This window comes from Geobacillus sp. CAMR5420 (assembly GCF_000691465.1).
Taxonomy (GTDB): domain Bacteria; phylum Bacillota; class Bacilli; order Bacillales; family Anoxybacillaceae; genus Geobacillus; species Geobacillus thermoleovorans.
In genome coordinates this window covers 1-177358 of sequence record NZ_JHUS01000039.1, presented here as the reverse complement: position 1 = coordinate 177358, position 177358 = coordinate 1, and the positions used below count along the sequence as shown (strand labels likewise).

The following is a 177358-nucleotide window of genomic DNA, read 5'->3' as shown; positions in this document are numbered from 1 at the left end:
CATAGCCATCAAGTTAAGAAAACAGGAATAAATATATGCCTGATTTGACCATCCTTTTGAAGACCTCATAATGTCTTAGAAAGGGTGGTTTTTTTGAAGACGTCCTTATCTCTCCGAGAAGAATGGCATTGTTTTTTAGACGGATTAAGAAGCGTGTTATCGTGCGAAGAACTTGAACATATGGCCCGAGATCATCAATTTATTCAACGAAAGGGGAAATTACGCGCCCATGATTTTGTGGCACTTTGCACATTTCTCCAGGAAGGAGGCGGTCAAAAATCATTGGTGCAGCTTTGCAGTGCTCTAGCTCTCAAGCAAAACACCTTTCTGAGTGCGGAAGGGCTCAATCAACGGTTTAATGAAAAAGCGGTGAGTTTCCTCAAAGCGGTGTTTGAAAAACTGCTCATTCATCAGACTCAGGAAGCCCGTCACTTATGTCAAAGACATTCGCTGTTTCGCCGGATTCGCATTCTCGATTCCACGTCGTTTCAACTGCCTCCTGAAATCCGGGGGATTTACGAGGGATGTACGGGGCCTGGGGTGAAAATTCAGCTAGAATATGAATGGCTAGAAGGGAAGTTTCTCCATGCGGATGTCGAAGATGCCCGTCATCACGACGCCGCCTACGGAGCGTCCCTTCTATCGACCATCCAAGAGGGAGACCTTTGTTTGAAAGACTTAGGCTATTTTTCGCTTGAGGGATTGCAAGCCATTCATGACGCCGGAGCCTTTTATATTTCCCGGCTCAAACACAATGTAGGGATTTACCAAAAAGAAGGAGACCGATTTCGAAAATGGGAACCAGAGGATTTCCTTGCGGTGTTACAACCCGGAGAAACCATGGAACTGGAACATGCGTATGTCAGTGGAAAGAAAGTTCATCAACCGCGGCTCATTGTGTATCGGCTGACCGAAGAACAGGAGCGACAGAAGGAAGGACAATGGAAACAGAAGGCGAAAACGAAAAGGGGCCGCGTACGTGACGCGACGCCCCCACTCAATATATGTATATATCACCAATATTCCAGCGATTTATACCTCTTTGCACGAAATTCATACGCTGTATTCTCTTCGCTGGCAAATTGAAGTGGTATTTAAGACATGGAAATCCCTGTTTCACATTCATCGATTCAAACCGATGAAAGGGGCTCGCTTTCAGTGCCACCTGTATGGAACGTTGATTGCCTTATTGATCAGCTCCACTGTCATGTTTAAAATGCGGGAATGGCTCTATCGAAAACAGAAAAAGGAATTGAGCGAATATAAGGCGATGAGTATGATCAAGGAGTTCGGTATGGATTTCTTTCAAGCCTTATGGTGTTCTGAGGCGTTAGTTGTCCAACTCCTTTTAAAACTGTGTGACATCATCGCTCAACACGGAAAAAAATCAAGGCGTTATACAAAAAAGAGCGCTTTAGACATTATCGAGAGTTTGGTCATCATGCCGGTGTCGTAAGAAATTCCCGCCTCATACCATGAAAAAAACCTTCTATTAGGGAAGGTGTATTTGGCATGCCTATCTTTATATATTCTCACGGTCACAGCCTCCAAAGATGAAAAGTGAAGCCTTGGAGCGAGTAGCTCCAAGGCTTCACTTGATGGCTATGGAGGATGCCTCGTTGTTGTTGAGACATCCTCTTCTTTGCTGGAGACACCTATGTGCTTTTGGCTGTCTATTTGTGGTCGATAATAGCCCAATATGCGGGTTTGACTTTGTAATCCGGTCCAAAAACGAACGGCGCATCTTTTCCTTTCCCTTTTTCCACTTTTGCGTACGGAGCGTTCGGGTCAACCACAACATTCCCGTTGGCGTCATAGTACACATCCGCACGGCTGTCGAGCCACGTATGATTGTCGGCGATGCCCCAGAAGGTGACGTTGCTAATTTTATCGCTCAACTTTTCATACAGTTTGAACAAACGATCATAGCGCGCTGCCTGATCCAAAAACTTTTGTTTTGGAATGGCGTCATACGACGGGTAGGCGCGCGGCGGCCAGCCGTACATGCTCACATCCAGCTCCGTAATTTGATTGTCTAACCCTAGATCGGCAAACATGTTGATCGTTTTTTCGATTTCTTCTTCAGAAGGCCAGCCAATTTGGATGTGGGACTGGTGGCCAATCCCGTCAATGGGAACGCCTTCTTCTTTTAATTGTTTCACTAAGTTATAAAGAGCGCTTCGCTTCGGTTCCACTTCGGTATTGTAATCGTTGATGTACAGTTTAATCTTGTTGCCGCCATATGTTCTCGCCGTTTGGAATGCTACCTTGATATAATCGATGCCGGCGATTTGATACCACGGGGAATTGCGCAACTTTCCATCATCCCCGACTACCTCGTTCACGACGTCCCAATATTTGATGTCATCTTTATACCGCTCGACAATCGTTTTAATATGGGTTTCGAGCCGTTTCAGTAACAGCTGTTTATTTTGTTCACGCTTTGCAGGATCGGTTTCATTGACCATCGGCTTGCCTTCCTTGTCAAGAAAGAACCATTGCGGTACTTGGCTATGCCAAACGAGGGTATGGAAGCGGATATCCATATGATGTTTTTTAGCAAATCGAACGATTTGATCCGCCTCAGCAAAATTGAATTTTCCTTCTTCGGGTTGGATGTTGATCGGTTTCATAACGTTCTCGGCGACAATGCTGTTAAAATGGCGTTTCAGCATTTGGACGTCTTTTTCGTTTTGCAGCTGATAAGGTTCAACAGCTGCCCCAATAGTGAATGAATGTTTGTAGCGCTGGTCGAGTTGCGGGGCGTGCAATGCGCTGATTCGCGGCTTTTTAGCGTACGATGGTTCCGTTTTTGCCAATGCATTCGTCATCCCTAAAGGAAGCAGCAGCATAAACGAGAATCCAACGATCATCGCTTTCCGTGATTGTTTCCACACGATTGGGTCTCCTCCTTACTATTAGTGATTATTCATCGCAAAATGACATGAACAACAGAAAGCGCTTACCACTCCCTTTCTTTGTTAGTAGTCAACTTAGCGAGACAGATGCCGGATTGCGCGAGAAGACCGATAGTTGTCGAGAGGTTGACCTGATTTTATTTTAACAACACCAACTTGGTTTATCAATTAAATATACTAAGTTTTTTTATTATTAGAAAAACGGAAGCGGTCATTTTCATGTCTGGGTAAATCCGCTCTGTTGATTCACCGCTTCACGCCAGGGAGGAAGAGCAGGACCTACTAGGAAGGTTTTTCAGAAAGAAATCAAGACGGTGGGGCTCGCTTATTCAACCATCAACCTTTGAAGGAAGAGGAATATGAACCATGACGTCGATGGTGTGGAAGCCTAGATTCTGACAGGAATAAGGATTGATGTTCCTCCTGTAGCAGAAAGACGCTTGAAAGTTTGAAAAATTCTTTATAAAATTAGTTTATAGGGTAAACATACTTAGCGAACCCAAGCGATTGAAGGAATTCAAATTTCAGAAAGGAATAGAGCGATGACTGTTACGGTTCAAACGGTGATAGAACGATTGACAGCCGGTGCAGAGCGCCTTTCCTCTACAGTAGATACGCTTAAATATGGGGATCCGGGCACGGAGGTGAGAGGGATCGCCGTCAGTTTCATGCCTACGTATCGCGTCATTGAGCAAGCTGTCCGAATGGGAGCCAATCTTCTCATTACTCATGAAGGGTTGTTTTATAGTCACGTTGACCATGATGAAACGGTAAAAAACGACCCGGTGTATCAAGAAAAAGTTCGCCTAGTCCGTGAGTCAGGCATTGCCATTTATCGTTTTCACGACTACTGGCATCGCTACCAGCCTGACGGGATTGTGGATGGTTTAGTCCGGGCTTTGGGGTGGGAGTCGTATGTTTCTAAATACGAACCGACCGCTGCAATTTTGACAATCCCTAGGATGTCGGCTACGGAGATGGTCAGTAAAATAAAGGAAAGACTAGGCATTTCATTCATAAGGGTTGCGGGGGACATCTCGGCCTTATGTACACGTGTCGCACTGCTGACCGGATATCGTGGCCACGGATCTTTGGCGATTCCGTTGTTTGAAAAAGAGAAGCTTGATGCAATCATTTATGGTGAAGGACCTGAATGGGAAACGCCGGAATACGTTCGAGACGCCGTACAGCAAGGGAGGCAAAACGTATTGGTAGTGTTAGGGCATGCAGAAAGTGAGGAACCCGGTATGAGATACTTGGCTGAGAAGCTAAGAGCCATGTTTCCGGCCATTCCTGTGTATTTTATCTCGGAAAAACCGCTTTTTCATTTCTTGTAATCGTTGAAGGAGGAAAGAAAAATGATACTTGGCAAAGGGCAGAAGCTGTTGTTTATTGGCGACTCGATAACGGACTGCGATCGCGCCAAGCCAGAGGGGGAAGGATTATTCGGCGCGTTAGGCACAGGATATGTATCTTATGTCGACGGTCTTTTGCAAGCCGTTTATCCGGAACTTGGGATTCGGGTTGTCAATAAAGGAATCAGCGGCAATACGGTTCGGGATTTGAAAGCAAGATGGCAGGAGGATGTGATTGCTCAAAAGCCGGACTGGGTATCAATCATGATTGGGATTAACGATGTTTGGCGGCAGTACGATTTGCCATTCATTAAAGAAAAGCATGTGTACGTGGATGAGTACGAAGAAACGCTCCGCAGCCTTGTGATGGGGACAAAGCCGCACGTTACAGGAATCATCCTTATGACTCCGTTTTATATCGAAGGGAATGAACACGATCCGATGCGTCGGACCATGGACGAGTATGGTCTCGTTGTCAAACAAATTGCCGAAGAAACAAACAGTATATTCGTTGATACCCAGGCTGCGTTTCACGAGGTATTAAAAACTCTTTATCCGGCGGCATTGGCTTGGGATCGCGTTCATCCGTCTGTGGCCGGACATATGATTCTAGCAAGAGCGTTTTTGAAGGCGATTGACTTTGATTGGGGGAAATGAAATAACACCCAGCTGCTTGAAGGAACAGACATGTTTCTAAAAAAGCAAGGACTATCGTTTGGGAGAAAAAAGGGGGATCGGGATGCATAAAGTCATGTTAGTCGATGATGAAATGTTTGTGCGGGAAGGCATGAAAACGTTGATTGATTGGGAAGGATGCGGATATCGAATTTGTGGGGAGGCGGATAATGGAGAGCAGGCGCTCCGTGAGGCAGCCAGGTTGCGTCCCGACCTTATCGTGACAGATATTCGGATGCCAGGAATTGATGGGCTTGAATTGATTCAGAGGGTATCCCGAAGCGGACAAACAGGAACGAAGTTTATTGTAGTCAGCGGATACAATGACTTTTTCTACGCGCAACAATCGATTAAATATGGGGTTTGCGACTTTTTATTAAAACCGATTGATAAAAGAGAGTTTGAACAGTCGTTATCAAGAATGGCGGAAGTATTGAATCAGGAGAAGGAAACGAGAAAGAAGCAGCAAGCTGAGTTTTTGTTTTATGAATGGGTTACAGGAAAAAAGGGGACAAGTCTCAGGGAAATGGGAGATTGGGGAGTCTCTTCATCTATACTTTCGGGTTATGCGATCATCGAGATCAACGGCAAGGCCGATATGGTTCATCTAGCTGCCGATGCCGCCTACAAAACTAAAATTAAGGAGATTTATCATCGCGTTGTCAAACAGCCGATTCATTTCCCAATCTATGAGCACGGAAGGCAGCGATATGGGCTGTTATTTATTGGGGAGGGCGAAGAGGAGATACGTCATAATCTATACCGGTTCTCTGAGCAACTCGTGAACGTTCCTCTTGATGTGACGATTTATGTTAGCGCTTTTTCGTCGCCTGCTGATTGTCTTCAAGAACGGATTCGGGAAGCAGGTGAAGCGTTGCGTTATAAATACGTCAACGACGAGAGAATCGTTTTTTATGAACAGGTAAAAGAAATCACGCTTTCTTATCCCAGCGTTGATGATGGACAATGCCAAACATTGGTGGAGTATATAGAAGAGGCGCGGCTGGAGCAGCTGATGACCGCCATGAAAGATCTGTTCGCCCAGTTTCGCGCCCGTCGCTTGTCTGCTGAGGCTGTGCAGACGTTTGTTCTTTATTTCGTACAGAAAGCGCTTCAGCTCGTCAAACGAGCAGGAGCGTGTGAGGAACAACTGACGACTTTGCCCCGAGTGCTAGAATGTCAAGACTATCCTTTCCGTTTGGAAGAATTGAAGAAAAGGATGATGGATTTTGCGGTGGAATGTTGCTGGGTAGTGGAAGAACAAAGGAAGCCGCCTTCACTATGTGAAATTCATAAAATAAAGAGATATATTGAGGAGCATTATGCTGAAAACCTCAGCCTAAAAAGCATCGCTAAACAATTTTATATGAACCCCGTTTATTTAGGCCAACTGTTCAAAAAAACATATGGTCTCTATTTTAAAGAGTTTTTGTTGCAGCTGCGCATTGGTGAGGCAAAGAAGCTTCTGCGGACGACGAATTTACGCATCTATGAAGTGGCGGAGAAAGTAGGTTTTGGGAGCGTGGATTACTTTGTTACACAATTTGAAAAAATGGAAGGGCTTACACCTTCGGAATACCGAAAGAAGTCAACGCGTTCCATATTATAGAAAATGGCTTGAGTCATTCCATCATATGGGGTTGAAAAATAAATTGACTTTTCTCTATTTGTTTGCTGTGTTGATTCCCACTACCGTCACGAACGGATTGTTTTATTATGTGGTGACGAATCAAGTAAGAACACAGAAATTGCACGATGCCTCATTAGTAATAGAACAATTGGCAAAAGATTTTGAGCAAGGCATCGATCAAGTTGTTGGCATTTCCTCTCTGTTATATACGGACAGCCGAATTAACGAAATGCTCGATCGCCAGTATACTTCGGATGCGGAATACGTCCAGCATTATCATGATGTATTTCCCGAATTTAACAAGTATCGTTATATGCATCCTTTTATTCATTCCATCGTTTTTTTTACCGACAATTCGACTGTTATCTTTTCCGGTTCCGTTCAGCCCATTACTCCTCAGCTCCAACAAGCTGATTGGTACAGGGACATACGTTCATTTCCTGTCCTAGTCCGCACGGGACGTTCGCTTAGTATTGTCCGAAAGTTGGATTATTTCTCCTTTTATAATAAGACAAACAGGATGGTTCGAATTGAATTAGAACCGATGGCTATCGATCATCTGCTTCGCACTAGGGCGTTTCCTGGAGAGATTTATGTTGTTGATCGTCAAGGAAACATTCAATATTCGACTCGTGTGCAAAACAACGTTCATAATAAGGGGAAGCCACCTGCCCGGACCGAGAAGGGACGCATAGTTATATCCCACCGTTATAAGACGGCTCATTACCTCCATGGCTGGAGCATTGTTGGCGTCGTTTCCGAGGAAAAACTGGTGAACAACACTCGTTATTTCATGGCTTTTATCTTTTCGATCGCTTTTGTGAATTTCGTTGTTCCTACCATCATTCTTTTTCTTGTCTCTAAACCATTGCACGCAAGAATCGTCAATATTTTGAGTTACATGAAAAAGGTGGAGAGGGGGAAATTTGAAACGATCCATTCGGAACTTTATGATGATGAAATCGGGCAATTGGCTAAGGCGTTTAACCGTATGTCATTAACGATCAAGCGGCTCATTCAAGATGTTTATATGGCTAACATCCAAAAGAAAGAAATGGAACTGCAAAAAAAGCAGGCTCAATTAAATGCCTTGCAAAGTCAAATGAATCCTCACTTCCTTTTCAATGTGCTCGAAACGATTCGAATGAGAAGCCTCATGAAACATGAAGATGAAACTGCTGAAATGATCGAACATATGGCAAGAATTTTGCGGAAATCCATTTCATGGGGAAGTGACTGGGTCAAAGTGCGGGAGGAAATGGATATTGTTTCCCGGCTGCTTTCCATCCAGCGCTATCGATTTGGGGATAAGCTTCAGTATAGGATCGATATCGATGAGTCTGTCTTAGAACATACGATTCCGAATATGATCATCCTCCCGTTTGTTGAAAATGCATGTAAACATGGGGTGGAGTCCAAAGCAGGAAAAGGAAACATTGATATACAAGTGCGTGCAGAAGGACCGTGGTTGACGTTTACGATTCGCGATAACGGCCCGGGCATGAATGAGCAGCAATTGCTGCAACTCTGGCGTTCTCTCAATGAAGAGGAGGGGATTACTGAGCACGTAGGTGTTAGAAACGTCTACTATCGCCTTAAAATGTATTACGGTGAGCATTTTACGTTCCAAATGTACAATGACCGCGGATTCGTTGTTTTTTTCTCTCTCCCGATCGATCAGGCTTCGTCAAGCAACTATGTGAAGTAGGTGTCTCGAAAACAAAACGGGGCACCTTTTTGTTCATATGAGGGACACTAGAAAATTTATCCTGTTAAAGAACCGTGTCCATCTGTCATGCTCGTTCGAAAGCGGCTCTTTGCCATCTTTGGCAACGAACTGCCCCTGAGGGTTCAAGGCCCAGAGGATGGATCTTTAGAAAGACGGTGATGAAGGAGCAAGTTGCTTCGCCGTTTTGGCATCGGCTGCTCGTCTCATATCATACGACGTGAGTGAGGGGCTTGCTATTGTTCACCAGCCTTTTCAGGGAAGTATGGCAGCGTTTAGATTTGCCAGGAATTCATTGGTTGCCCTTCTTGTCACCACCACAGCTGCTAGGTGACAACGATGGAACAGGGGAGATCGGAACTTGTTGATTACAACTGCCATCGTTCCATATCTTAACTTTTTTAAATATCGCCTTAAGTTTGTTAGGTTAAGAAAAAAGAAAAGCGATGTTACAATGGAAGCGATTACAAGAAAGGGGGCGAGATAATGGGCAATGGACAACTGATGATTAAAGGGGGGAGAGGAGTGAAAACAGCGCGAAAAAAAACGTGGGGAATCGTCTTTCTTTGCCTAATGATGATCGTAGCATTAGTGGGCTGTAAAGAAAGCGCAAGTGTGGACAATAAGGGAAATCCCTCATCAGCTGATGATAAGAAGCCATTTACTTTCACGTATTTTAACGCTGGAACATCAAAGAAGAACATCGAAGCCAATCAAACTAAAATCGGGAAAATATTTGAAGAGCAAACTGGGGTTAACGTCAAAATGGAATTTTTGGTGGGGGATATTAACACGAAAATTGGTACTATGATTGCCAGCGGGCAATATCCTGACGTATTGGTTCCGGATATTGCAATCGACAAGGTTCTCGATGCTAAGGCATTTATTCCTTTGAACGATCTGATTGATAAGTACGCTCCTAACTTAAAGAAATTATATGGTCCTTATTTGGAACAATTAAAGGCTGAAGACGGCAAGATTTATTTCCTGCCGTTTGGAGTTAATCACGGATATATTCCGAATCCTGACATTGATCAAGGAGCGTTTTGGATTCAACGCCGGGTGCTTAAAGAATTTGGCTATCCGAAGATTAAAACATTGGACGAATACTTTGACTTGATTGCCAAGTATAAGGAGAAGCATCCGGAAACAGATGGGAAACCAACGATTGGCTTTACTGCTTTAACTTATGACTGGCGGTTTTTCGTCATTTCTAACCCTCCTGCTCATTTGGCTGGATATCCGAATGACGGTGAAGTTATTGTCGACATGAAAACGCATGAGGCTAAGGTATATGGAAATGGGGAATATACGAAACGGTGGCTGAAAAAGCTCAATGAGATCAATGCGGCTGGGTTGTTCGATAAGGAAGCGTTTGTTTCAAATTATGATGAATATTTGGCAAAAATTGCCTCTGGCCGTGTGTTAGGATTTTTTGATTACGGATGGCAAGTCAACCAAGCACTGAACTCATTGCTGCAGGCAGGAAATGATGACTTGCGTTACATGCCGTTGCCAATCGTTTTTGACAAAAATATCAAGGATCAATATATTGATCCGCCGTCTTTCGCATCGAATCGCGGTATCGGGATTACAGTCAGCGCCAAAGATCCTGTTCGCATCATCAAATATTTCGATAATATGGCGAAAGAAGAAAATCAGAAGCTGATGACATGGGGAATCAAAGGGGAAACGTATGAAGTGGATGAGAAAGGGCGTTTCTATCGAACACCAGAACAAATCAAGAAGACGTCCGATGAACAGTTCCGTGAACAGTTTGGCTTCTCGTATTTTGAGTGGTATTGGCCGCGCGGCAACGGGGTGTTCTCGGATGGAAATGCGTGGGAGCCGCGCCGGCAGCCGGAAGTTGCCCAAGCTAGCTATACAGAAGGGGATAAGAAAATCTTAGCGGCCTATGGGGCAAAAGTATTTTCTGATTTATTTGCCAAACCGGATGAGCGGCCTTGGTATCCGGCGTGGAGTGCGCCCATCAAACAAGGTTCTCCGGCTCAAATTTATCAGCAAAAGAAACAAGATTTACAGAGAAAGTATTTCCCAAAATTGGTGCTTGATCCGCCAAGCAAGTTCGAGAAAAACTGGAAAGAATATGTGAAGGAATACAATAAATTAGATATTAAAGCATTTGAAGATGAAATCACAAAATATGTAAAAATGAAAGTTGAACAGAGCCAGAAATGAGAGAAAAACGGATCAGTCTGGGCCGGTCGGCTGTGAATATATAGTTGGCCGTGCCCTTCTTTTCTGAAAAAGGAGGATGTAAGGGATTTTGTCGAAAAATATTTTTTGGACACCCCTGAGAGGCCGCAAAGCCTTGATACATCAACATTTCTAGAGGGAGGAAGGAAAAGTGGAGATTGAAAAGCATATAAAAACTATCACACCGGCCCCCGCTGCAGTGGAATCCCACTTATCTAAACGGAAAAACATCTGGAAAAAAATAGTGCAGCAAAAAACATTGATTTTGATGAGCTTTCCGTTTTTGATTTGGTTATTTATTTTTAAATATTTGCCGCTGTGGGGGTGGACCATCGCTTTCCAAGATTATCGCCCCGGCTTGCCGTTCAGTGAACAAGAATGGGTCGGATGGAAGCACTTTCTTTTTCTTTTTCAAGATGAGGCCTTTTTTCGAGTGTTGCGGAATACGTTAGCGATGAGCATCATCAACCTCGTTCTCGGATTTGTGACGGCTATTACGTTAGCGATTTTATTAAATGAGTTGCGCAATGGAAAATTTAAGCGAATTGTTCAAACGATTAGCTATATGCCGCACTTTTTATCGTGGGTCGTTGCGGCGAGCATCATTTCCTACGCTTTGTCATTAGAAAATGGCATTGTCAACATTGTTTTGCAAAAATTGCATGTTATTGACGAACCGATTTTATGGCTAGGGGTTGGAGAGTATTTCTGGGGAATCATTGGCGCCTCAGAAGTGTGGAAAAACCTAGGGTGGAACACCATTATTTATTTAGCGGCGATCGCCATGATTGATCCAGAACAGTATGAGGCGGCGGAAATCGACGGAGCTTCTCGCTTGCAACGCATTTTTTATATTACACTTCCTTCTTTAAAGCCTACGATTGTCATTTTGTTGATTATGAATTTAGGGAATATTTTGGAGACCGGGTTTGAACCCCAATATTTGTTAGGGAATCCGATGAACCTCGATTATTCAGAAAATATCGACATTTTTGTGCTGAAGTATGGTATCGCTATGGGGAATTTTGCTTTGGCTACTGCTGCTGGGATTTTTAAAACCGTTGTCAGTTTTATCTTTCTGTTTAGCGCAAATTATATTGCTAAACGTTTGGGACAGGCTAGATTGTTTTAAGAAGATGATTTTGTTAGGGGGAAAGGAGATTGAAGCAGATAGTGAAAAGGTGGAGGATGCGTTATGCGTCATGGGGAGATATGGTTTTTGATGTTTGCAACTATAGTTTAATGCTCGTTCTTTGTGTCGTTATGCTTTATCCGATGTTGAATACATTGGCCATTTCTTTAAACGATGCCAATGACGCGATTCGAGGGGGGATTTATCTTTGGCCTCGGGAGTTTACACTTTATAACTACAAATATGTGTTAAAGGAAAATACGCTACTTAATGCGTTGCTCATTTCGGTTTTAAGGACCGTTTTAGGCACCGCCATCTCTGTTTTCTGTACAGCGATGGTGGCTTATGTCATCAGCCGGCCGGAATTTGTTTTTCGTAAGTTTGTCACGATTGCTTTTATCTTGACCATGTATTTTAATGGGGGGTTAATTCCTACCTATTTGCTGATGAGGGATCTCCATCTGATCGGGACGTTTTGGGTATATATTATTCCAGGCATTATTGGGGTCTTTAATTTGATTGTGATCCGTTCATTTATTGAAGGCTTGCCGAACAGCCTGATCGAATCGGCACGGATTGACGGAGCAGGGGAATTTCGGATATTTCTTCAGATTGTATTGCCCCTTTCCTTGCCTGTGCTGGCCACAGTTTCCTTGTTTGTGGCCGTGTATCAATGGAACTCTTGGTTCGATGTTTTTCTCTATAATTCTTCCAACCCCAATTTAAGCACCTTGCAATATGAATTAATGAAGATTTTGCAAAACACGAATGCAACGATGTCTGGAAAAACAGCGGCTGATGCATTTGCGAATGCTCATGCGGATGCCAACACTGTCACTCCATCATCCATTCGGGCCACAATGACCATTATCGCCAGTGTTCCGATCATCCTTGTCTATCCGTTTTTGCAAAAATACTTTATTAAAGGATTGACACTGGGAGGAGTGAAGGGGGAATAAATCTAATCAGTCAATGTTTCGGCGAGAAGGGCGATGAAAAACAACAGATTTACTCAACTTGTTGGAAATCAAAAGGAATAAACGGATGGTGTGACAAGGTTTTTCCATTTCGGAAACCATGCTGGACAGACGTGTTTTCCTTTAAATCATCGGTCTCCTAGAAGGCTGCGGAACACAGCGCTAGTTCGCTGAACAGCAGGATTCGCCAAAACGTCGATTCTTCGTTTAGGCTGAAAATGATTGCTCCCAGCCAAATGATTTTCACAAACGGAAAGCGGTACCAGGTTCTCTCATTGAAAGCAGAAATGGCAGGAAAAGAGAGGGGAGAGAAAATGTTGAAAATCAAAAACCCTATCTTAACCGGCTTCCATCCCGATCCATCCATTTGCCGGGTGGGAGATGACTATTACATTGCCGTTTCAACGTTCGAATGGTTCCCGGGGGTGAGAATTTATCATTCGAAAGATTTAAAGAATTGGCGTTTGGTGGCGCGGCCATTGAATCGGTTAAGCCAATTGAATATGATCGGAAACCCGGATTCCGGGGGCGTTTGGGCGCCGCATTTGTCGTACAGCGACGGGAAGTTTTGGCTCATTTATACCGATGTGAAAGTTGTCGAAGGCCAGTGGAAGGATGGTCATAACTATCTTGTGACGTGCGACACGATCGATGGCGAGTGGTCGGACCCGATTTATTTAAACAGCTCTGGATTTGATCCATCTCTTTTTCACGATGAGGACGGAAGAAAATACTTGGTGAATATGTATTGGGATCACCGGGTCGGCCATCATCCGTTTTACGGGATTGTGCTTCAAGAATACAGTGTGGAACAGAAAAAATTGGTTGGCGAGCCGAAGATCATCTTCAAAGGAACGGACTTAAGAATTACAGAAGGGCCGCATTTGTATAAAATCAATGGTTATTATTATTTATTGACGGCGGAAGGGGGAACGCGGTACAACCATGCGGCGACGATTGCCCGGTCGCTCTCTCTCTATGGTCCGTATGAGGTGCATCCGGATAATCCGCTGATTACGTCTTGGCTTTACCCGCGCAATCCGCTGCAAAAGGCCGGCCATGCGTCGATTGTCCATACTCATACGGACGAATGGTTTCTTGTTCATTTAACTGGTCGGCCGTTGCCAAGAGAAGGGCAGCCGCTGCTCGAACACCGTGGCTATTGTCCGCTCGGACGTGAAACGGCGATTCAGCGGCTTGAATGGAAAGATGGATGGCCTTATGTGATCGGAGGAAACGAGCCTTCGTTAGAAATCGACGGGCCGAACGTTGAGGAAGTTCCGTGGGAAAAAGACTACGATGAAAAAGATGATTTTGATGGTGATACATTAAACCACCATTTTCAAACATTACGAATTCCTTTAGGGGAAGACATCGCTACCTTAAAGGCTCGTCCGGGACATTTGCGGCTGTACGGAAGAGAGTCGCTTACTTCCCGGTTTACACAGGCGTTTGTCGCCAGACGATGGCAGCACTTTCATTTTGTTGCCGAGACGAAAGTGTCCTTTCGCCCCACAACCTTTCAGCAATCGGCTGGTCTAGTAAACTATTACAATACGCAAAACTGGACGACGCTTCAAATCACATGGCATGAGGAAAAAGGACGGATTCTTGAATTGATGTCATGCGATCATCTCGTGGTTGATCAACCGTTGCGGGGACGGGAGATTGTCGTTCCTGATGACATCGAGTATGTGTATTTACGGGTAACCGTGCAAGCGACAACGTACAAATACTCTTATTCTTTCGATGGAATGAATTGGATTGATCTTCCTGTCACGTTTGAATCATATAAACTGTCGGATGACTATATCAAAAGCCGGGCTGCGTTTACCGGAGCGTTTGTGGGCATGCATTGTCGGGACGGTTCGGGGCAAAACAACTATGCGGATTTTGACTATTTTTTGTACAAAGAATTATAGAATACTTTGTTTATATGATAGACAAACAATCATGAAAGCGTTATAATAAAACTGAAACAAATCATTCTCGCTTATTTAAGGAGGACTTGAAATGGCGTACTTCCCGAATATCGGCACCATTCCATATGAAGGACCGGAGTCGCGCAATCCGTTGGCGTTTAAGTTTTATAATCCGGAAGAAAAAGTCGGCGACAAAACAATGGAGGAGCATTTGCGCTTTTCGGTCGCCTATTGGCATACGTTCACGGGGGATGGATCGGATCCGTTTGGCGTCGGCAATATGATTCGCCCGTGGGACAAATACAGCGGGATGGATTTGGCGAAGGCGCGCGTCGAGGCGGCGTTTGAGCTGTTTGAAAAGCTGAACGTTCCGTTTTTCTGCTTCCATGACGTCGACATTGCGCCAGAAGGGGAAACGCTCAGCGAGACGTATAAAAACTTGGATGAAATCGTTGATATGATTGAAGAGTACATGAAAACAAGCAAAACGAAGCTGCTGTGGAATACGGCGAACTTGTTCAGCCATCCACGCTTCGTTCACGGGGCGGCGACATCGTGCAATGCTGATGTATTCGCCTATGCGGCGGCGAAAGTGAAAAAAGGGCTCGAGATCGCCAAACGGCTCGGAGCGGAAAACTACGTGTTTTGGGGCGGCCGGGAAGGTTATGAGACGCTCTTGAATACGGACATGAAACTGGAGCTTGACAACTTAGCCCGCTTCTTGCACATGGCGGTCGACTATGCGAAAGAAATCGGCTTTGACGGCCAGTTTTTGATCGAGCCGAAGCCGAAAGAGCCGACGAAGCATCAATACGATTTTGATGTGGCGACGGCGTTGGCGTTCTTGCAAACGTACGGGCTGAAAGATCATTTCAAATTCAATATTGAAGCGAACCATGCGACATTGGCCGGGCATACGTTTGAACATGAACTGCGCGTCGCCCGCATCCACGGCATGCTCGGTTCGGTCGATGCGAACCAAGGCGATACGCTGCTTGGCTGGGATACGGACGAATTCCCGACGGATTTATACGCTACGACGTTGGCGATGTATGAAATTTTGCAAAACGGCGGCCTTGGGCGCGGCGGCTTGAACTTTGACGCGAAAGTGCGGAGAGGCTCATTCGAACCGGAAGATTTGTTCTACGCTCATATCGCCGGGATGGACAGCTTTGCGATCGGTTTAAAAGTCGCCCATCGCTTGCTGGAAGACCGCGTGTTTGAACAGTTCATCGAAGAGCGGTACAAAAGCTATACGGAAGGCATTGGCCGCGAGATCGTCGAAGGAACGGCGGACTTCCACAAGCTGGAGCAATACGCGTTGCAGCTTGGCGAGATTCGCAATACGTCCGGCCGTCTCGAACGCTTGAAAACGCTGCTGAACCAATATTTGTTGGAAGTCAGCGTTCCGGGCGGATCTCGTTCGTGAAAGAGGGATGAGCGTGGAATATGTCATTGGCGTCGATTTAGGAACAAGTGCGGTGAAAGTGTTGCTTGTCGACCGCAATGGGCAAGTCAGAGGGGAATGGACCGAGTCCTATCCTCTCTACCAGCCGCATTCCGGCTATAGCGAGCAGCGCCCCGACGATTGGGTGGAAAAAACGATCGTCGCACTGCGCCGCGTCTGGGAGACGGCAGGCGTTTCTCCGGAGTCGATCGTGGGGCTTAGTTTTTCCGGACAGATGCACGGGCTTGTGCTGCTTGATGACGATGGGAATGTGGTGCGCAATGCGATTTTGTGGAATGATACGAGAACGACAGCACAGTGTCGGGACATTGAAGAAAAGGTCGGCCAAGACGCGCTGCTGGCAATCGCCAAAAACCAGGCGCTTGAAGGATTCACCTTGCCGAAGCTCCTTTGGGTGAAACAACACGAACCCGAGCTGTACGAGCGGGCGCGGGTGTTTTTGTTGCCGAAAGATTATGTCCGCTTCCGCTTGACCGGGCACATCGCGATGGATGTATCGGATGCGGCGGGGGCGTTGCTGTTGGATATCAAAACGAAAACGTGGAGCGAGGCGATCGCCCGGGCGGTCGGCGTCGATCTTTCGCTTTGCCCGCCGCTTGTTGAAGCGACGGCGTTCGTCGGGACGCTGCGCCCGGAGATTGCCGAGCAGACCGGGCTGCCGTCATCGGTGAAAGTGTTCGCCGGTGGGGCGGACAATGCGTGCGGCGCGGTTGGCGCGGGCATTTTGGCAGAAGGCCGCATGATGTCAAGCATCGGCACATCGGGTGTTGTGCTTGCCTATGAACAAAGCGGGGAAAAAGACTTCGCTGGACGAGTGCATTATTTCAACCATGCCGAGCCAAATGCTTACTATATCATGGGCGTGACGCTGGCGGCGGGCTACAGCTTTGACTGGTGGAAGCGGACGTTTGCGGAAGACGTGCCGTTTGCCGAGATCGTCCAGCGCGCTGCCGAGTCGCCGATCGGTGCGAACGGGTTGTTGTTTACGCCGTATTTGGTCGGCGAGCGGACGCCTTATGCGGACGCCGATATTCGCGGGTCGTTTATCGGCATCGACTCGCGGCAGACGAAATGGGATTTCGCCCGCGCGGTCATGGAAGGGATTACGTTCTCGCTCAACGAGTCGGTGGAGATCATCAAAGCGAGCGGCAAAACGATCGACTCGGTCGTCTCGATCGGCGGCGGGGCGAAAAGCGCCGAGTGGTTGCAAATCCAAGCCGATATTTTCGGCCTACCGGTGGAGAAGTTGAAAAGCGAACAAGGGCCGGGGCTCGGCGCCGCGGTGGTCGCAGCCTGCGGCGTCGGTTGGTTCGATTCGCTCAAGCAATGCGCGGATGCGTTCAAACAAGTCGAATCCGTCGTCGAACCGCGGCCGGATGCGGTCGCCCGGTACAAAGAGCTGTTTTCCATTTATCGAGAGATGTATCCGCACACAAAAGAGCTGGCCAAACGGTTAAAAGCGTTTCGGCCGTGACGACAAACTCCCTAAACCAGTGGATGGTTTGGGGAGTTTTTTGTTTGATCAAGCAATAAGGCAGGATGACCCGCCACGTTTGTCGAAAGGAGAACTTGAAAGGTGGAGATGAAACATGGACATTCGAAAAGAATTCGAACATCTTCAATATTTCTTTGACTCGTATTACAATCAGACGTTTTACAATGCTCAATTAGAAGAACAGTTTTTGCGATTTCTAGCGGATGAACCGGAGTGGGTGGTTCGTGCCTTGAAGTTGGAAGTAGAGAAACTCGAACGCATCCATCATCGCAGCGATACGGAGACATGGGCAAAAATCGAAGAACTTGTCCATGAAAACAGCATGCGCTATTTTTCGTTTGAGGATGGCAAAACGTTTATCAAAGTGGCCAGCCGTTTGTTAAAGGATATTGAGTAAAGGGACAAATCATGAACAAACAGCCTGTTTATTGGACGTCAGGTGACAGCGATTAGGCATGGATCGTATTGTTCGCTTTATGTTTCGATCGATTGATTGAACAACGGATAACACCTGTTCTTACCATATGTATGTGAGATGTTGAAAACGCGCCGCGTTGGCCGGACAGCTGTCGTTCATGGAGCGTGCAAAAGACATAGTCGGCGTAAAGATTGATTCGACAAAGGGGGAGGAAATCCGAGCACGAAGCGCGAAAAAATAGGAGAGGGGCAAAACGGTTTTAGCCGAAAGAAGGGAGATACGTATGTTCTCTACACTTCCCATCCCGATCATCCAAGCCCCGATGGCTGGCGGAGTGTCGACGCCTAAACTGGCGGCGGCGGTGTCGAACGCCGGAGGGCTTGGTTTTTTGGCCGGCGGGTACAAGACAGCGGAGGCCATGAGGAAGGAAATTCACAAGCTGCGGACGTTGACGGACCGGCCGTTTGGGGTGAATGTGTTTGTGCCGGGGGATAAAACAGTGGATGAAAAGGCGCTCGAACGCTACCGCGCCGTGCTCGAATCCGAGGCGGAGCGGCTTGGGGCGTCAGTCGGCGAGCCGAAATGGGATGACGACGACTGGGAGGCGAAGTTTGATGTGCTTCTTGAGGAGCGAGTGCCGGTTGTGAGCTTTACATTTGGTTGCCCGGACAAAGAAGTGATCGCTGCCTTGCAAAAGGCGGGATCGTTTGTGATCGTGACGGTCACGGCGGTGGAGGAAGCTGAAATGGCAGCCGAAGCTGGGGCGAATGCGCTTTGTGTGCAAGGGGAGGAAGCGGGCGGGCATCGGGCGTCGTTTGGCAACGATCCGGAACAGGATGAGGCGCTTGAGTTGTTTCCGCTGCTGGCCCGAGTGCGGGCGGCGGTTCGGATTCCGCTTGTGGCGGCGGGCGGGATCATGGATGGGCGCGGCATCGCGGCGGCGCTCAAAGCCGGGGCGAGCGTGGTGCAGCTCGGGACGGCGTTTTTGCGCTGCCCGGAAAGCGGGGCGCACCCGCTTCATAAACAGGCGCTTGCCGATCCGCGGTTTGTGGAGACGGCCGTGACGAGGGCGTTTACCGGCCGGCCGGCGCGCGGGCTTGTGAACCGGTTTATGGCGGAGTATCGCGCCTTGGCGCCGGCGGCGTATCCGCATGTGCACCATATGACGAAGCCGCTGCGCGCCGCATCCGCCAAGGCGGGCGACCCGGAGGGAATGTCGCTTTGGGCCGGGACGGGATATCGGCTGGCGCGGGAGCTTCCGGCCGCGGAGCTTGTCGAAGAGCTGAAGAGGGAGCTCGAGGAAGCTTGGCGGAAATGAGTGAAACGTCCGCGCTTGTCGGTTACGGCCGCGGACGTTTCGCTATTCCCCAACGCTGCAATTTTTTCACTAATGTCGAATGATCGATGCCGAGCTGTTCAGCCGCTTTGCGGAGCGATGGGGCAGCTTCGAGCGTTTCGAACACGAGCTGTTTTTCGTACTGTTCCACTTTTTCTTTCAGCGTCGATGCTGACGGTGACTCCATTTGACGGCGGATGTGGGACGGCAAGTCATCGGGTTCGATGCATCGGGACGGAACGGAGACGACTAAATTTTCCATTAGGTTTTTTAATTCGCGGACATTGCCGGGCCAATGGTATCGCTCCAGTACCGCTTTGGCTGCTGGCGACAGCTTCTTTGGAATGCGGTATTGTTCGCAGAAAAAGCTGAAATAATGGTCAAGGAGCGGCTCGATGTCCTGCGGGCGCTCGGACAGCGGTGGAACGTACAGTTCAACGACGTGAAGCCGGTAGTACAAGTCGGCGCGAAACAGGCCGGCTTCCATTTGCTTTTGAAGGTCTTGGTTGGTGGCGGCAATGACGCGGACATCGAGCGCTTTCGCTTTACGGCCGCCGATGCGCTGTATTCTTTTTTCCTGAAGAACGCGCAACAGCTTCACTTGCAAGGAAAGCGGCATTTCTCCAATTTCATCAAGCAAAATCGTGCCGCCATCGGCAAGTTCAAACAAACCGATTTTGCCGCCGGCTTGGGCGCCGGTGAACGCCCCTTTTTCATAGCCGAACAGCTCTGACTCAAGCAACGATTCAGGAATCGCCGCGCAGTTGACTTTAATGAAGGGAGCGTCTTTGCGTGGGCTGAGATAATGGATCAAATTAGCGATCACTTCTTTGCCGACGCCGGACGGGCCGGTCAATAACACCGTTGTTGGGTAGGCTGCGATTTGCATTACTTTGTCGATGAGTGTTTTCATGGCCGGGCTGCGGCAAATCATGGCCTCCTCACGGTTGTCGACGGAGAACGTATAACGATGCTGGTTGAGCTGTGAAAAACTTTTGGCTTTTTCCAACTCAAGCTTCAGCTTGTTCAGTTCCGAGATGTCGCGGACGCTCGTGACCACCATCTCGATGTCTCCTTGTTCGTTGAATACTGGATTTCCAGTGACGATGACATCTTTTTTTCCGCCAATGGTCTGCAACATGGAAATACGTTGCTTTTGCTTTAAAACGAGCAAAGATACGGATTGATCGAAATAGCCTTCACGAACGAGTTCCTCCATATGCCGGCCAATCAGCTCCTCACGCCGAAATCCAGTGATTTGTTCATAAGCGGAGTTGACCATAAGCGTTATGCCGTTGCCGTCAACGACATAGATGCCATCTGTTGAGAATTCGATAATTGTTTCCATTTGTTTGGAAAGTTGACGGTAATGTTCGATTTCATTGAAATCTTGCAAAACAGCAACTGCACCGGCTAATTCACCGTTTTCATAAAAAGGAGTGCGATTGACAAGAAAGGTGCGTCCGTGAATGATCGCTTCTGTCCCGATCATTCGTTCCCCTGTTTTGGCTACATGTGGGAGCTTTGTTTCGGGCAACAGGGCAAAGATGTCTTTGCCTTTCCACTCTTCTCCTTCGAGGTGAAGCAGTTGTTTTGCTGCGTCATTGAGAAAGACAATCTGGTTATATCGATCAATGACGATGACGCCGTTATGAAACGAGGAAAGAAGAGATTGCATCCATTCCTGATTCATCGTGGTATTCAATAAGAATCCCCCTTTTTTTCGATTGGTGAAAATAATCACCGACTGGTGAAAACGGTAACAATATGCTTATTTCAACAGAGTTGTCATCTTTTCCTTCTCTGCAATGGTGATTTTTTTCGTTGAAATATGAATGTAGGGTCATAAAACATTTGAGTCGACTGCTTTTTGGTTATGTTCTTTTTATTAGACATGCCTTAGCTCGTTTTTCGGATGAAAGACTGCCAAATGGCCGATGGTGTCCGCGTTCCACCAGTCCTGTGGAGGGAGAGAGAAGGATTGTTATAACTTGTGTATGTCGTCAGCTATGGGGGTTGGCATACTGCTTGCGTAAATGAAAAAACAGGGGAAGGTGACAAGACCCCCTAATCAAATAATGATAGAGGAGGAAAAGATGATGACAAACATAGTTAAACCTCGCCCAAAGTTGTATGTCATGGATAATGGACGAATGAGGATGGACAAGAACTGGATGATTGCGATGCACAATCCGGCGACGATTCACAATCCGAATGCACAGACGGAGTTTGTGGAGTTTCCTATTTATACGGTTCTTATTGATCATCCGGAAGGAAAAATTTTGTTCGATACAGCCTGTAACCCGAATTCTATGGGTCCTCAAGGTAGATGGGCGGAAGCGACCCAGCAAATGTTCCCATGGAATGCCAGTGAAGAATGTTATTTGCACAATCGGTTAGAACAGTTAAGAGTCCGTCCAGAGGATATTCGTTATGTTGTTGCTTCTCATTTGCATTTAGACCATGCTGGATGTTTGGAAATGTTTACGAATGCGACGATTGTTGTCCATGAAGACGAGTTTAACGGTGCATTGCAATGTTATGCGAGAAACCAAAAAGAAGGAGCTTATATTTGGGCTGATATCGATGCATGGATTAAAAACAACTTGCAGTGGCGGACAGTAAAACGGCATGAGGATCAGATTTTGCTGGCAGAAGGGGTAAGAGTGTTAAACTTTGGAAGTGGTCATGCTTGGGGAATGTTGGGCCTTCATGTTGAACTGGCGGAAACGGGGAAAATAATCCTTGCCTCCGACGCGATTTACACAGCGGAAAATTATGGTCCTCCTGTTAAGCCGCCCGGTATTATTTACGATTCGCTCGGCTATGTGAATACCGTCGAACGAATTCGCCGCATTGCTCAAGAAACTAATTCTGAAATTTGGTTTGGTCATGATGCAGAACAATTTAGCCAATTTCGCAAATCCACAGAAGGATACTACGAATGAAAGAAAGGGGCAGTATTGATGACCGCATCCCGCATCGTCTTTCCGCCGCTCAGCTATGTCGGCTGGGGGGCGCTTGGCCAGTTAGTTCCAGAAGTAAAAAGGCTTGGGGCAAAACACGTGTTGGTGATCACCGATCCAGCGCTTGAAAAACTCGGTCTCGTCGAGCAAGTGGCATCTCCGCTCCGGCAAGCAGGGTGCAGCGTGCATGTATATACGGATGTTGTGCCGGAGCCGCCGCTTGAAACGGGGGAGAAGGCGGTGGCGTTTGTCCGCGACGGAGAGTTTGACCTTGTCATCGGCGTCGGCGGCGGCAGCGCGATGGATTTGGCGAAACTGGCCGCTGTTTTGGCCGTGCATGAAGGTTCGGTCGCCGATTATTTAAACTTGACGGGAACGAGAACACTTGAGAAAAAAGGATTGCCGAAAATATTGATTCCGACGACATCAGGCACCGGGTCGGAGGTGACGAACATCTCCGTATTGTCCTTAGAAACGACGAAAGACGTCGTGACGCATGACTATTTGTTGGCCGATGTGGCGATCGTCGACCCGCAACTCACTGTTTCTGTCCCGCCGCGGGTGACGGCGGCGACTGGGATCGATGCGCTCACCCATGCGGTCGAGGCGTACGTGTCGGTCAATGCGAGCCCGACGTCGGACGGCTTGGCGCTTCAGGCGATGCGCCTCATTGCCCGCTCATTGCGCAAGGCGGTGGAACATGGAGCGGACCAACAGGCGCGCACCGATATGGCGAACGGCAGCTACCTGGCTGGGTTGGCGTTTTTCAACGCCGGGGTGGCCGGCGTGCATGCGCTCGCTTATCCGCTTGGCGGACAGTTTCATATCGCCCATGGTGAATCGAACGCCGTGCTCTTGCCGTATGTGATGGGCTACATTCGCCAAAGCTGCACGAAACGAATGGCGGACATGTTAAACGCCCTTGGCGGCAACTCAAGCTTTTTATCAGAGGAGGAGGCGTCGCGCCGCTGCGTCGAGGAGCTTGAGCGCCTCGTCACCGATGTCGGCATCCCGAAGACGCTCGGCGGTTTTAGCATTCCGGAAAGCGCGTTAGAAAGTCTGACGAAAGACGCCGTCCAGCAAAAACGGCTGCTCGCCCGCAGCCCGATGCCGCTTTCGGAAGCCGACATCCGCGCGATTTATCAAGCAGCGTTTACAGGGACAATCGTCGAACCGGATAAAGGGTGAGGAGAAACAAACAGGGGCTGGTTCAGGCTCCTGTTTTTTCTTTGGCTGTTGGAAATAGGGTCTCACTTCTCAAGTTGGATCCCCCTTCCGCTCAAGGGGCGACGTTTTTCATGTTTTCTTGATGGTGAAGCAGGAATTTCCACATCGTGGAGCGAACACATATACATCAGCCGCCGAAATTCGACAAAAGACGATTCCAGTTCTTGTGGAGGAGGGGCGTTCGTGTTTACGACTGTCATTACGCCGCGCGTGTCAGAGACGGACGGCGTCGGCCATATTAACAATACGACCGTGCCCGTTTGGTTTGAAGCGGGGCGGCATGAAATTTTCAAGCTGTTTACACCTGACTTGTCATTCAAACGTTGGCGGATGGTGATCATCCGTATGGAAGTCGATTATGTCAACCAAATGTATTATGGGCAAGATGTGACCGTGTATACCGGCATTGAACGCATCGGCAACACAAGCCTCACGATTTATGAAGAAATCCACCAAAACGGTGTGGTCTGCGCGAAAGGGCGGTCGGTGTATGTCAATTTCAATTTTGACACCGGGCGGCCTGAACCGATTCCGGATGACATTCGGGCGAAATTGCGCGAACATGTATGGCAGCCAGGCGAGTAGACGAAAGGGGGTGAGTGTGTGAAGGAGCACCATCTTTGGGAACAAGTGAAAACGAAGCTTGCGCAAAAGCTGTCTGGGCCGTCGTTTGACACGTGGTTTGCCTCGACGTCGGCGACGGTGGATGACGATTGGCTCATCATCGAATGCCTCAACGACATTCAATGTGAATGGCTGCAAACAAGATACGGCGAACTCATCAGTGAAACCGTCCGCGAAGTGTTCGGCCGCGAGATGCGCATCTTCGTCTCTGTCCACGGCGAGCGGCAGAAAATCGAAGAGCGGCTCGAACAGCGATTCGGCGCTCCGATGACCTTCCGTCAATACGTCACCCGCCTTGAGCGGCAGATGGAGGAGCTGGAGCGGCGAATTGACCACTACGCGCGCATCATCGATGAACTGCTGGAATCCCGTCCGATTCACTGATGATCCCCTAATGAGCAACCTCCAATAAGAAGCGGCCTCCGCGCCATCAGCCGGGAGGCCGCTTTTTGTGCATCTTTTATGTTATAAAAAGTTACGCAATTGTAGTGAAACCGTATATTCCCTCTGATTTTTATGCGATCGTTCATATTTTTTGTTAAAATCATGTTATATAATCTAACATAAAAAATGCACACTTCGTTTTTGACGTGATATGATGGGCACAACCAAGGCAAAGGGGGAATGTGAGGGTGATGCGAACAAAAACAGTCGGATTATGGGAGATGCTGGTGATGACGATCCGGCTTTGGCTGCATCGATGACAAGAAGTATGGAGGGATGACGATATGAAACGAAAACTCGTGTTAATCGGCAACGGCATGGCGGGGGTTCGCTGCATCGAGGAGATTTTGAAACTTGACCGCGAGGCGTTTGAGATCACGATTTTTGGTAGCGAACCGCATCCGAACTATAACCGCATTTTGTTGTCGAAGGTGCTGCAAGGAGATACGCGCCTTGATGACATTACGTTGAACAGTTGGGAATGGTACGAACGAAACGGCATTCGGCTGTTTGTCGGCGAAACGGTGACGGAAGTCGACAGCGAGCGGCGGCTTGTCCGGACCGACCGTGGGCGGGTAGTCGAATACGATGAATTGATTTTCGCGACAGGGTCGAATCCGTTTATCTTGCCGGTGCCGGGGGCGGATTTGCCCGGGGTGACGGCGTTTCGTGACATCCAAGATTGCGAGCGGATGATCGAATATGCGAAGACATACAAAAAAGCGGCGGTCATCGGCGGCGGCCTGCTTGGCTTGGAGGCGGCGCGCGGGTTGCTTCACTTAGGGATGGATGTCGATGTCATCCATATTTTCGACTATTTGATGGAACGCCAGCTTGATCCGACCGCTTCGAAGCTGCTGCAGCGGGAGCTGGAGAAACAAGGAATGAACTTTTTGCTTCGCAAAGAGACGGCTGAATTGTTCGGCAACGGCCGTGTGGAAGGAGTGCGGTTTAAGGACGGTACGTCCATTGCCGCCGACTTGGTGGTGATGGCGGTCGGCATTCGTCCGAATGTTGATTTAGCGCGGAGAAGCGGCATTGAGGTGAATCGAGGAATCGTTGTCAATGACTACTTGGAAACGAGCGTGCCGCACATTTACGCGGTCGGTGAATGCGCGGAACATCGCGGTGTTGTGTATGGGCTCGTCGCTCCGCTTTATGAGCAGGGGAAAGTGCTGGCACAAGCGATTTGCGGCCGAAAAGGAAAGCCGTATGAAGGATCGGTCGTTGCGACTCAGCTGAAAGTGTCCGGTGTCGACGTGTTCTCGGCTGGTGAATTTATGGATGGCGAAGGGACGGAGTCGATCAAACTGTATGACGAAGCGCGCTCGGTGTACAAGAAAGTCGTCGTTCGCCAAGGGAAAATCGTTGGGGCGGTGCTGTTTGGCGACACGAGCGAAGGTCGAAAGCTGTTCGATATGATCCAGCGCGGCGATTCGGTTGAGGCGCTCTCGCTGTCGCTGTTTGCCCCAGCCGCTTTAGGCGGGAAGGGAAGCCTTGCGGCGGCGATGGCCGACACCGATGTGGTTTGCGGTTGCAACGGGGTGACAAAAGGCGCGATTTGTCAGGCGATTGCCGAACACGGGCTTAAGACGGTCGCCGAGGTGCGCGACTATACGAATGCGTCTCGCTCGTGCGGCGGATGCAAAGGGCTTGTCGCCGAGCTGCTTGAGCATATGCTTGGTGAGGAAGCGAATCGGTATGCGGTGAAAGAAACGATCTGCGGCTGCACGGACTTAAGCCGTGAGGAAGTGCTCGAGGCCATCGAACAAAGACGGTTGATGACGGTCAAAGAAGTCATGAGCGTATTGGGATGGAAAAACGAGGAAGGGTGTTCGAAATGCCGTCCGGCGCTCAATTATTACCTGGGCATGTTGTATCCGGGCGAGTACGATGAAGAAGCGGAATCGTTGTTTGTCAATGAGCGGCTGCACGCCAACATCCAGGCCGACGGCACGTACTCCGTTGTCCCGCGCATATATGGCGGGGTGACGACAGCCGAACAGCTGCGGAACATCGCTGATGTCGCGGAAAAATACAACGTGCCGATGATTAAGATCACCGGCGGGCAGCGCATTGACTTGCTTGGGGTGAAAAAAGAAGATTTGCCGCGCATTTGGGCCGATCTCGGCATGCCGTCAGGCTACGCCTACGCCAAGGCGCTGCGGACGGTGAAAACGTGCGTCGGCAAACAGTTTTGCCGCTTTGGCACGCAAGATTCAACCGGGCTTGGCATTCGGATGGAACAAACATTTGAGCGGCTGAAAACGCCGCATAAAGTGAAAATGGCCGTCTCCGCCTGCCCGCGCAACTGTGCGGAATCGGGCATTAAAGATGTCGGCGTCGTCGGCGTCGAGGGCGGATGGGAGATTTATGTCGGCGGCAACGGCGGCACCCATTTGCGTGCAGCTGACTTGCTTTGCACGGTCAAGACGGAAGACGAAGTGATCGAGATGACTGGTGCTTTTTTGCAATATTACCGCGAGTCCGCGCATTATTTGGAACGGACGTCCAAATGGGTCGAGCGCGTCGGGCTTGAGCATATCCGCGAAGTGTTGTTCGATGTGGAAACGCGCCGCGCGCTGCTTGAGCGGCTTCATAAAGCTCTTTCCGCGACAACAGATCCGTGGCGGGACATCGTCGAAAACGAGAGACTGCAGCAACTGTTGTTCCGCGATATCGGCGACAAAGAGCCGGTGCCGGTGGAATGAAGGGGGATGACGGCGGGCGGAAAAAGTTGATGTTCCGCCGCCTGGATTGATCATGGGTTAGGATCAATGCTGGAACGAAGAGAGGGAAATGATGGCCATCGTCCAGCCGGAAACGAGGTTTTCGTTTGCGAAACGACGATTTTACGTTGTTGTTCATGAAAGTTTGTAAAGGAATGGCCAAACAGGATCAGACATCGATGCAGGGGGAGGACGAAGAGAGGATGAAGGTGGAAGTGGGAACATTGGAACAGCTGCCGAAGCGGCTCGGAAAATGCGTGCGGGTCGGGAATCGTGAGCTGGCGTTGTTCCGGACGGGTGACGATCAAGTATTTGCCGTTGAAAACCGCTGTCCGCATCGAGGAGGCGATTTGTCACAAGGTATTGTGAGCGGCGAGTTTGTGTTTTGTCCGCTCCATGATTGGAAAATTTGCCTGAAAGACGGCCGGGTGCAGGCGCCGGATGAAGGGTGTGTCAAAACGTACCGCGCGGCGGTGAAAGACGGCTTGGTATATGTCGAGCTGTAGGAAGCGGGGGAATGGCGATGACGAACGAATTGCTGCGCTACTTTCGCGCCAAGGAAAAAGAACGGGCGTCAGAAACGGCTGCCGCGACGCAATGTCCGTTTTGCAGCGTCCAGTGCACGCTTCAGCTGGTGGAGGAGCGGATTGTAGAGCGGCGCCGCTACAAGGCGGTCCCGACCGACAACCCGACGTCCAACGGCCGCCTTTGTTTAAAGGGGATGAACGCCCACCAGCACGCTTTGCATCCCGAACGGCTGTTGGTTCCGCTTGCGAAAGTGGACGGCCGGTTTGTGCGGGTCCGTTGGGAGGAGGCGCTTTCGCTGATCGCGGAACGAATCATCTCCATTCAGAAGGAAGATGGAGTCGATGCGTTTGCTGTTTACGGCGGCGGATCCTTGACGAACGAGGAGGCGTATTTGCTCGGGAAATTTGCCCGCGTGGCGCTCAAGACGCGGCACATCGACTACAACGGCCGTTTTTGCATGTCGGCGGCCGCGGCCGCGATGAACGACGCGTTTGGTCTTGACCGCGGGTTGACGAATCCGCTCTCCGACATTCCACTCGCCCAGACGATCATTTTGGCTGGGACCAATGTCGCCGAATGCCAGCCGACGTTGATGCCGTATTTTTATGAAGCGAAGAAGAACGGCGCTTTTATCATCGTGGTGGATCCGCGGGAAACGAAAACGGCGGCGTTGGCGGATCTGCACCTGCCGCTCAAGCCCGGAACGGATGCGGCGCTGGCCGTCGGCATCGGGAAAGTGCTGCTTGACGAAGGATATATCGATGAAGCGTTTGTGCGCGAGCGGACGGTTGGGTTTGCCGAATGGAAACAGCACATAGAAGCAGTGGAGATGGATGAGATCGTCCGGCTGACTGACGTGCCGGAAGAGAAGATTCGCTTGGCGGCGCGAAAGTACGGGGAGGCGGCCGATGCGATCGTGCTCACGGCGCGCGGCTTGGAGCAGCAAGCGGACGGCTATGCAGCGGTCAGACAATGGATTAACGCCGTATTGGCGACAGGCAAAATCGGCCGGCCCGGTTCGGGTTTTGGATCGATCACTGGGCAAGGAAACGGACATGGCGGCCGCGAACATGGACAAAAAGCCGATCAGCTGCCGGGTTATCGAAGCATTGAGCATCTGGAACACCGCCGGTATATTGCGGGCATATGGGGCATTTCGCCAGATGAGCTGCCGCGAAAGGGGGTGTCAGCGTATGAAATGATGCAAAAAATCGATGCGGGTGAGATTACCGGGCTGTTGGTCATGGGATCGAATCCCGTCGTCTCCAGCCCGAACGCGGCGTTTGTGGCCAAAGCGATGCAAAAACTGAAGTTTCTTGTCGTTGCCGATATGTTTTTGTCCGAAACAGCCGAGCTGGCCGATCTCGTGCTGCCTGTTTCGTCGTATTTGGAAGACGAAGGCACGGTGACGAACGTCGAAGGACGGGTGTGCTTTCGGCCGGCGGCGCGAAAACGGCCGGGAGAGGTGAAGCACGATTGGGAAATTTTATGTGATATCGCTCGCAAGCTCGGCAAAGGCCGCTGCTTTTCCTTCACGTCAGCCGAAGAGATTTTCAACGAACTGCGGCTGGCGAGCCGCGGCGGCAAAGCGGATTATTACGGTGTGACGTATGATCGGCTGCGCCGTGAACGCATCTACTGGCCGTGTCCGGAGGTCTCGCATCTCGGCACCCCAAGGTTATTCACGGATCGATTTGCTCACCTAGATGGCAAGGCGAGGTTTACGGTTTTGTCGTTTCGGACGGACAAAGAAGAGACGGATGAATGGTATCCGCTTTACTTAACGACAGGTCGGGTGCTCGTTCATTATTTGAGCGGAACGCAGACGCGGCGCAGTCCAGCACTGGCGGCGCGGCAGCCGGAGGCGACCGTCGAGATCCACCCGAGGACGGCCAAACGATACGGGATCGGCCCAGGGATGCTTGTGCGCATTGAAACGCGGCGCGGTGCGGCGGTCGTCCGCAGCCGTTACAATGATCAAATTCGCGAGGATACCATTTTTGTCCCATTCCACTGGAGCGGCCTCGGGCAAATCAACAACGTTACGTCCGATGAGTTGGATCCGCATTGCCGGATGCCGGCGTTTAAGCGGTGCGCAGCTCGGGTGCGGCCGGTGGTCGATTTAGGGAGAAATTAGCCATCAAGATTCAAACATCGTTCTGCCTCTCATCAGCAGTTGGAAACCGCACTCATCAAGGTTCGCGAGCGGGGAACGCTATGGTGATGGGTCTAGTCAATCGCCGAATTTTTCAATGAATCACGAATGCAGAAAAAAAACTTCCCAGCAATACGGCGGGAAGTAGGTGGAGAAATCGCTTTCATTTCCATTTTAGCATAACGAACATTCTGTGCCAAGGGGGAGTTGGGGGAAGATGGCGAGGAAATCGTTTTGGCGCGTCGGGCATGCGCCGACGCTTTTATCGTCGTTTTTGTATTTTGATATCAGCTTTATGATTTGGAACTTGCTTGGCGCGCTTGGTGTATTTGTCGCTGAGTCGTTTGCGCTCACGCCGGCGGAAAAAGGGATGATGGTCGCCATTCCCGTGTTGGGCGGGGCGCTGCTTCGCATTCCGATGGGGATGCTCGCCGACCGCTGGGGCGGGAAGCGGGCTGGTCTGCTTGGCATGGCGGTGACAGCTGTGCCGCTTGTGTGGGGGTGGCAGTTCGCTGACCGGATGTCGGATGTGTATGCGCTCGGATTTTTATTAGGGGTGGGCGGAGCCAGCTTTGCCGTTGCGTTGCCGCTTGCGAGCCGCTGGTATCCGAAAGAATATCAAGGGCTGGCCATGGGGATCGCTGGGGCCGGAAACAGCGGGACGGTGCTGGCAACGCTGTTTGGCCCGCGGCTGGCGGAGGCGTATGGGTGGAACGCGGTGTTCGGATTGGCGCTCGTCCCGCTAGTTGTTGTCTTTTTTCTATTCGCTTGGCTGGCGCGTGAATGTCCAACAGCGGTGAAACCCGTTTCGTTGCGTGAATACGGAGCCGTTCTCCGTCGAAAAGAAGCATGGCTGTTTTGTTTCTTCTACAGCTTGTCATTCGGCGGATTTGTCGGGCTGACGGGTTACTTGGGCATTTTCTTCTTTGATGAATACGGCGTCAGCAAAGTCACGGCCGGCGATTTCGTCACCGCCGTCGTGTTTGCGGGCAGTTTCATCCGGCCGATTGGCGGCTATATCGCCGACCGGATCGGGGGAATGCGGCTTCTTTCCTTGATGTTTGCCGCTGGGACTTTGTTGCTGGCTTGCATCGGTACATTGCCGTCTCTTTTCGTCCTGTTCGGATTGATGGTTGCTCTTTTCCTTTGTTTTGGCGCGGCGAACGGTGCGTTGTTCCAAGTTGTTCCGACGTGGTTTCCGAAAGAGGTTGGCTTGTTGACGGGCATCATTGGCGCCGCTGGCGGACTGGGAGGGTTTTTGCTGCCGAACGTGCTCGGGGTGATGAAGCAGTGGACCGGTTCTTCGGCGTATGGATTTTGGCTGTTTGCCATTGTTCTGGGGGGTGCTATGTTGACGGCGCGCCGCTTACAAACACGGGCGGCAGAGGCTGTTCCTCTTGGAAAAGATACGGTTGAGCGTTCTGGATAATAGGAGCGGTTGCTAGAGAGGAGAAAAGAGGAAGTGTGTGTGCTAGGTGTTGATCGCACAACGGCTGAGTAGCTGGTGCATGCTGCCCATCAAATCTACCCGTATTCGAAAACGGTCCGCGGCAATATTGACGTAACGCTTTCCGTCAACGAATAACGAGCATCAGAGAAGGTGTCCCCTAACGATGTGGTGTTGGGGCACCTTCTGCTTGTGGGGTGCTCGTTCGTTTGCCAGCGGCTTAATCAGCAGAATCGTTTCTCCTGTGACATCATCCGTTATCTGTTGGCGTAAGCGTGCAGATGAAGGAGTGGGCGCTTCGTTGCAAACAGTAAACGATCTTTTGGGCGGGTGGCCGAGGAGTCGGGCAATTGTCTTCTCTGTTGCTTGGTGAGGGCAGCGGACGTGAACTACTCACCATTTAGCTAATGCTTGAGGTGGGAGACTTCTTTCCGAAATTACGTTAAAGTCGGTTTTGGAAAAAACGGAGCAGCTCCTCAGCCCGGTTTCCAACAAGTTGGATCAGCTGTTCAAACATGGCATCGCGTTGCAGATCGAGCTCAATGATGCGTTTCGCCAGCTCGAGCGCTTTTTCGTTCATGGAACTGGCCTCCTTTCATGGTCCAGATTGGTCTGAATCGTTCGTATTCGCGGCGCAATTCCGCTATCGTCCAGTGTTCCAGCTGTGCTGGATCATCGGTCAAACCCACTCGCAGCAGTTGGTTAATATAAAACTGTTTTTGTTGTTTTACTGCCTGTTGCATCCATTTCCCCATGTCGCTCCCTCCCTGTTTTTACCTTTACGATACCACCTTTTTCTTTAGTGTACAGCGAATGTGTTAAGCTCATTTACAGGAAATTTAAAAAATATGTTAATTTTATTTACAAAAGTTAACGAGGTGCCATGATTTTTTGTATAATTGTGTTAGAAAATGTAACGTATAGAGGTGAGGAAAATGACTGCTCATCCACAAGAGGATCATTACAAATATAAAAAAGTTATTTCGATCGGTGTCGTCAGCGAACTGACCGGGCTGTCGCAGCGGCAAATTCGTTATTATGAGGAACGGAAATTGGTGTTCCCTGACCGTTCGAAAGGCATCCGCAAATATTCATTCGCCGATGTGGAGCAGTTGATGAAAATTGCCAATCAACGCGAGGAAGGTGTATCGACTTGGGAAATCCGTCAAGAGATGACGAAAGAGCTGCGCGAGCGGATGTTAAAAGGGCAAATGAACGCGCATTTTCGGAGGCGTTCCTAGGGGTGCGGACAGATTCGAATTTTGGACGCATCCCCTGCTTGGAAGCAGAGCATGCGGAAAACCGCCTGGCCGTGTGCCAACAGGATGTAAACACAGTGGCGTTTGTCCAATCATAAGAGCATGGTTGTTTGGCGCGCACAGAGATTCGTGCGCGCTTTTTTTGTTGCAGGATCAAAAGGTTGGTTTAAAAATATTAATCTTTTTTGTTAAATGACTAGACAAATAAAATTAAATGTATATAATTTAAATTGAAAACGATATCATTTGTTTTACTCAATGCAAAGAGGAGGAATGAACCATGAAACGGATTTTATTGGCGTGCAGTTCTGGAATGTCGACAAGCTTGCTAGTGACGAAAATGCAGGAGTATGCCAAATCCGTCGGTGAGGAGGCAGAGATTTGGGCGGTCGGTCAAGATCAGGCGAAAAAAGAGATGGCCAAAGCCGATGTCGTCCTTATTGGTCCACAAATGAGCTTTTTGAAAGGGGAATTGCAAAAAGAAGCGCAAAAATACGGCATTCCAGTCGATGTCATTGACATGGTGGCTTATGGGATGGCGGATGGCAAAAAAGTGTATGAGCAGGCATTAAAATTGATGGGGGACAAGTAAGATGGAAAAAATCGATGTCAATCAACTCACCAATGAACAAGTCGCTTTCCAGTTGATTTTGCATAGCGGCAATGCCCGCAGCAAAATCGTCCAAGCCATCCGTGAATACCGGAACGGACAGGTCGGAGAAGCGGAGCGGCTGATTCAAGAAGCAGAGCAAGACTTAAGCATCGCCCATGATGTTCATTTTCAGCTCATTCAAAAAGAAGCGGGTGGAGAAGAAACAAATCTTACGTTGCTTCTTATGCATGCGGAAGACCATGTCATGTCAACGCTGGCAATGAAAGAAATTGTAAAAGAAATGCTTGCGCTGTTGAAGGAACGAAACGTGTAAAGGGAGGATGGCGACATGAACCAAGCATTATTCGAAAAACTAAGCAAAGTTCTCGTTCCGATCGCAGGAAAGTTAAACAATAGCCGTTATTTGCAAGTGTTGCGCGATGCGTTTATGTTAGCATTTCCGCTGACGATTTTCGGTTCGATCGCGGTCGTCATCGCCAACTTGCCGTTTTTGGACAAGGTGATGAGTGAAAACAGCCTCAATACATTCAAGGGGATGCTCGGCGTTGCTCCAAATGCAACGATGGGCGTGATGACGATTTTTGTTGTATTCGGCATTGGTTACTATTTATCGAAAAGTTATGAAGTCGAAGGGGTTTTTGGCGGTGCGATCGCGTTAGCTTCTTTTCTCTTGTTGACGCCATTCGTTTTGCAGGTTGAGGGGAAAGAGGCTGTGCAAGGAGTCATCCCGCTCGACCGCCTAGGAGCGAAAGGGATGTTTCTTGGCATGATTACCGCATTTACTGCTGGTGAAATTTACCGGAAGGTTGTGCAAAAAAATATTACAATCAAAATGCCGGCCGGGGTGCCGCCGGCGGTTGCGAAGTCGTTTGCGGCGTTGATTCCGGCGGTGGTCACCCTGACCTTCTTCCTCGTCGTTAATATCATTGTAACACAAATTTTTAAGACAAACATGCATGATGTCATTTACAATGCAGTGCAAGCACCGCTTGTCGGGCTGGGAAGCGGCATTATTCCAACGCTGATCGCGATTTTTGTCACGCAAATTTTGTGGTTTTTCGGATTGCATGGGCAAATCATCATTAACTCGGTGATGGATCCGATTTGGAACACACTGTCGCTCGAAAACTTAAATGCGTATACAAAAACGGGGGAAGTTCCGCATGTCGTCAGCAAACAGTTTATTGAAATTTACACGGTCGGCATGGGCGGAACGGGAATGACGCTCGCTGTCATTTTCGCCATCTTGCTCTTTATGAAGAGCAAGCAAATGAAGCAGGTGGCTAAGCTCGGGCTCGGACCCGGAATCTTTAACGTCAATGAACCGATTATTTTCGGTTTGCCGGTCGTGATGAATCCGCTCGTCATCGTCCCGTGGATTTTGGCACCGATGGTCGTCACGTTGGTGACCTATTTGGCGATGTCCTCAGGCCTTGTACCGCCGCCTAACGGCGTAGCGGTGCCGTGGACGGTGCCGATTTTCATCAACGGCATTATGGCGACGAACTCGCTGGCCGGCGGATTGCTGCAAGTGGTCAATTTCCTGATTGTGCTTGTCATTTGGTTTCCATTCTTAAAGTTCATTGACCGGATGAACTTGCAAAAAGAGCGGGAAGAGGGGCAAGACGCTGCGAAAAGTGCATCATAACGATACAGCAAATGAGGTGAATCACGATGGAACAACGATCAAAGCAACCAATCACGTATCGCTTTCCTGCCGGATTTTGGTGGGGAAGTGCGACATCCGCGACGCAAATCGAAGGAGCGGCAAACGAAGGGGGGAAAGGGAAGAACATTTGGGATCATTGGTATGAGAAGGAGCCACATCGCTTTTTTAACGGTGTCGGTCCGTCAACCACATCAGATTTTTATCACCGCTACAAAGAGGATATTGCTTTGATGAAGGAGATCGGGCATAATTCATTCCGGTTTTCGATTTCGTGGTCACGCTTGATTCCAGATGGAGTCGGTGAGGTCAATCCGGAAGCCGTGCGGTTTTACAATGCAGTCATTGATGAACTATTGGCGAGTGGGATCGAGCCATTTGTGAATTTGTATCATTTTGATATGCCGTTAGCAATGCAAAATATCGGAGGTTGGGAAAGCCGCGAAGTCGTGGATGCATATACCCGCTACGCCAGCATTTGTTTTGATTTGTTCGGGGATCGGGTAAAAAAATGGTTTACCCACAATGAACCGATCGTTCCGGTGGAAGGCGGGTATTTATATGATTTTCATTACCCCAACATCGTAGACTTCCGCCGCGCTGTACAAGTGGCTTACCATACGATGATTGCTCATGCCAAAGCGGTTGCCGCCTTCCGCAGGGCGGCGATACCGGATGGAAAGATCGGCATTATTTTGAATTTAACGCCGTCTTATCCGCGCAGCCAGCACCCTGCTGATGTGAAAGCGGCGCATATTGCCGATTTGTTGTTTAACAGGAGCTTCCTAGATCCTGCGGTGAAAGGAGAATACCCGCAAGATTTGATTGAACTGTTGGATGAACATGGATTTTTGCCTGTAACGGAAGCCGGTGATCGCGAGCTGATCAAAGAAAACACGATTGATTTGCTCGGCATCAACTACTATCAACCGCGCCGCGTCAAGGCAAAAGAAAATATGCCAAATCCGGACGCCCCGTTTTTGCCTGAACGGTTTTTCGATTACTATGCCATGCCGGGGCGGAAAATGAATCCGTATCGCGGTTGGGAAATTTATGAAAAAGGTATTTATGATATTTTAATTAATATAAAAGAAAAATATGGAAACATTGAGTGCTTTATTTCTGAAAACGGGATGGGTGTTGAAGGAGAAGAACGGTTCCGTGATGAAAGCGGCATGATTCACGATGACTACCGGATTGAATTCATTCAAGAGCATTTAAAATGGGTGCATCGCGCGATTGAAGAAGGAGCAAATGTTAAAGGTTACCATATTTGGACGTTTATGGACAATTGGTCGTGGACCAATGCCTATAAAAATCGGTATGGGCTCGTGGCAGTCGACTTGGAGAACGGTTTGAAACGAACCATTAAAAAAAGTGGTTATTGGTTTAAATCGTTGGCAGAAAACAACGGATTTTAAACGGAAAGCAAGGCGTCCCGGGCAGCGGGGCGCTTTTTGTCGGTTGGGAGGACGGAGCGGCAACGCAAAAGCAGTGAAGGAGAAAGCCGCATTGGCTATTGTGCAAACAGATGATTGTTCGTACAATGAAAATAGGACAATGACGAGGGATGAAAACGATGCCAAAATATGAGCAAATTTCTAACGAAATACGCAGACGAATTAAAGAGGGAGTGTATTCCCTAGACGAGCCGATTCCTGATGAAATCTCGCTCGCTGAGGAGTTTGGCTGCAGCCGGATGACCGTGAAACGGGCGCTTGATCTGCTTGTGTCCGAAGGGCTGTTGTATCGAAAGCGCGGCCATGGCACGTTTATTGTAAAATCCGCCATGCTTGATGGATTGGTGAACGTCGTCAGCAACGAAACGCTCGGCTTGACGAGTTTATTGAAAGGTCGAAAGGTGACAAGCCATATTATCACGTTTGAAGTGCTGTTTCCATCTGATGAGGTGGCTGCTCATTTGTGCATCGACGCGAACACACCGGTGTACCACTTAATCCGGCTGCGCAATGTGGATGGCGAACCGTACGTCATTGAACGGACGTATATGCCCGTCCATTTGATCCCGGGGCTCAACGAAACGGTGCTTCATGGCTCGATTTATCGTTACATCACTCACGAACTCGGCTTAACGATTGCAGGGTCGCACCGAAAGATCCGCGCGGATAAACCGAATGAGCTCGATCAGCAGTACTTGCAGTGCGCACCCGACGATCCGGTATTGGAATTGGAACAGGTTGGTTTTTTGAACAATGGAGAGCCCTTTGAATACTCCTTTTCCCGTCATCGGTACGACAAATTCGTATTCGTCACCGTCAGCACCCGCCGCTAAACGGCGCCTGCTTTCGCGATCCGGGAAGGCAGGCGCGTTTTGTTTGCCGTTCAGGGTTGTTCTTTCCGTCTTTCTTCTAGAGAGTTGGTGGTTTATTGAACGCTCTCCCACCTACGCTAACGCTTAGAGGTGGGAGATTCTTGGGAACACCCGCCCAACGGCAGGCTATGAATCAAGCCATCCCCGTGCGTCCCACGGTTCGACTGCCCTACAACGACAGCAAACGAAGCCCTTCCTGCAAAAACCCGATCGTTTGGTTGATCAGCTCCGCTTGTGTTCGGGTGGGATACAGCCTGGGGCAGGGGGTGAAATGGAACTGGACCTCAGTACGCGCGTCTCCCGACTGGTTATGCAGCGATTTTTTCTCCTTTTTTCTCCATTTATAATGGCGCTCGATCGATTCCATAATGTAAATGGATAGAACGAGCAGGGGAAGGATGCCGCCAATGAGAAGCAAAGCGACGCAGTGGCTGTTGTCTGTATGGGGACTGATGGATCCGCTCTATTATGCATGTTCCCGCCTCGAATATGTTGGTGGGAAAGAGAACGGCTGTCGTTCCATTTTCCGCGTCCGTTTGCTTCGATACAAGGGTGAAACCATTCACCTTTCGGACGGAACGACGATCGCGGCCAATGACTGGCTGTTGAAAATTCACCTTCATAATGTTCGTCTGCTTCGCGAACTGATGCAGTATCGAAGCGATATTCAAAAAGGACGTTATATTTTCGAACAAGTGAAAGCCGGTTTGCCGTATGTTGCCCATCATCTTTACCATCACAAACAGTCCTCCCGCATAAAAGGGATCATCGGCGTGACGATGTTAAACAAAGGTTGTGAGAGACTCGGATTTGATGCCATTGACATTGGCAATTCATTTTATCGTTGGTTTAAAATGGCATCCCATTGGCCGATGATGACAGTGGCCCAACACCGTCTCATGCCGCTTGTCCGCCCGCCGAAATATTTGGTGATGTCAAAGGAAAAATTGTTTTCGTTGTACGGCTGCCATCTCATCCACTAACTCCCTCTTTCTTCTCTCCTCCGTTTCACTATAATGGGTATCGAGGGAGGAGAGAAGACGATGACATTCTTTTTTGTTTTTCTTGCAATCTTGTTATTGCTTGCTTTGGCCATTCGCAAAGCCCACCGCAACACGTATGAAGCGGTTTTGCATAAAGTCCAAGTCGGCCGTTCAGAGGATGGAGACGGAGCCCTTCGGATTTTGCAGCTATCGGATTTGCATCTTGAAAAACTGTCGATCACCCCGGACGATTTATACGGAAAGCTGAAAGAGGAAGCGATCGATTTGATCGCGTTGACGGGCGACTTTTTGGACCGTGAGGAAAGCATCGCCAAGCTCAGTCCGTATTTGGCCGCGCTGAATGCATTGAAACCGACGTACGGCATGTATGCGGTGTTTGGCAACCACGATTACGTGCTTCAAGGCGAACCGTTTGCGCGCTTGAAAGCGACGCTTGAGGCGCACGGCTGCGTCGTCTTGCAAAACGAGACGAAAACGATCACCGTCAACGGTCAAACCGTCAATATCATCGGCATCGATGACTTTTACACGGGGCGCAGCGACATCAAAAAGGCATACGCGGGCGTGAAAGACGGCATCAACCTCGTGTTGACGCACGATCCGGACATCGTGCCGCATATGAAAGACTATCATTTTGACTACTTGTTGTCCGGCCATTTCCACGGCGGACAAATTCATTGGCCAAAGCCATACCATTTGGCGAAAATGAGCAAAACGCTCACCGAGCGGAACATGATCAAAGGTTATCATGAATGGGAGGGAAAACCGTTTTATATCAACGAAGGGCTTGGGCAAACCGGGGTGAACATTCGAATCGGCTCGAAGCCGGAAGTGACGCTCCACTTGTTGGCGCTGCCGTCCCGAAGAGAAGCAGTGAAAGCTGTCTAATTGGCAGCTTTTTATTTTTTTAGGTAGGAAAGCGGTTTCGCTTGCGCGTGCCACCATGCGGCGCGCTTTTTGTGTGGACTCGTCTCCCCGTTGTTGGGGGAAAATCAATGACAGTTTGCATAGACAAGGGAAACCATCGCCATACTTTTTAAAGAAAGGAGTGAATGGCCAATGGAACCGTCGTGGAAAGCTCTCTTGCCATTTTTAGTTGTCATCCCGATTTCGATTTGGACGAAGCAAGTCATCCCGGGGCTGTTTGTCGGGCTGTTGGTTGGCAGTTATTTGATGACCCCGTCCTTGCTTGGCGGGCTGCGGACGATGCTTCATTACGTCGTCGATAACTTGATGCAGACGAACAACATCCGCATCATCATGTTCTTGTATGTGTTCGCCGGCCTTGTCAGCATGATCAAATACACCGGCGGAATCAAAGGATTCGTCCATCTCGTCAGCAAAAAAGTGAAGTCGGCGAAAACCGCCATGTTCTTGACGTGGATATCGACGATGGTGACATTCAGCGACCCCGATTTTCGCATCGTCACCGTCGCGCCGATCATGAAGGCGCTGCGCAAACGGCTCGGGCTGTCGTCCCAGCAAATCGGCTTTGCCATTGAGGTGACTTCCAACCCGGTCGTTGCCTTGATTCCGATCGCCACTGCCTTTGTCGGCTATATGGTGTCGGTCATCGACAAGGCGCTTGATACGGCCGGCATCGGTGCGGAGCCGTACATCGTGTACGTCCGAAGCATTCCGTTTAACTTTTTCTCGTATGCCATTATTGCGGTTGGGCTCTACTACAGTTTTTTTGTCTATTCGCGCAAAAAACAAGCGGCAGTAAGCGAAAAGCGGAAAGAGGCGCCGATTCGAAGCTGGAACGAGCGGTTGGCGCTCGAAATGGCGGAAGAACAGCGGCCGGCTGACAATGAGCCCAATGAAGCGCAAGGGGAAGAAGGAGACGCGATGCAGACATGCCCGCGCGCCTATCAGAAAGAAACGCCGGTGAAACCGTGGAATTTGATCGTTCCACTTTCAGTCGTTCTTGTTTTGACGCTGTTTTTAAGCTGGTGGGACGGCCATCGCGGAGCGCGGACGTTTTGGGATGCTTTTTTGCGGAGCGATGCGCTCGGCGCGATGTTGGAGGCGCTGTTGTTTACTGTAATTATCGCTGTCGCCTTTTTCCTTTGGCAACGATTTAAATTGAACGATTTGTTGACGCATTTTGTCAAAGGCGGCAATGAGCTGATTTCCGTCATTTTAATGCTGGCGCTCATTTGGGCGCTGTCGGCGGTGGCGGAAGACTTAGGGTTTTCCCAATACATTACGAGCCATGTGCAACAATGGATTCCGCCGTTTTTTGTCGCCCCGATTTTGTTTTTGCTTGGCGCCGTCATTTCCTACTTCATCGGCTCGTCATGGGGGACGTGGGGGATGTTGATGCCGCTTGGTGTGACGCTCGCGAGCCAGTCGGGAACGAACATTTTGCCGGTCATCGGCGCGGTGTTTGCGAGTGGGACGTTCGGGGCGTTTGCGTCGCCGCTTAGCGACAATACGGTGACGCTTTGCACTATTTTGGATTTGCCGGTGATGGAATACGCGCGAACGAAGCTGATTCCGTCGTTGATCGCCGCCGGCATCGCCGCCGTTTTGTTCGGCGCGACATCGTTTCTTTTGCATTAACGCCGTTATCGTCCTCTTTCGCCTTCCGTGATACACTAAAAGAAAAAAGAAAGGGGAACGCTGATGGGAGAGGCGGAACGGCGGCTTGAGGAGCTCGGCCAATGGCGGGAGGAAGATCCGAAAGAACGGCTCGAGCAGCTGAATGAGCGGCTCGCGGTGGAGGACGCGTATTATCGTGCGGATGAAGACCAACGGGCGCGCGAACGGTATTACCGCCATCTGACGCTTGAAGGGGATGGATTGATGTTGTTTGTCCGCTATCACGAACTGGTGGCGCGCACCCATAAGCGGCGGCTGCCGTATTTTTTCAGCAAGGATGAGTATTTGTACACATGGGTCGACTTGCACCCGGACGGAACGGTGCGCAGCTTGTATTCCGGCGAGCGGAAAGATCCACGAACACTGATCGTTCAAGATGTGGAAACGATGAAGCGGCGTTATGAAGAGTTTCGTCAACTGTTGAGAAGGACGAAAAATGGATGGGGCGATGTGCACGAGCGGGTGAACACGATCGAGCAGCAATGGAAATTCAATGCGGAACATGTCGTGCCTCAGTCGTGGTTTGGTGCCCGCGAGCCGATGAAAGGCGATTTGCATCATTTGTTCGTCTGCCAGCCGGAGTGCAATACGATGCGGTCGAATTTTCCGTACGCGGATTTCCCGTTTTACAATCCGGAAGATCCCGACGAACAAATCCAAAACCGCTGCGGCGTCGTCCATAACGGCTATTTCGAGCCGGAATACGGCAAAGGGACGGCGGCAAGGGCGATGCTTTACTTTCTGCTTCGCTACCCGAAGGCGATCGCGAAATCATTCCGGCGCAAAATCGATATTCCGCTCCTTGTCCGTTGGCACGAACAATTTCCGCCAACGGTGTATGAGCATCATCGCAACAGCGCGATTTTCTTCATCCAAGGCAACCGCAATCCGTTCATTGATTTCCCGGAACTAGCGGGAAGGATGGTGTTTCCGTTTGAGGGGGCGCTGTGAAATGAGATTGAGGGCGGATGTCCGCTTTTTGTTTCCAAAGAGCGCCTAATCGTCCGAGAGCGGAAAAACAGCGTGATAATAGGCAGAAAAGCTGTCTCCGAAAAACGGTCGTTTCATTTCGGGAGACAGCTTTTTTGCGGCTAAACAAAGCGTGAGAGAGGTCAAGCGGAAATCGTTTGTTCATCCGTTGCCTGGCGGTCTGCTTGTTTGCGGAAGTACGTTGCGACAATCGGACCGGAAATATTGTGCCAGACGCTGAAAATAGCGCTTGGAACGGCGGCGAGCGGCGAAAAATGGGCGGTCGCTAAGGCCGCACCAAGCCCAGAGTTTTGCATGCCCACTTCAATGGAAATCGCCTTTTGTTTTGGCGGCGACAGGCGAAACAGTTTGGCAAACCAATATCCAAGCAGCAGCCCCAATCCGTTGTGAGCGACTACAATCAGAAAAATAAGAAGCCCGCTTTTGGCAATGGCGGCTTGGTTTTGCCCGACGACGGCGGCGACGATGGCTACAATGGCGATGACCGAAACGAGCGGCAGCGCCGGGATGCACGCTTTTACTTGCTTTTGGAACAGCGCCTGGGCGATGAGCCCTAAAACAATCGGAATCAGCACGACTTTGACGATTGACCAAAACAACGCGGCAGCGGATACGGACAGCCATTTTCCAGCTAAAAGCAAGATGAGCGAAGGCGTCAAAATCGGCGCCAAAATCGTCGAAACCGAGGTGACGGCGACCGACAGCGCCGTGTCCCCTTTCGCCAAATACGTCATGACGTTGGACGCCGTTCCGCCCGGGCAGCAGCCGACTAAAATAATGCCAAGCGCCACTTCACGCGAAACCGGCAAGAAATAAGCGAGCAAAAACGCGACAAGCGGCATGATGAGAAACTGGGCAACGACGCCGATTAACACATCAAGCGGACGCTTGAACACCTCTTTAAAATCGTTCGCTGACAGCGTCAATCCCATGCCAAACATCACGATGCCTAGAAGCGGCACGATATACGGAGCGATCCACGTAAATGCGCTGGGAGCGAAAAAGGCGAGCGCTCCAAACAGAAGCACCCAGATGGCAAAGGTGTTGCCGACAAAGTTGCTGATTTTTCCTAGTGTGTTCATTGAGCTTCCTCCTTGAGCAAAGATGGGAAAGATATACAAAAAATTATATATACTTTTCAGAAAAATTCAACTGATGAGGTGGCGAATTTTGAAGAAATGGTGACAATGAGGAATGATTGTGAAAAATGTCACTCCTTTTTTCTTAGCTTATGGTATGATTGAAATTGAGAAGAAGAATCATTATTGAACCACAGGAGAGCGGATAGAAAAACAGGGGGAAATGATCATGGTGCTGACTGATTTGTATAAAGGGGAAACAGCGGTCGTCGTCCGTCTGGCCATTGAGCAGGAGGCACTGAAACAGCGTCTTCTTCATCTAGGGGTGAAAGAAGGAAAAATGGTGCGGTTGAAAGCGGCGATGCCGTTTGGCGGACCGGTGATGGTCGAAGTCGATGGGCAAGCAATCGGCTTGCGGCGCAAAGAGGCGGCGTCGATTGAGGTGAGATAAATGTATGTCGCTCTATTTGGCAATCCGAACACCGGCAAAACGTCATTGTTTAACTGCTTAACTGGGTCTTATGAATATGTGGGCAACTGGAGCGGGGTGACGGTCGAGAAAAAGGTGGGGGTGCTTCGCCAGCACGGGGTGCCGGTCGTCGATTTGCCCGGCGTGTATTCGCTTCAGCCACTGTCTCGCGATGAAGGAGTGGCGACCGATTTTTTATTGACCGAGCCGTGCTCAGCGATTGTCAATATCGTTGACGCGTCGCAGTTGCGCCGCAATTTGCATTTGACCGTTCAGCTGCTGGAATTTGGCTGTCCCGTTGTCATCGCGCTAAACATGGTCGATGTGGCGGAAAAACGAGGCGTGAAAGTGGACGCCGCTAAACTGTCGAAGTATCTTGGCGTTCCTGTTATCCCGGTCATCGCCCGAACCGGAAAAGGAACGAACGAATTGGTTCACGCCGTTTTGGCGGCAAAAGATAAGCCGCACCCGGCAATCGCGATCGATTACGGCGCCGAGGTGGAGGACGCCATCAGGCGCATTGCCGAGCAGCTGCCGGACGATGTGCCGGGGGACAAACGGTGGGTGGCGCTGCAGTTTCTTGAGGGAAATGAACGCATGGCTGCGTATTTGCATAATAGCATGGACCTTTCGCCGCTCGCGGCGATTCGCGCGGAGACGGAGCGGGCGCTTGGCGGCGCGCTCGCCAAGCATATTTACGAGGCGCGCGACCGTTGGATCGCTGAGGTGATCGCTGCTTCAGCCATTGAGTTCAAACATAAGCCGTTGACATGGACGGAAAAAATCGATGCGGTGGTGACGAACCGCTACGTTGGGCTGCCGATTTTTTTGGCGCTGATGTATGTGGTGTTTATGCTGACGTTTAACTGGCTGGGGACGCCGCTTGCCGATCGGCTTGATGCGTTTTTCTCCGGTCCGCTGGCAGATGGGTTGTCCCGTTTTCTCGACTGGGCAGGGGCATCGCCGTTTATCAAGGCGCTCGTCTTGGACGGCGTTGTTGCTGGGGTCGGCGGGGTGTTGGTGTTTGTGCCGCAAATTTTCATTTTGTTCTTTTTCATTTCTTTGCTTGAAGACTCCGGATATATGGCGCGCGTGGCGATGGTGATGGACCGGATGATGGAAGCGATCGGGTTAAACGGCAAGGCGTTTATCCCGATGATCATTGGCTTTGGCTGCAACGTTCCTGGAGTGATGGCGGCGCGGACGATTGAGCAGCCGAAAGAGCGGCTCATGACGATCTTGGCGCTGCCGTTCATGTCATGTTCCGCCCGCTTGCCGGTGTACGCCTTGTTTGCCGGCACGTTTTTCGCCCGCGAGCAGGCGCTTGTCGTGTTTTCGCTTTACGTGCTTGGCATTGTAGTGGCTTTGGGGCTTGCCAAGTTGTTCTCATCGACGCTCTTGAAAAACGAAAATTCGCTGTTTGTCATTGAATTGCCGCCATACCGCGTGCCGCAGGCGCTCACACTATGGCGAAGCACATGGGAAAAAGGGAAAGGATTCATCCGCAAAGCAGGAACCTTTATTTTCGGCGGTTCGGTCGCCATTTGGCTGCTGACGTATGTCGGGCCGCGTGGGGTTGGCGTTCCAATGGATGACAGTTTGCTGGCTGCGATCGGCGGGTTGATCGCACCGTTGTTGTCGCCGCTTGGCTTTGGCGCCTGGCAGGCAGGCGCCGCGTTGATCACCGGTTTTTTGGCGAAAGAAGTTGTGGTGTCGACGATGAATATTATTTACCACGTTCATGAAGCAAGCGGGCTGAAGAAAGTGATTGCTGCCCAGTTTACGCCGCTGTCGGCGTTCAGCTTTATGGTGTTCGTTTTGCTTTACACTCCGTGTCTGGCAACCGTGGCGGCGATCCGCAAAGAAACCGGATCGTGGAAATGGACGCTGTTGTCGATTGGCATCGCCTTAACGGTTGCTTATATGATTTCACTTCTTGTCTACCAAGCTGGAAAGATAGTAGGTTTTCCATGAAAGGAGAGAATATGATGATGGCGAATATCATCATTGGCGGAGCGATTTTTGCCTACGCCGGCTGGACGCTGGTCCGACACGTGAAAAAAAGCGCCAAAGGGGCGTGCGCGTCATGCCATGCAGCGGACCATTGCCGAGGCAGCTGCGGGACGGAGAGATAATCCGTTCAAGACAAACGGATTCCTGACGATGATCGGAATCCGTTTTTTCATTTTCCGACGAAAGACTTTCGCTTCCATGGTTGTAGGATAGCCAAAAATAAGCGGGGATGCAATGGGTAAGCTGCTTCAACGGACCATCCGTTTCAACGGGCTCTGGAGGAAAAAAATCAGGCCGCCCTTTGTTTTGGCTGTTGGGTGTTGTTGCCTCAATGATGGCCGAAACACCGGGGGTAGAAAGCTTTTTTCGTTCAACCGTTGAAACTCAAGGGAAGACCGTGAGTGTGGAGGATAAACTTTTGACAATACTCAATACCTGCCGCAAGGTAAAAGTATGAAAAGCTGCGAATAGCGAAAAGGCGTCTTTGGATCAAGGTTCGCACAGTTGTGTAAAAACAAAGCAGCAAAAAACGATGTTGTTGTCCTGTCATCCAAGTTTACTGTGTTGGCGATGGAATTTCACGCAATAATTGAACTTGACCCGGCTTTGGCCCGCTCTTTTCCTCACTCTTTTCCTCATTCTTTTCGTTTTTGGATGGGACGGATGTAACTCTCTAATTCGTGGGCAAGATGCTGGATGCAATCATTTCCCCGGAACTTGGCATCCTCGACAAGGTACACCGTGAAATCTTCCGCTTCTTTATTGGTCATAGTGAACTCATATCCATTCAAATCAAGGAACGTGACGAATACGGTTAAAGCCGTCCGCTTATTGCCGTTGTGGAAAATATGACCTGTCGCGATGGAATGGTAATAGCAGCAAGCCTTTTCAATAATCGAAGGGAACTGTTCCTCCCCGAACAATTTCGTTTTCGGTCTTTCCAACATCCACGCGAATTTATCGGGGAATTGGATCCCCGCTTGTTCTGCGTCGTCGTACATTTCCATGACCGTGTAATGGATAAATATGATTTCTTCCGCTGTCAAATAATAAACCATGTTTTCCTCCGGTTGCTCCTTTATCTATATTTCAAGTTGCGCAGCGCTTCGTCATATTTGGAGATCGCGCGGTTCATCGCCATCACGACTTCAGGACGGACTTCTTTTGGAATTCGGTTTGCGCGTTTCATCACGATTTCCCCTCGTTCCTTGTCGTAATATATTTCGATTTCATCGCCTTTATTTAGGTTTAGCATCGTGGCTAAATCTTTCGGGATGCTAACGGACAAACTATTCCCGACTTGGCTAATCCGACGTGTATACGTTTTGTCATTCTTGCTTCCCAACATTTCCGCGTCCATTTCTTTTTCATCTCCTTTCCATATAATGGGCAAAAAGGACGTTTTTATCCATAAAATTATTACTGTATAAACAATTATAACAATAATCTTCCGAAAAGCAATACGGAATAATAAAAAAGGGCTTTTTGTCTTTCAACGAGAAAAACGCATGCCGCATTTGCAGTCGGGGGATCATTCCATTGAGGGTAGGTTCTTTGTCACTATTCAATGGATATACATGACGCTGTTTTTGTCGTTTCTTGTTTCGAAGAATGGCGAAAATGAAAAGAAGGAAACGATATTCATCAAAATTTGTTTGCAGTTAGGACGAACGGACTATTTACATGGAATGAAAAAAACGGTAAAAATAGAAGTGAGGATAGCAGTTTAGAAAAAAGAGAAAATTCTGTTTATCAAGGGGACAGCATTATGGTTTACGATGGAATCATTTTGTCGTTGTTGATCGGCTGGTTTCGCGGCGGAAGCCTGAAAGGGTTGGCCAACATGAAATTGCGCTTCGGTTGGCTGTTCCCGATCTTATTGGCGGTGCAGTTTGTGGTCTTTTTCCTGCAAGAGCGGGTCGCATGGATCTCGAGCATGAGCAACGGCATTTTTCTCCTCGTCTACATCACCGGGCTCGCGTTTTTATGGCTCAACCGCCATCAGCCAGGGTTTCCGGTCATCTTCGCCGGCGTCTTGCTCAACTTTATCGTCATGGCCGTAAACGGCGGACGGATGCCGGTCTCGATCGAAGCCGCCCAATTTCTCGGCCGCGAATACATCGAAGCGTTAAAAGCCGGTCTGTACGGCAAGCACCAGGCGATCACATCGGATACGCTTCTGCCGTTTCTCGGCGACATCATTCCGCTGTCTCCACCGTATCCGCGCCAGCAAATCATCAGCATCGGCGACGTTGTGATGAACGTAGGGGCGTTCTTGTTCATCCAGCATCTGATGCTCAGCGCACCGCGCCATGGGGCAGACGATGCTGAGAAAGAAACAACGACCGCTCCTGCGAATCAATAAATTAAGGGGAGGAGTTTATTTATGAAATGGAAACAAACTCTTATTAACCTGTTGATTATTGGGTCTGTGATTGTTGCATTGACATCGGGTATGAAGCTTGTGTAATAATGATTGTGTAATAACGATTGAAATGACGAGGGGCTGAAAACTGCCTCTCTTAGCTTTTTTATAAATTTTGAATTACTGAGAGTGATTTTGAATGGGAAATCGTATATCGTCTATCGGTGTCAAACTCTATATTTTAGGGATTTCTTTACTGGGTCTCTTTGTTTATTTTTTTCATTTGACCGTCTCATTTTTTTCTTTGAGTGATTGGGTTTTGATTTATGTATTAACAGCTTCTGTTCTTATAGTGAATCGTTTTTTGATTTACCTTCCCCCAAAAGGGAACTCTATTTCTATGGATTCATCGATTTATTTGGCTTGTTTATTTGTTTTTAATTTACATATTACGTTACTTGTGTTGGGAATATTTAGTTTTATATATGCCCTATATAAAAGAAGCATTGAATTATGGAAGCATTTATTTAATTTTTCTATGTATTGTTTGATGATTATAAGTGCACATTATGTTTTTCATTTATCTGGAGGAACGGTCGGCACGATAAATATTACCAATATCTTTCCTTATATAATTTCTTTGTTTGTTTATTTTTTAGTAAATATACTGGTGCTATCTTGTTATTTTATTATTTCTTCACAACGTTTATTTAATGGTGTTCTCAATTTCGGATTATTAAAAGAAGTGGGAATGACCTATTGCATTACTCTAATTCTTTCGCTTGTTTTGTTATTTTTGTTGCAAGAGGCCAAATATTTTGGTGTTTTCTTGTTTACCATTTTAATCACATTTTTATCCATTGCCTTCCGGAAGCTTCTTTATTTATATCAGGAAAAAGCAAATCAAGTCAATCGCGACCACCTCACCGGCCTATACAACCACGGTTTTTTCAAAGAAACGCTCAAGGAGCAGTTTTCCGACTGCAAGCTGTTGAAACAGCCGTTGACCTTGGCATTTCTGGATTTGGACGATTTTAAAAAATACAATGACCGGAACGGGCATTTGCAAGGAGATCGTTTGTTGGCTTTTTTTGGGAAGCTGCTGCAAAAAGCGGTGGAAGGGACGAACTTCACGGTCGCCCGCTATGGCGGCGAAGAGTTTGCCATTTTAATGCCCAACACGACGAAAGAAGACGCGTACGCGTTTTTAAACCGGTTGCGCAAAGAAGTGAACGATACATATTTTGACGGCGTCGAGCATATTCCGTATCGTTGCCTGTCGTTTTCGTGCGGCATCGCCGAGATGGAAAAAGATATGCATGAAAGCGATGAGCTCATCCACCGCGCCGATCAGGCGCTTTATTACGCGAAGGCGCAAGGGAAAAACAACGTTCAGTTGTATGATAAACATAATATGTGCTTGGATGAAATTAAGTTTAAACAAGACTTGGAAGCGCTCGAGCAACAAGTGAAATTCTTTCTTTCGAAAGATGTCTATACATACCGCCATAGCAAACGGGTGTTTAAATATGCACTTGAATTTGGCAGCCGCCTTGACGAATTGACGGTCCATGAACGGCAGACGCTTGCCCTGGGAGCGATCATTCATGACATTGGAAAAATCGAAGTGCCCCGGGATATTTTAAATAAGTCCGGAAAATTGGAAAAGCATGAATGGGAGATCATCCAAAAGCACGTGGCGTGGGGGCGCGAGATTGTAGCGGCGGAGAAGCGATTCGATGAGTTGCTTCCGCTTGTCGAGCTGCATCACGAACGATATGATGGGAAAGGGTATCCGTACGGGCTGAAGGGGGAAGAAATCCCGAAATTGGCCCGCATTTTGTGTATTATCGACTCATTTGACGCCATGACGACCGAGCGGCCGTACCAGCCGACGAAAACGTTTGAAGAGGCGCTTGAGGAAATCGAGCGTTGCGCTGGGACGCAGTTTGATCCTGTGTATGCGGCGAAGTTTGTCGCGTTTGTGCGCGAGCGTTATTTGCCGCTTGCCGAGATGGAGCAACTGAATTAAGCGACAGAAGGCACTTGCCGATGGCAAGTGTTTTTATTTTGGTTTTGAATGTTTTTGAATGGTTTTTCTTATTTATTGAATGATATTGATAGAAAATGAATGTTTTTGATTGATTTTTTCGTTGTCTTGGGATATGATAGAGTTGTAAGCGATATCCCCGGTGATCGGAGGTGGGAGTGTGCTAACCGAAGAACGCCACCGCTTCATTTTGGAGCTGTTGGCGCAAAAAGGGGTTGTCAAGCTGCAAGAGCTCGTTGACGCGACCGGGGCGTCAGAGTCGACGATTCGCCGCGATTTGACGCAGCTTGAAAAAGAAAAACAGCTGCGCCGCGTGCACGGCGGAGCGGCGTTGTTGCAGCAAAAACGCGAAGAGTTAAGCGTGTTGGAAAAGTCGCTGAAATATATAGAGGAAAAGCGGCGGATCGCCGCCTATGCGGCCAGCTTGGTGCAAAAAGGAAACTGCATCTATTTGGATGCGGGAACGACCACGTGGGAAATGATTCCGCATTTGGCTGGCAAAGAGGTCATTGTGGTGACGAACGGCGTGATGCATGTCGAGCGGCTGCTTGAGCATAACGTCACGACGTATTTGGTCGGCGGCATGATCAAGCCGAAGACGAAAGCGTTGATCGGGCGCGGCGCCATCGAGTCGCTGCGGCAGTACCGCTTCGACCAATGTTTCATCGGCGCGAACGGTGTTCATTACGACTATGGCTATACGACGCCGGACCCGGAAGAGGCGCTGGTGAAATATACGGCGATGCAGTTGGCGCAGCGCGCGTATGTGCTCGCAGACCATTCGAAATTAAATGAAAGCTCGTTCGCGAAAATTGCGGATTTGCATGAAGCGGTGTTGATCACCGATGAATTGGATGAAGATTGGAACGATTTGTATCGAACAAAAACGACGGTAGAGGTTGTGGCTCCATGATTTACACATGTACGTTAAATCCATCTGTGGATTATATTGTTCACCTCGATGAGCTTCATGTTGGCGAACTGAATCGTTCGGTGAAAACGTTCACATTTCCGGGCGGGAAAGGGATCAACGTGTCGCGTGTGTTGAAGCGTTTGGGTGTGGACAGCACGGCGCTTGGATTCGTGGGCGGATTCACCGGCGGGTTCATTGAAAGCGAACTTCGGAAAGAAGGCATTGCCTGCGATTTTGTTCATGTCCCAGGGCAAACGCGCATTAACGTCAAACTGAAAGCGGGGCGGGAGACGGAAATTAACGGCGAAGGCCCGGCGGTTGCCGATGACGATGCAACGCAATTGATAGCGAAAATCGGAGCGCTTTCGGCCGGTGATGTGCTTGTGCTCGCCGGAAGCGCGCCGATGTCGCTGTCGGCGGACATGTACGAGCGATTGGCGGCTCGAGCGGTGAAACGGCGTGTTCGTCTTGTTGTCGATACGAGCGGTCCGGCGCTCGAGGCGCTGCTCGCCTGCCGGCCGTTTCTTGCCAAGCCGAACCACCATGAGCTGGCCGAACTGTTTGGCGCCGCTGTGCTGACGAAAGAAGACATCATCCTCTATGGCCGCCGGTTGGTTGAAAGAGGAGTAGAGCATCTCATCGTCTCGATGGGCGGCGCGGGGGCGTTTTACTTCGGCCGGGAAGCAACGCTGTTTGCCGAAGCGCCAAAAGGAACGGTGAAAAATTCGGTCGGGGCGGGTGATTCGATGGTCGCTGGGTTTTTAGCCGCCCATACGAGCGGAAAACCGATCGAGGAAGCGTTCGCTTACAGTGTCGCCGCCGGAAGCGCGACCGCGTTTTCGGAAGATTTATGCACGAAAGAGGAAGTCGAAGCGCTCGTCGACCGCGTCCGCGTCGTGCGTTTATAGGAGGAAATCAAGGGGGGGCGTACAGATGAACGTCACGGATTTGTTAACAAAGGAAACGATGATTCTTGAACTTCGGGCAAAGACAAAAGAGGAAGTGATTGATGAATTGGCCGCGAAACTCGCCGAGGCGGGGGCGGTCAGCGATGTGGAGGCGTTCAAACGAGCGATTTGGGCGCGCGAACAACAAAGCACGACCGGCGTTGGAGATGGCGTTGCCATTCCGCACGCCAAAACGGCGGCGGTCAAGCGCCCGGCGGTGGCGTTTGGCCGTTCGACCGCCGGGATTGATTACGAGTCGCTGGACGGCCAGCCAAGCCATTTGTTTTTCATGATTGCGGCCCCGGAAGGCGGGGAACAGACGCATTTGCAGGCGTTGGCGAAACTATCGTCGCTGTTGATGGATGTCTCGTTCCGCACCCGGTTGGAGCGTGCTTCGGATGAAGAGGAGATCCTCCGTTTGTTCAAAGAGAAAGAGAACAAAAGGGAAGAACCGTCTCTGCAAGGCGCCCCATCTGGCGGCCGACGGAAAGTGCTGGCGGTGACCGCTTGTCCGACAGGAATCGCTCATACGTATATGGCCGCTGATGCACTGAAAGCGAAAGCGGCGGAAATGGGGGTGGCGATCAAAGTCGAGACAAACGGCTCCGATGGAGTGAAAAACGCTCTGACGGCGCAGGAGATTGAAGAGGCAACGGCGATCATTGTCGCAGCCGATAAACAAGTCGAAATGGACCGCTTCAATGGCAAACACGTCATTCAAGTGCCAGTCGCCCAGGCGATTCGTCAGCCGGAGAAGCTGATCGAGCAGGCGTTGCGCCAAGATGCACCGATTTATCGGGCGAGCAGCACGGCGCGAGGCAGCGCGGGAGCGGCGAAGCCGCGCACCGGTTTTTACAAGCATTTGATGAACGGTGTATCGAATATGCTTCCGTTTGTCGTCGGCGGCGGGATTTTGATTGCGCTTTCCTTCACCTTCGGCATTAAAGCGTTTGATCCGAAAGATCCGTCGTATCATCCGTTTGCCAAACTGTTAATGGACATTGGCGGCGGCAATGCGTTTGCGTTAATGGTTCCTGTGCTGGCTGCATTCATCGCCATGAGCATTGCCGACCGGCCGGGGTTTGCGCCGGGGATGGTCGGCGGTTTTCTGGCGGCGAACGGCGGGGCGGGTTTCTTGGGCGGATTGATCGCTGGCTTTCTGGCCGGGTATTTGGTCGTCGGGCTGCGCAAACTGTTCAGCCGCTTGCCGCAGTCGCTTGAGGGGATTAAACCGGTGCTGCTCTATCCGGTATTCGGCATTTTCCTCACCGGCGTCATTATGATGTATGTGGTCATCGATCCTGTCAAGGCGTTGAATGAAGGACTGAAACATTGGCTTTCCGGCATGGGAACAGCCAACTTAGTGCTGCTTGGTGCGGTGTTGGGAGGTATGATGGCGGTCGATATGGGCGGACCGATCAACAAAGCGGCGTATACGTTTGGGCTGGCGATGATTGAAGCTGGCAACTTTGCGCCGCATGCGGCGATTATGGCTGGCGGGATGGTGCCACCGCTCGGATTGGCGCTGGCGACAACGTTCTTTAAAAAGAAATTCACGAAAGCCGAGCGGGAAGCCGGAAAAACGTGCTATATCATGGGCGCTTCGTTCATTACCGAAGGGGCGATTCCGTTTGCCGCGGCTGACCCGGTGCGGGTCATTCCATCGATTATCGTCGGATCGGCTGTTGCGGGAGCGTTGACGATGTGGTTCCATATCGGGCTGCCGGCGCCGCACGGAGGGATTTTCGTCATCCCGATCGTCAAAGGCAGTGCATGGCTTTATATCTTGGCTATTTTGATTGGTTCCATCGTAACCGCATTGATGGTCGGGTTGTGGAAAAAAGAAGTGGAAGAATAATAGAAGAAGAGGCGTTTCGCCAAAGGCGGAGCGCCTTTTTTGTTATGGAGTTTGCTATTTTTCTTACCAAATTTTCATGACAATGGTCATTTATCATGATAAAATGAACGGTTGTAAATGAGAGGAGAACCCATGATGAACACGTTTTTGCAGCTGAATACGATTTTTATCAGCATATTGATTGAATCGTTGCCGTTCGTCGTGCTCGGGGTGTTTGTTTCCGGAGTCATTCAAATGTTTGTCAGTGAAGAGGCCGTACAACGGTGGGTGCCGAAAAACCGCCTTTTGGCCATTGTTTATGCCACATTGCTTGGAGTGTTTTTCCCTTCATGCGAATGCAGCATCGTGCCGATCACCCGCCGTCTCGTCGCCAAGGGGGTGCCGCTTTACGCGGCCGTGCCGTTTATGTTAACGGCGCCCGTCATCAATCCGGTTGTGCTGTTTTCGACGTATATCGCCTTCGGAAGCAGTTGGACGATGGTATTGTGCCGGGCGCTGTTCGCTTGCGCCGTCGCCGTCACTGTCGGCGCCGTGATGGCGATTCGGCATGAAGGCAGCGAGTTGCGCCATGAACGGCGCGAGATGCCGATGATGCCCCGTACTTGGAAAGAGAAAATCGTTGGCACCCTGCGCCATACGATCGATGAATTTTTTGCGACCGGGAAGTATTTGATCATTGGGGCGTTCATTGCTTCGGCGATGCAAACGTATGTGAAAACGTCGGCGCTTGTGTCGATCGGCAATGGGAAAGTGGCGGCCTCTTTGGTCATGATGGCGCTCGCCTTCGTGCTGTCGCTCTGTTCCGAGGCGGACGCATTTATCGCCTCGTCGTTTCAAAGCACATTTCCGTTTCACGCGCTGGCAGCGTTTCTCGTTTACGGGCCGATGCTCGATGTGAAAAATACGCTCATGTTGTTTCAGTCATTCCGCGCCCGGTTTGTGTGGAAACTGATTTCCTATATCACGTTGTTTGTGTTTGCCGGATCGCTATTGATCTAGCAAGGAGGTGGCGGCATGATTCGCATGTATATTTTGCTTGGGTTTGCGTTTTTGTTTTTTCATTTATATATTACTGGAGAGTTGAGCAAATACATTAATATGCGGTATTCGTATATTTCGTTTAGTGCGATGTTTGTGTTTGCTTTTTTAACGATCGTGCAATTTGTGCTGGCAAGCCGCAACGAGGAACCGCACGATCATGGGGAAGAATGCTGCGGCCATCATCATCATGAGCCGTCCGCGCGCTGGAAGCGGGCGGTGAATTACCTTATTTTTGTTTTTCCGCTTGTTTCCGCCTTCTTGTTTCCCGTTGCGACGCTGGATTCTGAAGTCGTAAAGGCGAAAGGGATTCATGTTCCTGGGATGGCGGCTGACGGCAGCGATCCGTTTGCCCAGCGGCAGTTTTTGCGTCCGGATACGAGCATGTATTATGGGCGGGACGATTATCAAAATGCCATGGAAAAAGAGCTGAAAAAATACGGTCGTCTTGCTCGCTTGGAGTTGAATGATCAAAACTATTTAAATGCCATGGAAACGATTTATCAGTTTCCCGGGGCATTCGCCGCCCGCGACATTGAATTCACCGGGTTTGTTTACCGTGAGGAAACGACGCGCGCCAATGAGGCGTTTCTCCTTCGCTTTGGAATCATTCATTGTGTTGCGGATTCAGGGGTGTACGGGCTGCTCCTTCAGTTTCCAAAGACGGTGCCGCTTCAAAATGATGAATGGATTCATGTGAAAGGTACGCTATCCACCATGTATTACCAGCCGTTTCATATGACGCTTCCGTATGTAAAAGTGACGTCATGGGAGAGGGTGGCCAAACCGAAGGAGCCGTACGTATACCGCCAATTCAATGAATAAGAGCGAGCCGCGGACTGGCTCGCTCTTTTGGATAAAGTTGCGCTCATTCCTTTTGCCGCGCTTGTTTCACCGTGGTGATTGCGCTTGTTTGGCTGAACGAATTGTCGAATTGGGAAAGGGCCGTCAACGCTTGGGCGGCATCGATCACCTCGCCGAGCTTCAAGCAAAGCAAGCGCTCCTCTTCCAACCCGCGCCGCCGCCACTCGGTCCATAGACGGTCGAGCGCTTCTTTCGGCGTATCATCGGCGAGGCGGAACGCGCCGTAATGCATCGGCACAAACAGGCGGGCCCGGCAGTCCAAAAACGCCTGCACTGCTTCTTCCGGTGTGGTGTGCTGCGGCCCCATAAACCATTCCGGTTCGTACGCGCCGATCGGCAAGAGCGCATAGTCGATGGAAAAGCGTTCACCGATGTCGCGAAAGCCGCGGAAGTAGCCGCTGTCGCCAGCAAAATAAACCGTCGGTGCGTCGTCCGCTTCAATGACCCACCCGCCCCAGTGCGACGTATTCGTATCCCAAAGCGTTCGCCGCGTCCAATGTTGGGCGGGAACAAATGTGAGCGTCACGCCGCGGAATTCAGCCGTGCGCCACCACGACAGCTCAGTGACATGGCGGAAGCCGCGGCGGCGGAACAAGCGGCCGAGCCCCTCGGGCACGAATATGTGCGGGTCACCGTGCAAACGGCGGAGGCTGCCGAAATGCAAATGGTCATAGTGGCCGTGGGAAATGAGCACAACGTCCACGGGCGGCATCTTGTCAAGCGGAACACCAGGAGCCGTCAAGCGTTTGGCCGCGCCCATCCAATTCGCCCAGACGGGATCGGTGACGATGGTGATGCCATGAAGTTGAACGACAAAGGTCGAATGGCCGACCCAGCAGAGCTGCGGCCGTCCGTTCGGCTTCTGAAGCCGCTCGTATTGAGGCGGTGAAACATGCGGCACGACGTAGGACAAATCTTTTTGTTTTTGTTTCCGCTCCCGCTGCCAGCGGCGGAAATCGGCCCATGTTTTGTGCGTCGAGACGCCGTCTAAGTTTTCATAGCGCTTGGCCAATGATTTCTCACTCCATTTTTTGTATTATATTATTTAGAGTAGCAAACCTTTTTTGCGAAGTACAAAATGTTTGCCCAGGTGGTGGAATGTATGCTTCGTTCGTTTACAATCCGCACGGCAAAGCGGGATGACATGATCGACATTACTTCATTCGTCGAGGAGACGGTGCGCCAGGCTAACGTGACGGAAGGGATCGCTGTCGTTTATTGTCCGCATACAACGGCTGGCATCACCATTAACGAAAACGCGGATCCAGATGTCAAGCACGACATGATGCGCCGTTTTGATGAAACGTATCCGTGGGAGCATCCGCTTGACCGCCATATGGAAGGAAACACGGTCGCTCATATGAAAGCGAGCACGGTTGGCGCGTCGCAGCACGTCATTATTCACGAAGGCCGGCTGCTGCTTGGACGCTGGCAAGGTGTGTATTTTTGTGAATACGATGGGCCGCGCCAGCGGACGTTGTATGTGAAGGTGATCGAAGGTTAGCAACCATAATTTTATTATGTAAACAAAAGAAAAAGAATAAGGCGGAGAGACGATAGATAGGTTAGCAAGAAGTTTGGGCGAATTATGGATAACCCCCGGACAAAGTGTTTTGTCCGGGGGTTACCGTTACGCCGGCGTCGTTAAAATGAGCGGCCCGTTTTTTGTAATGGCGATCGTATGTTCATATTGCGCTGAATACGAGCCGTCGATCGTTCGCGCCGTCCAGCCGTTCGGATCCATTTTGCTTTGCCATGCCCCCATGTTGACCATCGGTTCGATCGTGATGACCATCCCCTCCTTTAAACGCATCCCTTTTCCTTTTTCGCCGAAGTGGGGGACATACGGCTCTTCGTGAATCGTCGGGCCGATGCCGTGTCCGGTGAAATCGCGTACGACGGAAAAGCCGTGCGCTTCGACGTACGTTTGAATGGCGTGGCCGATGTCGCCGATCCGATTGCCGAGAACGGCTTGCTCGATTCCTTTATAGAGCGACTGCTCGGTGACGTTAAGCAGTTTTTGCACGTCTTCACCGACGTCGCCGATGGCGTACGTCCAGGCGGAATCGGCGAGCGCTCCGCGCAAATTGACGACAAAATCGATCGTGACGATATCGCCTTCTTTCAGCGGCTCATTGCGCGGAAACCCGTGGCAAATTTCATCGTTAATGGAAGCGCATGTCGCATACGGATAGCCGCGGTATCCTTTTTGTTCCGGTTTGGCGCCGTATTTGGCCAAAAACGTTTCAACGAACCGGTCGATTTCCATCGTTGTGACGCCCGGTCCGATGCGTTTGGCGATCTCTTGATGACAGGCGGCCAAGAGTTTCCCCGCCTCGCGCATCAATTGAATTTCCCGTTCCGTTTTGACGTGAATCATGCAACTGTCTCCTTTTCCCTCGATGTGTTTCGCTTCGATAGTATTGTAGCAGAAACCGCTGTGATGTTAAACCAGGGCGATCCGTTCGCAACTGGGGATCTATTCCTGAATTTTACCCAAAAATAGTTTACTCATCCGTGCGAAGGCGGCTAAAGGAAAAGATGCCCAGACCAAAAGAAAGGGCCCTTTGATGGCTGGGCATACAGGATATCGATATGTTGACCTTTGTTCACAAGAGCCCTTGCGGCTGGTCTTCGCTATATCATAAGGCGGCAAACAGCTGTTTTTCTTTATCAGAAATCGTTGAGGAAGAAGGAGACGGTGCGAGCGGCAAATAAATCGACACCGTCGTTCCTTTATGTATTTCGCTTTCGATGCGAATCGTTCCGTTCATCGATTCAATGATGCGGTAGACGACCATCATTCCGAGCCCCGTGCCTTTGACGCCTTTCGTCGTAAAATACGGTTCGCCAAGCCGTTCGAGCTGTTCTTTCGTCATGCCAACGCCGGTATCAGCGATGCGGATGAGCACACGTCCGTTGTCAATGGAGACGTATACTTGCAACGTCCCGCCGTTAGGCATCGCTTCGATGGCGTTTTTCATTACGTTGAGCAAACATTGACGGAATTTTTCGCGCTCACCGATGATGGAAAATGGGGCAAGCGTCGCTTGAATATCGACGCAGCTCATATTGGCGAGCGGGCGGAGGATGTCAATGACTCGCTCGATCTCGAGCTTCACGTTCAGCTTTTCCGGCGTCTCGGGCGCCGGCTTGGCAAACGTCAAGTAATCGGTGATGATCGCTTCAGCTCGGTCAAGCTCCTCAATGGCGATGCGCGCATACTGGCGTCGTTTGTCGGCAGCGAGCGGCTGCTCTTCGATCAGTTGGATAAACCCACGCGCCGCGGTGAGTGGGTTGCGAATTTCATGAGAGATGGAAGCAGCTAAATGGGTGACGGCTTCCATTTTCTCGGCGCGAATCACTCGTTTGCGCAGCGCGATGTTATGGTGCACCATTTCCTGAAACGAACAAACGATGAGCATGCTGATGGGCTGTACAAACAAAAAGATAAGCGCAACGGAAGGCGGAGGAGAAACCGCAGCAGCCATCCACTCCGCTATGGCGACGGTCAATAGGCCAGAGCCGAAGCTGAGCGATGCAGCGAACAGCGTGCGCTGTTTGGTTGGCAGCTCGACAAACCGTTTTGTCAATAAACTGCTTGTTGCAGCGATGGCGATGGAAACGACGACGGTGACGAAGACGCCAGCTCCGCCGAACAGCGAGCGGTAGGCGATCGCCGTAAACGCTAAAACCGTCGCCGCCCCCGCTCCGCCGTACAAACCGCCAAGCCACAGAGGAATTTGCAGCAAGTCGAAGATGAAATCGCTCTCTGTTCCGACCGGGAGGGTGATGCATAACATGATCACGACGGCGTAACAAATGGTCGGCAAATAAAGGCGGAATCGTTTTGGCCTCTTCTCCTGCTCCGTACAGAGGGGAACGAGGAACACCGGCAGAAGGATGAAAAACAAGTTGAGCAAAAAGTCTTTGAAAATATTCAGCATCGCGGCACCTTCTTTCCCATCGTCAAGCTGCATAACCAGAATTTCTACAAAAACTGCGAATATATTACATTGTAACTGGAAAACTGTCTGGATGTTAAGGTGAAATCGATAGCCTTTTTTTGCTATAAATCTCGTTTTTTCGACAAATATAGGTAAAAAGAACTATTTTGTTCTTGATAAAAAATACCCTTTATTTTTTTATATTATTCTATAATATTTTAATTGTATATATTTTCTATCAACCTTTTATTTGATATGGAGGGATATTTTTGAAAAAACGGTCGATTCCATCACTTGTTGCGGCGCTGTCGCTCGGCATCGGGCTGTGGGCATCTCCGGCGGAAGCGCCGAAAGCGGCTAACGCCCCCGGCATTCCGGCTGTGAAGCAAGGGGGACCGGTCGATTTTGCGATTGCCAATGAGGAAAAGCTGGCGGAAATGTTGAAACGGAGCGGAAAGCTTCGCGCTGATGCGACTCCTGCTGAGGTGGAACAAGCAGTGCGCGACTATTTGCGGCAAAAGGCGATTCATATGCCGCGGGGAAAAGGAGAATTATACGATAAAGAGGCAAAGCGCGCCGAGGCGATGCAGGACGGACAGCAGACAAATGGCGTGCTGAACGGGAAAGGGAAAAAGCTCGGACAATCGAAAACGGCTTCCGTGCCATCCGTCAAGCCGGAGCCATGGAACGGCGGCAAGCGGGTCGACCGTGTACTCGTTTTGCTCATCGAGTATCCGGACTTTCCGCATAACAACATTCAGCCAACTGAAACGGATATGTATTATAAAGATTATACACGCGAACATTATGAAGATATGATTTTCGGCGGCGATGACGGCTATTACGATGGACCGAATGGCGAGAAGCTTATCTCAGTAAAAAAATATTATGAAGAGCAATCAGGCGGCAGCTATTCCATTGAAGGAAAAGTGGCAGGCTGGTATCAGGCGAAGTATCCGGCTAAATACTATGGCGGAAATGTACCGGCGCCGGATGGCAATGACGTCAATCCACGGGCGCTTGTGCGCGAAGCGCTGGCGGCAGCCGCCCAGGATCCGACCATTGATTTGCGTGAGTTTGACCAAGAGGATCGCTACGATTTAGACGGCGACGGCAATTATCGCGAACCGGACGGTTTGATTGACCATTTAATGATCATTCACTCCAGCGTCGGAGAAGAATTGGGCGGCGGTTCGCTCGGCGGCGATGCCATTTGGTCGCACCGCTGGAACTTAGGATCGGTGTACCGCATTCCGAATACGACGACGGATGTGCCGTATTGGCGCGGCCAACTGGCGGCTTACGATTATACGATTGAGCCGGCTGACGGGGCGGCAGGAGTGTTTGCTCACGAATACGGCCACGATTTAGGGCTGCCGGATGAATACGATACGATTTACTCCGGTCTGGGCGAGCCAGTTGCCTATTGGTCGATTATGTCAAGCGGAAGTTGGGCGGGACGCATTCCGGGCACCGAGCCGACCGGCTTCAGCGCCTGGGCGAAACAGTTTTTGCAGTCGACCATGCCGGGCAGCAACTGGCTGAGCGGAACGACCGTTGAGTGGAACGAAGTAACGCCAAACGGTGTTGAAGTCGTGCTCGATGAAGCGAACACGAAAGGGACGAACAACGATGCCGTGTGCATCAACTTGCCGGACAAAGAAACGGTCATCACGACCCCGCCAAGCGGTGCGTATGCCTATTTCTCCGGCAGTGGAAACAACTTAGATCATACGATGTCAACGACGATCGATTTGACGAGAGCGTCCAAGGCGACGCTGGCATTTGATACATGGTATGCGATTGAGAAAGACTGGGATTATGGGGCGGTAGAAGTAAAACCGCATGGCAGCAACGAATGGACAACAATTCAAGGAAACATTACGACGCCCGACAATCCGTACGGGCAAAACCCGGGCAACGGCATTACCGGTACGTCAAACGGCTGGGTGAAGGCGGAATTTGACTTGTCGGCCTATGCAGGACAAACGATTGACCTTCGCTTCCATTACATCACCGATGTGGCGGTGTCGGAAGCTGGCTGGTATGTTGACAACATTCAAGTGACGGCAGATGGAACAATCGCGCTCACAGACGATGCAGAGGGCGACAGCGCTTTCGCGTTGGACGGTTTTGCGAAAAGCGACGGCATCGCGCGCTCGAAGCATTATTATTTGCTTGAATGGCGCAACCACCGCGGCGTCGATGAAGGGCTCGCCCATATTTTGCGCGGCGACCGGCTTCTTTCGTACGATCCAGGGCTTGTCGTCTGGTATGTGGATGAAGGCTATGACAACAACTGGACGGGCGTCCATCCGGGCGAAGGGTTTCTTGGCGTTGTGGATGCCGACCAGCATACGTTAAAATGGTCGGGCAATACGACAGCGTCGACTCGCTATCAAGTGCACGATGCGGCGTTCAGCCTGCAAAAAGGAGCCCCATTCCGCGTGGCAATCAATGGCTCACAGCTGATCGACAACGATACATCGCCGACGCCGGTGTTTGACGACAGCCGGTCGTATGACAATAAAGGGGCCGTCGACGCCGGCCGGAACGTGCCCAACTATGGCCTAAAAATCCGCGTCATCGGTGAAAGCGTTGACCGCACGGCAGCGCGTGTGTTGATCCACCGCTGACCACCTCCAAAGGCGCACGGAACATTTCCGTGCGCTGAACATTTATCGACACGGTTTGTCATCCCTTCGTCGAATTTGTTGATTTTTCTTTCCCCCTTTTTTCCGCTTTTTCCGTTTATAATCATAAGTAGGATCGGATGAGAAGGGGGAACAATCAGAATGGAATGGTATGAACAGCTGTCGGCGTGGATTGCCGAGAAGCAGCCGGTGCGTGTAAAAACCTATCAAGGGGAAGCGGTCGTGCTGCCGGTCAAGCTGTATCAGGACACGCGCAAACTGTTTGTTTACAACCGGCAAATGCGTCTAATGAACATTCCGTTGGACCGGATCATTTCCGTCGAGCCGACGCGCATCATCGGTTCCTTTGACCGTCGGGGAGAAGAGGCCATGGTACATACTCGTTGAACGGAGGGCACGCGTCTTTGGGCGCGTGTTTTTTGATGGTGGTCGGCTGTTTCTGCCTGCGGTCTGTTCTGTTGCGCTGGGCGCTATACCCAATGAAGGCGGCATTCGCGTTGCGATGTGCCAGGGAGCGGAATGGTTTTTGTTGCATAGGCAAAGACCATCTTTTAGAATGGAAAGGACGAACGACTGACCATAAGGGGGAAGGGACATGCATGGCAAACGGATTGCCTTGTGCGCCTCACGCAAACTGGACGAAATGACAACGCTTATTGAAAAGCAAGGAGGAACGGCCATCATTCGTCCAGCGCAAGGGACCGTCTTTTCAAAGGGAAGCGAACTGGGAGAGGAAATGCGAACCGTCATCGCCATGCGGCCGGACTGGATCGTATTTACGACGGGAATCGGCTTTGAGGCGCTGTTGGAAGCGGCCGACCGGGAGGGAATGGCTGCCCAATGGCATCGAACGATCAAGGAAGCGAACGTGGCTGCCCGCGGCTATAAAACGGTGACGGCGTTGAAACAAATCGGCGTCACCCCGGTGGCCGCAAGCGAGGACGGGACGACGAAAGGGTTGATTGCTGCTCTTTATGGGCACGACTTTGCGGAAAAAAACGTTGTTGTACAGCTGTACGGCGATACCGCGCCAGCCTTGAAGCAGTTTTTTCTTGAACAAGGCGCTTTGTATACGGAATTGTTGCCATACCGGCATATCGCTCCGGATGAGGAGACACTGGCGACATTGTATAAAGAAATCGTCGGGCGCGAAGTCGATGCCGTCTGTTTTACATCGGCGATGCAAGTCCGCTTTTTCTTTTCGTTCGCCCGCGAGAAAAAAGAGATCGCACCGCTGCTTGACGCGTTTCGCACCGATGTCGTGGCCTGCGCCGTTGGCAAAGTGACAAAAGAAGCATTGGAAGAAGAGGGAGTCGATCGCGTCATCGCCCCGGAACATGAGCGGATGGGAGCGATGATCGTGACGCTTGCCCGTTATTTTCAACAATAAGCCCTGTTGAGGGTTGTTTTATATCAATTGTCCAACCTGCTATATAAGAGATCATCTTTTTGTTAAATGTTTTATATTATGTGTTTCATCAAAAATGCTAAACTGTTTATTTTTTGTCACAGTTTTTCGAACATTTTCCGCTTATAATAAAACTGGGGATGTATTTTTCATATGAAAGGGCGGGGCGAGCATGAAACGAAGCTCATTCCAGCAGATGGCGAGCACGGTTCGGCGGGGATTTGCTACGGCGCGTCGCTCATGGGGGCGCGCGTGCTGTTTTTTTGCGCTTGCCTGTCGGCGGTGTGATATGACTCACAACGATGGAGATGCTGCACACAGTATAATGGAAACAACGGACGGATCATAAAAAGGAGGAATTGATGATGCATTCATTTTGCCATATGGGCGGCCCTGAAGGGGTGAAATTATGCGCCGGTCTGGCGCAATTAAAACAAGAACACGGCCCGCTGCGCGCCCAAATGGAGCAGCTGCTTGCCGCAGCGGAGGCGATCGGCCGCGGGGAAAATGACCGCAACTGGCGTGAGCCGCTCGCTGATTTGAGAGAAAAAGTTGAATCGTTCGGCGCCGCCTTAGATCCGCATTCGGAGCGGGAAGAAGGCGTATTGTTCCCAATGATGGCTCGGTACATCGGGCGGACGACCGGCCCTATCGCCGTTATGGAATACGAACACGAACAGGCGAAAACGCGCCTTTCCATGTTTTTAGAAAAGACCGCCCAGCTGCCGGAGAACATCGACAGCAGACAGGCGTTGACGCTTGCCGGCGCGGTGATTGAGGCGTATCATATTTTGGATGAGCACTTCATGAAAGAGGAGAACGTGCTCTTCCCGATGGCCGAGCGGTTGTTGTCCGATGCGGAGAAAGAGGAGCTGTTTGCGCGCATTAACTAAGTAACAAATGGAAAACAGGATGCCCCAAACGACGGGCATCCTGTTTTTTATTATTGGTTCATTTGTTGGCCGGTTGTTATGCATGATCGTTAGGGTATGCGGAAGCGCACGTTGTTTCGTTCCCGCCGCCGTTAAAGTTGACAGGCCGGCTGTTAGGCAATCGGTTTGCCCCCTCCGCCTGTTCAGTTTAGGGTTCCTGATGTGACGCCCGCCGCTCGCTTACTTGGCGCGGTTGACCGGCTCTGCTTGTTTTGGCATTCGCTTTCGATAGACGACGTAGCTGCGCTGCAAGTAGCGGAGCGGGAAGCTGAATACGTGAACGAGACGGGTGAACGGCCAGACGGCGAACAAACCGAATGCAGCGAGAATATGAATCTGAAACCAAAGCGGCACCGCTTCCATATAAGCTGGGTTCGGACGGAACGTAAGAAGGCCGCGAAACCACGGGCTGATTGTCGTCCGGTAATCAAACCCGTGCGAATCGATGTTCAGAAACGTCGACGACAACCCGCTGGCGATCACGACAAGCAAAAATCCGAGCGCGACCCAGTCGCCGGTGCTGCTTGTCGTCCGTACGCGCTTGACCGTCAAGCGGCGGCGAAAAAGGATCACGAAACCAACGAAGGCCGCCAAGCCGGCCGGAATGCCGCCTGCCAAGGCGAGGGCGTGGTACATCTCTTCTGTCACGCCAAGCGCCTCGTAAAACGGCTCGGGAATGAGAATGCCCATCACGTGGCCGACAAACACGAACAAAATGCCCCAGTGAAAGAGAAGGCTTCCAAGGCGCAACTGCCGTTTTTCGAGCAGTTCGCTTGATTTGGATGTCCAGCCAAACTGGTCGCGCTGGTAGCGCCAAATATGGCCGGCGACAAATAGGACAAGCGCCAAATACGGAACAATCACCCAGAGAAATTGGCTGGCCATGCCGTTGCACCTCCTTTCGGGAGCGGCGTCACGCCGAGTTGAGTGAATGTGTGATTGAGCGCGTCAAACAGCTGTGCATACGGGCTGCCTGCCGCTGCCAGCCGGTCGCCGATTTCGCGGATATGGCCGGCATAATCGGCGAGCAAGGCGGTCGTATGCTCTTGATCTGCATAGGCCATCCATTCAAGCATGAGCGGCAAGTAGTCGGGCAGCTCGTGATCGGAGACGGCGAATCCGGCCGCCTCGTAGCGCGCTTTTAAGGCGACGAGTTCGATTCCGCGCTCCCGCTGCTCGCCGTTTGTCATATACGTCAAGTACAAATTCGTTTTTTTGCCGAAATCAAATGTTTCGACATATTGCTCCATCCGCTCTCGAGCCGGGGTGACCGCGAGCTGTTCGGCCACTGCCAAAAGCGGCGCGCGGACGGTTTCATCGTCAAGCGAGCGGATGGCGTCTAGGCAGTCAGGAAGCGATTCGGCCCACTGTTCGTCCGGGTAAGACAACAAATACGATACACATAGAAAGACCGTTTGTTGTTGTTCGCTGTTCATCGTAAATCCTCCATTTCATTATTGAAGGGGGCGGGGCTCGCCTTCTTTCTCCTTTTACAGCGTGCCGCAAGCGCCCGGGCCGCCGGCAAATGCAAGCCCGCAGCTGCCTTGTTCGGCGTAGAGGTCAGCGACTTCTTCGCGGTGCGATGCTGGAATGACGAAGCGGTCTTCGTATTTGGCAATCGCGAGCAAACGGTACATCTCTTCAATGTCTTCACGGCTTAAGCCGAGCGATTCAATGAGGCGGATGTCCGGCTGTTTGTTCGTTTGTTTCGCCCGCATGTATGAGCGCATGGCCGCCATTTTTTTCAATGTCGTGCGGATGTGCGCCGTATCGCCCGCCGTCAGCAAATTCGCCAAATATTCGATCGGAATGCGCATTTCATCAATGGCCGGGAAGATGTCATCGGCGCTCGCTTGGCTTCCTTTTCCTTCGATCGTATTCATGATCGGGCTCAGCGGCGGAATGTACCATACCATTGGCAGCGTCCGGTATTCCGGATGCAGCGGCAAAGCGATTTTCCAGTCGACGATCATTTTGTAAATCGGCGAGCGCTGTGCGGCGGCGATCCATTCGTCTGGGATGCCCGCTTCTTTCGCGGCGGCGGCGACGGCTGGATTGTTTGGATCAAGGAAAATATCAAGCTGGGCGTGGTACAGCTGTTTCTCATCTGTGACGCTCGCCGCTTCTTTCACTTTGTCAGCGTCATACAGAATCACACCGATGTAACGGATGCGGCCGACGCACGTTTCCGAACAAATCGTCGGCATGCCGGCTTCGATGCGCGGGAAGCAGAGCGTGCATTTTTCCGCTTTGTTCGTTTGCCAGTTGAAATACACTTTTTTGTACGGGCAGCTTGTGACGCAATACCGCCAAGCGCGGCAGGCGTTTTGGTCGACGAGGACGATGCCGTCCTCGTCGCGTTTGTACATGGCGCCTGACGGGCAGCTCGATACGCATGACGGATTGAGGCAATGCTCGCAAATGCGCGGCAAGTACATCATAAAGACATTCTCAAATTCCGCTTGGATCGCCTGCTCCATTTTGACAACGTTCGGATCACGCAAACCGGTGATATGGACGCCGGCCAGATCGTCTTCCCAGTTCGGCCCCCATGACAGCTCCATCCATTCGCCGGTGATGCTTGATTTCGGCCGCGCCACTGGCTGGTATTGTTTTAGCGGGCTGTTCGTCAACGTTTCATAGTCGTAATTCCACGGTTCGTAGTAATCGTCGATCGTAGGCTGGTACGGATTGTAGAACAAGTTGACGAGCCGCATCGCTTTCGAGCCGGATTTGAGCCGCAGTTCGCCGTTTTTCAACTCCCAGCCGCCTCTATACTTCTCTTGGTTTTCCCATTGTTTCGGATAGCCGATTCCGGGTTTCGTTTCAACGTTGTTAAAGTACATGTATTCAGCGCCGGGGCGGTTCGTCCATGTGTTTTTGCACGTGACGCTGCACGTATGGCAGCCGATGCATTTGTCCAAATTCATCACCATGCCGACTTGCGCTTTAATCTTCAAGCCAATCAACCTCCTCGAGTTTGCGGATGACGACGTACAGGTCGCGTTGGTTGCCCGTCGGTCCGTAATAGTTGAATCCGTAGCTTAACTGTGCATATCCGCCGATCATATGCGTCGGCTTTACGTGGATGCGCGTCGGGCTGTTGTGTGTGCCGCCGCGGTTGTTTGTCAGCTTCGTGCCCGGCACGTTAATATGGCGGTCTTGCGCGTGGTGCATAAACGCCATGCCGCGCGGCAGCCGGTGGGAGACGACGGCGCGGGCGACGACGACGCCGTTTTCGTTGAAACATTCGATCCAGTCGTTGTCGTTGATGCCGGCTTCGGCCGCATCATCTTTGTTCATCCACACGGTCGGCCCGCCGCGGAAAAGCGTCAACATCGGCAAGGAGTCGAAATACATGCTGTGGATCGACCATTTGTTATGCGGCGTCAAATAGTTCAAGATGACTTCCTTTCCGTTTTCTTTCGGGCGTTTGTTTGAAAACGGACGGTGCGGCAACACCGGCTTGAACGTCGCCATCGTTTCGCCAAACTCGTGCATCAGTTCATGATCGATGTAAAACGACTGCCGGCCGGTCAACGTCCGCCACGGGATGAGCCGTTCGACGTTCGTCGTAAACGGCGAGTAGCGCCGCCCGCCTTTTTCCGAGCCGCTGAACGCCGGCGAGGTGATGACCGTTTTCGGCTGGGCGGTGATTTGTTCAAACGTAAAGCATTCTTCCTCGCGTTCTTTCGCTAAATCGGCCAATTTCAAATCCGTCTTTTTCTCAAGCGCCTCCCACGCTTTCACCGCCATTTTGCCGTTTGTAGTTGATGACAGCGTCAAAATCGCTTCAGCCGCTTTTTTCGCTTCGCTGATATCCGGGCAGCCGTCGGCGATGGAAGCGCGCCGGACAGTGCCGAGCCGGCGTTTCAACTGTTCATACTCGTCTTTCGCTGACCAGGCAATCCCTTTTGTGCCGATCGGCTGGCGGGCGACATTTGGACCTAAGGCGGTCATTTGGTCGTAAAGAAGGGTATAGTCGCGTTCAATGACGTGAATGTTCGGCATCGTTTTGCCCGGAATCGGTTCGGTTTCGCCTTTGCTCCAGTCTTTCACTTCACCGAACGGCTGCGCCAGCTCTTGCGCCGTATCGTGCAACAGCGGAGTGGCGACGACTTCTTTCATCGGCTTTAAGCCGGCTTGTTTGGCGACATCAGATACGGCTTTCGCGAGTGATTTGAAAATATCCCAGTCCGAGCGCGCTTCCCAGAGCGGAGGCACGGCTGGATTGAACGGATGGACGAACGGATGCATATCCGTGCTGCTTAAGTCATGTTTTTCATACCATGTCGCTGCCGGCAGGACGACATCGGAGTAGAGCGCTGTGCCGGCCATGCGGAAGTCCAAGTTGACAAGCAGATCGAGCTTGCCTTCCGGCGCTTCATCGCGCCAGCGGATTTCTTCCGGGCGCAGGCTGTCTCGGTCATCGTTTAACAAGCCGTTCGTCGTGCCAAGCAAATGTTTTAAGAAATATTCGTGCCCTTTGCCGGAGCTTGAAATTAAGTTGGCGCGCCAGACGATCAAGTTGCGCGGGAAGTTGGCCTCATCGTCCGGGTCTTCAATGGCAAACTGCAGCTTTTTCTCTTTCAGCTGTTTCGCGACATAGGCGCCGATTTCTTCCGGTGTGCGGGCGCCGGCGTGAACGGCTTCGTTGTACAGCTCGATGCCGTTTTTGTTAAATGTCGGGTACGACGGCAGCCAGCCGAGCCGCGCGGCCAAGACGTTGTAATCGCCAGGATGCAAGTAGCGCGCTTTTTTGGCCAGCGGCGAGACGAGTTCGTCGACCGGCCGCTCTTCATAGCGCCATTGATCGGTAGCAAAGTAAAAGAACGACGTGCCGTTTTGCAATTTCGCCGGTCCGACCCAGTCGCGTGCCATGGCGATTGTCTGCCATCCTTCCGCTGGGCGCAGTTTTTCTTGCCCGACGTAATGCGCCCAGCCGCCGCCATTCACCCCTTGGGCGCCGACGAACAAGACAAGGTTCAAGACGGCGCGGTAAATCGTATCGGAGTTGAACCAATGGTTGATCCCGGCGCCGACGATGATCATGGACCGGCCGTTTGTGTCGATCGCGTTGTCGGCAAACTCGCGGGCGATTTTGACGACGAGATCCCGCTTGACACCGGTGATCGCTTCTTGCCATGCTGGCGTGAACGGCACCTCGTCGTCGTACGAGCGGGCGACTGTGCCGCCGATGCCGCGGTCAATGCCGTAGTTGGCCAAAACCAAGTCATAGACGGTCGTGACATACACGTCGCCCGCTTCGGTGTGCACTTTTTTCACCGGCACAGCACGCTCGATTGTTTTTCCACCGTCATCCGTGAAATATGGCAACTGAATCGGGAAGATTCCATCTTCGCTCCCTAAAAACGACAGGCGTGGCTCAAGCGGCTGTTCTGTTTCCTCATCAACAAGACGCAAGTTCCATTTTCCTTTGTCTTCCCAGCGAGCGCCGATCGTTCCATTCGGCACGACAAACGAGTCGGTGTTTTCATCATAGATGACCGGCTTCCATTCGGCATTGTTCGTTTGTTTGCCAAGGTCTTTCGCCAACAAGAAGCGGCCGGCCGTCCATGCGCCGCCGTTTTGTTTTAAGGTGACGACAAACGGAAAATCGGTGTACGTTTTGGCATATCGTTCAAAATATGGAACGGTCCGTTTGACGTAATATTCGTTTAAAATAACATGCCCCATCGCCATCGCCAAGGCGCCGTCCGTCCCTTGCTTCACCGACAGCCAGTCGTCGGCGAATTTTGTCGACTCGGCGTAATCCGGGCTGACGGAGACGACTTTCGTGCCGCGGTAGCGCACTTCGGCTAAAAAGTGAGCGTCCGGAGTCCGGGTGAGCGGGACGTTCGAGCCCCAGGTGATGATGTAGCCGGCGTTGTACCAGTCGCTTGACTCCGGCACGTCCGTTTGGTCGCCCCAAATTTGCGGCGACGCCGGCGGCAAGTCGGCGTACCAATCATAGAAGCTTAACATCGGCCCGCCCATCAGCTGCATGAAGCGCGATCCGGCGGCATGGCTGACCATCGACATCGCCGGAATCGGCGAGAAGCCGACGTTGCGGTCCGGGCCGTATTTGACGACCGTATACAATAAAGAAGCGGCGACAAGCGTCAATGCTTCATCCCAGCTGACGCGCACGAATCCGCCCTTCCCGCGCGCCTGTTTGTAGCGCTTCGCTTTTTCGCGGTCTTCAACGATGCTTTTCCACGCCTCAAGCGGGTTGTTTGGATGATGGGAGAGCGCCTCGCGCCACATGTCAAGCAAGATGCCGCGGACATACGGGTATTTGACGCGCAGCGGGCTGTACATATACCATGAGAAGCTCGCGCCGCGCGGGCAGCCGCGCGGTTCAAAGTCCGGCATATCCGGCCCGGTTGACGGGTAGTCAAGCTGCTGCCCTTCCCACGTGACGATGCCGTTTTTGACGTAAATGTTCCAGCTGCACGACCCCGTGCAGTTGACGCCATGGGTCGAGCGGACGACTTTGTCGTGCTGCCAGCGGCGACGGTACGCATCTTCCCAGGCGCGGTCGCCGTAAGTTGTTTCACTGTGGCCGTCGGCTTGGCGCTCGATCGGCCGAATATATTTGAAACGGTTGGTGAGCGGAGATCGTTTTCGTTTCATTTGCTTCACTCCTTATTAGCGTTGTGTACTTTTAACTATAGCCATGATGTCAATAACGCGATGTTAACTTTGTCACACTTGGCATCATTGTCACAAATCCGTCAAAGAAACGAACAAATATTCTTTTCTGTGGTATAATGGGGAAAACGATAAAAGTTTGAGGGGATTTCGTTGCGATACTCCAGCCATGTCATTGCCACATTATGCCTCGGCGCGGCGGCGGCCGCGCATACAAAGCTGCCGTTTACCGCCGCCTATACGGCGGGGCTTGTCATCGGCAGCCTTCTTCCTGACATTGACGAGCCGTCGTCATACGTCGGCCGCCGTTCGTTCGGCGTCGCGGGGAAAGTAAAAGAAGCGTTCGGCCATCGCGGCATGACGCATTCGCTCATCGTCTGGGGGGTGCTTGCCGCCCTCGTCTGGCGCGACTCGGCGTCGCCGTTTACCGCTGGGCTCGTGCTCGGCTACTTGTTTCACATTGTGGAAGACTTTTTTTCTGTTCAAGGGGTGCCGCTGTTTTGGCCGTTTTCGTCCAAGCGGTGGAAAGTGCCGCTCTATCGGACGGGAAAAGGGATGGAGAAAGCATTGGTTGGCATCGCTTGGATCGCATTCGTCTATTTTGGCGTCAACGGCTTGTTTCACGAATGGTGGCGGTCATGGTTGTCGATGTGGTAACGGCGTCCGATCAAAAAAGGAAAAAAGAGGTGCGGCGGCGAATATAGTGAGAGGAACGGATTTGACTAGATAAGGGGGAGAGGAAGATGAGCGAACAATATCCGGTGCTCTCGGGCGCCGAGCCGTTTTACGCCGAAAACGGGCCGGTCGGGGTGCTGCTCGTGCACGGATTCACCGGCACGCCCCACAGCATGCGCCCGCTCGCTGAGGCGTATGCGAAAGCCGGCTACACGGTCTGCCTGCCGCGCTTAAAAGGGCACGGAACGCATTATGAAGACATGGAGCGGACGACGTTCCACGACTGGATCGCCTCGGTCGAAGAAGGATATGAATGGCTGAAAAAACGATGCCAAACCATTTTTGTCACCGGTCTGTCCATGGGTGGGACGCTGACGCTTTATATGGCGGAACGTTACCCGTCCATCCGCGGCATCGTCTTGATCAATGCGGCGATTGACATTCCGGCCATTCGCGCTGGGATGGCGGCCGGGGGTGAGCTGCCGAGGTATCTGGATTCGATCGGTTCGGATTTGAAAAATCCGGATGTGAAAGAGCTGGCGTACGAGAAAACGCCGACGGCTTCGCTTCTTCAGCTGGCTAGGCTGATGGGGCAAGTGAAAGGCGAACTGGAACGTGTGACATGCCCGATTTTAATTTTCGTCTCGAACGAAGACCATGTCGTGCCGCCTGAGAACGCGGACATCATTTTTCGCGGCGTCCACTCGTCAGACAAAGAGATCGTTCGGCTGAAAAACAGCTATCATGTTGCGACACTTGATTACGACCAAACGACGATTATCGAACGATCGCTGGAATTTTTCGCTAAGCATGCGGATTGAGTGCGTCTGTTCTGAGCCTTGTCCTGTCAAAACAGGGCAGGGCAATTTTTGTTGTCGTTATTTTTCTAAAAAAATAGGTGGCTGTTTTCGACGGCTTGTTCTAAACTAATGATAGTGAAAATGATAAAGGAGCTTTCAGTTGCATGATGATGGAACAAATTTCGTTGCTTATTCAAGAAAAGAGAATAATAGAGGCTCTAAACAAAGTAAAACCGTATTTGGAAAACGTAGGATTATTCGAGTGGCGGCCGCTCATGGCTTCGTGGGACGAGATCGAACCGTTTCGGACGCTCATCCGCCTGTTCGATTACGCGCTTATGTACCGGCATAGCGGGCTTGTCGCTCGGTACGCCCATCGGAAGTTCAACACGCTGCAGACGCTCGCTTGGGTGTGCGATGAGTGGCTCGAGAACCGCCGGCCGCTCGATGTGGAAGAGGCGCTCACCCCGCGTCTTACAGAAGCGCTCGAAGGCCGGGTGGAGGAGCCGAGGGAAGCGATCGCCCGGGCGGCGTTTGCGTTGGTGCGCGCTTTATTGGATATGCAGCGGGTCGAGGAGGCGCGGGAATGGATGGATGTGGTTGCCCGCTATGAGACGGCGCCGATGCATGACAAATGGGGCTACTTTTATATCGAGACCGGCGACCGGAAAAACGCGGAACAGGCGATTCGCGCCGGTCTCGACGACTCGGAGCGCGGCGATATGTGCTATTTGCTTCTTGCCGATTTGTATGCGCTCGATGGCCGCCACCGCGAGGCGCTTGCCGTTTTGGAAGAAGGAAAGCAGCGTTTTCCGCAAGTGTTAGCGTTTTACGCTGAGCGCGTGCGCCGCCTGCGCGATGTGCGCGCCTACCGCGAGGCGCTCGCGGCGATGGAGGAGCTTGACCGTTTGAATCCGCTTCATATGCATCGCCGTTATTTTGCCCATTTGCGCGCCGAATTGTATTACCAGCTTGACGAATGGGAGAAGCTTGAATCGCTTGTGAAAGCGGAGCCGCAGCTTGAAAAAACGCCGTACGCCCGCGCGCTTGGGCAGCAAAGGAAACGGTCGGTGGTGCTGCCGCTTGTGCCGGTCGTGCAAAAGCATAACTATTGCGTGCCGGCAAGTTTGGAAATGATGCTTCGATTGCTTGGCTCCCCCCGTACGCAGGATGAAGTGGCCGAACATATTTTTGATGTGCGCGGATCGAAGCTGTCCACGACCGTACATTATTTGGAAGATCTTGGATTTGTTTGCCGCTTTTTCATCGGCACGCTGCCGCGCTGGAAGCGGCTCATTGATGAGGGCGTTCCGGTGCTGTTGAGCGTCGATTACGAACAGTCATCACACGTCCAAGTGCTGTTTGGCTATGACGAACGGCTTGGGGCGTTGTACGTGCAAGACCCGAATCTATTTGATCCGTTTGTCGTTTCCGAGGACGAGCTTGCCAAATGGTATGCAGGGACGCATTATTTGTCGATTGTGGCGCTTCCCCGGGAAAAAGCGGCGCTCGCCGCCGAGCTCCCCGAAGAGGAAGACCGCTATTTCCGCGAATTGCATGCGTTGGCCGAAAAGATGGATGAGGACGAGCAGGCGCATTTCGCCGTGTTTGTCGCCTTTTTGCACAAGCATGAGCACATCCCGTACACATGGCTGTATGTCATGAAGCATTTTAGCAGCGATGAGGCGAAGCCGCTTGTGTTGGATTACACCAGGCGCGTCTTGAGCGAGTATCCCGAACATAACGACTTGCTGCTGATGGCGGCGAAAGCGTACGTCTACACGCAAGAAATGGAGAAGGCCGAAGACGTTCTCAAACGGGTGAAAGGAAAGGCGCAAAGCCCGCTCTACCATTATTTGCGCGGCCGCATTGCCTTTTTTGCCAGCCGCTACGAAGAGGCGGCACGCTATTTTCGCACCTCGCTCCAGTTGGACCCAGATCAGCCGGAAGTGTGGAGCTATTTCGGGCTCGCCTCGGCGTACGCCGGTCATATCGAAAAAGGGCTCATCTCTTCGCGCGTGGCAGTCAGCCTGTATCCGGGGGATTTGTTTATCGAAACAAACCACGGTGTGCTGTTGTTCCACGCGAAGCGGTTCGCCGAAGCGCGCGCCTGGTTTGACCGCCTTGTGCGCCGCGAACGGCGGGATGCCCAGCTTTGGTATGAGCGGGCCCGCTGCGACATGGAGCTCGGCCGCCGGCGCAAGGCGGAACGCGGCTTTTGCGTCGCGAAAGCGCTCGACCCGCAGGAACCGCACCCGTATTTGATGTTGGCTGACTTGTATGATGACGACGGCGATCGAGAAAAAGCGAAAATGGTGCTGGAAGAGGGATTGGCGGCCGCCTGGCGGTTGGCGCCGCTTTACGTCCGCCTTGGCGATCTCTATATGGAGGAAGGAGAGGCGGAACAAGCGGTTTCGTGCTACGAAGAGGCGGTCCGTCATGACCGCGATGACGTGTTCGCCCATCTCGGCTTGGCGGCCGCCCTTGCAGAACGCGGGGATATGGATGAAGCGCGTCGATATGTGATCGAGCAGCGCGCCCGTTTTGCCAACAACAGCGAATATTGGCTCAATGCAGGCAAATGGCTCATCGCCCACGGTTTCGCTGATGAGGGGGAAGGACGCGAGACGGCGCTGTCGTGGTTGGAAGAAGGGTTGCGTCTGGCTGAGTTTGAGGCGGAAGAAGCGTACGAGTTTTACCTTGATCAGCTGGCAACGCCGTCTTTAGAGGAACGCGGCCGGGCGTTTTTAGAGCAGCTTGTCTCAGCTCGCCCGACACTCGTTTCGGCCCATTCCGCTCTCGGCGCCCTTTATGAACGGCAAGGACGGCCGTCGAAGGCTATGGATTTGTACCGCGAAGCTGCCGCCATGGGCCATGCGCTTTCCCGCTTTCGGCTCGCGGAGCTGTGCGCCTCACTTGGACGCCACGAAGAGGCGAAACAACAGTATGAGACGTGTCTCAAAGCCGATCCATCGTTTGTCCTTTGCCATTTTCGCTTAGCTGTGCTCTATGAGGCAGAAGGAAACGAAGAGCGGCAGCATACGCATTTGCTTCAGGCGGTCCGCCTTGCCCCGAAGCGTGTCGATATGGAGCAGCTTGCCGCGATTGCGGAGCCTTCAGCGCTTCTCCGCGCTTTGGCTGATGCCCGTCCGCATGCAGGGGAGGCGTGGTATTACGACAGTCTTGGATATGTCTATGGAGCGCTCGGACGCCGCGATCAAGAAAAGGCGGCGGTCGAGAAGGCGCTTGCTCTTGACCCGGATCACAGTGAAGTGCTTCGTCATTACGCGAATGTGCTTAGCCGGGAAGGACGCACAAAAGAGGCAATCAAGCTGCTCGAGCGGTTGATGGTGCGCCATCCCGACGATGAATCGTTGTATTCGGCATATGTCGCCTTATTCCCGAAAACGATGCGCGGCTTAGGGAAGCTGCGCCATCGACTCGAGCGGCTGAAGGCAAGCCGCGAGGCGAAAAGCGTGATGTATCGGAACACCGCCTCGGCTCTTTTCCCGTATTTTGGCGAGGAGCAGGGGGAGCATGACGAACCGGTGCGATGGTGGACAAAAGCGAAAGAATGGGTCGGCACCGTTGTCTTGTTTTCGATTGTGACCGATTTCTACGACGAAGCGATTCGCCTCAACCGCAGCGATGCGGAAGCCTACAGGCGGCTCGCCCGCTTATATGCCGCGCTCGAATTGGACAGCGATGCCGTGAAAACGTGGCGCAAAGCGCTCGCCCGCGTTTGGGATCCGTCTTTGGCGCAAGAATTTGTGGAATATTTATTGGCCGCCGATGAGGAAAGAAAACGCGAGGAAGCGAAGCGCTGGCTGGAGCGGCTGCTGGCTGATGACCCGGATGATGTCGACCTGCGCGTGTTGCAGGCGGTCGTTTGGCTTCAAGAAGGACAGCGCGAGAAAGCCGAGCGGCAGCTCGAGGAGATTGTGGCGGAAGAACCGCTCGCCCGTGAGGCGCTCATGTTGCTTGGCGAGCATTATATGGAAACGGGCCGCTATCAAGAAGCGGCGGCGCTTTGGGAGCGCTATGCTGATTGGTATCCTGAGGATGAAGAGTTCCATATGCAGCTTGCGGCTGTTTATGAAGAAGCGGGGCGCATCGATCAGGCGCTCGCGGCCATCGAGCGGTGCGTCCATATGGCCAACGATGCCCGGCTTCGCTACGAACGAGCCCGCTATCTCGCGCTGCTTGGACGCTTCGATGAGGCGAAAGAAGAGCTTCGGGCGGCGCTGGCGGCCGATGAAAGCGGGGAGCTGGCCGTCTTGGCAGCCGACGAGCCGGCATTTCACCGCTTGGAGCGGATGTGATCAATTGTTGCTTTTCTTTCGGTTGAAAGTTTGCTATTGTATGGAAAGAGAACAATCGACAGGCGAAAGGGAGGTGGACGCATGGAAGCGCCTATTGATTTGCTTGTGTATATGTCGCTTGTCGGCGCGCTATGGATCATCATGAAAGGACATACGAGCGCGCGCCGGATGGCAGGTTCGCTGTTTTATGAACCGGCGTTGGCCGCGGTTCGCGAGCATGAAGCAGAGGGAGGCGCCGAACGGGCGGCGCTTCCATGGCGCCCGCTGTTTTTGCCGCAACGGCGGAAAATTCCCGTTCGGGAACGGACAAGCCGAACGGATGAGGATGGAAGGCCCTTTCCTTTATGTTGAAACGGCATGATTTTGCAACATGATATTGAAGGAGGGCTTTTCATGAAAAAATGGGTATTGGTGCTGCTTGGCGCCGTTTTGCTTCTTGCCGGCTGCAACCGCAACGAACCGATCGACGAACATAGCCAAGGCATTTGGAACCATTATTTTGTCTATCCAATGTCGAAGCTTCTTTTGACGCTTGGGCACTGGTTTGGCGACAATTACGGCATCGCCATTATCGTGCTGACGCTCATCGTCCGCTTTTGCTTGCTGCCGCTCATTTTGAAGCAGTTCCGCGCATCGATCGCCATGCAAAAACTGCGCCCGGAGCTTATGAAGCTGCAAGAAAAATATAAAAGCAAAGACCCGGAAACGCAGCGCAAGCTCCAGCAAGAAATGATGCAGCTGTATCAAAAGCACGGCGTCAACCCGGCGAGCGGCTGCCTGCCGGTGCTCATTCAAATGCCGATTTTTATGGCGCTGTATTACGCGATTTCGCGGACGCAAGAAATTAAAACGCATTCGTTCTTATGGGTCGAGCTCGGCCATCGCGATCCGTATTTCATTTTGCCCGTTTTAGCGGCGTTGACGACGTTCATCTCGCTCCGCCTGTCGCCGTCGATGGCTGAAGAACAAATGCCGCAAATGGCGATGATGTCGTACATCATGCCGGTCATGATTTTTATCGGCGCCAGCTCCGTTCCATCGGCGCTGTCGCTCTATTGGGTCGTCGGCGGCTGCTTCTCGATCATCCAGTCGCTCATTTTGCGTGCTCAAATGAAAGCGGCCAAAGCGGCGGAAAACAGCTAAAACGACTTCGACAATCCCCTGTCTGCTTCAAAGCAGGCAGGGGATTTGTTGTCTTGTCTGCTGTCCATATTGCTATGGTATAATGGTAGAAAAGCCCAACAAGATGTAGGCGGGATGAAAAAACAGCAACCCGACCATGCAGGAAGAGGAAAAGGAGTGAACGGGAATGAACAAAGCGCTTATTAACATCGACTACACCGTCGATTTCATCGCCGATCATGGCGCGCTTACATGCGGGAAACCGGGGCAGGCGATTGAAAAAGAGCTCGTGCGGGTGACGAAACAGTTTATTGACAACGGTGATTTTGTCGTCTTTGCCATTGACAAGCATGTGGCAGGAGACGACTATCATCCGGAAACGAAGTTGTTTCCGCCGCATAACATTGAAGGGACGGAGGGGCGAAAGCTGTACGGGGAGCTCGAGGCGGTGTATCAGGGGAACAAGCATAAAAACAATGTGTATTGGATGGACAAAACGCGCTACAGCGCGTTCGCCGGGACCGATTTGGAGCTGAAATTGCGCGAGAGAGGCATCACGGAAGTGCATTTGGTCGGCTGCTGCACCGATATTTGCGTCCTCCATACGGCGGTCGATGCATACAATAAAGGCTTTCGCATCGTCGTCCACCGGCGGGCGGTCGCGAGCTTCGACGCGGCGGGACACGAATGGGCGCTCCGCCATTTTCGCCATACGCTAGGCGCAGAAATAGTGGAATAATGGAGAAAACATGATAGAATAGACGATGAACATTGTTTTATTCGGCGGCGCAGTCATTCGTATGTTGGAGGTTGCACATTCATGAAAAAATATGCCGATGACAGTTTGATGCTTCATACGGACTTATATCAAATCAACATGGTCGAGACGTATTGGGAAGATCGTATGCATGAGCGCCGCGCTGTGTTTGAAGTGTTTTTCCGCAAGCTGCCGTTTGGCAACGGCTATGCGGTGTTCGCTGGGTTGGAGCGTGTCATTCAGTTTTTGCAACAGTTCCGATTTTCTGACAGCGACATCGACTATTTGCGCCAAGAACTTGGTTACCGCGACGACTTTTTAGACTATTTGCGGACGCTTCGCTTCACCGGCACGGTCCGTTCGATGCGCGAAGGGGAAATCGTGTTCGCCAACGAACCGATTATGCGCATCGAGGCGCCGCTCGCCGAGGCGCAGCTCATCGAAACGGCTATTTTAAACATTATCAATTTCCAGACGCTCATCGCCACGAAAGCGTCGCGCATTAAGCATATTCTCGGGGATGAGCCGGCCTTGGAGTTCGGCAGCCGGCGGGCGCAGGAGATGGATGCGGCGCTTTGGGGCGCGCGCGCAGCGTATATCGGCGGGATTGAGGCGACATCAAACGTGCGTGCCGGGAAGCTGTTTGGCATTCCGGTCGCCGGAACGCACGCCCATTCAATGATTCAAGCGTATCAGGATGAATACACGGCCTTTTTGAAGTATGCACGCCGCCATAAAGACTGTGTCTTTCTTGTCGATACGTACGATACGTTGAAGTCGGGGGTGCCAAACGCCATTCGCGTCGCGAAGGAGCTGGGCGACCAAATCAACTTTATCGGCATCCGCATCGACAGCGGCGATTTGGCCTATTTGTCGAAAGAAGCGCGGAAAATGCTCGATGAAGCCGGATTTCCGAACGCGAAAATTTTCGCCTCGAACGATTTGGATGAAGATACGATTTTAAACTTGAAGTCGCAAGGGGCGAAAATCGATGTGTGGGGGATCGGCACAAAGCTCATTACGGCGTACGATCAGCCAGCGCTCGGCGCCGTGTACAAAATGGTGGCGATTGAAAACGAACGCGGTGAGATGGTCGATACAATCAAAATCAGCGGCAATCCAGAGAAAGTGACGACGCCGGGGCTGAAGCGGGTGTACCGCATCGTCAACAAAATCAACCATAAAGCGGAAGGCGACTACATCGCCTTAGAGAGCGAAAACCCGCAGCAAGAAGAGCGGCTGAAAATGTTCCATCCGGTGTACACGTTCATCAGCAAATTCGTCACCAATTTCGAAGCGCGTGACTTGCATGTGACGATCTTCGACAACGGCCGGCTGGTGTATACGTCGCCGCCGCTTCCGGACATTCAAGCGTACGCAAAAGAAAGCTTGCGCTTGTTTTGGGAGGAGTACAAACGGACGCTCAATCCCGAGCAATATCCCGTCGATTTGAGCCAAGCGTGTTGGGACAATAAGATGGAAAACATCCGCAAGGTGAAAGAAAAAATTGCCGGCGCATCTTTAAGTGAATAACCGTCTTGGCTGCGGGGCAAGCGCATGGTGTCGCTTTGTGCGCGATCGACCGCCTTAACCGGTCCCGCGCGTTGCAACGCAAAGCGATATTCTTTTTTCCGCCGCAATAACAAAGGTGTCCCGAACGGCGCGGGACACCTCTTTCATGTAGACCGCTGACGGTTTTGGCTTGGCAGCTGTCGATCGAGTTCGTCAACGAGTTCGGCGAAATGACCTAAGACCCGCTCGATCGGTTCGGGGCTTGTCATATCCACTCCGGCTCGCTTGAGCAGACGGATCGGATCATCGGATGCGCCGGAGCGCAAAAATTGTTTGTACCGCTTCACCGCCTTGCCGCTTGTATCGGTTTGGATGTCGCTCACAATGGTGTACGACGCCGCGAGCGAAGTGGCATATTTGTATACATAAAAGGCGTCATAAAAATGCGGAATGCGCAGCCAGCCGCGCGCGGCGCCGGGATCGGCGGCGTACGCCGGGCCGTAATACGTTTTGAGCAAGCCAAGCCAAAGCTGGTTCAGTTCGTCCGCTGTCAGACTGCCGCCTTGGCGCACTTTGTCATGAATCATCCGTTCAAATTCGGAATACATCACTTGCGTGTACAACGTGCCGCGGATTTGCTCGATTTGTTCGACGAGCAGGCGGAGTTTTTCTTCTTTTGTTTTCGCCTGTTTGTATAAATAATCGAGCATGAGCCATTCGTTTGCGGTCGAGGCGACTTCGGCGGTGAAAATCGAATGGCCGGCATAATGGTACGGCTGCGCGCGGTTCGTGTAGACGGAATGCATGGCGTGCCCAAGCTCGTGGGCCATCGTCAATACGCCATCAAGCGAACCGTTGTAATTGAGCAAGATGAACGGATGGGTGTCATACGCTCCCGTGTTGTAGCCGCCGGTATATTTTTTCGGGCGCGGGAAGACATCAAGCCATCGCTCTTGAAACGCTCGGTGCACCTGTTTGATATAGTCGGCGCCGAGCGGCTTGAGCCCTTCGACAATGAACGTTTTCGCTGTTTCAACTGGGATCGATTTCGCCGTTTCGCCGACAAGCGGCACGTACAAATCATAGCTGTGAACGCGGTCAAGCCCGAGCGCGCGCCGCCGCAATTCGATATAGCGGTGCAGCGCCGGCAAATGGCGGCGGATGGCGGCGATTAAGTTGTCGAACACTTCCTTCGGGACATCGTCGGCGGCCAGCGCGGCGGCCAGGCCGGATGGATAGCGGCGCACGTTCGCATACAATTCATCCGCTTTGACCGAGGCGTACAGCGTCGCGGCTGCGGTTTGTTCCATGGCTTCATAACTTTTGGCTTTCGCTTCAAACGCCGCCTTTCGATAGCGGCGGTCTGGGTGCTCGAGCATGGCGGCGTATTGGTCGTCGGTCAATGTCACTGTCTTTCCGTTCGGCATCGTGACAGATGGCGGCTCGTAATCGCCGCGGGCGGCGTGGTCATAAATGTTCTCTGCTTCGCCGAGCGCCGGCGATAGTTTCGCGAGCAGCTGTTCTTCGCGTTTCGTGAGCGTATGCGGCTTTTGCTCACGCAACTCATGGAAGTAATAGCGGTACGCTTTCAGCGGTTTGCTTTTTTGGAGCTTCCTGAGCGTCCGCTCTGGGAGGGCGAGCAGTTCCGGCTCGATAAACGCTGTTTTCGCCGCATATTGGGCGGCGAGCGCTTCCACTTTTGCCCCGAGCCGGGCCGCCGTTTCATCTTCAATGTTGATATCGCGTTTTAAATGGGCGTAAAGCGACAGTTTTTCGAGCTTGCGGGCCGTTTGTTCGTTTAGGGCGAACAGTTTGGCGATCGTCTTCGCATCGTCAAGCTTCCCTTCAAACGCCGCCAGTTTCGGCAAGGCGTTTTTCACCGCCTTGTAGTCGCGCATCCATTCGTGTTCGGATGGGTAAATGTCGGCCACATTCCATTCGTATGCAGTTTCGGCGGCTGATGTCGGCCATGGGGAGGCCAAAAGAAGCACGGCGGCGAGCCCAAGAAGCCAGCGCTTCATATCATCACGTCCTTTCCGTTTTTTCCTCTTGTTGGTAGTATGCGCAAGCGGAACGATTTTAGCCAAAACCAAAAAAAGAAAGGGAGACGATCAATGGAACGAATCCGTTTAGCGGACGATTTGACTTTTTCCCGCCTCATTCACGGCTGTTGGCGGCTTGCGGACTGGGGCTATTCGCGCGAGCAGCTGCTCGGGCTCATTGAATTTTGTCTTGAGCGCGGCATTACGACGTTTGACCATGCTGATATTTACGGCGACTACACGTGTGAATCGCGCTTTGGCGAAGCGCTGGCGTTAAAGCCAAGCTTGCGCGGTCAGATCGAGATTGTGACGAAATGCGGCATCAAGCTGCCGTCAAAATACGGGATGAAATTATATGATACAAGCAAAACCCATATCATCGCCTCGGTCGAGCAGTCGCTCGCCAATTTCCGCACGGATTATATCGATGTCTTGCTCATTCATCGTCCGGATCCGTTCATGAATCCAGAAGAGGTGGCCGAGGCGTTTTGCCAGCTGAAACAGGACGGAAAAGTGCGCTATTTCGGCGTCTCGAACTTTAAACGTTCGCAGTGGGAAATGCTTCAGTCGTATTTGCCGTTTCCGCTCGTGACCAACCAAATCGAAGTATCGGCGTATCGGTTGGAAAATCTTGAAGACGGCACAGTTGACCTTTGCCTTGAGAAGCGCGTTCCGCCAATGGTATGGTCGCCGCTCGCCGGTGGAGCGATTTTTTCCGCTGACGATGACCGGGCGGTGCGGCTGCGCGGGACGCTTGAACAAGTGCGAGGCGAAGTGGGCGCTGAGACGATCGACGAAGTGCTGTACGCGTGGCTCCTCGTTCATCCAGCGCGGATGATGCCGATTGTCGGCTCGGGGAAACAAGAACGCATCGAGCGGGCGGTGCGGGCGCTGTCTTTGTCGCTTTCCCGCGAGCAATGGTTCGCCATTTTGCAAAGCTCCATGGGGCATGATGTGCCGTAAGGGGAAAGGACGATGAAAGTCATTATCGCGGAAAAGCCGGACCAAGGGGCGACGCTCGCCTCGATTTTTCGGACAAAAAAACGGCAAGGCTATATCGAAATTTTGCCGAATGACTTGTTTCCCAACGGGGCGTATATGACATGGGCGATCGGGCATTTGTTCCAGCTCGCAGCTCCTGAGCGGTACCGCCCCGAGTGGAAACGGTGGACGCTCAACACGTTGCCGATCATCCCGGAACGGTTCGAGTATGAGATCGAAAAAGCGAAGGCGAAACAGTTTCAAGTGGTCAAGGAACTGTTGCGAAAGCCGGAAGTGACGGAAATCATCCATGCCGGCGACGCGGGGCGCGAAGGGGAGCTCATTGTGCGCAACCTCATCCGCCTAAGCGGCGTGAACAAGCCGATGAAGCGGCTTTGGCTGTCGTCCTTGACCCCGAAGGCGATCGAGGAAGGGTTCCGCCGCCTGCTTGATGAACGGACGACGCGCCCGCTCTATGAGGAAGCGTACGCCCGCGCCTGCGCTGATTGGCTCGTCGGCATGAACGCCTCGCGCGTGTACAGCCTCTTGCTGAAAGAGCGCGGGATGAATGATGTGTTTTCCGTCGGACGCGTGCAGACGCCGACATTGGCGCTGATCGTCCGGCGTGAGCGGGAAATTGAGCAGTTCCGCCCTGAACCGTTTTGGGAAGTCGTCGCCTCGTTTGTCATTGGCGACAAGCGTTATGAAGGAAAATGGACGGATAAAAACGGCCAAACGCGCCTCAAGGACGAGGAGATGGCGAAAAAGATCGCTGCCTTTTGCCAAGGAAAACGAGCGGAAGTCGCCGACGTCCGCACGGAGCGGAAAACGTATCAGCCGCCCCTGTTGTTCAACTTATCGACGCTGCAGGCGACAGCGAACAAGTTGTACCGCTTCTCGCCGAAAAAGACGCTTGATGTGCTGCAGTCGCTCTACCAAAAAGGGATCGTTTCGTATCCTCGTTCCGATTCGATGCATGTGACGAAAGGGGAAGCGGAAACGTTTCCCGCCATTTTGCAAAAGCTGTCCTCGTTTCCGGCGTACGCTTCGTATTTTCCGCTGCCGCAGCCGTCGATTTTACAGAATAAACGTTATGTAAACGAGAAAAAGGTGACGGACCATTACGCCATTATCCCGACCGAGCAAGTGGTGGATCCCGAGAAGCTGTCAGCCGACGAACGGAAGGTGTACGATTTGGTCGTCCGCCGCCTAATTGCCGCCCACCACCAGGCGGCGGTCATCGATTATACGACCGTCACGACGCTCGTTGACGGTCGGGCTCGCTTCGTTTCGAAAGGAAGGCAGGTCGTCGAGGAAGGATGGCGCGCGGTCATCCGCCCGCATGAGGAGGAGAAAGATGCTGCGCTGCCTCCCCTTGAGCGAGGGGAGGCGGGGAAAGCGGCCGCTGTAAAGGTGAAAGAAGGGAAGACCGAGCCGCCGAAACGGTATACAGAAGGCGAACTCATCACCTTGATGAAAACGGCGGGAAAATTTTTGGACGATGAGGAACTGGAAAAAGTGCTCGCCAAAACGGAAGGGCTTGGCACGGAAGCAACAAGGGCGGCGATCATTACCATGCTGAAAGAGCGGAAGTATATTGAAGTGAAAAAGAACCTCGTGTACGCGACCGACAAGGCGAAAGTGTTGATCGAGGCGCTTGGCGGCACGATCCTCGCCTCGCCGGAAATGACGGCGAAATGGGAGCAGCGCTTAAGCGAAATCGGCGAAGGGAGCGCCTCGCCCGCCGCCTTTATGGAACAGGTGAAAAAGTTGGCGCAAAAAGTGGTCGCTGACGCCATCGCCGCCGCGCCGAATTGGAATTTCAGAGGGGTTGACACCGCCTCAATCCAGCGGACAAGGAAGAAAAAAACGATGGGCGAGAAGCTTGGGCCGTGCCCGCTTTGCGGCGGGACCGTCATCGACAAAGGAACGTTGTACGGTTGCGACCAGTACGCGAAAACAAAATGCTCGTTTACGATCTCCAAACGCATTCTCGGCAAATCGATTTCGGCGGCGAATGTGAAAAAGCTGCTGGCGCAAGGGAAAACAAATGTCATAAAAGGGTTTAAAAAAGGCGGGAAAACGTTTGACGCCATACTCGTTTGGGATGAAAACGAGAAGAAATTGTCGTTTCAGTTTCCGAAGCGGTGACGAAGGCAACAGGCGTTGGGGGACGGGAGGTTTGGCGAAAAGGCGGACCGATGGCGGCCCGCCTTTTTTTGCCCTTTACTCCGTTCGCGGCTCTTGAATCCGCTCCATCAACCGCTCCGGCTCGCTCGGCGCGGCAAAGCCGAACTGCCTGTACAGCCCGTGCGCGTCTTTGGTCGCGAGCATCACCTTGCGGACAGCGGCGACATCAGGATGGGCGAGCACGCATGATAACAGCCATTTCCCGAGACCTTGCCCACGGTATGCTTCATCGATGAACACGTCGCACAGATAGGCGAACGTCGCCCGGTCGGTGATGACGCGCGCCATGCCAATTTGCCTGTCGCCGTGAAAAAGGGAAAAGCAGAGCGAATGGTCAAGCGATTTGAGGATCGTTTCGCGGCTGCGCTCATTCGCCCAATACGAGCGGGCAAGGAAGTCAAACACGCGCTCAAGCTGGACGCGGCGGCGGTCCGTCGTCACGGTAAATGGGCCGTTTTCGTAATCGATGATCGTCCACATGATCTGGCCTCCTTTTTCTCAAATGATACACCGAATCGGGTCAAATGGGAACGATTTTCGTTTTTATTAACCGTAATAACATTATGTAAAGAATGAGTTCCCCCTGGCTCCCTGAAGGCGGGTCAATGACGGGGCAAACGACGGCAGGCGGCAATGCGGCCAGGGCGGTCTGGATAATCGGTGAACACACCGTCCACGCCCATGGCGCATAGGCGAGCGAGATCGTGTGGTTCATTGACGGTATAGACGTGAACCATGAGCCCGCGGCCATGGGCGGCGCGCACCCACTCTTCGGTGACGGCTGAGAGCGGCAAGCCGATGCCATCGGCATAGACGGCGATTTGTTGCAGCAGCTCGTCGCGGCCGCTGTGCGCTTCCTTCTCGCCGACCAATTGAATGAGCCGAATGCCGTGCGGGATGAGCGGCCGGAGCGCTTGCAAGCTTTCCGGGTGGAACGATTGAAACATGACGCGGCGCTGTTGCAGGAAACCGTGTTTTTTCAATAGATGGACGACCGCCTCTTCGATGCCGGGCTGTTTCGTTTCGATGTACAACGGGGCTTCCACACGCTCCGCTTTCAGCATCTGAATCACCTCATCAAGCGTCGGGATGCGCTCGCCGGCAAAGCGTGGATGAAACCACGACCCGGCATCCAGCCGCCTCAGTTCAGCGAACGAAAAATCATTTACCCGCCACGGAGCACGGCGCGGATAGACCGTTTCGGCATTTGTCGTCCGGGCGAGCGTCGCATCATGCAGGGCAACGAGCTTCCCGTCTTTCGTTGACCGCACATCGACTTCGATATAATCGGCATTCATGCGGGCGGCGAGGCGGTAGGATGAGAGCGTATGCTCCGGCGCGTATCCGGACGCGCCGCGGTGGGCGATGACGGCGGTTTTCGGCTGGCTGGATGGCTGCCAGGCAGCCGCGGCCGCTAAGACGATCGGCAACGATAACAAAAACAATGTGCAAAGATAGAAGCGAAAAACCGTGATCCGGCGCATATACATCTCTCCCCTTCCAGTTATCATATCGGGAAAACAAGTGCGAGGGAAAAACGAGGTGATATAGTGGGGAAAGGATGCTTGTACCGATAGTTTCGCACATCAAGCAAAGGGATATTCAGTTTGATGCATAAAGTGCGTTATCATGCCGCATACTGTAAACGACAACAAAACGTTGGGCTATAGCCAAGCGGTAAGGCAACGGACTTTGACTCCGTGATGCGCTGGTTCGAATCCAGCTAGCCCAGCTGAACGTCTGGTCAAACCGGAGGGGCTTTGAGCCGGTGAAAACGGTCTCCGCTATATATCGGCGCGGGGCCGTTTTTTATGGTTTCAATGCGATCGGTGGAATACATCGAAGCGATTGACGGCCACACAATGGTTTGGTTCACATCGCCGCGTTCGTGTCAGTCGTTCGAATGAAAGATCGTCGACAAAAAACTGCTGAGGCAGAAGGATTTTGGCGAATGACGGCGAATGCAAAACATGAAAGGGGAGAGCGACAATGAAAACAGCCGATTTATGCGATCAATTTTTAGACGAGTTGCAAGTATGCGAGTTGCCGTTCCAATCGTACGGCGGAAAGCGGGCGTTTTCCGGGCCGATTGCGACGGTCGATGTGTTTGAAGACAACGTCCTTGTCCGAGAAGCGCTGGAGACGGTGCCGCCGGGGACGGTGCTCGTGGTCGATGGAAAAGGCTCGCGCCGCGTCGCGCTATTAGGCGACCGGCTGGCGCAAATCGCTTGCGAGAGGGGGCTTGCTGGCGTCATCATCCACGGCTGCATCCGCGATTCAGCGGAAATTGGCGCCATGCCGATTGGCGTGATGGCGATCGGCACATGCCCGGTGAAAAGCAAAAAAGAGGGAAAAGGCTCACGCGACGTTGCGCTCGAGTTTGGCGGCGTCCGCTGGGAGCCAGGGGCGTACGTGTACGCTGATGCGGACGGCGTTGTCGTCGCCAACAAAGATTTGTTGGCGAAAAATGGTTGACGGCTGCGGTCGAGTCTCGTTCAATACAACGAACAGGTTGAGGCGATGGAGATGGAATGGCAGGAAGTGCGTTCATTGTATCCAAATCAATTTGTGAAATTACAAGTATTAAAGTCCCATTTAGAGGGAGATCAAGAAATCATTGAAGAGGTGGCTGTTATCGGAACGGTTTCGGACAAGGATGCAACTCGTGAGTTGCTGCAATCGAAAGGGAATCAGCTTGTTTATCATACTAGCCACAAGGAGATTGTTTTAAAAGTTCGGGGAGCGATTGGCCTGAGAGGGAAATTTCATTATGCAGATTGAATATCGTGAAGGCTTGCTGTTTGCATCGATCGAAATCGTTTATCAAGGAAGGTCTAAGTTGATTCATAATATGGTGATTGATACTGGTGCGGCGAAAACAGTGATTTCTCAAAATGCAGTAGAAGATATTCATTTGCGGGTAGAGCCGGGCGATCGTATTGTGGCTTATTACGGAATCGGTGGGAAAGAGTACGCGTTTACAAAAAAATTAGACTGTATTCAGCTAGATTCTTTCCAGCTAAGAGAGTATGAAATTGATTTTAGCGGGATGGACTATGAGGGGATTAACGGTTTGTTAGGATTGGATATATTGCTGGGCGCTGGATTTGTCTTAGACCTGGACAAGTTGGAGATGTATCGTTCTGGTTGAAATGGAACGCCCGCTCGAAATGCCAAAAAGAAGGAAAAGGCGCCCGCGACGTTGCGCTCGAGTTTGGCGGCGTCCGCTGGGAGCCAGGGGCGTACGTGTACGCTGATGCGGACGGCGTTGTCGTCGCCAACAAAGATTTGTCGGCAAAAAACGGTTGACGGCAACGCATTGGTTGTACTACGATGAAAACGGATGCTTGTTCCATGACAGCGCATATATGGCGGTAAGACAAACAAGGTGCCTAAGCCTGCTTAAGGGCTTGGGTGAAAAGGGAAGCCCGGTGAAAATCCGGCACGGTGCCCGCCACTGTGATGGAGAGCTTTGCGGCAACAAGTCACTGAAGGATGCTTCGGGAAGACGCCGCCAAGCGATGATCCTAAGTCAGGAGACCTGCCTTGTTTGGATCGGACGGATGCCTACGGGACTATAGGCAGACGTGCGGGAGAATGACGGCTTTAGGGGCCCTGTTTGGGCCGTTTACGGCTTTCGTATACATTTTTCTGCACCTCTGCTGTAGAGGTGCTTTTTCTTTTGTCGAAAAACCGTCCGTCTGCCGCATTTCATTCTACCATTCTAGCAAAAGGGGGGATTTGGTGGCGACGTGGGATTTGCGGGGAATGAAGCATCATGTGCTCATTTGCAACGGAGGGACGTGCCTCCGCCATGGCGGAGATGACGTGACAACCGCGGTGCGCGAGGAGATCGCCCGCCTCGGGCTTGACGATGCTGTCCATACAACAAGGACGCGCTGCAACGGACGATGCCAAGACGCGTGCGTGATGATCGTCTATCCACAAGGCGTTTGGTATCGACAGATGACGCCGGAGCGGGCAAAGGAGGTTGTGCGCGCCCATTTGGATGAGGGGCTGCCTCTTTTGGAATGGGCGACGTATGAATACGAAGGCGAATTGGTGTTGACGCCGGCCGGCCTGCGGGAGGCGCCAAGCGGAAAACGAAAAACCGAACATAGCGTGAAAGGAGTGAAGGGATAAATGAAGAGAGCGGTTCGATGGAGCGGAATGGCGGCTTTATTCACTGCTTATTTTTGGTTGACGAATGAAAATGAAGCGTATGCCATGCACATTATGGAAGGATTTTTGCCTGTCAAATGGGCGCTGTTTTGGTGGCTGCTGTTTTTGCCGTTCTTTGTGTTCGGATTGCGGCGGCTTGTGCATACGCTGAAGCAGCACCCCGAACATAAGCTTCTGATGGCGTTAGCTGGTGCGTTTACGTTTGTATTGTCGGCGCTGAAAATTCCATCCGTCACCGGCAGCAGCTCGCATCCGACCGGGATCGGCTTCGGCTCGGTTTTGTTTGGACCATGGGTGATGGTGGTGATCGGCACAGTCGTTCTTCTCTTTCAAGCGCTGCTTCTTGCCCACGGAGGAGTGACGACGCTTGGGGCCAATGCGATGTCGATGGCGATCGTCGGCCCGTTCGTCGCGTACGGAGTGTATCAACTGTGCCGAAAAGGGGCGGTATCCAATCGAGCGGCTTTGTTTCTTGCCGCTTGTTTGTCTGATTTGGCTACATATGTCATGACGTCCCTGCAGCTTGCCTTGGCGTTTCCGTCTCCTGATGGGGGAGTCACCGCCTCGTTTTTGAAATTCGCCGGCATTTTTGCCATTACTCAAGTGCCGTTGGCGGTGACGGAAGGCATCATAACGGTAATCGTCTGGAACTGGCTTTCCTCCTATCAAGCTTCTCCGCTGTTCCAAAAGGAAAAGGGGGCGTAATGCGATGAAGAAAAATGGCTTGCTCGTGTTGCTGGCTGCTTTGCTTGTCATCATTCCGCTTTGGTGGGCGCGCGGATCGGAATTCGGTGGAACGGACGATCAGGCGGAAAAAGCCATTCAAACGCTCAACCCGCATTACCGGCCGTGGTTTGAGTCGATCTTCACCCCTCCAGGCGGCGAAGTCGAAACGCTTCTGTTCTCGCTGCAAGCCGCGCTTGGCGCCGGCGTGATCGGCTACGTCGTCGGGTTGTACAAAGGGCGTTCGGAGCGGAAAAACAACCATGATTCGCGAGTTTGACCGTTGGGCGTATGACAACCGGCTGCGGGCATGGCGGGCGGAGTGGAAGCTGATCGTGGCGTTTGTTATGCTTGCCGTTGTCATGATGGGCGGCTGGCGCGAACAATGGCTTGTGCTCATCGGAATGGCGTATTGGATTGTCGCTCGCGCACGAGTGCCGTTTTCCGTGTATGGAAAAGCGATGCTCGCCGCCTCCGTTTTTTTAGGGCTCAGCCTGCTGACGCTCGTTGTGTCCGTGTCGGTTCCTTTTCAAATAACTTTCATCGACAGCCAGCTGCAGCCGGCTGCAAAGCTCGCCGTTCGCTCCCTTGCCGCCTGGTCGTGCTTGTTTTTCCTTCTCATTACGACGCCGGCGCCGGACTTGATTGCGGTGCTGAGGCGAATGCGGCTGCCGGCGGCGCTCGTGGAACTTTGTTTTCTTATGTATCGCTTTATCTTTTTGCTCGAGCAGGCGGCCGCAGAGCTGATGCTGGCATTGCGGGCCCGCAGCGGAGGAACGCATTGGCGGCATGGCGGGATGCTGATGTACCAACTGTGGGTGAAAACGTGGCAGTCGTATGAAGCGTTCAGCCGTTCGCTTGCGGCGCGTGGAGGCGTCGCGTCGGCCGGGCATACGCATCAGCGGGAAAAAGCGCATGTGCCTCTTGTCGATGTTGCGGCCGGCATCATCATGGCTTTGCTGCTTGGGTGGACATGGTGGAAAGGGTGAAAACGTTGCTGCTGCGGATGGAACGAGTGAAATACGCTTATCAAGCAGAACGGTATGTGCTGAATGGGATTGATTGGGAAATTCCAGAGCGAAAAAAATGCGCCTTGATCGGGCCAAACGGCTGCGGCAAAACGACGTTGTTTCTTCATTTGAACGGGCTGCTGCGGGCGCAGGAAGGAGCGGTGTATTGGAAAGGGCGCAACATGTACGAACGCGGCGCCGATTGGGCGCAATGGCGGCGTGAAGTCGGCATCGTCTTCCAAAACCCGGAGCACCAAATCCTCGCCCCGCTAGTGCGTGATGAATTGGCGATCAGCTTAGTCCATGCCGGAATCGATCGAGAAAAAATGGGGGAGGCGCTTGCCGCGATTACGGCGGAATACCATCTTCAATCTTGGCTGGACCGTCCGACCCATCAATTCAGTCTGGGACAGAAAAAATGGCTGACGCTCTGCTGTGCGATGGCGGCCAAACCGGACTTGCTCGTATTGGACGAACCGACCGCCTATTTGGATCAGCATCAGACAAAGCAGTTTCTCAAACAAATTGATGCCATTCACCGAGCGGGGACGACCGTGTTGATCGCCACCCATGACATGGATTTCGTCTGGCAGTGGGCGGATGTCGTCGCGGTCATGCACGAAGGGCGGATCGTGATGCAGGGGGCGCCCGAGGACGTATTCGCCGACCGCCAGCGGCTGCTGGACATTCGCTTGGATGTTCCGCTGTTTGTGCGGCTTTGGCAAGCGTGGCGGCCAGAGGAAAAGATCGTCCCCCGATGTGTTGCGCCGTGAAAGGGACATGAGCGGCGAATGTGGTGTGAAAAATGGGGGCTAGGCGGCAAAAGGAGGGATCATGATGAGCGGCAAATTGCTCATTGTCGGCTTTGGCCCGGGAAGCGTCGACCATATGACGAAACGGGCTCGGGAAGCGATTGAAGAAAGCGACGTCATCATCGGCTACAAAACGTACATCGAACTTGTGCGCGATCTGATTGTCGGAAAGGAAATCATCAGCACCGGCATGACGGAAGAGGTGAGCCGCGCCCAAGCGGCGGTGAAGTGGGCGGAGCGCGGCAAAACGGTCGCCGTCATCTCCAGCGGCGACGCCGGGTTGTACGGCATGGCCGGGCTCGTGTATGAAGTGTTGATTGAAAAAGGGTGGACGAAAGACAGCTCGATTGAAGTCGAGGTCATCCCCGGCATTTCCGCGATCCATTCGTGCGCCGCTTTGCTTGGAGCGCCGATTATGCACGATGCCTGTACGATCAGCTTGAGCGACCATTTGACGCCGTGGGAGCTGATTGAAAAGCGGATTGACGCCGCGGCGGCGGCCGATTTTGTCATTGCGTTGTACAATCCGAAAAGCGGGCGGCGCACTCGGCAGATTGTGGAGGCGCAACGCATCCTGCTCCGCCATCGTGCGCCGACAACGCCCGTTGGACTCGTGAAAAGTGCGTACCGCGAACGGCAGCATATCGTCCTCACCGACTTGGCGCATATGCTGGACCATGAAATCGGCATGTTGACGACGGTCATTATCGGCAACTCGACGACTTTTGTTCACGATGGGCTCATGATCACGCCGCGCGGCTACCAGCGCAAATACCAGTTGACCGCCGCCGTCCAGCCGCTCAAGCCGCATGAGCGGCTGCGCAAAGAGGCGGAGCCATGGGCGCTCGACCAGACGAAGCCGCTGAGAGAGCCGGATGAAGGGAACGGAGGAGCGCTTCAGCCGTTTGCTACAGCTGCCTCCGCTTTCGACGACGAGAAAGACCGTGGTTTTGCCGCCGTTGCGGTTTTGCCGCCAGCTGTGGACGCGGCGGCGAAGGAAGCTGGATTGGCACCGGCAGCTTCCGCTTTTCCGCTGCCGGAGGAGCCATTCGCCCAAATGGAAAACCGGCCGTCATCCACTCTGTTGCATCGGGTGAGAGAAACAGCGGAGGACGCGCTTGCAGCATTGGAAAGAAGAACGACAAAGAAGGCGTCCGCCGTGCTGTTCGAAGCGGCAGTGAGCCCAGGGGTGGCCAACAAGCAGTTCACCCCGGAACAGCTCATCGCGCTCGCCGAAGCGGTCGGACCGAACGGGAAAATGACGTACACGCCGGATCATTATATCAAAATCGAGCGGGTGACAGAGAATCCAAAAGGGCTTGTCGATCGGCTCGCTGCTGTCGGACTGATGGTGATGCCGGTCGGTGATGTGCTGACGGTGAAGGCATGCGACTTTTGCGATGGAGAGAAAAAAGACGCGATTCCATATGCCGAGGAATTGGCGCGGCGATTTGGCGGCATGGCGCTGCCGAAAGAGTTGAAGCTTGGCATCAACGGCTGCGGCATGGCATGCTACGGCGCGGTGCGCGAAGACATCGGGCTTGTGTACCGGAAAGGGAAATTTGACTTGTTTTTAGGCGGAAAAACGGTCGGCCGCAACGCCCATCCTGGCCAGCTCGTTGCGGAAGGCATCCCGCCGGAAGAGATGGTGGCCATTGTGGCGGACATCATTGAACAGTACAAAGAACATGCTCATCCGAACGAACGATTTCATAAATTTTTTGCCCGTGTGAAACAAATCGGCCGCTTTTCGTATGAGGAGGCCAAGACAGCGGCGAAGATCGAAACGCCGGCATGCGGTGAGTAACCTCGGATGGAGCGATATAAGAGAGGAGAACGAACATGAGAGCCATTTTGTTTGTCGGCCATGGAAGCCGCGACCCGGAAGGAAATGAGCAAGTACAGCAGTTTGTCGACCGCCTGCGGCCGCGTCTTTCTGCTTCTTTCCATGTTGAAACGAGTTTTCTAGAGTTTGGCCGCCCATCGATCAGCGAAGGAATCGCGCGGTGCGTTGAGGCCGGAGCGGCGGAAGTGGCGGTCATTCCGCTCATTTTATTGCCGGCTGGGCATTCGAAGCTGCACATCCCGGCGGAAATCGATGAGGCGAAAAAACGCTATCCGCACATCATGTTTCGATATGGACGGCCGATCGGCGTTCATGAGCAGACGTTCGCGATTTTGCGCGAGCGTCTGCAAGAAATCGGCGAGCGGCCGGAAGAGCCAGACGACGGCACAGCGGTCATTTTGCTCGGCCGCGGCGGGAGCGACCCGGACGCGAACAGCGACTTGTATAAAATCGCCCGCTTGTTTTGGGAACAAACGGGCTATGCGCTCATCGAGCCGGCGTTTATGGGGGTGACGACGCCGTCGCTTGATGACGCCGTCCGCCGCTGTCTCATGCTCGGAGCTAGGCGGATCATTGTTCTTCCGTATTTTTTATTCACCGGCATCCTGATTAAGCGGCTTGAGCAGCAAGTGGCGCAATACCAAGCTGAGCACTCGCATATCTCGTTTGCGCTTGCCGGCTATTTTGGATTTCATCCGAAGCTTGAGGAGATCGTGCTTGACCGCCTGCAAGAAGTGCTCGATCAAACGGTGGCGATGAACTGCGATGTCTGTCAATACCGGCTGCACGTTTCTCACCATCATCATCACCATCACCATCATCACTAAAAAACAAAAAGGGGGAGCGCTGATGATTTTGATGTTGGCAGGGACGAGCGATGCCCGCGAATTGGCGGTGATGATCCAACAAGCCGGCTATAACGTAACCGCGACGGTCGTCACCGATCACGCGGCCGAACAGCTTCGGTCATCCGGCATTCGCGCCTATGTCGGCCGCTTGGATGCGTCCCAGCTTGCTGATCTGGCCAAAGCCGAGGGAGCCAAAGCGATTGTCGATGCGAGCCATCCATTTGCGGAGGAGGCGTCGAAAAACGCCATGCAAGCGGCAGCAGACGCCGGGTTGCCCTACATTCGCTACGAGCGGCAGGCGTCTTCGCTTTCATCCGAGAAGGTGACGTTTGTCGATAGCTATGAAGAAGCCGCCGAGCTGGCGGCGGAAAAAGGCGGCGTCGTGATGCTGACGACCGGCAGCAAAACGCTTGACATTTTCGCCGCGAGGCTCATCGGTCGCCCGGACGTCAAGGTGATTGCACGGATGCTCCCGAGAAAAGACAATTTGGACAAATGCGAGCGTCTTGGGTTTTCCCAAGAGCAGATCGTCATGATGCAAGGGCCGTTTACGAAAGAGCTCGATCGGGCGCTATACCGCCATTTCGGCGTCACGGTCGTCGTCACGAAAGAAAGCGGCAAAGTCGGGTTTGTCGATGAGAAAATCGCTGCCGCCGAGGAGCTCGGCATCGAGGTCATCGTCATCCGCCGCCCACGGTTGTCATACGGCATCGTGCATCACGATTTTGCCGGCGTGCTCGATGCGTTGAAGCAACATGCGCCGCTTCCAACCGTGTAAAACGTGTTTTCTGAAAAAACAGCAAAACGTTTTTCGCGCCAATGGCGTCCCATGCGTCTGAGCTTGTTGCCTTCATGCGGGAAGCGAAGCGCACGGATGGAAGGAATGGGCTTCTAGCGGCCGCTCATGCAAGCGATCATGAAGAAAGGAGAATTGTCATGGACTTCCATACAACATTTCGTCCGGCGACGGTGCAGCCGGGACAAATTGAAGCGCGCAGCTTTCAAATCATTGATGAAGAGATCGGCGAGCATTCATTTACGGAAGAACAATACCGAATCGTTCAGCGCGTCATCCATGCATCGGCTGATTTTGAGCTGGGCAAAAGCCTCATTTTCCACCCGGATGCGATCCGCTCAGGCATTGACGCCATTCGCAGCGGCAAGCTCGTCGTCGCCGATGTGCAAATGGTGCAAGCCGGCGTCAATCAAGCGCGGCTTGCGAAGTTCGGCAGCGCAGTGCGCGTCTATATTTCTGATGAAGACGTGATCGCGGAAGCGAAACGGTTGAATACGACGAGGGCGATTGTGGCGATGCGCAAAGCGGTGAAAGAAGCGGAAGGCGGCATTTTTGCCATCGGCAACGCTCCGACTGCGCTGTTGGAGCTCATTCGCCTCATCAAAGAAGGAGAGGCGCGGCCGGGATTGGTGATCGGCTTGCCGGTCGGATTCGTCTCGGCGGCGGAATCGAAAGAAGAATTGGCGAAGCTCGATGTGCCGTTCATCACCAACCGCGGCCGCAAAGGAGGAAGCACCGTGACTGTCGCCGCCTTGAATGCGTTATCGCTGCTTGCCGAGCGGGCGTGACGAACGATGGAAACGAAAAAAACGCTGCGTGAAGGGTATACGACCGGATCGTGCGCGACAGCGGCCACGAAAGCCGCGCTCACGGCGCTCATCACTGGCCAAGTGCAGGCGGAGGCGACGATCCGGCTTCCGATCGGGCGGGTGGTGACCTTTTCGCTCGCCTCTTGTTCGTTCGATGGCGAAACGGCGACGGCCTCGGTCGTGAAGGATGGCGGCGATGACCCAGATGCGACGCACGGCGCGCTCATCGTTTCCACTGTCTCATGGACCTCGTCGCCGGGCGTTCATATCGATGGCGGTGAAGGGGTCGGACGCGTCACGAAACCGGGGCTGCCGGTGCCGGTCGGGGAAGCGGCGATCAATCCAGTGCCGCGGCAAATGATCCGCGAAGCAGTCAACGAAGTGCTGACGCAATACGGTCTACATCGCGGGGTGAAGGTCGTCATTTCTGTGCCCGGCGGCGAGGAAATCGCCAAAAAAACGTTGAACCCGAGACTAGGCATCATTGGCGGCATTTCGATTTTGGGGACGCGCGGCATCGTCGTTCCGTTCTCCACCGCCGCCTACCGGGCGAGCATCGTGCAGGCGCTTCAAGTGGCGAAAGCGAACGGCTGCCGCCATGTTGTCATCACGACCGGGGGACGGAGCGAGAAATACGCCATGCAAGAATATCCACATTTGCCGGAAGAAGCGTTTATCGAAATGGGCGATTTTGTCGGCTTTACGCTGAAACAATGCAAACGGCTTGGCATCAAGATAGTGTCGATGGTCGGGATGATGGGGAAATTTTCGAAAGTCGCTCAAGGAGTGATGATGGTGCACTCGAAAAGCGCCCCGGTCGACTTTGGCTTTTTGGCTGCCATCGCCGAGCAGGCAGGTGCTGGTCCAGAACTGGTGGCTGCGGTGCGCGGCGCGAACACGGCGGCGCAAGTGGGCGACATGATGCAAGAGGCTGGTTGCACGAAGTTTTTCGAGCTTTTGTGCGAAGCGTGCTGCCAGGCGGCGCTTCACGAAGTGGGAGGCGGCCTGACGGTGGCGACGTCCATTTACACCATGAACGGACAACGATTAGGAAAGGCGGTGCAGACCGATGGGGACGATGAAGTTGATCGGTGTCGGTGCTGATGGGCAAGCAAGTCTTCCTGAGCTGTATCGACGCTGGATTGATGAAAGCGAGCTGCTTGTCGGCGGCGAACGGCAGCTGGCGATGTTTCCTGAATACAAAGGAGAAACGATCGTCATCCGCCGCGGACTGGCGGAGCTGGTGGAGCGGCTCCGCCATGAGACGCGCAACACGGTCGTGCTTGCTTCCGGCGATCCGCTCTTTTACGGCATCGGCAGCTATTTGGCCGGCAAATTGCCGATCGACGTGTATCCGGCCGTCAGCTCGGTGCAATGGGCGTTTGCGAAAATGGGCGAGTCTTGGCAAGACGCGGCGTTTGTCAGCGTCCATGGCCGGCCGCTCACCGGCTTGGCTCAGCGGATCGACGGGCGGCGCAAAGTCGCCATCTTAACCGATGAGACGAACTCGCCGGCCGCCATCGCCCGCTATTTGCTCGAGTACGGCATGACGGAATATGAGGCGTTTGTCGGCGAGGAGCTCGGCGGGCCGAACGAGCGATGCCGGTTTTTCAAGCTAGAAGAAATGGCAGAAACCGAGTTTCTTCCATTAAATATAGTCATTTTGCGGCAAACCGCTCCCGGTCCGGTTTGGCCGCTCGGCATTGACGATGATGAATTTTTCCAACGCAAGCCGGACAAAGGGCTGATTACAAAGAAAGAAATTCGCGTCTTAAGCGTAAGCGCCTTGCGCTTGCGCCCGGACAGCGTCGTCTGGGACATTGGGACGTGCACCGGTTCGGTGGCGATTGAAGCGGCGAAAATCGCCCGCGACGGGGCGGTGTTTGCGATTGAAAAAAATGAATACGACCTTGAGATCTGCCGGCAAAACTTGCGCAAATTCCGCGTTGACATCACGCTTGTGCACGGCAGGGCGCCCGATCGGCTCGATGAGTTTGCCGACCCGGATGCCATCTTTATCGGCGGCACGTCAGGCGCGATGTCGCCGTTGTTGGACGTCTGTGCGAAACGGCTGAAGAAAAATGGACGCATCGTCATCAACGCGGCAACGGTTGAGACGCTTGCTGAGGCGGCTCGGGAGTTGCGCAGCCGTGGTTTTCATGTTGACATCACGCTCGCGCAAGTGTCGCGAAGCAAGCCCATTTTAGAGTTGACGCGCTTTGAGGCGCTCAATCCGGTGTATATCATGACAGCCAAGCGGGAGGGAGACGAATGACCGGCACGTTGTACGGCATCGGTGTTGGCCCGGGCGATCCGGAGCTCATGACGGTGAAAGCATACCGCCGCCTAAAAGAAGCGGATGTCATCGCCTATCCAAAAAAAGGGCGGCAAAGCAAAAGCTATGCGGAACAAATTATTGATGCGTATTTTGCGCCAGAGGAAAAACGGCGGCTTGGCCTGCATTTTCCGATGACAAAAGACCGAGCCGTGCTGGAGCCGAAGTGGAACGAGGCGGCGGACGCCATTTGGGCGGAGCTGTCGGCCGGGCGCGATGTCGCGTTTGTGACCGAAGGCGATCCGCTGTTGTACAGCACGTTCATTCATTTGATGCACGTGATGGAGCGCCGCTATCCGGAAGCGCCGATTGAAGTCGTCCCCGGCGTCAGTTCGGCCAACGCTGCTGCCGCTAGGCTTCGTCTGCCGCTGGCGGATGGTGATGAAACTGTGGCGATCGTGCCCGCCCGCGACGATGTTGAGGCGATGAAAGCAGTGCTTCTTCGTCACGATTGCGTTGTCTTTTTTAAAGTGGCGAAAGTGATCGATTTGCTGGTTCGTCTGTTGCGGGAACTCGATTTGCTTCATCGCGCCGCTGTTGTGACGAAAGTGACGTCCGGCGAGGAAGTCGTGTGGAAGGTCGAGGAGCTCGACGGAGCGGAGCTCGAATATTTGACATTGATGGTGGTGAGAAAGTGAAGCTGTATATCGTAGGAGCGGGGCCGGGAGCGCCGGATTTGATCACGGTTCGCGGCGCCGAGCTTCTCGCTGCTGCCGACGCCATTTTTTACACAGACTCGCTAGTGAGCGCGGAATTGATCGAGCGCTACCGGAAGCCGGAAGCGGAGGTGTTTCATACGGCCGGCATGCATTTGGAGCAAATGGTGGCGATGATGGCCGACAAGGTGAGACAAGGCCGGCTCGTCGTGCGCGTCCATACCGGTGATCCATCGATTTACGGGGCGACGCTCGAGCAAATCGCCTTGTTGAAAGAAGAAGGAATTGAAGTGGAAATCGTCCCCGGCGTCAGTTCGGCGTTTGCCGCCGCGGCCGCCGTGCAGGCGGAGCTCACCGTTCCGGAATTGACGCAGACGGTCATTTTCACCCGCGCCGAGGGGCGGACGCCGATGCCGCCGCGTGAGAAATTGCAGGAGCTGGCGCAGCATCATTGCACGCTCGTTCTTTTTTTAAGCGCGACGCTTGCCAAAAAAGTAAGCGCGGCGCTCCTTGAAGCGGGCTGGAGCGGTGATACGCCTGTCGCGATCGTCTATAAGGCGACATGGCCGGATGAAGTTGTGATTCGTTCCACCGTTGCCACAATGGCTGACGATATGCGGCGCCATGGTGTGACGAAACACGCGATCATGTTGGCCGGTTGGGCGCTCGATCCCCATATTCATGAGCGCGGCTACCGTTCGAAGCTGTACGACCGCACGTTTACGCACGGATATCGAAAGGGGGAGAAGTAAGGTGGGGGCTACTGCCGCGAACAACGAAAGACACGGCGCCTATGCTGTCGTGGCCATTACGAAACACGGGGTCGAGATCGCCCGACGCCTTGGAGGCGCTCTTGCGGGAGCGGACGTTTATTATACGGATAAATTCGCCCGCGGCGATGAAGCCAAGCACGGGATCCGCTTGTTTTCCGGCAACGTCAGGGCCTTGTTGCCGGAGTTGTTCGCCCGCTATGACGGACTCATTTGCATCATTTCGCTCGGCGCTGTCGTGCGGATGATCGCTCCGCTGTTAAAAGACAAAAAGACCGATCCTGCGGTCGTGGTGATCGATGATAAGGCTGAACATGTGATCAGTGTTCTTTCCGGCCATTTGGGCGGAGCGAACGAACTGACGCGGCGCGTTGCTGCCATTTTAAGCGCCCGCCCGGTCATTACGACCGCTTCTGACGTGCAGCAGACAATCGCCGTCGATCTGTTCGGTCGCCAGTTCGGCTGGGAATGGGAATCGGCCGACAAGCTGACACCGGTGAGCGCCGCGGTCGTGAACGAAGAGCCGGTGGCGATCGTGCAAGAGTCGGGGGAAGCCGGCTGGTGGCCGGAGGGCCGGACGCTGCCGAAAAACATCACCGTGTACGGCTCAATCGCGGAAGCGCTCGCTGCCCGCCCGGCGGCCGCGCTTGTGGTCACTCATCGCCTGCTTGCGCCGGAAGAAGAGGCCATTTTGCAAAACGGCGTCTTGTATCGCCCGAAAGTGATCGCCCTTGGCATCGGCTGCAACCGCGGCACATCGGCTGACGAAATCGAAGCGGTCATCCATGAGACGCTCAATGAGCTGCGCTTTTCGATGAAAAGCGTCAAAGCGGTGTGCACCATTGATTTGAAAAAGGATGAACAAGGCCTTTTGGAGGTAGTCAACAAATATAGATGGGAATTGGTTGCGTATACGCCAGAAGAGCTGAACACGGTGCCGATCGAAGCGCCGTCGGAAACGGTGTACCGCTACACCGGCGCATATGGGGTGAGCGAGCCCGCGGCGAAATTGTACAGCGGGGCCGATCGGCTGGCGCTGGTGAAAAAGAAGTCCGGCAATGTGACGATTTCCGTGGCGCTCATCGATCATCAAAAGAAAGCGACCATGCAGGGAAAGGGGAAAGAGGCATGCGACGGCTTGTCATCGCCGCACCGGGAAGCGGCGCCGGCAAAACGACCGTGACGCTTGGGTTGATGGCGGCCATGAGGCAGCAAGGATATACGGTGCAAGGGTTTAAATGCGGTCCGGACTACATCGACCCGACTTACCATACGGCTGTGACCGGCCGGCCGGCGCGCAACTTGGACAGTTGGATGATGGGAAGCGAAGCGGTCAAAACGGTGCTCGCCAACGGTTGTCAAGGGGCTGATATCGCCATCATCGAGGGGGTGATGGGGCTGTTTGACGGGAAACAGCCGCTTTCTGACGAGGGGTCGACGGCTGAAATCACCGTGTTGACCGAAAGCCCGGTGCTGCTTGTCATTGACGCCGCTGGCATGGCCCGCAGCGCCGCCGCCATCGTCCGCGGATTTCAAACGTTTCACCCGGATGTCCGCATCGCCGGCGTATTTGCCAACCGCGTCGGCAGCGAAGGGCATTTCCGGCTGATTGAGGCGGCCATCGAGCAAATGTGCGGCATCCCGGCGGTCGGTTATTTGCCAAAAGACGAGGCTCTGACGTTGCCCGAGCGGCATTTAGGGCTCGTACCGTCGGTGGAGCGCGGCGAATTGGATGCTTTTTTTGCCGCCCTTGGGGAAAAAGTAGCGGAAACAGTCGATTGGGAGGCGCTGCTTCAAATCGCCGAGTCCGCTCCGCCTCTGGAGGCGCCTGCGCCGCTTGTCCAGCCAAGCCGGACGTATCCGGTTCGCATCGCGGTGGCGAAGGATGCCGCCTTCCACTTTTACTATCCAGAAAACTTGGAGATATTGGCCGCCTATGGCGCGGAACTTGTTTATTTCTCCCCGCTCGCCGGCGAGCCGCTTCCGGATGGGGTGAACGGATTGTATATCGGCGGCGGGTTTCCGGAAGAGTTTGCCGCCGAGCTCGCCAGGCAAGCCGCGGTCAAACAGTCGATCCGCGCCGCCATCGAACACGGGTTGCCGACGTTGGCCGAATGCGGCGGGTTTATGTTTCTCACCGAACAGCTTGTTGCGACGGACGGTGCGGCCTATGAGATGGCGGGCGTCATCCCGGGGAAGGTCGTGATGAAGACGAAGCTCGCGGCGCTTGGGTATCGCGAAGTGCGCGGGCGGAAAGGGAATTTTCTATTGCCGGAAGGAGAAACAGCGCGCGGGCATGAATTTCACTATTCCGTGTACGAACCGCGGGGCGAGGTGCCGTTTGCCTACGAAACGAGCGGCCGGAAAGGAACGAAGCCTGACGGTTATTTGGCGCACCGGCTTGTCGCCGGCTATGTCCATTTTCATTTCGCGTCCGCCCCGGCGATGGTTGAGCGGTGGCTCGCCGAATGCGAGAAGGTGACCATCAATGGCTAAGGCGCTGCCGATTATGTTTCAAGGCACCCATTCTGATGCCGGCAAAAGCGTCATCGCCACCGCGTTTTGCCGCATGTTCGCCCAAGACGGCTGGAAGACGGCGCCGTTCAAGTCGCAAAACATGTCGTTAAACTCCTACGTGACGCCGGACGGAAACGAAATCGGGCGGGCGCAAGGAATTCAGGCCGAAGCGGCCGGAGTGGCGGCGCGCGCCGAGATGAATCCGATTTTGATTAAGCCAAGCCGCGAGCATGAATCGCAAATCGTTGTGCTTGGCAAACCGTACGGCAATATGCAGGCGTTCGCTTACCGGAACGAGTTTTTCCACCAAGGGCTGGCCGTCATCCGTCAGTCGCTCGAAACGTTGATGAACGAGTATGACCGGATTGTCATTGAAGGAGCGGGAAGCCCGGCGGAAGTAAACTTAAACGACCGCGAGTTGGTCAACATGCGCATCGCCCGTCTCGCCAACGCCCCGGTCGTGTTGATCGGCGATATTGAGCGGGGCGGGGTGTTCGCGAGCCTCGTTGGAACGCTGTCGCTGCTTGAGCCTGAGGACCGAAAGCGGGTCATTGGGGTCATCATTAACAAGTTTCGCGGCGATGTGGCGCTGCTTAAGCCGGGGCTCGATTGGTTTGAGCAGCACACCGGCGTGCCGGTGCTTGGCGTCGTTCCATATTTGCCTGATTTGGCGATCGATGCTGAAGATTCGCTGTCGCTTGAGCGGTTTGCTTCATCTGTCGGGGGAGAGGAAGCGATTGATGTCGCTGTCATCCGCTGTCCGAAAATCGCCAATTTCACCGACATCGACCCGCTGCTGGCAGAACCGGACTGCCGCGTCCGGTTGGTGACGCACGTCGACGAGCTTGGAGCGCCGGATGTGATCGTGCTTCCCGGCAGCAAAAACACGATCGAAGACTTGATTTATATGAAGAAAAGAGGACTCGCTTCCCGCATTGTGTCGCTTGTCAATGAAGGAAAAGCGAGAGTCGTCGGCTTATGCGGCGGCTACCAAATGCTTGGCGCTGTCATCCGCGATCCGTATGGAGTCGAGACGCCGCTCCCCGAAGTAAAAGGACTTGGTTTGCTGCCGATTGAAACGACGCTTGAGCGGACGAAAATCACGATCCGTACGGAAGGGATGCTTACGTGGGCGGGCGAGCGGTTTTCGGTGCAAGGATACGAGATTCATATGGGCCGCTCGGCGCCGCTTCCTGGCTATGCGCCGCTTATTGAGGCGGACGGCCGCCATGAAGGGGCGAAGCACAGTGATGAGCGGGTGCTGGGCACGTACATGCACGATTTGTTTCATAACGATGCGTTCCGCACCGCGTTTTTCAACAACATTCGCCGCCAAAAAGGAATCGCTCCTTCTGGCGTCCGACTCTTTCGCTCGCTCAAAGAAAAGGCGTTCGACCGGCTTGCCGCTCATGTCCGCCAGCACGTGGCGGTCGAGCGGATCGAACAGATGATGCGTCAATTTGGCTGTCGCGATCACAGTTGAAGTCCAACAACGGGAAGACACCAAGGCAATGGGCGTTGATTTGGGACTTCGTTATATCGCCGTTGCCAGCATTGGAACGAAATCGTTGTTTTTCAAGGACAGCCAATGCGCTTTCATTCGCCGACGATATGCGGCTTTGCGGCGAACGTTGGGCAAAGCGAAGAAGCTCCATATGATTCGCACAATCGGCCGTAAAGAGTCCTGCTGGATGAAGGTTATAAACCATAAAATCAGCCGTCAAATCGTCCGTTTTGCCCTCGCCAACGGTGTTGGCATGATTCGGATGGAAAAGTTGACGCGTTCCCTCAATCATAGACGAGAAAGGAGGAAGCGCATATTCCCGCTTGATGGGGGATATTGTGCGCCCATGATGAATGTTTCCATCCCACCGATCCACCGTGAAATGGTTGAACAAGCGCGTGCCTATATCGATCAATTGACCAAACCGCCCGGCAGCCTCGGCCGTCTTGAAGAAGTGGCGGCAACGCTTGCCGGCATGACCGGGGAGCTGCTTCCACGCGTCACTCCGCCCGGAGTGCTCGTGTTTGCGGCCGATCATGGCGTCACGGAAGAAGGGGTGTCTGCCTATCCGGCCGAAGTGACGGCGCAAATGGTGTACAACTTTGCCAACGGCGGAGCGGCGATCAACGCCTTCAGCCGGCAAATCGGCGCGTTGCTTCAGGTGATTGATGTCGGTGTCGCCGTGCCGATTGCTGATGAGCGCGTCATTCAGAAAAAGGTGCGCCCGGGAACGAACAATTTCGCGGAAACGGAAGCGATGACGCCGTCCGAGGCCGAACAGGCGCTTCATGTCGGTTACGAACAGGCGGCGTCCATCATTGAACAAGGCGTCCGCACGCTCATTGTCGGCGAAATGGGCATCGGCAATACGACCGCCGCGAGCGCCTTATTGGCCACGTTGACCGATGAACCGCTTGAGCGCATCGTTGGCAAAGGAAGCGGCATTAAGGAGGAAATGCTTGCCCATAAACAGGACGTGATCCGACGGGCGCTCTTGCTTCATCGGCCGGATCCGGCGAAGCCGCTTGAATGGCTTTCGAAAATCGGCGGGTTGGAGATCGCTGCTATGGCCGGGGCGATGCTGGCAGCCGCCGAACGACGCATCCCGATTTTGCTTGACGGTTTTATTTGCACGGTGGCTGCCCTTGTGGCCCGCCAGTTTGCCGTGAACGTCACAGACTATATGATTGCCGGCCATCGTTCGCAAGAGCCGGGGCACAGTATAGCCCTTCGTTTGCTAGAGAAGGAGCCGCTTTTGGATCTCGGCATGCGCCTTGGCGAAGGAAGCGGCGCGGCGGTAGCGTTTCCGCTCTTGATTTCAGCAATGGCGATGGTGAACGAAATGGCGACGTTCGCCTCGGCGGGCATTTCCACGGCCAATGCGAAAGGGGAGAAGGGGCGATGACCGTCGGCAAAGTGTATTTAGTCGGCGCTGGGCCGGGTGATGAAAAGCTCATCACGGTTTACGGCCGCGAATGCCTAGAACGGGCGGATGTCATTATTTACGACCGGCTCATCAACCGTAAGCTGCTGCGCTACGCGAAGCCCGGCGCCGAGCTTCTTTACTGCGGCAAAGAGCCGGGAAAACATGACACGGTTCAAGAACAAATTCATGAGCTGCTCGTTTGGCATGCGCAACAAGGAAAGACGGTCGTCCGTTTAAAAGGCGGCGATCCGTGCGTCTTTGGCCGCGCTGGTGAAGAGGCGGAAGTGTTGGTGAAAGCCGGAATTCCGTTTGAAATCGTTCCAGGGGTGACATCCGGCATCGCTGTGCCGGCGTACGCCGGCATTCCGGTCACCCACCGTGATTACGCCGCCTCAGTGGCGATGGTCAGCGGGCATCGGAGTGAGCGGATCGATTGGGAGGCGCTGACTCGAGGATGCGATACGATCATTGTCTACATGGGGGCGGCCAACTTGTCGGATATTTGCGGCCGTTTGATGGCGGCCGGAAAGCCGTCGGATACGCCGGCGGCCATCATTGAATGGGGGACGACCGAGCGGCAGCGCACGGTGGCGGCGACGCTTTCGACGCTGTCAGATGAGGCGGAACAGGCGGGCATTTCCCATCCAGCCATCATCATCATCGGCGATGTCGTTCGTCTGCGTGAGACGCTCCAATGGTTTCCGGAGCGGCAAGGGGGCATGGTCGATGCCGACGCCTCGTCGTAGCGGGCGTGTCATCGTTTATACGGGCGACGGAAAAGGAAAAACGACGGCCGCATTGGGGCTTGCCCTGCGTGCCGTCGGCCGAGGAATGAACGTCGCGGTTTTGCAGTTTTTGAAATCGCCGGAACGAACATACGGCGAGCAGTTGGCCCTAGAGCGCCTTGGCGTCGACGTCCGTCAGCTCGGCGCCGGCTTCACATGGACGAAAACGCCGGACATCCACCGGGAAGCATTGAAGCGTGCCTGGGCGGTGGCCAAAGAATATGTGTATTCCGGACGGTATGATATGATTGTGCTCGATGAACTGAACAATGTGTTGGCCATTGACCGCTTTCCCGTTGAAGATATCGTATCAGTCAGCGAGGTGCTCGAGCTGATCCGCACGCGCCCGCCGTCGCTCCATCTTGTCATCACGGGGCGCGCGGCGCGCCCTGAGCTGATGGCGGCTGCCGATATCGTTACGGAAATGAAGCTCATCAAGTATGACTATGAACAAGGAAGGACCGCGATGAAAGGGATTGAATTTTAGAAGCAAAAAAGCGGCTAAAAAACGGCCGCTTTTTTGCAGGTTAGGCATTTTCATCGGTTTTGTCATTTTGGATTTTGTTTTGCCGACGTCCTTTGCTGTTATCGCCGGAAACCGGGCCGCGAAGCAAGGCCATCGGATCTTGCGTTGGCGCGTTTTGATTGCGGCTGCCGTTGTTTGGGCGTTTCGTCATGAGCTCCACCTCCTTTGGCTGCCGTTGTCATACGTTTAGCATGGACGATGCCTTCATTCCTATGCATGGTTGTCTACAGCCCAGCATAAAAAAAGCGGGAAGCGTTCGTGTTCCCGCTTTCCCGCTGCAAGCCGGCCGGATGCTGGCAAACACGGCGGCCGGATGAAGGCAATCAGTGATTTCGGTTAGTAGGCATATCCGCCCAAGCAGGCACATCCAACAATAATCAACAAAATAAACAGAACGACAATCAACGCAAAGCTGTTTCCATGCCAAGCGCCCATCATGTTCACCTCCTGGTGGAATCTATCGTATTGTATGTCAAAAAAAACTAAAAGAACAGGGCGATTGTCGAAACACGAAAACAATCGGCCAAAATGAGAAAAACGCCTTGCATATGTTTCAGCAAGGCGTTTTTTCGGGATGGTTCAAGTGAAATGATTGCATATATTGATTTCATTCCCATTCATAAGGCGTTTCTTGATACACGTAATAGTTCAGCCAGTTGACAAACAGTAAATTGGCATGCGAGCGCCATGTGTTCAGCGGCGGCTGGCTTGGGTCATCATTGGGAAAGTATGATTCTGGGATGTGAATCGGCAGCCCTTTCGCCAAGTCGCGTTCATATTCTTCTTTGAGCGTTGTCGCATCATATTCTGGATGACCCGTTAAGAAAATGCGGCGCCCGTCGTTCGATGCAACGAGGCAAACGCCGGCTTTGTCGGACATGGACAAAATGGTGAGATCTGGCACTTTTTCGATGTCTTCGCGCTTGACGTCGGTATGGCGGGAGTGCGGCATGCGGAACACATCGTCAAAACCGCGCAATAGTTTCACGTTTTTCGCTTCCACCGTATGGTTGAACACACCGAAGCATTTTTCCGGCAATGGGTATTTCGGAATGCCGTAGTGATAGTATAAGCCAGCTTGTGCTCCCCAACAAATGTGCAACGTTGACGTGACGTTCGTTTTCGTCCATTCCATGATATCGGTCAGCTCATCCCAATACGTAACTTCTTCGAACGGCAATTGCTCGACCGGGGCTCCGGTGATGATCATTCCGTCGAACTTGCGATGGCGGATGTGCGGGAAAATCGTGTAAAATTGTTCTAAATGATGTTTGCTTGTCGTTTTCGGCTCATGGGTCGCCGGGCGCAAAAAGGTGACGTTCACTTGCAGCGGCGAGTTGCCAAGCAGCCGCAGCAACTGTGTCTCTGCTTTTTCTTTTTCGGGCATCAAGTTTAAAATGATGATGTTGAGCGGCCGGATGTCTTGGGAGTAAGCCCGTTCTTCGTCCATCACGAAAATGTTTTCCTGTTCGAGTATTTCTTTCGCCGGCAAGTCTTTTGGAATGTTGATTGGCAATGGTGTCCCCTCCGTTTCTGTCTCGTTACTAAATACCTTAATTATAAAAACTTTGTCAACATTCTTCAATTGATTTTTTTGACCTTAAACAGCTGGTGAACAAAAAGGGGGAATTCCGATTGGATCCGACAGCCTTTGACAATTTAAAAACGGTGTTGGAAGGGGCGGTATATGACGCGGATTTGCAAGGGCGCATTGCCGTGGTCGAGCGCCGCGACCTTGTCGATTTGGCCCGTTTGTTTCGGGAGTACGCCATTTCATTTCGGCTGAATGATGCGCCCGATCCGCTCGTCGTCTGCACCGCGCGGCTTTCGCTTGATTTTGCTGAGCTGGTCAATGAGCGGCTCTATCACGGCCGGGCCGGCTGTCGGCTCGCTCTTCTGTTTACCCTTCCGGTTCGCCGCTCGTCCGTTTGTGCGCTCATTGAAGGAACGCTGCGGACGATTTGGGGGGAGGAGAGAATCATCCGGCAAACGCTCCGCTTTCCATTTCCACATGAACGCGGCCCGTATGAAAATGAAGCCGTGGTCGAATTTGCACGCCTCATTTATGAGGAAAACGCCGCCGATTTGCCGGAGATGGTGCCGTATATGGTTTCATCACTTGAACAATTGCAGCTGTTCGCCGGGCAGTAACGATGCAAAAAGTAGAAACAAACCATGAAATCCGCTATGATGGAGATGAGGTGAAAAATCATGAGTGTATATGAATTCAGCGCCAAAACCATTCGCGGAGAGGAACAACCGCTTTCCGTCTATCGAGGCAACGTGCTGTTGATTGTCAACACGGCGAGCCGTTGCGGCTTCACCCCGCAGTATAAAGAACTGCAGGAGCTGTATGACGAATATCGCGATCGCGGGTTTGTTGTGCTAGGCTTTCCGTGCAACCAGTTCGGCGGCCAAGAGCCGGGGACGGAAGAGGAAATCGAGCAATTTTGCCAGTTGAATTATGGTGTGACGTTCCCGCTGTTTGCGAAAGTGGATGTGAATGGCGATCACGCCCATCCGCTGTTTCAATATTTGAAAGAAGAGGCGCCGGGGGCATTGGGAACAAAGGCGATCAAATGGAATTTCACGAAGTTTTTGGTCGACCGCAACGGCAAGGTTGTAGCTCGTTTCGCACCGCAAACAAAGCCAAGCGAGCTGAGAAAGGAAATTGAAAAGCTGCTGTAAGGCAAGGAGGGGTAACGCTTGCGCATTCAAGCGATTGAGCCGACGCCAAGCCCGAACACGATGAAAATATTGCTTGATGAAGAATTGCCTTCCGGCACGCGCCATAACTACAAACCGGACAACATCAGCGAAGCGCCGCCGCTTATTCAAGCATTGATGCGCATTGACGGAGTGAAAGGCATTTACCATGTCGCTGATTTTTTGGCTATTGAACGCCATCCGAAATACGACTGGCGCGACATTTTGGCGAAAGTGCGCGAAGTGTTCGGCGAGAAAGTGGATGACGGCGCCGAGACAAAGCCGAAAGGAAACGAACATTTCGGCGAAGTGAAAGTGTTCGTGCAAATGCTGTACGGTCTGCCGATGCAAGTGAAGCTTGTCGATGGGGAGCGCGAACACCGCGTCGGGCTGCCGAAACCGTTTATGGACGCGGTCATTGAGGCGCAAAAATACGCAGGAAATGTTGTGCTTGAGCGCAAATGGGTCGAAAAAGGAGTGCGCTACGGCACGTTTGAGGAAATCGGCCGCGAAATAGTCGATGAGCTGTCGGCAGCCTATCCGCCCGAGCGGCTGGAGCGGATCGTCAACATGTTCCGCCGCGGCGAGCAGGAAAAAACGGTGCAAAAGCGTCCAAGCCTCAAAGTGACGAGCGAGATGCTCGATGACCCGGATTGGCGCAAACGGTATGCCGCGCTCGAACAGATGGCCGAGCCGACCGAGGACGATATCCCGGTGTTGGCCAAGGCGCTCAAGGATGAAAAAATGGCGATTCGCCGCCTGGCGACGGCGTATCTCGGCATGATCGGCGGCAAAAAGGTGCTTCCGTATTTGTATGAAGCGTTAAAAGATCCTGCTGTCGCTGTCCGCCGCACCGCCGGCGACTGTTTGTCCGACATCGGCGATCCGGAGGCCATTCCGGCCATGATCGAAGCGCTAAAGGACGAAAGCAAGCTCGTCCGTTGGCGCGCGGCCATGTTTTTGTACGAAGTCGGCGACGAATCGGCGCTGCCAGCGTTGAAAGCGGCGGAAAACGATCCGGAGTTTGAAGTGAGCTTGCAAGTGAAAATGGCCATTGAACGGATCGAAGGCGGCGAAGAAGCGAAAGGGTCTGTGTGGAAGCAAATGACGGAGAGCCGGAAGAAAGAAAACGAAACAGAACAGTAAACCAGGCGCGCCCATCGGTGCGCCTGTTTTTATGATCGAAAAGAGTACGGCTGTTACGTCGTCACAGTAGTGTTGGAGCTTGGAGCGAATTGAACAATTTCGAGCACAACCGGGGTGTTAGCTGGAATCGAGCCGCTTCCGGTCGGGACGGTAATGGACAGTGACCCGACGCCGGTAGCTCCTGGGGTGTACGTCGATATCCCTTCCATTTGCAAAACGCCGTTAATGTACACGTTAAAGTAGCTATTGTTAGTTGCCAATGCTGGCAGCTGTGTCGCTTGGCTGCCGTCGTCTTGCAAAAAGCTGGCTGCGTCGATCGTTAAGGTTGCTCCTTCTGCTGTTTCAGCTGTTGTGATGTAAAAAAATCTTGCGACGTCTGGTGCAACCTCTGTCGTGGTAGTAGCGGCGACAAACAATTTAATTAATTGCAAAGCCATACAATCTCCCCTTCTCCATTTTGTGTTTAACATGCTGTGGCCCCGAAGCTGAGCCAATTATCATCCGTTCTTTTTAGTATCTGGAACTCTGTTGGCAATCAGCCGGTGCCATAGGTTCATTTTATTGTATGGATTAATTACAGAGGATGGCTCGGCGATTGCCGTAATGGGAGAAAAATGATGTTTTTGCCCTGCTATACCAGCCTGTTTTACCAGTGAATTTGAATTATGAAACAAACATTTTAAACGAATTTGGTCGTTTTATGATCCTGTTATAATAGACGGAATTAAGTGGAATATAGTGATTTTTTACTACCGTTCATTAACCTGCCATTTTGTTTGCTATTCACTTTGAAGATGGGAGGTGAATATACTAATGCAAAATATCTTGCGGAGTGAAATGATCACGAAACAATATGGTGTGTTTGGGTGAGCAAACGAATGAAACGGACATCTTCAACAGCAAAACATGTGATTGCTGCTTCCAAAGTATACGATTGGACCCATGCTGTACTGACCATTCCCCTCCGTGTGGCGCTCCACTTCCCTCCGCGTGTCTTGCAGGCGGAAACGTACCAGTATAACACCATATCAGACGGAGTGAAAACCGTCTATACAGACGGCGATGAACTGAGAGAGTACGGCGACCGCGGTATTTTAGATCCGAAACATGTATCATGGATCAACTTGTTTATTAATGGGGTGCTGCAACCGGAAAAACTGTATGAGGTGGAAAAGGGGAAACTGACGTTGAAAACAGCCGAGCCGCCGCCAAAAGGTGCGCCGATTATTCTTCAATTTATTACCATTAAAATGGGCTTCTAAATTTTTTTGCCCCTCCAGCTGCGGATTTGGTTCTTAGAAAAGAGTGTTTTCAACAATGGTGAAGCCTTGGAGAGAGCTCCAAGGCTTGGCTCGTCATCCCCTGAAATATTGTTCGATAAAATCTTTAACAAGAGGAGAGAGTTCGTTTGGCAATTCATGAAAAGGGAAGAATTTCACTTCCAGCGATTCTTCCCCGTCTTCTTTCAGTTCTCCACCGCGGATATCACGGGTGAGATAAACAACAGTGACTGGGTAATATTGATCTCCATTAGGCAGCCGAACAAAATATTTTTTTCCAGAAAACACATCGACTAGTTCCAGTTTGCCGATTTCCAGCCCTGTTTCTTCCCACACTTCCCGCCGGGCTGCTTCTTCTGCGGACTCCCCCAACTCCAACAAACCGCCGGGCAGTCCCCATAAGCCGTCGCGGCGTTTCTGCAATAAAATCCGCCCGCATTCATCGGTGACAGCGACCCCGGCTCCCGCCAAGATGATCGGCCGGGTTCCAATGATTTTTCGCAGTTCTTCAATGTATCCCATGTGCACGCTCCTTTCATGGCCATCGATGGCATAGTATATGTTTGGTCGCTGACAATGGCCGCGGCGGTTGATAGAAAGCGAAACGAAATCGCTCGTTTGATGGCGGCCAAACGGGTGCGTTTAGCCCCGTTTGTTCTGAATGATGCCGTTTAGAGACATGCGGCCGTGGACGGTTCTCTTCATTGATTTTTCAAACGAAAATATAGTATGCTGATAGCGCAGCGATGATGAATGTGGAGGGATGAGGGCAATGTCAATGGCTTACGAAGACTATATGCGCCAACTCGTGCAGCCGATGCGCGATGAACTTGTCCGCGCCGGTTTCCGCGAATTGCGCACAAGCGAAGAAGTCGAGCAGTTTATGAAACAAGTGGAAGGAACGACGTTTGTTTTTGTCAACTCAGTGTGCGGCTGCGCCGCTGGATTGGCGCGCCCCGCGGCGACGCAGGCGGTGTTGCGGAGCGAGAAAAAGCCGGACCATTTGGTGACGGTGTTCGCTGGCCAGGATAAGGAAGCGACAGCGAAAATGCGCGAGTACTTTGTCGGTTATCCGCCGTCTTCGCCGTCGATGGCGCTCTTAAAGGGGAAAGAAGTCGTTCACTTCATTCCGCGCGAAGACATCGAGTTTCACTCGATGGAGGACGTGATGGAAAATATTTTGGCTGCGTTTGACAAATATTGCGGCTGATGCGGTGCGAGCGAGGAGCGAACCGCTTGCGTTGATTCGCTTTCGTTCCGCATACAACGGCGCGTTGGCGGGAACGATAAGGGCGGAGGTGATCGGGCGTGCCGAAGCGGAAAAAAGATCGTTCGAAAACGGGCGTCAGCGCCCCAGATGTTCGAGGGCAAGGCACGACGGAGACGGAGACAGGCGCGTTCGAGCTTGACTCTGCCCGCAAAAAAACAAAAATCGATTAAAAAGGAGCTCCCGATGCGGGGCTCCTTTTGTCGTTTTCATGCGCAAACTCCCTTCGCATCCAACAGAATGCCAAGGGAGCTGGATGGATCGCCAAGAGCGTTTAGGCGTTGGCGATACAACTATAAATAAAGTAAAGCAATGTAATGAGGCTGGCCGCAAAAAAGATCGTGTTCATGTTTCATTTTTCCCGCCTTTCTGTCTATATTTTCGCTGAGAATCTATGATACACTATTCATGTGAACTACCCCCACTTCGCTTTGCTTGAAGTGGGAGCTTCTCAGTTCCACGACGAAAGCATTCTTTCGTCTCCCTGAGCGTGACTTCGGGTCGTCCCAACCCTAGGCATCCGACGATTCGGAGTTCTTTCGCGCCTTGGATATTTTACGCATGGAAGGCTTTGCTTGGTTTTCGCATTGGATATTCTCCATGCAACCCCCTATATCCAGTTCACAAAGAACATGATATACCTTGATTTTATCATGTGTTTTGGCTGACGCCAACCGACATCCATTTGTCGCTGATCGCTGGGCTGCAACCTTCACGCGGTTGAAGCGGGTGTCTTCTTTCGGAACTATGATAAAAGTATATACCAACAAAAGCAAAAAGAAAATGCAGTTTTTGTCTTGTCAAGGGAGAGGAAGACGAAATGAAAAAAGCGAAACGAATGAACGCGTTTTCGGCATCGATTTTCGCCGAGTTGACGGCGTATCGTCAAAAGCAGCGCCACCTTCATGACGAGTGGATCGACTTGAGCGTTGGCAGCCCGGATTTGCCCCCGGCGCCGTTTGTGCGTGAGGCGATCGCCCGCTACGCCAACGAGCCGAATGCGTACGGCTACACATTAAAGGGCATTCGCGAGTTTCATGAAGCGGTCGCCGATTATTATCGGACGGCGCATGGCGTTGTGCTCGATCCAGAGACGGAAGTGACGTACGTGATCGGGTCACAAGACGGGCTCGTTCATTTGCCGATGGTGTTCGCTGACCCGGGGGATGTCATTCTATTGCCGGATCCCGGGTACCCGGCGTATGCGGCGGGGGTGGCGATGGCGGAAGCGATGCCGTATTTTCTGCCGCTGAGGGAGGAAAACAGCTTTTTGCCGGATTTGCGTGCGATCCCGGAGGACATCGCCAAACGGGCGGCGATCATGTTTCTTAACTTTCCAGGGAATCCGGTGCCCGCCGTAGCGACAGAATCATTTTATCGCGAAGTGGTTGAGTTTGCGAAGCGGTACGATATCCTCGTTGTTTCCGATTTTGCTTACGGCGAGCTGTATTATGACGGAAACAAACCGGTGAGTTTTCTTTCTGTTCCAGGCGCAAAGGACGTTGGCGTGGAGATCAATTCGTTGTCAAAAAGCTACAACATGGCCGGCTGCCGGGTCGGCTACTTATGCGGAAATGCCGAGGTGATTCGTGCGTTTGCCGAGTTCAAGTCCAATTTGGATTACGGCATTTTTTGGCCGCTGCAAAAAGCGGCCGCGGAAGTGCTCCGCCATGGCGCCGGCTTTTGCGCCCAGAGCCGCATGATGTATCAAGCGCGCCGCGATGTGCTCGTGGATGGACTCGCTGACATCGGTTGGACGGTTGACCGTCCGCAAGCCGGCATGTTCGTGTGGGCGAAAATTCCGGACGGATGGACGTCGCTTTCGTTTGCGAAGGCGCTCATCGACCAAGCCGGCGTCGTTGTGACGCCTGGGCACGCGTTTGGGCCGAGCGGCGAAGGGTATGTGCGCATCGCCCTTGTCCAGCCGGAAGAAGTGTTGCGCCGGGCGGTCGCAAAATTAAAAGCGACCGGCTTGTTCGCGTCTCCGGCCGCTGATCGGCGGTAGCGGGAGGTGAAGGCGATGAAGCTGCCGTCTTGGCTTCGAAAAACGCTTGTTGCCGCCATTACCGTCTGCACGTTTGGACTCGTCACACCGCCCGCTTCGCTGCTCGCGGCCAAAGATCCGCCGTCAGATGATGCATCGTCTTCCGACTGGCAGCACAGTCCAACAAGTCGTGCCGAGGAAGCGGTTTCGTTGACGCGAGCTCAATTCATTGAGCGGACGATGGAAAAGGCCGTTGCCCAGTCCCATGAAAAATTCGGCCGCAAAATCGCTCCGGTCATTGAAGATGAGTTTCGCGCCGTCATTTTGCCGCGCATGGAAGAAGTGATCGCCGAGCTTGCCGATCGTTATCCGGAAGAGGAGCTCCGCTATTTGGCTGTTTCGGAAAATCCGTCTGGCAGGCAAGGAGAACGCATTTTCCATATTTACCGCGCCGATACGGGAGAAGATGTCATTCGCTTCCACGTCCGCCGCGAACATCCGCCGCAAGACGGATATTGGTTTCAGTTTCACTATCATACATGCGATGATGGGTTTCAAGCCCATCATGAACTCGGGAAAATCTACTGGTCAAAAAATACGCCGCCGAACTGGCGGACGTAGCAGGCCGCGGTTCTTTCCTTATTTTGCGCGTTTTTTCCCGCTTCGTTCTATGATATGATTTTCATAGATTGAAAGAAGCGGGGGAACCACGATGAAACGGCTGTTCACTAGTTTGTTGGCGGCGCTGTTCGCCGTTCCGCTTCTATCGTTCTCACCGTATCCGGCTGCCCATGGCGTGCTGCTTGAAGAAAGCAGCCTTGGTCTTAGGGGTGTTCCGTCTCATGATGTGCTTGGCCGCATCATCATCGTGCCGGAGACGGAGTTTTCCGCCTCTGAAGCGAATGAAATGATCCGGACGCTCGCCCGCATTGATCGCACGATTTTAGAGCAGGCGGCGGACCACCATATTTACATCCAACTGTTGACCGGCCCGATCACCGATGAGCCGACGGCCCGCCATTTGCGCGGAAAAACGCCGCGCGGTTATATGCCGGGTTCGAAAACATGGGATGACGTGCCGGGCATCGGTGGGTCGCATTTAGTGCTTGTCCGCCTCGGCCATAGCGAAAAAGGAAAAGGGCATGGCTCGGTCAATTTGGAGCTGCATGAGTTTGCTCATTCGCTCGATTACATCGTATTTGACCGCATTCATGAAACGGACGAATTTCAAGCGATTTGGCGGGAGGAGGCGCCGCGGCTCTTTCCTGGCGAATATTATTTTTTGACTTATCCGGAAGAGTATTTTGCCGAGTCGTTTGCCTATTATTATGCAAGCGACAAGACGCGGCAAACGTTGCGGGCGGCAGCGCCGAGAACATATGCGTTGATCCGCGGATTGGCGGAACGGGCCTCGTAAAAGGCTCGTTTTTTTATGGACAAGTGGTTCACCATGCGTTGCTTTATGGTATGATAGAGCGTGAGGTGAGAACATTGCGGCAATATTTGCAGCTTTTGGAGGATATTTTGGAAAACGGCGTCGAAAAAGAAGACCGCACGGGCGTCGGCACGCTGTCGGTGTTCGGCCGCCAGCTCCGCTTCAACTTGCAAGATGGATTTCCGCTCGTGACAACGAAAAAATTGCATATCCGCTCCATCATTTATGAACTGCTTTGGTTTTTAAAAGGCGATACGAACGTCCGCTATTTGCAGGAGAATGGCGTGACGATTTGGGACGAGTGGGCGGACGAAAACGGCGATCTCGGCCCGATTTACGGCGCGCAATGGCGCTCATGGAAAGGGGCGGACGGGAAAACAATCGACCAGATCGCGTGGGTCGTCGAGGAGATCAAACGAAATCCGAATTCACGCCGGTTGCTTGTGAGCGCTTGGAACGTAGCGGAATTAGACGAGATGAAGCTGCCGCCGTGCCATTATGCCTTTCAGTTTTATGTCGCGAACGGTCGGTTGTCGTGCATGTGGCAGCAGCGCTCCGTTGATACGTTTTTAGGGCTGCCGTTTAACATTGCCAGCTACGCGCTGTTGACGCATATGATCGCCCAGCAATGCGATCTCGATGTCGGCGAACTCATTTTCACCGGCGGTGATGTCCATTTGTACAAAAACCATCTCGAACAGGCGAAACTGCAGCTGACGCGCGAGCCGCGCCCGCTGCCGAAGCTCGTGATCAAACGGAAGCCGCCGTCCATTTTCGATTACGAATACGACGATTTTGAAATTGTCGGCTACAACCCGCATCCGACGATTAAAGCACCGGTGGCTGTGTAAAGGAGAGGACGCGATGATTTCGCACATTGTGGCAATGGATGAAAACCGGGTGATCGGCAAAGACAACCGCTTGCCTTGGCATTTGCCGGCCGATTTGGCGTATTTTAAACGGGTGACAATGGGCCATGCCATCGTGATGGGGCGCAAGACGTTTGAAGCGATCGGCCGGCCGCTTCCCGGCCGCGATAACGTCGTTGTCACGCGCAACCGCTCGTTTCGTCCGGAAGGCTGCCTTGTGCTTCATTCGCTCGAGGAAGTCAAGCAATGGATCGCATCGCGCGCTGATGAAGTGTTTATCATCGGCGGGGCCGAACTGTTTCGGGCGACGATGCCGATTGTCGACCGGCTGTATGTGACAAAAATTTTTGCTTCCTTCCCCGGCGATACGTTTTATCCGCCCATTTCTGACGATGAATGGGAAATCGTTTCCTATACGCCAGGAGGGAAAGATGAAAAGAATCCGTATGAACACGCCTTTATCATTTATGAGCGGAAAAAGGCGAAATAGATGGGACACGGGCATGGATATGCGTTTGTCGTTGGCGTACGAAACGTTTGCGAGACGCCCCCAAAAACGGGGCGTCTTTTTGTTTGAGATCGGAACATTTTGAAAACGTGTTTCTGCATAGAAGCGGGGCGAAAAAGGAACGATAATCAATAGAACCACAATGGAAATGGAGGAAGACGATGAAACATATCGTTCCGTTTGTCGTCAAGCTCGCTGCTTGGAGCGTCGTCTTGTTTTCGATGTTTACGATCTTCGATGCCCCGCTTTCCTTGATTTCACTCATGACGATCGTGACGGCGCTTGTTTCTTATATGATCGGCGATCTGTTCGTGTTGCCGCGCGTCGGCCATTTTGTCGCTGCCGCTCTTGACGTGCCGCTTTCCTTTTTGCTTATTTGGCCGGTCAGCTTTGCCCTCATTGCCCCGTCCGTCAACATGGCATACGGCGCGTTTTTCAGCGCCTTGGCGATCGGGGCGGTTGAAGCGTTTTTCCATTTGTATATGGAAAACCATGTGCACGAAGAAGCAAGACGGGAAGAAGCGCACCGCTGGTATGATGAAGGAAGATGGGCGACGGAATTTGCCGAGGAAGAAGAGTTCAAAAAAGAGGACGACCGGGCATAGCGCCGGTCGTTTTTTCTGTCCGCTTGCGCATGAAGAAGTAGTTCGCCGTACATATGCTGCACAATTCGCCGCGTTGCCGTCTGGCAGGACGGCTAGAGAGAGGTTTCGAGCAGGAAGGACGGCGCTCATCGGATGGCGTCAGTCCAAAAGCGTGAATCCGGTCGGCGGAAGCGTCCGGTAAAGCGGGATAATCGCGATGATCGCGAGCCAGCCCATCTTCACTCAAAAACTTTTCGAAAATTCCCTTTTCTTTTTGCGGATTTGTGATATAATCTACAAATCAAAGACAACTTAGAAAAGAAAGGGAACGAGAGCATGGAACAACAGCTGAAACGGAAGCAAGGGGCGGTATACGTCGAGGACATTTTGATCGCGTATCATACGCTGAAGGATGTTGTTTTCCATACGCCGCTGCAAAAAAATCCGCTGTTATCCGAGCGCTACGAGTGCAATGTCTACTTAAAGCGCGAGGATTTGCAAGTCGTGCGTTCGTTTAAGTTGCGCGGGGCGTACAACCGGATGAAGCATTTAACCGATGAGGAGCGGAGAAACGGGGTGGTATGCGCCAGCGCCGGCAACCATGCCCAAGGGGTGGCCTATTCATGCCGGGCGCTTGGCGTGCACGGGAAAATTTATATGCCGGCGACGACGCCTCGGCAAAAAGTGTCGCAAGTGCAGCTGTTTGGCAAAGACATGGTCGAGATCGTGCTTGTCGGCGACACGTTTGACGATTCATACAACGAAGCGGTGAAGTGCGCCGAGGCGGAAGGGCGGACGTTCATCCATCCGTTTGATGATGAATACGTCATTGCCGGACAGGGGACGATTGGCGTCGAGGTGTTAAACGACTGTGATGAACCGATCGACTTTTTGTTCGCCAGCATCGGCGGCGGGGGATTGATGGCCGGACTAGGGACGTATGTGAAAAGCATTTCTCCGTCCACCAAAGTCATCGGGGTCGAGCCGGCTGGCGCCCCATCGATGAAAGCGGCGCTCGAGCGCGGACATGTGGTGACGCTCGATGAAATCGACAAGTTCGTTGACGGCGCTGCCGTCAAGACGGTCGGGGAAAAGACATTCGCCTTATGCCGCGGGGTGCTTGATGACATCGTCGTCGTTCCGGAAGGAAAAGTATGCACGACGATTTTGGAGCTGTACAACGAAAACGCCATTGTCGCTGAACCGGCAGGGGCGCTGCCGATCGCCGCGCTTGATTTTTACAAGGAACAAATCCGAGGCAAAACAGTCGTCTGCGTCATAAGCGGCGGCAACAACGACATCGACCGGATGCAGGAAATCAAAGAGCGTTCGATGATTTACGAAGGACTGCAGCACTATTTCATCGTCAACTTCCCGCAGCGGGCTGGGGCGTTGCGTGAGTTTTTGGATGAAGTGCTTGGGCCGACCGATGACATCACCCGGTTTGAATACACGAAGAAAAACAACAAAGAAAGCGGACCGGCGCTTGTGGGCATCGAGCTGAAACGGCGCGAAGACTACGCGCCGCTCATCGAGCGGATGAAGAAAAAAGGCTTCCCGTTCCAAGAAGTGAACAAAGACCCGAACTTGTTCCATTTATTGATCTAACGAAAAAAGACGAAAAAAGTCGGAACAAATTCGCCGCATTCCGACATACTTTTTCACCGGATTGGTGTATAATAAAAGTAAATCGGTGAAAAAGAGGATTGATATTTTGCTATTCAAAAGCCTCGAGTTTCAAAACGCGTATGGGCAGAAGGTCAAGATTATCGAAATTCCAGTATTGGAGGAAGAGAATACGTACCGATTCATGGTCCAACTGCGCTTGGAGGCGTTTATTGCAAAAGTGTATCGGTCGAGAACAAACCGTTCCGTTTACTCGTTCCGCGAACATTTGAAGAAAGTGCTGAAATGGCCGGTATATGAACAGATCTTTAAAGAAACGGCGTTAAAGCATAATGCATGACTGTTGTTGTTTTGCCCTTGGCGGCAAAACAACTTTTTTTCTGCCGGTATCGTTCATAATGGGCGATGTTCCTGCTTGGGGATGAGCCAAGCTTGCTCATGGACGTTTTTAGGTAGGATTTTTGCCGGTTTCATTATATAATGGAAACGAGATCATCAGTATTAGGAGTGAGCGAATGAAACCAATCAAAATTGTAACCGACTCAACGGTCGATGTGCCGTTTTCGGTGCTTGCCGAGCACGGCGTTGAAGTCGTTCCGCTTCATTTGACATAAGCCGATCGCCGCTCTGGTTGACGGGCTGTATACGCCGGTTGCCCAGGTTCGCAGCTTTTCGCAAGCGGTGTCCCATTTGGCGGGCCGTCTTGTCGAGGAACAAGGGGCCAAACGGGTAGAGAAAATCGCCATCGCCCATGCCGATGCTCCTCGGTGGGCGGAGCGGCTCAAGGAAGCGGTGACAGACATCATCGGCTATTCACCGATTGACATCGTTGAAACAACGACGGTCATTTCCATTCACACCGATCCTGGGGCGTTGGCGCTCATGTACTACACGGAGGAAGCGGCGCTTGATGAATAAACGCCGTTGTTGTGCGGCATCAACATATTTTTGTCGAAAAGGAAGGATCCATCGATGTGGAAACGAATCGCGCTTTTTCTCGTTGTTCTTTTGCTGGCGGCGTGCGGAAAAACGATTCCGGACGCCAAAAACTGGCCGGTGGAGGACTTTACGTTTGTCGATCAGACGGGCAAGCCGTTTGGGCTTCGCGACTTAAAAGGAAAAGTGTGGGTCGCCGATTTTATTTTTACAAATTGCGAAACGGTTTGTCCGCCGATGACGGCCCATATGGCGAAATTAAAACAAATGGCAAAGAAAGAAGGACTGGATGTCGAGTTTGTCTCCTTCAGCGTTGATCCGGAAGTCGACACGCCCGAAAAACTGGCGGCGTATGCGAAACAATTTACAGACGACCTATCAAACTGGCATTTGCTTACCGGATACAGCCCGGCCGAAATTAGCGAGCTGGCGCAAAAAAGCTTTAAAACGATCGTGCAAAAGCCAGCCAATGACGATCAAGTCGTGCATGGCACCAGCTTTTATTTGGTCGGGCCGGACGGAAAAGTGGTTCAGACGTACAGCGGCGTGCAAGATGTGCCGTACGAAACGATTTTAGAGCATATCAAAATCGTGCAGTCGTCGCAATGAGGCAAAAACGGCTACCGCCTTTTTGCCTTCTTTTCGTCTTTCCCCTTGTTGCGGCAAAAGGCAGGTGTCAAACAATGAGACGGTGGGGATGGTTGTTGTGCTGCTGGCTGCTCGCCGGATGCGTGTCGCTTTCGGCGGGCGGAAAGCCGGAGCGCCCGCATGAAGCCGCCGTCAAGCAGACGGAAGCAAAGCCGCTTCCGAAAGATATACATTTGGTCGCTTTGGGCGATTCGTTGACGGAAGGAGTCGGGGATGGCGAAGGGAAAGGGGGCTATGTTGGCCGCCTTGTCCCGCTCCTTTCGGCAGAAGACGGAGTGCGGACGGTCACCGTGACGAATTTAGGAAAACGCGGCCGGCGCATTGTGGAGCTCAAGCCAGTCATCAAGGCGCATGAAAGGGAAATCAGCCAAGCGGATCTCGTCCTTGTCACGATCGGCGGCAATGATGTGATGAATGTCGTCCGTTCACATTTTTTTGATTTGTCGCACGAACGGTTTTTGAAAGAGGCAAAGGCATTTGCCTCTCGATTGGACCATCTCATTCTATCATTGCGCACGGTGAACCCCGATGCCGTCGTTGTGCTCGTCGGCTTATACAACCCGTTTTCGAGCACGTTGCCGAACATTCCGGAAATCGATGATGTCATCGCTGAGTGGAACAGCGCCAGCCTGGCAGTGCTTTCACGGTATGAGCGAACGATTTTTGTCGATATCCAAGACATTTTTGCTGACCGCGATGATTTGCTCTACCGCGATGAGTTTCATCCGAATGCCGCAGGATACGAACAGATGGCCATACGGGTGTATGAAGCGTTAAAGGAACGAAAAGAATGGTGGATAGGGAGATTGCTGCAATGAATTGGAAACGAGCGTTTTGGATGTTGGCGACTGTCAACGCGGCGGTCATTGTTTTAGCCGCCGCCTGGTTGTTTAAGCCGTCTCCGCCGGTGAAACGGCCGGCGCACCCGGATGTCGAAGGAGCCTCATTTACTGTTTACTCGAAGAAAGCGCATTTGAACGCCGTCATTAACGATTATTTGGTGAAAAAAACGAAAGGCCATCCGCTGCAATACCGCGTTTGGCTCGCCGATCGCGTCTATGTTTCAAGCGAAATCCCCATTTTAGGCCGCTCGGTCGAACTTGTCGTCTCGTTTGTGCCCAAAGTAATCAAAGGAGGGAATGTCGAGCTCACGGAGCCGACGATTTCGCTCGGCGACTGGAAGCTGCCAGTGACGTATGTGCTTCGCTACTTACAAAAGCACGCCCCGCTGCCGGATGAAGTGGCGATTGACCCGGAGCACACCCGCGTCTACGTCGCGCTCACGGACATTCGCTTTGGCAACGGTTATCAGGTGGCGGCAAAAAAAATCGATTTGGCCGCCGATGAGATCGTGTTTACCTTAACAATTCCGACGAAGCAGCACCAGTAAAAAAGACTGTCCGCGTGTGCAGGACAGTCTTTTTTGCGGTTAGGAGCTTCTTTGTCACCCGCTTTTCCGATGCTTCAGATGAGACGGAGCCCTTTTGGATAAAAGTTTTTCACCGTTCCTTTCACTTCTTTCCCCCAGGCGAACGGAAATCCATCCACGGCCACAAGCAGCCAACCGCGGTCGCCGCCGGTGGAAAGCGTCTCGCCGCGCCAATATTGGACGATTTCGCGGCTCGCGCTCGATAGGTCAAGCACATGTTTCGCTTCCTCTGTCCGCAACGCCAAGGCAAGGGCATGGTTCGGCTCAAACCGCTCTTTTTTCACATCCCCTAAGTGCAACCCGGCGCGGACGATTTTCAAACCGGACAAATCCGGGCAACGCTCGGGCAACACAGTCAAATGGGCGCCAAATGACACGAACGTGCCGTCTCGCTCTGTCCGCAATGCCTCTTGTTCAAACTGGCGATACAGGCGGATAGCGGCTTTTGGCGCGCTCGATTTCGCCCACCGCCCTCGCCAAGGTGAGGTGGGCCGCTGTTTTTGCAGTTTGGCGACAAAATGCCCTTCCCCTTTCAGACGGTGCGGCCAAAGGCGGGCGGTGTGTACGAGATCGGATCGATTGGTTTTCGTCCATTCCGGCCGCCCTGGCTCGATGCCGCCGATTTTCGCAATGGGTAACAACTGCAAATCCTCGTACGTCTCAAGCAGCCATTCAATCGTTTGTTCGTTTTCCTCCGGAGAGAACGTGCACGTGGAATAGACGAGAATGCCGCCTTCTTTCAGCATCGCATAGGCGCTTTCCAAAATGCGCCGCTGTCTGGCCGCACATTCTTCCACATAAGCCGGGCTCCAAAACGAAGCGGCCTCTTCATCCTTGCGAAACATGCCTTCGCCGGAACAGGGGGCGTCGACTAAAATTTTGTCAAAAAAGCCCGGAAACTGCTCGGCAAGCGCCTCGGGAGTTTCATTGACGACAACGGTGTTCGTCAAGCCGAACCGTTCGACGTTCTCTGCGAGCGCTTTGACCCGTTTCGGGTGGATTTCGTTGGCGACAAGCAGCCCTTTGTTTTCCATCATCGCTCCAAGCTGGGTCGTTTTCCCGCCAGGGGCGGCGCACAAGTCAAGCACCCTCTCCCCAGGGGCGGGACGCAGCGCTTCGGCGACCGCCATCGCGCTCGGTTCTTGAATGTAATACAGGCCGGCCGTATGGTACGGATGCTTTCCCGGCTGTTCGTCCGGCTCATAATAAAACCCGGTCGGGCAAAACGGCACCGGGGAAAGGGAAAAGGGCGCCGTTTTTGCCCATGCGCCCGGGTCGGTTTTCAACGGATTGACGCGCAAGCCGTTGATTTTTTCGTTTTCATAAACAGCGAAAAACTCGTCTGCTTCTTCATCAAGCAGCTTCTTCATTTTCGCGACAAATGCTTCCGGCAATCTCAACGCAGCAAACTCCTTTCTCCGTCCGTCGTCATGAGCGTTTGCCTGGCCATTTCACTTTTGGCTCCGTTTTGTTCAAGATGCGTTGAATGTTGGCGCGATGACGATAAAAGATAAACGAAGCCAGCAACAACACCGCCACCGTCAATGGAATGTCGTCCGTGAAAAAGACGGTGTACACGACCGCATACAGCGCCGCGGCCATCGATGACAGGGAGACGTAGCGTGAAACAGCCAAGACGACAAGAAACACGGCGATGAGCGACAAAAAGAACAACGGCGAATAAAACAGCATCACCCCGCCCGATGTCGCCACCGCCTTGCCGCCGCGGAATTTGGCGAACACCGGATACATATGGCCGACTACGGCGATCGCCCCGGCCAAAAGCGGATGCACGGGGACGGAAAAAAGCATCGGCAAGCTCGCCGCCAGCGTCCCTTTTAGCATATCGCCGACAATGACGATCGTTCCCGCTTTCGCCCCAAGCACGCGGAACGTGTTTGTTCCCCCAAGATTGCCGCTCCCGTGTTCGCGGATGTCGATCCCGTAGCCGATTTTCCCGACAAGAAGGCCAAACGGAATCGAGCCGAGAAGATAAGCAAGAAGCAAAATGAGTGCGGTCATCGAATCAAACACCCTTTACTCAACAAGTTTGTGCATGTTTCTATTTTAACATGCATGAGCGAAAACGGTAGACAGGAATTTTGCATTTCAAGGACATAGCCGCTAAACTGAAAAGAAGAAACGGGCTGTCGGAAAGTCCGTCCGACCCCGGACAGATGAGAAAGGAGCGACCATGATGAAAACGACGGTTGTATGGAACGGAAACATGTCATTCAGCGGCCAAAGCGCTTCCGGTGTGGTGATTCCGATCGACGCCGCGAAAGACGTCGGCGGCAACGATTCAGGCGCTCGGCCGATGGAGCTTTTGCTTCACGCCTTAGCCGGCTGCACCGGCATTGACATCGTTTTGATCTTGCGGAAAATGCGGCTTGATGTCCGCGCGTTTTCGATGGAAGTCGAAGGAACGCGCGCCGATGACCACCCAAAGCGGTTTACAGAGATTCATATTCATTACGCGCTCGAAGGCGATTTGCCGGAAGACAAGGTCGTCCGCGCCATTCGGTTGTCAAAAGAAAAATATTGTTCCGTTTCCCATTCGTTAAATGCCGCCATTACAGCGAGCTATTCGATCAACGGCGTGCGCGGGAAGGAGACGATCTAACAAGGAGAAGGGCTTGACGTTCATGGCCGTTTCGCGTGGCATAGCGTCGAATGACAATACGATGAAAAAGGTGTTCCGATCGTTTGCGGAACACCTTTTTTGTGTTAGAACGGATAACGGCGATCAGTCGTTTGGATGGACACCCTGCCGATCCGCTTTCCTTCGAGTTATGCCCGATAGGCGGCGCGCAAAAAAACTTTGTCCTCATACTTGACACATCTCTTTTAATTGTTATAATTTTTAACATAAATACGTTATATTTTATTACACAAGAAACGGTTGAGGGGGGCGGCGGGAAACATGAAAAAAATTGAAGCGATCATCCGGCCGGAAAACGACCGGTCATGCGTCGTTGTTCATCACCCAACTGCTTGGCGCGTTGACAGTCATCGTTTGGGGCTTCGTCAGCGGTGCGCTCATCGCGAATGTGTGCGACAGCACGGTCGGGCTCCGGGCGACAGAGCGTGAGGAAGAAGAAGGTCTCGATATGGCGTACCACGGCATTCCGGCTTACAATGAACTCGAGCGGTTTGCCGATCTCCCGGGCGGGTTGTACGATTTTGAGGAGACGACCGGCATTCGCGTTGCTCCGTTAAACAAGAAAAACGCGGTCGGTTGAACGCTCTCCCACCTACGCTTGTGCTTCGAGGTGGGAGATTCTTGGGAACACCCGCCCCACGGCAGGCTGTCCACCGAGCTAAAAGGGAAAGGCTGTCCGATCAACAGACTCTATCGGGCGGTCTTTTTTGTTTCTGTTGTTCTCAACAGTCAGTTGTGAATTTACAAAATATTTACGAGAAATCATCCTTTCTGCTCTATCATTGTACTGACTCGCAAGGATATAATGGGAGTGAACGAGAAGGCGAGAGAAAGGGGAACCGGGAATGAAGAATTCCAAACGATGGGGAAGACGGGTGCTATCCGCATTGGCTGCTGCAGCGGTGCTGGCCGCGGCTCCAGTTGGGGCGGCAGGGAACGGGAAAAGCAAGGGGAAGCCGCCTGCTTCTTCGCACCGTTATATTGAGGTGCAGCTGTTAGGCATTAACGACTTCCACGGCCAGTTGAATGTGACGAGAAAAGTCGGCGGGCGGGAAGTTGGACGGGCTGATTATTTAGCCGCTTATTTGAAACAGCGGGAGGCGGAAAACAAAAATACGCTGCTCGTCCATGCCGGCGATGCGGTTGGCGCCAGCCCGCCGGTATCGGCGCTGCTAGAGGACGAGCCGACGATCGAAGTGCTCAATAAGCTCGGCTTTGACGTCGGCACCCTTGGCAACCATGAGTTTGATGAAGGAGTAGCGGAAATGCTCCGCTTGATCCATGGCGGATATCACCCGGCGACCGGCGATTTCGCCGGAGCAGATTTTCCGTACGTGAGCGCCAACGTCGTTGATGCGCAAACGGGAAAGCCGATTCTCCCGCCATATGTGATTAAGCGGGTCAACGGCATGCCGATCGGATTGATCGGCGTCACGCTCACGGAAACACCAACGATTGTGACGCCAAGCGGCGTCGCGGGAGTCAAGTTCATCGATGAAGCAACAGCGATTAACAAAGCGGTCCGGGAACTGAAGAAAAAAGGGGTGCAAACGATCGTCGTTCTCGCCCATAACCCAGGCGTATCCAATCCGGATGGGACAAACGCAAGCGGGGAAATTGTCGATATCGCCAAAAATGTCGATGATGAAGTCGATGTGATTTTCGCCGGTCATAACCATGCCTATTTAAATGCGGTTGTGGACGGCAAGCTGCTCGTTCAGTCGTATTCGTACGGCACGGCGTTTTCTGATGTCGATTTGAAAATCGACCCGCGTACGAAAGACGTCGTCGCCAAAAAAGCGGAGATCGTGACGACCTATCATGACGGCATCACTCCGGACCCGGAAATCCGTGCCCTCGTCGAAAAATATGAAGCGAAAGTGGCGCCGCTTGTCAATCAAGTCGTCGGCACAGCAGCCGAAACGATCACCGATGAACAAAACGAAAGCGGCGAGTCCGCCTTGGGCAATTTGATCGCCGATGCCCAGCGGGCGGCGATGAAAACCGATTTTGCCTTTATGAACCCGGGCGGCATTCGCGCCGATATTGAACAAGGCGAAGTGACGTGGGGCGAATTGTACAACGTTCAGCCGTTCAACAACCAGCTCGTGAAAATGACGCTCACCGGCGCGCAAATCCGCCAGCTTTTGAATCAACAATGGCAGCCAACCCAAACGCGCATGCTGCAAATCTCCGGCCTCCGCTATACATGGAGCGCCAGCAAGCCGGTCGGAGAAAAAGTCATTGACATTCAGCTTCCTGACGGCACACCGCTAAAACCGGACGCCGAGTACACGGTGACAGTCAACAGCTTCCTCGCCGACGGCGGCGATGGGTTCACGGTGTTGACGCATGGGACAAACCGCGAGGTCGGCCCGGTCGATTTGGATGCCCTTGTCTCGTATATTCGCGGTCTTGAGCAACCGTTCTCAGCACGGATCGAGGGGCGGATCAACCGGCTTCCGTAACAGGTGTTGACCGAGGAAAAAGGATGGAAGGGCGAACGGTCGCTTATCTAATGAAGAAGGTGTCCCCAAAAGACTCGGGACACCTTTTCTTTACTCCTAATGGGCGGGCTTGCAGCCGCTTGTGCTTGGACGATCGAAAAAAGATCGTTCAAGAGAGTTTTTCCGCAGATCAAGATGCTTTTTGCTCGAACAGCTTGATGATCTCCACGATCACTTCGGCCGCTTTCACCATATTGTCGGCGGAAATGTATTCGTAGCGGCCGTGGAAGTTTTCGCCGCCGGCGAAAAGGTTCGGCGTCGGCAGCCCCATGTAGGAGAGCTGCGACCCGTCTGTACCGCCGCGGATCGGTTTCACCTTTGGTTCAATGCCCAAGTTCGTCATCGCTTCGTGGGCGATGTCAACAATGTGGCGCACCGGCTCGATTTTTTCGCGCATGTTGTAATATTGGTCGTTGATTTCGAGAGTGATTCGGTCGTTTCCATATTTTTGCGCAAGCGAAGCCGCGATCTCTTTCATTTTCGCTTTGCGAGCCTCAAACTGTTCGCGGTCAAAGTCGCGGATGATGTAATGAAGCTTCGTTTCCTCTACACTGCCTTGGAACGAAAGCAAATGGTAAAACCCTTCATATCCTTCCGTATGCTCAGGCGCCTCATGGGCTGGCAACTGCTGCTCGAACTCCATGGCGATTTTGATCGAGTTGATCATTTTTCCTTTCGCTGTGCCCGGATGGACGTTTTTGCCTTTGATCGTGATTTTCGCTTCGGCAGCGTTAAAGCTTTCATACTCCAATTCGCCAAGCGGCCCGCCGTCGACCGTGTAGGCAAATTGGGCGCCGAATTTGGCAACGTCAAATTTATGCGGCCCGCGGCCAATTTCCTCATCCGGCGTAAAGGCGACGCGCACTTTGCCGTGCTTGATTTCCGGGTGTTGAATGAGATAGTTCATCGCGGTCATAATTTCGGCGATTCCGGCTTTATCGTCAGCACCAAGCAGCGTCGTCCCATCGGTCGTGATGAGCGTATGCCCTTTGTAGTGAGCGAGCTCCGGGAAATCGTTTGGCGACAAGATGATGCCTTGTTCTTTGTTTAACACGATGTCCCCGCCGTCGTACGAGTCAATCAATTGCGGGTTGACGTTGGCTCCGGTAAATTCCGGCGCGGTGTCCATATGAGCCAAAAAGCCGATCACTGGCACGTTTTTGTCCGTATTGGCCGGCAACGTCGCCATCACGTAGCCGTTGTCATCGATCGTCACATCTTCCATCCCGATCGCCTTCAGCTCTTCGACGAGCATTCTCGCCAGCTCCCACTGTCCCGAAGTCGATGGGCACGTATGGCTGTTTGGATCGGATTGAGTGTTGACTTTCGCGTAGCGGATGAAGCGTTCGATGAGTTCCTGTTTCATTGGTTCATCTCCTTATGTATAAGTTTTTCTGGATCAGCGAATCATTCCGCCGATGCAGTGAGAAAAAAGAGGCGGTTTCCGTTTTATTTTACCATATGCGGCTTCAAACGGTAAAAAAGAGGGGACCATTTCCTACTTGGCGCTATGATGCCCCAAAGTTGGCGTACGGACGCTGCCATTACAGGCGCCGGCGGCAGAGGACGGTTATGGTATAATGAAAAGGCCAGTGTCTCGTCAGAAACGCGAAAGTAGGTGCTTCCTGCCTCGTGCGGATGAAACAAATGGAAAGGAGAAGCCAAACCATGTCATTCAGCTACGTGTCTCATCTGTATTGTCCGAAGTGTGAACGTACATACGATGTCGACCAAATCCATCAACTTTGCGAATGCGGTTCGCCGCTTCTTGTCGCTTACGACTTGGAGGCGATGCGCCAAAAAGTCAAGAGGGATGTGCTGAGGGAACGTGAAGCGAATTTATGGCGTTATCATGAGTTGCTGCCGGTAAAGCATCCTGAACATATCGTGTCGCTCGGCGAAGGGATGACGCCGCTTGTGCCGATGCCGCGCTTAGGACGGGAAATCGGCATTGAAGCGCTCTACATGAAAGACGAAGGGGTTATTCCAACAGGGACGTTTAAAGCCCGCGGCGCGGCGGTTGGGATTTCTAAAGCAAAGGAATTGGGCGTCAAACAGCTCGCGATGCCGACAAACGGCAACGCGGGAGCGGCGTGGTCGCTGTACGCGGCGCGGGCGGGCATTCAGGCGACAGTCGTCATGCCGGTTGAGGCGCCGGAACTGACGCGAAAGGAATGCGCCATCGCTGGGGCGGAATTGTATTTCGTCAACGGCCTCATTAGCGATGCCGGGCAAATCGTCGCCAAAGCGATCCGCGAATACGGCTGGTACGATGCGTCGACGTTGAAAGAACCGTACCGGATTGAAGGGAAGAAAACGATGGGGCTGGAGATCGCCGAACAATTCTCGTGGCAGCTCCCGGATGTCATTTTGTATCCGACCGGCGGCGGCGTCGGGTTGATCGGCATTTACAAGGCGATCAAAGAACTGCAGGCGCTCGGCTGGGTGGACGGCCGCATGCCGCGGCTGGTCGCTGTGCAGGCCGAGCATTGCGCGCCGATCGTCAAGGCGTGGAAGGAGAAAAAACGTGAATCGGAGTTTTGGCCGAACGCCCATACAGTGGCGTTTGGCATCAATGTGCCGAAAGCGCTTGGCGACTTTCTTGTTCTTGAGGCGGTGTATGAGACGGACGGTTGCGCTATTGCGATCAGCGATGAAGCGATTTTGGCTGAACAGCGGACGGCAGCCGAACTCGAAGGGGCGTTCATTTGCCCGGAAGGAGCGGCGGCGTTTGCGGCGGCCCAAAAGCTGCGCGAGAGCGGTTGGATTCGTGATGGGGAGACGGTCGTCGTGCTCAACACGGGGACGGGATTGAAATACGCCGATTTGGTTCAAGTCGCCCCACCGGTGCTCGAACCGGAAGATTCGCTTCCGATGCGGGAATAATCAAGCCGCAAGCAAAAAATCGTAGACAAATCCAAAAAGGAATTGTATACTAAATTCATCGGAATAATGAAAAAACGGATAAGCGATTCATCTTCGGGGCAGGGTGAAATTCCCGACCGGCGGTGATGAGGCGCTTGGCCTCTCAGCCCGCGAGCCGCAAGGCAGGATCCGGTGCGAGTCCGGAGCCGACAGTATAGTCTGGATGGGAGAAGATGAAGGTTTGCCGGCGTTCGTTTTGGCGCATGCGAACGTCTAGTTGCGCACACCCTTTTTCTCCCTTAAGCCTCGTTCGGTTTAAGGGAGTTTTTGTTGGCGCTCGCGGCGGCAGCCTTCTTCTTGTGAGGATGAATCACGAGAAGGGGAGGAGAACAAACATGAAACGCATTTCCATCCGCGCCTTTGTCGGCATCGGAGTGTTGGGCGCCATGGCGCATGTGCTCATGATGCTCAACTTTCCGCTGCCGCCGTTTCCGAACTTTTTGCTTGTCGACTTCAGCGACATCCCGGCGCTTGTCGCCGCGCTGTTGTACGGCCCGCTCGCCGGCGTGGCGGTCGAACTCTTGAAAAACGTGTTGAACTATGTTTTTGTCGGCAGTGCGACCGGCGTTCCGATCGGCCAAATCGCCAACTTTACCGCTGGGGCGGCGTTTATTTTGCCGGTTTCCTATATTTATGGGAAAGCCGCATCGAAAAAAGGCTTGCTGCTGGGGTTGGCGGCGGGAACAGTGACAATGGCGCTCGTCATGAGCGTGCTCAACTACTACGTCTTTATGCCGGCGTACACCCTTTTCCTTGGCGCTCCGCAGATGAGCGCGCCGGAAGCGAAGGCGTTGGTGGTATCGGCGATTTTGCCGTTTAACGCCGTCAAAGGAGCGATGGCGGCCATCGTATTTCAGCTTCTCTTTTGGCGTCTTCGTGCTTGGCTTGAGAAACAAGCGGCATCCCGCCAAGCCGCTTGATGATCAAAAAGCGAGGGATTTCCGACCCCTCGCTTTTTGCTTTGTCAAAAGCGAATCCGCGGCACCCACTCGGCAAACCGCTCCTCTTTAAACGGATTGGCGGTCATCGAATAACCGCGCTCTTCCCAGTAGCCCGGCTCGTCCTTTTTCATAAAGCGGATGCCGGACGCCCATTTCGCCCCTTTCCATAAGTAAAACGTCGCTGGCGGAATGAAACGGAGCGGATAGCCGTGCTTCGGCGAGATGTCCTGCCAGTCGTGATGCTTGTCTTTCCATCGATAGACAAACAAGGCATCGTTGCCCATGAGCGCGTCAAGCGGCAAGTTCGCCGAATAACCGAACCGGTCGCCGTTTAAATATCCGTAAATTTTCACGTATTTCACATCAGGATCTAGCTCCACAAAGCGCAAAAACTCGCGGAAGGCGATGCCTTCAAACGTCGTGTCGAATTTTGACCATGTTGTGACACAATGCATATCGATGGTTGAAACCGTCTTCGGCAGCTGCATCACTTCTTGATACGAAAGCGACACTTCCTCTTTCACATCGCCGAACAATCGGAAATTCCACGTCGCTTCATCGAATTGGTACACATCGCCCTCATGCAAAATCGGCCATTTTTCCGTTTCGAATTGGCCGGGAGGGAGTTGTTTGGTCATGGTCGGCACCTCCTTTTTCTGCTAAATTTCTCTTAATTATTCATGATACAAAATAGGGGCAAGGGATGCAACGAAGAGGGGGCTTGATGTATCATGACGGGTTCGGTCAAGTTGATGTTTTATTTTGTAAAGTAAATTTTCGGTAAGTATTTATTGATTTTTAATTTTTCTCAATTATATAATGATAATAACAAATTTGAAACTATTGTTCCGAAATGTGGAACGACAGATGGAGGAGAGGGGGATGCCGACTAAGAAATAGAGTGGGGTGAACGACGTAACGATTTGTATTAACATTTGCCGTAAAATGTGCTGGAGAGGAGAAGAGAAACATGGTGCTCATTGGCGTGTTGATCGTCATCATCGGCTTCATTGTTCGCATTAATCCGCTTCTTGTCGTGACAGCGGCTGGATTGGCGACAGGATTGCTCGCCCATCAATCGCTGTATGACATTATTGAACAATTTGGAACAGCGTTTACGACCAACCGGTATATGGCGGTGTTCATCGCCACATTGCCCGTCATCGGCATTTTGGAACGTTTTGGATTGCGTGAACAGGCAGAAAGTGTCGTGGCGAAAATCAAAGCCGCGACAACAGGACGAATCTTGACCGCTTATTTGATCATCCGGGAAGCGGCTGCAGCGGCTGGGCTTACTTCCATCGGCGGCCATGCTCAAATGGTTCGTCCGCTCGTCGCTCCTATGGCAGAAGGAGCGGCGGAAGCGAAATACGGAAAACTGCCGGATCATGTCCGGGATGACATTCGCGCTCATTCCGCAGCGGTGGACAATATCGGGTTGTTTTTTGGCGAGGATGTGTTCATCGCCATCGGAGCGATTTTGTTGATGAAAGGATTTTTTGATCAAAACGGCATTCCTTCTGATCCGCTGCATATGGCGTTATGGGCGATCCCAACGGCCGTGGCCGCGCTGATCGTTCACAGCATCCGCCTGCATCGGCTGGACCGCTCGCTTCACAAGCTCTTTCATCGGGAGAATGGAAAGGGGAGAGAGTGAATGTGGTTGTCCATTGAAGCGGTGTACATATTTTTAGGCATTGTGGTTGTGTTGGGAAGCTTGTGGACCTTTGCCGATCGTCAAAACCCGAAGCGCTTCACATCAGGGTTGTTTTATTTCCTTTATGGTGTGACACTGCTGTTCGGCAGCATCATTCCCCCGTTTTACACCGGAGTGCTTGTGCTTATCATGGTGGCCATTGTCGGAACCGGGGGATTGAAGCTCGGAAGCTACCAAGAGGCGACGCCGGAAGAGAGAAGACAACATCGCGATCGATTGAAACATCGCCTGTTCATTCCGGCCTTGTTGATTCCGGTTTTGACTGTCATCGGTGTGACATGGCTGAAAAATGTCAAGGTTGGAAACGCTTTTCTTTTCGATCCGAAAAACGTGACTCTTGTGTCTCTCGGGCTAGCGACGTTCGTTGCTTTGCTCGTCAGCATGGCGATGACTCGGACCACTCCGTTTATGGCAGTTAAAGAATCGCGCAGGCTGCTTGAATCAATCGGCTGGGCCGCCCTCTTGCCGCAGATGCTGGCAACGCTAGGGACGATTTTTACGACTGCTGGGGTAGGCACCGCTGTGTCCAATTTGGTAGGAAACATCATTCCGACTCATTCATTGTTTTGGATTGTGGTGGCCTATTGTATTGGCATGGCTTTGTTTACGATGATCATGGGCAATGCTTTTGCCGCGTTTCCGGTCATGACAGCGGGGATCGCTGTTCCACTGCTGATCAAACAATTTGGCGTCGATGCGAATCATGTGGCCGCCCTCGGGATGTTTTCCGGCTACTGCGGCACCTTGATGACGCCGATGGCGGCGAATTTCAACATCGTGCCCGCCGCCTTGCTTGATTTGAAAGACAAAAACCACGTGATTCGCGTGCAAGTGCCGACAGCGTTGATTCTGTTGGCGTTCAACATCGCTGCAATGTATGTGGTCACTCTCATGGATTTATAATCCGATAACGGGAAAGGACTGAAGATACGATGAAAAAAGTGCTCGTGACCGGATTTGATCCGTTTGGAGGAGAAACGGTGAATCCATCGCTGGAGGCGGCCAAGCAAGCAGCCGGATGGAAAAACGATCGGTATATCGTTGAAGTTCGGGAGATTCCAACCGTATTTGGCCAATCATTAGAAATCTTGCATGATGCAATGAAGCAAGTGGATCCCGATATTGTGATTTGCGTCGGACAGGCGGGAGGGAGAGCCGATATTTCCGTTGAAAGGATAGCGGTGAACATCAATGATGCCCGCATTCCCGACAACGAAGGTCATCAGCCGATTGACGAACCCGTTGTTCCAGGCGGGCCTGTTGGCTATTGGTCAACTTTGCCGGTCAAAGCGATTGTCCATGAGTTGAGGCGTCACGGCATACCAGCCTCTGTCTCTTATACAGCGGGAACGTTTGTCTGCAACCATGTGTTTTACGGATTGATGCATTATATTGCCCAAGTGAAGATGCCCATTCGGGCCGGATTTATCCATATTCCGTATCTGCCGGAACAAGCAGCCCGGCATCCAGGACAGCCTAGCATGGCGTTAGAAACGATTGTGAAAGGACTGCGGATTGCCATTGACGTGACGGTCGAACGTGAAGAAGATATCCAAGCGGTTGGCGGGCAAATTTGTTAAGGGGGATTCGTCCAGTTGCCTTTGACTTCAGCCTGCCCCTTCTGCTCGGCATGGATTTGGCTAAACAAAAAGCGGTCGCCATGGAGGTAGGAATGCAAAACTCCGGATTGAGCGTGGCAATTGCCACAGCGAATTTTTCACCCTTGGCGGCTGTTCCAAGTGCGATTTTCAGCGTGTGGCACAACAATATATATATATCCGAAGCGATCCTCGCGGCGATTTTCAGCCGGAGGGAAGAGAAGGACCATCTGATAGGATTAAAGGAAAAGTCAAGGGTGTAGAAGCAGGTGTAAACAGCGGTTTTGTAAGAGAGAGGCCGCTGTTTTCTATTGTGTATTGTAGTGGGGAAGCTATCTACCATAAGTTGTCCTTAATATTTTAAGATAGGTGTGCATAGAGAAAATAGAAGGGGCAAAAAATGCGAATGAAGAGGAGACTGAGAAGAACGCGCAGCCCCCCTTTTCATAAATCACCACCCTCTTCGACCGTCCTTAGGAATAATTTTCTTCTCATTGCACACCGTATCCAATAGAAACTTGGAAACGGGAGCGTGATGCCGATGGCCGAACAAAGAGAACGATGGCTCTTCCTTTTGGCACTTTGCCTCATCGCCCTTTACGTGTCCCCGCTCTTTCTCCTTGGCGAGAACGCCCATATTCGCGTCCACGATAATTTGGATTCCAATATCGCTTGGTATAAGGTGCTCTCCGAAAGCGGAAAAATCACCGGGCCGCTTGACGCGAAGATTCCGCAAATCGCCAACGGCAAGTTGTCAAGAAATGCCCTCGGTTCGGAGTTGACCGGCATCGTCTGGCTGCACGCGTTATTTCCCACGATGACTGCTTATGCGCTCAGCCAAACGATCACAAGGGTGGTGGCATTTTTGGGCATGTATTTGTTGTTGAAAACGCATTTCCTGCCCGAGCCGCGTTGGATGGCTGTTCGCATCGGCGTGGCGCTCGCATTTGCGCTGACGCTGTTTTGGCCGTCGGGGATGTTAAGCACGCTCGGCATGCCGCTTGCGCTCTGGGCGTTTTTGAGCATCCGGAAAGGCGAGGGGGAGTGGAAACATTACGTCGCGCTCACGCTTCTCCCGTTTTATTCCAGCTTTGTGCTCGGGTTCTTTTTCTTTCTTGCCGCCATGGGCACTCTTTGGCTTTTGGATGTGCTGCGCGGGAAGGGGTGGAACATCCGCTTTTTGACTTCCATCGCTTACATGACGCTGTTGTATTTGCTTGTCGAGTACCGGCTTGTGTACTCGTTTTTATGGGAAGACGAGCCGACAAGCCGGGATGAGTACTTCCATGCCCGGTTGTCGTTTTGGCATTGCGTCCGCTTGACGTGGAAAAACTTTATCCTCGGCCACCATCACGTCATGACCGAGCATACCTTTTTTATTTTGCCGGCCTGGTTGATGGCCTTGTATCTCGTTTTCATGAAAAAACGATGGAAGCAAGAACGGTTATTTCTTTTCCTATTCGGACTGAATTTCGCCCTGTCGGCGTGGTACGCCTTTTGGTTTTATAAAGGGTGGCTGCCGCTTACCGAGCGGTTTCATTTTTTGGACACGTTTAACTTTGCCCGCTTTCATTTTTTGCGCCCGCTTGTCATTTATGTGCAGTTTGTGCTGGCGCTGAAAATCGTATGGCAATACAGCGAAAAAGGAGAAAAGTGGGCGAAGCGGCTGCTAGCGGCCCAAGTGATCTTGGTGTTTTTGATTAACGAAGAAATCGTCTTCCGCTACGAGCCGACGGTGAAGCAATTTTACGCGGAAAAACAGTTCCAAGAAATCAAGCAATACATCGGGCTCCCGGTGTCCGACTACCGCGTCGTCAGCATCGGCATTCACCCCGCCATCGCCCAATACAACGGGTTTTACACGCTCGATACGTACAACAACTTTTATCCGCTGTCATACAAATACGAGTTCCGCAAAATCATTGAACGTGAACTGGAAAAAAGCAAAACGATCCGCACATATTTTGACGAATGGGGCGGGCGTTGCTATATTTTTACAGCAGAACTTGGAAAACGGTATATGTTTACAAAACAGTCGAAAAAACGGCTGAAGAACTTGCAGCTGAATACAGAACAGTTGAAAAAAATGGGCGGCCGCTATATTTTCTCGGCGGTTCCGATTGACAATGCGGCGGAAAATGGACTCGTGTTGGACCGTGTATTCACGTCCGATGAGTCGGCGTGGACGATTTATTTGTATAAGGTGAATTGAAAACAGCGGCTTCTCTTGAAAAGAGAAGCCGCTGTTTTACGAGCCTAGCTACGGGGCTGATCCAACCGCGCAAGTTGCCGGTCGTGCCACCTTGAGAGCAGCCATAGGGCAATCAGTGTCCCAATCAATGTGCATACCATATCCCATTGGGTGTCCCAAATATCGCCTTGTGTGCCCAAAAAGTCTTTCGATGCCTTTCCTCCTTTGGAGATGATGGAGACGAGCCATTCGATGATTTCATACAGGGCGGCGATGGCGAGCGACATGCTTGTGACGATCGTGAAAAGCCAAGGGCCGCGCGACAGCGGCGTTTTCCGCAGCGCAATCTCCCTTAGGACGAGGGCGAACGTCCCTTTGAGGAAATGGCCAAACCGGTCGTAATGGTTGCGTTCGAAATGGAACGCATCTTTGATCCAGTTAAAAAAAGGAACTTTGGAGTAAATATAATGGCCGCCGATCAACATGAGGACCGCCAGCATGGCGATGATGACATACGACATCGTTGTCAGCCGGAAACGTTGATACAGGGCCATCACGATCACAAGCCCCACAAGCGCTGGGGCGACCTCAAGCGCCCACACCGCATAGCTGGTTGGACGAATGGCCGACCAAACGAACACAGCAGCGACGATCAGCAACAACAGCCCATGAATGCGGGTTTGCCTTGCTTGTTCCACCTTTTTTTCTCCTTGGAACAGCGAGATTCGTCTATGATCATTATTCGGAAAAACGCGGATTTTATGCGCTTGATGAAAACGTCGGAGTTTCAGCGGGCTATAAGAACCAGAGAGGAAGGGGCCGTGAAGATGCGGCGCGAAGTAACAGGCAAGGTGGGGGGATACCTCGGGTAGGGAAACATTCCTAATTTTCAACGAGGACGCGAATGTATATTCGCATTTGTTTGATTTGATGGTATAATGAAACATGCACAGCCATATGCAGGGTGGGCAGTGGCCACTCCCTGAACGAAAGGGGGTGGTGCTGATGATGTCGATTGCCGACGCGCTGACGCTTATGATTGCGTTTGCGTCACTCATCGTCGCGGTGATCGCCGTATCCAAAGACAAAAAGTAACCCACCCTGCTAGGCCGAGGCGAGGGTAGGTTACGATGCCCGAGGCTTGGGCCACTGCGCTTCTTGCAGCGGCTGTGTATGGACAGGGCATTGGTGGCCGCCAATGCCCTGCTTTATTGTACGTTCCTTCTTCTTTATTATACGCGTATAAAGAAGGGGATGACAAGAACTTTAGAGAAAGGGACAGTGAAGATCGAAAAAAATGAAAAAGAGGGTTGACTCTTTCATTTTTTTATAGTAAATTTTACATTGTCGTTCCGATTCTGAAGGAACTGAAATATAAAGATACAAAAAAACTTGACAAACTTTTGGATTGCTTTATAATAGAAATCGTCGCCATTGCCTAGTGGTGATAGCGGAGGGGAAACACCCGTTCCCATCCCGAACACGGAAGTTAAGCCCTCCAGCGCCGATGGTAGTTGGGGCCAGCGCCCCTGCAAGAGTAGGTCGCTGCTAGGCAAACAACGTGGAGTATTAGCTCAGCGGGAGAGCACCACGTTGACAGCGTGGGGGTCACTGGTTCGATCCCAGTATACTCCACCATCATGGGGCGTTAGTTCAGGGGGAGAACGCTTCGCTGGCAGCGAAGAGGTCAGGGGTTCAAATCCCCTACGCTCCATTGTATGCGGTCGTGGCGGAATGGCAGACGCGCTAGGTTGAGGGCCTAGTGGGGGCAACCCCGTGGAGGTTCAAGTCCTCTCGACCGCATCGCTCCAAACAGCTATGGAGGAGTACCCAAGTCTGGCTGAAGGGGTCGGTTTCGAAAACCGATAGGGGTGTCACAGCCCGCGGGGGTTCGAATCCCTCCTCCTCCGCCATAAATATTGACTTAGCTCAATTGGTAGAGACGAGCACCTGCTTCGTCGAGTCGGCTTCGAGTTGCCTCGACGCATCCTGCTTCCTCGAAACAGCTTGTAGAGGAAGAGGCACAGAGCACAACAATGAGCCACCTTCTTGCATTTATTTTATGCCGACTTAGCTCAATTGGTAGAGACGAGCATCTGCATCGTCGAATTTGCTTCGAGTTGTCCCGACGCACCCAGCTTCTTCGAATTGGCTGGTAGAGGAAGGGACACAACAAATGAACAATGAGCCACGATTTATATCATAATTATGCCGACTTAGCTCAATTGGTAGAGCAACTGAATCGTAATCAGTAGGTTGCGGGTTCGAGTCCTGCAGTCGGCATCACGATTACGGAGGGGTAGCGAAGTGGCTAAACGCGGCGGACTGTAAATCCGCTCCCTTTGGGTTCGGCGGTTCGAATCCGTCCCCCTCCATTTTTATTTCTTATAAGCGGGCCTATAGCTCAGCTGGTTAGAGCGCACGCCTGATAAGCGTGAGGTCGGTGGTTCAAGTCCACTTAGGCCCATCACTTATGATGGACGACAAGAATGATTCTTGTCGTCTTTTTTGCGTTGTCGCTAAAGGCATAATGTGCTCTACCATCTCCATGGAGAATCCTCTGACTTTCACATGTCAACGGAAGGGTGCCCCCGTTCAGACACCCTCCCTTGGTTTTTACTTGAAAGTGGTTTTAGCAGAGAAACTTCCGCTTCAAACAAAACTAGAAGCCGTTCACGGAACGATAGTCCGTTTGCCTAATGGACGTACTTCCCATAATCAGGGGTAGCGATACGGTCAAAATCACGGGCGAGTTTTGTCAACCCTTCACGCAGCTCTTTGCCGGCGACAGGAGCACCGTGTCCGGTGATGGCGACTGACGGAAAGAGTGCGGCTAACTTGCGCACCGACTCGCGGGCGGCGCGCCAATCGATGGTATAATAGCGCGGCGGGCCGCTGATTTCGATTTGTTGGGTCAACACTTTATACAGTGAATCTTGGCGGACGGTGACGAACGCGTCGCCGGCGATTAAAGCGGCGTCGCGCGGCCGAAATAACGAAATGTGGCCTGGCGTGTGCCCCGGTGTGTGGATCCAGCGAAATTCCGGCAAGTGCGGAACGGTGCCGTCCGCAGGGAGCGGCTGGACGCGGTTGCCTAATTGAATCGGCTCGTTCGGAAAAAACGGCGAGATTTTGGCGATGAAGCCGCCCTCGACGGAAGCGTCAGGTTCAGGATAGCTCGCCTTTCCAGTCAAATACGGCAGTTCAGCCGGATGGGCATACACCGGGACATTCCAATGCTTGACAAGCTCAACAATCGCTCCAACGTGGTCAAAATGGCCGTGGGTTAAAACAATGGCTTGCGGGCGGCTGCCGCTGCCAAAGCGGTCTTCCACGACTGAAACAATGTCATCGGCTGATCCCGGCATGCCAGCGTCGACCAATACAAACGCGTGGTCGTCCGGGCGGCCGACAAGACAAATGTTCACGATTTGGATCGTATGGCAGTACAAATCGGGCAGCACGCTGACGCCGAGGCCGCTTGCTGCCGATGTCGCGTGAATAAAATGATAGTCTTCTCCGTAATGCAATGGTTCGTCGGCCATCAAACCCCTCCTTTGAATCGTTGTCCAACGATAGCATGCCGCATCGACCTGTCTCCTATACAAAAGAGCTGCCGTCTAGCTCGACATGGATCGCCAAAGAATGGTACAATAAGGAAAACACAATGGCACAAGGAGGCTACAAACGAATGAGCATTTTGAAGAAAGGATTGGCATTCGGGCTGGGATTGGCGATTGCAAGCAAAGAACAAGTGGAAAAAATCATTGACGAGTTAGTCAAAAAAGGGGAATTGTCGCTTGACGAATCGAAGGAAGTGATCGATCAATGGAAACAGCAGACCGAAGCGCGGAAAACGGAAGTGCAGCGGCTTGTACGCGAGCAAATCAAGCAGGTGATCGATAAACTCGACTTGGCGACGAAAGAAGACGTGCGGCAGCTCGAGGAGCGAATCCGCCGTCTTGAAGAAAAGGAACAAAGCGGGCAGTAAACCGATGCGGCCTGTCCGCTCGCTTTTTGCCGCCTTAGGAGAGATGTCTCGATGATCGGAAAACGGATGCGCCATATCGGAAGGTATCACGAAATCGCCGCCTCCTTGCTTCGGCACGGATTCGGGATGATCGTCGATGAGCTCGGCTTTTCGTCGTTTCTTTCGTTGCCGCCGCGATGGAGAGCGGAGCAAGGGAAAAAGGAAGGAAAAACGGTTGGGGAGCGGCTCCGCCTTGTGCTCGAGGAGCTCGGCCCGACGTTCGTGAAGCTCGGGCAAATTGCTAGCACACGGCCGGATTTGATTCCCGCTCCGATCATCAGTGAGCTCGAAAAGCTGCAAGACCAAGTTCCGCCGTTTCCGTTTGCCGATGTCCGCCGGATTGTCGAAGCGGAGTTTGGAAGTTCGCTGGAAACACTCTTTCGTTCATTTGAGGAAATGCCGCTCGCTGCCGCTTCGCTTGGACAAGTGCACCGGGCGGTTCTTCCTTCCGGACAGGCCGTGGCGGTGAAAGTGCAGCGCCCGCACATCGCTGCGCGGGTGGAGACGGATCTGGAAATTTTGCAAGATTTGGCCGTGCTGGCGGAACGCCGTCTCGATTGGGCGGCAACCTACCAATTGTCTGAGATCATCGATGAATTGGTGCGCTCATTGCGGCAGGAGCTGGATTATACAGTCGAGGCGCGCCATGCGGAACGGTTTGCACGGCAGTTTACCGGCGATTCGTCGGTGTATGTCCCGAGGGTGTTTTGGGATTATACGACGAAAACAGTGCTCACGATGGAATATGTCGAAGGGATCAAACTCGGGGAGATCGAGCGGTTGAAAGCGAACGGCCACTCCTTAAAAACGATCGCCGAGCGTTTGGCTGAAGCAACCTTTAAACAAATGTTTGAGCATGGATTTTTTCATGGCGACCCTCATCCTGGCAATGTATTTGTTCTTGACGATGGAACGCTTTCCTTCATTGACTTTGGCTTGATGGGCCGCCTTCGACCTCATGTCAAACATCATCTTTCTTCACTCATCATCGCCTTAATGCGGCAAAACACGGATGGGGTGTTGGGTGCGATTTACGGTTTAGGAATTGTTCCTGACGGAGTCGATGAAGGAAAATTGCGCGATGATATTGACGAGTTGCGGGAGAAATACTACCGCGTCCCGCTCGGTGAGATCAGTCTTGGGGAAGCCGTCGAGGATTTGCTTTCGGTGGCATTTCGCCATGGCATTCGCATCCCAAGCGATTTGACGCTGTTAGGGAAAGCGCTGTTGACGGTCGAAGGGGTCGTGGAGACGCTTGATCCGCAGTTTCGCATCATGGATGTGGCCGAACCGTTTGGGAGAAAGCTGATGAAAGAGCGTCTTCGGCCTGACCGTGTAGCGGAAACGGCGTGGAAACGGATTTTCGACTACGGTGAATGGCTGCTTCGCTTGCCGGACAGCGTAAAGGAATGGACGAAAATGATGCGGCATGGCAAGCTTCGGCTGGAAATCACGGCGCCTGATTTGGAAACGCTGCTAAAGAAGCTCGATCAGATTACGAACCGGCTGTCGTTTAGCATCGTTCTTCTTTCGCTGAGCATCGTCCTTGCCGGGCTGATGATCGCTTCCTCGCTCGGGCGGCCGTCGACGCTGCTGTGGAAGATTCCTGCTGTTGAAATCGGATTAGGCGCGTCCGCTTTTCTGTTCGGTTGGCTGCTTTACTCGATTTTTCGTTCGGGAAAATTTTAGCGTTTGTTGCGCAATGATTTCTTTTTTCGGAGATTCTTGAAAGTTTGATGCAGTCCGATCCATGAAAGGGGCTGACCCAAAAGGCGATCTCTCCTCAAGAAAGACACAATATATAGTGTGACAGAGAAGCGGCTGGTGCTTATATATAGCGATGAGAGAGGGTGTCCCAGTCCTTTTGGGACACCCCCTTTTTTCATCAATAATAATAAATTTGCACGAAGCACATTTGTTAAGCCATGCTAGACAGCTTGATGGGGTGGAAAGCCGGTGAGGGCGCCGGAATAAATTCCACACTTTGGATTATACTAACAGTGCTGTCTGAGACAGCGTTTAGGGAGTGGGAAATGGGTTAGGGAGGATCGATGATGACGTTTTCTCTTCCTGTTGTTTGGACGGTGGAACTGGCAGCGGTCATGTTGAGTATAGCGGGAAGTTTTTGGATCGCCAAACGGCATATACGGAGATATGCGGTTTTGTATGCATTCAGTGCGGTGACAGGCATCGTTCTTTGCCTTGCGTTTGTCTATGCAGGCTTTTACTCCTTCCCTGTTAAGCTCGTTCCTTATACACCGATTCCGCTCGTTGAAATGGCAACCGTCATTCCGTTTTTCGTTTTGTTTGGAGTCAAGTACAGTCCGGAAAGCTGGGCATGGAAGTTGCCGTTTTACTTTGCGATGGTGCAGTTGATTATGTTGTTCGAGTTGGTTGCTCTTGTATCGCCGCTCCCTCTGATTGATTATAAGGAACAGTGGGATGTGTGGGATTCATACACCGCCTGGTGGCTGTATTTGCTTTTCTTTGAGTGGATGGGCGGAAAAATCGTCCCCCAAAAAGCGCGCTCCCCGCTTGCGGCTTCCTCTTTCCGCTACGGCCGGTGGGGATGGATGATCGTCCATGCGATTGCCATGACTACCGTTTTTTTAGCTGGAGTGTACGCCGGGTGGAACATAAAATAACTGGCAGCAGGCCATCCATGTTCGGACAGCCAGCAAACAGAATGTCTGGATGCGGACGAGAAAGCGGATCGATGCGTAGGCGATGAATATGATGTTCAAGTTTGCGTCTGTTGTGGCCGGCCTAGGGTGTGTGGGCGCTGTGCAAAAAAGATCGATGATTTTTTCCTTTTTCTATTGGCTGGGCAGGATTTTGATCTGGCTGGAGCGAAACTATATAGATGCAACGAAATCGTTTCACATATCCTTGACGGAAAAGTGGCTCATCCATTTTTGACTGTCGAAGGCAAGCCATAGGCTTGCCTCCGTCACGCTAAGGCGTGACGGAAGACCGAACAACGACTCGCTTAAAGACCCATTCATGGGTCTTTAAGCGGTGTTGTTCGGTCACTCGACAGTCGGATGAAATGATCGGTAAAAACGAAAAATGTTAAAGCTTTAAATTGCATCTATATAGTACAGCAAAAAGGAGAATAAAGGAGGGAGAGACCTCGATGTCCATTGTCAACCCAAGCCGGGAAGAAATCGGTGAAATTTTGCGCAAGGCGAAACGGATTGCCGTCGTTGGGTTGTCCAACAATCCGGAGCGCGAGTCGTATATGGTGGCGAAAGCGATGAAAGACGCTGGATACGAAATCATTCCGGTCAATCCGATGATCGATGAGTGGGAAGGCATTCCGGCGGTTGATCAACTAACCGATATCGAAGGCCATGTCGACATCGTCGATGTGTTCCGCCGCTCTGAGCATTTGCCCGAGCTGGCCCGCGAGTTTGTGCAAATCGATGCGGACGTATTTTGGGCGCAGCTTGGCGTCGTCAATGAAGAAGCATACGCGTTTTTAAAGGAAAAAGGCTATACGGTGATTATGGATCGCTGCATTAAAGTAGAACACGCGCTCACGAAACGCCCGTAACAGGCGAAGCGCGCCATTGACGAAACGGCCATCTTCTCTAAGATGGTCCTTTCGTTTTTCAGGCGCCGTTGTCCGATTTTGTCAAGCGGTGTCAAAAGACAATGGACAGCTGGTCATTTTATGATACAATAAAACAGAAACAGATGTTCTTGTTTTGGCAGAAAGGGGTGGGCTTGTGGCAAAGCAAGCGATACATGACTATAACGAAGATGCCATTCAAGTGTTGGAAGGGCTCGAGGCAGTCAGGAAGCGGCCGGGGATGTACATCGGCAGCACCGACAGCCGCGGGTTGCATCATCTTGTTTATGAAATCGTCGACAACTCGGTCGATGAGGCGTTGGCCGGATACGGAAACTACATTTTCGTGCAAATACATAAAGACAACAGCATCACGGTTTTGGATGAGGGGCGCGGCATGCCGGTCGGGATGCATAAGCTCGGCAAGCCGACGCCGGAAGTCATTTTGACCGTGCTTCATGCCGGCGGCAAATTCGGCCAAGGCGGCTATAAAACGAGCGGCGGCCTGCACGGAGTCGGGGCGTCGGTTGTCAACGCCTTATCAGAATGGCTGGTCGTCACGATTCATCGCGACGGCTTCATTTACCGGCAGCGGTTTGAGCATGGAGGCAAACCGGTGACGACGCTAGAGAAAATCGGCACAACGAACAAAACCGGAACCATCATTCAATTTAAGCCGGACCCAACGATTTTCAGCACGACAGTCTTCGATTATGAAACATTGAGTGAACGGCTGCGCGAATCGGCGTTTTTGTTAAAAGGGCTGAAAATCGAACTCGTTGACGAACGGACCGGCATGCGCGAGGTGTTCCACTATGAAAACGGAATTGAAGCGTTTGTCGCCTATTTGAATGAGGAGAAAGATGTGCTCCACCCGGTCGTTTATTTTGCTGGCGAGCAAAACGGCATTGAAGTCGAGTTTGCGTTCCAGTTTCATGACGGTTATTCGGAAAACGTGCTGTCGTTTGTCAACAACGTGCGCACAAAAGACGGCGGCACGCATGAGGCGGGTGCGAAAACGGCGATGACGCGCGTTTTTAACGAATACGCCCGCCGTGTCGGTTTGCTCAAGGAAAAAGATAAAAATTTGGAAGGAACCGATATTCGCGAAGGGTTGTCCGCGGTCGTTTCGGTGCGCATCCCAGAGCACTTGCTGCAGTTTGAAGGGCAGACGAAAGGAAAGCTCGGAACGAGCGAAGCGCGTTCGGCCGTCGATGCGGTGGTGTCCGAGCAGCTCATGTACTTTCTGCAAGAAAACCCGGACGTAAGCGCGATGCTCATTAAGAAAGCGATCCGGGCCTATCAGGCGCGTGAAGCGGCCCGCAAAGCGCGCGAAGAGGCGAGAAGCGGCAAAAAGCGGAAAGGGAAAGAGGCGCTCTTAAGCGGCAAGCTGACGCCGGCGCAAGGGCGCAATCCGCAAAAAAATGAGCTCTATCTCGTTGAAGGCGATTCGGCGGGCGGTTCGGCGAAACAAGGGCGCGACCGTCGATTCCAGGCGGTGCTTCCGCTGCGCGGAAAAGTCATCAACACGGAAAAGGCGAAACTTGGCGATATTTTGAAAAACGAGGAAATCAATACGATCATCCACGCCATCGGCGGCGGCGTCGGGGCTGACTTTTCGCTCGATGATGTCAACTACGACAAAGTGATCATTATGACCGATGCCGACACGGACGGCGCCCATATTCAAGTGCTGCTTTTGACGTTTTTTTACCGCTACATGCGTCCGCTGATTGAAGCGGGAAAAGTGTACATCGCCTTGCCGCCGCTTTACAAAATCAGCAAAAAAAGCGGCAAAAACGAAATCGTCGAATATGCGTGGACGGACGAGCAGCTGAAAGAAATTACGAAAAAAATGGGCCGCGGCTATACGATTCAGCGCTATAAAGGGCTCGGCGAAATGAACGCCGATCAATTATGGGAAACGACGATGAACCCACAGACGCGTACGCTCATCCGCGTGCGCATTGAAGATGCGGCCCGCGCCGAACGGAGGGTGACGACGCTCATGGGCGACAAAGTCGAGCCGCGCCGCAAATGGATCGAAACGCACGTCGCCTTCGGGCTCGAAGAGGAACCGGGATGGATCGGCTGATGGCGGCGTGAAAAGGCGCCGCCTTTTTGGTGCTGATGTGTTAGGAAAGGAGAATGACGATGGCAGAACGATTGCTGGAAATGCCGTTAGAGGACGTGCTTGGCGACCGCTTTGGCCGCTACAGCAAATACATCATCCAAGACCGGGCGCTGCCCGATGCGCGCGACGGGCTGAAGCCCGTGCAGCGCCGCATTTTGTATGCGATGTACATGGATGGCAACACGGCTGATAAACCGTTTCGCAAGGCGGCGAAAACGGTTGGAAACGTGATCGGCAACTTTCATCCGCACGGCGACTCATCGGTGTATGAAGCGATGGTGCGGATGAGCCAAGAGTGGAAGCTGCGCAACGTGCTGGTGGAGATGCACGGCAACAACGGCAGCATCGACGGCGACCCGCCGGCGGCGATGCGCTACACGGAAGCGCGCCTGTCGGCGATTGCCGCCGAGTTGCTTCGCGATATTGACAAAGAAACGGTTCCGTTTGTGCCGAACTTTGACGATACGACCGATGAGCCGACCGTCTTGCCGGCGATGTTTCCGAATTTGTTGGTGAACGGCTCGACCGGGATTTCGGCCGGCTATGCGACCGATATTCCGCCGCATGCGCTTGGCGAGGTGATCGACGCCGTCTTGATGCGGATCGACCGGCCGGATTGCACTGTTGACGAGCTGATGACGGTTCTTCCTGGCCCCGATTTTCCGACCGGCGGCATCATCCAAGGGAAAGACGGCATCCGCAAGGCGTATGAGACCGGCCGCGGGAAAATCATCATCCGCGCCAAAGCCGCCATCGAGCAGGGAAAAGGCGGGAAAAAGCACATTGTCATCACGGAACTGCCGTATGAAGTGAACAAAGCGAATTTAGTGAAAAAAATTGACGAGCTTCGCCTCGACAAAAAGCTCGACGGCATCGCCGATGTGCGCGATGAAACGGACCGGAACGGGCTGTCGATCGTCATCGAATTGAAAAAAGACGCCGATGCGGAAGCGATTCTCAACTACTTGTACAAAAATACGGATTTGCAAGTGCCGTACAGCTTCAACATGGTGGCGATCCATGAGCGCCGGCCGAAGCTGATGAGTTTGCCGGAGCTGTTGGATGCCTACATCGCCCACCGGAAAGAGGTCGTCACCAACCGCTCGCATTTTGAGCTGAAAAAAGCGAATGAGCGGAAGCACATCGTCGACGGCTTGATTCGGGCGCTTTCCATTTTGGATGAGGTGATTGCGACGATTCGGGCGTCGAGTGACAAGCGCGACGCCAAAGAACGGCTGATGGCTCATTACGGATTCACCGAAGCGCAGGCCGAGGCGATCGTGACGCTCCAGCTGTATCGGTTGACGAACACCGACATCACGGCGCTGCGTCAAGAAGCGGAAGAACTGGATCAAGCGATTGCGGAACTTACGGGGATTCTCGCAGATGAAAAGAAGCTGCTTGGCGTCATCAAAAAAGAGCTGAAGGCGATGAAAAAGCAATATGCCGATGAGCGGCGGACGGTGATTGAAGAGGAGATTGAAGAGCTGAAAGTGAAGGTGGAGGCGCTCATTCCGGCGGAAGACGTGATCGTCACCGTGACAAAAGAAGGATATGTGAAGAGGACGAGCTATCGTTCATACAGCGCCTCAAACGGTCAAGACATGGGCATGAAGGAAACGGATCGGCTGCTCGCCCAGCTCGAGATGAATACGACCGATGTGCTCTTGCTTTTCACCCGCCGCGGTTATTATTTATACTGCCCGGTGCATACGCTCCCTGATATCCGTTGGAAAGAGGTCGGCCAGCACATTTCCCATCTCATTCCGCTTGAACGCGACGATGAACTCGTCGCCGCTGTTCCAGTCTCTTCCTTTGACGCCGGGGAGCAGCTCATCTTTGTGACGAAACAAGGGCTCGTAAAGCGAACGGAGCTCGCTCAATACCAAGTGCAGCGCTACACCCGCCCGCTTGTGGCCGTCAATGTGAAAGAGGATGATGACGTCATCGCCGTCTACGCGACGGATGGATGCGGCCATCTTTGGCTTGCGACGCATGATGGACATGCGCTCTTGTTTGCCGAGGAGGAGATCAGCCTTGTTGGCGTGCGCGCGGCTGGCGTGAAAGGGATTCAATTGAAGGAAGGGGACTTTGTCGCCGCTGCGTGCCCCGTTCGCCTAGAAAAGGGGGGCTCGTTCGTCGTCGTGACGCAGCGCGGAGCGGTGAAAAAAGTGGCGATGAGCGAGTTTGAGCCGTCCTCACGAGCGAAGCGCGGCGTTGTGATCGTACGTGAAGTGAAATCCAACCCGCACCGAGTTGTCGGCGCCGTCTTTGTCAGCAACGATGAGGAAATGGTCGGATTGCGGACGGAAAAAGGGGTGGTCGAGACGATCGAAGCCGCTTCCCTTCGTCTCTCCGACCGCTACAGCACGGGTTCGTTTGTCGTTGACACTGACGAAGCCGGGATGGTGGTGGATGTCTGGAAAGAACCGACGAAGCTGCTTGGAAAAGGGGAGGAAGGATGAGGTTTAAGCGTCAAGAACCGTTCCGGTATCAGTTTGGCCGGCCGCTCCCGGCTGAACTGCGCACAGCCGATGGTGAGCGCAGCGTCTACATTCACGATCTAAGTCCGCACGGGATGAAAATCGAAACGGAAGGCCGCCTTCCCTTTTCAACAGGGGGAACGCTGGTTGACATCTCGTTTTGGCTAAACGCTGCCCCCTTTACGCTGCGGGGGCAGCTTGTCTGGGAAAGACCGTTTGTCCACGCCTACTATTATGGCGTCCGCCTCCATGTCACCAAACAAGAAGAAGCGCACTTGATCGAAGCCATCAAACGACATGCGGCCGAGAGCCGCCGAATATGACGCAAAAAGGGGCCCGAGTTTTGGCGGGGCCCTTTTTTGATTTTTGACGGAGGTATGGCGCATCCAAAACGGGTGCCCTTGTCACATGGATGCCAAAATCGTCTTCACCAAAACTTCCACCATTTATTTGCCCGTGTTCGAGCAGCGCTGGTGCTGGCAGCGGTTTGCCGAAACGACAACACGAGCTCGCGAAACGCTTTTTCCCGTTCTAAAATGCGCAGTTCGAGCTGTTTTCGCTCCTCTTCCTGCCTTGCCTTTTCCTCGTGACAGAACGCGACGACCGTTTCCAAATGTTCATGCAGCTGTTCCGTTTTTTGCTGCCATGCGTCCTCGTAATCGCGGAGTGAACGGCGCACCGTTTCGGCAGCTGCCGTCGTTTGCTCCTCGATGTAGTCAAGGCGGCCTTTCACCTCATCCATCGCTTGCCGGACCGTGGCTGTCGTTTCCTGTTTCAAGGCGTCGACGATATCGTCTTTTAAGCGGGCCGCCAACTGCTCGGCTATGTATGGCATCCCTTGATGCAGCAGGCGGGGCACATCGATGATTTCCCCTTCCATGACGGCTGTTTCCACTTGAGCGGCTGTCTCGTTGGCTCGCTCTGCCGGTTGTCCGTCCATTTGCCTGATCATTTCAGCCACTTCACGCGGATGGCGGCCGTCCTCAAGCCAAGTGCGGATATGGCGAAACCGGTCGATCAGCTCGTCGGTGTACATGCGTGCCCCCTCGGTTGTGCGTGGGACGGCAATCGATCCGGCGAACTGCTTTTCCCATTGTTTCAAATCGCGGGCGGTGACCCCGATTTTTTTCGCTGCTTCGCGGAGTGTATAGGTTTTCATCGCATTTCCTCATCCTTTCTCGTCTTTTGGCATTGATTTGCATTATGTTTTATTTTCCTACTCGGTCGTTGATTTTCCTGCCGCTTGACAAAACATAACAAAAGAAGTGGAAGTTAGCAAAAAAACAACAACTATTGTCGAAAAATGAAGAAGGTCATCGAAAGATGTTGACAAACTTGTATATACAAGATAAAATGAATTCAGGTTGTATATACAAGTTTGTTTGCAACCGGTTGCTGAAAGCGATTTAACGCTATAGCGGTCGTTGTTAAGGAAAGAAAAGGGAGGCGTTCATCATGGGGGCATACCAACAAGCAGCCGCGCAAATCGTTGAAGCCATCGGCGGCAAAGAAAACATCGTCGCCGCCACGCATTGTGTGACGCGGCTTCGGTTTGCGCTCAAAGAGGAAGGAAAAGTCAATAAGGAAGCGCTTGAGCGCATCGATGTCGTCAAAGGGTCGTTTTCGGCAAACGGCCAGTTTCAAGTCGTCATCGGCCAAGGGCTTGTCGATAAAGTGTATGACGACCTCATCGAGCTGACGGGCATCGGCCGGGCGACAAAGCAGGAGATTAAAGACGCTGCGGAAGCGAAGCTCAATCCGCTGCAACGCGCGATTAAGACGCTGGCTGATATTTTCATTCCAATCTTGCCGGCAATCGTGACGGCCGGTTTGTTAATGGGGATTAACAACGTCTTGACAGGCCCAGGCATTTTTTACGAAGGGAAATCGTTTGTCGAGGTGCACAAAGAATGGGCCGATTTGGCGAACATGATCAACTTGATCGCCAATACGGCGTTCGTCTTCCTGCCCGGTTTGATCGGCTGGTCGGCGGTGACGAAATTCGGCGGCAGCCCGCTCTTAGGGATTGTCCTTGGTTTGATGCTCGTCCACCCAGATTTGCTCAACGCTTGGGGCTGGGGAGCGGCGAAAGAAAAAGGAGAGATTCCGGTTTGGAACTTGTTCGGCTTTGAAGTGCAAAAAGTCGGCTACCAAGGACAAGTGCTGCCGGTGCTGGTGGCTTCCTACGTGCTGGCGAAGCTGGAGCTGTTTTTGCGCAAGCGCATTCCGGATGCGTTTCAGCTGTTGCTTGTCGCGCCGCTTGCGTTGCTCATTACGGGCTTTTTGGCGTTCATCGCCATTGGGCCGATCACATTTGCGATCGGCAATGCCATTACCCACTTGTTTGTCACGATTTTTGACACGGTTCCGGCTCTTGGAGGATTGTTGTATGGAGCGTTGTATGCGCCGCTTGTCGTCACCGGGATGCACCATACGTTCTTGCCGGTTGACTTGCAGCTGATTGCCAATACCGGTGGCACGTTCCTTTGGCCGATTTTGGTCATGTCAAACATCGCCCAAGGTTCGGCAGCGTTGGCGATGATGTTTGTCGCGAAGGAGGAAAAGCTGCGCGGTTTGTCGTTTACGTCGGCTGTTTCCGCGTATTTAGGCATCACGGAACCGGCGATGTTCGGGGTCAACTTGCGCTTTCGCTTCCCGTTTATCGCAGCGATGACAGGGGCGGCAATCGCCGGCATGTTTATTACGCTCAATAAAGTCATCGCTCCGTCGATCGGCGTCGGCGGCCTGCCGGGTTTCTTGTCGATCGTGCCGCAAAAGTGGACGCCGTTCTTTATCGGCATGGCGATCGCGATTGCGGTGCCGTTTGCGCTGACGTTTGTCTTTGGGAAAGTGCGTAAAGCCGCCCGCTCATGATTGCCGTGTGTGGAAGCAAGAGAACGATGTGCGAAATCATTTATTTCCCGCCCGTACCATTGGCCGCCGATGCCAATGGTATGTTTTTTATCCCGACGAACGAGGTGAAGAGAGATGTCAACAACCCCTTGGTGGAAAAAAGCGGTCGTTTATCAAATTTATCCGAAAAGCTTCTACGATACGAATGGAGACGGCATTGGCGATTTGCCGGGCGTGATCGAGAAGCTCGATTATTTACAAAAATTGGGTGTCGATGTCATTTGGCTGACGCCGATCTACGCGTCGCCGCAGCGCGACAACGGTTATGACATCAGCGATTATTTCCGCATCCATCACGAATACGGAACGATGGACGATTTTGACCGTCTGCTTCACGAAGTGCATGCGCGCGGCATGAAGCTGGTGATGGACATGGTCGTCAACCATACCTCAACCGACCATGAATGGTTTCAGCAGGCGCGCTCCTCGAAAACGAACCCATACCGCTCGTTTTACATTTGGCGCGACCCGAAGCCGGACGGCGGAGCGCCGAACAACTGGCAATCGAAATTCGGCGGCTCGGCGTGGGAATACGACGAACAAACCGGCCAATATTACTTGCATTTGTTCGATGTGACACAAGCGGACTTGAACTGGGAAAACGAAGAGCTGCGCCGCCGCATTTATGACATGATGCATTTTTGGCTCAAAAAAGGAGTGGACGGCTTTCGGCTTGACGTCATCAACTTGTTGTCAAAAGACCAGCGCTTCCCGGATGATGACGGTTCGGTGCCGCCGGGGGACGGGCGCCGCTTTTATACGGACGGACCGCGCATTCATGAGTTTTTGCAAGAGATGAACCGCGAAGTGTTTTCGAAATATGACGTCATGACGGTCGGGGAAATGTCGTCGACGACGATCGATCATTGCATCCGCTACACGAACCCGGAAAACCACGAGCTCAATATGACGTTTAACTTTCACCACTTGAAGGTCGATTACCCGAACGGAGAAAAATGGGCAGTCGCCCCATTTGATTTCCTTGCCTTAAAACGCATTTTGTCCGAATGGCAAGTCCGGATGTATGAAGGCGGCGGCTGGAATGCGCTCTTTTGGTGCAACCACGATCAGCCGCGCATCGTGTCGCGCTATGGCGATGACGGGACGTATTGGAAAGAGTCAGCGAAAATGCTGGCGACGACGATCCATTTAATGCAAGGGACGCCCTATATTTACCAAGGCGAAGAAATCGGCATGACCGATCCGAAATTCACCGATATTCGCGACTACCGCGACGTTGAGTCGCTCAACATGTACCGGATTTTGCGAGAACAAGGCAAAAGCGAGCAAGAAGTGATGGAAATTTTGCAGCGAAAATCGCGCGACAACTCACGCACGCCGATGCAATGGGACGACAGCCCGCATGCTGGTTTCACGTCCGGGACGCCGTGGATTCGCGTCGCCGACAACTACCGACGCATTAACGTGAAACAGGCGCTCGCCGACCGCGACTCGATTTTCTACCACTATAAGCGGCTGATTGAGCTGCGCAAACAGTATGATCTCATTACGACCGGGCGCTATGAGCTGCTGCTTGCGGACGATCCGCATATTTTCGCCTATATGCGTCATGGCGATGGAGAAAAGCTGCTTGTTGTCAACAATTTTTATCCAATCGAAACGACGTTCACGCTGCCGAAAGAAGCAGGAGCCGATGGCTATACGGGAGAACTGCTGCTTGCCAATTATTCGGACGCGCCGGCCGATTTTCGCCGCATGCAGCTGCGCCCATACGAATCGGTTGTTTATCTTTTGCGCCGGTCGTGATACAATACAAGCGGTGATTCTTATGCATGAAAACAAATATTTAACCATTTACCATGACCTCATTTCCCGCATCCGCCGCGGAGAATGGAAGGCGTACGACAAGCTGCCATCGGAACACGAGCTGGCCGCCCGGTATGAGACATCGCGCGAGACGATTCGCAAAGCGCTCCATTTGTTGTCCGAGCACGGCTATATCCAAAAAATGAAAGGAAAAGGATCTATCGTCCTTGACGTCGGCAAATATGACTTTCCCGTATCCGGATTGGTCAGCTTTAAAGAACTGGCGCAGACGATGAAGCAGCCGGTGCGGACGATCGTGCATGAACTGGCGATCATCAAGCCGGATCGCGAGCTCAGGCAGCATCTGCGCGCCTCAGGCAAAGACGAAGTGTGGAAAGTCGTGCGCGTCCGGGAAATCGGCGGAGAGCGGATTATTTTGGATAAAGACTTTTTTCTGAAAAAGCATGTGCCGCTATTGACCAAAGAAATTTGCGAAGACTCGATTTATGAATATTTGGAAACGAAGCTGCATTTGCCGATCAGCTTTGCGAAAAAAGAAATATCGGTCGACGAAGCGACGGACGAAGACCGGCGCTATTTGGATTTGCATGGCGATGACCGCGTCGTTGTCGTCAAAAACTATGTGTATTTAAGCAATGCTGTATTGTTTCAATATACGGAATCGCGTCACCGGCTCGACAAGTTCCGATTTGTCGATTTTGCGCGCCGGAAATGACAACGCCTTCTGTGCCCCAGGTTGTTTGGGAGTCAGCCCGGGGCGGATGGAAGTGTGGGCCACGCTGCAAACTGCAGCGCGGCTTTTTTTGTTTGCGTGGGCAACATAAATTTTATAAATAAAACTATGTTCTAAATCTTCAATGAAAATCATAAAAAAACTGCATTATGGCTATCCTTCTTGGTAACAACATCATCGCAAAGGAGGCGCCGACGTGGAAGGAACATGGTGGTCGCTGTTGCCTTTTCTGCTCATCATTCCGTTGGCGGTATGGCTGAAAGAAATTTTGCCCGGCCTCGTGGCCGGATTGCTCGTCGGAGCGTTTTGCCTTGAGTGGTCGGCTGTCGGCGCGATTGAGCGCGCTGTTTCCGCTGTTCTTCACGCCCTGACCGATCCGGAGCATATGAAGGTGGCCGCGTTTTTGTATTTGTTCGGTTCGCTTGTCGGCATGATGCAAATTACCGGCGGGATCAAAGGGTTTGTCGAGAGACTTTCCGGCCGCATCCGCTCGAAGCGGGGGATTTTGTTGTTCGTTTGGCTGACGGTGCCGGTGACGTTTTTTATGCCGATGTTTCGCATTATGCTCCTTGGACCAGTGATGAAAGCGGTCCTTCGCCAGTTTCGCATCGACCGCCGCCGCATGGCGTACATGATCGACGTCTCGACCGAGCCGATCATCGTGCTTTTGCCAGCGGCGACAGCGTTCGTCGGCTTTATGACTTCTGTTGTCGCCGCGGCGCTTGAGCAAAACGACATTCACGAATCGCCGTATGACGTGTTTTTGCGCAGCCTGCCGTACAACTTGTTTGCGATTGTCGCTCTGGCCGTCGGGGTGTTGACGACGATGTTGAACATCCGGATCGGCAAACCGCGGGCGAAAAAAGGAGAAGGGGAAACGAATACACTGCACGGGCTCGGATTGCGCAAGGAGCTGGCGCTGATCAACGGGGAGCCGTTGCACTTGTTTGTCCCGCTGGCGCTGTTAATCGCGCTGACGTTTGCCTTTTTCGTGTACGACGGGAGGAAACGCGGGGCAGAGAATTGGTGGGAGGCGTTTTCCGCGGCCGATGCGACATGGGCGATGCTGTTGGCGTTGTTTGTGACCATCCTTTTGTCGATGGCGTTTTATTTATGGCGCCGACAATCACTTTCAGAGCTGACGTACCATTTTTTTGCTGGGGGTAACGAAATGATGGCGCCGATCGGCATGCTCGTTCTCGTATGGGCGGTCTCGGCGGTGGCGGGGGAACTCGGATTTGCGGAGTACGTGTCGTCGACGTTCGGCACATGGCTGCCGGGGGCATTCGTGCCAGCGGCCGTGTTTTTGGTCGGATCGTTTTTATCATACTTTATCGGTTCTTCATGGGGAACGTGGGGCATTTTGATGCCGCTTGGCGTCACGCTTTCCCATGCGACCGGGGCGCCGCTCGAGGTGACAGTCGGCGCTGTGTTTGCGAGCGGGACGTTTGGCGCCTTTGCTTCGCCGCTTGGCGATACGACGATTACAACCGCAGCCATTATGGATATGGACTTGATGAGCTATGCGAAATATAAACTGCGCATCTCTCTCCTTTGCGCCGGCGTGTCGCTCGTTGGATACGTTCTTTTGCCGCTTTGGGCCGGTTGACCGCAGACGCCCCGTCTGCCCTCGCCGGGCTTTTTTTATCTACCCTGAAAATGTCAAAACTATATAGGTTCCAATAAAGAATTTCCAATTTGTTCGTTACCATTTGCACTTCGATACATGCGGATGCAATCTAATGTGTTAGGCAATCGGCGAAGTGTAAACCAAAAATTCAACTTAATTGAAGGAGATTTTCATCCTTTCGCGGCGACGTACTGGATTCGTCACAACATTTTATATCACAAACAATGTTCTAAATAATCAATAATCCAAAACAAAACAATTGCATATCTAAATCAACCGGAGTATGATAAAAACAACATACTGACTAGTTGGTAGCTACAAATCGAACTCAGTCACGCCCCATGCTCACCCAAACGAATATTGTGGGCGAAAGGGGCAAAAAAAAGGCAAGAAAGGAAGAGGGAGAAATGAAGACGCACATCATTACCGTCAACCCACGCTTTTGTGAAACTGATGCGCTCGGACATTTAAGCAACATTAGCTATTTTATTTATTTAGAAGAAGCGCGCACCCGCCTGTTTGATGAATTGCGTTACGTCGGGCGAACGGAGGACTGGCATTTTATTTTAGCTTCCACCAAGTGCGATTTTATCAACCAAGGATTCTTCGGACGACGATTGCGCGTGGAAACCAATGTCTCCCGGATCGGCAATAAAAGCTTTCAATGCATTCATCGCATCATGGAAGAGGAAACAGGAAGACTGATCGCCATCGGAGAGGCAGCGGTCGTCCATTTCAATTTCCAAACCCAAACGAGCGAACCGTTGCCTGATGACTTGCGGACCATGCTTGCCGAATACCTTGTGCCGTCCGTGGGGGAAACGATTTCGCCGTTATCGTGCAAAAAAAGGGAGTGAATACCATCCGCCTGTACGGCGGATTTTTCATTTTCAACTTTCCCACGTTTTTTGGACCGAACCACCGAAGGCGACATACTTTGTAAATAGACGAAATGGCGGAAAGGGGGAATCAACATGGCCATTCACGCTGTGATCGGCAATGCGGTGTATACATGCCGCGGGGAGCTTGAGACGTATTTTCAGCCGTTTCGCGATGGAACGATCGGCCGCTTTCATCCGTTTTCTACGCCGTTTGGCAAACAGCGGCTTATTTACGCCGACTGGACAGCAAGCGGGCGGCTGTACCGGCCGATTGAAGAGAAGCTAACGCATGAGCTCGGTCCATTTGTCGGCAACACGCATACGGAATCGAATGTGACCGGAACGAAAACGACGCTTGCCTATCGCTATGCAAAAGAAATCATCAAACAGCACGTTCATGCCGGGAAAAACGATGTCTTGATTATGCAAGGCGCCGGGACCACAAGCGCCGTCAACAAGCTGCAGCGTCTGCTTGGCTTGCGCGTACCGGAACGGTGGAAGCGCCGCTTGTCCCTTCATGATGAGGAGCGGCCAGTCGTTTTTGTCACCCATATGGAGCACCATTCAAATTTATTGCCATGGGTGGAAACCATCGCGGAAGTCGTGGCGGTCCGTCCGACAGAAAACGGGGATGTCGATCTTGACCATTTGCGCGAGCTGCTGGAGCGCTACCGAGATCGACCGCAAAAAATCGGTGCCTTTACTGCTTGCTCGAACGTCACGGGGTTGGAAACCCCATATCATAAGCTGGCGAAAATCATGCACGAGCATGGCGGCCTTTGCTTTGTTGATTTTGCTGCTTCCGCTCCGTACGTCCGCATCGATATGCATCCGGACGACCCAATGGAGCAGCTTGATGCCATTTATTTCTCCCCCCATAAGTTTCTCGGGGGGCCGGGAAGCGCCGGCGTGCTCATCTTTGACAGCCGGCTTTATCATCAGCACGCTCCGGATCACCCCGGCGGCGGGACGGTGTACTGGACTGACCCGTGGGGGAACTATGAATACATCCAAGCCATTGAGGAACGCGAAGATGGCGGAACACCGCCGTTTTGGCAAACCATCAAGGCAGCGTTGGCCATCCAGCTGAAAGAGCAAATGAACGTAAAACAGATGCGCGCCCGCGAAAAGGAACTTGTTTCCCTTCTTTTGCCGGCGCTAAAAAGCACTCCCGGCGTTCGCGTGCTTGAAGGACATCGGGACGACCGTCTTGGCATCATCTCATTTGTCATAGATGGATTGCATTACAACCTTGTTGTCAAACTGCTGAATGATCGCTTCGGCATTCAAGCGCGCGGCGGCTGTTCCTGCGCCGGACCATACGGCCACTATTTGCTTGGCATCGACAAGGAACAATCCGCTGCGCTGCTTCAAGAAGTCAAAAACGGCAATCCTCTCGCCAAACCAGGATGGGTGCGTCTGTCGCTCCATCCTACGATGACGAACGAAGAAGTGTATGCGATCATCCGCGCCGTCCGTCAAATCGCCCGCTATGGCCGCCGCTGGCAGGAGGAATACGAGTACGATGCTGGGAAAAATGAGTTCGTCCACCGTGACGATGATCGGTACATTCGGCATTTCTTTCTCTTTTAAGCTTCCGAGAGCAAGGACGGTCATTTTCCCGTGCGTTTTTGTTTTCAGTCCTAGCCAGAACTCGGTACAATAAAGGCATCTTGACCAAAAGAAGGTGAGAACCGATGAACGAATTGTACCATTTGCTTGTGCGGACCGATCGGGAGCAACAATTGTACAACCAAGCGCGTCGCCTTGCGGAACGGTTTGCGGAAAGGGCGGCGCATGATGACGAACAGGCAACGTTTCCATTTGCCGATTTTGCCGATTTAAAAGAGGCTGGATTCCTTTCCTTGACCGTCCCGACTGAATACGGCGGCCAAGGGGCGTCGCTTTATGAGCTCGTGCTCGTGCAAGAGACGATTGCCCAAGGTTCTGGGGCAACGGCATTGTCGTTTGGTTGGCACGCCAGCATTCTCATGCGGCTGTTTTTGCTTCGCCGCTGGCCGGAGCCCGTTCTCACCCGTTTGGCGAATGAAGTCGTTTGCCGCCACGTGCTCATCAACAGCGCCCACTCTGAACGGACAACTGGCAGCCCGGCGCGCGGCGGTAAACCGGAAACGACGGCCGTCTTTCGCCATGGCCGCTTTGTGCTTCGGGGGCGAAAGACATTTGCATCGTTAGCCCCTGCGCTCGATTACGTCTTAATTTCCGCCACGATGGAAGACGGTCGGGTCGGTGAATTTCTCGTGCCGATGTCTGCTTCAGGCATTCGCATCGAACCGACGTGGAACACGCTTGGCATGCGGGCGACGCGCAGCGATGATCTTGTTCTTGAAGAAGTCGAAGTCGACCAAGAGGCGCTCGTAGAGACGCTTGGAGAAGCGAACGAAGCTGCTCCGGCGCAAGGATGGCTGTTGCACGTGCCGGCTTGTTACTTAGGCATCGCCATTGCGGCGCGCAATGAGGCGCTTCGCTTTGCCAAGACGTACCAGCCTAATACCCTGCCTCACCCAATCGCCTCGACGCCCGAAGTACAGCGGAAAATCGCTGAAATGGAATGGCGCCTCACCCATGCGCGCCATTTCCTGTACGCGGTCGCCGATTTATGGGATCGCTATCCGGAAAAACGGATGGAAATGAAAGAGGAGTTGGCAACAGCCAAATTGGTCGCCACCAATACCGCGCTTGAAGTCGTCGATTGGGCGATGCGCATTGTCGGCGGACAAAGCTTGTTTACTGACAATCCGCTTCAGCGGCATTACCGTGACGTCCGCGCTGGGCTCTACAACCCGCCTGCTGACGACTTGACGCTTCAATGGCTTGCTAAGCGGGCATTGTCTCACAACCCACCTGCTCCATAAAACAGAACGGATTCAAGCAACACGAAAAAGCTGTCCCTGCTTTGTGGGGGACAGCTTTTTTGATGCCAAGCGGTTATTCCACCTCAAGCGCCGAACGCAAAAATGCCGGCAACGCGAAACATTGGCGAAAGATCCCATCGTTCACATATTTCGTGTCATTTGGAATGGTAGTCTGCACCGGAAAATCGAGCGGCCGTTTCGAGCCGATCGTAAAGCTCCACAACCCTCCTGGATACGTCGGCACCACGGCGGTGTACACAAGCACATGCGGGAACAGTTCGCGAATATTGCGGTACGTCCGCTTCAAAATATCCAGATGGAAAATCGGCGACTGGCTTTGGCAGACCATCAGCCCATCCGCTTTCAACGCGCGATGGACGTTGGCGTAAAACTCCGGTGAAAACAAGGCTTCCGCCGGGCCGACTGGGTCGGACGAGTCGATCATAATGACGTCGTAGACGCTTTCCTTCCCTTGCACAAACTTGACGCCATCATCATAAACAAACCGCACGCGCGGATCCGATAAGTTGCCGGAGACGGCTGGCAAATGCTCTTTGCACGCCCGGACGACTTTTTCGTCGATTTCCACCATGTCGATGGCTTCAAGATGAGCGTATTTCGCCGTCTCACGAGCTGCGCCGCAGTCGCCGCCGCCGATGATGAGCACCCGCTTCGCTTCCGGATGAAACTGCAGCGGCACGTGCGAAATCATTTCGTTATAAATATGGCCGTCAATCGAGGTCGTTTGCACGACGCCATCGAGTACGAGCATGCGGCCAAAATCGTACGAATCCAAAATCATCACATGCTGGTACTCGGACGGCTCGGCAAAAATCACCTCTTTGATTCGATAGCTGATTTTTAAGTTGTCGCGATCATCTTCGGTGAGCCAAAGCTCTCCATTGTCCATATGCAAGTAAGGTGGCAAAGCGTTTCCTTCGTGTTTCATTGTGACCTCCTTTAGTCATGCAGATGTTTTCACACCTTTCTAATCTTAATATATTCTTCGTCTTGTGGCAAACAAAGGGGATGTGATCGGCCGGTGCCGGACGTATTCATCCCGCCGCCCATGTTTGACGACTGGTTTCGTTTTTCCAACTGATGATCGTTCTTGCCGCCACATCCCGCGCAAAGGCCGAGCGCCAAGGTGCCAATCGCCGCAAAGGCCGCCATCGGTTTCGCATCATCCCGCGTCTTCCTTCCGTAGAGCGATGCTTAGTGATCGTGTGCCTGCCAAACACCAAAAAACTCTCCAGCTTATAGCCAGAAAGTTTCCTCAACCGCGCCGCTCTTTCAATAAAGAACGAAGCGACGCTCGGTCTTCAAGCAAGTCGGCGAGCGTATACGCATCCAGCACACGCAAAAACGCCTCTAACGCCTCGTGAAGTGCGAAGCGAAGCCGACATACCGGCGTTAAGACGCACTCATTGCCGTGGGCGGCAAAACACTCGACAAGCGACAAGTTTTCCTCCGTTTCGCGAACAACCGCGCCGATGACAATCTCCGCGGGGCGTTTCGCAAGGCGGATTCCACCGTTGCGCCCACGGATCGTTTCAATGTAGCCGAGTTTGCCAAGCTCATAGACGATTTTGCTTAAATGATGCTCTGAAATGGAAAAGGCAGCGGCAATGTCTTTGATGTTCGTTTTTTCTTCTTCATCAAGCGCGCCTAAAAACAAGAGGACGCGCAAGGCGTATTCCGTATAGTTCGTCAACTGCATCGTGATTCACAACCTTTAAGCGACATTCTTGATCCCATTGTACCACACCTGATTCGAACGGAGAATTGTGAACAATTTATTAAAGATGTATTTGAAATATTGTTTTTTCGCAATGCTCATGGTTGAATAAAAGATGTATTAAAAATACATGTTTTACAAGGGGATGAAATCATGACAACGACAACGAAATTGCATCCAAAAACGATTGAAATTGTGAAATCAACGGTGCCTGTCTTGGAAACACATGGCGAACAAATTACGAAGCGGTTTTATGAACTCATGTTTTCCAATCATCCGGAACTGCTCCATATTTTCAACCACGCCAACCAAAAGCAAGGGCGGCAGCAACGCGCCTTGGCCGCAGCCGTGTATGCGGCAGCGCGCTATATCGACCAGCTTGATGCTATTTTGCCGGTTGTGCGGCAAATCGGCCATAAACACCGCAGCTTAGGAATCAAACCAGAACAATACCCGATCGTCGGAAAGCATTTGTTGCTGGCGATCAAAGACGTGCTCGGCGACGCCGCCACCGACGAAGTGATCACGGCTTGGGCGGAAGCATATGAAGCCATTGCGTCCGTTTTCATTCAAGTGGAAAAAGAGCTCTACGATGAGGCAGCGGCCAAACACGGAGGCTGGCGTGACTTTCGCCGATTTGTCGTCGTGAAAAAGGTGAAAGAAAGCGGCGTCATTACTTCGTTTTATTTGGAGCCGGAAGACGGCAAGGCCATCAGTGATTATTTGCCGGGTCAATACGTGAGCGTCAAACTGTCGATTCCGGGCGAGACGTATACGCATATTCGCCAATACAGCTTATCGGATGCACCTGGAAAAGGGTATTACCGCATCAGCGTCAAACGGGAAGCAGCTACAGCGGACAAGCCGGCCGGCATTGTTTCCAACTATTTGCATGATCATGTCCAAGAGGGCGACGTGCTCGAGCTTAGCGCTCCAGCCGGCGATTTTACGCTTGATTTGTCCAAAACGACGCCGGTTGTGTTCATCAGCGGCGGCGTCGGCATCACTCCGCTTTTGAGCATGGCGCATACGTTGGCCATCCGCCAACCGACCCGCCCAGCGGCGTTTTTGCATGCTGCTTTGAATGGCCGCGTGCACGCGTTTGATAAGGAGCTTCGGATGTTGGCGGAACGCCCGTCATTTTCTTACCGTATTTGTTACGAGTCGCCATCCGACGAGGACCGCCGCCATCCACATTTTGGCAAAGAAGGGCGGATCGACCTCGCATGGATGCAATCCGTGATCCCGACGAAAGACGCAGACTTTTATTTCTGCGGCCCGATGCCGTTTATGAAAACCGTCTATCGTGCCCTAAAACAATGGAGTGTGCCAGAGGAGCACATCCATTACGAATTTTTCGGCCCGGCCGGCGATTTGACGAAAGACTGAGAGAGGTTTTTCGCTTGCCAGGGGGATGACCCAAAAGGGTCATTTTTCTTAACAAAACACAACATATTGTTTCTTAATGATTGTTTTATACCTATATACGGTAATAAGAAAGGGTGTCCCGATCCTTTTGGGACACCCTCTTTTGTTATCTTCCCTGTTGGCAAGTTCATGAATTTTTTGTATGATGAATTGCAAGAAAAGCAAGAAAAGGGAGAGACAACGCATGACGACATTTCGCCAACATCGCTGGCAATCATTTTTGCAAGGTTACGAGCAGCGCGCTCGAATCCTTATCTCCTGCCCAGATCGCCCGGGCATCGTCGCGGCAGTGACGTCGTTTCTGTACGAACAAGGGGCGAATATCGTTGAATCGAGCCAATATTCGACCGATCCTGAGGGAGGGACGTTTTTTCTCCGCTTGGAGTTCGACTGTCCAAACATCGCCGAGCGAAAAGAAGAGATCGAAGCGGCATTTGCCCCGATCGCTGCTGAATTTCAGATGCGTTGGCAGCTTCGGCTGCACAACGACATTCGGCGAATCGCGATTTTTGTCTCCAAAGCCGAGCATTGTCTGCTTGAACTTCTTTGGCAATGGCAGGCGGGAGAGCTGATCGCCGACATCGCCCTTGTCATCAGCAACCACCCCGACTTGCGCGAGACGGTCGAGTCATTTGGCATCCCTTATGTGCATATTCCGGTGACGAAAGAAACGAAAGCGGACGCCGAAGCCGAACAAATCCGTCTGCTTCGCGACTATCAGATCGACACCATCGTGCTTGCCCGCTACATGCAAATTTTGTCGCCGGCGTTTGTCGCTGAATTCCCGGGACGGATCATCAACATCCACCACTCATTTTTGCCCGCCTTTATTGGCGCGCGTCCGTATGAGCGGGCGTATGAGCGCGGCGTCAAATTGATCGGCGCCACATCGCACTACGTCACCGACGATTTGGATGAAGGGCCGATCATTGAGCAGGACGTCGCCCGCGTGGACCACCGCCACCATCCGGACGACTTAAAGCGGATCGGCCGACTGATCGAAAAAACGGTGCTCGCCCGGGCGCTTCGGTGGCATTTGGAAGACCGGGTCATCATCCACGGAAACAAAACGATCGTGTTTTATTGAACCCAAGCGGGAGAGGATTTTTCCTTTCCCGCATGGTATAATGAAGACAAGCAGGATTTGGCCGCCCAAAGAGCGAAATTTCATCCGTAGGGAAGGAGGGAAAAAGCCTATGGGAGAAAAACGGACGCCCAGCGGTTTTCTGTTAAAACAACGTGCGTTTTTAAAATTGTATTTGATTACGCTCACCGAACAGGAGCGGCTCTACGGGCTGAAGCTGCTTGATGTATTGCGCCAAGAGTTCAAGCCGTTCGGCTACCGGCCGAACCACTCCGAAGTGTATAAGGCGCTGCACGATTTGATCGAAGACGGCATTTTAAAACAAGTGAAACAGAAAAAAGAGGGAATGAAGTACCAAGAAGTCGTTTACTATCGGTTCGCCGAGGGCGGACAGGAAAAGGCGAAGCTGTACAAACGCCAGCTCAAAGCGGAGCTTGATCGGTGCGCGGCGCTCATTCGCAAGGCGATTGAGGACAACTTCGGTTGAGAGCGCCTCGTTTTTTCTTTGTTATATTTACATAATATATTTATGGTCTAGTTCTTTTGTTTTGCGTCCCGCCGGGCGATCTAGTAGAATGAGAGGGGAAGATCGCCACAGAGAGGAAGTCAGAAGATGGGAACATGGCCGTTGACGGTCACGAAAGAAATGGAAAAGCGAAAAGAACTGTTCCGCCGCGATCCGGATCGCGCGTTGATTGGAGCGGGCGGGTACAAGGCGGCAGATGAGGCGATCGTGCACGATGCCGCCATTGCGCTCGCGCTTGGGAAAAACGTGCTCTTAAAAGGCCCGACCGGATCGGGAAAAACGCGGCTTGCTGAAACGTTGTCCGCTTTGTTTGGTCAACCGATGCACAGCATCAACTGTTCCGTGGACTTAGACGCCGAAGCATTGCTCGGTTTTAAGACGATCGTGCACAAAAACAGCCAGGCGGTGATCGAGTACGTGCCCGGACCCGTCATCCAGGCGATGACAAAAGGGCATTTGCTATATATTGACGAAATTAATATGGCGAAACCAGAGACGCTGCCGATTTTAAACAGCGTCCTTGACTACCGGCGGCGGCTCACGAATCCGCTCACCGGCGATCTCGTGCAGGCGAAACCGACATTTGGCGTCATCGCCGCGATCAATGAAGGCTATATTGGCACCGTACCGCTCAATGAGGCGCTCAAAAACCGGTTTGTCGTCATCAATGTGCCGTATGTGCAAGGAGAAACATTAAAATCGGTATTGTTGGCGCAAACTACATTAACGGATGAGACGTTGATCGATCGTTTCGTCGCCCTGTCGGCTGATCTGCTTGTGCAGGTGCGAAACGGACAAATCGCCGAGGAAGCGGCTTCGGTGCGCGCTTTGTTGGATGCGTGCGATTTGGCGGCGTACATGCCGCCATTGCGGGCCATTGAACGAAGCATCGTCGATAAGCTCGACGATGAACGGGAACGGGCCGCAGTGCGCAACATCGCTGAAACGTGGTTTGACGAATAGGAGGCTCGGCATGGAGCGGTTTATGATGTTCAATGACCGAACGGTCGACTCGAGTTTGGTCATGCAGCTTTCTGACCTCGCCCAAACGCTCATGCGCCGCCGCGACGTTGCCATCCAGTTCGCCGCCCATTCCGGCGTGCATTGTGTCAAGCCGGTCGTTTACGTCAGCCATTTTTGGGATGGGTATCCACCATTGGAGCGGGAAACGGCAATGAAAAGCGACGTCGGCTTGCGCATCATCGGCACGTATCGGCACACCGACCGATTGGCGGTTCGCGCCTTCCGACATGCGGTGGAATCCCGACCGCTCTCCAAGCTTTCCAAACAGCTGTTTACGTTCGCTGAAGATCTTCGCTTGGAAGCCGTCTGCGAGCGGGAACGTCCCGGGATGAAGCGATGGTTCCGCACGCGCCGCCGCTTGTACCGCCGCTACTTCACTCAGCAATGGCAAGCAAACAGGACGCGCGGCGCTTGGGCTGATCAGTTTTTGGCGGGGATGTATTTGCGGCTCACGGCCAATTCGCCGCTTGATGATGCGCCGCTGGCTCCGATGGCGGATGAAGCGGTGCAGGCGCGCCTTGAAACGTTATGGCCGCAATTTTTTGATGCTTCCTCGACAGCCGAGGTGGCGGACTGGGCGTTCGCCGTTGTGGAACTGATGAAGGACGTGCTGCCTCATGATATGGTCAATGCCTATACATCGCTGCCAATCGTTGAGGATGATGCGGACGAGAAAACGATGACGCTTCAAGATCTCAAACGGACCAACCCATTGGAAAACCGCGATGCCCTTCAAGAGGCGGATGGAGAGGCCAAGCGGCAATTGCTGCCAACGTGGCATCGGGAAACGAGCCGGGCGGGTGGAAGCTTTCTCCGCTTTGAGCTCGAACGAGGCAGCCGCACCGAGATCATCAGCGATGAGGCGAGGCCGGGTGAAGACGGTGATCAGGCGCTGGCCGTCGTGAAAGGAACGTCTCGGCCGACGGCGCGAAACGAGTATGGCCTGGAAGCGCAAGCATCCTTCAGCGAACAGCCGCCGGCTGGAAACAGTGCGCCGTATGGCGAGGCCAACCGCCAAGCCGATCTTGTGCTTCTTCCTTCGTCGCCAAACCTCGCGCATCTTGAGCAATACCGCGCCAAACAGGCGGCGGTGGCGCCGTACCGAAAACGGCTTGTGCGCATCATGGAACAATGGCTTGAACACAAGCGCTCCGCTTGGCGCACGAACTTGCCCGTCGGTCGGCTGCGCAAACAATTGGTGTCGTTTTTCACTGATGAGCGGCCGCGCTTGTTTTACAAAAAAGGCGAGCCGACGCGGCGGTTTGATGCAGTCTTCGGCCTGCTTGTCGATTGCTCGGCTTCGATGCATGACAAAATGGAAGAGACGAAAACCGGGCTCGTTCTTTGCCATGAGGTGCTGAAAACGTTGCGCGTGCCGCACCAAATTGTCGGATTTTGGGAAGATGCGAACGAAGCAGCCGCTTCGCGTCAGCCGAACTATTTGCAGATGGCGGTCTCATTCCATCGCTCGCTTGAGCCGTCGAGCGGCCCGGCGATCCTGCAGCTCGAGCCGCATGAAGATAATCGCGATGGATTGGCGATTCGCTGGATGACCGAACAGCTCCTCAAGCGCCCGGAAGCACAAAAAGTGCTGCTCGTCTTCTCTGACGGCGAACCCGCCGCGTACGGATATGAACAAAACGGCATCATCGATACGCACGAAGCAGTCGCCGAAGCGCGCCGCCGCGGCATTGAGGTCGTCAATCTCTTTTTAGGCCACGGGGCCGACGATGAGTCAACGCGGCGGACGATTGAAAACATCTATGGTCGTTTCCGCGTCTTTGTTCCGCATGTGAGCGCGTTGCCGGATCGGCTGTTGCCGCTCTTGAAAACGTGGTTGCAAAAAAGTTTGTGACAAAAAGGTGGGACCCCATGATCAAATTATTCACTGACAGCGATCTAGACGGCATCGGTTGCGGATTGCTCGCAAAGCTGGCGTTTGCCGAGGTGAACATTTCGTTTTGTTCCTATCGCAATTTGGATGAACGGGTCGTCCAATTCTTGCAAAGCGACGAGGCCAACGGCGCCATGTTGTTTATCACCGACTTGGCCGTCGGCAAGGAAGTGGAACAGCAACTCGCCGAACGGGCGGCGCGCGGCGGCCATGTGCAAGTGATCGACCACCACGTGACGGCGCTTCATTTCAATGACTACCCGTGGGGACAGGTGGTGCCGGTGAGGGATGATGGCAAAAAGACGTGCGCCACCTCGCTCTTTTACGACTATCTCGTCCGCGAGGGAAAACTCGCACCTAATGAAACGCTAGATGGGTTCGTCGAGCTCGTCCGCCAATACGACACGTGGGAATGGGAAGAGAATGGGAATTTGCAAGCGAAGCGGCTGAATGATTTGTTGACGATTTTCGGGCTTGACGGCTTTTGGGAGACGATGAGCGAGCGGCTCGCCTCCAGAGAACCGTTCTCCTTGACCGAGACGGAAGAGCTGCTTCTCGATATGGAAGAGAAGAAAATTCAGCGTTACATTCGGCAAAAGCAAAAACAACTTGTTCAGCGCTGGCTTGGTGACTATTGCATCGGCGTCGTCTTTGCCGAGCGCCATTTGTCGGAATTGGGCAATGCGTTATCCAAGCGTTATCCTCATCTTGACTTGATCGCTTTAGTCAACATGGGGACGAAACATATTGGCTTTCGCACCATTCATGATGACGTCAACGTCGCTGAGTTTGCCCTGCAATTCGGTGGCGGCGGCCATCCCAAGGCGTCCGGCTGTTTGATCGATGATACAACATTTCCGCTGTTTGTCGTCGAGACGTTCCCGCTTCTGCCGGTATACGGTGATGCGGAACAAAACCAATTGAACAAAAAAGACGAGGCCGAAGGAGTGTTTTGGACAAATCACCATGGCCAATGGTGGCTGAGTCGTAAAACCGCTCAAGGTTGGAACGTGTATGCCGATGGGGGAGAGACCCATACGTTCCCAGAGGAAATCGCCGGCGAACGCTGGCTGAAGCGGCAGTTTGCCGCTGGCCTTGCCCATGATGCAGCCGTGCTCGACTTTTTAAGCGTTCGGCTCGGACGAGACAAAGATGCCATTCAAGCCGACTATAAAGCGGCCGTCAAACAATACAAGCAACAAACCGGCATTGAATCATGATGCCGGTTTTCTTTTTCTAAGAAACTGAACTGTGCTAAATCGGATTGCGGCGCTAACCGGCAAGGTCATCACAACCCGCAAGGTCCAACAGCCACATATGCGCAAAAAGAAAAAGGTGTTCCGATCTCTTTTAGGAAGGATTGGGACACCTTTATTTGTTGCGGAAACGCCGAAGAGAAAATGTTAACATAATTGTAACAGTTTTTGTGTTTAGGAAAAACAGTCTTTGATTATAATAATAATAGGGAGGTGAAGACGGTGAAACAGTATGTCTTTTCCTTCTACACAGTCCAAGGGAAAACGATTGTGTGGGAAGAGGCCATTCCGGCATCTGGGATGATGGAAGCCTTTTCAAAAGCCCAACGGCTTCTGGTGAAACATAAGCAAGAAAAAGGCGTGCCAGTTCGCGTTCGGTATAAAGGCGTCCGCTATCGTCAAACGGATATTGCCTAAACGAAAGGAGAAAGGATGAGATCATGCGGTCCCTGCAGCTGCCGACGCGCAGTGGGTAACGTGCAGCTTCTTGAATGAGAATCAAGAGGCTGCGCGTTTTTATTTTATTTTAGGTGGGCGTGTCGATGGGCGTTTTTTTGTTTTGTCTCACTATTATGAGACTACTTGTTATCGAAACAGACTCTTTCGTAACTTCTTATAATTTATATTATGTCAACCGGAATTTAAAAAATATAAAGCAGTTATTAGTTACTTAACTTCCCTTTCTTTAATTTTATAAAATTCTTCGCTAAATGATTTGTCACGCTTCAACCATGTATAATACGTTCCTAATGTAATTCCAACTGTTTCACATGCTTGATGAACGCAATAACTTTTTCGATATTCATCGATAAAAGCTTTTTTTCTTGCTGCAACAGCTTGTTTTGTCTTTTTAAATTTCAACAAAAACAATTGATTTATCTAACAACACGATACGTATTTATGGGAAAGGAAAAAAAGAGCGCTTACTCCCCCTTCATCCCATGGTTGTCCCATTAATTAAAAGCTATATGGAAAGTTTAGAAGAATATCAGCTCCATCCTTCCCAACCGGTATTTCTAAATAAAAATGGCAAAAAACTGAATCCGCGTGGTTTACATAAGATATTTAAAGAAATCTTACAAAAAGCAGGTCTGCCACCTCAACGGTTCTCACTCCATCATTTGCGGCATACGTTTGCTACCTTGTTGATACAAGAAAATAAAGAAAATGTTGATTTGCGTACCGTACAAGAACTACTCGCGGTCATGAAAGTTTAGTCACGACGCAAGTATACACGCATGTTGACTTTGAGCAAAAGAAAAAAGCGATTGAAACATTTAACATATTTTGAAACCTGCTTAGTACGGAAATAACTACCCTAGCTGGGTAGTTATTTTCCCGTGTGAATATGAGTTGGCGGATACAAAGGTGTTTTTTGCAAGAAAAAAGTGCAGAGTATTGCAGTATATAAATTCGTTTATATCGAATAAAAATTCAATCTGAATTCTCGCTATTGAGGGCTTGACATGGAGCCTCTGCAGCCATGATTCTTTTGCCAAGCGGCCAGCTGCAATAGATTTGGCAAACCCAAACAGGTTATCATGGCTGCCCCTCCATGTAAAGCCTCTCTGCATAACCATTTGCATAAAAATTTTGCACATCTCTGCACTTTAATTTTGCAATAAACAACCTGTTTTGAAGTATCGCTTCGATTGACTCGAAAGAAAAATATTAGGGTGCGAAATTGTGAACGATACTTCTTATAAATATTAATGCAGCAATTATAAGAACAACTAAAATTATCGTTAGTGTTATTGCTTCTATGTTTTAGTAATGAACCAATGAGAAGCAGCTTGCGTGCAATCATATACACATTTTTAAAAGTTCTTTTAATTGTCCCCAACATTGATTTTCTTGCCAATATTTATTATTCGCTGTCGATGGATGTGGCAGAGGAATGATATATATTTTTTTATCTTTTACCTTTAATACCGTTTTAAAAGCAACGGAGTTTGAATAAGTTCCCCCAGCTTCTATATTAAACTGATAATCTCCGTTCCTTTTTATTCTAATATTTATATTAACCTTCTTATTTTCAGTATGTAATATATTAAAATCGTCCTCTAAAGTTGCTCCTTTGTTAAAGATTTTTACTAAAAAATAAGTTACTTCTTCAGAAAAAGAGAATATAAAACATTCATTTTTTATTTGATTTATTCTTTCTTCAAGGAATCTGAACTCAACTTCTTCAAAATATTTTATGAACGAACCCTTACTTCCTAAACCACTTACCTTATTATCATGATCGACTAATACAGTTTTGACTAGTTCTGTAAAACAAAAATCTAGTTCTCGCCCTTTAATTTCCGCTAGCAGCCTATAAATCTTATCTAATCTCTTATATATACCCGTACCGGATTGAATAATTTTTTTATAGAAATCATTGCAAAAGGTATTCCAATCTTGCTTCGATCTATCGTATTCCTGCTTTAAATACTTATTAACTAATCCATATACTGTAGATACAAACATGACAGAAGGTTTACTTCCAAAATTCTCGGTTAAGATATCTGGGCATGGAGAACAGCCTGTATTAATTTCTCTTATTATGTTATCAATAGAAAAATATTTTGCGTCTAGTAAATTTAGACCGGCTCTGTCATTTGTATTTAGATTTATCCAAATTTCATCATTGATCTTATCATCCATTTTTAATTTTAATTTATTGGTAAATGCCATGTACCCCTTACTCCTTTGTAATTTTTTTATTTACTTATTCTTCTCGATTAGCTTTAATTCCTTCTTAAACTAAACTGTCTTATTATGCCCCAGTTGACCTAAAAAAGAAGAAGATCAAATGACCTTCTTCTTGAATACTTTGGTGACAGATAGGTTTCTACTGCTATCTCGAAAATATGAAATTGTAGAACATGAAGATTTGAAACGTTCGATTTGTTGTCAATCAAGACAGCTCCTTATTAAGCTTATACAGATACTAAGCTGTAAATTAGCACATTATTTCAGAATCCCTTTTTCAAATTATTTCAGGTGGATTCGGAAATAATGTGCAAAATTTTTGCGGATTGTTCCGGATTTTGCACATTCTTTCGGAACGTTTGCACGCTCTTTCAGATGAAGATTTCCAGCGCGCCTGATGGACCGATGGAAAATGGAAAAGTGAAAGCACAAAAGAGGCCGATTCGGCCCCTTTCGTGCTAATACCCCATTTCCTCTGCGGCCATGCGCACCACTTCTTCGTCAATGGCGTCCTTTTTCAGCTGATACCCGTATAACAGGCACGTCGTGGCCAACGTGTTGATCACCCGAGGCCATCCCCGCGACTGCAGGGCAATCGCCTCTAACGCCGATGGAGTGAAGATCAGATGCTTCGCCCCGGCCTAGGAGGAAAGAAGGCAGCACACTCACGGTTTTGCGACACTCTCGCGAGCGTATCGTGCGATCCAAAGGCGATACTCCCCCTCTGCCGTCAACGCATAGCGTTGGTAGTATCCGTGACGATGCAAGGGGCGGCGGGATGGACAGTGGGGGCATTGGTTCACGTCGGGAAAATCGTTCCCTTTCCCACGATCCGTATACGTTTGAATGTCAATGCCAAAGTCGTGAAACTGGATCACACTTCCTCCCCCCTCATTGAAACGAATGGAAATCTTTGTCCGAATCAATTCACAAAAAATTTAGCACATTCCTTCAGAAAAGGGGAGAGGGCTTTCTGAAAGAATGTGCAAAAAAATGGGCGTTTTGTGCTGAAATATTTTGACGCTACCTTTTATAAGTAACCTGCTTCGTAACTTGAATAAGAAAAAGGCTCTACTCCTTATTGAAGTAAAGCACCCGTTTGTTGAAGAAGAATTGATTTTTTAATCGCCTGCAATATGCACTTTCCCAATATTTGACCTAGAAATTTTGTCAATAAACTCTTGATATTCGTTACGTTTATTGTGCGAAATAAACATTTTATAATTGTTGAGGTCTGTAATAAGATTTTTAAGTCTTTCACCCGAAAAAGTTTCATCACTAGCATAAAAGTCACTTAACGTTCTAAGTTCCAAATAACTACGCCACAATTTCTTTGAATTAAATATTTCATTGTGCAGACTTTCTGTTATTTCAAATATCCCAACCTCTCGACCTTCTCTATCATATAATACGACATCAAACCCCATATAAAAGCACCACCATTTTTTATTTCGGTATGGACGGAATCATTTTTTCAAATAATATATTTATCTCGATGTGCTTGGCAAAGCACTAATCGAATCGATGAAAAGCTGAAAGTTCTTTAAAAAACGTTCAAGTTTGACCATTACAACATGTGGCCCGCTTTTCCTTCGTAATAATGGAACAGCCTTGTTTTGCCTTTGTTCTTGGACATGGTCCGAACTTCTCCCAAAAAAACGCACGCAAAGCAATCAAAACGTTTGATTTTGCTTCCATCTAAATTTTTTATATTTTTACAGTTTTTTAAACTTAATTCCATATTCACTTTACCCTTATTTTTTACAATAACCATGTCGAAAGAAATCCATTCTTGGAAAGGGAGAGTGAAGAATCAGTGAAAAAATCAACAAAAATCGGTTTGTCTCTTTCGATGTCGTTAGGATTAATGGCCCCTTATTTTTCGACAGAAGCCAGTGCTGCTGAACAGAACCGCCATCCGTCCACATTGCAGCCTATCGTCGAGAGCGGCGAAGTCATCGCCCACCGCGGCGCTTCCGGCTATGCACCTGAACATACATTGGTTGCGTATGAAAAAGCCATTCAGATGAAAGCGGATTATGTAGAGTTAGATTTGCATATGACGAAAGATGGGGAATTGGTTGCGATTCATGATTCCACATTAACAAGAACAACGAACGTGGAAGAAGTGTATCCCAACCGTGCCCCTTGGAAGGTAAAAGACTTTACGCTTGCCGAAATCAAACGGCTGGATGCTGGATCTTGGTTTAATCAGACACATCCTGAATACGCCAAAAAACAGTATGCACAAGAGAAAATTCCAACCCTTCAAGAAGTCATTGACTTCATTAAAAAGAAAGATCGCAAAGTAGCTCTGTACATAGAAACGAAGGACCCGGATGTATATCCAGGAATGGAAGAAAAACTGGTCGATATATTAAAAAAGAACGGATATTTAAAAAAAGGAAAAGTAATTTTCCAATCATTCAGCGAAGCAAGCTTAAGAAAACTGCAGGAAATCGTTCCAGAGGACATTCCGCTTATCCAGCTTTTTAGCCCCAAAATGATTCAAGGCAAAAATCTTGACGATGTCTTCAACCGAACGGCCGAATACGCAGAAGGAGTTGGGCCGGATTACTCTCTCGTTACCCCAACATTGATGCAGGAAGCCCACGAACGCAACATGATCGTCCATCCGTATACGGTGGATACACAAGACAAAATGATCGAACAATTATCTCTGGGCGTTGACGGCATGTTTACAGACTATCCCGATAAATTAGTAGAATTAAACAAAAAACCTTATATTTCCCATGGAATAGCAAGCGGGGAAGTAACGGATACTTCCGCCGTATTATGGGCACGGACAAACAAACCTGCCACCGTACAATTTGAAATTTCCGAGAATGCGTCCTTTCAACACAAAATAATAAAAAAGGCCAAAGCAGTTTCGAAATATGATTTCACCGTACAGGTAAATGTAACAGGATTAAAACCGAATACCACTTATTATTACCGCGTACAGGCTCTTCCAGGCTCTTATCAAGTAACGGGAAGTTTCAAAACAGCGCCAACGTCCAATGACATAATCCCCCTCACAATCGTCTGGGGAGGTGACACAGGAGGCCAGGGGAAAATTCCTCCATTTCGTTCTTTTGCGGCAATGGCAGAATTGAAACCAGATTTCTTCTTATTCAGTGGAGATACGATTTACGCGGATAATGCGACTCCGGCGGTTCCAGCCCCGCCGTCAAAAAACATCGAAGACTTCTGGGCAAAATATAAGGAAAACCGCACAGATCCCAACTTGCGAAAGCTGCTTCAATCAACAAGTGTTTATGCGATTTGGGATGATCACGAGGTCACCAATGATTTTTCTGGACCGATTGAGCCCCTCACTTCGACGGGATTTCGGGCGTTCACCGATTATTGGCCGATGTTAACAGAGCGGAGTACATCCGGCAAGCTTTATCATAAATTTTCATGGGGAAATACGATCGACTTGTTTATCTTAAATAATCGCGGCTACCGTGATTCAAATACCCAGCCGGACAGCGATGAAAAAACGATGCTCGGCCAGGAGCAATTCGAATGGTTAAAACGGGAGCTTTCCAACTCGGATGCTCAAGTCAAGCTTATTGCTTCTTCCGTTCCTATTTCGATTCCAACAGGAAAACCGCATGCGCGTGATGGATGGGCAAACGGCAACCATATCGACCCGAATGACAAAACTGGATATGAGCATGAATTTGCCAAACTTTCTACATTTATTACGAACAACAAGATTAAAAACGTCTATTTTGTCACAGCCGATGTGCATTTTGCGGATATCATCGAATACGATCCTGACCATAACGGGACCGTCGATTATCGTGAGCTGGTAAGCGGGCCGATTGGAGCTGCTATGGGCCAGCCATCAGCGCTTGACCCTACATTTGGACCGAAGCGCTTGTATGCCGAGGGAGGATTTTTTAACTTCGGTGTGATTAAAATTAATCCAGAACGTAAACAAATAACTGCCGAAATTCGCGATGAAAATGGGCGCGTCCATTTTCATATCGACTTTCCAATCGAATCGCAGTAATCACTTTCCAATGTCCTTATTTCTGTAGACGTTTTTGGACAACATAGAGAAATGCGACAAAACCAATCACACAAATGACGATCATATAAGGGAAGAATGGATTCCATCTACCTTCCTTCAACTCTTCCGCCGCCACGTGCTGTGTCGGCGGCTTTCCTTTTCCAAACGCTTCGATGTCCGGCTTGGCGAGCGACAACGGTTTTGTCAGCGAGCAAATTCCTGTGACCCAGTCCGTATCGTCATACGCATAGACAAGATACTCTTTTCCGACTTCAAACGGATACCCGCAATCTGCCTCGTGGAAGCCGGTGTACACGACAACATGTGTTTCGTTTACCCCTTTCCACGTGCGATTGACCGAAAAAACAACCGCGCGCTTCGGAACTCTCTCTCTGATTTCCGGTTCTTTCCGCGTTGTTTCATAAATACGAACGACCTTCCCAGAAAACACCGCATCACTTTTCGTAAACTCTTCCGACGGAGAACGAGGCGGAACGCAGCTACACGCATACGTCTGCGCTCCCCCATACAGGCAAAAAAGGACAGCAATACCAAGCAGCCGCCACCAGCATCATTTCATTAAACCACCCTTTTTCTTTATTAGTCGCAGCCAAAGAGCAGTTGGTTACACATTGGCACCCTTCGCGAGTTCCTCCAGCCGCTTTAACGCTTCCTCCTTCTTGTCATACAGGC

At 52.0% G+C, this 177358-nt stretch carries 164 protein-coding genes, 8 tRNA genes, 1 rRNA gene, 5 pseudogenes and 2 riboswitches; of the genes and pseudogenes, 141 read left to right on the top strand and 37 right to left on the bottom strand.

The annotated features are described in order from the left end of the window. Positions 1-93: 93 nt before the first annotated feature. Positions 94-1456, top strand: a pseudogene (locus DI44_RS0117130) (IS4 family transposase). A 217-nt stretch (positions 1457-1673) separates the two neighbouring features. Here the strand turns inward: DI44_RS0117130 and DI44_RS07325 are convergent. Continuing rightward, positions 1674-2897, bottom strand: a complete 1224-nt coding sequence (locus tag DI44_RS07325; RefSeq protein WP_033025499.1) for an endo-1,4-beta-xylanase — start codon at positions 2895-2897, stop codon at positions 1674-1676. A gap of 563 nt (positions 2898-3460) precedes the next feature. Between DI44_RS07325 and DI44_RS07330 the strand changes: the two genes are divergently transcribed. From DI44_RS07330 to DI44_RS07385, 12 genes are all read left to right on the top strand, one after another. Then, entirely contained in the window at positions 3461-4255 is a 795-nt protein-coding gene (locus DI44_RS07330; RefSeq protein ID WP_033025498.1) for a Nif3-like dinuclear metal center hexameric protein, read from the top strand. A gap of 21 nt (positions 4256-4276) precedes the next feature. Next, positions 4277-4930 carry an SGNH/GDSL hydrolase family protein gene (locus tag DI44_RS07335; RefSeq protein ID WP_033025495.1) on the top strand — a complete coding sequence of 218 codons (654 nt, stop codon included), beginning with the start codon at positions 4277-4279 and terminating at the stop codon, positions 4928-4930. An 82-nt stretch (positions 4931-5012) separates the two neighbouring features. Beyond that, positions 5013-6557, top strand: a complete 1545-nt coding sequence (locus DI44_RS07340) for a response regulator transcription factor (protein ID WP_033025494.1) — start codon at positions 5013-5015, stop codon at positions 6555-6557. After that, positions 6463-8286, top strand: coding sequence for a sensor histidine kinase (locus DI44_RS07345; RefSeq protein ID WP_241766379.1), 1824 nt, complete (start codon positions 6463-6465; stop codon positions 8284-8286). Before DI44_RS07340 ends, DI44_RS07345 begins: the two co-directional genes overlap by 95 nt. 504 nt (positions 8287-8790) lie before the next feature. Continuing rightward, entirely contained in the window at positions 8791-10503 is a 1713-nt protein-coding gene (locus DI44_RS07350; RefSeq protein ID WP_128723152.1) for an ABC transporter substrate-binding protein, read from the top strand. 196 nt (positions 10504-10699) lie between these two features. Continuing rightward, the gene (locus DI44_RS07355) at positions 10700-11653 is read left to right on the top strand and encodes a sugar ABC transporter permease (protein WP_241766383.1); all 954 of its coding nucleotides are present in this window, start codon (positions 10700-10702) and stop codon (positions 11651-11653) included. A gap of 56 nt (positions 11654-11709) precedes the next feature. Then, positions 11710-12612, top strand: a complete 903-nt coding sequence (locus DI44_RS07360; RefSeq protein WP_033025508.1) for a carbohydrate ABC transporter permease — start codon at positions 11710-11712, stop codon at positions 12610-12612. Positions 12613-12944: 332 nt separating this feature from the next. Then, positions 12945-14552, top strand: coding sequence for a glycoside hydrolase family 43 protein (locus DI44_RS07365; protein WP_033025491.1), 1608 nt, complete (start codon positions 12945-12947; stop codon positions 14550-14552). Between the two features lie 91 nt (positions 14553-14643). After that, the gene (gene xylA, locus DI44_RS07370) at positions 14644-15981 is read left to right on the top strand and encodes a xylose isomerase (RefSeq protein ID WP_033025489.1); all 1338 of its coding nucleotides are present in this window, start codon (positions 14644-14646) and stop codon (positions 15979-15981) included. Positions 15982-15994: 13 nt separating this feature from the next. After that, positions 15995-17494 (top strand): xylulokinase, encoded by a 1500-nt coding sequence (xylB, locus tag DI44_RS07375; RefSeq protein WP_033025486.1) that lies wholly within the window; start codon positions 15995-15997, stop codon positions 17492-17494. A gap of 115 nt (positions 17495-17609) precedes the next feature. Beyond that, on the top strand, positions 17610-17912 hold the full coding sequence (locus DI44_RS07380; protein ID WP_033025484.1) for a hypothetical protein: 303 nt from the start codon (positions 17610-17612) through the stop codon (positions 17910-17912). Positions 17913-18216: 304 nt separating this feature from the next. Then, entirely contained in the window at positions 18217-19251 is a 1035-nt protein-coding gene (locus DI44_RS07385; RefSeq protein WP_033025483.1) for a nitronate monooxygenase, read from the top strand. 22 nt (positions 19252-19273) lie between these two features. Here DI44_RS07385 and DI44_RS07390 read toward each other — a convergent pair whose 3' ends face one another. After that, on the bottom strand, positions 19274-20974 hold the full coding sequence (locus tag DI44_RS07390) for a sigma 54-interacting transcriptional regulator (protein WP_081823183.1): 1701 nt from the start codon (positions 20972-20974) through the stop codon (positions 19274-19276). Between the two features lie 394 nt (positions 20975-21368). Here DI44_RS07390 and DI44_RS07395 point away from each other — a divergent pair, with 394 nt between their 5' ends. The 8 genes from DI44_RS07395 to DI44_RS07430 all read left to right on the top strand — a co-directional run bounded on the left by DI44_RS07395 (position 21369) and on the right by DI44_RS07430 (position 31371). After that, a complete protein-coding gene (locus tag DI44_RS07395; protein ID WP_033025506.1) occupies positions 21369-22217 on the top strand; it encodes an N-acyl homoserine lactonase family protein in 849 nt (282 codons plus the stop codon). An 18-nt stretch (positions 22218-22235) separates the two neighbouring features. After that, entirely contained in the window at positions 22236-23423 is a 1188-nt protein-coding gene (locus tag DI44_RS07400; RefSeq protein WP_033025482.1) for an iron-containing alcohol dehydrogenase, read from the top strand. 222 nt (positions 23424-23645) lie between these two features. Beyond that, on the top strand, positions 23646-24047 hold the full coding sequence (locus DI44_RS07405) for a thioesterase family protein (RefSeq protein WP_011231360.1): 402 nt from the start codon (positions 23646-23648) through the stop codon (positions 24045-24047). An 18-nt stretch (positions 24048-24065) separates the two neighbouring features. Further along, positions 24066-24470 (top strand): DnaA N-terminal domain-containing protein, encoded by a 405-nt coding sequence (locus DI44_RS07410; protein WP_025950747.1) that lies wholly within the window; start codon positions 24066-24068, stop codon positions 24468-24470. Between the two features lie 344 nt (positions 24471-24814). After that, on the top strand, positions 24815-27241 hold the full coding sequence (gene nirB / locus DI44_RS07415; RefSeq protein WP_033025481.1) for a nitrite reductase large subunit NirB: 2427 nt from the start codon (positions 24815-24817) through the stop codon (positions 27239-27241). Between the two features lie 221 nt (positions 27242-27462). After that, positions 27463-27765: a nitrite reductase small subunit NirD gene (nirD, locus tag DI44_RS07420; RefSeq protein WP_033008815.1), complete on the top strand. Its 303-nt coding sequence runs from the start codon at positions 27463-27465 to the stop codon at positions 27763-27765. Between the two features lie 11 nt (positions 27766-27776). Beyond that, a complete protein-coding gene (locus tag DI44_RS07425; protein ID WP_033025480.1) occupies positions 27777-29924 on the top strand; it encodes a nitrate reductase in 2148 nt (715 codons plus the stop codon). A gap of 235 nt (positions 29925-30159) precedes the next feature. After that, positions 30160-31371: a nitrate/nitrite transporter gene (locus DI44_RS07430; RefSeq protein ID WP_033025478.1), complete on the top strand. Its 1212-nt coding sequence runs from the start codon at positions 30160-30162 to the stop codon at positions 31369-31371. Between the two features lie 460 nt (positions 31372-31831). On the opposite strand, the gene DI44_RS19200 is transcribed toward DI44_RS07430, so the two are convergent. Both DI44_RS19200 and DI44_RS18100 read right to left on the bottom strand, forming a co-directional pair. Further along, a complete protein-coding gene (locus tag DI44_RS19200) occupies positions 31832-31969 on the bottom strand; it encodes a hypothetical protein (protein WP_165570902.1) in 138 nt (45 codons plus the stop codon). Next, complete coding sequence (locus tag DI44_RS18100) at positions 31929-32144, bottom strand: Fur-regulated basic protein FbpA (protein WP_071880186.1); 216 nt, start codon at positions 32142-32144, stop codon at positions 31929-31931. The genes DI44_RS19200 and DI44_RS18100 overlap by 41 nt, the downstream gene beginning before the upstream one ends. A 180-nt stretch (positions 32145-32324) precedes the next feature. Here DI44_RS18100 and DI44_RS07435 point away from each other — a divergent pair, with 180 nt between their 5' ends. The 10 genes from DI44_RS07435 (at position 32325) to DI44_RS07475 (ending at position 41818) form a co-directional block, all read left to right on the top strand. Next, positions 32325-32630 (top strand): MerR family transcriptional regulator, encoded by a 306-nt coding sequence (locus DI44_RS07435; protein WP_011231350.1) that lies wholly within the window; start codon positions 32325-32327, stop codon positions 32628-32630. Between the two features lie 298 nt (positions 32631-32928). Continuing rightward, the gene (locus DI44_RS07440) at positions 32929-33240 is read left to right on the top strand and encodes a PTS sugar transporter subunit IIB (RefSeq protein ID WP_013145220.1); all 312 of its coding nucleotides are present in this window, start codon (positions 32929-32931) and stop codon (positions 33238-33240) included. 1 nt (position 33241) lies between these two features. Beyond that, on the top strand, positions 33242-33574 hold the full coding sequence (locus DI44_RS07445; RefSeq protein WP_020279317.1) for a PTS lactose/cellobiose transporter subunit IIA: 333 nt from the start codon (positions 33242-33244) through the stop codon (positions 33572-33574). Positions 33575-33589: 15 nt separating this feature from the next. Further along, positions 33590-34909, top strand: coding sequence for a PTS cellobiose transporter subunit IIC (gene celB, locus DI44_RS07450; RefSeq protein WP_021321473.1), 1320 nt, complete (start codon positions 33590-33592; stop codon positions 34907-34909). Positions 34910-34935: 26 nt separating this feature from the next. After that, on the top strand, positions 34936-36348 hold the full coding sequence (locus DI44_RS07455) for a glycoside hydrolase family 1 protein (protein WP_020279319.1): 1413 nt from the start codon (positions 34936-34938) through the stop codon (positions 36346-36348). Positions 36349-36506: 158 nt separating this feature from the next. Further along, a complete protein-coding gene (locus DI44_RS0117125) occupies positions 36507-37220 on the top strand; it encodes a GntR family transcriptional regulator (protein WP_033025476.1) in 714 nt (237 codons plus the stop codon). Between the two features lie 446 nt (positions 37221-37666). After that, positions 37667-38242, top strand: a complete 576-nt coding sequence (locus DI44_RS07460) for a hypothetical protein (protein ID WP_020279320.1) — start codon at positions 37667-37669, stop codon at positions 38240-38242. A gap of 60 nt (positions 38243-38302) precedes the next feature. Next, positions 38303-39151 (top strand): metallophosphoesterase, encoded by an 849-nt coding sequence (locus tag DI44_RS07465; protein WP_033025475.1) that lies wholly within the window; start codon positions 38303-38305, stop codon positions 39149-39151. Between the two features lie 171 nt (positions 39152-39322). Then, a complete protein-coding gene (locus DI44_RS07470) occupies positions 39323-40828 on the top strand; it encodes a Na+/H+ antiporter NhaC family protein (protein ID WP_033025474.1) in 1506 nt (501 codons plus the stop codon). A 63-nt stretch (positions 40829-40891) separates the two neighbouring features. Next, positions 40892-41818: an endonuclease gene (locus DI44_RS07475; RefSeq protein ID WP_033025473.1), complete on the top strand. Its 927-nt coding sequence runs from the start codon at positions 40892-40894 to the stop codon at positions 41816-41818. A 161-nt stretch (positions 41819-41979) separates the two neighbouring features. Here the strand turns inward: DI44_RS07475 and DI44_RS07480 are convergent, their stop codons facing one another. Next, entirely contained in the window at positions 41980-42939 is a 960-nt protein-coding gene (locus DI44_RS07480; protein ID WP_033025472.1) for a bile acid:sodium symporter family protein, read from the bottom strand. 226 nt (positions 42940-43165) lie between these two features. On the opposite strand from DI44_RS07480, the gene DI44_RS07485 reads away from it, so the two are divergent. From DI44_RS07485 to DI44_RS18090, 3 genes are read left to right on the top strand one after another with little or no spacing between them, the layout of a single operon-like run. Continuing rightward, entirely contained in the window at positions 43166-43387 is a 222-nt protein-coding gene (locus DI44_RS07485) for a FeoA family protein (RefSeq protein WP_025950730.1), read from the top strand. Continuing rightward, positions 43388-45379 (top strand): ferrous iron transport protein B, encoded by a 1992-nt coding sequence (gene feoB, locus DI44_RS07490; RefSeq protein ID WP_033025470.1) that lies wholly within the window; start codon positions 43388-43390, stop codon positions 45377-45379. Positions 45380-45393: 14 nt separating this feature from the next. Then, positions 45394-45540, top strand: a complete 147-nt coding sequence (locus DI44_RS18090) for a FeoB-associated Cys-rich membrane protein (RefSeq protein WP_075261408.1) — start codon at positions 45394-45396, stop codon at positions 45538-45540. A 513-nt stretch (positions 45541-46053) separates the two neighbouring features. On the opposite strand, the gene DI44_RS07495 is transcribed toward DI44_RS18090, so the two are convergent. After that, a complete protein-coding gene (locus tag DI44_RS07495) occupies positions 46054-46476 on the bottom strand; it encodes a type II toxin-antitoxin system death-on-curing family toxin (RefSeq protein WP_014195947.1) in 423 nt (140 codons plus the stop codon). A gap of 20 nt (positions 46477-46496) precedes the next feature. Continuing rightward, positions 46497-46778 (bottom strand): AbrB/MazE/SpoVT family DNA-binding domain-containing protein, encoded by a 282-nt coding sequence (locus DI44_RS07500; protein ID WP_014195946.1) that lies wholly within the window; start codon positions 46776-46778, stop codon positions 46497-46499. 408 nt (positions 46779-47186) lie between these two features. On the opposite strand from DI44_RS07500, the gene DI44_RS07510 reads away from it, so the two are divergent. From DI44_RS07510 to DI44_RS07540, 7 genes are all read left to right on the top strand, one after another. Further along, positions 47187-47783, top strand: a complete 597-nt coding sequence (locus DI44_RS07510) for a DUF5317 domain-containing protein (protein WP_033025468.1) — start codon at positions 47187-47189, stop codon at positions 47781-47783. Positions 47784-47982: 199 nt separating this feature from the next. Then, positions 47983-49815, top strand: coding sequence for a diguanylate cyclase (locus tag DI44_RS07515; protein ID WP_033025467.1), 1833 nt, complete (start codon positions 47983-47985; stop codon positions 49813-49815). A gap of 178 nt (positions 49816-49993) precedes the next feature. Then, positions 49994-50746: a DeoR/GlpR family DNA-binding transcription regulator gene (locus tag DI44_RS07520; RefSeq protein ID WP_033025465.1), complete on the top strand. Its 753-nt coding sequence runs from the start codon at positions 49994-49996 to the stop codon at positions 50744-50746. Beyond that, positions 50743-51654, top strand: a complete 912-nt coding sequence (gene pfkB / locus DI44_RS07525; protein ID WP_033025464.1) for a 1-phosphofructokinase — start codon at positions 50743-50745, stop codon at positions 51652-51654. The genes DI44_RS07520 and pfkB overlap by 4 nt, the downstream gene beginning before the upstream one ends. Before the next feature lie 25 nt (positions 51655-51679). Continuing rightward, entirely contained in the window at positions 51680-53551 is a 1872-nt protein-coding gene (locus DI44_RS07530) for a PTS fructose transporter subunit IIABC (protein ID WP_033025462.1), read from the top strand. A gap of 132 nt (positions 53552-53683) precedes the next feature. Continuing rightward, positions 53684-54550, top strand: a complete 867-nt coding sequence (locus DI44_RS07535) for a permease (RefSeq protein ID WP_033017017.1) — start codon at positions 53684-53686, stop codon at positions 54548-54550. A 15-nt stretch (positions 54551-54565) separates the two neighbouring features. After that, entirely contained in the window at positions 54566-55414 is an 849-nt protein-coding gene (locus DI44_RS07540; protein ID WP_033025461.1) for a TIGR03943 family protein, read from the top strand. Positions 55415-55457: 43 nt separating this feature from the next. On the opposite strand, the gene DI44_RS07545 is transcribed toward DI44_RS07540, so the two are convergent. Next, complete coding sequence (locus DI44_RS07545; protein ID WP_033025460.1) at positions 55458-56465, bottom strand: MBL fold metallo-hydrolase; 1008 nt, start codon at positions 56463-56465, stop codon at positions 55458-55460. Positions 56466-56555: 90 nt separating this feature from the next. Between DI44_RS07545 and DI44_RS07550 the strand changes: the two genes are divergently transcribed. Next, positions 56556-56957 carry a secondary thiamine-phosphate synthase enzyme YjbQ gene (locus tag DI44_RS07550; protein WP_033025459.1) on the top strand — a complete coding sequence of 134 codons (402 nt, stop codon included), beginning with the start codon at positions 56556-56558 and terminating at the stop codon, positions 56955-56957. A 126-nt stretch (positions 56958-57083) separates the two neighbouring features. Here DI44_RS07550 and map read toward each other — a convergent pair whose 3' ends face one another. Then, positions 57084-57833, bottom strand: coding sequence for a type I methionyl aminopeptidase (gene map / locus DI44_RS07555; protein ID WP_013145244.1), 750 nt, complete (start codon positions 57831-57833; stop codon positions 57084-57086). Between the two features lie 262 nt (positions 57834-58095). Next, positions 58096-59400, bottom strand: a complete 1305-nt coding sequence (locus tag DI44_RS07560; protein WP_033025505.1) for an ATP-binding protein — start codon at positions 59398-59400, stop codon at positions 58096-58098. Positions 59401-59669: 269 nt separating this feature from the next. On the opposite strand from DI44_RS07560, the gene DI44_RS07565 reads away from it, so the two are divergent. From DI44_RS07565 to DI44_RS07585, 5 genes are all read left to right on the top strand, one after another. Next, positions 59670-62036, top strand: a complete 2367-nt coding sequence (locus tag DI44_RS07565; protein WP_033025458.1) for an immune inhibitor A domain-containing protein — start codon at positions 59670-59672, stop codon at positions 62034-62036. Between the two features lie 159 nt (positions 62037-62195). Beyond that, a complete protein-coding gene (locus tag DI44_RS07570) occupies positions 62196-62441 on the top strand; it encodes a hypothetical protein (RefSeq protein WP_020278820.1) in 246 nt (81 codons plus the stop codon). 208 nt (positions 62442-62649) lie between these two features. After that, a complete protein-coding gene (locus DI44_RS07575) occupies positions 62650-63444 on the top strand; it encodes a uroporphyrinogen-III synthase (RefSeq protein ID WP_014195925.1) in 795 nt (264 codons plus the stop codon). A gap of 171 nt (positions 63445-63615) precedes the next feature. Beyond that, positions 63616-63750: a pyruvate synthase alpha chain gene (locus tag DI44_RS07580; protein ID WP_020754029.1), complete on the top strand. Its 135-nt coding sequence runs from the start codon at positions 63616-63618 to the stop codon at positions 63748-63750. A 77-nt stretch (positions 63751-63827) separates the two neighbouring features. Next, entirely contained in the window at positions 63828-64355 is a 528-nt protein-coding gene (locus tag DI44_RS07585) for a hemerythrin domain-containing protein (RefSeq protein ID WP_033006314.1), read from the top strand. 219 nt (positions 64356-64574) lie between these two features. Here DI44_RS07585 and narI read toward each other — a convergent pair whose 3' ends face one another. Genes narI through DI44_RS07605 form a run of 4 tightly spaced genes read right to left on the bottom strand, consistent with a single transcriptional unit; the run spans position 64575 to position 71030 of the window. After that, the gene (narI, locus tag DI44_RS07590) at positions 64575-65279 is read right to left on the bottom strand and encodes a respiratory nitrate reductase subunit gamma (RefSeq protein WP_033025457.1); all 705 of its coding nucleotides are present in this window, start codon (positions 65277-65279) and stop codon (positions 64575-64577) included. Further along, the gene (gene narJ, locus DI44_RS07595) at positions 65255-65830 is read right to left on the bottom strand and encodes a nitrate reductase molybdenum cofactor assembly chaperone (RefSeq protein ID WP_014195921.1); all 576 of its coding nucleotides are present in this window, start codon (positions 65828-65830) and stop codon (positions 65255-65257) included. Before narJ ends, narI begins: the two co-directional genes overlap by 25 nt. 54 nt (positions 65831-65884) lie before the next feature. Then, on the bottom strand, positions 65885-67354 hold the full coding sequence (gene narH, locus DI44_RS07600; protein ID WP_033006307.1) for a nitrate reductase subunit beta: 1470 nt from the start codon (positions 67352-67354) through the stop codon (positions 65885-65887). Continuing rightward, positions 67344-71030 (bottom strand): nitrate reductase subunit alpha, encoded by a 3687-nt coding sequence (locus DI44_RS07605; RefSeq protein WP_033025455.1) that lies wholly within the window; start codon positions 71028-71030, stop codon positions 67344-67346. Before DI44_RS07605 ends, narH begins: the two co-directional genes overlap by 11 nt. Before the next feature lie 171 nt (positions 71031-71201). On the opposite strand from DI44_RS07605, the gene DI44_RS07610 reads away from it, so the two are divergent. The 7 genes from DI44_RS07610 to DI44_RS07640 all read left to right on the top strand — a co-directional run bounded on the left by DI44_RS07610 (position 71202) and on the right by DI44_RS07640 (position 80257). Continuing rightward, on the top strand, positions 71202-71705 hold the full coding sequence (locus DI44_RS07610) for a metal-dependent hydrolase (protein ID WP_011231316.1): 504 nt from the start codon (positions 71202-71204) through the stop codon (positions 71703-71705). An 86-nt stretch (positions 71706-71791) separates the two neighbouring features. Beyond that, a complete protein-coding gene (locus tag DI44_RS07615; RefSeq protein ID WP_033025452.1) occupies positions 71792-72544 on the top strand; it encodes an alpha/beta fold hydrolase in 753 nt (250 codons plus the stop codon). A 143-nt stretch (positions 72545-72687) separates the two neighbouring features. After that, positions 72688-76845 carry a bacteriocin-processing peptidase family protein gene (locus tag DI44_RS07620; RefSeq protein WP_033025450.1) on the top strand — a complete coding sequence of 1386 codons (4158 nt, stop codon included), beginning with the start codon at positions 72688-72690 and terminating at the stop codon, positions 76843-76845. An 81-nt stretch (positions 76846-76926) separates the two neighbouring features. Continuing rightward, positions 76927-77196, top strand: a complete 270-nt coding sequence (locus DI44_RS07625; protein ID WP_015374914.1) for a hypothetical protein — start codon at positions 76927-76929, stop codon at positions 77194-77196. 42 nt (positions 77197-77238) lie between these two features. Next, a complete protein-coding gene (gene yidC / locus DI44_RS07630) occupies positions 77239-77988 on the top strand; it encodes a membrane protein insertase YidC (RefSeq protein WP_015374913.1) in 750 nt (249 codons plus the stop codon). Positions 77989-78154: 166 nt separating this feature from the next. Then, positions 78155-78706 (top strand): isochorismatase family cysteine hydrolase, encoded by a 552-nt coding sequence (locus DI44_RS07635; protein WP_015374912.1) that lies wholly within the window; start codon positions 78155-78157, stop codon positions 78704-78706. Between the two features lie 81 nt (positions 78707-78787). Continuing rightward, positions 78788-80257, top strand: a complete 1470-nt coding sequence (locus DI44_RS07640; RefSeq protein ID WP_033025449.1) for a nicotinate phosphoribosyltransferase — start codon at positions 78788-78790, stop codon at positions 80255-80257. 143 nt (positions 80258-80400) lie between these two features. Here DI44_RS07640 and pepF read toward each other — a convergent pair whose 3' ends face one another. Further along, positions 80401-82257, bottom strand: a complete 1857-nt coding sequence (gene pepF / locus DI44_RS07645; RefSeq protein WP_033025447.1) for an oligoendopeptidase F — start codon at positions 82255-82257, stop codon at positions 80401-80403. Positions 82258-82350: 93 nt separating this feature from the next. On the opposite strand from pepF, the gene DI44_RS07650 reads away from it, so the two are divergent. Then, positions 82351-83241 (top strand): aldo/keto reductase family oxidoreductase, encoded by an 891-nt coding sequence (locus tag DI44_RS07650; protein WP_021322603.1) that lies wholly within the window; start codon positions 82351-82353, stop codon positions 83239-83241. Between the two features lie 12 nt (positions 83242-83253). Continuing rightward, entirely contained in the window at positions 83254-85410 is a 2157-nt protein-coding gene (locus DI44_RS07655) for a DNA topoisomerase III (protein WP_033025446.1), read from the top strand. A gap of 75 nt (positions 85411-85485) precedes the next feature. On the opposite strand, the gene DI44_RS07660 is transcribed toward DI44_RS07655, so the two are convergent. Next, positions 85486-85929 carry a GNAT family N-acetyltransferase gene (locus tag DI44_RS07660; RefSeq protein WP_014195907.1) on the bottom strand — a complete coding sequence of 148 codons (444 nt, stop codon included), beginning with the start codon at positions 85927-85929 and terminating at the stop codon, positions 85486-85488. Between the two features lie 122 nt (positions 85930-86051). Next, positions 86052-86933 carry a glycerophosphodiester phosphodiesterase family protein gene (locus DI44_RS07665; protein WP_033025445.1) on the bottom strand — a complete coding sequence of 294 codons (882 nt, stop codon included), beginning with the start codon at positions 86931-86933 and terminating at the stop codon, positions 86052-86054. Between the two features lie 176 nt (positions 86934-87109). On the opposite strand from DI44_RS07665, the gene DI44_RS07670 reads away from it, so the two are divergent. The 24 genes and pseudogenes from DI44_RS07670 to cobO all read left to right on the top strand — a co-directional run bounded on the left by DI44_RS07670 (position 87110) and on the right by cobO (position 106955). Then, positions 87110-87181 (top strand) — tRNA-Gln (locus DI44_RS07670). A 257-nt stretch (positions 87182-87438) separates the two neighbouring features. Next, positions 87439-87924 (top strand): ribonuclease E activity regulator RraA, encoded by a 486-nt coding sequence (rraA, locus tag DI44_RS07675; RefSeq protein ID WP_008880144.1) that lies wholly within the window; start codon positions 87439-87441, stop codon positions 87922-87924. Between the two features lie 51 nt (positions 87925-87975). Then, positions 87976-88230, top strand: a complete 255-nt coding sequence (locus DI44_RS07680) for a hypothetical protein (protein WP_008880145.1) — start codon at positions 87976-87978, stop codon at positions 88228-88230. Beyond that, on the top strand, positions 88220-88600 hold the full coding sequence (locus tag DI44_RS07685; protein ID WP_008880146.1) for a retropepsin-like aspartic protease: 381 nt from the start codon (positions 88220-88222) through the stop codon (positions 88598-88600). Before DI44_RS07680 ends, DI44_RS07685 begins: the two co-directional genes overlap by 11 nt. Then, positions 88540-88758 (top strand): annotated as a pseudogene (locus DI44_RS07690) (hypothetical protein); the annotation flags it as partial. The gene DI44_RS07685 and the pseudogene DI44_RS07690, both read left to right, overlap by 61 nt. Before the next feature lie 60 nt (positions 88759-88818). Beyond that, positions 88819-89013, top strand: a riboswitch (cobalamin riboswitch). A 180-nt stretch (positions 89014-89193) separates the two neighbouring features. Next, entirely contained in the window at positions 89194-89592 is a 399-nt protein-coding gene (locus DI44_RS07695; RefSeq protein ID WP_033025443.1) for a (2Fe-2S) ferredoxin domain-containing protein, read from the top strand. 27 nt (positions 89593-89619) lie between these two features. Then, positions 89620-90336 (top strand): energy-coupling factor ABC transporter permease, encoded by a 717-nt coding sequence (locus DI44_RS07700; protein WP_241766382.1) that lies wholly within the window; start codon positions 89620-89622, stop codon positions 90334-90336. Between the two features lie 4 nt (positions 90337-90340). Further along, positions 90341-90634 carry an energy-coupling factor ABC transporter substrate-binding protein gene (locus DI44_RS07705; protein WP_033025440.1) on the top strand — a complete coding sequence of 98 codons (294 nt, stop codon included), beginning with the start codon at positions 90341-90343 and terminating at the stop codon, positions 90632-90634. After that, positions 90618-91343, top strand: a complete 726-nt coding sequence (locus DI44_RS07710) for a CbiQ family ECF transporter T component (RefSeq protein WP_033025438.1) — start codon at positions 90618-90620, stop codon at positions 91341-91343. Before DI44_RS07705 ends, DI44_RS07710 begins: the two co-directional genes overlap by 17 nt. After that, positions 91328-92137, top strand: a complete 810-nt coding sequence (locus DI44_RS07715; protein ID WP_198527195.1) for an ABC transporter ATP-binding protein — start codon at positions 91328-91330, stop codon at positions 92135-92137. Before DI44_RS07710 ends, DI44_RS07715 begins: the two co-directional genes overlap by 16 nt. Before the next feature lie 64 nt (positions 92138-92201). Then, complete coding sequence (gene cobJ, locus DI44_RS07720; RefSeq protein ID WP_033025434.1) at positions 92202-93983, top strand: precorrin-3B C(17)-methyltransferase; 1782 nt, start codon at positions 92202-92204, stop codon at positions 93981-93983. Between the two features lie 35 nt (positions 93984-94018). Further along, complete coding sequence (locus tag DI44_RS07725) at positions 94019-94849, top strand: sirohydrochlorin chelatase (RefSeq protein WP_033025433.1); 831 nt, start codon at positions 94019-94021, stop codon at positions 94847-94849. Between the two features lie 22 nt (positions 94850-94871). Continuing rightward, on the top strand, positions 94872-95648 hold the full coding sequence (gene cobK, locus DI44_RS07730; RefSeq protein WP_033025432.1) for a precorrin-6A reductase: 777 nt from the start codon (positions 94872-94874) through the stop codon (positions 95646-95648). A gap of 158 nt (positions 95649-95806) precedes the next feature. Continuing rightward, on the top strand, positions 95807-96454 hold the full coding sequence (locus tag DI44_RS07735) for a precorrin-8X methylmutase (RefSeq protein ID WP_033025431.1): 648 nt from the start codon (positions 95807-95809) through the stop codon (positions 96452-96454). Positions 96455-96460: 6 nt separating this feature from the next. After that, positions 96461-97579 carry a cobalt-precorrin-5B (C(1))-methyltransferase gene (locus DI44_RS07740; protein ID WP_033025430.1) on the top strand — a complete coding sequence of 373 codons (1119 nt, stop codon included), beginning with the start codon at positions 96461-96463 and terminating at the stop codon, positions 97577-97579. Next, positions 97545-98750, top strand: a complete 1206-nt coding sequence (locus tag DI44_RS07745) for a bifunctional cobalt-precorrin-7 (C(5))-methyltransferase/cobalt-precorrin-6B (C(15))-methyltransferase (RefSeq protein ID WP_033025428.1) — start codon at positions 97545-97547, stop codon at positions 98748-98750. Before DI44_RS07740 ends, DI44_RS07745 begins: the two co-directional genes overlap by 35 nt. Continuing rightward, a complete protein-coding gene (gene cobI / locus DI44_RS07750; protein ID WP_033025426.1) occupies positions 98747-99448 on the top strand; it encodes a precorrin-2 C(20)-methyltransferase in 702 nt (233 codons plus the stop codon). Before DI44_RS07745 ends, cobI begins: the two co-directional genes overlap by 4 nt. Further along, positions 99445-100218, top strand: coding sequence for a precorrin-4 C(11)-methyltransferase (cobM, locus tag DI44_RS07755; RefSeq protein ID WP_033025425.1), 774 nt, complete (start codon positions 99445-99447; stop codon positions 100216-100218). The genes cobI and cobM overlap by 4 nt, the downstream gene beginning before the upstream one ends. Before the next feature lies 1 nt (position 100219). Then, positions 100220-101419 (top strand): cobalamin biosynthesis protein, encoded by a 1200-nt coding sequence (locus tag DI44_RS07760; protein ID WP_033025424.1) that lies wholly within the window; start codon positions 100220-100222, stop codon positions 101417-101419. Further along, positions 101365-102732 (top strand): cobyrinate a,c-diamide synthase, encoded by a 1368-nt coding sequence (locus DI44_RS07765; RefSeq protein ID WP_033025423.1) that lies wholly within the window; start codon positions 101365-101367, stop codon positions 102730-102732. The genes DI44_RS07760 and DI44_RS07765 overlap by 55 nt, the downstream gene beginning before the upstream one ends. After that, a complete protein-coding gene (locus tag DI44_RS07770; RefSeq protein WP_015374897.1) occupies positions 102725-104236 on the top strand; it encodes a cobyric acid synthase in 1512 nt (503 codons plus the stop codon). Before DI44_RS07765 ends, DI44_RS07770 begins: the two co-directional genes overlap by 8 nt. Positions 104237-104603: 367 nt before the next feature. Then, on the top strand, positions 104604-105662 hold the full coding sequence (gene cobT / locus DI44_RS07775; protein WP_081823184.1) for a nicotinate-nucleotide--dimethylbenzimidazole phosphoribosyltransferase: 1059 nt from the start codon (positions 104604-104606) through the stop codon (positions 105660-105662). Beyond that, the gene (cobA, locus tag DI44_RS07780) at positions 105659-106429 is read left to right on the top strand and encodes a uroporphyrinogen-III C-methyltransferase (protein WP_033025421.1); all 771 of its coding nucleotides are present in this window, start codon (positions 105659-105661) and stop codon (positions 106427-106429) included. The genes cobT and cobA overlap by 4 nt, the downstream gene beginning before the upstream one ends. Next, the gene (gene cobO, locus DI44_RS07785) at positions 106410-106955 is read left to right on the top strand and encodes a cob(I)yrinic acid a,c-diamide adenosyltransferase (protein WP_033025418.1); all 546 of its coding nucleotides are present in this window, start codon (positions 106410-106412) and stop codon (positions 106953-106955) included. Before cobA ends, cobO begins: the two co-directional genes overlap by 20 nt. 40 nt (positions 106956-106995) lie before the next feature. Here the strand turns inward: cobO and DI44_RS19195 are convergent, their stop codons facing one another. From DI44_RS19195 to metA, 3 genes are all read right to left on the bottom strand, one after another. Then, on the bottom strand, positions 106996-107145 hold the full coding sequence (locus DI44_RS19195) for a hypothetical protein (RefSeq protein ID WP_011231282.1): 150 nt from the start codon (positions 107143-107145) through the stop codon (positions 106996-106998). Positions 107146-107330: 185 nt separating this feature from the next. After that, the gene (locus tag DI44_RS18080; RefSeq protein WP_011231280.1) at positions 107331-107429 is read right to left on the bottom strand and encodes a YjcZ family sporulation protein; all 99 of its coding nucleotides are present in this window, start codon (positions 107427-107429) and stop codon (positions 107331-107333) included. A 172-nt stretch (positions 107430-107601) separates the two neighbouring features. Continuing rightward, complete coding sequence (gene metA, locus DI44_RS07790; RefSeq protein ID WP_014195890.1) at positions 107602-108510, bottom strand: homoserine O-succinyltransferase; 909 nt, start codon at positions 108508-108510, stop codon at positions 107602-107604. 119 nt (positions 108511-108629) lie between these two features. Between metA and DI44_RS07795 the strand changes: the two genes are divergently transcribed. Genes DI44_RS07795 through DI44_RS07805 form a run of 3 tightly spaced genes read left to right on the top strand, consistent with a single transcriptional unit; the run spans position 108630 to position 110846 of the window. Then, a complete protein-coding gene (locus tag DI44_RS07795) occupies positions 108630-109145 on the top strand; it encodes a hypothetical protein (RefSeq protein ID WP_014195889.1) in 516 nt (171 codons plus the stop codon). Positions 109146-109205: 60 nt separating this feature from the next. After that, on the top strand, positions 109206-109682 hold the full coding sequence (locus DI44_RS07800) for a glutathione peroxidase (RefSeq protein WP_014195888.1): 477 nt from the start codon (positions 109206-109208) through the stop codon (positions 109680-109682). Positions 109683-109700: 18 nt separating this feature from the next. Continuing rightward, positions 109701-110846, top strand: coding sequence for a conserved virulence factor C family protein (locus DI44_RS07805; protein ID WP_015374895.1), 1146 nt, complete (start codon positions 109701-109703; stop codon positions 110844-110846). Positions 110847-110899: 53 nt separating this feature from the next. Here DI44_RS07805 and DI44_RS07810 read toward each other — a convergent pair whose 3' ends face one another. Further along, entirely contained in the window at positions 110900-111283 is a 384-nt protein-coding gene (locus DI44_RS07810; protein WP_011231275.1) for a DUF4183 domain-containing protein, read from the bottom strand. A 441-nt stretch (positions 111284-111724) separates the two neighbouring features. Between DI44_RS07810 and DI44_RS07815 the strand changes: the two genes are divergently transcribed. After that, complete coding sequence (locus tag DI44_RS07815; protein ID WP_015374894.1) at positions 111725-112108, top strand: DUF4183 domain-containing protein; 384 nt, start codon at positions 111725-111727, stop codon at positions 112106-112108. Between the two features lie 93 nt (positions 112109-112201). On the opposite strand, the gene DI44_RS07820 is transcribed toward DI44_RS07815, so the two are convergent. Continuing rightward, the gene (locus DI44_RS07820; RefSeq protein ID WP_011231274.1) at positions 112202-112648 is read right to left on the bottom strand and encodes an NUDIX domain-containing protein; all 447 of its coding nucleotides are present in this window, start codon (positions 112646-112648) and stop codon (positions 112202-112204) included. 250 nt (positions 112649-112898) lie between these two features. Between DI44_RS07820 and DI44_RS07825 the strand changes: the two genes are divergently transcribed. The 15 genes from DI44_RS07825 (at position 112899) to DI44_RS07880 (ending at position 123373) form a co-directional block, all read left to right on the top strand. After that, the gene (locus DI44_RS07825) at positions 112899-113336 is read left to right on the top strand and encodes a BrxA/BrxB family bacilliredoxin (RefSeq protein ID WP_011231273.1); all 438 of its coding nucleotides are present in this window, start codon (positions 112899-112901) and stop codon (positions 113334-113336) included. 98 nt (positions 113337-113434) lie between these two features. Beyond that, positions 113435-113566, top strand: a complete 132-nt coding sequence (locus tag DI44_RS18075) for a YuzL family protein (protein WP_011231272.1) — start codon at positions 113435-113437, stop codon at positions 113564-113566. Between the two features lie 647 nt (positions 113567-114213). Continuing rightward, positions 114214-115398 (top strand): LL-diaminopimelate aminotransferase, encoded by a 1185-nt coding sequence (locus DI44_RS07830; protein ID WP_011231271.1) that lies wholly within the window; start codon positions 114214-114216, stop codon positions 115396-115398. Between the two features lie 21 nt (positions 115399-115419). Then, positions 115420-115998, top strand: coding sequence for a YpjP family protein (locus DI44_RS07835; RefSeq protein WP_198527196.1), 579 nt, complete (start codon positions 115420-115422; stop codon positions 115996-115998). A gap of 91 nt (positions 115999-116089) precedes the next feature. After that, a complete protein-coding gene (locus tag DI44_RS07840; RefSeq protein ID WP_011231269.1) occupies positions 116090-116794 on the top strand; it encodes a hypothetical protein in 705 nt (234 codons plus the stop codon). Positions 116795-116868: 74 nt separating this feature from the next. Next, complete coding sequence (gene thyA, locus DI44_RS07845; RefSeq protein ID WP_011231268.1) at positions 116869-117663, top strand: thymidylate synthase; 795 nt, start codon at positions 116869-116871, stop codon at positions 117661-117663. A 13-nt stretch (positions 117664-117676) separates the two neighbouring features. After that, positions 117677-118171, top strand: a complete 495-nt coding sequence (locus DI44_RS07850) for a dihydrofolate reductase (protein WP_011231267.1) — start codon at positions 117677-117679, stop codon at positions 118169-118171. Between the two features lie 179 nt (positions 118172-118350). After that, positions 118351-118794, top strand: coding sequence for a YndM family protein (locus DI44_RS07855; protein WP_011231266.1), 444 nt, complete (start codon positions 118351-118353; stop codon positions 118792-118794). 315 nt (positions 118795-119109) lie between these two features. After that, entirely contained in the window at positions 119110-120381 is a 1272-nt protein-coding gene (gene ilvA, locus DI44_RS07860; RefSeq protein WP_011231265.1) for a threonine ammonia-lyase IlvA, read from the top strand. A gap of 106 nt (positions 120382-120487) precedes the next feature. Beyond that, positions 120488-120739, top strand: a complete 252-nt coding sequence (locus DI44_RS07865) for a YpmP family protein (protein ID WP_011231264.1) — start codon at positions 120488-120490, stop codon at positions 120737-120739. Between the two features lie 175 nt (positions 120740-120914). After that, positions 120915-121013: a DegV family protein gene (locus tag DI44_RS18745; protein ID WP_023634460.1), complete on the top strand. Its 99-nt coding sequence runs from the start codon at positions 120915-120917 to the stop codon at positions 121011-121013. 4 nt (positions 121014-121017) lie between these two features. After that, the gene (locus DI44_RS0117120; protein ID WP_227016151.1) at positions 121018-121317 is read left to right on the top strand and encodes a DegV family protein; all 300 of its coding nucleotides are present in this window, start codon (positions 121018-121020) and stop codon (positions 121315-121317) included. A gap of 54 nt (positions 121318-121371) precedes the next feature. Next, complete coding sequence (locus DI44_RS07870; protein ID WP_033025416.1) at positions 121372-121944, top strand: SCO family protein; 573 nt, start codon at positions 121372-121374, stop codon at positions 121942-121944. A gap of 74 nt (positions 121945-122018) precedes the next feature. Beyond that, entirely contained in the window at positions 122019-122801 is a 783-nt protein-coding gene (locus tag DI44_RS07875; protein WP_033025415.1) for an SGNH/GDSL hydrolase family protein, read from the top strand. Further along, positions 122798-123373 carry a YpmS family protein gene (locus tag DI44_RS07880; protein WP_033025414.1) on the top strand — a complete coding sequence of 192 codons (576 nt, stop codon included), beginning with the start codon at positions 122798-122800 and terminating at the stop codon, positions 123371-123373. Before DI44_RS07875 ends, DI44_RS07880 begins: the two co-directional genes overlap by 4 nt. A 74-nt stretch (positions 123374-123447) precedes the next feature. Here DI44_RS07880 and DI44_RS07885 read toward each other — a convergent pair whose 3' ends face one another. Then, positions 123448-124812, bottom strand: coding sequence for an RsmF rRNA methyltransferase first C-terminal domain-containing protein (locus DI44_RS07885; protein ID WP_033025413.1), 1365 nt, complete (start codon positions 124810-124812; stop codon positions 123448-123450). A gap of 28 nt (positions 124813-124840) precedes the next feature. Next, positions 124841-125434 carry a glycerol-3-phosphate 1-O-acyltransferase PlsY gene (gene plsY / locus DI44_RS07890; RefSeq protein ID WP_011231258.1) on the bottom strand — a complete coding sequence of 198 codons (594 nt, stop codon included), beginning with the start codon at positions 125432-125434 and terminating at the stop codon, positions 124841-124843. Between the two features lie 175 nt (positions 125435-125609). Between plsY and DI44_RS07895 the strand changes: the two genes are divergently transcribed. The 3 genes from DI44_RS07895 to DI44_RS07910 all read left to right on the top strand — a co-directional run bounded on the left by DI44_RS07895 (position 125610) and on the right by DI44_RS07910 (position 128542). Beyond that, complete coding sequence (locus tag DI44_RS07895) at positions 125610-126035, top strand: OsmC family protein (RefSeq protein WP_011231257.1); 426 nt, start codon at positions 125610-125612, stop codon at positions 126033-126035. 310 nt (positions 126036-126345) lie between these two features. Then, positions 126346-126654 carry an ammonium transporter gene (locus DI44_RS07905; RefSeq protein ID WP_020279617.1) on the top strand — a complete coding sequence of 103 codons (309 nt, stop codon included), beginning with the start codon at positions 126346-126348 and terminating at the stop codon, positions 126652-126654. Positions 126655-126919: 265 nt separating this feature from the next. Next, on the top strand, positions 126920-128542 hold the full coding sequence (locus tag DI44_RS07910) for a 5'-nucleotidase C-terminal domain-containing protein (protein ID WP_011231255.1): 1623 nt from the start codon (positions 126920-126922) through the stop codon (positions 128540-128542). Positions 128543-128711: 169 nt separating this feature from the next. On the opposite strand, the gene pepT is transcribed toward DI44_RS07910, so the two are convergent. Continuing rightward, entirely contained in the window at positions 128712-129947 is a 1236-nt protein-coding gene (gene pepT, locus DI44_RS07915; RefSeq protein WP_011231254.1) for a peptidase T, read from the bottom strand. Between the two features lie 302 nt (positions 129948-130249). Between pepT and DI44_RS07920 the strand changes: the two genes are divergently transcribed. Together DI44_RS07920 and DI44_RS07925 are read left to right on the top strand one after the other, a co-directional pair. Further along, entirely contained in the window at positions 130250-131467 is a 1218-nt protein-coding gene (locus DI44_RS07920) for a threonine synthase (protein WP_033025411.1), read from the top strand. An 85-nt stretch (positions 131468-131552) separates the two neighbouring features. After that, positions 131553-131685, top strand: a riboswitch (FMN riboswitch). Between the two features lie 126 nt (positions 131686-131811). Then, complete coding sequence (locus tag DI44_RS07925) at positions 131812-132426, top strand: ECF transporter S component (RefSeq protein ID WP_075261450.1); 615 nt, start codon at positions 131812-131814, stop codon at positions 132424-132426. 44 nt (positions 132427-132470) lie between these two features. Here the strand turns inward: DI44_RS07925 and DI44_RS07930 are convergent, their stop codons facing one another. Beyond that, on the bottom strand, positions 132471-133085 hold the full coding sequence (locus DI44_RS07930; protein ID WP_033025410.1) for a sulfite oxidase-like oxidoreductase: 615 nt from the start codon (positions 133083-133085) through the stop codon (positions 132471-132473). Between the two features lie 332 nt (positions 133086-133417). On the opposite strand from DI44_RS07930, the gene DI44_RS07935 reads away from it, so the two are divergent. From DI44_RS07935 to DI44_RS07955, 5 genes and pseudogenes are all read left to right on the top strand, one after another. Beyond that, positions 133418-134104, top strand: a complete 687-nt coding sequence (locus tag DI44_RS07935; RefSeq protein WP_014195864.1) for a DUF969 domain-containing protein — start codon at positions 133418-133420, stop codon at positions 134102-134104. After that, a complete protein-coding gene (locus DI44_RS07940) occupies positions 134105-135067 on the top strand; it encodes a DUF979 domain-containing protein (protein ID WP_014195863.1) in 963 nt (320 codons plus the stop codon). A 29-nt stretch (positions 135068-135096) separates the two neighbouring features. After that, positions 135097-135744: a pyroglutamyl-peptidase I gene (pcp, locus tag DI44_RS07945; RefSeq protein ID WP_013523781.1), complete on the top strand. Its 648-nt coding sequence runs from the start codon at positions 135097-135099 to the stop codon at positions 135742-135744. A gap of 47 nt (positions 135745-135791) precedes the next feature. After that, a pseudogene (locus DI44_RS07950) lies at positions 135792-136025 on the top strand (transporter, sodium/bile acid symporter family protein); the annotation flags it as partial. A gap of 278 nt (positions 136026-136303) precedes the next feature. Next, on the top strand, positions 136304-137974 hold the full coding sequence (locus DI44_RS07955; RefSeq protein WP_033025409.1) for a DUF6044 family protein: 1671 nt from the start codon (positions 136304-136306) through the stop codon (positions 137972-137974). 44 nt (positions 137975-138018) lie between these two features. Here DI44_RS07955 and DI44_RS07960 read toward each other — a convergent pair whose 3' ends face one another. Beyond that, the gene (locus DI44_RS07960) at positions 138019-138651 is read right to left on the bottom strand and encodes a DUF2238 domain-containing protein (protein WP_020279622.1); all 633 of its coding nucleotides are present in this window, start codon (positions 138649-138651) and stop codon (positions 138019-138021) included. Positions 138652-138958: 307 nt separating this feature from the next. On the opposite strand from DI44_RS07960, the gene DI44_RS19455 reads away from it, so the two are divergent. The 9 genes from DI44_RS19455 to DI44_RS08000 all read left to right on the top strand — a co-directional run bounded on the left by DI44_RS19455 (position 138959) and on the right by DI44_RS08000 (position 140420). Next, positions 138959-139048 (top strand): putative holin-like toxin, encoded by a 90-nt coding sequence (locus tag DI44_RS19455; protein WP_021322622.1) that lies wholly within the window; start codon positions 138959-138961, stop codon positions 139046-139048. Positions 139049-139390: 342 nt separating this feature from the next. Beyond that, a 5S ribosomal RNA gene (gene rrf, locus DI44_RS07965) occupies positions 139391-139507 on the top strand. A 9-nt stretch (positions 139508-139516) separates the two neighbouring features. Further along, positions 139517-139591 (top strand) — tRNA-Val (locus DI44_RS07970). A gap of 4 nt (positions 139592-139595) precedes the next feature. After that, positions 139596-139667 (top strand) — tRNA-Ala (locus tag DI44_RS07975). A gap of 6 nt (positions 139668-139673) precedes the next feature. Next, positions 139674-139756, top strand: a tRNA-Leu gene (locus DI44_RS07980). Between the two features lie 17 nt (positions 139757-139773). Continuing rightward, positions 139774-139866: transfer RNA gene (locus tag DI44_RS07985), tRNA-Ser, on the top strand. Positions 139867-140163: 297 nt separating this feature from the next. Then, positions 140164-140236, top strand: a tRNA-Thr gene (locus DI44_RS07990). Positions 140237-140246: 10 nt separating this feature from the next. Continuing rightward, positions 140247-140328, top strand: a tRNA-Tyr gene (locus tag DI44_RS07995). Between the two features lie 18 nt (positions 140329-140346). Beyond that, positions 140347-140420, top strand: a tRNA-Ile gene (locus DI44_RS08000). Between the two features lie 229 nt (positions 140421-140649). Here DI44_RS08000 and DI44_RS08005 read toward each other — a convergent pair. After that, on the bottom strand, positions 140650-141498 hold the full coding sequence (locus DI44_RS08005; RefSeq protein WP_011231248.1) for an MBL fold metallo-hydrolase: 849 nt from the start codon (positions 141496-141498) through the stop codon (positions 140650-140652). 146 nt (positions 141499-141644) lie between these two features. Between DI44_RS08005 and DI44_RS08010 the strand changes: the two genes are divergently transcribed. From DI44_RS08010 to DI44_RS08040, 7 genes are all read left to right on the top strand, one after another. Beyond that, on the top strand, positions 141645-141944 hold the full coding sequence (locus DI44_RS08010; protein WP_011231247.1) for an ATP synthase subunit B: 300 nt from the start codon (positions 141645-141647) through the stop codon (positions 141942-141944). A 51-nt stretch (positions 141945-141995) separates the two neighbouring features. Continuing rightward, positions 141996-143672: an AarF/ABC1/UbiB kinase family protein gene (locus tag DI44_RS08015; RefSeq protein WP_014195854.1), complete on the top strand. Its 1677-nt coding sequence runs from the start codon at positions 141996-141998 to the stop codon at positions 143670-143672. A 365-nt stretch (positions 143673-144037) separates the two neighbouring features. Then, a complete protein-coding gene (locus DI44_RS08020) occupies positions 144038-144628 on the top strand; it encodes a CBO0543 family protein (RefSeq protein ID WP_021322623.1) in 591 nt (196 codons plus the stop codon). 491 nt (positions 144629-145119) lie between these two features. Further along, on the top strand, positions 145120-145539 hold the full coding sequence (locus tag DI44_RS08025) for a CoA-binding protein (protein WP_031205874.1): 420 nt from the start codon (positions 145120-145122) through the stop codon (positions 145537-145539). 175 nt (positions 145540-145714) lie between these two features. After that, positions 145715-147652 (top strand): DNA topoisomerase IV subunit B, encoded by a 1938-nt coding sequence (gene parE / locus DI44_RS08030; RefSeq protein ID WP_021321610.1) that lies wholly within the window; start codon positions 145715-145717, stop codon positions 147650-147652. Between the two features lie 59 nt (positions 147653-147711). Then, positions 147712-150156 (top strand): DNA topoisomerase IV subunit A, encoded by a 2445-nt coding sequence (parC, locus tag DI44_RS08035; protein WP_033025408.1) that lies wholly within the window; start codon positions 147712-147714, stop codon positions 150154-150156. Next, positions 150153-150497 (top strand): PilZ domain-containing protein, encoded by a 345-nt coding sequence (locus DI44_RS08040; protein ID WP_013145319.1) that lies wholly within the window; start codon positions 150153-150155, stop codon positions 150495-150497. Before parC ends, DI44_RS08040 begins: the two co-directional genes overlap by 4 nt. A gap of 104 nt (positions 150498-150601) precedes the next feature. On the opposite strand, the gene DI44_RS08045 is transcribed toward DI44_RS08040, so the two are convergent. Next, on the bottom strand, positions 150602-151333 hold the full coding sequence (locus DI44_RS08045) for a MerR family transcriptional regulator (RefSeq protein WP_014195851.1): 732 nt from the start codon (positions 151331-151333) through the stop codon (positions 150602-150604). 296 nt (positions 151334-151629) lie between these two features. Between DI44_RS08045 and treP the strand changes: the two genes are divergently transcribed. From treP to DI44_RS08080, 7 genes are all read left to right on the top strand, one after another. Beyond that, complete coding sequence (gene treP / locus DI44_RS08050) at positions 151630-153048, top strand: PTS system trehalose-specific EIIBC component (protein ID WP_023634518.1); 1419 nt, start codon at positions 151630-151632, stop codon at positions 153046-153048. 114 nt (positions 153049-153162) lie between these two features. Beyond that, entirely contained in the window at positions 153163-154854 is a 1692-nt protein-coding gene (gene treC / locus DI44_RS08055) for an alpha,alpha-phosphotrehalase (protein ID WP_014195848.1), read from the top strand. A gap of 22 nt (positions 154855-154876) precedes the next feature. Further along, complete coding sequence (treR, locus tag DI44_RS08060) at positions 154877-155590, top strand: trehalose operon repressor (RefSeq protein ID WP_033025406.1); 714 nt, start codon at positions 154877-154879, stop codon at positions 155588-155590. 214 nt (positions 155591-155804) lie between these two features. After that, the gene (locus DI44_RS08065) at positions 155805-157217 is read left to right on the top strand and encodes a Na+/H+ antiporter NhaC family protein (RefSeq protein WP_013523770.1); all 1413 of its coding nucleotides are present in this window, start codon (positions 155805-155807) and stop codon (positions 157215-157217) included. A 428-nt stretch (positions 157218-157645) separates the two neighbouring features. Then, entirely contained in the window at positions 157646-158095 is a 450-nt protein-coding gene (locus tag DI44_RS08070; RefSeq protein ID WP_015374873.1) for a thioesterase family protein, read from the top strand. 117 nt (positions 158096-158212) lie between these two features. Beyond that, entirely contained in the window at positions 158213-159712 is a 1500-nt protein-coding gene (locus DI44_RS08075; RefSeq protein WP_014195845.1) for an aminotransferase class V-fold PLP-dependent enzyme, read from the top strand. A gap of 104 nt (positions 159713-159816) precedes the next feature. Beyond that, entirely contained in the window at positions 159817-160995 is a 1179-nt protein-coding gene (locus DI44_RS08080; protein WP_033025405.1) for an acyl-CoA dehydrogenase family protein, read from the top strand. Positions 160996-161068: 73 nt separating this feature from the next. Here the strand turns inward: DI44_RS08080 and speE are convergent, their stop codons facing one another. From speE to nsrR, 3 genes are all read right to left on the bottom strand, one after another. After that, positions 161069-161944 (bottom strand): polyamine aminopropyltransferase, encoded by an 876-nt coding sequence (gene speE / locus DI44_RS08085; protein ID WP_015374870.1) that lies wholly within the window; start codon positions 161942-161944, stop codon positions 161069-161071. 29 nt (positions 161945-161973) lie between these two features. Continuing rightward, positions 161974-162168 (bottom strand): hypothetical protein, encoded by a 195-nt coding sequence (locus DI44_RS0117110; RefSeq protein WP_020755390.1) that lies wholly within the window; start codon positions 162166-162168, stop codon positions 161974-161976. Between the two features lie 103 nt (positions 162169-162271). After that, on the bottom strand, positions 162272-162715 hold the full coding sequence (gene nsrR / locus DI44_RS08090; RefSeq protein WP_011231230.1) for a nitric oxide-sensing transcriptional repressor NsrR: 444 nt from the start codon (positions 162713-162715) through the stop codon (positions 162272-162274). 171 nt (positions 162716-162886) lie between these two features. On the opposite strand from nsrR, the gene hmpA reads away from it, so the two are divergent. From hmpA to DI44_RS0117105, 8 genes are all read left to right on the top strand, one after another. Further along, complete coding sequence (gene hmpA / locus DI44_RS08095; RefSeq protein ID WP_011231229.1) at positions 162887-164122, top strand: NO-inducible flavohemoprotein; 1236 nt, start codon at positions 162887-162889, stop codon at positions 164120-164122. 223 nt (positions 164123-164345) lie between these two features. After that, positions 164346-165248, top strand: coding sequence for a formyltetrahydrofolate deformylase (gene purU / locus DI44_RS08100; RefSeq protein ID WP_013523764.1), 903 nt, complete (start codon positions 164346-164348; stop codon positions 165246-165248). Between the two features lie 109 nt (positions 165249-165357). Beyond that, complete coding sequence (locus DI44_RS08105; protein WP_011231227.1) at positions 165358-165732, top strand: helix-turn-helix transcriptional regulator; 375 nt, start codon at positions 165358-165360, stop codon at positions 165730-165732. 126 nt (positions 165733-165858) lie between these two features. Then, positions 165859-166734, top strand: a complete 876-nt coding sequence (locus tag DI44_RS08110; protein WP_011231226.1) for a MoxR family ATPase — start codon at positions 165859-165861, stop codon at positions 166732-166734. Between the two features lie 10 nt (positions 166735-166744). After that, a complete protein-coding gene (locus DI44_RS08115) occupies positions 166745-168649 on the top strand; it encodes a hypothetical protein (protein ID WP_033025403.1) in 1905 nt (634 codons plus the stop codon). 17 nt (positions 168650-168666) lie between these two features. Further along, a complete protein-coding gene (locus DI44_RS08120) occupies positions 168667-169908 on the top strand; it encodes a hypothetical protein (RefSeq protein WP_020279471.1) in 1242 nt (413 codons plus the stop codon). Between the two features lie 258 nt (positions 169909-170166). Next, the gene (locus tag DI44_RS08125) at positions 170167-170361 is read left to right on the top strand and encodes a hypothetical protein (protein WP_011231223.1); all 195 of its coding nucleotides are present in this window, start codon (positions 170167-170169) and stop codon (positions 170359-170361) included. 437 nt (positions 170362-170798) lie between these two features. Further along, positions 170799-171161, top strand: coding sequence for a tyrosine-type recombinase/integrase (locus DI44_RS0117105; RefSeq protein WP_347229974.1), 363 nt, complete (start codon positions 170799-170801; stop codon positions 171159-171161). A 586-nt stretch (positions 171162-171747) separates the two neighbouring features. Here DI44_RS0117105 and DI44_RS08135 read toward each other — a convergent pair. The 4 genes and pseudogenes from DI44_RS08135 to DI44_RS08145 form a co-directional block, all read right to left on the bottom strand. Next, positions 171748-172623 (bottom strand): hypothetical protein, encoded by an 876-nt coding sequence (locus tag DI44_RS08135; protein WP_033025400.1) that lies wholly within the window; start codon positions 172621-172623, stop codon positions 171748-171750. 476 nt (positions 172624-173099) lie between these two features. Continuing rightward, positions 173100-173282: pseudogene (locus DI44_RS18060) on the bottom strand (AAA family ATPase); the annotation flags it as partial. A gap of 1 nt (position 173283) precedes the next feature. Continuing rightward, positions 173284-173519: pseudogene (locus DI44_RS18055) on the bottom strand (hypothetical protein); the annotation flags it as partial. Positions 173520-173762: 243 nt separating this feature from the next. Then, positions 173763-174068, bottom strand: coding sequence for a hypothetical protein (locus DI44_RS08145; protein WP_033025397.1), 306 nt, complete (start codon positions 174066-174068; stop codon positions 173763-173765). Positions 174069-174457: 389 nt separating this feature from the next. Here DI44_RS08145 and DI44_RS08150 point away from each other — a divergent pair, with 389 nt between their 5' ends. Next, on the top strand, positions 174458-176665 hold the full coding sequence (locus tag DI44_RS08150; RefSeq protein WP_033025395.1) for a glycerophosphodiester phosphodiesterase family protein: 2208 nt from the start codon (positions 174458-174460) through the stop codon (positions 176663-176665). A 16-nt stretch (positions 176666-176681) separates the two neighbouring features. On the opposite strand, the gene DI44_RS0117100 is transcribed toward DI44_RS08150, so the two are convergent. Then, the gene (locus tag DI44_RS0117100; RefSeq protein ID WP_277813381.1) at positions 176682-177197 is read right to left on the bottom strand and encodes a hypothetical protein; all 516 of its coding nucleotides are present in this window, start codon (positions 177195-177197) and stop codon (positions 176682-176684) included. Between the last annotated feature and the right edge of the window lie 161 nt (positions 177198-177358).

What these genes read in the sequence shown, in the direction of transcription:
- DI44_RS07910 (WP_011231255.1), top strand. Translation starts at nt 126,920, where the DNA reads ATGAAGAATTCCAAACGATGGGGAAGACGGGTGCTATCCGCATTGGCT.
- cobI (WP_033025426.1), top strand. Translation starts at nt 98,747, where the DNA reads ATGACCGGCACGTTGTACGGCATCGGTGTTGGCCCGGGCGATCCGGAG.
- DI44_RS08020 (WP_021322623.1), top strand. Translation starts at nt 144,038, where the DNA reads ATGACGTTTTCTCTTCCTGTTGTTTGGACGGTGGAACTGGCAGCGGTC.
- DI44_RS07340 (WP_033025494.1), top strand. Translation starts at nt 5,013, where the DNA reads ATGCATAAAGTCATGTTAGTCGATGATGAAATGTTTGTGCGGGAAGGC.
- DI44_RS07875 (WP_033025415.1), top strand. Translation starts at nt 122,019, where the DNA reads ATGAGACGGTGGGGATGGTTGTTGTGCTGCTGGCTGCTCGCCGGATGC.
- DI44_RS07655 (WP_033025446.1), top strand. Translation starts at nt 83,254, where the DNA reads ATGAAAGTCATTATCGCGGAAAAGCCGGACCAAGGGGCGACGCTCGCC.
- nirB (WP_033025481.1), top strand. Translation starts at nt 24,815, where the DNA reads ATGAAACGAAAACTCGTGTTAATCGGCAACGGCATGGCGGGGGTTCGC.
- DI44_RS07745 (WP_033025428.1), top strand. Translation starts at nt 97,545, where the DNA reads ATGGGGACGATGAAGTTGATCGGTGTCGGTGCTGATGGGCAAGCAAGT.
- DI44_RS07820 (WP_011231274.1), bottom strand. Translation starts at nt 112,648, where the DNA reads ATGGGATACATTGAAGAACTGCGAAAAATCATTGGAACCCGGCCGATC.
- treC (WP_014195848.1), top strand. Translation starts at nt 153,163, where the DNA reads ATGTCAACAACCCCTTGGTGGAAAAAAGCGGTCGTTTATCAAATTTAT.
- DI44_RS07530 (WP_033025462.1), top strand. Translation starts at nt 51,680, where the DNA reads ATGAACGTCACGGATTTGTTAACAAAGGAAACGATGATTCTTGAACTT.
- yidC (WP_015374913.1), top strand. Translation starts at nt 77,239, where the DNA reads ATGAAAAAATGGGTATTGGTGCTGCTTGGCGCCGTTTTGCTTCTTGCC.
- DI44_RS07940 (WP_014195863.1), top strand. Translation starts at nt 134,105, where the DNA reads ATGTGGTTGTCCATTGAAGCGGTGTACATATTTTTAGGCATTGTGGTT.
- DI44_RS07700 (WP_241766382.1), top strand. Translation starts at nt 89,620, where the DNA reads ATGGCGGCTTTATTCACTGCTTATTTTTGGTTGACGAATGAAAATGAA.
- DI44_RS07765 (WP_033025423.1), top strand. Translation starts at nt 101,365, where the DNA reads ATGCGACGGCTTGTCATCGCCGCACCGGGAAGCGGCGCCGGCAAAACG.
- DI44_RS07430 (WP_033025478.1), top strand. Translation starts at nt 30,160, where the DNA reads ATGGCGAGGAAATCGTTTTGGCGCGTCGGGCATGCGCCGACGCTTTTA.
- DI44_RS07705 (WP_033025440.1), top strand. Translation starts at nt 90,341, where the DNA reads ATGAAGAAAAATGGCTTGCTCGTGTTGCTGGCTGCTTTGCTTGTCATC.
- nirD (WP_033008815.1), top strand. Translation starts at nt 27,463, where the DNA reads ATGAAGGTGGAAGTGGGAACATTGGAACAGCTGCCGAAGCGGCTCGGA.
- nsrR (WP_011231230.1), bottom strand. Translation starts at nt 162,715, where the DNA reads ATGCAGTTGACGAACTATACGGAATACGCCTTGCGCGTCCTCTTGTTT.
- DI44_RS07400 (WP_033025482.1), top strand. Translation starts at nt 22,236, where the DNA reads ATGACCGCATCCCGCATCGTCTTTCCGCCGCTCAGCTATGTCGGCTGG.
- DI44_RS18080 (WP_011231280.1), bottom strand. Translation starts at nt 107,429, where the DNA reads ATGGGCGCTTGGCATGGAAACAGCTTTGCGTTGATTGTCGTTCTGTTT.
- DI44_RS08005 (WP_011231248.1), bottom strand. Translation starts at nt 141,498, where the DNA reads ATGGCCGACGAACCATTGCATTACGGAGAAGACTATCATTTTATTCAC.
- DI44_RS07380 (WP_033025484.1), top strand. Translation starts at nt 17,610, where the DNA reads ATGGACATTCGAAAAGAATTCGAACATCTTCAATATTTCTTTGACTCG.
- DI44_RS07740 (WP_033025430.1), top strand. Translation starts at nt 96,461, where the DNA reads ATGGAAACGAAAAAAACGCTGCGTGAAGGGTATACGACCGGATCGTGC.
- DI44_RS07935 (WP_014195864.1), top strand. Translation starts at nt 133,418, where the DNA reads ATGGTGCTCATTGGCGTGTTGATCGTCATCATCGGCTTCATTGTTCGC.
- DI44_RS07680 (WP_008880145.1), top strand. Translation starts at nt 87,976, where the DNA reads ATGGAATGGCAGGAAGTGCGTTCATTGTATCCAAATCAATTTGTGAAA.
- DI44_RS07880 (WP_033025414.1), top strand. Translation starts at nt 122,798, where the DNA reads ATGAATTGGAAACGAGCGTTTTGGATGTTGGCGACTGTCAACGCGGCG.
- DI44_RS08120 (WP_020279471.1), top strand. Translation starts at nt 168,667, where the DNA reads ATGATCAAATTATTCACTGACAGCGATCTAGACGGCATCGGTTGCGGA.
- hmpA (WP_011231229.1), top strand. Translation starts at nt 162,887, where the DNA reads ATGACAACGACAACGAAATTGCATCCAAAAACGATTGAAATTGTGAAA.
- DI44_RS08110 (WP_011231226.1), top strand. Translation starts at nt 165,859, where the DNA reads ATGGGAACATGGCCGTTGACGGTCACGAAAGAAATGGAAAAGCGAAAA.
- DI44_RS18745 (WP_023634460.1), top strand. Translation starts at nt 120,915, where the DNA reads ATGAAACCAATCAAAATTGTAACCGACTCAACGGTCGATGTGCCGTTT.
- DI44_RS07560 (WP_033025505.1), bottom strand. Translation starts at nt 59,400, where the DNA reads ATGCTGAATATTTTCAAAGACTTTTTGCTCAACTTGTTTTTCATCCTT.
- DI44_RS08105 (WP_011231227.1), top strand. Translation starts at nt 165,358, where the DNA reads ATGGGAGAAAAACGGACGCCCAGCGGTTTTCTGTTAAAACAACGTGCG.
- DI44_RS07685 (WP_008880146.1), top strand. Translation starts at nt 88,220, where the DNA reads ATGCAGATTGAATATCGTGAAGGCTTGCTGTTTGCATCGATCGAAATC.
- treR (WP_033025406.1), top strand. Translation starts at nt 154,877, where the DNA reads ATGCATGAAAACAAATATTTAACCATTTACCATGACCTCATTTCCCGC.
- celB (WP_021321473.1), top strand. Translation starts at nt 33,590, where the DNA reads ATGAACCAAGCATTATTCGAAAAACTAAGCAAAGTTCTCGTTCCGATC.
- DI44_RS07550 (WP_033025459.1), top strand. Translation starts at nt 56,556, where the DNA reads ATGCTTCGTTCGTTTACAATCCGCACGGCAAAGCGGGATGACATGATC.
- cobA (WP_033025421.1), top strand. Translation starts at nt 105,659, where the DNA reads ATGACCGTCGGCAAAGTGTATTTAGTCGGCGCTGGGCCGGGTGATGAA.
- DI44_RS07665 (WP_033025445.1), bottom strand. Translation starts at nt 86,933, where the DNA reads ATGCGCCGGATCACGGTTTTTCGCTTCTATCTTTGCACATTGTTTTTG.
- speE (WP_015374870.1), bottom strand. Translation starts at nt 161,944, where the DNA reads ATGAAACACGAAGGAAACGCTTTGCCACCTTACTTGCATATGGACAAT.
- plsY (WP_011231258.1), bottom strand. Translation starts at nt 125,434, where the DNA reads ATGACCGCACTCATTTTGCTTCTTGCTTATCTTCTCGGCTCGATTCCG.
- DI44_RS07770 (WP_015374897.1), top strand. Translation starts at nt 102,725, where the DNA reads ATGGCTAAGGCGCTGCCGATTATGTTTCAAGGCACCCATTCTGATGCC.
- rraA (WP_008880144.1), top strand. Translation starts at nt 87,439, where the DNA reads ATGAAAACAGCCGATTTATGCGATCAATTTTTAGACGAGTTGCAAGTA.
- DI44_RS08135 (WP_033025400.1), bottom strand. Translation starts at nt 172,623, where the DNA reads ATGGCATTTACCAATAAATTAAAATTAAAAATGGATGATAAGATCAAT.
- DI44_RS07660 (WP_014195907.1), bottom strand. Translation starts at nt 85,929, where the DNA reads ATGTGGACGATCATCGATTACGAAAACGGCCCATTTACCGTGACGACG.
- pcp (WP_013523781.1), top strand. Translation starts at nt 135,097, where the DNA reads ATGAAAAAAGTGCTCGTGACCGGATTTGATCCGTTTGGAGGAGAAACG.
- DI44_RS07855 (WP_011231266.1), top strand. Translation starts at nt 118,351, where the DNA reads ATGAAACATATCGTTCCGTTTGTCGTCAAGCTCGCTGCTTGGAGCGTC.
- DI44_RS08015 (WP_014195854.1), top strand. Translation starts at nt 141,996, where the DNA reads ATGATCGGAAAACGGATGCGCCATATCGGAAGGTATCACGAAATCGCC.
- DI44_RS0117125 (WP_033025476.1), top strand. Translation starts at nt 36,507, where the DNA reads ATGCCAAAATATGAGCAAATTTCTAACGAAATACGCAGACGAATTAAA.
- narJ (WP_014195921.1), bottom strand. Translation starts at nt 65,830, where the DNA reads ATGAACAGCGAACAACAACAAACGGTCTTTCTATGTGTATCGTATTTG.
- DI44_RS07615 (WP_033025452.1), top strand. Translation starts at nt 71,792, where the DNA reads ATGAGCGAACAATATCCGGTGCTCTCGGGCGCCGAGCCGTTTTACGCC.
- DI44_RS07650 (WP_021322603.1), top strand. Translation starts at nt 82,351, where the DNA reads ATGGAACGAATCCGTTTAGCGGACGATTTGACTTTTTCCCGCCTCATT.
- DI44_RS07440 (WP_013145220.1), top strand. Translation starts at nt 32,929, where the DNA reads ATGAAACGGATTTTATTGGCGTGCAGTTCTGGAATGTCGACAAGCTTG.
- DI44_RS07575 (WP_014195925.1), top strand. Translation starts at nt 62,650, where the DNA reads ATGCATGGCAAACGGATTGCCTTGTGCGCCTCACGCAAACTGGACGAA.
- DI44_RS07625 (WP_015374914.1), top strand. Translation starts at nt 76,927, where the DNA reads ATGGAAGCGCCTATTGATTTGCTTGTGTATATGTCGCTTGTCGGCGCG.
- DI44_RS07540 (WP_033025461.1), top strand. Translation starts at nt 54,566, where the DNA reads ATGATTCGCATGTATATTTTGCTTGGGTTTGCGTTTTTGTTTTTTCAT.
- xylA (WP_033025489.1), top strand. Translation starts at nt 14,644, where the DNA reads ATGGCGTACTTCCCGAATATCGGCACCATTCCATATGAAGGACCGGAG.
- DI44_RS07495 (WP_014195947.1), bottom strand. Translation starts at nt 46,476, where the DNA reads ATGGTTTATTATTTGACAGCGGAAGAAATCATATTTATCCATTACACG.
- DI44_RS07735 (WP_033025431.1), top strand. Translation starts at nt 95,807, where the DNA reads ATGGACTTCCATACAACATTTCGTCCGGCGACGGTGCAGCCGGGACAA.
- DI44_RS08075 (WP_014195845.1), top strand. Translation starts at nt 158,213, where the DNA reads ATGGCCATTCACGCTGTGATCGGCAATGCGGTGTATACATGCCGCGGG.
- DI44_RS07535 (WP_033017017.1), top strand. Translation starts at nt 53,684, where the DNA reads ATGATGAACACGTTTTTGCAGCTGAATACGATTTTTATCAGCATATTG.
- DI44_RS07620 (WP_033025450.1), top strand. Translation starts at nt 72,688, where the DNA reads ATGATGATGGAACAAATTTCGTTGCTTATTCAAGAAAAGAGAATAATA.
- DI44_RS19455 (WP_021322622.1), top strand. Translation starts at nt 138,959, where the DNA reads ATGATGTCGATTGCCGACGCGCTGACGCTTATGATTGCGTTTGCGTCA.
- pepT (WP_011231254.1), bottom strand. Translation starts at nt 129,947, where the DNA reads ATGAAACAGGAACTCATCGAACGCTTCATCCGCTACGCGAAAGTCAAC.
- DI44_RS07385 (WP_033025483.1), top strand. Translation starts at nt 18,217, where the DNA reads ATGTTCTCTACACTTCCCATCCCGATCATCCAAGCCCCGATGGCTGGC.
- DI44_RS07350 (WP_128723152.1), top strand. Translation starts at nt 8,791, where the DNA reads ATGGGCAATGGACAACTGATGATTAAAGGGGGGAGAGGAGTGAAAACA.
- DI44_RS08080 (WP_033025405.1), top strand. Translation starts at nt 159,817, where the DNA reads ATGAACGAATTGTACCATTTGCTTGTGCGGACCGATCGGGAGCAACAA.
- DI44_RS08115 (WP_033025403.1), top strand. Translation starts at nt 166,745, where the DNA reads ATGGAGCGGTTTATGATGTTCAATGACCGAACGGTCGACTCGAGTTTG.
- DI44_RS07825 (WP_011231273.1), top strand. Translation starts at nt 112,899, where the DNA reads ATGTCAATGGCTTACGAAGACTATATGCGCCAACTCGTGCAGCCGATG.
- DI44_RS07435 (WP_011231350.1), top strand. Translation starts at nt 32,325, where the DNA reads ATGACTGCTCATCCACAAGAGGATCATTACAAATATAAAAAAGTTATT.
- DI44_RS07515 (WP_033025467.1), top strand. Translation starts at nt 47,983, where the DNA reads ATGGGAAATCGTATATCGTCTATCGGTGTCAAACTCTATATTTTAGGG.
- DI44_RS08010 (WP_011231247.1), top strand. Translation starts at nt 141,645, where the DNA reads ATGAGCATTTTGAAGAAAGGATTGGCATTCGGGCTGGGATTGGCGATT.
- DI44_RS07460 (WP_020279320.1), top strand. Translation starts at nt 37,667, where the DNA reads ATGAGAAGCAAAGCGACGCAGTGGCTGTTGTCTGTATGGGGACTGATG.
- DI44_RS19200 (WP_165570902.1), bottom strand. Translation starts at nt 31,969, where the DNA reads ATGAACGAAAAAGCGCTCGAGCTGGCGAAACGCATCATTGAGCTCGAT.
- DI44_RS07485 (WP_025950730.1), top strand. Translation starts at nt 43,166, where the DNA reads ATGGTGCTGACTGATTTGTATAAAGGGGAAACAGCGGTCGTCGTCCGT.
- purU (WP_013523764.1), top strand. Translation starts at nt 164,346, where the DNA reads ATGACGACATTTCGCCAACATCGCTGGCAATCATTTTTGCAAGGTTAC.
- pepF (WP_033025447.1), bottom strand. Translation starts at nt 82,257, where the DNA reads ATGAAGCGCTGGCTTCTTGGGCTCGCCGCCGTGCTTCTTTTGGCCTCC.
- DI44_RS07445 (WP_020279317.1), top strand. Translation starts at nt 33,242, where the DNA reads ATGGAAAAAATCGATGTCAATCAACTCACCAATGAACAAGTCGCTTTC.
- DI44_RS07925 (WP_075261450.1), top strand. Translation starts at nt 131,812, where the DNA reads ATGAATCACGAGAAGGGGAGGAGAACAAACATGAAACGCATTTCCATC.
- DI44_RS07360 (WP_033025508.1), top strand. Translation starts at nt 11,710, where the DNA reads ATGCGTTATGCGTCATGGGGAGATATGGTTTTTGATGTTTGCAACTAT.
- DI44_RS07580 (WP_020754029.1), top strand. Translation starts at nt 63,616, where the DNA reads ATGAAAGGGCGGGGCGAGCATGAAACGAAGCTCATTCCAGCAGATGGC.
- DI44_RS19195 (WP_011231282.1), bottom strand. Translation starts at nt 107,145, where the DNA reads ATGACGAAACGCCCAAACAACGGCAGCCGCAATCAAAACGCGCCAACG.
- DI44_RS0117110 (WP_020755390.1), bottom strand. Translation starts at nt 162,168, where the DNA reads ATGGCGGCCTTTGCGGCGATTGGCACCTTGGCGCTCGGCCTTTGCGCG.
- cobJ (WP_033025434.1), top strand. Translation starts at nt 92,202, where the DNA reads ATGAGCGGCAAATTGCTCATTGTCGGCTTTGGCCCGGGAAGCGTCGAC.
- DI44_RS18090 (WP_075261408.1), top strand. Translation starts at nt 45,394, where the DNA reads ATGATGGCGAATATCATCATTGGCGGAGCGATTTTTGCCTACGCCGGC.
- DI44_RS07465 (WP_033025475.1), top strand. Translation starts at nt 38,303, where the DNA reads ATGACATTCTTTTTTGTTTTTCTTGCAATCTTGTTATTGCTTGCTTTG.
- treP (WP_023634518.1), top strand. Translation starts at nt 151,630, where the DNA reads ATGGGGGCATACCAACAAGCAGCCGCGCAAATCGTTGAAGCCATCGGC.
- DI44_RS07335 (WP_033025495.1), top strand. Translation starts at nt 4,277, where the DNA reads ATGATACTTGGCAAAGGGCAGAAGCTGTTGTTTATTGGCGACTCGATA.
- DI44_RS07475 (WP_033025473.1), top strand. Translation starts at nt 40,892, where the DNA reads ATGGGAGAGGCGGAACGGCGGCTTGAGGAGCTCGGCCAATGGCGGGAG.
- pfkB (WP_033025464.1), top strand. Translation starts at nt 50,743, where the DNA reads ATGATTTACACATGTACGTTAAATCCATCTGTGGATTATATTGTTCAC.
- DI44_RS07815 (WP_015374894.1), top strand. Translation starts at nt 111,725, where the DNA reads ATGAAACGGACATCTTCAACAGCAAAACATGTGATTGCTGCTTCCAAA.
- DI44_RS07510 (WP_033025468.1), top strand. Translation starts at nt 47,187, where the DNA reads ATGGTTTACGATGGAATCATTTTGTCGTTGTTGATCGGCTGGTTTCGC.
- DI44_RS07955 (WP_033025409.1), top strand. Translation starts at nt 136,304, where the DNA reads ATGGCCGAACAAAGAGAACGATGGCTCTTCCTTTTGGCACTTTGCCTC.
- DI44_RS07605 (WP_033025455.1), bottom strand. Translation starts at nt 71,030, where the DNA reads ATGAAACGAAAACGATCTCCGCTCACCAACCGTTTCAAATATATTCGG.
- DI44_RS07830 (WP_011231271.1), top strand. Translation starts at nt 114,214, where the DNA reads ATGAAAAAAGCGAAACGAATGAACGCGTTTTCGGCATCGATTTTCGCC.
- cobT (WP_081823184.1), top strand. Translation starts at nt 104,604, where the DNA reads ATGATGAATGTTTCCATCCCACCGATCCACCGTGAAATGGTTGAACAA.
- DI44_RS18100 (WP_071880186.1), bottom strand. Translation starts at nt 32,144, where the DNA reads ATGGGGAAATGGATGCAACAGGCAGTAAAACAACAAAAACAGTTTTAT.
- DI44_RS07330 (WP_033025498.1), top strand. Translation starts at nt 3,461, where the DNA reads ATGACTGTTACGGTTCAAACGGTGATAGAACGATTGACAGCCGGTGCA.
- DI44_RS07715 (WP_198527195.1), top strand. Translation starts at nt 91,328, where the DNA reads ATGGTGGAAAGGGTGAAAACGTTGCTGCTGCGGATGGAACGAGTGAAA.
- DI44_RS07635 (WP_015374912.1), top strand. Translation starts at nt 78,155, where the DNA reads ATGAACAAAGCGCTTATTAACATCGACTACACCGTCGATTTCATCGCC.
- map (WP_013145244.1), bottom strand. Translation starts at nt 57,833, where the DNA reads ATGATTCACGTCAAAACGGAACGGGAAATTCAATTGATGCGCGAGGCG.
- DI44_RS07480 (WP_033025472.1), bottom strand. Translation starts at nt 42,939, where the DNA reads ATGAACACACTAGGAAAAATCAGCAACTTTGTCGGCAACACCTTTGCC.
- DI44_RS07895 (WP_011231257.1), top strand. Translation starts at nt 125,610, where the DNA reads ATGAAAACGACGGTTGTATGGAACGGAAACATGTCATTCAGCGGCCAA.
- DI44_RS07810 (WP_011231275.1), bottom strand. Translation starts at nt 111,283, where the DNA reads ATGGCTTTGCAATTAATTAAATTGTTTGTCGCCGCTACTACCACGACA.
- DI44_RS07425 (WP_033025480.1), top strand. Translation starts at nt 27,777, where the DNA reads ATGGCGATGACGAACGAATTGCTGCGCTACTTTCGCGCCAAGGAAAAA.
- DI44_RS07920 (WP_033025411.1), top strand. Translation starts at nt 130,250, where the DNA reads ATGTCATTCAGCTACGTGTCTCATCTGTATTGTCCGAAGTGTGAACGT.
- DI44_RS07930 (WP_033025410.1), bottom strand. Translation starts at nt 133,085, where the DNA reads ATGACCAAACAACTCCCTCCCGGCCAATTCGAAACGGAAAAATGGCCG.
- DI44_RS07500 (WP_014195946.1), bottom strand. Translation starts at nt 46,778, where the DNA reads ATGGACGCGGAAATGTTGGGAAGCAAGAATGACAAAACGTATACACGT.
- DI44_RS07395 (WP_033025506.1), top strand. Translation starts at nt 21,369, where the DNA reads ATGACAAACATAGTTAAACCTCGCCCAAAGTTGTATGTCATGGATAAT.
- feoB (WP_033025470.1), top strand. Translation starts at nt 43,388, where the DNA reads ATGTATGTCGCTCTATTTGGCAATCCGAACACCGGCAAAACGTCATTG.
- DI44_RS07365 (WP_033025491.1), top strand. Translation starts at nt 12,945, where the DNA reads ATGTTGAAAATCAAAAACCCTATCTTAACCGGCTTCCATCCCGATCCA.
- parC (WP_033025408.1), top strand. Translation starts at nt 147,712, where the DNA reads ATGGCAGAACGATTGCTGGAAATGCCGTTAGAGGACGTGCTTGGCGAC.
- DI44_RS07870 (WP_033025416.1), top strand. Translation starts at nt 121,372, where the DNA reads ATGTGGAAACGAATCGCGCTTTTTCTCGTTGTTCTTTTGCTGGCGGCG.
- DI44_RS08145 (WP_033025397.1), bottom strand. Translation starts at nt 174,068, where the DNA reads ATGGGGTTTGATGTCGTATTATATGATAGAGAAGGTCGAGAGGTTGGG.
- cobK (WP_033025432.1), top strand. Translation starts at nt 94,872, where the DNA reads ATGATTTTGATGTTGGCAGGGACGAGCGATGCCCGCGAATTGGCGGTG.
- DI44_RS07470 (WP_033025474.1), top strand. Translation starts at nt 39,323, where the DNA reads ATGGAACCGTCGTGGAAAGCTCTCTTGCCATTTTTAGTTGTCATCCCG.
- ilvA (WP_011231265.1), top strand. Translation starts at nt 119,110, where the DNA reads ATGGAACAACAGCTGAAACGGAAGCAAGGGGCGGTATACGTCGAGGAC.
- DI44_RS07710 (WP_033025438.1), top strand. Translation starts at nt 90,618, where the DNA reads ATGATTCGCGAGTTTGACCGTTGGGCGTATGACAACCGGCTGCGGGCA.
- DI44_RS07585 (WP_033006314.1), top strand. Translation starts at nt 63,828, where the DNA reads ATGCATTCATTTTGCCATATGGGCGGCCCTGAAGGGGTGAAATTATGC.
- DI44_RS08040 (WP_013145319.1), top strand. Translation starts at nt 150,153, where the DNA reads ATGAGGTTTAAGCGTCAAGAACCGTTCCGGTATCAGTTTGGCCGGCCG.
- DI44_RS08070 (WP_015374873.1), top strand. Translation starts at nt 157,646, where the DNA reads ATGAAGACGCACATCATTACCGTCAACCCACGCTTTTGTGAAACTGAT.
- DI44_RS07850 (WP_011231267.1), top strand. Translation starts at nt 117,677, where the DNA reads ATGATTTCGCACATTGTGGCAATGGATGAAAACCGGGTGATCGGCAAA.
- DI44_RS07840 (WP_011231269.1), top strand. Translation starts at nt 116,090, where the DNA reads ATGAAACGGCTGTTCACTAGTTTGTTGGCGGCGCTGTTCGCCGTTCCG.
- DI44_RS07640 (WP_033025449.1), top strand. Translation starts at nt 78,788, where the DNA reads ATGAAAAAATATGCCGATGACAGTTTGATGCTTCATACGGACTTATAT.
- DI44_RS07725 (WP_033025433.1), top strand. Translation starts at nt 94,019, where the DNA reads ATGAGAGCCATTTTGTTTGTCGGCCATGGAAGCCGCGACCCGGAAGGA.
- DI44_RS08045 (WP_014195851.1), bottom strand. Translation starts at nt 151,333, where the DNA reads ATGAAAACCTATACACTCCGCGAAGCAGCGAAAAAAATCGGGGTCACC.
- cobO (WP_033025418.1), top strand. Translation starts at nt 106,410, where the DNA reads ATGCCGACGCCTCGTCGTAGCGGGCGTGTCATCGTTTATACGGGCGAC.
- DI44_RS08025 (WP_031205874.1), top strand. Translation starts at nt 145,120, where the DNA reads ATGTCCATTGTCAACCCAAGCCGGGAAGAAATCGGTGAAATTTTGCGC.
- DI44_RS07800 (WP_014195888.1), top strand. Translation starts at nt 109,206, where the DNA reads ATGAGTGTATATGAATTCAGCGCCAAAACCATTCGCGGAGAGGAACAA.
- DI44_RS07455 (WP_020279319.1), top strand. Translation starts at nt 34,936, where the DNA reads ATGGAACAACGATCAAAGCAACCAATCACGTATCGCTTTCCTGCCGGA.
- narI (WP_033025457.1), bottom strand. Translation starts at nt 65,279, where the DNA reads ATGGCCAGCCAATTTCTCTGGGTGATTGTTCCGTATTTGGCGCTTGTC.
- DI44_RS07570 (WP_020278820.1), top strand. Translation starts at nt 62,196, where the DNA reads ATGGAATGGTATGAACAGCTGTCGGCGTGGATTGCCGAGAAGCAGCCG.